We start from the raw sequence: 228,618 nt of genomic DNA on the forward strand, positions 1-228,618 counted from the left end.
GCAAGGTCGGCTCGACCAAGTGGCTGCAGCGGCAGCTCAACGACCCTTACGTCAAGAAGGCCAAGGCGGAGGGTTATCGCAGCCGCGCCGCCTACAAGCTGCTGGAGCTCGACGAGAAGTTCGCGCTGCTCAAGGGCGTGCGCGCAGTGGTGGACCTCGGCATTGCGCCGGGCGGCTGGAGTCAGGTGGTGCGCAAGAAGGCGCCAGCGGCCGCGGTGGTCGGGATCGACTTTCTCCCCACCGACCCGCTGCCCGGCGTCACCATCCTGCAGATGGACTTCACGACCGAGGGCGCCGACGAGCAACTAAAGGCCGCCCTGGGCGGCGAGGCCGACCTCGTCCTGTCGGACATGGCGGCCAACACGGTCGGGCATCCCCAGACCGACCACCTGCGCACCATGGGTCTGGTTGAACTGGGGCTGGAGTTTGCGAAGGACGTGCTGAAGCCGGGCGGCGCTTATGTGGCCAAGGTCCTGGCCGGCGGCACCGACAACCAGCTCTTGGCCGAGCTCAAGCAGCACTTCCGCACCGTAAAGCACGCCAAGCCGCCCGCTAGCCGCAAGGACTCCAGCGAATGGTACGTGGTCGCGCAGGGGTTCAAGGGACGCTCCGACTAAGATCCGCGGTTGCTTTGGCTCCGTGCCCTTGCTCTCCGGCCTGCTCTCCGCTAAGGGCGCGGCGTTCGGCGGGCGATGTTCCCGTGGGCGCTTGCACATCCTTCCCGCTCTACCCCGCACTGGGGTCCCGCGTCCGCTAAGAGGCCGGTGAGCGGTCTCGGTCCGGGCTCCCCACGCACATCGGTTCGCCCGGATGTTCCGCCCGGCACGGGGTCTGGCGGAGCCTTGGACCCAAGCTTGCCAGGTCCGCCAGATGGAAAGCCGTTCCGCCCACTGGAACGGCTGGCGGCATACCGACCGAGCCTGAACAGGATTGCATGAACTCTATGGCCACTGCGGCAACCAGCTTCCCCTCCCGCGATGATTTCGCGGCTCTCCTCAACCAGTCGCTCGGCGGCGAGAACGAGGCTTTCGAAGGCCGTGTCGTCGTCGGCACCGTTACCGGTATCGAGAACGACCTCGCGGTGATCGACGTCGGCCTCAAGAGCGAGGGGCGGGTTCCGCTGCGCGAGTTCGCCGCGCCGGGCCAGAAGGCCGAGCTCAAGGTCGGCGACCAGGTGGAAGTGTTCGTCGACCGCGTGGAGAACAGCGCCGGCGAAGCGATGCTCAGCCGCGACCGCGCCCGTCGTGAGGCTGCTTGGGACAAGCTGGAAAAGGAATTCGAGGCTGGCAACCGCGTCGACGGCGTGATCTTCGGCCGCGTGAAGGGTGGCTTCACCGTCGACCTCGGTGGCGCCGTGGCCTTCCTGCCCGGTAGCCAGGTCGACATCCGCCCGGTTCGCGACGTGCAGCCGCTGATGGACCTGCCGCAGCCCTTCCAGGTACTCAAGATGGACCGCCGCCGCGGCAACATCGTGGTGTCGCGCCGCGCTATCCTCGAGGAAACCCGCGCCGAGCAGCGTTCGGGCCTGATCCAGAGCCTCGCGGAGGGCCAGGTGATCGAGGGCGTGGTGAAGAACATCACCGACTACGGCGCCTTCGTCGACCTGGGCGGAATCGACGGCCTGCTGCACGTTACCGACATCAGCTACAAGCGGGTCAACCACCCCTCGGAGGTGCTGAACATCGGTGACACCGTGCGGGTGCAGATCATCCGCATCAACCGCGAGACCCAGCGCATCAGCCTCGGGATGAAGCAGCTCGAGAGCGATCCGTGGGAGGGCGCGTCGGCCAAGTATCCGATCGACGGCGTGTTCCGCGGCCGGGTCACCAACATCACCGAATATGGTGCCTTCGTGGAACTGGAGCCGGGCATCGAGGGCCTGGTCCACGTGTCCGAGATGAGCTGGACCAAGAAGAACGTCCACCCGGGCAAGATCGTCAGCACCTCGCAGGAGGTCGACGTCAAGGTGCTCGAGGTCGACGGTGAGAAGCGCCGCATCTCGCTGGGCCTTAAGCAGGCGCAGTCGAACCCTTGGGCCGACTTCGCCGACAAGCACCCGGTTGGTTCAACCGTGGAAGGCGAAGTCAAGAACGCCACCGAATTCGGCCTCTTCATCGGCCTCGACGGCGACGTCGACGGCATGGTCCACATGTCGGACATCGCCTGGGGCGTGTCGGGCGAGGAAGCGTTGCAGTTGCACCGCAAGGGCGAACGCGTCGAGGCGCAGGTGCTGGACGTCGACGTCGAGAAGGAGCGCATCTCGCTCGGCATGAAGCAGCTTGAGCGCGGCGGCGTTGCGGCCGGCGGCGGTACCGGTGCCAACAAGGGCGAGACGGTCACCGTTACGGTGCTCGAAGTTCGCGACGGTGGTCTCGAGGTGCAGATCGGCGATGACGGCGCGACCGGCTTCATCAAGCGCATCGACCTCGGCCGCGATCGCGACGAGCAGCGGCCGGAGCGGTTCCAGGTCGGGCAGAAGTTCGACGCCTTGGTGACCGGCTTCGACCGTTCCAAGAAGCCGACCTTCTCGATCAAGGCGCTGCAGATTGCCGAAGAGAAGCAGGCAGTGGCGCAGTACGGCTCCAGCGACAGCGGTGCCAGCCTGGGCGACATTCTGGGTGCGGCGTTGAAGGATGCTCAGTCCAAGACGAAGAAGTGACTGTCGCGGGTGCGGTGCCATGCGCCGCACCCGTGCCATCACGGGACGGCTCCCTTGCGTGGTCCTGCTTTCTCTGACAGCGTGAGCATCGGGGTAAGCGTTTCTTTTCTGACGCAAAGAAGCGAAGACGAGGGCAGGATGATCCGGTCGGAACTGGTGCAGAAGCTGTGCGGCGACTTTCCGGACCTCACTCAGCGTGAGGTCGAGGGTGTGGTTGCTGCCTTGTTCGATTCCATCACCGAGCAATTGGCGGTGGGTGGCCGGGTGGAACTGCGCGGCTTCGGTGCCTTTTCGACGCGCCGCCGTGATGCGCGGGTCGGGCGCAATCCGCGAACAGGGGCGAGCGTGGACGTGGATGCCAAGCGCGTGCCCTATTTCAAGCCGGGCAAGGAAATGCGCGAGCGGCTGAACTTGTCCGAAGTCGTGGCCGACGCCGCCGAATAGCCGGGTCAATGCGGGTGGCGATTGCGCCACCGTGCGGGCTGGTTCAACCAGGCGGCTGATCACAACGTGCGGGCGTGGCGGAACCGGTAGACGCTGGAGACTTAAAATCTTCTGCCCCTTGGGCGTGCGGGTTCGAGTCCCGCCGCCCGCACCATGTGACCTGGCTAGCAAGCGCTAGCCCGTCGTCAGGACCTCTGAGACCGGCTGCTCGACCGCCTCGCGTAGCAAGCGGTAGGAGCGGATGCGGGCTCCCGGATCATGGATCTGGGCGGTAATCATCAGTTCGTCCGCGCCGGTCCGCTCCACGAACTCGTTCAATTTCGTGCGCACCGTCGCTACGCTGCCGATGGCAGAGCAGGACAATAATTGATCCAGCAAGGCGCGAGCCGAGCCTGGCAGGCTGTCGAGATAGCCCGGGCGCGGCGCGGGGAGCTTGGAGGGACTGCCCGAACGAAGGTTCACGAACGCCTGCTGCACGGAGGTGGCGAGCAGCTGCGCTTCTTCATCGGTATCAGCCACGATGCAGTTGAACCCGAGCATGACGTACGGCTTCGCCAGCCGCTCGGACGGTTGGAAGCGGTCGCGATAGAGCTGGATTGCTTGGTCGAGCTGCTGCGGGGCAAAGTGCGAGGCGAATGCGTAGGGCAGGCCGAGCATGGCCGCGAGCTGGGCGCCGAACAGGCTGGAGCCGAGTATCCATACCGGGATGGACAGGCCCTCACCGGGGACGGCGCGGACGCGGCCAGCGGGGCCGTCGAAGTAGGCCATCAGCTCGACAACATCGCGGGGGAACTGGTTGTCGTCGGAGGCCAGGTTGCGGCGCAGCGCGTAGGCGGCCGCCTGGTCGGTGCCCGGGGCGCGACCGAGGCCGAGATCGACGCGGCCCGGGTAAAGTGATTCCAACGTCCCGAACTGTTCGGCGACCGTCAGCGGGGCGTGGTTGGGCAGCATGATGCCGCCAGCGCCGATCCGGATGGTCGAGGTCCGCGCGCCGACAAAGGCGAGGGCGACGGCGGTGGCGGCGCTGGCGATACCCGGCATGCTGTGATGCTCGGCCATCCAGTAGCGGTGGTAGCCGAGCTGCTCAGCGGCCTGGGCAAGGTCGGCTGAGGCGCGCAGGGCGATGCCGGCGTCGGCGCCTTCGGGGATCGGGGCCAGGTCGAGGACGGACAGGGGGATCATGGCGACAAGCTGGGGTGCGGGCCGGATTGTTCAACGCCGGGTCGCCCTGTGCCGCCACGGGACAGCGGGATAGCGGCCAGCCATCGGGCGTTTGCGGAAAAGGTAAACAACGGGTTAAGGATGTTCCCATGCACCGTCCGGCCGGTTCCCTCTCACCGCTCCGCTTCGGCCGCCGCCTGCCTTTCACCCGGACGGTGGCGCTAGCGCCCGTTACGCTGCCCGACGACCTTCGCCTGTTCCTCCTGACCTATGCCGCGGGCTTCCTGGCGGTGAGCTTCTTTATCGCCTGAACAGCCGGGAAGCGGGTGATCGCAGGCCGCGTGGAGCTTCCACCCGAGCCAAGCCGAGAAGATGCTGCCGACCGACACCAAGAGCAGGGTGCCCGCGACCGACACCCCGAGCTGGACCAGGCCGGTGAGCAGCACCGTCGCCCCAACCATCGCGCCCGAGTTCACGATATTGTTGGCCGCCACCGTACGTGCGGTCTCCGACTTGGGCACGGTGGTGGTGAGAAAGGCGTAGAGCGGCACCACGAACATGCCGCCGGCGATGGCGACGCCCAGGAGGGTCCAGACTACCAGCCAGGCACGGCGGTCGGCGACAAAAGCGGTGACATCGATCAGCGCCCCCGTCGGAGCGGGCCAGCTGCGGGCGAGCAGGAACAGCAGCATGACAAAGAGGCCCATGACCAGCGCCGACGCGGGGGCGTAGCGGGCCGACACCTGGCCTTTCAGCAGGCGATTGATGGCCATGGAGCCGATCGCGACACCGACCGAAAAGATCGCCAGGAACAGCGTGGCAACGCTCTGGTCGCCGGAGAAGACGTTCTTGACCAGCGGCGGGAACTGAGCGGCGAGAACGGCGCCCATGGCCCAGAAGAAGCTGATCGCCATAATCGCCAGGAACAGGCGGGGGATGTGCATGGTCGCCTTGATCAGGCGAACGGAGGCGCGGAGCACGTGCCAGTCCAGGCCGCGGGCGGGAAATTCCGGGTCCTCCGGCTCGTCCACCGGTGGCGCGGGCGGCACGAACTGACCGGCGATGCGGCCGAGCACCGCCACCACCAAGACGCCCAACGCCGCCCATTCGGCATGGTAGCTGCCGTCGGGCCGCTGCAGAACCAACAGGCCGCCCAGGATCGTGCCGCCGAGAATGGCGATGTAGGTGCCCGCCTCGACTAGGCCGGTGCCGGCCAGCACCTCGTCGTCGCGCAGGTGTTGCGGCAGGATCGCGTATTTGATCGGGCCGAAGAAGGTCGAATGGACGCCCATCGCCGCCAGCGCCACCAGCATCAGAGGCACGTTGTGGAGCAGCAGCCCGGCCGCGCCGAATGCCATGATCCCGATCTCCGCGGTCTTCACCAGCCTGATGATGCGGCTCTTGTCGATTGCGTCGGCCAGCTGTCCGGAGAGTGCCGACAGGAGGAAGAAGGGCAGGATGAAGAGCCCGCCGGCCACCGCGCTGAACGTCGCCTCCTGCTCCGCCGAGCGATAGATGCCGTAGATCACCAGCATCACCATGGCGGTGCGATAAAGGTTGTCGTTGAAGGCGTTGCAGAACTGCGTGACGAACAGCGGCAGGAAGCGGCGGCGACGCACGAGGTACAGGCTGGTCTGCATGAGCGCACGTGTTTGGCGGCGGATGCGGTCCGGCACAAGCGCGTGTCGTCACTTCGCAATTCACCCGGGCTGGGCTAGAACCTCCGCGAATGCTGTCGCTGCCCAACCTCCTGACCCTGTCGCGCATCCTGGCGGTGCCGATCCTGGTGTTCCTGCTGTGGCGGCCAAGCCCGGTCGACTACCTGGTGACCTTCGTCCTCTACTGCATTGTCGGAATTACCGATTATTTCGACGGCTACTTGGCACGAGCGCAGGGGCGGATCAGCCGGCTGGGGCAGTTCCTGGACCCGATCGCCGACAAGATCATGGTCGCGGGCGTTATCGTGATGCTGGTCAGCACGCGGCACCCCACCGAATTGCCGATCATCGCCGGCTTGCACATCCTGCCGGCGCTCACCATCCTGCTGCGCGAGATCATCGTCAGCGGCCTGCGCGAGTTCCTGGCCCCGCTGCACGTGTCCATGCCGGTCAGTCGGCTGGCCAAGTGGAAGACCACCTTCCAGCTGGTCTCGCTGGGTGCGCTGATCCTGGCGGGCGCCGTGCCCAACGCCGAGTGGGTCCACCTGGTCGGGCTTGCTAGCTTGTGGGCGGCGGCGCTGCTGACCCTGGTCACAGGATGGGACTACCTGCGGGTCGGCCTGCCGCACATGGACTGACGGGCGTGGCTGGCTGAGGTCAGCCAGCTGGGCGAAGAAGCGGTCGCGTTCGGCGCGTTCGCCGGCCAGTTGCGCGTCGACCCACTGGTCGAGCAGCCGGCTTTCCCTGGCGGTGCAGGGGCGCTGGTAGTCACGGTCGCCCACGCGGGGGCGGAAGAGATCTGCGAGATCGTCGGCCTCGGCCTCGTGCCGGTCGGCACCATCCGGGGGCGGGAAGCTGGTCGTCCAGCCGCCGCAATCGCGGCCGACCTGCGGGTGGGGTGCGGCGAGGGTGGGCGAAAATGGGGGAGTGTCCACTTCGTCCACTTCGTCGAGGAAGGGGTGCGGATCCTCGGCATTGACCCGGGCGAGCGCGGCGCAGAGGTCGTCCTCCCTGCCGGTCCGGAGCGCCTTTAAGGACAGGTCGAAGGTCTGCTGCTTGGCGCGCTCGGCCTGCCTGGCGCCGGCGGCGGTGGCGGCGTTGGCGGAGGCGGCGACCTCGGCCGCGCGGCGATCGAGGCGCTTCAGCAGCGCCAAGCCGAGGCGGGTGTCGACGAAGCGCTTTTCCGAGACCAGCTCGCCGTCGCGATAGAAGCGCTCCACCGCGCCGTTGAAGGCGTGGCCGAGCAGTGCGTCGGCCAGCCGATGGCGGGCGCCGTCGAGCAGTGCTTCTTCCCAGGCGAGATGGAACAAGGGGTTGCGGCGGCGCGCCTCGTACAGGCCGCTGCGGGCCATGCCGACGTGGGCGCAGGCCTGCTCCACCACGCCGCACTCCGCCAGCGCGGCGCAGAAGGCCGCCATGCGCTCGGCGGTCCAGCCGTCGTGGCGGGTGGTGCCGTCCTCCGCCGTGGCGAGGCGGTCGGCGAGGGTGGTATCGCGCGTGGCGGTCGCGCGGGGTCGCTGCGGTTCGTGATGTTGATTTTCCATGAACCGTGTTGGAACACAGCTGGGAGTGTGTAGGACAGGATTTTTCCGGGACTGCGCGGCGGGAGTGTGAGCGCTTAAGCTCCTGATAGGAGCCGGCGGCCTATGCGGCGGGCGGCACCCGAGGGGGGGTAGTGTGGCGAATTATCGGTCGATCCAGTTGTTCTGCGTCCTGTTCACGGCGAGCCTGCTGCTGTCGGCGGTGCTGGCGACCGAGGTCACCAGCGCCATGACCTTTTCGGTGCGGCTGACGCCGGAGGCGGCGGCGACGCTGGCGGAGCGCATCCGGCTGATCCGGGCGGTCGGGCTGGCGCTGGCATTCGGGCTGATGCTGCTGGTCGCCTTCGCCGCTTCGCGCGCATCGCGCGGGGCGCTGGCGGCGCGCTGGTTGCTGGGGGTGGCGACCAGTGCGGCATTCCTGCGCGGGTGCGGGCTGGTGCAGCCGCTGGGGGAGCATGACGGGCTGATCATCGCCGTGTCGGCGTTCCAGGTGGTGCTGGAGGGCGTCGCCATCCTGCTGCTGTACGGCGAGGATGCGGAAGAATGGTTCGTGTGGCGGCGGTGAGGCTGGGCTGGAGGGGTCTGCTTTTTGGGTCGAAAGCGGACGTTAGGGCCACGCCTCTCTAGCCGGCATTGTTAAACTTCCTGACCTCGATGGCGCTTTCATCGAAACCGTCGAGCAGGCGGGCATTGATGCCCATCTTCCCGAAGTCTTCGCCAAGAGTTTGCCAGTGTGTGCCGCAACCGCAAACTGGACAATGATGAATGCCAATCATTCGATCGCCCCAGACGTAGGCGGTCGTCTCGCCGGAAACGCGCACCTGGTCTGGTGGAAAATAAGCCACACGCCATGCAAGCCGGCGGCAGAGGGAGCAGTTACAATCGGCGACCCATTCGGGCCTGCTCGCCAGCTCGATTTGCACGTTGCCGCAGTGACAGCTTCCCTGAACATTCATGCGAACTTGTAATCGCGGGTCGGGATTGTCCGCAATGGGTCGTGCGGGCATTGCCGGCGCGCTCCTTCAATCGCTTTTGTCGCTCACCCTGGCGAAGATGATTTGTTTCTGTCGTGTGCCGGGCGGAGGTAGGGCAGGATCGACGAACGCTTGAGGAGGCTGGACCGATGGACGCGAAGACCGGTGAGATGAGTGGCTGCCCGATGGACAAGCCGGTGACCGTGCGGTCGCTGCTGGGGCGGCAGAACGCGGACTGGTGGCCCGAGCAGATCCCGGTCGATATCCTGCACCAGAACGGCAAGTCGCCCGATCCGATGGGGGCGGACTTCAACTATGCCGAGGCGTTCAATGCGCTCGACTACGATGCCCTGAAAGCGGACCTGACCGCGCTAATGACCGACAGCCAGCCGTGGTGGCCGGCGGACTACGGCCACTACGGGCCGTTCATGATCCGCATGGCGTGGCACGCGGCGGGGACTTATCGCACGGCCGACGGGCGCGGCGGGGCGAACTCGGGGCAGCAGCGGTTTGCGCCGCTCAACAGCTGGCCGGACAACGGCAACCTCGACAAGGCGCGGCGGCTGCTGTGGCCGATCAAGCGCAAGTACGGCAAGAACATCAGCTGGGCCGACCTGTTCATCCTGGCCGGCAATGTCGCCATCGAGAGCATGGGTGGGCCGGTGTTCGGCTTCGCGGGCGGCCGACGCGACGTGTTCGAGCCGGAGCGGGACATCTACTGGGGCTCCGAAGAGCAGTTCGTCGGTCACCCGGACAACAAGACCCGCATCCTGCCGGAGGAGGAGCTTGAACTGGAGCACCCGCTGGCCGCGATCCAGATGGGCCTCATCTACGTCAATCCTGAAGGACCGGGCGGGGTGCCCGACCCGATGCAGTCGGCGCGCGACATCAAGATCACGTTCGAGCGGATGGCGATGAACGTCGAGGAGACGGTGGCGCTGACGGCCGGCGGCCACACGTTCGGCAAGGCGCACGGCGCGGGCGACCCGAGCCACGTCGGTGACGCGCCGGAGGGCGCTGACATCGCCATGCAGGGGCTGGGCTGGACCAGCACGCACGAGAGCGGGATGGGCGAGCACACCATCACCAGCGGGATCGAGGGCGCGTGGGTGAACACGCCGACCCAATGGTCGGAGAACTACTTCCGGCTGCTGCTCGACTACGAATACGAGCTGGTCCGCTCGCCGGCCGGGGCCCAGCAGTGGCAACCGATCAACCAGCGCGAGGAGGACATGGCGCCGGACGCCCATGTGCCGGGCAAGAAGGTCCCCACCATGATGACCACCGCCGACATGGCGTTGAAGGTCGATCCGGAGATGCGGGCGGTCAGCGAGAAGTTCAGGAACGACCACGAGGCGTTCAAGGACGCGTTCGCGCGGGCGTGGTTCAAGCTGACCCACCGCGACATGGGGCCCAAGGTGCGGTACCTCGGGCCGGAAGTGCCGGCCGAGGACCTGATCTGGCAGGACCCGGTACCGGCCGGCCGCGACCCGAGCAGTGCCGAGGTGCAGGCCTTCGCGAAGGCGATCCTGAACTCCGGGCTGACGATTGGGCAGCTGGTCAAGACGGCCTGGGCGTCCGCCTCCACCTACCGCCAGTCGGACCATCGCGGCGGCGCAAATGGCGCGCGCATCCGGCTGGAACCGCAGCGCGGTTGGGCGGTGAACGAGCCTGAGGAGCTCAGCCAAGTACTGGCGAAGATCGACGAGCTGCGCGGCGAGATGTCGATGGCCGACGCCATCGTGCTGGCCGGCAGCGCGGCGGTGGGCAAGGCGGCGCGGGATGCGGGCTTCGACATCACCGTTCCGTTCACCGGCGGGCGCGGGGACGCGACTCAGGACTGGACGGATGCGGAGAGCTTCGCGGTGCTGGAGCCGGTCGCGGACGGGTTCCGCAACTACCTCAAGACTAAGCATAGCGTCCGGACGGAGGAGCTGCTGCTCGACCGCGCGGCGCTGCTGGGGCTGTCGGCGCCGGAAATGACGGTGCTGCTGGGCGGCCTGCGGGTGCTGGGCGCCAACCACGGCAACAAGCCGGAAGGCGTGTTCACGAACCGCGTGGGCCAGCTGACCAACGACTTCTTCGTCAACCTGCTGGACAACGACACCTTCTGGGAGGTGGTCGATACCAGCGCGGACGAGGAGTTCATCGGTTACGACCGTGGCGGCCGGACGGAGAAGTGGCGGGCGACGCGGACGGACCTGATCTTCGGGTCGAATAGCCAGCTGCGCGCCACGGCCGAGGTCTATGCCGAGCGCGGCAACGAGGAGCTGTTCGTGCGGCACTTCGTGGCCGCCTGGACCAAGGTGATGAACGCCGACCGCTTCGACCTGCTGGCCAAGGGCGAAGTGTCGGCCGATCAGGCGGGCGACGGCAGCAACCGCGGGGTGTGAGCCGGACCCGAGCCGGCCGCAGCGACGTTGAAGTCCTGGCGGCCGGAGCGGCTGCATAAGGAGGCGCGATGCACGGCGACGGCCTCGTTGACCTGGATTGCCGCCGCGCCTGGTGGGCGCCGGCGGTAATCGCTCCCGAGCGCAACTGGAGCGGGGCACCCGGCTGCCGACGCGGGGCGCGCTTTCTGCTCGATCCAGCGACCTGCCGGGTTAGCTCGCAGCAGCAGCGGCCCTTCGAGAGCCGGGGCGAGTGCCTGCAGTGGATCATGGCCCATCGGCGCCAGCTGCGCGAAGGGCTGCCCGGTGCCGAGGTGCGGCCGGTCAACCTGGCGCGGTGGCTGCTCGGGCTGGAGTGAAATCCTCTCGGTGACGGCGGAAGGCGTCGGCGAGCAGCTGGAACTCCGCGGTACGGGCCGAGCCGCGGCGCCAGACCAAGGCGATCTGGCGGCTGGCATGGTCGGCATCAAGCGGGCGGACAGTGACGCCAGTGTTGTCGAGCAGGCCGGAGTCGACCGCCATGCGCGGGACCAGAGTTACGCCCAAGCCATTGTCGACCATCTGCACCAGCGTGTGCAGCGAGGTGCCGAGCATCATCGCCGACGCACGCAGGTCCGGCCGATTGCAGGCGGAGAGGACATGGTCCTTGAGGCAATGGCCGTCTTCCAGCAGCAGCAGGCGGCCGGCGGCGATGTCGTCGGGCTGCACGGCGTCGGGCGCGGGCTCGTTGGCGGGAAAGGCGACCATCAGCTCGTCGGCGAACAACTCCGCCTCCTCCACGTCGCCGCACGCATAGGGCATGGCGAGCAGCACGCAGTCGAGCTGACCGCGATGGAGGCCGTCGCAGGCCGCCTGGCTGGTTTCTTCCCTCAGGTAGAGCCGAAGCCCGGGGAACTCGGCCCGGAGGCGGGGCAGGATGGCGGGCAGGAGGAAGGGGGCGATGGTCGGGATGACGCCCATGCGCAAGTCGCCGGTCAGCGGGGTGCGCTCGGCCTGGGCAATGTCGGCCAACTCCTCCGCCTCGCGCAGGACACGGCGAGCCTTGTCGACGATGCGCAGGCCCAGTGGAGTAAAGCGGATCACGCGGCGGGTGCGCTCCACCAGCATGTGGCCGAGCAGCGTCTCGAGCTCCCGCAGGGACGCCGACAGCGTCGATTGGGTGATGAAGCAGGCGTCGGCCGCGCGGCCGAAATGGCCATGGTCGTGGAGGGCGACCAGATATTGCAGCTGACGCAGGGTGGGGAGGTAGGCGCTCATCGGTTTCGCCAATCACTTTGATCGAACTTAGCGCCTTGTGCAATCACTCCGAAACCTTACATGCGGCAGTGCAACACGACACGTTCTCGCAAATGCGAGATCAACACACCAGGAGACCTGAATGCTTACCGTTGGTGACACTATTCCGAGCCTTGTCCTGCCCGTCCAGCAGGGGACGTCGGCCCTTCCCAACGGCGAGACCATCGACCTTGGCCAGACCAACGGCCGCTGGAAGGTGCTGTTCTACTGGCCCAAGGACTTCACCTTCGTCTGCCCGACCGAGATTGTCGGCTATGGCGAGCTGAAGGGTGAGTTCGCCGACCGCGACGCCGACCTGATCGGCGCCTCGACCGACACCGCGCACGTCCACTTCGCATGGCGCAAGTCGGACGAGCAGCTGGCGCAGGCCGACTTCCCGTGGATCGCGGACAACGGCAAGCAGCTGGCCGAGGCGCTGGGCATCCTTGATCGGGCCGAGCATGTCGCCTACCGCGCGACCTTCATCATCGATCCGGACAACGTCATCCAGCACGTCACGGTGAACGGCCTCAACGTCGGCCGCAACCCGCAGGAAACGTTGCGGGTGCTGGACGCGCTGCAGACCGACGAGCTGTGCCCGTGCAACTGGACGGAAGGCCAGCAGACGCTGAAGCCGGCCGCCTAAGCCACCTTAACGGACTTCCCGCCCGTACCCTGTTTGGGCGGGAGGCTGCGTGCCACCCGGCAGCCACGGGATACCCCCTGTCCCATGCCGGTTTCGCTGGCTGCACTCCCCGGCGCCGTCCCCCGGCGCCGGGGAGCTTGCCATTCCAATGCAGGATGATCCCCATGTCTCTCAAGCAATTCGCCGACGCGCTGCCCGACTACGCCAAGGACCTGCGGCTAAACCTCGGGTCGCTGCTGAACGACCAGCTGCTGGGCGACCAGCGCAAGTATGGCCTGCTGCTCGCCTGTGCGCACGGCACGGGGTACAAGCCGATCGTCGAAGCAGCCGAGGCCGAGGTCGCCGGCAAGCTGTCCGACGAGGCCGCCAATGCGGCGCGTTCGGCGGCGGCGGTGATGGCGATGAACAACGTTTACTACCGCTTCGTCCACCTCGCCTCCAACCCGGTCTACGGCACGCTGCGGGCGGGCCTGCGGATGAACGCAATTGGCAATCCGGGCATCGACAAGGCCGACTTTGAACTGTTCAGCCTGGCGGTGAGCGCGATGAACGGCTGCGGCATGTGCATCGACAGCCATGAGAAGGTGCTGGGCGAGCATGGGGTCAAGCCGGAGGTGATCCAGGCCGCGGCGCGGGTAGCGGCGGTGGTGAAGGCGGTCGCGACGGTCCACGCCACCCTTTAGGTTCTCAGTCGCGCAAGGCCTCGCCGGCCAGCGCCTCGACCTGGCGGACGGCGACTTCGCGGACGGTTTCGCGATTCAAGCCGCAGGCACGGGCGATTTCCTCGCCCGCCAGGCTGTCGCCGATCGCGAGCAGGGTAAGGCCGAGCGTCATGCGGTCGACGGGGCGCGGGTCGCCCGCGGCCCGCATGATGCGGATGATCCGCTCGATAGTGGTGACGATCGGCTCCAGCGCCTCGCGCTGGCGGGTCAGCGCGATCCAGCCGATCAGTTCGCCCGCGCCTTCGCGACGGAAGGCATCGAACATGGCGTCGATCACTTGCCGCTCGCTGCCTTCACCGCGGCGACGTTGCTCGATCGCGCCTTCGATCGAGGCCGAGACCGTGCGGGCGATGTCCTCGGCCAGCGCGCGCTGCAGGCCGGCGGCCGACCCGAAGTGATGCAGCAGGTTGGCGTGGGTGCGGCCGACATTCTTTGCCACCGCCTGCAGCGTCACGGCGGCGGCGCCGTCCCGGATCAACAGGGCGCGCGCGGCGGCCAGCGCCGCGGCGCGGCTTTCTTCCGGTGAAACCCTTTTCCGCCCGAGCGGTTTGATTGACATATTTGTAAGCAATGATCAGATATCCGTGGCGTGAGGCTTGGAGGACGGACATGAACGTTGCAACCCTGAAGCGGACCACGCCGACGCCAGCGGACCTGACGATCACGCCGCGCGACCTGCGCTTCGGGCGGGACGAGCAGACCGCGCGCTGGTGGCTGAACGGCGATCCGTACCAGACCGCCATCTACAATGCGCTGTCGGCGACCTTCCCCAAGGGAGAGGCCAATTTCATCGAATCGGTGCGGGCGTTCCGCGACCACGCCGACGAGCGGCTGGCCGGCGAGATCCGGGCCTTCACCACGCAGGAGGTGATCCACAGCCGCGAGCACCTGGCGTTCAACAAGCGGGCGACGGACGCCGGCTACGACCTGTCGCCGCTGGAGCAGACGGTCGACGAGAGCCTGGAGCAGCTGCACGAGAAGCCGCCGATCGCGTGGCTGATGTCGACCATGTGCCTGGAGCATTTCACCGCCATCATCGCGCACGAGCTGCTGGCCAACCCGCGGCACCTGGCCGGGGCCGACCAGGCGACCGCCGACATGTGGCGCTGGCATGCGGTCGAGGAGGTCGAGCACAAGGGCGTCGCCTATGACACCTGGCTGGCGGTGACCAAGGGCTGGCCGCGGTTCAAGCGGTGGAAGCTCAAGTCCATGATGATGCTGCTGGTCACGAAGAACTTCGTCGAGCACCGGACCGCGGGAGCGATGGAGCTGCTGCGGCAGGACGGGCTGACGGGCCGCAAGGTCAAGCTGAAGCTGCTGTGGGCGCTGTGGGGCAAGCCCGGTATCTTCCGCAAGGTTGGCGCGGCGTGGCTTAAATTCTTCCTGCCCGGTTTCCACCCGTGGAACGAGGACGACCGCGAGCTGATCAAGGGGTGGGAGCAGACCTACCCGTACCTGCAGGTGCCGCCCAAGAAGCGGGTGCGGAGCGCCACCCCGGCCTGAGCCGGGGTGACCTGATCACGCCGCCATCCGTCCTTCCGGCTCCGCCAGCCGCAGGGTCATGAGCCGGCTGGTCGCCTCGCCGCCGCGGGCACAGCTGTGGCGAGGCGCGGTGAGACCGGTCGGGGTGAATCCGAGTTTCTCCAGCACGCGGCCGCTGGCCGGATTGTCGAGGAAGTGGGCGGCCTCGAGCTGCGGCAGACCGAGGGTGCGGGCGATCTCCAGCAGCTGGCGGCCGGCTTCCGTCGCATAGCCCTGGCCCCAGTGGGCGCGGGCGATCCAGTAGCCGAGCTCGACATTGCCGGACGGGCGGCGACCGAAGCCGCAGCCGCCAACCAGCTGCGGCGCGCCATCCGTGCGACGGAACAGCAGGAAGGTCGGGAGCACCGGATCCTTGGGCGCGCCGAGAAAGGCCTGCGCCTCGGCCAGGCCATACGGCCAGGGCGCGGTGGCAAGATTGCGGACGATCTGCTCGTCGGCGATTGCCTTGGCGAGGGCGGGCGCGTCCTCGGCCCAGCCGGGTCTCAACAGCAGTCGGTCGGTCCGTGCGAACATTGGTCGTCTCCCCACTCGCGGCCCCGCTAGCGGGGTCGCATGACAGTTTCGGGAGAAGAAAAAGAACAGGGAGAAGAGGGGCCTTCCCTCTTCTCCCTTTCCTAATCCGGTATTCGGATGTCGGGTCGGGCCGGCCCCTCTGGAGGGTGGCCCGTCAGCGACCAACCCTTATTCGGCTGCTTCCGCCGCCGGCATAAATTGCGCGACGTGCACGTACTTGCGGCCAAGTCGGCCGTCGCGGAACTCGACCTTGCCGTCACAGAGCGCAAACAGGGTGTGATCCTTGCCCAGGCCGACGTTGTCGCCCGGGTACCACTTGGTGCCGCGCTGACGCACGATGATGTTGCCGCCGCGAACGGATTCGCCGCCGAACTTCTTGACGCCGAGGCGCTTGCTTTCCGAGTCGCGGCCGTTGCGCGAGGAACCGCCAGCCTTCTTATGTGCCATGACGAAAAACTCTTCTTGCGATTAGGTTAGGCCTGCTGGCCTTCGGACGAATTGTTAGCAGGTGCGGCATCCGAAGTCGAGACTTCGTGAGTTGCCTCCGTGCCGGCGTCGGCCGGAGCCACGCCCTCGGCGCTGACCGCATCCTCGGGAGCGGGCGATGGCGACTTGGCCTTGCGCGGCGCCTTGGCCTTGGGAGCGGCGCCGTCGGTGGCCGAGGCGTCGGCCTGCGCCGGAGCGGCGCTGGCAGTCGAGGACGACTGCTGCGCGGTCTGGCCGCCGACCGACACGATCCTGAGGATCGTGTGCTGCTGGCGATGGCCCTTCTTGCGGCGGTAGTTGTGGCGGCGGCGCTTCTTGAAAATCACCACCTTGTCGGCCTTGGCCTGGGCGACGATCTCGGCCGCGACGGTCAGGCCGCCGGTGTCCTTGAGGTCGGAGCCGTCGCCCGCCAGCAGCACGTCGGAGAGGGTGATGCTGTCGCCGGCGTTGCCGTCCAGCTTTTCGACGACGATCTTGTCTCCGGGGGCAACGCGATACTGCTTGCCGCCCGTGCGCACGATTGCGAACATTGGCTCTTCTCTTTTCTGGCTCGAAACTCGGCTTCCGCACGCCGCAAGGCCCGGGGGCGCACCCCCGCGCGGAAGGGCTGCCGCCTAGGGGAGGGGGGCGCGGGTGTCAACCGCGCCCCGCCCCCCGCGCGCCTTAGAAATCGACGGAAGCGCGGGCGTAGACGAAGCGGCCGTTGAACCCGAACGGCGAGAAGATGGAGTAGGGGATATACTCCTGGTTGGCCGGGAAGGAGTTGGCGGCCGTCGTCGAGCCCGGGCGCAGGCCGAATGGCGAGCGGTCCGGATAGACGTCGAACACGTTGTTGGCGCCCAGCGCGAACTCGGTCCCGCCGCCCGGCTTCCAGCGCAGCTCGGCGTCGCTGATCCACTTGCGGCCGAGGAAAATATCGTCCGGGCCGTAGGCGGTCAGGCTGGTCTGGTTAGGCGCCAGCGGCGGTTCCGAGCCGGGCGAGACCACCTTGCCGTAGCGGGTGGTGCGGGCCGTGAAGCCGATCTGGCCGAAGTCGCCATCGGCGCTTAGCACGATCTTGTCACGCGGTTGGCCGTCGGTAAAGCGGATGCCTTCCACTCGGCCGAACAGGACGATGTTGGGGATTTGCGCCAGCGCGCCGGGAGCCGCCAAGCGCTTGTCGATCTTGGTCTTGTTGCGATTGTAGGCGGCGGTCAGCGTCCACTTGCCCAAGCTGCCCGTGCGCAGGTTGTACGCCGCCACCAGGTCAATGCCACGGGTGGTCGTGTCCACCCCGTTGACGAAGAAGCGGGCGGCCGAGACCTGCGGGAAGCCGGCCGCCAGCAGCAGGCTGGTGACCTGCGCCTGCACGGTGGCGATGTTGCCGGTGCCGCCCGTTCCGAGCGTTTCGGTGAGGACGATGCGGTCCTTGATCTTGATGTTGTAGAGGTCGGCGGTGAGGGTCAGGCCGCGCAGCGGGTTCGCGGTGGCGCCCAGGCTCACGTTCACCGACTTCTCAGGCTTCAGCGGCTTGGCGCCGAGGGCGACGGCCGCCGGTGCAGTGACCGACAGGGTGGCGATGTCGACGGGCACGCCGCCGATGAAGTTGGTTGAGAAAGTGGTGAAATATTGCTGCTGCAATGACGGCGCACGGAAGCCGTTGGAGATGGCGCCGCGGACCGCATAGCCCGGCAGGAACTCCCAGCGGGCGGCGAACTTGCCGTTCACGGTGGTACCAAAGTCCGAATAGCGCTCGATCCGGCCAGCCAGCGTCGTGGTGACGTTCGCCACCGGATCGGTGTCGAGTTCCGCGTAGGCGGCCCAGCTGTGCCGCGCCTGGTTGGTCTGGGCCGAGGCGGGAATGCCTGGGAAGCCTTGCGCGCCGGCCGGAGCGGCGCGACCCGGGAAGGAGCAGATGCCAGTGGCCGGGTCGAACCGGCCGCTAAGGGTGGTGATGCAGTTGGCGGCGGTGGTGGTGATCGGCGCAATCGCCAGCGGACCGGCGGCGTAGGACTCTACCTGGCCAGGGCGAATCTTGAAGCGCTCGCGCCGGTGCTCGAAGCCAACTGCGACGGTTAATGGCTTGGCGGCGCCGATGTTGTACTCATTCGAGAAGTCGGCGTTCGCCACCCATTGGGCGTAGCGCAGGCCGCCGGCGTCAAAGTCGGTCGGGCTGGCGGTACCGTAGGAGGTATTAAGCGTGTCGCTTACTTGATAATCGAAGCTGTTGTAGCCGCGGCCAACGGAGAAGTCGGCCTTCCACCCGGCGACCGCGCCGCGGGTGCCAACGAACGCCGAATAATCATCGAGGTCGGTGCCGATCAGCGGCAGGAAGCCGATGTCCGTCAGTGGCACGAAGTTCGCGGTGTTCGGCGCCTGGTTGGGCGCGAGTACGGCGTAGTTGCGGTTGGCCGCCGCGGCCTGCTGGCGCCAGTTGGCGGCGCTGGTCGCATCACGGTGGCCGTAGGAGCCGAAGCTGTAGAGTTCCCAGTCGGGCGTGATGTCGTAGCCGGCGTTGACGAAGACCGTGTAATCCTTCGAGTCCGGGTCGCCGAAGCGGAACTGGAGCCGGTTGAAGTTCACCTCGCGCGGGTCGAACGCGGCGGTCGGGCGATTGAAGTTCGGGCGAAGGTCATAGCCCGCGCGGTTGGTCCGGTCGCGGCTACGATATTCGGCCGAGACGTTGACGAAGCCGCGGTCGCCGAGCGGCAGGCCGAGGTTGGCAGCGGCGGTCACCTGCGTGCCGTCGTTGGCCTTCCGCTCCCCGTCGGTGTTGGCCAGGAGATAGCGCGGATCGTTGGTCGGCACGGTGCCAAGCACCGGCTGACCGTCCGGGCCGAGTTGCAGGCCGGTGACGGCGGCCACGTCCGACAGGGTGGTGTGGTATTCGCCATAGGTCAGGCTGGCGCGGCCGCTGTGTGCTGAGTTCTTGAGCTGGATGTTGATCACGCCGGCGATCGCGTCCGAGCCGTACTGGGCGGCGGCGCCGTCACGCAGCACCTCCACCCGGCTGATGGCGATGCCGGGGATGAGGTTCAGGTCCACGGCCGAACTGCCGCGACCGATCGTGCCGTTGATGTTGAGCAGCGAGGCGACGTGGCGGCGCTTGCCGTTGACCAGCACCAGCGTCTGGTCGGGGCTGAGGCCGCGCAGGGTGGCCGGTCGGAGCGTGTCGGAGCCGTCGGCGATCGACGGCTGCGGGAAGTTAAAGGACGGGACCAGCTGGTTGAGGATCCGGTTGGTCTCGGTCTGGCCGGTGTGGACGATCGCGTCGGAGCCGATCACGTCCACCGGCACGGGGCTGTCGGCGACAGTCCGGTTGGAACTGCGGGTTCCGGTGACGATGATGGTCTGGTCGCCGGCCGGACGCTCGTCCTGCGCCTGGGTGGAGGCGGTGGCGTCCTGGGCGGGCGGAACATCCTGCGCGGCGGCGGCGGAGGCGAAGGAGAACAGGCTAAGCGACGCGAGTAACGAGGCGCGGACGGTAAGGGTCATCGATCTAAGCTCCTGCAGCAACGAGACGCGAGGCTGGCGGCAGGAGGGAGGAGATGCGAATTCGCGCGCACCGGCAAGCGGCCGCGGGAGCTGATGTCGATTCAGTGACGCACCTGTTGCTGCGCCGCAACAAGGTGGCGGCCGGAGCTTAGTGCCGGTGCTCCGGGCGAAGCTTGTAACGGCCCGGTTCGAAGCCGTCGAAAAGCCCATCAATCGCCGGATGGTCGATCGGTTCGTCCTCTTCGTCGGGCAGCAGGTTCTGCTGGCTGACATAGGCGACGTAGCTCGACTCCGCATTCTCGGCGAGCAGGTGGTAGAAGGGCTGGTCCTTGCGCGGGCGAATCTCCGCGGGAATCGCTTCGTACCATTCGTCCGAGTTCGCGAAGACCGGGTCCACGTCGAAGATCACGCCGCGGAAATCGAGCAAGCGGTGCCTGACCACTTCGCCGATGCCGAAGCGAGCCCTGGACACCGGCGGAGCGGCGGGATCACGGTCCATTCCATCTGAACGTTGCACGAGCGACATGGCTGCAACTTAATGCGCCGCGGATACAGCACAAGCGGTCAGAACGGAACGCGGGTGCCGGCCCAGTCGAAGCAGGAGCCGCTGTCGGCGGCGGTGAGCGCGTCAAGGACGGCCAGCAGGCGCTCGGCCGCAAAGACGGGGGTGAACAGCTTGTCAGGGGCGACGCCGCGCTGGAACGGGCGGCTCATGGCCGTGTCCACGGTGCCCGGATGAAGGGTGACGCAGACCGCTTCACGGCGCGTGCGGGCGAGCTCAATGGCGGCGGTCCGGACGAGCTGGTTGAGCGCAGCTTTGGCGGCGCGGTAGCCGTACCAGCCGCCGAGGCGATTGTCCGAGATGCTGCCGACCCGGGCGGACAGGGCGGCGAACCGGCCATCAGGCGCGAGCAGCGGAAGGAAGTGGCGCAGGCACAGGACCGGTCCAATGGCGTTGATGGCGAAGCTGCGCTGCAGGTGCTCGGCGGAAAGGTCGCGTAGGCTGCGTTCCGGGTCCTGGCGGTCGTCGTGGAGCAAGCCGGTCGCGACGATGATGCGGGCGAAGGGCGCTTGGCCGGCAAGGCGGGCGGCGGCGGCGGCGATACTGCTTTCATCGAGGAGGTCCAGGTCGCCGGCCGAGCGGGACAGGCGGACAACAGGTCCGCGCTGCGAAAGGAGGTCGGCGAGGGCGCTGCCGATCCCGCCCGAAGCGCCGATGACGATGGCTGACATGGGCGAAGTGTCGGGGTCGGCGGGCCGTGCGCCAAGCTGACCATCGGGCTAGGCAAGAACCACGGGCGCTGCTAGAGGGCCGCCCGCGACCCGCCGGGCAGCGCCCTTATCATGCGGAGAGGTGGCTGAGTGGTCGAAAGCACCGCACTCGAAATGCGGCGTGCGGGCAACCGTACCGTGGGTTCGAATCCCACCCTCTCCGCCAGCTGCCTTTCCCATCCCTGCGCTCAGGCGCGCTCGCCCTTGCGTGGGGCGAACAGGACCGGCGCATAGCGCAGCAGAAAAAGGAAAAAGGCGGCGCCCCAGAGCAGCGCGCCCGTGCGCATCAGCCCGGTGTAGTGATGGACCAGCAGCGGAGCGGCGACACGGGCGAGGGCGCCGCCAGTGACCAGCAGATAGAGCAGGCAGGTGGCGCCGTCAGCACGCAGCTCGCGCGCCGTGTGGCCGAGACTGGCGCGGGTCATCACCGCCAGGATCATGGATCCCATGGCGCCGGCGGTGAGCGCGTGGACGGCGGCCGATTGCGGCACGACGTCCGTCCGGAGAATGCTGGCGCCGAGCAGCAGCAGTCCGGCAGGGAGCCAGGCAAAGGCGACATGCAGCATGAACACCAACGGGTCGGCCACCGTCCGCACGCCCCGCCAACGCAACAGCCGAAGCAGCTGCAGCGCGCCCGCGAGCGCCAGCAGGAGGCCGGTAAGGCGGGCATTGGGTAGCGCCGTCCACAATAGCAGGGCGGCGGCGGTGGCGGTGATCGCGGCGAGGTCGAAGCGGCCGGGCTGGGTGGGCAGGCCGACGGTGACTTTGCGCTTCACCAGCCAGTTGCGGGTGAAACTGGGAATGATGCGGCCGCCGACCAGGGCGATCAGCACGGAAATCACACCGATCGCAAGGCGCACGCCGGCCAGCGGGTCGGCGACCAGCCCGGCCATCGCCGCATGATCGAGCGCGTTGGCGCCAGCCAGCAGCAGCACTGCCGCCACCACCGGCAGGTTGCGATTCTTGGCGGCGATCACCTCCTGCGCGCCGACGGCCGCAATGACCAGGGGAAAGGCGACATCAAACGCGGCGGCGGTCGCTTGGCCGAGCAGGCCCGAGAACAGGAGGGCGATTCGGCCGGCAAGCCACAAGCCGAACAGCGCGGCCAGCGGCGCGCCCGCGATCGGGAGACGACCGGTCCAGTTCGGAATGGCGGTCAGCAGGAAACCGGCAACGACCGCGCCGACGAAGCCGAACAGCATCTCGTGCCGGTGCCAGGCGAGCGGGTCGATCGCGACAAGCAGGGTAACAACGCCAGCGAGGCTGCACAGCCACCAGGCGAGCGCCAGGAGCGCCCAGGCCGCACCGCCGAAGAAGAACGGACGAAAGCCGCCGCGCAGGAAGGCGGGGGACTGGGCCATGCGCCGGCGGCGAAGCGCCAGCATTTGTTCGCCGCGGGTGATCATGGTCGTTCACTGGGGCAAGCAGGGCCGGCCTCCCATGCGCAAAACTACTTACCGGCGGCGAGCCTGGCAGCGTCATGGCGACCAGCCTACCCGATGCCATCGCCGAGACAGGCGCGAGTCCCGGAACGGCACGGTTGCGATTTGGTCCGGAGGTGGAACTATCGTAAGACACGCGGCGTTCAAGTTTGCCGGTGTTTAGGCCGGTTTAACGTCCAAAACCGGTGGCAATGGGATAGTCGATGAGTTGGTACTCTAACGTCGCGCAATTGGCTGAGCAGCTTGCCGGGCGCGACCGGCCGCCGGCGGCGCCGCACGATGGGGTCAATGGAGATCCGGTCCTGCTGCACGATGGCGCGGACGGCGCCGAGCCCGAATACCGATCGTTCAACGCGCTGGCCCCGGCGCCAGCGCTGGCCTCGCGCCTGTCCACGGCGGCAGTGGACCGGGTCTATACCGCATTCGACGTGTCGCAGCCGGTCGGCCAGCCTGACGACCTGCGCGGCCGGGACCGGGAAGTCGCCACCCTGCTGAGCGGCGTGCTGCACCGGCGCAACCATGGCATCGTGTCGGGCCCGCGCGGGTCGGGCAAGACGTCGCTGGTGCGGGTGTTCGGGCAATTCGCCGATCGCGATGGCGTGGTGGTGCTGTATTCCGCCTGCGACGACGGCACGACCTTCGGCGAACTGCTGCGCAGCTACCTGGAGCAGATCCCGCCGTCGATGGTGGACGCCGGCTCGATCGAGATGTTCGAGCAGCGCGTACTGGTTTTCGGCGCGGACAGCAGTCCGTACCAGGCGACCGGCGTGCTCGCCATGCTGAAATACTCGCAGCTGGTGGTGGTGCTGGACGAGTTCGACCGGATCACCGACCGCGACCTCCACGACAAGATCAGCTCCCTGCTGAAGCTGGTGTCGGACGCGCGGCTGCCGGTGCGGTTCGTGCTGGTGGGCGGCAATTCCGCCTTTGCTGACATCGTCCGGGCGCACCCGTCGCTGATGCGGCACGTCACGCGCGTGTCTACGGCCCCGCTGCCAAACGAGGCGGTGCTGGAAACGCTCGACCGTTGCGCCGAGCGGTGCGGGATGGTGTTTGCGGACGGGGCCAAGCGGCTGATCGAGGAGATCAGCTGCGGATCGCCCTATCACGCGCGGCTGTTCGGCATGCACGGAGCGTTGAACGCGCTGTTCAGCCAGTCGCACGAGATCAACCTGGAACATGTGGAGAGCGGGCTGGAGGACGCATTCGAGGAGTGGGCCGAGCTCAATCCGGTCGACGCCCACGCGTTTCGTGACATCATGGCCGGCAAGCACGGGCCAGTCGGGCCGCTGGTCGAGTTCGCGCGCGATACCGCGCACCATGTCGCGGCCGACGACTTCGCGGCCCAGTGGAAGACGGTTCGGCGGCAGCCGCCCGTGGAGGCACCGGAAGGCCTGGCCGGCCTCGGCCACACGGTGCAGATGGTCAACGGCCATGCCTCGTTCAGGGATGCCACGGCACCACAGTTCCTCTTGGCGCTGAACCAGATCTCACGGTTCCCGCAGCAGGTGAAGGGCGGCCAGCGTGCTTAGTTTCTACGATTGGATTGATGCGATCCGCTATCGCTGGAAGCTCGTCGTGTTCACGATGGGCGTACTGGCGCTGCTCGGCTTGCTGTATGTGGCGGTGACTCCGCGCGTCTACACGGCGACCTCAAGCCTTCTGCTGGACACGGGTGCGCCGGACCCGGTCGGCGACGAGAATGGCGGCGGTCGGCAGCAGGACAATCGCGCGGTGATCGCGACTCAGGCCGACCTGGTGCGCTCGCCCCACGTGTCGGGCAATGCGGCGGTGCTGTCGGGTATCGCCAAGGATCCGCGCTATATCGAGCAATGGCGCGAGGCGACGGGCGGCAAGGTGGCTTATGCTGACTGGCTGCGTGGCAAGATGCGCGGCGCGCTTGAGGTCGAGCCGGGACGCGACACCAACGTGCTGTTGATCAAGGCCAACGCCAGCGATCCCAAGGAGGCGGCGCGGATCGCCAACGGCTATGCCCGCGCGTCCGTGGAGTCGCAGTACCGGCTGCGGACGGAGCCGGCCAAGGCCTATGCCACCTGGCTGGAGAACCGGCTGAAGGCAGCTCAGATCAACGTGGACAAGTCGGGCAAACAGCTGTCCAGTTTCGCCAGGGCGACCGGCATCACCAACGATGGCGACCTGTCGTCCGAAGGCTCGCTGACGGCCGAGGTGTCGACCCAGCTGGCGGCGGCCGAAGCGCGCGCCGCGGCGGCGCGGCAGACGGGTGGCGAGGCGGCGCAGGCCCGCGGCGATGCCGAGAAGAGCGAAACGGTTCAGCGGCTGCGAGGCCAAGTGGCTGAGCGCAGCGGCAAGCTGGCCGAACTGCAGGCGGTGTTCGGACCCGATTACCCAGATGTGCAGCGAACCCGCGCCGAAGTCGCGACGCTGCAGTCGCAGCTGAACGCGCAGCTGGCTAACGCCAATAGTACCTTCAACTCGGCGCGCGCTGCCCAAACCGGTGCCGAGCGCGCCGCGGCCGCGGCGAGCGAGGCGCGGCTGCGCGGCCTGGCGGCTCAGCAGCGCAGCCGGATGCTCAGCATGGGTACCAACCTAGCGAAGTATCAGCAGCTGAAGAATGAGTTCCAGGCGGCGCAGACCACCTACAACGATCTCAACCAGCGGCTGACCAAGATGCGGCTGCAGAGCGCGGTGCCGCTGACGGAAGTGCAGGTGCTCGACACCGCCAGCACGCCGCTGGTGCCGAGTTCGCCCAACGTCGGGCTGACGCTCGCCCTGTCGCTGGTGCTGGGCGCGCTGCTGGGCGCTGGTGCCGCCATCTGGCTGGAGCTGCGCGATCCGCGGGTCCGCAGCCGGATCGGGCTGGAGCGCCGCCTCGGCGCTCCCGTCATCGGCACCATCGCCCTGCCGCGGTACCAGGGCGCGATCGGCGGACGCAACGACGATAATCCGCTGCTGCTTGAAGGAAGGGCGGCCTGATGCGGCTCAGCACCGACACACTGACCGGGACGGTCGACGAGCGCGGCAAGGAGCCGCACGGCCGACTGGTCCCGATCAACGACGCGGGCCGGGCGCCCACGCCGTTCGTTCCGGCCGCTGGCCGCGGCCGCGGTGCGGACGATGGGCCGCTCGGCAGCCAGCTTCGCGACTTGCTCACCTCGCTGAACCACGGTTCGGGGGTCCACCATACGCCCCGGCGGATCGTCATCGCCGGGGTGCACACGGGGGAGGAGGCCTCGTTCCTAGCGTCCAGCCTGGCGATGACCTGCGCCCGCAGCGGTTATCGCGCGCTGCTGGTCGATGCCAACATCCCACACCCGATGGTGCACCGCAACCTGGGGCTGTCAAATAAGTTCGGCCTGTCGACGCTGCTCACCTCGTCCGACCCGCCCCATGCGCTGCCGCAGGCGACGGCGGTGCCGAACCTGGCGGCGATTACCATTGGGCCGGAATGCGCCAACATCACCAGCCTGCTGACGCGCGAGCAGCTGTTCCACCGGCTGCAGCCGCTGGCGGGCAGCTTCGACTATATCCTTGTCGACTGCGCTGACCTCACGCCGGACCTGATTGGCCGGGTCAGCGCTGGGGCGGACAATGTGGTGGTGACTGTCAAGCAGCACGTGTCTTCGGTGCGGGAGATCTCGAGCGTCGTGGAGAGCTTGCGTCACGAAGGCGTGAGCGAACCCGCGATCCTGATGGTCGAATAGCCGGGAGGTCGATCTGATCCGGTTGACGAGTGGCGATCGGCTGGAGCCGGTTCACGGCGCACGCCTGCGGCCGGTCGGGGCGCAGGCCCGGGCGGCGGCCGTGCCGGTCAGCGCTCCGGCGGCGCTGGCAAGGCCGGACGGTGCAACGCTCCGCCGGATGGCGATCGCGCTGGTGCTGGCCGGTGTCTTGTACAATGCGGTACTGTCGTTCCTGAACGGGCACGCCATGTCGGTCAGCTATGCGCTGGTGGTCGTCACCGAGATCGCCGTCCTTGGCGTGGCAGCCTTAACGCTGCTGCGGACCGGCCTGCGTCCTACGGACAATCCGGCGCTTGCGCTGCTCGGCTTTTTCCTGGTCGACGCCTGCCTGGTGTCGCTGGCAAGCGGTGCACTGTTCGTCGACATGGCCCGTAACGCAAGCATCATCGCCATCTTCTCGATGATCGGCATGCGGACCGAGGAGCGGACGGTGCGGCGCATCGTCGCAATCCTCGCCGGGCTGATCTTCGCGTTCCTGCTGCTGGAATCGGTGTCGGTCCAGTCCTACGCCGACCTGCTCGCGCCCGGACTTTATTTCGAGCAAACGCGCGGGATCAGCCGGTTCGAGCTGGACGAGATCGGGCTGTTCGCGAACGCGGTGGGCTTCGCCGACCGTTTCTCTATCCTCAACATCGTCGGCCACCGCACCTCGTCGCTGTTCCTGGAGCAGGTGTCGCTGGCCAACTATGCCACTGTGCTGACGACTTTCCTGGTATGCATGTGGCAGGGCACGTCCAAGAAGGCTCGCGTGGCCTACATTTTTCTCATCGTGTTCATCCTGGTGACCAACAACAGCCGCACGGCACTCGCGATCTCGCTGGCCGCGCCGCTGGTATACTGGGCTGCCCCGAAGCTACCGCGCTTCATCAACCTCGCGCTGATGCCGACCGTGCTGGTCGCCGCCTTCATCGTCGCCGCAACCTCCCCGCCGACCAAGGAAGACAATCTGGTCGGCCGTCTGAGTCTGACGGTGAAGACTCTAAAAGAGCTGGACGTCACCGCCCTGCTGGGCGGTAGTGCCACGGAGGCGGCGAAGTTCGCGGACAGCGGCTACACCTACCTCATCTACGCGTCGTCAATCATCGGCCTGCTGGTGCTGTGGTTGTTCTTCTCGCTGGTGCTGGCGGGCGAGCGGGCGGACCAGAAGCGCGGTTCGATGATGATTTCGCTATACCTGTTCCTGAACCTGACGGTCAGCGGGACGTCCGTCTTCTCTATTAAAACGGCCGCGTTGCTGTGGCTGCTGGTCGGGTTTTTACGGCTCCGCTCGGCGCCGGAGACAGCGGAAACGACGGCCGAAGAGCCGATCGAGTTGAGGCCTGCCCCAGCAACGCCGCGGCCGCCGGCCTATCAGGGCCTGCGGTAGCTGGCGATCTGCCGGCGCAGCACGGCGGCCTGCGGCTTGTCCTTGCCGCCGCTCGGCTGAACCGAATAGCTGTAGTCGCCCCACCAGTCGCCGCCGGCCCAGTAGTTCCAGCCGATCCATACGTCTCCATTTTCGCGCAGGTAGCCGAGCAGGTCGTCGAGCGCGGCGAGGCAGGTAGCGCTCTGGTCGCCGCCGAACTCACCGAGCACCGCCTTGGCGCCCTGCTGCCGGAGCCAGCGGGTGACACCCTCCAGGCGCGCGCGGCCGACCTTGGGGCCGGAGCAGGCGTGCTGGCCGGAGGAGTCATTGTCGAGATACTGGTGGATCTCGAATGCCATGTTGCGGCCAGGATCAACGAAGCCGGCGAGGGCGGCCGCGTTGCTGTCGCGCCCGCCGGCCTGCCAGCTGTGGCCGCCGGTCCAGCGGGTGCCGGGGACCAGCACCAGGTTGCGGGCGCCGGTCCGGCGGATGGCGGCGACGGTCGCTTCCGCGATGGCGCGCCACTCGCCGGCGCCGATGTCGTGCGGCTCGTTCATGATCCCGAAGGCGATCTCGGGTCGGTTCTTGTAACGGTCGGCCAGGCGGGTCCACAGGTCGACCAACTCGCCGCCGTTCGCGCGGCTTAGCAGCTGGCCCCGGTAGCGAGCGTAGTTGTGGACATCGAGGATGACCTGCTGAAAGCCGGAGAGGGACGCCAGGCTGGCATCCAGGCGGGCCATCTCGGCCGCATCGAGCGGGGCGTTGGGGCGGGGTTGCAGCCGCTCCCATAGCACAGGAACGCGGACGCTGTTCATGCCCATGGCGCGGAAGGGCGCGGCGGTGGCCGCGCCGGGATAGACATAATCGCGGCCATGTTCGCCCGGCAGCTTCTCGGGGGCGAATTCGCCCGAGGCGAGGTTCACGCCATAATAGCGAGGCGGAATCGCCTGGGCCTGGTTGGCCGTGCCGAGCGGCAGCAGCAGCGCGGCGCCGGCCAGCAACGGGGCGATTGCCCAAGTGGTCAGTCCCGCCATCCGTCCTTGCCTCCAGCTTCGCGTCAATCGGTTCGGACCGACAATGACGCGCGGTGCTGGCGGGTTCCGCTTGAACCCTGCGTGAAGGTTAGAAGGCCTGCGGATGGACGAGCACCCGGGCAGTCCGGACGATGATCGAGATGTCGCGCAGCAGCGACCAGCCGGCGATATATTCAAGGTCGGCCTGCAGGCGCGAGGTCAGGTGCTCGCGGGTGTGGGTAGCGCCGCGGAAGCCGCGGACCTGGGCCAGGCCGGTGATCCCGGGCTTCAGCGCATGGCGGTGCCAGTAGCGCTCGTCCACATGCCAGAACAGCTGGTCGCCGGCGAGCGAGCCAAGCGCGTGGGGACGCGGACCGACCACGCTCATCGAGCCGAGCAACACGTTGATGAGCTGCGGCAGTTCATCGATGCTGGTCCGGCGAAGAAACCGGCCGACGCGAGTTACGCGGTCGTCGTCGCGGCTGGCCGAGCGATTGCCGTTCAGGTCCATCCGATCGATCCGCATGCTGCGGAACTTGTAGATGTCGAACAGCGTGTTGCCCTGGCCCACGCGCGGCTGCTTGAAGAAGACCGGTCCGCGGCTGTCGAGCTTGATCGCCAGCGCGACCAGCAGGAACACGGGGGTCAGCAGGAATACCGCCGGAACGGTAAGAGCGAGGTCGAGGCCACGCTTCAGGGCGCGCTGGCGCAGATTCAGCGGGCCAGCGGAGACCACGAGGGTGGTGCGGCCGCCCAGCTCGGCGATGCCGACCGGTGCGAGGTCGTCATAGTCCCGGGTCAGGATCTCGCCTTGGATGTCGCTGCCCTTGAGCATCTGCGCCCAGCGCACGGCGGCCCCGCGCGAGCAGGAGATCACGATCCGGTCGGCGCCGCGCAGCAGTTCGCTGAAGCGAATCAGCATGGCCGCGTCGCGCGGGTCAGGCGACAAGTTCATTTCCGCCGCATTGAGCGCAGTGACACCCGGCGGCACGGCCATGTGCGGCCCGTCGATCAGCAGGATGTCGTTGGTGAAGGTGTTCTCCTGCTGGCGGCGGATGGCGTCGCCGGCGAACTGGCGCACGACCACTAGCAGGAAGAAGCCAAAGGCAAAGGACGAGCCGGTCATCAGCCGCGAGAGCTGCTGCTCGACCTTGAGGAAGTAAGACAGCAGGAACAGCAATGCGAACGCCAGCATCAGCGAGCCGGTGGCGCGGGCAGTGCCGCGCATCGGATTGCGCAACACGTCGAGCGAATAAGCGCCCATGGCAATCGCGCCGAGCGTGTAGAGCGCCAGGATGGAAGCCGACACGCCGAGCCAGCCGTCCGGCATCACCTGGCCGAAGCGGAGCAGGGCGCCGCTCAGAACAGCGGCCGCCACGCACACCAGGTCGAGGGCGAGCAGGGCGACGTAGAGCTTGATCCGCAACGGACGCTTGGGGGCCAGCGGCGCGACGCCGGGATCCTCCAATCGGGTCCAGGGATTATGCTCTAAATTCATGCCACCACCGCTTCACGCAACGACTGGCGCAGCGGGTGCGGCACCGTCTTGAGTGGCTTACAACACCTCTGCGGCCCCTTGGTTGCCATGTTGGTAAACTTTAGCTTTACCAGTTCGCAGGCGCAACAAAAAGTGTGGCTTTCAAGCCATGGTCGCGAGCACCGCAACCCAGAACAGGAGCCCGCCGATCAGACAGAGCGCCAGGCTGTGCATGAATGCCGTCGACACCTGATCCGGAGCGACGACGAAATTCTCGTGCCTCAATAGACCCTCCCCCGAACCAGCCAGGCATCCCGTTGCCCCCGGGAAGCTCGATTGGTCCGCTTCAGGAAGGCTACGTCGAAAGCTCTGGGCCTGCAAGGTTAATGACCCGTTAAAGGGCAGGTGGAGAGCGCTGCGGAACCGGCGGCTTCATCATGGGTTGCGCAGCCTTGATCGAAATCGTTGCGATCTCCTAACGAAACGAGGCTTTGTGCGGGTACTTATCGCGGGGAACATGGGCTATGTCGGGCCAGCAGTCGTCAAGCATTTGAGAACAGCGCATCCGGACTGGGAGCTTCACGGTTTCGATAGCGGACTATTCGCGCACTGCCTGCTGGACGAGGTACCGGTGCCCGAGCGGCTGCTCGACGACCAGCATTTCGGCGATGTCCGGCAGGTGCCTGAGGGCTTCCTCGACGGCTTCGACGCCGTGGTGCAACTGGCGGCCGTGTCGAACGACCCGATGGGGCACCAGTTCGAACGCGCCACCGCGTCCATCAACCGGGAGTCCTCGGCCGATCTCGCCTCTGCGGCAGCCAGGGCGGGCGTGCGCAACTTTGTTTTTGCGTCGAGCTGCAGCGTTTACGGCATCGCGCAGGGGCCGGCCCGGACCGAGCAGGACCAGGTGGCGCCCGAAACGGCCTATGCGGTGTCAAAGGTCGGCGCGGAAGAAGACCTGAAAGCGCTCGACACCGAGATGACGATCACCGCCCTGCGCTTCGCCACGGCCTGCGGTGCCTCGCCGCGGCTGCGGCTGGACCTGGTGCTGAACGACTTCGTCGCCGCGGCGCTCCGGGACAAGAAGATCGTGGTGTTGAGCGACGGGACGCCGTGGCGGCCACTGATCGACGTTGCCGACATGGCGCGGGCGATCGATTGGGCGATTACCCGCACGGCGGACCAGGGCGGGCGGATGCTGGTGGTGAACACCGGCGCCAACGACCAGAATTATCAAGTGCGTGAGCTGGCCGAGGCAGTGGCCGCGGCCGTGCCGGGCACAGAGGTGTCGATCAACGCCGACGCGCCGGTCGACAGCCGGTCGTACAAGGTCGACTTCAGCCTCTTCGAGCGGCTGGCGCCCGAGCATGTGCCGCAGGTCAAGCTGAAGCAGTCTATCAGCCAATTAGTCGACGCGCTGCAGACCTCCGAGGTTCCGCGGCAGTGGTCCAGCCCGCAGCGGCTGATCCGGTTGAAGGTGCTGCAGGGCCACATGGACCAGGGAAGGATCGACCAGGACCTGCGGTGGACCGCATGAGCGTGCTGAACCCGGCACCCAAGGTGGCAATCCTGGCTGGCGGCTTCGGCACGCGGTTGAGCGAGGAAACTGCGATCCGGCCCAAGCCGATGGTGGAAATCGGCGGCATGCCGATCCTGTGGCACATCATGAAGCTCTATGCCCATTACGGGTGCAAGGAATTCGTGGTGATCGGCGGCTACAAGGTCGAGTACATCCGCGATTACTTCCTGAACTTTCGTGCGCGGAACAGCGACTTCACCATCGACCTGTGCTCGGGCGGGCTGCAGTTCCACTCGCCAACGCGAGAGGATTGGAAGGTGACGGTGCTGGACACCGGCAACGACACCATGACCGGCGGGCGGATCAAGCGCGCGCGGCCTTACCTGGAAGACGGAACCTTCTTCCTGACTTATGGCGACGGCGTCAGCAACGTGGCGATGGACCGGCTGCTCACGGAGCACCGGGAGAATGGCGACTGGTGCACTCTGACAGCGGTGGTGCAGCCTGGCCGCTACGGGTCGCTGCACCTGGACGATGCCGGGCGGCGGGTCGAGGGCTTTCGCGAAAAGGGGCGCACGGACGGCGGCCTGATCAATGGCGGTTTCTTCGCCTGCGAGCCGGAAATCTTCGACCTGATCGACGGTGACGACACAGTCTGGGAAGACGTGCCGATGGAGCGGCTGATCGAGCGCGGCAAGCTCGGCAGCTACCGCCACGAAGGCTATTGGCAGAGCATGGACTCGCTTCGCGACAAGCAGGTGCTCGAAGGCATCTGGGCCGACTCGCCGCCATGGAAGGTGTGGGCATGATCCTGGTCGACAACGCGCTGGAGCGGCGCCGGGCGGAAGGAAGGCCGATCCGCGTCGGCATGATCGGCGCCGGCTTCCAGGGATCGGGCATCGCCCGGCAAATCCTGAACTCGACGCCCGGCATGCAGCTGTGCGCCATCGCCAACCGGACGCTCGACAAGGCCAGCGCCTGCTTCCTGCAGGCCGGGGTGCAGGCCAAGGCGGTGCACGACCGCGACGCGTTCGCGGCCGCGATGCGGGCAGGCGAGGCGGTGGTCACCGAGGACCAGTTGCTGGTGGCGGAAAGCCCCGACCTCGACGCGCTCATCGAGGTGACCGGCAGCATCGAGCCGGCGGCGCAAGCTATCCTGGCGGCGATCCGCAGCGGCAAGCATGTCGTCCACATGAATGCCGAGGTGGACGGCACGGTCGGCCCGATCCTCAAGAAATATGCCGACGAGGCCGGCGTCATCTACAGCTTCTCCGACGGCGACCAGCCGGGCGTGCAGCAGAACCTGCTGCGCTTCGTCCGTGGCATCGGGGTCAAGCCGGTACTGGCGGGCAATATCAAGGGCCTGCACGATCCCTATCGCAACCCGCAGACCCAGCAGGCTTTCGCCGCCAAGTGGGGGCAGAACGCGGCGATGGTTGCGTCCTTCGCGGACGGGACCAAGATCTCGTTCGAACAGGCGATCGTCGCCAACGGTAACGGCTTCCGCGTGGCACGGCGCGGCATGCTTGGGCCGGATTTTTCGGGCGGTGACCCGACAGCGCCGTTGACCCCGATCGAGGAGTGCTTGCCGAAGTTCGAGGATGTTCTGAACCAGGGCGGACCGGGGCTGGTCGACTATGTGGTCGGCGCTCGGCCCGGACCGGGCGTGTTCGTTATCGGCATCACCGACGACGAGCGGCAGCGGCACTATCTCAACCTCTACAAGATGGGGCCGGGACCCTATCACGTGTTCACCACGCCTTATCACCTGTGCCATTTCGAGGTGCCGACTTCGGTGGCGCGGGCGGTGCTGTTCCACGATGCGGTGCTGGCGCCGTCGGGCGGCCCGAGCGTAGGCGTGATCGCGGTTGCCAAGGTCGACCTGGAGCCGGGGACAATGATCGAGGAATTCGGCGGCTTCCAGGCCTATGGCGTGGCCGAGAACATGGATGCGATCCGCGACGAGCGGCTGCTGCCAATTGGGCTGGCGATCGGCTGCACCGTCGTCCGGCCGGTCGCCAAGGATCAGCCGCTGACTTTCGCCGACGTATCGTTCCCGGAAGGCCGCCTGGTCGACCGGCTCTATGCCGAGCAGGAAGCGGCGTTCGGCGGCACGACCGTTGCCCTTGCCCCTGAGGAGTTCGCCGCTTGATCTTTCACCAGACGACGCTGACCGACGCCCTGCTCGTCGAGCCGGAGATCCGCGGCGACGAGCGCGGCTCGTTCGCCCGCACCATGTGCAAGTCCGAGTTCGAGCAGCACGGCATTCGCGGCGAGTTCGTCCAGCAGAACACGTCGGTGTCGGCGCACAAGGGCACGCTGCGCGGCCTGCACTTCCAGCTGGAACCGCACACCGAAGGCAAGTTCGTCCGCTGCATCCGCGGCGCCATCCTCGACGTGATCGTCGACATCCGGCAGGGCTCGCCGACCTTCATGAGGCATGAAGGATTCGAGCTCAGCGCGGAGAACCACCGGATGCTGTGGGTGCCGCCTGGTTTCGCACACTCCTTCCAGACGCTGGCCGACGACACGGAGGTGACCTACCTGGTCACGGCCGCCTACGCGCCGGATGCCGAGCGGGGCTTGCGCTACAGCGATCCGCTGGTCGGGGTGGAGTGGCCGCTGCCAGTCACCACCATCTCCGACAAGGATGCGAACTGGCCGCTGCTGGATGGCGAGCCGACGTTCTTCCGTTACGCCGGCTGAAGGTCGCCGCAGCGTTCCAGCCGCGCCGCCACCTCGTCCCCCAGCGCGAGGGAGGCGGTCAGGCCGGGAGACTCGATCCCGAACAGGTTGACCAGGCCAGCGAGGCCGTGGTCGTCCGGCGCCTGGACGATGAAGTCGGTGGCAATCGCGCCGTCAGCGGTGCGGACCTTGGGGCGGACGCCGGCATAGTCTGCGTGGAGCGCGTCAGGCTCGATGGCCGGCCAGATCTTGCGCGCGGCCTCCAGGAACTCGGCGTGGAGGTGCGGGGCGATGGTGTAGTCGACGTCGTCGATCCACTCGACGTTGGGGCCGAAGCGGGCGCGGCCCGCGAGGTCGAGGGTCAGGTGGGTGCCGAGGCCACCTTTCACCGGCACCGGATAGATGAGGTGGGTGAACGGCACGGGCCGACCGTAGGAGAAATAGCAGCCGCGCGCATAGACCGGCCCCGGGACGAGCGCAGGCGGGAGGCCGTCGATCAGTGCGGCGGTTTGGGTGGCGTGCAGGCCGGCGGCGTTGACCAGCAGGCGCGCGCCCAGGACCGGCTCGTCCTCGCCAGCGATCCATAGCTGCCAGCGGCCGTCGACCCGCTCGGCGCGGGTCAGCCGTGTGTGGCAGACGACCGCGCCGCCGAGATCGTTGAGCTCGCCTTCCAGGGCCAGCATGTAGGCGTGAGAGTCGATAATGCCGGTGCGCGGCGAGAAAAGCGCGGCGGCGACGCCAAGCTCCGGCTCGATCCGACGGGCCTGCGCGGCGTCAAGCCGATCGAGGCTACCGGCGCCGGCCGAGTCGGCGCGAGCGGCGATGACGTCGAGCTCGGCAGTTTCTGCCTCGCTCGCGGCGAAGATCAGCTTGCCAACGCGCCGATGCGGAACCGAGCGTTCGGCGCAATAAGCATAAAGCCGGTCGCGCCCGTCGACGCACAACCGCGCCTTGAGCGAGCCGGGCGGGTAGTAGATGCCGGCATGAATGACCTCGCTATTGCGGCTGCTGGTCTCGCTGCCGGTCCGCTCGGCGCGCTCCAGCACCATGACCTGCAGGCCGCGGCGGGCGAGGGCGACTGCGCAAGCCAGACCGACCACGCCGCCGCCGATGACGGCTACGTCGATATCGCTCACGGGCAGGTCAACTCCGCCAATCGGCGCATGGCTTCGAAGCGCTCGTGCAGCGCCGGGGTGTGCGGCAAACCAAGCTCGTCGAGGATTGCAGCCCAGCGATGGCTCCAGTCGTGCCGGCGGAGGCATTCGGCGACATTGCGGCGGCTTGCGGTGGCGAGCCGTTCAGGCTGGCGGTCCAGATCCGCAAGCAGTGCGCGGATATCACCATCCGGGTCCAGATGGATGAGCGCATCTTCCCAATCGAACGCCGCATCATACTCTTCGCAGCGGGGCGCCGTGCCGAGCAGGATCGCGCCGCCCGCCGCACCTTCGAAATAGCGGGTGGAGAGCGCCTGCTCGCCCTTGAAGCGGCCCTTACCGCCGCCGCCGATGTCGCCGGGATTGAAGGCGGTGAAGTAGCGGCTGCGCTTCATGAAATTGGAGATGAGCATGCGATGCTCGTCCCAGTCCACCACGCTGCCACCCCTGAGGCTGTCATAGACATAGTGGAAATCGCCGCCCTCCCGCTCCAGCTGCATCAGCTGCTCGTGGATCGATTGAGAGCGCCGACCGAAGCTGTAGACGTCGATGGAGCGTGTCGGGCAACCTGGCTGGGGGGCGGCGAGGCGGCAGTCGACCGCAGGAGCAAGTGGAACCAGCGGCGCGCGCGTGTACCGCCGCAGCTCCGGGATGCTCTGGGCGTTGAGGACGAAGACGCGGTCGAAGTCATCCAACATCTTCAGGTTGGCCTTCACCTCCTGCAAGGAGGAGGACCAGGTCTCGAGGATGTAGCAAACCGCCAGCTTCGACCGCTTGCGCCAGCCGTGCATGCGCTTCAGCGCCGACAGCTCGTGTGGGAATTGGCAGACGAAGAAGAACAGGTCGTAGTTCTGCTCGATGCGGGTCGGCTCCATGATCGACAGGCCCGCGCTGCCGGCAGCAATCCGGGCCTGCGACCACAGTCGGTAAAAGGTTTCATGCAGGAGGTAGCCGACCGACGGGCGGACGCCGTGCCCAACCAGGTAGGGCAGGCCTGGTGGAGCAAGCAGGTCCGCTTGCTCGACGCCGGCGACCACGCTGAGAAATGCGTGGGACTGGCCGTTGAACGGCTCGCGCCAGACATTGCAATTCGAGGCCAGCAGAACCGACCGGTTCACGCACTTACCTCGGCTGGTCGGATAAACGGCGGCCCTTCCATCATCGCCGCATCAGGCACAGCTGAACGCAAAAGAGAAGCCCCCCAGAGGACACGACCTGTCCGATTTAACGCGATGATAAGCCCCTGTGCACTACGCTCAGTTCACGCCATCGTTCCTCCGCTCGTCGCTAACGCGATAAAGTTCGGCGCTAACGGATCTTAATGTCGCCCAGTGTAGGAGACTATTAGGATTTGCCCACGGATAAAGCGCTTCTCGGATTCTCAAAGTTCCCGGGGGGGAGCCACAATGATCGGCATTAACATCTCTGGCGCGGAGTTTGGTGGTACTGGGGGAACCCACAACTACCAATATCATTATCCTACACTTTCTGAACTGCAATTTTACAAAGACCATGGTGTCGACTTGGTTCGACTACCGTTTGTCTGGGAACGCATGCAGGGAAGCCTGGGTGGGGCCTTGAACCCGACGGAATTGAACCTGCTGAAGGGCGTCCTTGCCAATGCCGCATCGCTGGGCATGGATGTCATCATCGACCTGCACAATTATGGCCGCTACAACGGCGTCGCGATCGGTGCCACGGGCGGCCCAACCCCCGCGCAGTTCGCGGATTTCTGGGCCAAGCTGGCAACAGAAGTGAAGGGCTATACCTCGCTGGTCGGCTACGACCTGATGAACGAGCCACACGACATGCCTTACGCCGACGCCTGGAAGAACGCGGCGCAGGCGGCGGTAAATGCGATCCGCCTGGTCGATACCGACAACAAGATCTTCGTCGAAGGCAACAATTGGGCGACGGCGGCCAGTTGGCAGCAGGACAATGCCAACCTGATCATCAACGATCCGGCGGGCAAGCTCGTCTACGAAGCGCACCAGTACTTCGATCGATATAACCAGGGTTTCTATAGCGGGACTTACGACAGCGAGGGCGCATACCCGATGGTCGGCGTGGACCGGCTGAAGCCGTTCGTCGACTGGCTGGCGGCTAATAATCTGCAGGGCATGATCGGCGAGTTCGGCGTGCCCAGCAACGATGCGCGGTGGACAGCCGTGCTGAAGAACACGCTCGATTATATGGCCGCCAATCACCTGGACGGCACAGCCTGGGGCGGCGGTACCTGGTGGGGCACCGATTATCCCATGTACATGGGTGCGCCAGGGCGGACCGATTCAACCTATTTCGACACGCTGGAGACTTACTTCAGCCCGTATGTCGAGGGCACGACGACGACGACGACGACCACTACAACTCCGGCCTCGCCGCCTCCGCCTCCTCCTCCTCCTCCTCCTCCCCCTCCGCCGCCGACCACGACGACCCCGACCACCACCTCGAGCGAGAACCTGGTAATGGGCTCGAGCGCGAGCGAGCAGTTGAACGGCACTGGTGGCGTCGACCGGATGGATGGCCGCGAGGGTGACGACACGCTGATGGGCTCAGGCGGGAGCGACACGCTGATCGGCGGTGCCGGCGTGGACACGGCCAGCTACAGCTGGGCCGGGGCGGCGGTGAACGTCGACCTGACCCGCGCCACACAACTCTATTCGGATGCGCATGGTGACACGCTCATCAGCATCGAGAACGTGACGGGCGGCGGGTACAACGACACCCTGTTCGGCGATGCCGGGGCCAACGTGCTGAGCGGCGGCGGCGGCGACGATCTGCTGGCGGGTCGCGGCGGCGCCGACCGTCTCGACGGCGGGGCAGGCATCGATACCGCTACCTATGCGGAGAGCGGGGCGGGCGTGAACATCGACCTGACCCGCGCCAGCCAGACCGGCGGAGATGCCGAGGGCGACGTGCTGGTCAGTGTGGAGAACCTGACGGGCAGCCGATACGACGACGTCCTGCGCGGGTCGGCCGCAGCCAATATCCTGCGCGGCGGGGACGGCAACGACTCGCTAGACGGCGGCGCTGGTGCGGACGCCCTGTACGGCGACGCAGGCACCGACACGGTGACCTACGCCACCTCCGCTGCGGGGGTGGACGTAGACCTCACCCGCGCCAGCCAGCTTGGCGGCGACGCTGCGGGCGACACCTTGTTCGGCATCGAGAACATCATCGGCTCCAGCTACAACGACAGGCTGGTCGGCGATGCGCTGAGCAACTGGCTGACCGGCGGAAATGGCGACGACGTGCTCAACGGCGGCGGCGGTTCCGACTGGCTCGTCGGCGGCGGCGGCAAGGACCGCTTCGTATTCGACAGCGCGGCGAACGCCAACGGCGACAAGGTCACCGATTTCAACAAGAACCAGGACAAGCTGGACGTCAGCGGCATCGACGCCAACGTCAACGCGGCAGGCGACCAGGCCTTCACCTTCCTCGCTACCCGGGCCTTCACGGGCCACGCCGGCGAGTTGCGGAGCTACCAGGCCGACGGCAACACCTATGTCGCTGGCGACACCAACGGCGACGGCGTAGCCGACTTCCTGATCACGCTGTCAGGCAGCGTGACGCTCAGTTCCAATCACTTCATTCTGTGATCGGGCGTGCTGGCGGTGCCTTCGGGTCCGCCGGCACCCGGCGCGAAGTCCGGATTGTAGGCGATCCTGGCCGAGGTGGCGGCGCGGTCCAGCAAGGTCCGCATCCGTTGCTCGGCCAGGCTTCGTTGCATGAGGGCGCTGGCGATCGCGGGCTGCTGGTCCGCCGAAACTGGCGCTGGCTGCACGGCGATGATCGTGCCGAGGATCGTGCCGCCGGGGCGGTCCAGGAGGAAGCGAGTCTCCGCCGCTGGCTTCACCTCGCCCGATCCCACCGGCGTGGCCGGGTCAGCGCTGTCCCAGCTTTCCTGTGTTCGGGTAGCGGTAAGGCCCGCACCCTTGAGCAAATCCGCCATGCGGTCGGTCGACTCGGCAGCGGTCAGTTGCGCGCGGAGCCGGGCAGGCATGGCTTTGGACACGGCGAGCTGGTCGACGGCAACTGTTACCCGTCCGCCGAACGACAGCGGATGGGTGGCGATGAAGGTCTGGAGCTGTCCGGGAGTTATCGCAGTGCCTTGGGTTGGGGCGGTCAGCAGCTGCTGCGCGAGCAGAATCTCGCGGCCGCGGCGCTCCGCCAGCAGGAATTGCGGAGTTCGATCAATCTTCTGGGCCTGCGCTTCGCCGACCAGCAGCTTGCGCTCGACCAGCTCCTTCACCAGCGCATCGCGCATCGCCCGGTCAGTGTCGATGTCGAGCCCGCGGGCGCGCGCTTCCTCGTTGAGCTCGGCGACCGTGATCTCCGCGCCGTTCACCGTGGCGACGACTTGGCCCTTAGGCTGCTCGCCCTGGCAGGCGACGAGCGCCAGCGCACCGCCGATCGCCATCAGCCGCACAAAGCGCTGGCGCCCGCTCGCCCCGCGCGTCCATAAGGCGGGCCGGCAGCTTGGCGAGCGGAGTGAATGGAGACCCCTTTCGACTGGATCACCGTGGGATTGTTCGCCGCGTTGGTGACCCACTTTCTCGCCCATTCGGCCCGGGACGACGGAGAGGACATTCACTTCGTCCATTACCTGGTGCCGTCGGCAGGCTGCGCGCTGGCGAACTGGCTCGGCAACCATGAGTGGACGGTCGCGGCAGTTGCCGTGCTGCTTGCCGGAGCCGGCTATGCCTGGCGTTTCCTGGTGCGGCCCGGCCTTCGCCCCCCAACCCACTAGGCAGCCCCGACGAGTAGCTGGCGGAGGTTTGGCCCGCTCGCGGCGAGCAGGGCGGCGGCAAAGCGGCGCAGCGCCGCCAGACCCGCGTCCTGGTCTTCGGTGATCGCCGAGAACCGCACCAGCGCGCCATCCGGAGCCCCGTGAGCAATGGTCTGGCGGAGGACGGACCAGCGCTGGGCCAGGCTGCGGGTCGGGAAATCGGCGCCAACTCGGCTCCAGTAAACGATCTGCTCCGTTCTTCCCGGCGCGGTTCCGGTCAGCGTTCGGGCGGGGATCGGGGGTGCGCCGGGAAGGCGCAGCAGGACGTCGGGATGGTCAATCATGCGGAAGCCCGCGGCCGGATAGCAAAGCTCCGGGCGGTGGAGCTGGGTGCTGCCGCTCTGCGCGCCTCCATAGGCGATCAGCAGCATGACTGGCAGATCGGTGTCGCTGACGTAGTGGCGGGCGACCACCTGGTCGTAGACCGGGTCGCCGGCACCTTCCCCTTCGGGGATGAGCAAGGTGTTGCTGGGCGAGAAGCGCCACTCCGCAAACCTCTGCGGCACGTCCTCGGCACGCAGGGTGCCGGCCGGACCGGAGGCGCCGACCGCGCGGGCCAGGGCCCCCGAAGCGAGCGCGGAGGCGAGCAGGGCGCCTCCAACCAGGAACTCGCGGCGGCTGGCGGAAGGCGCTCGGACGGAAGCAGTCGCGTCGTTCATTGCGGCTGCCGGTGCCAGCGATCAAGAATCGTGTCGACCAGCAGCATGCCGAGCATCGCCATGACAAAGGTGAACATGCCCGCCATGTCGTGCGCGAAGCTCTGCGCCACGCCGTCGCCGACGTGGTAGGTCAGAAGCACGAGGATGATTACGCGCAGCAGGTTGGCAAGGACTGCGATCGGCACGATGGACAGCAGCAGCGCGATCACGTGGGTCCGCGAGGGCGGCCGGGTCAGGTAAACGTAAATCATCCCCATCGCGAGCAGGGTCAGCAGCGAACCCAGGCCGGCGCAGGCCTGCTGCACGAGCAGCTCATATTGCGCCACCTGGATCAGCACGCCGGAGCCCGCGACAGGATAGCCGGCCGCGTGAAGCACGGCGACTGCCACCTGCGAGATCATGATCTTGAGCGGCTGGGTCAGACCGATGACTACCAGGTCGGGCGGTTTGATCAGGAAGGCGAGATAAGCGATCGGCACCCAGCGGTTTCGGATCGCCTGCGGCCCCCAGTAGAACAGGCCGAGCAGCAGCAGCGTCGCGAACACCGCCGCCGCCTCCAGGCCGAGCAGGCGAAAGGTGCGGGCATAGAGGATGAGCAGCAGCAGCGGAGCGCCTAATGCCAGCCAGCCGGTGGCGATTGAGCCCGGCCGAAACCGGGGACTGCCACCGCGGAACAGCAGCCAAAGGCCGGACACCAGGATGATCGGACCATGCGCTCCGTCGCTGGTGCTCCAATGGTAGCGAGCGAGGCTCCACAGGGTCGGCAGGACCAGGGCGACGGCGCCCGCGGCGACAACGAGCTCGGCGGCAGACCAGGAGCGCAGGTCTGAGAATACCGGTGGACGGGCCGCGCCGTCCGCGGCGAGGTCAGCCACTGGTGAGAAGGGTCGGATTGTCGCCGGTGGCATCCTTCACGATCAGCACCTCGTCGCCCACGCCGACCGTTTCGAACAGGTGGCGACCGAAGTCCAGTGGCACGCCCAGGCAGCCGTGCGTTCCGGCGCCCTCCCGCACGTCGCTGGCGTGGATGGCGACGCCGTCACCGGTCAGCTGCAGGGTGTAGGGCATGGGAGCGTCGTACAGGCTGGACCAATGGTCCTCCATCTTCGCGAGCACCTTGAAGCGGCCAAGCGGCGTTGGCTTGTGATCGACGCCATAGAGGGTAACGGCGGTGCCGATCTCGTTCATGCCGCGGAACACCGACATGGTCTGCGCCTTGAGGTTGACCAGGATCCAGGTGCGACCGGGGGCTACGCCCTGCTCGTTCCACTTGTATTCGCCGTAGGTCAGCGGTTCCGAGATATTGAGGATGCTGGCGATCGGCTGGGTGCTGCCGGTCGCCGCCTCGACCAGCGGGAGCTTGGTCGGGCGGAAGCTGATCCGGTCGGGCGAGTAGCTGACCGACGGAGTGGGCATGCTGTCGGCCGCAGCCTGGTCACGACAGCCGCCGAGGCTGACGCCCGAAAGCATGGCGCAGCCCAGCAGGCACAGCCGAGTGGGACGCATCCGTCCTCTGGTAGTGCGGAGCCGGTCTTCAGGCGCGGGGCGCAACAACCACCGCACCGCTCGGCCGGGCACCACCGGCACGCTCCAGCCGCCTGCGGCGACGCATGGCGAAACCGAGAATGCCGAAGCCGCTGATCATCATCAGCCAGGTGGCGGGCTCCGGAACGGCCGGGGCGATCTCGAGCGTCGTAACGCCGCCGCCGCCATTGCCGCCGTTGAAGACGGCCGGGATGAGTGGGATCGCTGCAAGGCCCAACAGCGGGCTGACGCCGCTAGCAGCGGCGGGTGCAACCGGGATCGCCAGCACGGGGGCGGCAGCGGCCACTGCAGGCGCGGGGATGGGGGCGGGTACGGCGGCGACCGGCGCCAGCACGGCTGGGATCGGCGCGGCGGACGCGACCTTGACCGGCGCCGGAGTGCGCTCGCTCAGCACTTCGGACCGCGGAACGGGCGGAGCGGCGAAAGCGGCCGGCTGCACGCGTGGCCCTTTGGTCGAGGTGACGGCGTTGGAGCGCATGCCGGGTGACCGGGCGCTCATCAGACTCGCGAGCTGCGGGTCGGCCGACTGGCCCTTACCGTTGGTCGGCACCGACGCTCCGACACCAACTCCGAGAGCGACCGCGCCAGCCGCGCCGATCGCCATGATCTTGGTCCGCCTGTTCAACTTCATACCGGCCTCGCACCCTGCAAAAACTACCCGGGGCATCGCCGCAAGGCGGCGCCAGGTCGATGCGCCCCTGAAACAGCATCGACCAATCGTAAACGTTGGGTTAAAGCTTTTGTTGCCAATCTTGAGATCGGTTGCAAGGCCAAAGCTCAATTCGTGTCATTTTGGCACCATAGCCGCCTTGCAGCGTTTTTACCGGACCGATGCCGCCAGCAGCGGCCGTAGGAGCAAGGATGGGCATGGCCACCAGAGCGCCGCTCCTCAACTATTACGAGGTCCTCGGCGTGCCGCGGACGGCCGGGCCGGGCGACATCGAAGCCGCCTATCGTGCCGGCGTGGTGCGCTTTCGCGACCAGCCGGGTGGCGGCGAGCAGACCCGGCGTATCAGCTTGGCCTATCGCGCGCTCAGCAACCCGGAACGGCGGCGCGAATATGACGCGTCGCTCGGCTACCCGCCACGGGAGGAGCCGGCCGCAGCCATGCCGCTGGACGAGGAGCCGCCCGTCAGCACGTCAGCTGAGGAGCCGCCTCCGGCAGTGCCCGCCGACGAGCCGCCTCCAGCAGCGCCCGCTTATGAGCGGATGGACAGGCGTGCCGAACGCGAGCCGGCCTTCCCCGTGCGCGACGACCCGGTCGCGCCTGACGACGATTATTATCCCGAGGACGAACCGGACGAGCGGCGCGGTCGAGGCGGGCTGATCGCCGTCTGGGCCGTGGCGCTGGGGTTGGTAGCGCTGCTGGCGCTCTACGCCAGCGGAATGATCGGCGGCCGGGAGCCGCAGGTGGCGACCCGCAATGGAGCTCCCGTTGCGACCGGCCCGCACGCTGGCACCGGAACCGGGCCGGCGGCCCCGGGTCAACTCGGCGCCGGCGCGCCGGTCGATGGAACGCAATTGGCGGACGCCGGCAGAAGCCCGACCGTCGACGGGGTCCAGTCGACCGTGCCCACGCCGGTCGGGCAGGCCGGGTCGGCTTCTGTTTCGGGTTACTACCCTGCCGCGCCCTCAGCCCAGAACGACGCCGCAGTCGGCGATGACGCTGCTTCGGCGGCTGGGGCTGACGAGCCGGCTGCTGCTGCCGAGGACGATGGTGATCGCGAAGAGGAGGTTGCGCCGCCGCCGCTGCCCACGCGCCAGAACCAACCCGAGCCGGTGGCGGCGCCGGTCGCACAAGCGCCCGCCCCCGCACCGGATCGCAGCGCCCAGGCGCGGCTGCTCGGTGGCGGGCTGGTCAACGCCGACAATGTTGGTGGCCGCTTCCAGGGCACGGTCGGGGTGAGGCTGGCGGTCGGGCCGAACGGCCGTGCGACTGGCTGCCAGGTGACCCGTTCGAGCGGCAACGGCGGGCTCGACGCGACCACCTGCCGGCTCCTCCAGCAGCGATTGCAGTTCAGCCCCGCGCGAGACCGGGATGGCAATCCGACAACTACCGTAGTCGAGTCGACCCACGTTTGGGGACGGCGTCCCCGCCGCTAGCCCTCAGGCGCGGCCGTAGCGGTCGTCGAAGCGGACGATGTCGTCCTCGCCGAGGTAGGAGCCGCATTGCACCTCGACCAGTTCCAACGGGACCTTGCCCGGGTTGGCCAGTCGGTGGTTGGTGCCGGCGGGAATGTAGGTCGACTGGTTCTCCTGAAGCAGCTGAACCTGGTCGCCGACCGTCACCTCAGCGGTGCCCGACACAACGATCCAGTGTTCGGAACGATGGTAGTGCATCTGCAGGGAGAGCTGCTCACCCGGGCCGACCACGATGTGCTTGATCTGGTAGCGGGCGCCGTGATCCTTGGTCTCGTAGCTGCCCCAGGGGCGCTCGACCCGCGAGGGCAGGGTGACGATCTCGCGCTCCTCGGCCTTGAGGCGATCAACCACGTCGCGGACTTCGGCGGCGCGCTCGATCGGCGCGACGAAGACGGCGTCGCGGACGGCAATCACCGCCATCCGGTCGAGTCCGACGGCGGCGATGGTGGCATTCCCTTCGGAGCGGATCAGGGAATCCCGTACGTCCACGGCGATCACGTCACCCGACACGGCATTGCCGCTGCCGTCCTTGTCGGCGAGCTGCCAGACGGCGCCCCACGACCCGACATCCGACCAGCCAAGATCGACCGGCACCACGAATGCACGGTCTGTTTTTTCCATGATGCCATAATCGAGGGAGACGTCCGGTGCGGCCTTGAACGAGTCCGGGTCGGGACGAAGGAAGAGGCCGTCCTGCTGCATGCCCCGGACCGCCGCCTCGACCGCGGCGAGCGTGTCCGGCAGGAGGGCGGCGAGTTCGTCGCGCAGGGCCGAGGCGCGGAACAGGAACATGCCGGAGTTCCAGAAATGACGGCCGTCGCGGACATATTCCTCGGCGGTGGCCTGGTCGGGCTTCTCGCGAAAGCGGCGGACGGGACGAACCGGGTCCTCGCCCGCGTCGACCTCGATATAGCCGAACTGGGTGTTGGGCTCGGTCGGCCGCTCGCCGAACGTGATTATCCCGCCGCCTTCCGCCGCCGGCAGCCCGGCACGGACCGCCGCCGCGAACGCGTCGACATCCTGGATCACATGATCGGATGGGAGCAGCAGGAGGATCTCGTCGTCGCCGCGCTCCAACGCCCACAGGGCGGCAAGCGCGGCGGCGGCAGCGGTGTTGCGACCGACCGGCTCGAGCAGGATCGCATCCGGCGCGATGCCCGTCTGCTCCAGCTGGCGCTTGAGGAAGAAGCGATGCTCCTCCCCGCCAATCACCAGCGGACTGCGGAAATCGGTTCCCGTCAGCCGGCCGGCCGTTTCCTGCAGCATGGTGCGGTTGCTGGAAGAGATTGGCAGCAACTGCTTGGGAAAGCTGGCTCGGGACAACGGCCACAGCCGGGTTCCGGACCCGCCGGACAGGATCACCGGGCGAACGCTGGTCACTTGGGCAAACTCCTTGGGCGCGCGGGCCACGTGGCCGGCGCGTGTAACGCAGGGCAGCCTGCCGTCAAACAAGCGCTGCCGGCATAAGCTCCCGTCACAAGATGAACGGAATGAACGATCCGACGGGGAAGGAGCTGACGTCGCGCAGGAAGCGACGGGTGGCGTTCTCACCTACGACGACGATGTCGTTGCCGTAGATCTGCGGGTCCGGCATCTGCCCGGCGCGGATCCGCTTCAGGCTGAACAGCGCCGCCATCTGCTGGTTGTTGACGCGCCGGAACACGACCACGTTGTCGAGGTTGGCCAGATCGCTCGACCCCTTGGCCGAGGCGATCGCCTGCTGGAGCGTCATCCGGCCGGTGACCGGGTAGACGCCGGGATCGCGCACGGCGCCGTCGACCGTGACCGTTTGGCCAACTGCCTTGGTGATGTTCACGGTGACCTGCGGATTGCGCAGGTAACGGCCGCGCAGCTTGTCGGCGATGGCCGTGCTGACCTCCGCCGGCGTGCGGCCCCCGGCGACGACCGAGCCGATCAGCGGCATGGACAGGTTACCAGCGGCGTCGACCTCGCCCTCCCGCTTCAGCTCGGGGGCGCCGAACACTTCCACCACGACCTGGTCGCGGGGGGCCATGCGATAGTTGGAGAAGTCGGTGGTGTCAGTAGTGACGGTCGGCGCGGGCAGTGCCTGCGATACCTGCACGGCGTTGCTTCCGCTGCCGAGCGAGGCTCCGCCCGCGCAGCCGGACAGCGCAAGCAGGGCGGCCAGGGGAAGGAGATGGGAGTGTCGCAGCATGAAAACCTCGCCGACGGAAAATCACGTTCAATTGGAAGCCCAAGCAACGTCCGGTAACAGACTGTGTTCCATATCCGAAATGATCTGTTCCACCTTGAGCCGGAAGGGGCGGTCGCCAAGAAATCGTTACGGTACACGCAACTCTTGCGGGCGGTGAGAGTAGAGGCGGGGGGGCATAGGAAAGGATCGGCGAATCGTCGGCATGAGCAGCCAGGACCGCCTGAACATCATTCACGTCATCCGGCAGTTCCATCCCGGCATCGGCGGAATGGAGAACTACCTGGAGCAGCTGGCGACCCGTCAAGCCGCCGAGGGGCACCACGTCCGGGTCGTGACGCTGAACCGGATCTTCGATGATCCCGCGCACCGAGTGCTGCCGGCACATGAGACGTGGCGCGGGGTCGAGATCGTGCGCGTGCCGTTCACCGGCTCGCGCCGCTATCCGGTGGCGCCGGGCGTGCTGAAGACGCTAGGCGGGGCCGACATCGTCCATGTCCATGGAGTCGACTTCTTCGTGGATTACTTGGCGGCGACGCGGGCGGTGCACCGCAAGCCCCTGGTGCTGACCACCCATGGCGGGTTCTTCCACACCAGCTTCGCCCGCGGGCTGAAGCAAGTTTACTTGGCGACCGTCACCCGAGCATCCCTGTCGCAGTTCGCGGCGGTGATCGCCTGCAGTGCGGAGGACGAGCGGCTGTTCAAAGATGTGGCCGGGCCGCGGCTAACACTGATCCCTAACCCGGTAGACATCGACAAGTTCGAAGGCCTGGCCGACTTCGCCAGTGACACGATCATCTATTTCGGCCGGCTCGCGCCCAACAAGGAAGTGCCGGCGCTGATCGATTGGTTCGCCGGACTCGCTAGGGAGGAGCCGGCAGCCCGGCTGATTGTGGCGGGCAAGCCGATGGGGGTCGACGCGGACGCATTGCGTGCCCACGCGGCCGAGCTTGGGCTTGGCGACCGCTTCGAGCTTCACGAAACGCCGTCGGACGATGAGATGAAGGCGCTGATCCGGCGAAGCGGCAGCTACGCTTGCGCATCCTCCTACGAAGGGTTCGGCCTGGCGGCGGTAGAGGCGGCGAGCGCGGGGCTCTTCCCAATCCTCAGCGACATTCCGCCGTTCGCCGACACACTCGACCGGCTTGGTTATGGCCTGCTGGTCGACTTTGGCGACGCAGGCAGCTGGTCGGCGAGCTATGCCGAATGGAGAACCGCGCACACTCGCTTCCGCAGCCATTTCAGCGCCGACATGGTGCGCGAAGCCGTGTCCTCGTTCGACTGGAGCACCGCCGTGCCGCGGTTCGAGGCGATCTACCGCGAGGTGCTGGGCGATACGAGCCGGCTGATCGGGGGCGTGCGGGTGGACGTGCTGGATCGCGACGCGGCCGTCCGGACGATCCTTGACGGGGTGGAGCGGCGGGCGGCCATGCCCATAACCTTCTGCAACGCCCATACGGTCAACCTGGCGCGGCGCGACGCCAAGTTCCGCGACCTGCTGCGCGGCTTCATGGTGCTCAACGACGGGGTGGGCCTAGACGTGGCCAGCCGGACCCTGTTCGGCGAGGCGTTCCCGGAAAACTTAAACGGGACGGACTTCACTCCGCACCTGCTGGGCGCCGCGGGGCGGCCGCTCTCGGTCTACCTGGTCGGCAGCAAGCCGGGCGTGGCGGAGGATGCCGCGCAGGTGATCGCCGCGCGCTACCCCCATGTGGCGGTGGTCGGTACCCGCGACGGCTTCTTTCGGGCAAACGAGGAGCACGCGTTGTTGGAGGACATCCGCCGGTCGGGCGCAGACCTTGTCCTCGCCGCCATGGGTCAGCCCGTGCAGGAAGCCTGGGCGAGCCGCGCCGCGGGGCAGCTGTCCCGGCCGGTGCTGTGCGTGGGCGCCTTACTCGATTTCCTGGCCGAACGGGTTCCCCGTGCGCCTGAAAGGGTTCGCCGCCTGCGGCTGGAATGGGCCTATCGTCTCGCGCAGGAGCCGCGTCGTCTCGCCAGCCGTTATCTGGTCGGGAACGCGACCTTCCTTGGAGGTGTTTTGAAGCAGAAGCTCATCGGTACGCGCATCTAGGCGTGTCAGTTTCCGTTCGGTTCCTTCATTGCCGTTGATCACTCGCGGACCGCCGAACAGACGTGGCGAGCCTTTCAGAAACCTACCGTGGAGCGTTGAAGCTAAGTGATGCCGTCGTGACCATCCCCTTGAATCAGGCTGCCGAATTTTATCGCGCGCTGGGCGAGCATCCCGCCGCGGATGCCGTGATCCTGGATTTCGACGAGACCCTCTGGCTGCGCAACTCCACGGAGGAGTTCCTGGCCAGCGTGCGGCCGCGCTGGCTGGCGGCAATGGTGCTCCAGGTGCTGGGCTTCATCAAACCGTGGCGCCTGCTGCGCTCGGGCGAGCACTATCGCGACTGGATGCGGGTGGTGGCGGTGCTGATCGTCGCTCCGTGGTCGCTGTGGCGGTGGCGGCGAGAGGCGGCCAGGCTCGGCCCCCGTTACCTCAACCGCTCGCTGCTGGAAGCGGTTCGGCGGCAGCATCGCAAGAGCGTGGGCGTGATCACCTTTGGCTTTCGTGAGATCGTCCGTCCCTTGATGGATGCGATTGACCGCGACCTGCCGCTGACTGAAAGCTGCTCGCTGCGTCACGGCGCGCGCCTGCGCATCCGCGGCAAGGCAGCGGGGCTGCGGGAGGACATCGGTGCGGAGCGACTGCGCCGGGCACTGGTGGTCACTGACAGCGCGGTCGACCGGGACCTGCTGGAAGCAAGCGACAAGGGCTTTTTGGTCCAGTGGCCGGACGCGCATTATAAGCAGGCCGGGCTGCGCCCGCTGATGCCGTTCGTCTACCTGCAGAAGGTCAAGCGTCCGGACGAGAACTACTTGCGCAATGCCATCCTCGGCCACGACCTGCCGGTGCTGCTGCTCTCCTATGCCGTGATCAGCAGCAAGCCCCTCGTCGCGGCGGGCGCGGTCCTGTTGTACGTGCTCAGCTTCTTTACCGCCTACGAGACCGGCTATTACGAGAACGATCGGCTCGGTCTGCTGCTCGAGAGCAAGCCCAAGGTATCGCCGAACTACCATTCGCTGGGACGGTATTTCAGCCCGCGGTTCGCCTGGTCCGCGGCCATCGTGTTGGCCGGGCTATCGAGCCTGCTGGCTTTTGAATCGCACAGCTGGATCCCGGACGCGATCGGCGATCAGGGCGTGATCGGCTTCCTGGCCGTGTGGGCGGTTTTCGTGCTGTTCCTGGTCGTCATGCGGCTGCTGTTCCGCTGGCAGAACGTCATCCATCCGCAGGGTCGGATCGTGCCCATGCTTGGGCTGCAGGTCGGGCGGGTGCTGGGCTATGCGGCCATCCTGCCGACCACGGTGATCGGCGCGCTGTTCTGCGTCGCGCACGGCGTGTCGCGATGGATCCCGTACCTGGTCTACCGCTTCGGCGGGTCCCGCAAGGAAGTACCGAATCACGTCAACTGTTTCATGCTGCTGGTGCTGTTCGCAGGTGCGGCCGCCATCGGTGGGGACTGGCGCGACCTCCTGACCTGGCAGTCGGGCCTGATCTTCGCCTACACCGGCGCCCGCGCGGCCAAGGAAATGCTCGGCTTCGGCTCGCGCCTGCTGCCATTGAAGGTTCGCCCGCCGGAGTCGGTGAGCGAGCCGGGCCGAACCGCGACCAGCGCGCCAGCCGACAATGTCGACGCGTGAGCCGAAGGCGCGAGCCGCGGAGCATACCGCGCTGCGGCGCGGCTGATGGCGGCTAACCCATACTATTCGGGACCGCCAAGCGACCATTTCGACGGCACCCGTTTCTTCAATCCGGACCAGCCGACCACCGATCGCGGGCTGCTGCAGGTCTTACGCTGGAAGGTGACGGAGCGGGCAGCCGATTGGCCCGAGTCCGTGTCCGTCGTCCCGGCCCGTCCCGCGGCGCGGGTGGACCGGCTGACGGTCACGATGGTCGGCCATGCGACCCTGCTGATCCAGGCGCCCGGCGTCAACCTGCTGACCGACCCGGTCTGGTCCGAGCGAGCGAGCCCTCTGACGATCGCGGGGCCGAAGCGGGTAACGGCACCGGGTGTCGCATTCGAGGACCTGCCTCCGATCGACGTGGTGCTGCTCAGCCACAACCATTATGATCACCTTGACACGGCGACGCTGCAGCGGCTGCAGGCGGTGCATGATCCATTGATCGTCATGCCGCTCGGCAATGACGCCATCGTTGGCAAGGCCGTGAACAAGGCGCGCATGGTGGTCGGCGATTGGGGCGACCGAATTGGCCTGGGCGGAGGCGGCGCGACCACCCTGACCCGCGCCAACCACTGGTCGGCGCGCGGCACCCGTGACCGGCGCATGGCCTTGTGGTGCGGGCATTGGATCAAGACGGCCGCGGGTTCCGTCTGGTTCGCGGGCGACACCGGCTATGGCAGCGGAACGATCTTTCCGGAGATCCGCGCGCGCCACGGCGCCCCGGATGTCGCGCTGGTCCCGATCGGCGCCTATGCACCGCGCTGGTTCATGGCCGCGCAGCACGCCGACCCGGGCGAGGCCGTGCGGATCATGCGGGACGTAGGCGCGGCCCGAGCGCTCGGCATCCACTGGGGCACGTTCCAACTGACGGACGAAGCCCGGGACGAGCCGGCCGAGCGGCTGCGGGCGGCGGTTGCGGAAGCGGGGATCGCCGCCGATCGCTTCGTGGCAGCCGAGCCTGGCGGCGTGTACCGCTTCTGACGGTCAGACCGCGCGGGCGTGGCGGCCGGCGCTTTCGTCCAGGTAGGCGTCGAAGGCGGCGGCGACGGCGCGGACCAGCGGCCGTCCGGCATCCGTCACCTCCAGCACCTCGCCGTGGCGGGCCACCAGACCGTCGGCGACCAGCTCGTCGAGCGCGCCAGATCGCGCGATGGAGCGCGGGTCGACTGCGAAGCTCCGGCAGACCTGGGGAAGGTCGACCCGGTAGTCGCACATGATCCGCTCGATGATCGAGCCGCGCAGGGTGTCGTCGGGGGTGATCGGGCATTGGCGGGCGGTCGGCAGGTGCCCCGCGGCGACCCGCTTTTGATAGTCGGGCACGGTCGCGGCGTTCTGGATATAGCCGCCGGGCGTGCGGCCGATCGCCGAAGCGCCGAGGCCGATCAGGGTGGAACAGGGGTCGGTCGTGTAGCCCTGGAAGTTGCGGTGCAGGCCGCCGTCCTGCGCTGCGCGGGCGAGCGGGTCAGCGGGACGGGCAAAATGGTCAAGGCCGATCGCCTGATAGCCGGCGGCGGTCAGCTCCTCGGCGATGGCGTCGGCCTGGGCGAGCCGCTCGGCCGAGCCCGGTAGGGCCTCGGTCGGGATCTTGCGCTGGTGCGCCTTGAAGCCGGGCACGTGGGCGTAGCCGAACACCGCCAGCCGGTCCGCGCCGAGGTCGACTGCCTGGCGGACCGTGTCGCGGCAGGAGGCCACCGTCTGGTGCGGCAGGCCGTAGATGAGGTCGAGGTTGATCGCCTCGACTCCGGCCGCGTGGAGGCCGTCCACCGCAGCCTTCGTCTCCGCAAAGCCCTGCACCCGGTTGATCGCCTGCTGCACGGCAGGATCGAAGCTCTGCACGCCAAGGCTGGCGCGGGTGAAGCCGCTGGCACCGAGTGCCGCAACCATGTCGGGTTCCAGCGTACGAGGGTCGATCTCGATGGCGACCTCCGCGTCTGGCCGGAACTCGAAGGCGGCGCGCAGGTCGGCCATTAGCGCCGTTATCTGCTCCGGTGCCATCAACGTGGGCGTGCCGCCGCCGAAGTGGAGATGCCCCAGCGGCATCCGCGCAGTCAGGGCCGCGGCGACCAGGGCGATCTCGGCCGCGAGGCTGTCGAGATAGCGGGCGACCGGTTCGCGCCGGCGGGTCACGCTGGTGTGGCACCCACAATACCAGCACATGGCTCGGCAGAAGGGAATGTGGACGTAGACGGACAACGGTTCGTCCCCCGGAACGGCGCTGAGCCAGGTGCGCGCGTCCGCATCGCTTGCGGCGGGCCGGAAGTGAGGCGCCGTCGGGTAGCTGGTGTAGCGGGGCAGTTGCCGCTGGCCATAACGCGCCAGGAGGTCGGGGCTGAGACTAGACATGGGCCGCTCATAGCCGCCGCCCGCAGACCGCTAATTGACCTCGGTCAATGCCGGGCGGAAAAGGCCGCGGCTGTGGGGTGCGAACAGCACCGTGTCGCAGCCCCGCTGCTCCGCCATCTCCTGCAGCGCCGCGCAGAGCCGTTCGCGGCCGGGCGCGCGGCCGCTCAGTTCGCACAGCACGAACGGATCGACCTTGAGGGCCAGTCCGTGGCGGTCGTGCGGCTCGACCCGCCAGGCGGCGATGCCGAGCAGCTGCCCGCCGGAGGTCGCCAGCGTCAGCACTCCGCTGCCCTCGCCCGCGGTGAGCCGCGCCGCCGCCGCCTGCCACTCGGGTAGCGAGAGGTGCGGCTGCGTCATTCGCAGCAGCGGCAGGGCGGCCGGCACCATGTCGAGCGTCAGGGGAAGGGTCTGCAGCTTGGTCATCGCTCTAAGCCCGACGCTACGGGCAACTGCGTATGTCGGCTTTGAGGTGGATCATTCATCAGCGATCCGTCGCATCGACACACGAAGAGGATTGCCGTCCATGGCCAGTGCCGCACCCCGCACCCTTGCCGATCTGCCGACCGGTCATCCGTGCGGTGGCTGCGACGCGCGCAGGGTGGCACTGTGCGGCGTGCTGGATTGCACGGACCTGACCACGTTGCGCTGCCTGGGCGGAACTCAGGCGCTCACGGGCGGGCACGCGCTGTTCCACGAAGGCGATCGGGCGAGCCAGGTCTACAACATCACCAATGGCGCGATTCGGCTGACCAAGCTGCTACCCGACGGCCGCCGGCAGGTTATGGGCTTCATGTTCCCCGGCGACTTTCTCGGTATCACCCTCGGTGACGAGCATGCCTTCACCGCCGAGGCGCTGGGTGACACGCTGCTGTGCCGCTTCCCACGCGCTCGCTTCGACGAGTTCGTCGAGGAGCATCCGGAGCTGGAACGCGAATTGTACCGCAAGGCGGCGCACGAGCTGGCCGCGGCTCAGGCGCAGATGCTGCTGCTTGGCCGCAAGTCGGCGGCGGAGCGACTGGCCAGCTTCTTCCTTGACCTAGCCGCGCGGCAGCAGCGGCTGACGGCCGCAACCTCGCGCTTCGTCGACCTGCCGATGTGCCGGGCCGACGTTGCCGATTATCTGGGGCTGACCAAGGAAACGGTTAGCCGGCTGCTGGCCCAGCTCAAGCAGCAGCGGCTTCTCCGACTTGAGACGTTGAACCAGGTCGAGCTGCTGGATCTGCCCGGCCTGACAACGCTGGCCGAAGGCGGCGCGGATATGCTGGCGGCCTGACGCAAAGCCGCGAGCTTCATTGAACCTTCCGCGATCCTCGCCGTTCTGCCCCTGAAACGACTAGCGGGGGACGGGATGGCCGACACTGATACCTTGAGCAGAACCATGCGCGCGGCCGTTCTGGCCGGACCAGGACAGATCCGCGTGGACGAGGTCGCGCTAAGCGAACCCGGGCCCGGCCAGGTGCGGGTCAAGCTGGAGGGCTGTGGCGTGTGCGCCTCGAACCTCGGGCCATGGAGCGGGCCGGAGTGGCTGACCTATCCGGGAGAGCCAGGCGGGATGGGCCACGAAGGCTGGGGCGTGATCGAGGCGGTCGGTGAGGGCGTCAGCGGGTTGGCGGTCGGCGACCGGGTGGCGGCGCTGAGCTACAATAGCTACGCCAGCCATGACATTGCTGACGCCGACAAGGTGGTCAGGTTGCCGGCCGAGCTGGCCGACCAGCCGTTTCCGGGCGAGCCCCTCGGCTGCGCGTTCAACATCTTTCATCGCGCCGACATTCGAGCCGGACAGACGGTCGCGATCGTCGGCATCGGCTTCCTGGGCGCGCTGCTGACCAGGCTGGCGACGGACGCGGGCGCGCGGGTGATTGCCATTTCCCGCCGCGACTATTCACTGGACGTCGCCAAGCAATTCGGCGCGGCCGAGGTCATCCCGATGACCGATCACCAGGCGATCATCGACCGTGTCAAGGAGCTGACCGGTGGCAAGTTCTGCGAGCGGGTAATCGAGGCGGTCGGCAAGCAGTGGCCGCTGGACCTGGCGGGCGAGCTCACCGCCGAGCGCGGCAAGCTGATCGTCGCGGGGTACCACCAAGACGGGCCGCGGACGGTCAACATGTGGCTATGGAACTGGCGCGGGATCGACGTGATCAACGCCCACGAGCGCGATCCTGCCGCTTATGTCGCGGGCATCCGCGAGGCGGTGGAAGCGGTCGCGGCGGGGCGGATCGATCCGTCGCCGCTCTACACGCATCGCTACCGGCTGGACGAGCTGGCGCAGGCGCTGGACGACACGCGCGACCGGCCGATGGGCTTCCTCAAGGCGATCGTGGTCCCATGAGCGAGCGGCCTCGCGTCGGCTTCCTGGGGGTGGGCTGGATCGGCCGGCACCGGATGGAAGCGATGGTGAACACGGGTGCGATCGAGGTCGCGGCGGTGGCGGATCCGGACGGCGACAGCCGGGCGGCGGCGCTGGAGCTTGCGCCCAATGCGGCCACGGTGGACTCGATCGAGGAGCTGTTGACCCAGGACCTGGACGGGCTGGTTATCGCCAGCCCCAGCGCGCTCCATGCCGAGCAGTCGATCCGGGCGCTGGAGGCAGGCGTGTCGGTGTTCTGCCAGAAGCCGCTTGGCCGGACAGCCGCCGAGGTAGGGCAAGTGGTGGAGGCGGCGTGCAAGGCCGACCGGCTGCTCGGCGTCGACCTCAGCTATCGCCAGACCGCGGGCATGCAGGCGATCCGGGAACTGGTGTGGCGCGGCGAGCTGGGCCGTGTGTTCGCGGCCGACCTGACGTTCCACAATGCCTACGGGCCCGACAAGAGCTGGTTCTACGATCCGGCGCAGTCCGGCGGCGGCTGCGTCATGGACCTTGGCGTGCATCTCGTCGACCTTGGGCTTTGGGCGCTCGGCTGGCCGGCGGTGAAGGACGTGCAGGCGCAGCTCATGCACGGTGGCGCGCCCCTGACCGACCCGAGCTGCAACTGCGAGGATTATGCGGTTGCGACGATCACCACCGAGGACGGCGCAGTGCTGCGCATCGCCTGCTCGTGGCGGCTGCGGGCCGACCGGGAAGCGGTGATCGCGGCCGACTTCTACGGCACGGACGGCGCGGCGGCGCTGCGCAATGTCGATGGCAGCTTCTACGCCATGGACTCGCTGCGCATGCACGGGACCTGGGCGGAGCCGCTCACCGACCGCGAGGACGACTGGGGTGGACGCGCCGCGGCCGACTGGGCCCGGCGGCTGGGCGCGGGCGAGCGGTTCGACCCCGAAAGCGCTCGGCTAGTGGACGTGGCCCGGGTGTTGGATCGCATCTACGGCCGCTAGCCGACGCTCCATCCGCTCGGCGGCAAGGAGGTTGCGACGCTGTTCGTCCGGCCAGTGGTCCAGGGTTGATGCGCTGAGCCGGTGCGCGCCGACCCGGAAGGCGGCGTGGGCGACCAAGGTGAAGGCAAGCAGGGCCGGGTTGCAGTCCAACGCGGCGGCGAGCCGATCGGCGTCGCTGGCGGAAAGATCCAGCTCAAGGATCGCTCCGGCAACATCCCAGGCGATATCCTGGCAGCCGATCAGGTCGTGCGCCTGGTGGTGGTCGACCGCGTCCGCCTTGCGCAGCTGGCCCGACGGAAGCCGCAGCCACTCATGCGCGGCCATGCGACCGTCGGTGCAGACCGGGTGCGGCGCGAGGCCAGTCAGGTCGGGCGACCAGTCGGCCAGCGCCGGCAAGTTGCGGTGGACCATGGTGACCAGGGTGGCGAGGCTGGCGCCGGGCTGCGGCGCGGCCAGCCCCCGGCGCCAGCGAAGATAGGCGATCAACTCGCCAACGCTTGGGCGGGTCGGACTGGCGTCCTCCCAACGGCTTACCAGCCACCCGCCGGTCAGTCCGGCGACCTCGCTGCCGAAGCCGGCGTCCTCCAGGCGGAGCGCCAGGTCCAGGCGGCGGTCGCCGATCCGGCCCAGTCCCGCGAACTTAACCAGCCACGCGCCGTCGTCGGCGTGCACCAGGAACTTGCGCCGCTCCCACATTGGATCGATCGCGGGCCAGTCGGCTTGGGCGGCAGACCAGAGTGGACGCCACCTGCCTGCGGAGAGGTCGGCGGTGCCGCGGATTGGACCGGTGAACCGGGCAACGTCGCTCCAACGCGGCTCGTCCAGCTGCACGACGGGGCGCTGCGCCGTGGTCCAACGGCGGCGGTGGCGCTTGCTTGCTTGTGTGCCGAGCGGGTTCGAGTGGCCTGGCAGAAAGGCGATTCGATCCGGCGCGACGCCGCGGTCCTCCAGCCACTCGGCCACCGCGCCGAAGCTGCTGCCCGACATGCCGGGACCTTCGTCAACGACGACGAAGTGCGGATCACCGTCAAGCAGCGCGGCGGCGAACTCGTCCGCCAAGCGCAGCTCGCGGGCGAAAGGATCGCCGGTCGGGCGGACGGTGAAGGGCGGGGGCGCGTTCAGCGCCGCCGCGGCCATGCACGCCAGTCCGGTGCCGATGCTGCGCAACCCGATGATCCTCGGTGGGGCAGTCAGGTGAAGCTGGCGGGCGGCGAGCGCATAAGCCTCGGGGCGCAGGGCATAGAAGGCATAGCCTTCGGGCAGTTTCACCGCGACCCGGTCAGGCAGGTCGTCCGATTGCTGCACGGGCGGCAGGGGCCGGGCAGGCTGACCTTCCCATGATCCGAGCAGGGCGCCCGCCAGGCGGGTCAGCTGTTGGAGCAGCAACAGCTCGGCTGGCCGCACCCGATCCTCGCCGGACGCCTCGAAGTCGGCGTCCGCGACGCCCTGCGTCACGCCGGCGAGATCAACAAAGGTGCGGGTCAGCCGATCGTGGGCAAGCTCGCCGGTGGCAAGGTCGGCCGCAATCTCGGCGAGCCGGGCGCGGGGATCGACCAGTTCCGCATGGTCCCCGTAGACCAGCACGCGCTTACTCGGCGGCGGCGAGCGCCGTCTGCTTGTCGGAGCCGGGAAAGCCGAACGCCGGCGCCTCGCGCAACTCTTGCGCGAAATAACGGGTAGTCGCTTCCAAGCCCTGCTGCAGCGAGACCTGCGGGTCCCAGCCGAGCAGCGACCGAGCCAGCTCAATATCGGGGCGGCGCCGTCGCGGATCGTCCTGCGGCAAGGGACGGGTGACGATCGGGCTGGCGGTTCCCGTCAGGGCGACAACACGCTCGATGAGGTCGCAGACCGTCAGCTCGAGCGGGTTGCCGAGGTTCACGGGCCCCGGCTGCGGACCATCGTAGGCGAGCAGCTTGAGAATGCCGTCAACCAGGTCGTCGACATAGCAGAAGCTGCGGGTCTGGCTGCCGTCGCCATAGACGGTGATCGGCTCGTTCGACAGCGCCTGGCAGATGACATTGCTGACCACGCGCCCGTCGTCCGGGTCCATGCGGGGACCGTAAGTGTTGAAGATGCGCACGACGCGGACATCGGCCCGGCCAAGACGATCGAAGTCGAACGCCAGCGTTTCGGCAGCCCGCTTGCCCTCGTCGTAACAGGCGCGCGGACCGGTGCAGCTCACCCAGCCGCGATAATCCTCACGTTGCGGGTGCACCTCCGGGTCGCCGTAGACCTCGCTAGTTGAGGTCAGCAGCAGCCGGGCGCCGTGCTGCTCCGCCACGCGCAGCAGGTTGCGGGTGCCGAGCACGTTGGTCAGCATCGTGTGCTCGGGGTCAGCTTGGTAGGCGGGCGGCGAGGCGGCGCAGGCGGCGTTGACGATGTGGCTGAACGGCTTGGCAGTCAGCTTCTTCGGCAACTCCCACGTGACGTCATGCTCGACGAAGGTCATTCGCCGGTTGGCGGTGAGATGCGCGAGGTTCCTGGCGCGGCCGGTCTGGAGATTGTCGACCACGACCACGTCGGCACCCAGCGCAAGCAACCGGTCGACCAGGTGCGAGCCGATGAAGCCCGCGCCGCCGGCGACCAGCACGCGGGTAAAGGGAGCAGCCGTTCGTCCGTCCGAGTTCATGCGACTTCCTCTACGCGCTTCTCGCCGCCAACCCGCGCCTCGGCGAGGTGCCGCTCCAGTTCCTCGGCCCGGTGCCGCGCGGTATGCGCGACCAGCACTCGTGCGCGCGCCGCTTGCCCGATCCCGGCAGCTTGGTCCACTCCGATCCCGTCCAGCGCCGCGATCACATCGGCCGTGGAACGCGCGAACAGGATCTCGCTGCCGGGCCGCAGCAGCGTGTCCAACCCATCCCAAACGTCCGAAATCACCGGTGTGGCGCAAGCGGCCGCTTCGAACAGCCGTACGGAGGGGGACCAGCCAGCGGCGATCATGTCGGCGCGGGTAACATTGAGGGCGAAGCGGCTGGCCGCGTAGAAGGCCGGGTGGTCGGCCGGCGGCACATGCTCAATGCGCTCGACGTTGGCCGGCCATTCGACGGACTTCGGATACTGCGGGCCGGCGACGCAGAAGCGGCGGTTGGGTAAGGCGCGGGCGACGGCGTTCAGAAAGCGCTCGACGGTGGGCTGGCGGTCGTCGCTGTAGGTGCCGAGATACGAAAGGTCCCAGCGCTGCTCGACTTCTAGCGGCCGGTACTTGTCGGCATCTACCGAGCAGTAGAGCGGCCGGGCCGCGGGCGAGCCGTAGAACTCTTCAATGAAGTTGAGCGTCGGGCCGCCGGTAAAGCTCAGGTAGACGTCGAAGCCTGGGATGACCTCGGGCGAGAGATACTCGAAGTCGCCGCGCTTCAGCTTGGAAAGAGTAACGGGGGTGTCGATGTCGTAGAAGGCGGTGGTGCCGTCGGCGGTGGCTTGGACGAACTTCGCTACGTCCACCCCCTGCGGCACGTAGGAGCCGACCATCACCGCGTCCGCTCCCGCGATCTCGGCCGTCCAACGATGGAGGTCGTCGAGGTCGCTATAGAACTCCAGCCGGCAATAGTTCGGATCGGCTAGGTCGCGCTGGTTGCGATACCAGGGGACGTCGCGTTCCAAGAACAGAATGTCGTGGCCGCGCTCCGCGTAAGCCTGGAGTAGCGCGCGGAACGTCGTGGCGTGCCCGTTACCCCAGGACGAAGACAGAGAGAGGCCGAGGACGACGAGCTTCATGCGGCCACCAGCTCTCGCTTGGCGGCGAGTTCGTCGCGCAGGATGCGGTCGGCCTCGACGCCGCGCCGCTCGTAGGTGTGCTCGGCCAGCACGCGGGCCAGGGCAGCCTGGCCGATGCTGCGGGCGCGCTCGGGGGTGAGCGCCTCGAGCAGGTCGGCGACGTCCTGCCCGTCGCGCGCAACCAGCACTTCGGAGTCGGGCTTGAGGAACAGCTCGATCCCCTCCCAGGCGTCGGTGATCAGGCAGGCGGCGGCGCCGGCGGCCTCGAACACGCGCGTGGCGGGGGAAAAGCCGATGTTGGCCATGCTGTCGCGGGCGACGTTGAGGACTGCCTGCGGCGTGCAGTTGAAGGCATTGTGGTCGGCGGTGCCGACATGGCCGATCGCCGACACGTTGCCGGGCATACCCTTGCCCTGCCAGCCGTTGCCGCCGAGCAGGAAGCGCTTGTCGGGCAAGCGCGCGGCGGCCCGGAGGAAGAACTCCTCCACCCGCGCCTCGCGGTCGGGCAAGCGGTTGGCGAGGAAGGCGAGGTCGCTGGCGAAGCGCGGCTCGGGCGCGACCGGGTGGTGGGTGGCGGGGTCGAGCGCGTTGTAGATGGGCACGCAGCGGCGGGCGCCGAAAGCCTCGTACTGGCGGATCACGGGCGGTCCGCCGCCGTAGGTCAAAACGAGGTCGAACTCGGGCAGGCGCCGGCGCAGCGGGTGGTCGGGCGCGCCCGCCAGCTCCTCCAGCGTGGCGGCAGCGTCCACGTCCCAATAGACCTTGAGCGCGTGAGGAGCGGAGCGGTCGATGACGCCTTCCAGCAGCTCGTCGTCATACACGCCGACGCCGCTGGCCTTTACGACGATATCGGCGGCGGCGGCCTCGGCGAGCACGCGTGCGCAGGCCTCGGGGCTGGCGTCATAGACCTGCACCTTGGCATACGCGGGTGGGTCGATGTCGCGGTGCTGCTGCCGCTCGAACGCGTCGGGTTCGTAGAAGGTGATGTCATGGCCGTGCCGAGCCAGCTGGCTCAGGACGCCGCGATAGTAAGTGGCGGCGCCGTTCCAATAGCTGCTGAGCAGGGAGGAGCCATAGAAGGCGAGTTTCATGCGTAGGCTCTTTCGGGGGCGAGTTGCGCGACAATGCCGAGCAATTGGTCGGCGCGGTGGGCGCAGCTGTGGCGGGCGCGGATGGTGGCAAGGCCATGGTCGGCGAGGCTGCGGCGGAGGGCCGGCTCGGCGGCGAGCGCCCGCAGGTGGCGGGTCATGGCCGCGCCGTCCTGGGCAACCAGAAAGTCTTCGCCGGGCGTGAAGAGCTGCTCGCTGTCGTCCCACGGCGCGCTGACGAGCGGGATGCCGCAAGCCAGCGCCTCGAACACGCGGATGGTCGGAATGCCGGGCAGGAGCGTGGTGTAGAAGCGGCGTGGCACGTGAACGGTGGCCAGGTGGCGGGCGAACACCTCGGGCGCCTTGGCGTTGGGCAGCCAGCCGCGGAAATCGACGCCGTAGCGGGCGAGGGTGGCCAGCGCTTCCGCGGGGTAGCGGACGCCATAGATGTCGAGCGGCAGGCCAGCGTCCTGTGCGGGGCGGAAGAGATACTCCTCCAGCTCGGCCGAGCGCTCGCCATCACCCCAATTGCCGATCCACACCAGGCCGTTGCGCTCCCCTTCCGCGGCCGGCGGGTGGAAGTGGCGGGTGTCGGCCGCCTCGTGAAAGGTCCACACCCGGTCCTGCCAGCCCCAGCGGCGGTAAACCTCGCTCAGCGTCTCGCCGAATGCGAGAACGCCGTCGTAGCCGCTGAGGTCGAATGCGCGGATTGCTTCGGGGTCGCTGACCGCCCGATGGTGGGTGTCGTGGAACAGCAGGGTAAAGGGCGCACCACGCTTGCGATGTTGGCCGATGGCGGCGACCAGCGCGGGCTCGTTCCATTCGTGGACGATGACGAGGTCGGCTCCGTCGGTGAGCTCGGCCGGATCGACGTCGGCGTCGTAGACGGTGGCGGTGAGGTCCGGATAGGCTTCGCGCCAGGCAGCCAGACCCGGGGAGCCGTGGTCGCCGAGCAGGTTGCCAAGGCTCCAAGCGCCACGCGGCTCAAGCGCCTGGACCTCGTGCCCGCGCACCTGGAGTTCGCGCAGCAGTCCGCGCAGGAAGTGGGCGTTGCCGTGGTTCCAGCAGCTCTGCAGCGAATGGGTGAGGTAGACGATCTTCACGCCGCGACCTTCCGCTCCCGTCCGAGCAGGTCGCGATAGTGGCCGAGCATGGCATGGCCGGTCGCTTCGGGAGTAAAGCGCGCGGCGCGGCGACGGGCGGACTCGCCCAAGCGGCGGCGCTCGACCGGATCGGCGGCCAGGCGGTCTACCGCAGCCGCAATCTCGTGCGGCGAGTCCGCGAACAGGGCGGCGTCGGTCCATAGCTCGTGGAAAGTCGGAATGGAGGACAGGACCAGCGGGCAGCCGGCCTGCGCGGCCTCGAGCACCGACAAGCCAAAGGGTTCGTACCGTGACGGAGAAACAAAGATCGGGCGTTCGGCCAGCAGTTCGGCGAGCCGGTCTTCGGGAATCAGGCCAAGTGATGCAGCGGCGGACAGCTGCACCATTGCGCCATTGGGACCGACGAGCGGGCCGGCCGCGCGAAACGGCGTGGCGGACAGCGCTGCGGCCGCGTCGAAGGCGGTGACGTTCTTGCCTTCGTCCCATAGGCGGCCGGCGGTGAGGCAAAAGCAAGCCCCATCGCTCGGCGCGGCGGCGACGGCGGCGGTGCGGCCGTTCGGAACGGCGAGCGGCGCCTGGGCGAGACCATAGGCCTGACGCACGGCGGCCGCGAAGGCGCGGGTTGGCGCGACCAGCAGGTCGGAGTGGCGCAGGCCTTCGCGGGCCAGCGCGGTGCGCCACGCGAAGTCGTCCGGCAGCGATTCCTCGCGCATTGCGGCCCACCAGGTGGCGACACAGCTGTGAACCACGGTGACCACCGGAGCCGGGAAGTCTGCTGCGGCGAGGGCGGGCGCGTGGAGCTGGACCAGGTCGGCGTCAGCGCGCGCGGCCAGTTCGGCGAGCGCGGTGCCGGTCGTGCGAAGCGTAGCCTCGTCAGCCGCGGTCCAGTCGAGCGGCAGGCCGGTCTCAACCAGTTGCAGACCGGGGATGGCGGCGGCGCGGGACAGCTGCCCGGCGTTCGGCGAAGGGCCGAGCACCGCCAGGAACGTCATCGTGTCGGCCTGCTCGGCAAGGGCGGCGGCGAGTTCCAGCGAGTAGGTCCACACGCCCCCGACGGCGTCGGTGGTGAGCATTAGGCGGAGACGGCTCAAGCGGGCACCCGCAGGCGCTGGGGCGCGCCGCTGAGGTCCAGGCCGCGCTCCTCTGCCAGCCAGGCGGCGAGGTCGGCCACGCCGCTCCGCCAGTCGCGCGCCCGCGGCAGGCCCAGCGTGTTGCGGATCAGACGGGTGTCCGCGACGAAGTAGCGCTGGTCGCCGGCGCGCCAGTCGTCGAAGCGCAGGTCTGGCTCGCGACCGGTTATGGCACCGATGTGGGCCAGCAGCTCACGCAAGGACACGGCGTTGGCCGGGCCGCCGCCAAGGTTGAAGGCGCGACCCTTGATCGTCTCGATGCGCCCGAACGCGGCCATGTAGGCGTCCACCGCGTCGCGCACGTCCAGAATGTCGCGGACCTGGCAGCCATCGCCATAAAGGGTAATCGGCGCGCCTTCGAGCGCGCGAATGAGGAAGTGAGCGACCCAGCCCTGGTCCTCCGTCCCCATCTGCCGCTGGCCGTAGATGCAGCTCATGCGAAGGACGGCCGTCGGCAGGTCGAAGCTGCGGGCATAGTCCAGGATATACTGGTCGGCCGCTCCCTTGGAGCAGCCGTAGGGCGTGTGGAAGTCGAGCGGGCGAGTCTCGCCAATGCCGAACTCGCGTACGGCGCGGTCGGCCGGCTCGTAGCGATCGCCCTCCAGCCGGAACTCGACGTCGGCCAGGTCACCATAAACCTTGTTGGTCGAGGCAAAGATCACTGGCACGCGGCGATCGGACAGCCGCACCGCGTCTAGCAGGTGCAGCGTGCCGCGGACGTTGATGTCGAAGTCCTCGCGCGGGTCGACCATCGAGGTAGTGACCGCGACCTGCGCGGCCATGTGGAACACGGCGCTGGCCTGCCGGGCAGCGGCGGCCAGGCTGTCTTCGTCGCGGACATCGCCGCGGGTGAAGCTGATCTTGCCGCCATGACGCCGCTTGAGCCATTCGAGGTTCCGCTCCACGCCCGGGCGGGAGAGCGCGTCGAACAGGTGGACGTGGTGGCCCTCCGACGCGAGCCGGTCGGCGATGTTGCTGCCGATGAACCCCGCACCGCCGGTGACCAGCACCGGTTGGCGGCCGATGACCGCCGGCCCGGTCACGCGACCAGCCCCCGGGCTTCCAGTTCCTGCTTGGCCTGGTCGACGCGGTCGACGGCTTCCTGCTCGGCGACCCATTCGGCGAGCTCGGCCAGGCCTTCCTCGAAGTCGCGGGTAGCGCGGAAACCCAGTCGATCGGCGGCAAGGCTGGTATCGCAGAAGCAGTGGCGGATGTCGCCAACTCGGGTCTTGCTGACGATATCCGGATCAATGTCGTTCTTGCCCATCGCACGAGCGAGGCTCTGTGCCACCTGGGTAACCGAGCGGTCCTGGCCGGAGCCGATGTTGAACACGCCGCCGGCCGCCTGCGGCAGCTCCAGCGCGTCGGCGAAGGCGCGTGCGACGTCGCCGACATAGACGAAGTCGCGGCGCTGCTCGCCGTCCTCGAAGATCACCGGTCGTTGACCGTTGAGCAGGCGCGAGGAGAAGATCGCCAGCACGCCCGTGTATGGATTGGAGAGCGCCTGGCCGGGGCCGTAGACGTTGAACAGCCGCAGGCACACGCCTTCCATGCCGTACGCGCCAGCCATGATCATGGTGGTGCGTTCCTGCACGTACTTACCGAGCGCATAGATGCTGGCGAGGTTGGGGTGCTTCCACTCGGGCGTGGCCACGGGGGTCAGCGGGCGGCCCTGCCTGTCGAGCGGATCCCAGCTCTGGCTGTCGGAGGTGCGTGGAAGTCGCTCGGCGTCCTGGACGAAGTTGCCGTCCGCATCGCGGTACAGCCCTTCGCCATAGATGCTCATGGAGGACGCGGTGACGATCCGGCGCACCGGATTGTCGATCAGCTTCTCGGTCAGCACCGCGGTGCCGACGTCGTTGACGCTGGTGTAGCGCTCCACTGCATACATGGACTGGCCAACGCCGACCTCGGCTGCGAGGTGGATAACGCTGTCGACGCCCTTCAGCGCCTTGGTGACCGCATCGCCATTGCGGACGTCGGCCCGGATCAGCTCAACCTCGACCGGCAGGTCAGCGGGTCGGTCTGTATCGCCGTGCACCTGCTCGATCAGGCTGTCGAGGACGCGCACCTGGTGGCCGCGCTTGAGCAGTTCCTTGCACACGAAGCGGCCAATGAAGCCGGCGCCCCCGGTCACCAGGACTGTTTCGCTCACCCGTTTCCCCTCTGTTTGCAGCCGTTTCGGCGCTCGGTCGTTAAGGCGGCATAATGATCCTTCTTCATCTTTGTTCCGGTTTGTTGATGCTTGCCCGCATCGGTGGCGGGCGGGCGCGCGCGGTCGTGGCGTGGTTTCCACGCCAAGGATCCGGAAGTTAAAAGAGGCTAGATGAGCAGGCCGCTGGTGGGAGCGGCCGCTCCTACCAAGCCGAGCGATGCAGGGGCTTGGCTCACTCCGATGAAGTCGGCGATCGTCACTTCCGTGTTGACTACAGTTTGGATGTGCGGCGTCGCGCTGTTCGCGAAATAAGCGCTGAACGTATAGGTACCGTCGCCGTTCGCGGTGACCACGATCTGCCCGTGGCCCTGCGCCTTAAGGTCATCGCGGTAGCTGGAGCCGGCGAACCACCAGTCGGTCTGGCCATCGCGGCCGAACTGGTTGGAATCGCTGCCCGAGATGTCGATCTTGTCACCCTCGGCGCGGCTGAAATCCGTGATCTGGTCGTTGCCGTCGATCGCAGACGTGTAGCTGAACACGTCGGCGCCGAGACCACCGGTCAGCATGTCCGAACCGAAGCTGCCGTGCAGCACGTCATTGCCGGCGCCGCCGATCAGAATGTCGTCGCCATACCAGCCGTTGAGGTGATCGTCGCCGTCGCCACCGTCAAGCAGGTCGGCGGTGTCGTCGCTCTCTCCGGTGAGCCAATCGCCGCCAAACAGCGTGTCATCGCCAGCACCGCCATACAGCTGGTCGCTGCCGGCGCCTCCGTCCATGAAGTCGTTGCCCGCGCCGCCGTGCAGCGCATCGCTGCCCGCGTCGCCGCTGATTGTGTCGTTGCCGGCGAGACCTGCGTAAAGGTCGCTGCCCCCGAGCAGGTGGACGGTGTCGTCGCCAGCCGTACCAATCAGGACATCCGCGCCTTCGGTCGGACCCGCCGACGGCGCGACCACGCCAAGGAAGGCTTCCGGAGCAAAGGCGACCTTCCCCTGGAAGTGGAGCTGGAACACCGGGACACTCGAACCGGCATAATAGGAAAGGGTGGTGGTGCCGGTGCTAAACGTGAGCACCGCCTGCAGCGCGGGAAAGTCCGGGTTGTAGCTGCCTAGGAGAGTGGCGGTCCCGAGGGCGGTAAGGTCGATCTTGTCCCCCGATTTCGCGTTGAACCCCCGTATGAGGTCGACGGCCGATCCGCGGGACTGGGCGAAGCTGGTGTAGGTGAAGGTGTCGGCGCCAGACCCGCTCGACAGGAGGTCGCCACCCGCTCCCTTGACCACATATTCGCCGACCCTGGTAGCCAGCGGACGGAGCAGCGTGTCGGCCTGGATGATTTTCGCTTCTGTAAGCTTCACTCGCGACATCGCACTTACTCCGCAGGCCCCTGCCGGCAGAGATTGAGCCCTACCGCAGCGCATAACTCTGGCCAGCCAGCGGCGGTTGCCCAGAATCGTGGTTAACCCGTTCACCGGCGAAACGGTGAGTCGAAGCACGAAACTGCGCCCATGCCGAGAGCGAGTCCACAACGGAGAGCAAACTTTTTGGTTAACGCTGGCTAGTTTCAGAGATCTTGCCAGAGGCATCGGCCGGCTAGAAGGAACAAAGCTTCGACGCCGCTGTTGAGCATCCGAAACAACAGGAGGGCAGCCGCTGTCCGCTTCTCTTTATCTGGTCCGCCACGGCAGTCACGCCGACCTGGGTACCCGCCTCACCGGGCGCGGTGACGAAGCCGGCCTGACGGATGCGGGCCGCGCCGAGGTGGGCCGCGCCGCCGCGCTGCTGGCCGACGAGCCGGTCACCGCCGTCTACGCCAGCCCGCGCCAGCGGACCATTGACACCGCCCGCCTGATCGCTGCGCGGCACGGCCTGCCCGTCCGGCTCGCCTCCGAGCTGGACGAAATCGACTTCGGCGAATGGACTGGCGCCGACTTCGCCGAGCTGGATGGCCGGCCGGCGTGGGACCAGTGGAACGCCAACCGCGCTGATGCGCGCTGTCCCGGCGGGGAGAGCATGGGAGAGGCACAGGCCCGCGCTGTCGGCTTTGCGATCGAAGCGGCCGCCCGGCATGAGGGCGCAGTGGTGTTGGTGACGCACTGCGACATCATCCGGGCGCTGCTGTGCTGGCAGGAGCGCCGCTCGCTCGATGACATATTGTCGTTTGAGGCCGGTCCGGCTTCCGTGACCGCGCTGGACATCGTTGCGCGGGAGCTCGAACCGGCATGATGCTGACCACCGCGGCCAGGCCGCTCGACCGCGCCGAGCTCGAGCGGCGGGTTAAGGAGCTCGGGCCATGGTTCCACGACCTCGACCTTCACGGCGTCCGCACGGCGCCTGACCACTTCCTGTTCGACTACCCGGGCGGCAAGTTCCGCAGGTTCGAGCACATCCTGCCGGCCGACCTTACCGGCAAAAGCGTGCTCGACATCGGCTGCAACGCCGGCTTCTACAGCTTTGAAATGAAGCGGCGGGGCGCCAGCCGGGTGCTCGGCATCGACCATGACCAGCGCTACCTCGACCAGGCACGCTTCGCCGCCGAGGTGCTGGGCTTCGACGACGTGGAATTCCGGCTTGGCGAGGTGTGGGACGTCGCCGCGCTGGGCGAGCGGTTCGACCTCGTCATCTTCATGGGCGTGCTCTACCACCTGCGCCACCCCTTGCTGGCGCTGGATCTCATCCGCGAGCACGCCGCCAGCGACCTGTTGCTCTACCAGTCGCTGACCGCCGGGACCAAGGCGGTGGTCGAGCCGGAAGCGGATTACGACTTCTTCGAGGGCGTCCAGGCGCTGGAACAGGACGGCTGGCCGCTGATGTATTTCGTCGAGAAACGGCTTGCCGGTGACCCGACCAACTGGTGGGTGCCCAACAGCGCGTGTAATGGCGCGATGATCCGCTCGGCGGGCTTTGACATCGTCGAGCAGCCGACTGACGACGTGTTCCTGGCGCGTGTCAGTGTGGAGCGGCCGCGCCATGGAGGCGCCGTTTACCCAAGCAAAGGAAGTGCGACTTGATCGAAGCCGCGATGATCTGGAACGAGCCCAACAACAAGTCGCATTGGGATCCTGAGGTCGATCCCGACTGGTCGAAGTTTGGTGAAATGGCGGTGCTCGCGGGGCAGGCGATCGCGAAGGCCAATCCGGCAGTGAAGCGAGTGCTGGGCGGAATTTCGCCGATCGACGCGTCGTTCATCCAGCGGCTGGCCGGCTATGGCGTGCTCGACGCGATCGACGTGGTCGCGGTGCACGGCTTCCCGCTCGACTGGAACCTGTGGAACATCAACGAGTGGCCCACCCGGATCGACGAGATACAGGCGGTCGCGCCCAACCACGAGCTGTGGGTAACAGAGGTAGGCGTCGGCTCGTTCGGGGCCGAGGAAGTGCAGGAGTTCGGGGTTAAGCGGACGGCCGAGTTGCTGCTCGGCAAGGTCCCACGGGTGTTTTGGTATTCGCTCTACGACCTGCCGCAGGCGTGGGGCGCGACCACCCGCCACAAGGAAGCGGAAGGCTCGTCCTATTACCGCCATTTCTACATGGGCCTGCTGAGGGAAGACGGGACGCCCAAGCTGGGCCTGAAGGCGTTCGAGCCCTACGCCGACCGCATGGGCCTCATGCAATGGTTCCACTACCAGGATCATCGGCTGGACGATGCCGTTGCATGGCTGAAGCGCCTGGGCGTCACCAAGCTGCGCACGGGCCTCAGCTGGGCTGACAGTTTCCGCCCCAACGCGCTCGACTGGTTCGACCGGCAGATGGAGGCGCTGGCGCCGTTCGACACGACCGTCACCTTCTGCTTCACCCCTGAGCATCGTGGGATTGCGTCGCATCACACGAGCGCGCCGCAAGACCCGGCTGAGTTTGCCGATTTTTGCGCCAGCATGATCGAGCGCTATGCTCCGGCCAGCGCGAGCCAGCCCGTCGCCGTGGCTGCCGAGTAAGGACACGCACATGGACCCGACCATCAACATCGCCATAGCCGGGGTCGGCAATTGCGCCTCCAGCCTGGTGCAGGGCATCGCCTACTACCAGAATGGCGGCGCCAACGAGCAGATCGGCCTGATGCACTGGGACCTGGGCGGCTATCGGCCCAAGGACCTGAAGGTGGTCGCGGCATGGGACGTGGACGCCCGCAAGGTGGGCCGCGACGTCAACGAGGCGATCTTCGCCAAGCCGAACAACACCGCTGTCTTTTGCGACCATGTGAAACCGACCGGCGCGACCGTGCTGATGGGCAAGCGGCTGGACGGCGTTGCGGACCACATGGCCGACTATCCCGCCGAGCGGAGCTTCATGCTGGCAGACGGGCAAGAACCGGACCAGGCCGAGGTCGTACGCGTGCTCAAGGAAAGCGGCGCGCACGTGCTGATGAACTACCTGCCAGTCGGCAGCCAGGCCGCGACGGAATTCTACGCCGAATGCGCGCTGAAGGCGGGCGTCGCGTTCGTGAACTGCATTCCCGTGTTCATCGCATCGGACGAGACCTGGGCACGGCGCTTCGAGGAAGCTGGCGTGCCGATCATCGGCGATGACATCAAGGCACAGGTCGGCGCGACCATTGTCCACCGCGTGCTCACGGACCTGTTCCACAAGCGCGGCGTGCGGCTGGACCGGACCTACCAGCTCAACACCGGGGGCAACACGGACTTCCTCAACATGCTCGAGCGCTCGCGCCTCAAGCACAAGAAGGAGTCCAAGACCGAAGCGGTGCAGGCCGTGGCCGAGCGCCGGCTGGACGACGAGAACATCCACGTCGGCCCGTCCGACTATGTCGCGTGGCAGAACGACAATAAGGTTTGCTTCCTGCGGATGGAAGGGCGGTTGTTCGGCGGCGTGCCGATGAACCTGGAGCTGCGGCTCAGCGTCGAGGATTCGCCCAACAGCGCGGGCGTGGCGATCGACATGATTCGCTGCGCCAAGCTGGCGCTCGACCGCGGCATCGGCGGCGCGATCAATCCGCCGGCCGCCTTCTTCTGCAAGCATCCGCCGGTGCAGATGACCGACGATGAGGCACTTACCGCCACCGAGGCGTTCATCCGCGGTGAGCAGGAGTACCGCCGACTTCAGTAGGCCGACCCCGACCGTCCATCCCTCGGATGGACTGGCCGGCGCGCTGACCCGCAACATTGAGGCGCTGGCCGAACGCCGGCGCCATGAGGACGAGCGTGCCTCCACCCAGGACCGGCTGGCGCAACTGATCACGCGGTTCGCCGGGTCGATGGCGTTCGTCTACGTCCATGCGGCGGTGATCGTCGGCTGGATATTGGTGAACACGGGACTGACGCCCTTCCGTCCATTCGACCCGACCTTTGTCATCCTGGCAACGGTGGCGTCGGTGGAGGCCATCTTTATCTCCACCTTCATCCTGATCAGCCAGAATCGCGCCCAGGCGGCAGCGGACCGCCGCGCCGACCTCGACCTGCAGATCAGCTTGTTGTCCGAGCATGAGGTGACCCACCTGATCAAGCTGGTGACGCAGATCGCCGACAAGCTGGGGATCGCGGAGGCGGGTAACCCCGAGCTCCGGGAATTGCAGCGGACCGTGGCGCCCGAAGCAGTGCTGGAGCGGATGGAGGAGGTGGAGGAAGACCGTTGAGTCACTGGACCCCGGTCGGCGGCGGGGTAGAAGCGCTCGATGCCTGACCTCCCTGCCTTTTTTGCCGAGCTGTCCCGCGCCGCCCGCGATGTGACCCTCGGGGCCGCTGTGCCGACCGCGGACAACAAGGCAGGCGAGGGCTCGTTCGACCCGGTCACCGAACTGGACCGCGCCGCCGAGCGGGCATTGCGCGCCCTTATCGAGGCGCGCTTTCCCGAGGACGGGATCGAAGGCGAGGAATATGGCCTAATCCGTGCGGATGCTCGGCGGCGCTGGCTGATCGACCCGATCGACGGCACTCGCGCGCTGATCTGCGGCCTGCCGAGCTGGACCACGCTGGTGGCGCTGTTCGAGGATGGCGAGCCGATCGTGGGAATGATCGACGCGCCCGTACTGGACGAGTTTGCGGTTGGACTGCCGGGCACTGCGATGCTGAACGGTCGCACGTTGCGGACCAGTGGCTGCGCGACGCTGGCCGAGGCGCGGTTGTCCACCACCGATCCCTTTATCCTCGGTGGAGGCGTCGACGCATTCGAGCGGATTCGGCACTGCGTTCGAGTGACTCGCTACGGCCTCGACGCGCTGGCCTACGCCCGGCTAGCGGCGGGGAGTCTCGACCTGGTGGTCGAGAACGGCCTGCAGCGCTACGACTGGGGTGCGCTGCTGCCGGTGGTGCGCGGCGCTGGCGGGATGGTCGGCAATTGGCGGGGCGGCCGCGACCTGTCGGGGGGCGACCTGGTGGCGGCGGCGACACCCGCGCTGTTCGACCAGGCAGTCTCCTTGCTCAACAGCTAGTTGCGGCGCAGCCTTCACCCTGTAAGGTGGGTGGGTGCCAGGTCTCCAGCTACGCGGCGTCGCCAAATCCTTCCGCAACACCGAGGTTCTCAGCAACGTCGACCTTGACGTCGCGCCGCGCGAGTTCATCGCCTTTCTGGGCCCGTCGGGATCGGGCAAGTCGACCCTGCTGCGGATTATCGCCGGGCTTGAGACGGCCGACGCGGGCGAGGTGATCCTGGACGATCGCCGCATCGACGGCCTGCCGCCCGGCCAGCGCGGCGTGGCCATGGTGTTCCAGCATTATGCGCTCTACCCGCACATGAGCGTGCGCCAGAACATGGCGTTCGGGCTCCGCAACGCGCGCGTGCCGCAGGACCAGATCGACCGGCTGGTCGAGGACGCTGCGCGGGTGCTGGAGATCGATCCGTTGCTGGAGCGCAAACCGGCGCAGCTGTCGGGCGGCCAGCGCCAGCGGGTCGCAATCGGCCGCGCCATCGTGAAGAGCCCGAAGCTGTTCCTGCTCGACGAGCCGCTGTCCAACCTAGACGCCGCGCTAAGGCTGCGTACCCGAGTCGAGCTCGCCCAGTTGCGGGAGCGGGTCGAGAGCGCCTTTATCATGGTCACGCACGATCAGGCCGAAGCGATGACCCTGGCCGATCGAATCGTCGTGTTCAACGATCGTCGCATTCAGCAGATCGCGGCGCCGATGGAGATCTATGCGCGGCCGGCCAACCGCTTCGTAGCGCAGTTCGTCGGCTCTCCCGCGATGAGCATTCTTCCTGCTACCTTGGCGGACGGCGGTACGCTGGCCAGCGTGAAGTTGGGTGACGGTAGCCGGATCGACACCTCCGTCGGGCGCGACAGCCTGCCGGCGGGCGCTCAGGTTGAGCTTGGGCTTCGACCCGAGCACGTCCGCGTCGTCCTGTCCGGTGAGGCGAACACGGAGGCCACGGTCGACTTGGTTGAGCGGCTCGGCGAGCGCAGCCTGGTCTATGCACGGCTGAGGGACGGACAGCAGGTCACTGCCGAAGCGGAGGGCACGACCACGGCCAAGGTCGGCGACACGGTCGGGCTGCGCATCGACGGTGCGGCCGCGCACCTGTTCGGCCCCGACGGCACTGGTTACCACCGGGCCGCCGCGTGAGCGCTGGCGTCCAGCGGCGATGGCAGGGGCTGCTGTTCGTCGCACCGTTCCTGCTGCTTTATTGCACCATTCTCATCTATCCCCTGCTGAAGGGCGCGTGGCTCAGCCTTTACCGCGTCGACCTGTTCGGCGGCGGCACGTTCGTCGGCCTGGGCAACTACGGCCGCCTGTTCGCCGATCCGGTGTTCTGGCAGAGCATGGCCAATACGCTGCTGCTCGCCCTGATGATCGTGCCGCTGCTGACCGCCATCGCGCTCGCGCTGGCTCTGGCGCTCAATCGGGCGACCCGCGGCGCAGCGATCCTGCGCGGCGTGTTCTTCTCCTCTGCCGTGCTATCGGTGACCATCGTGACGCTGATCTGGCGGTTCGTCCTGGCGCCTGACGCCGGGCTGCTTGGCGAGCTATGGACCGCCGCTGGGTGGGCGCCGCTGCCGTTCCTGTCGGATCAGAGCCTGGTGCTGCCGGCGCTGGCGGTTACGACCATCTGGTGGTCGGTCGGCTTTCCCATGCTGCTGTTCCTCGCCGGGCTGCAGCAGATACCCCATGACATGTACGAAGCGGCAGCGCTGGACGGAGCCGGGCGCTGGACGACGTTCACCAAGGTGACCCTCCCGGCCCTGAAACGCACCACGATCCTGGTCTTCATGCTGCAGACCGCGGCCCAGCTGCAGCTGTTCGGTCAGTCGCAATTGCTCACCGCCGGGGGCCCGAGTGGGGCGTCGCGCACTGCCGTCCTGTTCCTGTTCGAAAGCGCGTTCGGCCGGTGGGAGCTGGGCTACGCGAGCGCCGCCGCCGAAGTGCTGTTCGTGCTGATCGTCGCCGTGACGCTGACCCAATATGCGCTGACCGGACGTCCGGGAGCCGACAATGCGCGCTGACCGGCTGTCGCCCGTGGCCTGGGCGCTTGTGCTGCTCGGCGCCGCGATCATGCTGGCGCCGCTAGTGTGGACGGTGCTGCTCAGCCTCAAGGCCAATGCGGAGCTGGTCGGCAACAGCGGCGCGGCACTGCATGGGCCCTACACGCTGCAGAATTACGCCGCCATCTTCGGCACCAGCCAGACCATGCGCTGGCTCTTGAACAGCGCGATTGTCTCGCTCGGCACAACGGCGGGCGTGCTCGTGCTGTGCAGCCTCGCCGGCTACGGCTTCGCGCGGCTCGACTTTCCGTTCCGCCGCACCCTGTTCGTGCTGGTCCTGCTCGGCCTCGCCATTCCCAGCCAGGCGGTGATTCTGCCGCAGCATCAGCTGTTCGCGACGCTGCACCTGCACAACAGCTATCCGGGCCTGATCCTGCCGGGGCTCACCACCAGTTTCGGCGTATTCTTCATGACGCAATATATGAAGGCCATTCCCACTGAGTTGGACGAGGCGGCGATGCTGGACGGCGCCTCGCGCTTTCGCGTGTTCTGGAAGGTGATCCTGCCGCTGACCGTGCCGGCGCAGTCGGCGCTGGCGGTGTTCACCTTCCTGGGCTCGTGGAACGATTATTGGTGGCCGCTCATCTCCGCCACGCGCAGCGACATGTACACGCTAACCGTCGGATTAGCGGCGGCGCAGATGAACTATGCGCAGACCAGCGGCCTGGGCTTCCTGATGGCGCAGGCGGTATTCGCGTCGGTGCCAATCTTCATCGTCTATCTCATCTTCCAGCGGCAGATCATTCAGGCGATGGCCGGGGCGGCGCTCAAGTGAGGCGGTTGTTGCTGCTGTTTGCCGTGCTGGCGCTTAGCAGTTGCACGCGCGCAGACGACAAGACGCACGTCTACCTGCAGCGCTTCTTCGGCGAGTGCGGCGCCGAATATGGTGGGAAGACCGACGTCGCCAAGGCCGAGGGTGAGTGCGGCATCATCACGACCGTGACCAACGCGTTCAACGCCACGGACGGCAAGGCCGTCGTGGATACGAACGTCATCGCCTGGCCCGGCTATCCGCAGCTCACCGCTCAGATGGCGGCGCGTGATCCTCCCGATGTCGTGTCCATGCACGAGAACGTCATTTCCGATTATGCGTCCAAGGAGCTGCTGGAGCCGGTCGAGCCGTACCTCAAGGCCGCCGGCCTCGACGCAGCGAGCTTCACCAAAGCCAGCCAGGAAGGCGTCACCATCGGCGGGCGGATGTACGGCCTGCCGTGGGACACCCATGGCGGATTGTGGCACATCAACACCAAGCTGTTCGCCCAGGCCGGGCTGATGCGCGGCGGCAAGCCGGTGCTGCCTAGCTCTCCGCAAGAGCTGCTGACGCAGGCGCGACAATTCCGGAAACGAACCGGCAAGCCGTACCTGATCCAGAGCCTGGTCGGCGACCCGGCGGGCGCCGCGCGCAACCTTTACACCTATGTCATGGCGCAGGGCCAGCCGGTGTTCCCCGATGCCCGGCACCTCAAGGTCAACACGCCCGAAGGCCGGCGGGTGGCCGAGTTCTTCCGCCAACTCACCGCCGAGGGGCTGGGCACCAGCAACATGGACACGCCTGCGGCAATCGCCGCCTTCATGAGCGGGGAGGGGGGCATTTACCCGACCGGCACCTGGATGATCGGGCAGTTCCAGCAGGAGAGCGCCACGCCGGGCCGGCCGCTGTACGGCAGCTATGCGGTGATGAACTATCCGCGGCTGTGGGGGCAGCACGTCATCTATGTCGGCGGGCACGCCTGGGTCGTGCCGAAGCGGGAGCGGACGCCGGCACAGAAGGCCGCGATCGCCCGGCTGTTCCGGTTCATGGCGCAGCATAACTACGACTGGGCGCGCACCGGGCATCTACCGGCCGTCACCGCCGTGCTCGACAGCCCCCAGTTCCGGGCCTTGCCGCACCGGGCCGACATCGCGCCGCTGGCCGACATCGGCCGGCCGCTGCCGGGCTATGTGCGGCGGCAGTCGGCGGTGGAGGGGATCGTGGGCGAGGAGATGGCGGGCGCGATTACCGGGCAGAAGTCCGTTCCGGACGCACTCGCTACCGCCGAGCGGCGGGTCAACGAATTTCTGGCCGAGCTCGACTGAGACAATGCTGTGACACGCTGGCCACACCTGGCGTGAAATAGTTGTGACAGTGGAACAGTCCTGTCGGAAGAGCCATTTGCCACGCTGTAGCGTCGGCGCACAGTTCCGGATCGCGCCCGGGCCACCAGCAGGGGGACTCGCATCATGACCATCAAGACCTTCGCCCTGTGCTCCGCTTCGGCGGCGGCACTGTTGATTGCCGCGTCTCCTGCCGCCGCGCAGGTCCAGCCGACCGACCCGACGCAAACACCCGACAAGGTCGGCGCCGGTACCAGCGGCGACGTGCCGGCTGTGCAGGAAGGCCAGACCACGCCGGCTCCGACAGACGACCAGGGCGGCCCGGGCCAGCAGACGGCCGCTGCCGACGAGGGGACCACCGTGGTGGTTACCGGCATCCGCCGCTCGCTGAACTCGGCGCGCAACATCCGGCGCAACAGCGAGCAGATCATCGACTCGGTGGTGGCCGAGGACATCGGCAAACTGCCCGACCTCAACACGGCGCAGACCGCGTCGCGCATTCCGGGCGTGCAGGTCTACCGGCAGGGCGGCGAGGCGCAGAACGTGCTGGTGCGCGGCCTGCCGAACTTCACCACCACATACAACGGGCGGGAGATCTTCACCGCCGAGACCCGCGTCGTCGCATTGCAGGATTTCCCGTCGTCGAACATCGCGGCGCTGGAGGTATTCAAGACCTCGTCGGCCGAGCTGGTGGAGCCGGGCCTTGCCGGCCTGATCAACGTCCGCTCGCGCCGGCCGTTCGATTTCAGCGATGGCCAGATTGCCGGTTCGGTGTGGGCCCTGCGCACGCGCCAGGGCAAGGATTGGGCGCCGAACTTCAACTTCCTCGTCACCAAGCGCTTTGATGTCGGCTCCGGCGAGTTGGGCGTGCTGGCGAACGTGTCGCGCACCGAGATGACCTACCTCGACGCGGAGATCTCCAACACCGACTTCCTGCAGACCTTCGACGCGGTGGGCGGCCGCTTGAACTCCAACGGCGGGACCGGCACCGCCGCGCGCTTCCCCGACGTCCAGCGACTGTTCTACCGGTCGGGCAACCGCGTGCGTCCGTCGGGCAACGTCGCCATCCAATACAAGCCGACGCCCGACGTCGAATTCTATGCCGAGGGCCTATATCAGGGCTTCCGCAACAAGATCGACGATCGCGGGCTTAATGCGGAGTTCTACCGTAACACCGCCGCATCGAACCTCCTTTTCCGCGACGGCACCAACCTGGTGCGCAGCGGCACCTTCACATTGGTGGGTACCGCCGGCGTCATCCCCGTTCCACCCAACGCACCCAATCCGCTCGACCAGGAGGGCCTGTTCTCGTTCCAGGGCGGCACGTACAACAAGACCGACACCTATCAGATTGCCGGCGGCACGCGGATCACGCGGGGACCGTGGAAGTTCAACGTCGACATCGCGCGGACCAAGTCGACCTTCAAGGGGTCGACGGAATCGCTGGATCGACGGTGGATCAACCCTGCGACGGTCACTCTCGATACCGATCGGCCGGCCTTTACCGTTAGCGGCATCGACCTGACCGATCCCGCCCAGCAGCGCTTCGCCGGTTTATTCGAACAGAACCAGAAGTCGACGGGCGACGACTGGCAAGTCCGTGGTGACGTTCAGTACGACTTTGACGGCTCGTTCCTGAAAAACGTGCAGGCTGGCGTCCGTTACGCCACTCGCGATGCGGAGCGCCGCTTTAGCGACCGGTTCGCGGGGCCGATTGCCGGGTTCACCAACGCGTCGACCCTTCCGCTGGACTTCGAGGTGTTCAACGGAGTGAACGTAGGCGGTACGTCCGAATGGGCGGCGCCGACCTACGACAGCATCCGCGACAATCTCGCCATCCTGCGGCTGCTGGTTGGCTTCAGCACGTCCCCGGTGCCGGCCGCCTTGATCTACACCGCGTCGGAGAAGAATCTCGCGGGCTACGGTCAGCTCAACCTGGGTAGTGACGATATCGACGGCACCGTCGGCTTCCGAGTCAGCCGGGTGAAGACCCGCGTCAACGGGCCAATCCCCACGGGCGTGCCGGAGATCGACGAGGGCAGCAAGCGCACCGTCTTCCTGCCGAACGCCAGCATTCGTGCCCGGGTGACCCCCGAGGTCCAGCTACGTGCCGCCGTGTCGAAGACCCGCACCCTGGCCTCGTTCGAGCAGCTAAATCCCGGTGGGACATTGAACCGGCCGAGCGGGAACCTGACTGTAGGCGTGCCCGACAATCCGTACACGGTGAACGGCGGCAATCCGCTGCTCAAGCCGTTCACGTCCTGGAACGGTGACGCGGCAGTTGAGTATTATTTCGCCCCGAGCAGCTTTGTCTCGCTGACCGGATTCCACCGGCGCATCAAGGGCTTTATCCAGCAGAGCCAGGTCGACGTGACGGATCCCACCCTTGGTGTGGTCCGGATCATCGGGCCGGTGAACACCGGCAAGGGCCGGATCACGGGCTTCGAGCTGCAGGGCCAGGCCTTCGCTGACTTCAGCTGGCTTCCCGAGTGGGCGCGCGGCTTCGGCGCGCAGGCCAACCTGACCTACATCAAGGCCAAAACGCAGCAGCCGACCGTGCCGGGGCCTAACGCGCCGCTGAGCTACCAGCCGATCACCGACCAGCTGAACGGCGTATCCAAGTGGAACTACAACCTGGTTGGCATCTACGAGCGCAATGGCCTGGCGGCGCGCCTGACCTACAACGGCCGGTCGAGCTTCCGGGCGCTGTACCCGCTGCGCGGTGACGATCCTACCTACACCGAGATCGCGCATCCGGCCGGGCGCCTGGACCTGTCGCTCAACTATGACATCAACGATGCTTTCACGCTGTTCGGCGACTGGACCAACATCACGCGCAAGAAGTTCAGGCAGGACTTCACCTCGGCTCGCAACGGTCAGCCGGAGGCGGAGTTCGTCCGCTACAAGCGCTACGACGAGAGCACAATCTCGGCGGGCGTCCGCTTCCGCTTCGGCCGTTAAGCGGGGCTAGAACAGACGAGGGCGGTCCGTGCGCGCGGGCCGCCCTTGTTTGTGTCAGCGGATCGGCGTCGGCCTGAGGCTCGGCGCGATGATCGGGCGGCCGTTCTCCCACCCGAACGGCGCGATGTAGAGGACCCGCTTGTCGCCCGACTTGCGGCAGCTGTTGTTGCTGGCCCAGCCGTGAAAGCTGATGAACGTGCCGCCGCCGGCCTGGAACACCGACTGGTGCCCAGGTCCGCTGAGGCAGCCGGCGCCACGTGGTGCGCTAAAGCTGTATAGGACGGGCGTGGGCGAAGCGTCGCGGCAGGGGCCGAGCGGACCGTTGCAGCGGGCAAAGCTCATCGCATAGGGGCTGAGGCGCTGGTCAGGGTTCCAGCCGAAGTAGCCGCCAGAGTAGAGCAGGCTGTAACCATCCGGGGTCAGCAGCATGGTCGGCGCTTCGATGACTTTCTGCTTCCACGCGTCCCGGTCGGATATGCCGAGGTCGCGTGAGCTCCCGGCCAGTCTGAGGCCGTCATCGCTGAGCTGCACGCCCCATAGGTGGCTCGGCTTGCCGATGCGATTGCCGTCCGATTTCCAGTATAGGTACAGCTTCCCATCGCGGTCGCGAAAGGCGTTCGCGTCGATCGATCCGCCGAGGTCGAACTGGCAGACCAGCGGCTCGGCGCGGCTGTCGGTGAAGGGGCCCTTCGGGTCACTCGCCACCGCTACGCCGACGCACTGCTTGTCGCGCGCGCGGTGATTGGCGGTGTAGTAGAGGACATACCTGCCCCCGGCCTTGATCACTTCCGGCGCCCAGGTGAAGCCTGGCTTCACCCACGCCGCGAGCTTCGGCATGCCGTCGCGCTTCGAGCCGTCCGCATTGCGGACATAGTCCCAGCGGGTGAGGTCACGGCTGAGTGCCATGGGCAAGTTCTCGCCGGCGTTGGTGGAATAGGCGAGATACTCGCCGCCGACCGGCATAACGAAGGCGTCCGGAAAGTTCTGGTCGAATACTGGCACGAACATCGGTGCGGCCGCGGGCGCGGGCGTAGCTAGAACAAGGCCCGCGAGGAGGGCGGCAAGGCGCATGGTCAGGCGATCTCCACCCGGTCGGGCGTGAAGCGCAGCCTGGCCGTCAGCAGCGCCCGAAAGGCATTGTAGCCGCACCGGCTCGGGAAAAACGCGTGGAAGAACAACTGCGGCTCACCGTCTCCGCCGGGCGCGACCGAAGCGTGGCCCGGCGCCCACCAGTCGCTGGCGGATTTCAACAGCGGTTCGCCCTGCTTCACGAACGGTCCCAGCGGGCTGTCCGCTACCGCCACGCCGATGCCGTAGGCGGGCGTCGAGAAGTCGTTGCCGGCATAGAACATCCAGTAGCGGCCTGCCTGGTGGGTGACGAACGGACCTTCGATCAGATGGCCTTCCCAGTCCTGATCGTTGGCCAGGACGATCCGCTCCTCACCGACGAGGCTGCGACCGTCCTCGGCCAGGCGGCGGACGTGGATGGGGGTGGTCAGCGCCTCGACGATCTCGCCGGCATAGCCGGAGGCGACCAGCGCCGGGCGGACCCGCGGCCAATTGTCGAGTGCCGCCTCGATCAGCGGCTGCATCCAGAAGAAGCGCTCCATCGGCCGCCGCGTGTTCGCCCATGGCTGGATGGCGGCGGCGAAGGCGCCGGTGCGGCGATCAGTCTCGCTGGCGAACAGCTCGTCCACCAATTCGGGATGCTGGCGCAGCAGGCCAGCCAGCGGTCGGGGCCACAAGCCGTTGGTGTCGTTCTTCCAGTAGAGGTACGCGGTGCCGTCGACGTCCTTGAAGATGTGGCTGTCGATTACCCCGCCGCTGGCGGCGGTCCCGGGGTAGAGTACCTTGCCGCCGGTGATGAGCGGTCGGCCGTTGTCAGTCCAGGGACCAAAGGGCGTCGGGGAGCGCGCCAATCCAATCGCCAGCGCGTTGGACTTCTCGCGGGCGGTGTAAGCGACCCAGTATTCGTCGCCGATCTGTTGGATCTCCGGTGCCCAGAAGTCGGCCACATCCTTGCCGGTGGCCACCCAGCCGGGGGTCTGGCCTTCTTCAAAGATGAACCCCCGGTGTTCCCAGCTTTGCAGGTCGGGAGAGAACACCAGCGGAAAGGCGTCAGGGCCGTCGTTGCTCGTGGCGGTCAACAGCCACCCGCCATCGATTTTAAGCACTGCAGGATCGCCGTAGCCGGCAACCGTGCGCCCACTAAGGTTGTCGGTGATCAGCGGAGTCCATGCCTCGCCCGCGGGAACGGCATCGAGTGGTTCTTCAAACGCGGCCGGCAGGCGCGTACCGAAGTCTTCGGACAGATGTCGGAAAAACTCCGCATAATCCGTCTGGGTGCCACCCGCGATGCGGTAGCTCCGCTGGGTTTCGCCTTCACGCACGACCAGGTCGGTTGCAGCGCCGTCAGCGCTGAGTTCGACGGCGAAGGGGAGGGTTTCGTCACTGCTCATCGACGCGCGCCTCTAGTCCCATGGGCATGAACCCGCAGCAACCGATTGCGTCCATGGGCGCGATCCCGCACGACCATGCGATGAGATCTGTTGCCGTCCTCGCCGTCATTATGCTGGCATCCTGCGTTTCCGCTCCGCAGGTGCCGCGGAACTATGCCAATCCGGTGCTCAACGCGGACTTTCCCGACCCGTCGGTGATCCGTGCCGGACGTCGCTACTATGCTTTTGGAACTCAGGGTGGCGATCCGGTGCGCAACATCCAAGTGGCGGTCTCCGACGACCTCGTCCACTGGCAGGCAATCGGCGATGCGCTGCCGGTAAAGCCAAGCTGGGCAAGCCGCACGCAGGACTTCTGGGCGCCTGACGTCATGGCGGCGGAAGGGCGCTACTATCTTTATTATTCGGCCAAGCCGGATGCGGCACTCACCGACGCGAGCCGCGGCCTGTGCCTGGCGGTGGCGACGGCGGAGCGGCCGGAAGGCCCCTTCCGGGACAGCGGGCGTCCGCTCCAGTGCGGGGAAGGGTTCGTCAATATCGATCCCCATGCCTTCGATGATCCGGCGACTGGCCGCCGGCTGCTCTACTGGGGCTCCGGCTTCGGGCCGATCAAGGTACGGGAGCTTGGGGCCGACCGCATGAGCTTTGCTGCCCGCAGCGCGGAGCAGCCACTCGTCGGCACGATCAAGACCGACGATGAGCGTGAGTATCGGCGGCTGGTCGAAGGGGCATGGATTACCCGGCACAGTGGCTACTATTACCTGTTCTTCTCTGGCGACAATTGCTGTGGGGAAAAGGCGCACTACGCCGTGATGGTCGCGCGCTCGCGGTTCGCGACTGGGCCGTTCGAGGTGCGCACACGGCCGCTCTACTTGGTCGTGGAGGGCAACGATGCCTGGGTCGCGCCGGGACACAACAGCGTGGTGACCGATGCGGCCGGGCAGGACTGGCTGGTCTACCACGGCGTGGACCGCCGCCAGCCGCGCGCCCGGCCGACGGACGACGTAAACACCCGCCGGGTCATGCTGATGGACCGGCTGGTCTGGCGGGGCGGCTGGCCGGAGGTGACCGGCAAGGGGCCGAGCAGCGGGCCCCGACCGGCGCCAGTCACCCGCTGACCGCGTCCACCGTCTCCCGGCGCCCGACCAGCAGGGCATCGGCCACCAGCCGCAACGGCCGGACATCGACATGGCTTTGGCGGCAGTCGATCAGGTCGGCGAAGCGGCGGTAGAGCTTGGGATATTCGCCCGGCCCGCGAGCTGGCTGCTCGGCGCCATCGACCAGCAGCTTGCCGCCGCCGTCGCGTAGCTCGACAGTGCGGCCGTCTGCCAGGCGAATGGCGATCGTCCATTCTTCGCCGTCCGTCTTGCGCCAGTCGAGGCTGCAGTGGAGGGGCCCGTCCGCGACCGGGCTGTCCAGCGTCAGCTCCACCGCAATCGGCGTATGGGCGTTGTCGGGAAAGCTGAGAGTGGATTCGCGAACGAACAGCGCGCCGGGGAACATCGCCGTCAGGATCGAGAAGGCGTTAATGCCGGGGTCGAACACGCCGAAGCCTCCCGGCTCCCACACCCATTGCTGGCCGGGGTGCCACTTGTGGACATCCTCGTGCCAAGTGACCCGCATCTCCGCGATCCGCTGTCCTTCGAGCAGGGCGGCAGCAGCAGTCACGCCCGGGTTGGCCTGCGCGTGCCAGCTGGTGAACAATGTCACGCCCTTGGCTTCAGCTAGCCGGCCGAGCTCCTCGATCTCGCTGAGCGTGACCGTGGGCGGCTTTTCCAGCAGCAGGTGCAGGCCCGCCTCGATGCACTCGCGGGCGATGGCATAGCGCGGACCCGGCGGCGTGGTGATCGCCGCGCAGTCCAGCTTCAGGTCGGCGGCGAGCAGGTCGGTATGGCTGGTGAAGTTGGGTGCGGGGCCATTGCCCTGCCGACTAACGCTGCCGGCCAATTCAAAGCGGTCGTTGGCCTCGATCGCAGGCACGTGCTGGTCGGCGGCGATTTTGCCGAAACCGATGATGGCGGTGCGCAGCGGCCTCACCCGGCCAGTCCCGCGACATAGGCGCGCGCCTTGCGCTCGGTCTCTTCCGGTGACTGGCCCGGCTTGTAGATGCCGCCGCCGAGGCCGAAGCCGGCGGCTCCGGCGTCGAGCCACGGGCGCATGTTGTCGGGCAGGATGCCGCCTACTGCGAGCACGGGTACGTGCTTGGGCAGCACCGCCTTCTGCGCCTTGAGCACGGCGGGCGAGGCGCCCTCGGCCGGGAACAGCTTCAGAGTGTGCGCGCCGGCGTTGAGTGCGGTGAACGCTTCCGAAGGCGTGAAATAGCCAGGGCTGGAGACCATGCCCGCGGCGACGGTCGCGCGGATCACGGCGACGTCGGTGCTGGGCGAAACGACGATCCGCCCGCCGGCTTCAGCCACCTTGGCGACCTGTCCCTCCTGAAGCACCGTGCCTGCGCCGACCAGCGCCCGGCCTTCCAGACGCCGGGCAAGGCGGCGAATGCTGCTAATCGGGTCAGGGCTGTTCAGGGGCACTTCGACGATGCGGACGCCACCGGCGACCAGCGCCTCGCCGACCGCCTCCACCTCGTCAGGCGTGACGCCGCGGATGATTGCCACCAGCGGGCATTCCGCCAGGTAGCGGTTGAAGTCATCAAGGGCGGTCATGCGATCTCCTTCACCAGGGCCTGAATGCCCGCCAAGAACGCCCGTTCCCCGTCGACCTCGCGCGCGCTGCGGCCGGCCTCGTCGAGCGCGGCGACATACAGCCGGGTCAGCTCGGGCCGGCCCATGATTACGACTTCGGCGGCGGGGTCGGCATCGCCGAGGCCGGTGCGGACGTCCGCGCCGATCAGCAGGCCGCTGGCGAAGCTCGCCGCCTCGTGCGCCTCGCGCCGGCCAAGCAGCACGCTGGCCCGGATGGAGAACAGCTCGGTGGTCAGCGCGCGACCCTCCATGCCCTTTCGTACGCCGGCGCGGAACGCCTCGCCGACCGTCACCGACGTATGCAGCCACTGCGACAGGATACTGTGTTTGGACAGCAGGCTGAACAGCTCCCCGGTCATGACGGTGCGAAAGCTGGTCACCCTGCCGCCTTCCAGCCGTGCCCACTTGTTATGGGTGCCGGGGTGACAGACCAGGCTGTCGGGCGCAGTCAGGCCGGCGGCAACCGCGCCGAACAGCTGCACCTCTTCGCCGCGCATGACGTCGGCGCGGCTGTCGTCCAGGTAGCTCAAGCCCGGCACGATAGCCGCCCGCTCGCGCTCAATCCGGGACAGGTGGGCCGAGAGTTCGGGCAGGCCGGCGGGACAGGCGACATAGGGCGCCTCGACCCAGCCGCGATTGGACCCGATCATGCCGGCCATCAGCAGCGGCAGGTCACCGAGCCGCTCGCGAACGTTGGCGATGGCCGCCGGGAACCCTCCCGCAGGCACGGAGGTGATGCCCTGATCGTCTTTCAATTCCGCCTGCAGCACGCCTTCGGCATCCAGCCGGTAGGCGCGCCGATTGGTGGTTCCCCAATCAACCGCGATGATGCCTTCAGTCCACATGGTGCCGCTCATTGCATGAAAAGCGACGAACGGGGCCACAAGCTCCCCTGTTTTTTGCGTAGCGGTTCGCTATCCCACCCGCTGATGACCGCTGAATCACCCGCCCGGCTGGTTGCCGACGTTCACGCCGTGCTCGGCGAAGGACCGGTGTGGGTCACCGCTACGCAATGCCTGTGGTGGCTCGACATCAAGGGGCGCAAGCTGTTCCGCCTGCGCTCGGGCGATCGGCTGGACGAATGGCCGACGCCCTTCCGCATCGGCAGCTTGGCCCCGCGCGAAGGCGGCGGATTCATAGCCGGCACCGAGCACGGCTTTGCCCATGTGGATCCGGAAGCAGGCCGGTTCGAACTCCTCTTCGATCCCGAGGAAGACCGCCCCACCAACCGCTTCAACGATGGCAAGGTCGACCGGGCGGGGCGGTTTCATGTGGGCACCATGGACGATGCCGAGGAGCAGGCTTCCGGAGCTTTCTACAAGCTCGACAAGGCGCTGCTGTGCCAACGCTACGAGGACGGATTCAAGGTCACCAACGGCCCGGCATTCAGCCCCGATGGCCGGTTCATGTACGCCAACGACAGCGCGCGGCAGGTCACCTACGCCTACACGGTGACGCCGGACGGCACACCGGCCGGTCGACGCGAGTTCGCCCGCTGGGGCGAGGACGACGGCTACCCGGACGGTATGACCGTCGACGCTGAGGGCTGCCTTTGGATCGCCTTCTGGGACGGCTGGTGCGTGCGTCGCGTGTCCCCGGACGGCGAGCGGCTGGGCGAGTGGCGGGTGCCCGTCGCGCGGCCGACCAGCGTTGCGTTCGGCGGCCTGATGCTCGACCAGCTGTACGTCACCAGCGCCAGCATCGGCCTCGATGCGGAGGCGTTAGCAATGCAACCGAATGCGGGCGGGCTCTTTATGCTTGAGCCCGGCGTGTGTGGGATCGCCGAACGGCCATTCGCCGGCTGAACCCGAAGCAAACTTCCAGGAGCAAGAGCAATCGCCAACTTCATGTTCGCGACGGGAATCGAGAACAGCATTCCCACCATCCAGAACGGCAAGGTCCGGGTGGATCAGATGGAAGCCAGCGACTTCTATCGCCGCTGGCGCGAGGACTTCGACTGCGTCGAGGACATCGGGATCGAGTATCTCCGCTACGGTCCGCCGCTGCATAAATGCTTCCTCGGGCCCGGTCGCTACGACTGGGAGTTCGCCGACCTCACCTTGAACGAGCTTCGGCGGCGGCGGATCACCCCGATCGTCGACCTATGCCATTTCGGCGTGCCGGATTGGATGGGCAACTTCCAGAACCCCGACTTCTCCGAGCTGTTCGCCGGCTACGCAGCCGCCTTCGCCGAGCGGTTCCCGTGGGTGCAGCTCTACACGCCGGTGAACGAGATGTTCATCTGCGCCGTCTTCTCCGGCAAATACGGCTGGTGGAACGAGCAGTTGCGGACCGACCTGGGTTTTGTCACCGCGCTCAAGCACATCGTTAAGGGCAATGTCCTGGCGATGATCGAGATCCTGAAGCGGCGGCCGGATGCCATCTTCATCCAGTCCGAATCATCCGAGTATTTCCATGCAGACTCCCCGGCAGCCATCGGGCCGGCCGAACTGCTGAACGCGCGCCGCTTCCTCAGCCTCGACCTCAACTACGGGCGCCGGGTCGACAGCGAAATGTACGAGTACCTCATGGACAATGGGATGACTCGTGAGGAGTACCACTTCTTCCTGCACAATCGGTTGAAGCAGCACTGTATCCTCGGCAACGATTATTACCGCACCAACGAACACCGGGTCCATGCCGACGGCCGGACCGAAAGCTCGGGCGAGGTGTTCGGCTATTCGGAGATCACGCGGCAATATCATAACCGCTACCGGCTGCCGATCATGCACACGGAGACCAACCTGCGGGAGGGTCCGACCGGGCAGGAGGCCGTTCAATGGCTGTGGAAGGAGTGGGCCAACGTGCTGCGCCTGCGCAACGTCGGCATCCCGACCGTCGGATTCACTTGGTACAGCCTCACCGACCAGGTCGACTGGGACACGGCGCTTCGTGAGAAAAACGGCAACGTGAACCCGCTCGGCCTGTATGACCTCGACCGCAACATCCGCAACGTCGGCAAGGCCTACAAGCAGCTAATCAAGGATTGGCGCGACGTGCTGCCGGCTTCGTCCGTGTGCCTGGCCGTGCCGGTCAAGCCGCTCGATCAGGATTGCTGGCCGCCCAACGAGGAAGCGGCAAGTGCGGGCCTTCGCCTCACCCAACAGTCCATGCAGAACCCGGAGGCCGCGTGATGGCACTGGCCGAACTGGTGATCGATCGGATCGAAACCTTCCTGGTTCCGCCGCGCTGGGTATTCGTCCGGGTGGAAACTGCGGACGGCGCGGTCGGCTGGGGCGAGGCCAGTCTTGAAGGGCATGGCGAAGCCGTGGTCGGTGCATTCGACGCCATCCGCGACCGCTTCATCGGCCATGATGCAAGACGAATCGAGGACATCTGGCAGATCGCCTATCGCGGCGGCTTCTACCGCGGCGGGCCGGTGCTGATGAGCGCGCTGAGCGGCCTCGACCAGGCGTTGTGGGACCTCAAGGGCAAGGCTGCCGGCCTGCCGGCATGGGAGATGATGGGCGGTCGGGTGCGTGATCGGATCCGCGCCTACGCCTGGATCGGGGGCGACCGACCACACGAGATCGCCGACGCCGCCAAGGCGCGCCGCGATCAAGGCTTCACCGCGGTGAAGATGAATGCCACGGCCGAGCTGGACTGGATCGGCACGCCCAGGTTGTTCGACGAGGTAATCCAGCGCGTTCAGGCTGCGCAGGCTGCTGGAGTGGATGTCGGACTCGACTTCCACGGTCGCGTTCACCGGCCAATGGCCAAGCAGCTGGCCAAGGTGCTGGAACCGCTCGGCCTGCTGTTCATCGAGGAGCCACTGCTGAGCGAGAATCCTGAAGGGCTGGCTCAGATCTCCGAGCTGGTCTCGACCCCAATCGCGCTTGGCGAGCGGCTTTATTCCCGCTGGGACTTCAAACCGTTCTTCGAACGCGGTGCGGTGGATATCATCCAGCCGGACCTCAGCCATGCCGGCGGCCTGTCGGAATGCCGCCGGATCGCGGCAATGGCCGAAGCCTATGACGTGGCGGTGGCGCCGCATTGTCCCTTGGGACCTCTCGCGCTCGCGGCCTGTTTGCAGCTGGCGGCCAACGCACCCAACGTCGCCATTCAGGAGATGAGCCTGGGCATCCACTACAACGTGGGTCACGACCTCTTGAACTTCATCACCGACCCCGAGGTGCTGACCCCTCAGGACGGCTATCTCGCTATCCCGCAGAAGGCGGGTCTGGGCGTCACGATCGATGAAGCAGCGGTGCGGCAGGTGGCAGGCGAGGGGCACCGGTGGCGCAACCCGATCTGGCGCCAGCACGACGGCAGTTTCGCCGAATGGTAGGCGGCGCGGCGACCCGGCCATCACCGGGTCGCCCGCTTCTTGCCCTTAGGCGGCCTTGCGCTTCGGCTCGCGCTGGTATTCCACGTCGTCAAGCTGGTGCGCCAGCGCAGCCAGCTCCTCCCCGACGCGGCGCTCGACATTGTATTTCGCGTCGAGTTCGGCTTCCTTAGCCGTCAACTCGCGCCAGTAGCTGATCGACAGGCGGCGGCCGAACACGTCGTCGCCGCGCATCTTGAGCTCCGGCTCCGCCGTCTCTGGCAGGTTGTCGCGGATCGCGACAAGCGTTGTGATCAGCCGCTCCAGCGACGTGTAGTCGCTGATTTCGATGAAGTCCTTCACCCGGGTACGCATGGTGATTCTTCCTCCTCCCCAGTCCCTTGGGGATATTTGCGCCTCTGCGAATCCCGGCGCAATCAAGAATTGGCACTTAGGACGGGCGGAGTTACGGCCTTCTGAACACGTCCGATAGAAGGGGTTCAGACCGGTGCACATCAATGAGCCATTGCAGCTGGCGGCCGGTGCTCTGGAGCTGGAGCTAAGTCCCTCTATTGGCGGTGGAATCCGTAACTTCCATTGGACCGACGGAGAGCGCCGCCATCCGATATTGCGGCAAAGCCACAGTGCCGCGAATAGCGTCCTGGAACTCGCCAGCTTTCCGCTGGTGCCATTCGTGAACCGCATTCGCGGCGGGCGCTTCAGCTTTCGCGGGCGAGAGGTTCGGCTCCGCCCGAACATGGCCGGGGATCCCAGCCCGCTGCACGGCCAGGGGTGGCTCGGGCACTGGACCGTCGAGGCTTGCGGCAACCAGGACGCGGAGCTGCGCTTCGTCCATAAATCCGGCGAATGGCCGTGGGCCTACGAAGCGCTGCAGATGTTCGCGCTCGACGAGGGCGGGCTGTCGCTGGCCCTGATCTGCCGCAACACGTCCGATGAGCCGATGCCGTGCGGGTTGGGGCAGCACCCCTACTTTCCGTGCACCTCGGCTACCCGGCTGGACACGAAGGTCGCGACAGCGTGGGAGATCGACGAGCAGGTGCTGCCCGTGCGGCAGGTGCCCGCGCAGGGCCGCTTCGACCTCCGCGACCGGCCTGTATGCGGGCAGAAGCTCGACCACGGCTTCGGCGGCTGGGGCGGCAGCGCGCGCCTGACCGATCCGTCATGGCGACTTGAAGTGACGATGGGCTCGCCGACGGCGCGCTTCTTCCAACTCTACTCGCCGGAAGACGGCGGAATTTTCGTCGCCGAGCCGGTGACCCACGCCAATGCCGCGCTGAACGAACCGGAGGAACGGTGGGGCGAGCTGGGCCTGCGGGTGCTCGAGCCGGGCGAGGAGATGCGTCTCGACATGCGGCTGAAGGTCACGCTGCGCTGACACTCCGCGTCGGGCCAACCGCGTAGAGCATGGGTGGGCTGGCTAGGGAGCGTCAGGCTGGCTTTCAGCGTTGATGCGGCTGTGCAACGACCTTCGTCCCTCCGCCCGCGTGATCGGGCCGGCGCAATCGCGGCAGTCCTGCTGGTGCATGTCGCCATCCTGGCGGTGCTGCTGGCCAGTGGACGCGTGCCCCTTGGCGGGCAGGTGCAAGCGTCGGCGATCGAGACGTTCGACGTAGCCGAAACGCCGCCCCCGCCTCCGCAGCCTCCGCCGCCGGAGCGGCCGCGCGAGCAGGTGGGCCAGGCAAGCCCGCCGAACCTCAAGAGCCAGGCGACGCCGGTGGTCGCGCCGGACCCGGTGGTGTCGCTGCCGCCAACGACTCCGGTGATCGCCGCGGAGGTTCCAGCGCAGGGCGCCGCTCCGACCCAGGGAGCCGCGCCCATACCTGGGCCAGGCACAGGCGCGGGCGGACTCGGGAACGGAACGGGCGCCGGGGGATCGGGCAGTGGACCCGGCAGCGGCTCCGGCGGCATCGCCACCGGTCCGCGCCAGATTGCCGGCTCCATCAGCCGACGCGACTACCCCCGCGAATTGGAGGGGAGCGACGTCCCGCAGGAGGTCGTGCGCTTGCAATACACCATCGGCGCCGACGGTCGGGTGCACGATTGCCGCATCCTTCAGTCAAGCGGGGCGCCGCTGCTCGACCAGCGCACCTGCGAACTGTACGAGCAGCGCTACCGCTACGAACCGGCGCGCGACGCCGCCGGGCAGCCAGTCCCGATCACCGTACGTGCGGTGCGAAGCTGGTTTCGACGCGGGAGGCTGTTCTAGAAGGTGCCCTTGATCGACAGGCTGAAAATCGGCCCGATCAGCTGGTTGTTCTTCTGGACAAAGGAAATCGGCGCCACCGTCCGCCGGCCGTCATAGACGGTGCGATCCTGGCGATGCCGCGCGTTGAGCAGGTTCGATACCTCGGCCCTGACGGTCAGCCCATACAGGTTCTTGTGCTCCACGAACGCGCTCAGCCACCACGGGCCTTCCCAGCTATGATAAACCTCCGTGAGGTAATAGTTGCGCGCATAGTCGTCGCTGCTGAGGCCGGCGCCCCAAGCAAATGGGGTCCCGGGCACGTCGTGACGGAGCGTTGCATCGACGAAATAGAAGCGATTGCCGCTGATCGGACGACGCTCGCCCGTCAGCGGGTCCTTGACCCGGCTGCGGTCGAAGCCGGCATTGAAGTCGAGCTTGGCACCCTTCCAGCCGAGCGGATCGAAGTTGATGGTCGACGTGCTCTCCATGCCGACCCGGGTGGCGCTCGGCAGGTTGCCGATGCCCTCGCCATCGTCGCCGATCGGGATGATGTCGATGATGTCCGAAATCTTGTAGTAATAGGCCTTGAGCCTGGTCTTGCCCCAGCGGCCTAGCTCGCGGCCGACCTCCACTTCCGTTTCCCAGCTCTGCGGCGGGACCAGGTCCGGGTTGCCGGCATTCTGCCGGTCGGACGTCAGCTTGGGCTGCGCCAGGAAATCGTAGAAGCTGATCTGGCCGACGCGGCGACGTAGCTTGAAGCTGGCGTCCCATCCGTCCGCGGGGCGCCAACCAAGGTTGAGGCTGCCTTTAGGCCGGAAGAACTTGCGGGCGGGCAGGTCGCCGTCGACCCGCTCCAGCCGACTGATCTCGCCGCCGCCGGCCAGCTGCAGGCTCAGCCGCGGTGTCAGCGCGCGGCTGAAGGTCAGGATGCTCTCGTAGCGGACCTCTTGCACTTCACCCGAACCTTCGGGGAAGTCGCGCTCCTGGAATTCGCCGGTGGGCGATAGCTCGAACAGGCTGCCGCGCTGGTCGAGAGAGTTGAAGGCCCGCTCGAGCGACAGCTGCCAGTCGTTCTTGCCGCTCTTCCAGCCGTATTCGGCCCGCGCGATGGTCTCGCCGATCAGGCTGTCACGGCGGAAACGCACGCCTTGAGAAGGAGCGCCGCTGTCGAAGCTGTTGACCTGCGTGGTGGTGACCGGCTCATGATCGTGGTGGCGGACGCCGATCAGCTTGAGGCGCCCGGGTCCAAGCGCGAATTCGTAGTCGGCGTTGACGTCATAATAATAGCCCGCGAGCTTGCCTTGCGTGACCCGGGCGCGGTTGTCGCCGTCCACCCGGATGCGCTGGTCCCGCTGGTCGAACGGGTTCCAGTAGGGCGTGTAGCCGAGCAGCAGGTTGCCGACGGAAGAGCCGGGCCCGTCAAGCTTCAGCTTGGTCTCGAACGTCAGCAGATTGCTCTCGCCGTGATAGCGTTCATTCCGGCGTTCGATTAGCGAACCGGCGCGATCGTAGATCAGGACCGGACCGCCAAACCCTCCGCGCCCAGTGTCGTTCTTGGCCGACAGCGTATACTCGACCGGACCGGTGCTGCCTGTGTAGCTTATCGAGCCAGCGTAGAGGTCGGGCTTGGTATAATGCGCCCGGAAGCTCGGATTAAATTCGAACTGGCCCGACGACTTCGCCGCGCGGGCGACGATCACGTTGGCGACCTGCCCAGTCAGGCCGGCGATGCCGAGGGTGGCCGCGTCGAGTACCTCGATGCGCTGGACGTTGGCGACGGCCGTGCGCTGCAGTTCCTGGAGCGCCCCGCCAGACTTGTTGGCGATGCGCTGGCCATTGATCAGCACGTTCTCCGACGCCTGGCCCAGGCCGCGCTCGTTATCCGCGCTGCGGATCGTGAAGCCGGGAAGCTGCACCAGCATATCGTAAGCGGTCTTGGGCGCGAAACGGGCGAAGTCGGCCGGCGTGTAGACCGACTTGGGCGGTGCCACTGGCGGTTGTGCCAAGGCCGGAGCGCCGAGCAGCGCGGCCGTTGCGAGGAGACCGGCAAGCAGGGAACGCAACATGGAGGTCTCCTGGTGAGGTGAGGGGCAGCGTGGCTGGAAGCGGGCCTGCGTCAAGGCATCAGCCCCGCGACCTTCAAGCGGATGAGCTCGTCCGCTGACAGGCGCGACGACTGCGGCGGGCGCAGCGAGCGGACGAACTCGGGCGTGACGTTCAGCGCCTTGGCCTGGATCAGGGTCGCCACCGGCAGCGCCGGATACCCCGCTTCCCGGAAGCCGCGAATGAACTCGGGCGTGATGTCCAGCGCCTTCAATTGGATGAGCTCAGACGCCGGAATGCGCCCGTAGCCCTGGCGGCCGAGCGCCGCGACGTATGATGGGCTGATGTCCAGCGCCTTGAAGGCGAGCAGGTCGCCGACGTTGGCCGGCTTGTAACCTCCGCGGGCGAGCTCGCCGATATAGGCGGGGGTGACGCCGAGGGCCGCCAGGCCGGTCAGGTCGTCGGCGCTGACCCGGGTGTAGCCCGCGTCCGCCACCGCATTGACCAGCGCGGACGTGGCGCCGACAAGGGTGAGGCCGAGCGCCTCCTCTTCGTCGGGAGCCTCGATACCGCGGCTGGCAAGCAGGGCGGCGAAGCGCGGGTCGGCCTTGAAGTCGCATTGGCCGCCGGCATGTCCAGCGCGCTGCGCGGCACCGCGGCAATCGACGCGGCCGGCGTCGCGGACCAGCGCGAACCCGATCGCTCCCGAACCGGCGCGCAGCGCGTCAGTGTTCAGGCCGGCAAGTTCGTTCGGGCGATAGCTGCTGCTGCTGTGCATGCCCGAGCGCCGGCCGTCGCGCAGGGTTAGCTGCACCCGGTCCACCCGGTCGGTCCCCGACAGGGTGAAGCCGAGCTCGCCGACGTTCGCGGCCATGGTCGAGGAGGCCACACCGATGCCGGCGAGGCAGATGGCGGCGAGGAGTGCGAAGAACTTATACATCGGACTACTCCTTCTTCAATCTGGTTGGGGCAAGGCTTCCCCGATCGCCCAGGAAGGGCGTTGGTGCGGTCTGGTCGGTGATCAGATAACTAGTTGTCGTCGGGCTCTTCGGGGGGCTCAGGCGGCTCCGGTGGCTCGTCCTTGTCGTGCCGGTTTGCCACTACCCCTCGTCGCAAGCCGCGAAGGTCGTTGGCGCTGATCCCGTGTGCTCGCAGTTCCACCAGCTTGTCGGGCGTGAGGCCGCCGATCCCAGCCTGGCGCAGGCTGCGGATGTAATCGGCCGTGACGTTGAGCGCGCGCATGCTGGTGAGGTCGTCGATCGACAGACCGCGGTATCCGGCCGAGGCAAGATCGGCGACATAGGCCGGCGACACGCCGACTGCCCGCGCGCCTACCAGGTCGTCGATGTCCGATGGACGGTAGCCGGCCCGGGTCATCTCGCGCAGCCAGTCCGGAGTCACTCCTACCGCCTTAAGCTCGATCAGATCGTCGTCGTCGATCCGGGCGTAAGGAGCAGCGGCCCGGAGGGCGGCGGCATAGTCGCCGGTCACGCCCATCGCCTTGAACGCGATGGCGCGTTCCACGGGCTCCATGTCACGGTGCGCGCGCTTAACGTTCGGGCCGACCGGTCCCACTGGGCCAACCGGACCCACCAGACCGCGTGGGCCCACGGTCGGGGGCACGGGCGTAAGCGGGGTCGGCGGAGTCCAACCCGGGTGCGGGTGGGCTGCGGCCAGCTTGACCTGTTCCGCTACCTTGGCTCCGTCAACCAGCCCGGCTTCCGCCAGGGCGGAGGTCACGCTGGCGCGGGCGATCTCGCCGCTGTCTGCGGTGGCTTGAGTCACCGCCCTGGCCACCACGGCGGGGAGCGAGCGCTCAAGGTTTGGAGCATTGAAGCTGACCGGGGCGCGGCTCTCGACCGTGGCGGCGGCGGGGGTGAAGCTCACCGCCGCCAGCGGCGCCGCCGTGGCGACCACGCCAAGAGCTAGGCCGGCGCCGAAGCCGCGCGCTACCGGGCCACGCGGCAGGCTGTTGTCCAGCACGCGGCGGACGCGGCGGGTCAGGCTGCCTTTGCCGGGCGCGACGCCGTGCGCGCCGAGCAGCAGGCCCTTGCTGTCGTGGCGGGCGACCCCCACCAGCAATTCGGCATAGTCGGCGTTCGGGACGTCGGCGGCGAGCACCGCGTCATCGGCCGTTTCCTCGCGCAGCTGGTGCGCCTCGCGGGCGAGCATCCAGACCAGCGGGTTGAACCAGTGCATGGCGGTTACGGCGCGTGCCAGCAGCAGCTTGGCCCAGTCGAGGCCGCGGACATGGGCCAGCTCATGGGCGATCACCGCCTCGGCATCGCCGCGCGCGTCCAGCGCTTCCTCGTTGAGCAGGATTACCGGCCGCAGCAGGCCCCAGCTGATGGGCGAGCGGAGGTCGGGGCTGGTGAGCAGGGCGGTGCCATGCTTGAAATCCATGCGCCGCTGGGCGTGGGCGAGCGCGGTCAGCCACGACGGCTCGACCAGGACACTGGCGCGGGCGCGAAGGGCGAACAGGCGAAGCAACGCCAGCGCGGTGATGGCCAGCAGCACCGTCGCGGGCAGGCCGTAGAGCAATGGCCACCATTGCACTCCGCCGGACGGCTCGGCCACCGACGGCAGGCTTGCTTCGGCAACGACCGGCGCGACGGCGGTGCTGGTCACCTTCGGCTCCACCAGGTAGCTCGGCGCCGGGGCGGCGCTGCTCACGAACCCCGGTGCTTCCACCACCAGCTGCGGTAGGAACATGGAGCCGAGCGGCACGATCAGCAGCGCCAGCAGGCCGAAGTGCGCAAGCATGCTGCGCTCGGCCGCCGACCGGTTCGCAAGCAGGCGCAGCAAGCCGAGGGTCACGCCGGAAACCAGCAGCGATTTCAGGACGAAGGGCAGGATCAGGTCCATCTCAGCGCTCCCCTTGCTCGCGGCGGGCCCGGGCGATCATCTGCTCAAGCTCGTCCAGCTCGTTCGTGTCGAGCTTGTCGGACATGCCGAGCAGAGCGCTGGCGGCGCTGGTCGCCGAGCCGTTGAAGAACACGCGGACGACGTCGGACAACGCCGACTTGCGCGCGGTCTGGTCGGAGACGGTCGGGCTATAGAGAAAGCCACGCTCGCTATCCGCGCGGCGGACCACCCCCTTGTCCTCGAGCCGCTTGAGCATGGTCCGCACGGCCGAGCCACTGAGCGGCTGCGGCAGGGCGTCGGTCACTTCCGACGCCGTCATCTCGCCCTGCGCATAGAGCAGGTCGACGATCTGGCGTTCCTTCGGCGGCAATCGGTTGAGCACGACTCGCGTCCTTCTAGCTACATTTGTAGCGTGTGCTACATTTGTAGCGCCGGTGCAAGTACGGTTTCTCGCCGTTTGTCGAACGACCAACGGATGATCAGGGGAGCTTGCGGATGGTTTCCTCGACGTGGGCTACGCGCACGCCGAGCTTGGCGACCTCCAGATGGTTGAGCACGGTGCGGCCGTCCGGCTGAAGCGCAAGCTGCTGGTGAACGTCGAGACCGCCCTTCATCCGATACCGTATCTGGGCCCGCGGGCCGGCGACCGTCAGGGCCACGGGACCGACCGCTTCCGTCAGGCTGCCGGAGTAGCGGCCGGGTGCCACCGGCCGGATCGTCCACACGCGCGTGCGCGGCGCCTTGCCTTCCTGACTGATGCGCTGGGTCAGGACGAGGCCGCCGCCGCCGGTTGGGCGCCCGCTGCTTTCGACCCGCATGGCGCGAGCGCCGGCGAAGATCTGGTGGAGCTCACCACGTCCTTCCGTGCGGCCGGTGAAGAAGGCGATTGGGTCAAGCCGGGCACTGGTGTCCGCCGGCAGGTGGACGGACGTGCAAGCGTTCAGCGGGAGGGCGGCGGCAAGGAGGGCGAAGTGACGCATGGGCTCACAACGCTTATAGACCGGGTGGTTCAGCCAGAACGTCCGGCGACCAGTTGATCGACGACGCCCGGATCGGCCAACGTGGAGGTGTCACCAAGGCTCGAGAGCTCGCCTTCTGCGATCTTGCGCAGGATGCGACGCATGATCTTGCCGCTGCGGGTCTTGGGCAGGGCAGGGGCGAACTGGATGTGTTCGGGGATCGCGAGAGCGCCGATGTGCTTGCGAACCTCGGCGTTCAGTTCGGCCTTCAACCCGTCGTCGCCCTCGGTGCCGGCGTTGAGGGTGACGAATGCGTGGATCGCCTGGCCCTTGATGTCGTGGGGCACGGGTACGACGGCAGCTTCGGCCACCGACTTATGTTCGACCAGTGCGCTTTCGACCTCCGCCGTACCGATGCGGTGTCCGGACACATTGATGACGTCGTCCACCCGGCCGGTAATCCAATGATAGCCATCCTCGTCGCGGCGACAGCCGTCCGCCGTGAAGTACATGCCCGGGTAGGCGCTGAAGTAGGTCTGGAAGAAGCGGTCGTCGTCGCCCCAGATGGTGCGCGCCTGCGCCGGCCAGGAGGCAGCAAGGCAGAGATTGCCGCTGGCCGCGCCGTGCAGCTCCTGGTGCTCGCTGTCGACCAACACGGTGCGGACGCCGGGCAGGGGCAAGGTGGCCGAGCCGGGCTTGAGGTCGGTGGCGCCGGGGAAGGGTGAGATCAGGATTCCACCCGTCTCCGTCTGCCACCAAGTGTCAACAATCGGACAGCGGCCGTCGCCCACGACATGGTAATACCATTCCCACGCTTCCGGATTGATCGGCTCGCCGACCGTGCCGAGCAGGCGGATGGACTGGCGCGAGTGGGCCTTCACCGGCGCCTCGCCCTCGCGCATCAGGGCGCGGATCGCGGTCGGCGCGGTGTAGAAGATGGTGACGCCGAGCCGGTCGCAAGTTTCCCACAAGCGGCCGAAGTCGGGATAGTTGGGGACGCCGTCGAACATGACGCTGGTCGCGCCGTTCAGCAGCGGGCCGTAGACGACATAGCTGTGGCCGGTGATCCAACCGATGTCGGCCGTGCACCAGAAGACGTCGCTGTCCTCGGCGCCGAAGATCCAGTCGAAGGTGGTGGCGGCCCAGACCGAATAGCCGCCAACGGTATGCACCAGCCCCTTGGGCTTGCCGGTTGAGCCCGAGGTATAAAGGATGAACAGCGGGTCCTCCGCGTCCATCGCTTCCGGCTCGGCTTCGATCTCAAGGCTGTCGCGGACGGCCGAGTAGCTGATGTCGCGCCCGTCGTGCATCGGCACGTCGGCGCCGGTGCGGGTGACGACGATCACCGTCTCGATGCCGCTGCTCATGGCCAGCGCGGCGTCGACGTTGGCCTTCAACGGAATGACCTTGCCACCGCGCACGCCCTGGTCGGCGGTGATGACCGCGCGGGCGCCGCAATCGTCGATCCGGCCGGCCAGGCTTTCGGGCGAGAACCCACCGAACACGACCGAATGGACGGCGCCGATCCGGGCGCAGGCGAGCATCGCCGCCGCCGCTTCCGGGATCATCGGCATGTAGATCATTACCCGGTCGCCGCGCCCGATGCCTTGGCGACGGAGCAGGTTGGCGAAGCGACAGGTCTCTTGCGTAAGCTCCCGGTAGGTCCAGGCGCGGCCGGCGCCGGGCTGGTCGGGCTCGAAAATCAATGCGGGACGGTCGCCGCGTGTCGCCAGATGCCGGTCGAGGCAGTTGACCGAAAGGTTGAGTTGCCCGTCCTCGTACCAGCGGATGTGGAAGTCGGCCTGCCCAAAGCTCCATTCGCCGGTTCGCGTGGGGAACCGAGACCAGTCAAGCCTCCGCGCCTGCTCCAGCCAGAAGCCATCCGGATCCTCGTCGGCGAAGCGGCGCAGCTTGGCCAGCTCGTCCGGCCCGATCCGGGCGCTGAAGTGCTCCGGGACCGGGTGGACGGCGTGGCTCATTCGGCGGGCTGCTCCAGCGTGCTCATGTCGATCACGAAGCGATAACGAACGTCGTTCCTGAGCAGGCGCTCATAGGCGTCGTTCACCTCGTCCATGCGGATCGTCTCCACCTCCGGATAGATGTCCTTGGCGGCGCAGAAGTCCAGCATTTCCTGCGTCTCCGGAATGCCGCCGATGGCCGAGCCGCCGACCGCGCGGTTCCACATGATGAGGTTGCCGCCGGTGAACGGCGGCATCTCCATCAGCGCGCCGACGATCACCATCCGCCCCGAGCGCCCGAGCAGCTGCAGGTAGGGGTCGATCGGATGGCTTACCGGAATGGTGTTGAGGATGAAGTCGAAGCGGGTCCGCGCCGCCTTCATCTGCGCCTTGTCGGTCGAGATGATGACGTCGTGCGCGCCCAGCTCACGCGCGTCCTCGCCCTTGCTCGGCGTGGTGGTGATCATGGTCACGTGCGCGCCCATCGCTGCGGCGAGCTTCACGCCCATGTGGCCGAGCCCGCCCAGGCCGACCACCGCAACCTTCGTGCCGGTACCGACATCGTATTGGCGCAGCGGCGAGTAGGTGGTGATGCCGGCGCACAGCAGCGGCGCGACGCGGGTCACGTCCATGCCGTCCGGCACCTTTAGGACGAAGTGGTCGCGCACGACGATATGGTCGGTGTAGCCGCCCTTGGTGATGGTGCCGTCATGGTAATCGGCACTGTTGTAGGTCTGGACGCTGCCCTTGCGGCAGAACACTTCCCAGCCCTCCAGGCACTGGTCGCATTCCATGCAGCTGTCGACCATGCAGCCGACCGCGACCGTGTCGCCGACCTGGTGACGGGTGACCTCGTCGCCGACCGCGGTGACAGTGCCGACGATCTCGTGGCCAGGGACCACCGGGTATTTGCTGCCCCGCCAGTCGTTGCGGCAGGTGTGGAGGTCGCTGTGGCAGATGCCGGCGTGCGTGATCCGGATGGCGACGTCATTCGGACGGAGGTCGCGGCGTTCGAAACGGATCGGTTTAAGCGGCTGGTCGGGGGCGTCGGTGCCCCAGCCGATGGCTTGGGTGGGCAAGGGAAATGAGCTCCTTATCGTACCCGGGCCAGAACGCGCTCCGCCTGCGTCAGATGCGGCCGGTCGACCATCTTGCCGTCGATGCTGAGCACGCCCGCGTCCGGCTGTGCAGCGAACGCGTCGACCACCGCACGGGCGTGGGCGATCTCGTCATTGGACGGCGTGAACGCTTCGTTGATGTGCGCCACCTGCGCCGGGTGGATCGCCAGCTTGCCGGTGAACCCTTCGCGTGCGGCGGCGAGCGCTTCGAGGATCAGGCCGGACTCGTCGCGGAAGTCGGTGAACACGCCGTCGACCGGTTGCACCCCGGCGGCGCGGGCACCGGCAAGACAGAGCGAGCGCGCCATCTTGTAGGTGAAGCTGAGCTTGCCGTTCTCGTCATGCTTGCTGCTGGCGCCAAGATCGGCCGACAGGTCCTCCGCGCCCCAGCTCATGGCCACGAGGCTGGGCGAGCCGCGATAGCTCAGCAGGCCGAACAGGCTGGCGGCGGTCTCGGTCACGATGGCGTGCACCGGGATGTTGCCGGTGCGATGGGCGAGTTCGACCACGTCGCTGCCGCTCTCGGCCTTGGGTAGGACAACACCGTGGATGGCGGCGTTGGCGAATACCTCCAGGTCCTCTTTGTGCCATTCGCTGGCGAACGGGTTGACCCGGACCCACAGCTGGGACGTATCGGAGGCAGTGAGCCCCTTCACGATCTCGCGCGCAGCGACCTTGCCGGCCGGCGCGACGCTGTCCTCCAGGTCGAAGATGATGGCGTCGGCACCGCACTCCAGCGCGCGGGCGATCTTCTTCTCGCTGTCGGCCGGGACGAACAGCCAGCTGCGCGGTTCGGCGGTCATGCTGGCCTCCGCTGCAACAGGGCGGTGCGCTTCATGGTGCAGACGGTCTCGCCGCGCTGGTTGATCGCTCGGTGCTCCCAGGTGACCAGCCCGGCGGTCGGCCGCGATTTGCTTTCCCGCAAGCCCACCGCCTCGCTCTCGAATCGCAGCGTGTCGCCGATGAACACCGGCTTGGGGAACTTCACCTCGTCGAAGCCCAGGTTGGCGACCAGCACCCCCATGGTGGTGTCGGCAACCGACACGCCGACTGTCAGCGAGAAGGTAAAGCAGCTGTTGACCAGGATCTGGCCGAACTCGCTGGCTTTCGCCACCTCGCCATCGAGGTGCATCGGCTGCGGGTTGTGGGTGAGGGTGGAGATGAGGAGGTTGTCGGTCTCCGTCACCGTGCGGGTGAGGTCATGCGCGACGGTGTCGCCGACCTGCCATTCGTCGTAATATCGTCCGGCCATGCGCGAGGGCTTAGAGGAGCCCCGGCGCAAATGCCACGGGTCAGCGGATGCCGCCGCTCCGCTGCAGCCGGCCACGCAGGTCGGCCATCGGCACGCGCTCGACGGCCGCTTCAGGAAGCGAGGAGCGCAGTACCACGGCGAGCTGGCCCAACGTCTGCCCGACCATGTCCACCGTGTGGAGCGATGGTCGATGGCGGGTTGCGCTGACCGTGTCGCGGTTGATCGAGGCCGCGGCAAGGTCGAGCTGCCGCCAGGCAAAGTCGAGCTCATCGGAGATGCGCTGCCACAGCACATTCTCGGTCGGCGCAAAGGCTGGATCCTCGAGCGGCAGCTCGATCCGCCGGATGGAGCGGCGCGGCGCGGGCGCGACCGCCGCGACGGCGTGCCGGCGGAACTGTTCGGGCGAACGGAAACGGACAACCTTGCTCATCAAAACCCCACGGTGAGTGACCGCGCCCCCCGGCGCCTGCACCCGTTGTAGGAAGATTTTGCCTAGCTGCGCGAGCCGAGGCTCATCCGTTTGGGAGCAACAGTCCGGCAATTGCCTCCGTTATGGCGGAACCGTCGAGCCGGTAGGTGGCATAGAGGTCGGCGAGGCTGCCGGTCTGCCCGAAACGATCGACGCCGAGCGGAGCGACTCGCTGGCCGCAGACGCCGCCAAGCCACGACAGCGAGGCCGGCGCGGCGTCGCACAGGGTGACCAGGCCGGCACCAGCGGACAAGCGGCCCAGCAGCGCCTCGGCGTGGCTGGACTCGTGACGACCCTGCCAGCGGGCGGCCTGGGCCGCCGACCAGCCGCGATGCAGCAGATCGGGCGAGGTTATGCTGAGCAGCCCCAATCCGGGCAGGTCGGCGCTCAGTTCCTCGTGCGCGGCCAGCGCTTCGGGCATGACCGCGCCCATGGCGACGATCGCCGCCTCGGCGTTGGGGCCAGGCTCGCGCAGCCAATAGCCGCCGGCCAGCGCGTCGGCTTGCCAGCGGCCATCCGCGCGCTCCGGCTGGCGCAGACTGCGGGTGGACAGGCGCAGGTAGGTGGACTCGCCAGATGGATCGTCGATGAGGCGGAAGGCCTCGCCCATGAACAGAGCGAGCTCGTCGGCGAAGGCGGGCTCGTAGTGGCGCAGGCCCGGCTGGCCGAGCGCGATCAGCGGCGGGTTGACCGATTGATGCGCGCCGCCTTCAGGTCCGAGCGTGATGCCGCTTGGTGTGGCGACCAGCAGGAAGCGCGCATCCTGGTAGCAGGCGTAGTTCAGCGCATCGAGGCCGCGGGCGATGAAGGGGTCGTAGAGCGTGCCGATGGGAACCAGCCGCTCGCCGAACAGGTCGCCGGCGAGACCCGCGGCGGCGAGCATCAGGAACAGGTTATTTTCGGCGATGCCCAGCTCGATGTGCTGCCCGCTGCCGGCCATGCCCCACTTCTGGGCGGACGGGATCTTGGCCTTGGCAAAGGCGTCGGCGACTTCCTGCCGGCGGAACAGCCCGCGCTGGTTCACGAACGCGCCGAGGTTGGTCGAGACCGTCACGTCGGGCGAGGTGGTGAGGATGCGGTCGGCGAGCGGATGGCCGGACTTGGCGAGGTCGAGCAGGATGCGGCCGAACGCGGCCTGGGTGCTCTGCTCCTCCCCGGGCGGGGCAGGGATGGGCGGGACGGTGAGCTGGCCGAAGCTGCGTGGGCGCTTGGTGCGCGCGATCGGGGTCCCGGCGAGCAGCGCTTCCACCCCAGCTCGGGCGTTGCCGCCGAGCGGGCCGAGCGGCTCCCACTCCTGTCCGGGCGCCACGCCCATCTGCTCGGCAAAGGCAGTCATCTGCGTCGGGTTCATCAGCCCGGCGTGATTGTCCTTGTGGCCGGCGAAGGGCAGGCCGAAGCCCTTCACGGTCCAGGCGATGAACAGGGTAGGCACATCGTCGGCGCTGCATTCGTCGAACGCCTGCGTCAGGGTCTCCAGGCAGTGCCCGCCAAGGTCGCTCATCAGCCCGGCAAGCTGCGCGTCGTCCTGGTCGCCCAGGAACGAGTCCGCTTCTGCGCCGAGGTCAGCCGACATCCGCGCCCGCCAGGCCGCGCCGCCCTGGTAGGTGAGCACGCTGTGCTCGGCGTTGGGCAGCGCCTCCAGCCACTCGCGCACCGCCGGATGGGCGTCGAGCGCCGCCGCCAACCGCTTGCCGTAGCGCAGCTCGACCACCCGCCAGCCGCAGGCGCGGAAGATCTCGTCGAACCGCTCGAACATGCGGTCGGCGCTGGTCGCGTCGAGGCTCTGGCGGTTGTAGTCGACGATCCACCACAGGTTGCGGACATCGTGCTTGGCGCCTTCGATTAACGCCTCGTAGATGTTTCCTTCATCCAGCTCGGCATCGCCGACCAGCGCAACGAAGCGACCCCGGTCGGCCTCGGACATCTTGCCCTTGGCGGTGAGCCAGTCCTGCACCAAGCTGGCGAAGGCGGTGATCGCGACGCCGAGGCCGACCGAGCCGGTGGAGAAGTCGACCGGGATGCGGTCCTTGGTCCGACTCGGGTAGCTCTGCGCCCCGCCCATGCCTCGGAAGTTCTCCAGCGCCTCGCGGGTCTGGGTCCCGAGCAGGTAGTGGATGGCGTGCAGCACCGGTCCGGCGTGCGGCTTTACCGCCACCCGGTCGTTTGGCCCGAGCGCGTGGAAGTAGAGAGCGGCCATGATCGCCGTCATAGAGGCGCAGCTCGCCTGGTGGCCGCCGACCTTCAGCCCGTCGGCGTTTTCGCGCACGTGGTTGGCGTGGTGGATCGTCCATGCGCTGAGCCAGCGCAGCCGCTCCTCCACGGCCTTGAGGGCGGCGAGATCGGGGGCGGTGGCGGGCTTCAGCATGGCGGGCGAGTAGCGCCAGCGGAACGCTGCGTCACCCCACCCGTGGAACCGAGTCGAACCGGCAGTGTTGCGAGACTCGTCCGAACCAAAGGGAGAAGAGATATGCGTGCACTTGCCGTCCTGCTCGCCGCGAGCTGTGCGCTTGCCGCTTGCAGCACCAACAGCGCAACCGAAGACACCGCGCCCGCCGGCGCCATGGCAGCCGACCCCAACAACCCGCTGATGGCCCCCGGCTACGTTGCCATGTCGGCCAGCAGCGACCAGTTCGAGATCCAGTCGAGCCAGCTGGCTCTGCAGGCATCGCAGAACCAGGCCGTGCGCAATTTTGCCAACCTGATGATTGCGCATCACCAGGCCACCACGCAGAACTTGACGGCTGCGGCCGCCAGCGCCGGCCTGCCGCCGCCCCCGCCGACCCTGATGCCACAGCACCAGCAGATGCTTGACCAGCTGCGCGCGGCGGGCACTGGCATGGCGTTCGACCAGGCCTACAAGCAGGCGCAGATCATGAGCCACCAGCAGGCGCTGGAGCTGCAGACCAACTATGCCAACGGCGGCGACGTCCCGGCGCTGAAGCAGGTGGCGGCCTCCACCGCGCCCATCGTCCAGCAGCACCTGGGCGCGGCGCAGGCGCTTAATACGGACATGGGCGGCATGGGCGCGATGCAGCCCGGCATGGACCAGAGCGGCCAGGCGCCCGCGACGGCTCCCGTCCGCAGCGGCGAACGCGGCTAGGGTTCGTTCGCGCCGTCCAGCCGCGCGTCAAAGCGTTGCTGGGCGGCGCGGATGCAAGCGATGTGGGCCATCGCCCACCGGCCGAGCGTCTCCACCGGCTGCTTGAGTGACTCGCCGAGATCGGTGAGCGCGTAGGTGACGCGCGGCGGCACGCTCGGCTCGACCGTGCGGCTGACGAGGCCGTCACGCTCCAGACCGCGCAGGGTCAGGGTCAGCATGCGCTGGCTGATGCCGTCGATGTGGCGCTTTAGCTCGTTAAACCGGCGCGGCCCGTCGGCCAGGATCATCACGATCAGCATCGACCACTTATCGCCGACCCGGTTGAGTACGGGCGAGACGTTGCGGCAGCCGGTCGACTCAAGGCTCGGCGGCTGAACGCTTTCCCCTGCTACGTCAGTTACATGCATGTTACCCGCTCACTTTCATGTGCCTTCTTGCGGCGCAATTCGGGGTGGTTACCTGTGCACCCTAGGTAACGATTGGTTACTAGGTTTGCAAAGGGAAGCACTCCAATGACCCGCATTCTTCGGATCGACAGCAGCATCACGGGCGAGAATAGCGTCAGCCGGGTGCTGACCGGTCGGATTGTCGAGCAACTGGCCGCCAACGGCCCGGCGGACGTCATCAGTCGCGATCTCGTCGCCGAGCCGCTCGACCACCTGACCTTGGGGGCCTTCGCGGACACCACCGTCCTTGAGGAGTTCCTCGGCGCGGACACGGTAGTGATCGGGGCGCCCATGTATAATTTCACGCTGCCGAGCCAATTGAAGGCGTGGCTGGACCGGATCGTCGTCAACGGCCGCACCTTCCGGTACGGAGCGGACGGCACGCCCGAGGGACTCGTCGGCGACAAGCGGGTGATCGTGGCGCTGAGCCGCGGCGGCTTTTACCGGGGCGACTCACCGGCGGCCGGGCTGGAGCATCTGGAAACCTACCTGACGGGCGTGTTTGGCTTCATCGGCATCAAGCCGGAGTTCGTCGCCGCCGACGGCATCAACATGGGGCCCGAGATCAAGGCCAGGGGCGTCGAGACTGCGCTCGGTGAGGTCGAGCGGCTCGCGGCTTGACGTTGGCAAATGGCGACAAGGGGACGGCAACGCCAACCCATTCGGGTCAACCTTGTCGCTCTTGGCGAACCGCTGCCGTGTCGGGCAACAGGCCGTCCAGCAACGCCGCAACGAAGGCCCGCTTGCGCGGGGGGCAGCCGGCGTGCAGCTTGCGCGCCGGTGCGGGGAAGTGGAGGCTTTCTGTCATGGCAGGAAGGTAAGCGCCTGAACCGGAAGCAGGAGAGGGCGCCGCGCTTACACCGAAGCGTTGGCCGCGTGAGGGAGACCAGTCATGAGCAAGCTTTCGGCCGACGAACGCAATCACCTCGACAAGGGCAAGTTCGCCTTCCCGAAGGAGCGCAAGGAGCCACTGGAGAACGCCAGCCACGTTCGCAACGCGATTGCTCGCTTCAACCAGGTGAAGGGTGTCAGCGACGCCGAGCGAGATGCCGCATGGAAGCTGATAAAGGCGGCGAAGAAGTTCGACGTGGAGGTCAGCGAGGCCAACTGGCGCGAGATCGGGAAGTAGGGTCGGCTTCTGAACCCTACTGCGCGGCGAGCCAGGCATCGCTGCAGATCAGGATCAGCTCTCGCCGCGCGGCGGGGACGAGCAGGTGCGCCTCGACCGCGGCGCGATCCTCCTTCGGCAACTTCCGGATGATTTCCGCCACGCTGCGGCACTGCCCAGACCGGGCAAGCTCGAAGGCATGTTCGACTTCCACGGACCTCGTCATGTCCGCCGCCTAGCGCGGTTCGCGGCCGGACGCGAATGTCGGCTTCCTATCCATTGCAGACGTAAGCTTTTGATGGCGGGCTGCATCAATGAGTTGGTCTTGATCTGCAACAATCAGTCAAGTTTAAGGCGGACGAACCCCATAGCGGCGATAGGCTTCTGGTTTCCGTAAAGAGGCGCGAGGTCGTCCGGAAGGTAGTTCAGCGAGACCAGACCCCCCGCACCAAACGAGAAGTGCTCGGCAAGACGAAAATCACGCACAGCTCCAACCGAGACCTTGCCCACTCGGAAGGCTTGACCATGCTCCTCGTCCTCGAGGAGCTCCCGGTTCTCGGTAATCTCGCCACGTCCAAAGATCGTCCAGTCTCGATGTTTGAGCGATGCCTCCGCCATGTAAGCGTCGTCCCTTCGCGCCTCGCCGTGGTGGTCAATGGTCTTACGGCCCCACGCAAACGTAGCGGCTAATTTCCATCCAGGCGCTATGCCACGGGCATAGAGCACGCTTGCCGACCAGCGCTTCTGGTCTACGCCCGGCTCCAGCTGCTCGGGGTTTTCGAGGTGGCCCCAGCTACCCTGCAGCGATAACTGGTTGGTCGGGTTGAACGAAACTCGCACCGCTGTTGAGTCCAAAGCGGCGGTCTCGATGTCCCAACGATGCTCGTCGGGCTCACGCCCGTTAAAGCGACTGACTTCAACTTTGGCGTTTCCGAGGGTCAACCCCCCTGTCAGCACGCCAAAGCTGATGTGGGTCGAGTCGAGCCAGTGATGGCTGATGGGAGCTTCCGGCGAGTCCATGATGGCCTCGCGGTGCATGAAGGCCGGAGGGCCAAAGGCAGGCTCCCCGGGTAGACCGGCGTAAAGGAACACACTGCTGTTTCCGCCAATATTCTGCGATATCGACCCGGACAGTTCCATGAAGAAGTCGTGCGGGTGCTGCCGGTCGATGAGCCTGTCCGTGCCATTGGCGGTCTCTCCGCTGGCGAGCAGCAATGGGTAGCCCCGCTTGCCCATCAGTGGGTCAGGGCTGAGCATCGCCTTCAACTGTAGCGTGCCGTTACCGACGGGCCTGCGAGCCATGCCCATCAGCATGCCCCCGGCAAATACCCTGTTTGCACCGCGCCTGCCCGACTGGTGATCGTAGACGAGGTTCACGACCCCATGAGCCATGAGCGTCCAGTCGCCCGCTCCGTTCATTATGCCAGAATGCTTCGACGCATCGGGCTGCCAAGCCGTGCCTGAAGCATCCCTTTGCATGGGGTAAGAATTAAGTGCTCCAGTCATGGACTGATGCTCGGCGTGATCGCCTGCCGACATCACCGCATGATCCACTTGGGAGTGGTTCATGGTCGAATGGTCCATTGTTGACGCATCCATCGCAGCGGCAGCCGGCCCTGAAGCAGTCGCGCCAGGGTTCATCCGCGAACCGTTCATTTGACCATGTTGCGTATGGGACTGGTCGGCCCTTGCTGGTGCAGCAGCTTCCGGCGGCGTACCCGTGGGCAATGCGCCATTGTCCATTTGAGAATGGTCCATTGGAACAGCGCGCTTGACCTTTGGTTGAGCGACGCTGTCCTTCCTGGTTGTAATCTTCTTGGCAGAGCCCTTCTTGGTCGCCGCCTCCTTTGTCGATTGCTTCTGAAGCGTGGCCTTTCTTGCAACGGACTTGGAAGGCATCGGCATGCTCATGCCCGGAGGATGCGCGTGCTGCGCTTGCGCTAACGCATCGTCGGCAACCAGTGCCGCAGTGGCGGCGGTAAGCATCACACTTAGTTTCACGGTTGTCTCCCGGATCGCAGCAGGTGCCACTCGGCAATCTTCTCGACGCTTACTTGGGACTGATCCTCAACCTCGTAATCAGACCTCTTCAGCAGGTCCTTCGCCCTCAGGCCGTACGGGCAGGTATGATGAGGCATCACCATCCGGTAAGCATCGCCTTTTCGCAGCGATAGGATGGTTGCAATGTCCGACATCTCACCTCTCCTTGTGGACTAGTGGGCGCTGATGTAGCTTCTGTACTGTGGTACAGAGTCAAGAGGTTCATTCGCTTACGATTGGTAAGCTCGCTGCTGCTGCCGGCGTGGGTGTTGAGACCATCCGTTTCTATCAGCGCAGAAGTCTGTTGGAGCAGCCGGCGCGCAAGTCTGGTTTTCGTCGCTACGGCTCGGACGACCTTCGCCGCTTGCGCTTCATCCGACAGGCACAAACGGCGGGCTTCACGCTGGAGCAAATCAAAGAACTCTTGGACCTGGACGAGAGCGAGGACCGGGCCAGAGCACGCGAGCTGGCTGCTACTCGCGTTCAGGCCTTGGATGCAAAGATCGCCGAGCTGCAGGCAGCCCGCGATGTCCTGAAGCGGCTCGCCAATGAGTGCGGGAGCAACACGACCGGCCCGTGCCCGATACTGACCTCGTTCAAGCTGTGAAGGTGCACTGCGTTATATCCGCTTTCCACCCGCGGATATTCCGATTGCTACCTAGAGCAGATACTCGCCGGATTTCGTCGGACCGAACCTAAGCCAGCAGCCGGAGCGGGTTCTCGATAAGGGGGCGCAGCGCGGCCAGGAAGGTGGCGGCGTCCCAGCCGTCGACGACGCGGTGGTCGCAGCTGAGGGACAGGTTCATCCGCTTCCGGATTTCCAGCTCGCCGTTCACCGGCACGACCTTTTCCTCGACCTTGTTGACCGCGACGGTGGCAACCTGGGGCGGGGAGATTACGGGGGTGGAAGTAATGCCGCCCATCGGCCCCAAGGACGAAATGGTGAAGGTAGGGCCGGTCAGCTCCTCGCGGGTGGCCTTGCCGCTCTTGGCCGCGTCGGACAGGCGGGCGACCTCGGCCGCGAGCTGCCAGATCGACAGGCGCTCGGCGTTGCGGATGACGGGGACCATCAGGCCGGCGGGGGTCTGCGCGGCCATGCCCATGTGGACGGACCCGTGACGGGTGATGACGTTGCCTTCGTCATCGTAGGTCGCATTGATCATCGGGAAGTCCGGGAAGGTCCGGGCGAACGCGGTGATCAGGAAGGGAAGCAGTGTCAGCTTCGGGTTGGAGCCGCGGTCGCGGTTCATCATCGCGCGGGTGTCCTCCAGCGCGGTCACGTCAAATTCCTCGACCAGGGTGAAGTGCGGGATGCGCCGCTTGGCCGCCTGCATGTTCTCCGCGATCTTGCGGCGCAGGCCGACGACCTTGATCTGCTCGTCAGCGCGCAGCGGACCAGCGCCCCGCGCCGAGACGCTGCCGCCATTGTAGAGCAGGTAGGCATCGAGGTCGGCGTGGCGGATGCGGCCGTCCGCGCTCTTCACCTGGGCGAGGTCGATGCCGAGGTCGCGGGCGCGTTGGCGGACGGCGGGGGTGGTCAACACCTTCTCCCCTCCCGCTTGCGGGAGGGGTTGGGGGTGGGCTTCCGACGTTTGCGCGGGTGGCGACGCTTGAGCCTCGCGCTGTGCGCTCGCGCCCACCCCTCGGTCCCCTCCCGCGAGCGGGAGGGGAGGAGTTTCGTTGGCAACCTCCAGGGTCGGGTTGGCGTCTTCCTGCGCTTGCGTCGGGACCGCCGCACCGTCTGCTAGGGGCACCTCCTCGGTCGCCGGCGCAGCAGCCGCCTCGGCGGCACCCGCGCTCTCCGTCTCGATGGTCACCAGCACGGAGCCGATCGGCACCTGGTCGCCGACTTCGCCGGCCAGGCTTTGAACGATGCCAGCTACGGGCGACTCCATCTCCACGGTCGCCTTGTCCGTCATCATGTCGGCGAGCTGCTGGTCCTCCTCGACCCGGTCGCCAACCTTAACGTGCCAGGCGACGATCTCGGCCTCGGCAATACCTTCGCCGATGTCGGGGAGCTTGAATTGGTAAGTACCCATCAGTCAGCCATGACCTTTTCTAGTGCCATCTTCAGCCGCTTGGGGCCGGGAAAATATGCCCACTCGTAGGCGTGCGGATAGGGCGTGTCCCAACCGGCGACGCGCTCGACCGGGGCCTCGAGGTGGTAGAAGCAGCGTTCCTGGACCAGCGCGGCGAGTTCGGCACCGAAGCCGCTGGTGCGGGTCGCTTCTTGGACCACGAGGACGCGGCCGGTCTTCTTCACCGACGCCTCGATCGTCTTGATGTCGAGCGGGACCAGCGTGCGCAGGTCGATGACCTCGGCATCGACCCCATTGTCCTCGGCCGCGGCGACGGCGACGTGGACCATGGTGCCGTAGGTGATCACGGTCAGCTCGGCGCCCTCTCGGGCGATCCGGGCCTGGCCCAGCGGAACGGTATAATAATCGTCCGGCACCTGCGCCTCCGGGCGCTTGGCCCACGGGGTGACCGGCCGGTCGTGGTGACCGTCGAACGGGCCGTTGTAGATGCGCTTGGGCTCGAAGAAGACCACTGGGTCGGGGTCCTCGATGGCGGCGATCAGCAGGCCCTTGGCGTCGTAGGGCGTCGAGGGAATCACGACCTTCAGGCCCGCGACATGGGTGAACAGCGCTTCCGGGCTCTGGCTATGGGTCTGGCCGCCGAAGATGCCGCCGCCGTAGGGCGAGCGGATGACCATCGGCATCGTCCACTCCCCGGCAGTGCGGTAGCGCATGCGGGCGACTTCACTGACGATCTGGTCGTAGCCGGGGTAGATATAGTCGGCGAACTGGATCTCGATCAGGGGCTTCAGACCGTAGGCAGCCATGCCGACGGCGGTGCCGACGATGCCGCCTTCGCTGATCGGGGCGTCGAAGCAGCGTTGCTTGCCGAATTGCTCCTGCAAGCCGGCGGTGGCGCGGAACACGCCGCCGAAATAGCCGACGTCCTCGCCGAACACGACCACGTCGGGGTCGCGGGCCATCATCACCTTGTGGGCCGAGTTGATGGCCTCGATCATGTTCATGGTCGCCACGATCAGAGCCCCGCTTCCTTGAGGCACTGATCACGCTGTTCCGCGATGTGCCAGGGGACCTCGGCGTAGACGTCCTCGAACATGCTCTGGATGTTCTCTCGGCCCTGTTCGGGCAGGATGCCGAGCTTCTCCGCTTCCTTCTGCGCCGCCCGGACGGCCAAGTCGGCTTCCTTCACCAGCGCGTCGTGGCGCTCGTCGTCCCATTCGCCAAGCGCGGTGAGGTGCTGGCGGAGGCGGGCGATCGGGTCGCCGAGCGGCCATTGCTGCGCCTCGCCGGCGGGGCGGTAGCCGGTCGGGTCGTCCGACGTGCTGTGGCCTTCGGCGCGGTAAGTGAAGAACTCGATCAGGGTCGGCCCGGCGTTGGCGCGGGCACGCTCGGCGGCCCACTGCACGGCGGCGTAGACGGCGAGCGCGTCATTGCCGTCGACGCGCAGGCCGGCGACGCCATAGCCGACCGCGCGGGCGGCGAAGGTCGACTTTTCGGCGCCGGCGATGCCGGAGAAGCTGGAGATCGCCCACTGGTTGTTGACCACGGCCAGGATCACGGGCGCGGTGTAGACGGCGGCGAAGGTCATGGCCGAATGGAAGTCGCCCTCCGCCGTCGCGCCGTCGCCGATCCAGCCCATAGCGATGCGGCTGTCGCCCTTGATCGCGCTAGCCATCGCCCAGCCGACCGCCTGCGGATATTGGGTGCCGAGATTGCCCGAAATCGAGAAAAAGCCGTGCGGCTTGTCCGAATACATGATCGGCAGCTGCCGGCCCTGCAGCTTGTCGCCCCGGTTCGAGTAGATCTGGCACATCATGTCGGTCAGCGGATAGCCGCGCGACACCAGCAGACCCTGTTGCCGATAGGTCGGGAAGTGCATGTCGTCGCGGTGGGTGGCGGCGGCCGCGGCGACCGCGATCGCCTCCTCGCCGGTGCACTTCATGTAAAAGCTGGTCTTCCCCTGCCGCTGGGCGCGGTACATGCGGTCGTCGAACACCCGCACGGTGACCATGTCCTTGAGCATCTTGCGCAGCGTGTCGGGGTCGAGCTTGGGGTCCCACGGACCGACAGCGCGGCCGTCCTCGTCCAGCACCCGGACCAGCGCGTCGGTCAGCGGAAAGGTCTCGCGGGCGGGCGCCGCGGTGTCCGGACGCGGTGCGGCGCCGGCGGGCGGCACGGGGATCGACGAGAAGTCGGGCGTGTCGCCGGGCCGGAACGCCGGCTCGGGCACGTGCAGGGACAGCGCCGGGGCGTTGCGGCGGGTCTGGGGATCGGCTTCGCTCATTGCGTCCGGCGCTTAGTCGAGGGTTGCGGGGGCGGCAACCGGACTCGACATGGACCGGGGCTGGGCTAGGCTGGCGGCCATGCTCCGCACACTCCTGGCGCTCGCCGCGCTTCTCGCTCTTCCTGTCTCCGCCACCGCCCAGCCGATCAGCCCCGCCGAGCAGGCGCGGATCGATGCGGCGGTCACCCAGTCGCTCAGCACCTACCAGGTGCCATCGGCATCCATCGCAATCGTCCGGGACGGGCGAGTCGTGCTGGCCAAGGCCTATGGCAAGGCGTCCGAGCGGCTGCCGGTCGCACGGCCGGAGCTGCCGTACCAGATCGCCAGCAATTCGAAGCAGTTCACGGCCGCCGCGCTGCTGCTGCTCGAGGACGAGGGCAAGCTGAACCTCGACGATCCGGTGTCCAAGTACCTGCCCGGTGTCTCGGGTAGAGAGCAGATCCGCGTGCGGCAGCTGCTGAGCCACACGTCCGGGCTGCAGGACTATTGGCCGCAGGACTACAGCTTCGCGGCCATGGCTCGGCCGGTCAGCCCGTCGGCGATCGTGGATCGATGGGGCCGCAAGCCGCTGGACTTCGCGCCCGGCACCCAGTGGCAATATTCCAACACCGGCTATGTCGTCGCCGGCCTCATCGCCGAAAAGGTCTCGGGCGAGCCGCTGTTGAGCTACCTGCAGCGCCGGATCTTCCGTCCGCTCGGCATGCGCAGCGTGCTGGATCAGGACAAGGCGATCGGCGCTCGCTTTCCGCAGGGCTATGGCCGCGCCGCGCTGGGCCCGGTGCGGCCGGTGGTGCCAGCGGCGAGCGGCTGGCTGTATGCGGCGGGCGAGCTGTCGATGACGGCCGAGGATCTGGCCAAGTGGGACATCGCCCGGATCAACCGCGCGCTGCTGCCGGCGGACGACTGGGCGGAGCAGGAGCGCACGGTCAAGCTGACGGACGGCAAGGACAGCGGCTACGGCCTCGGCGTGTTCGTCGGCGAGCGGGGTGGCCGGAGAATGGTGAGCCACACCGGCGAGGCGGTCGGCTTCTTGTCGATCAACAATGTCTATCCTGATGACAAAGCGGCGATCGTGGTGCTGACCAACAGCTGGTCGGGCGCGGCCTTCACCGACATCGCCCGCAAGGTGGCGGAGGTGGTGCTGCCGGCCAAGTCGTCGGCCGATGCCGGCGAAGCGGCGGCCGTTACCGCGCGGGCTCGGGCGTTGTACGACCAGTTGCGGAGGGGCGAGCTCGACCGTGGTCAGTTGACGGACAATTTGGCCTACTATTTCACGCCGCAGGTCCGGCAGGACTTCCAACAGAGCCTGGCGGCCCTGGGCGAACCGACCGGCTTCACCGCGGAAGGGCAGCCGGCGCTGCGCGGTGGCTTCGTGACGCGGCGCTTCAAGGTCACCTACCCGGGCCGCAGCCTGAGCATCTCAGCGTTCACCGAAACGGGCGCGAACCCGCGCTTCGAGCAGTTCCTGGTCAATCCGGAGTGAGCCGGTTGACGCTCGCTCGGGCGGAAGGGTAGGGCGCGCCCATGTCCGACACCCCTCCCGACCGCCTGAGCCTCGACCCGCGCAGCCCGCATTTCAACGCCGAGCTGCTGCAGCGCGGGGTTGGCATTCGCTTCAACGGCGTCGAGAAGACGAACGTCGAGGAATATTCGGTATCGGAAGGGTGGATCAAGGTCGCCGCCGGCAAGAGCCGCGACCGGTTCGGCCAGCCGATGCTGCTGACCCTCAAGGGTCAGGTCGAGCCCTATTACCAGAATGCCGCCGCCACCGGTGAGGGCGACGACGGCGCTGATGGGACTACCGACCAGCAATCCTGAGCGTGCTTACACCCCGTGAGTGCGCGTGCCGCGCGAGCCAGGGGTAGCGGAGGAAGGGTAGCGCGGCGTGGTCTTACGCGCGCGATTCCAGTCGTAGAGCTTCTTGGCGCCGTAGCCGACGGCCAGGAAGGTGCCGAGCGGACCCAGGCCGCGGGCCGCGACGCGCGCGCCGGCGGCGCCGAGGATCGCGCCCTTCAGGCCGTCATTGCGGCCGGCCATGCGGTTGCCAATGAAAGCGCCGGCGAGTTTGCCAAGCATCTTGAGTCTCCTTGCGTGCAGTTCGCCAGATAAGCGCGCCGGAGCCGCCGCGGGTTCCGCCACCGGGTTGGCGTAACCTCCCAACCCTGGCTGGCGCAAAATCCCAACTGCGCCGCCACGCTGAACTTCATGTTCAAGAAAATGGCTAAAATCAGGGTTTGGCACGCCGCTCGCATAGTCATGGTCATGCCTCGCCGGACGGTTCCGGCAGACAGACAGGGAGTACAAACAATGACCAGCAAGACCAGCCTCATCGCCGCCGTCGCCGCCATCCTGGTGAGCTCGATCACGGTTGGTTCGGCGATCGCCCCGGCGCAGGCCGTCAACCTGCCGGTGCGGGTTCTCGCCAATGCTTGAGGCGGGTGCGACCGCGCTGGCGGCCCGCCGCGGGCGGCTCGAGTGGCTCGGGCCGGTTCCGGCCCCTGACGCCCCGAGCGCCCTGCCGGCCGGACCGATCGGCCGGGCCCTCGACCTCCTCGACATCGTGGCGGCAGGCGCCCTCCAGGCCTTGTTCGCCGCCGCGAAACGCTAGTTCACAGGAACCATACATCATGGATCGCCGCATCCCCTTCGCCCTCGACTCCCACGACAAGAAGCTGCTCGGCGTGTGCGCCGGACTGGGCCGGAGCTTCGGGGTGGATCCGCTGTTCGTCCGCTTGGCGTTCGTCGCCGTGCCGTTGCTGACCTTCGTTACCGTCTGGCAGGCGGTGCTCGCCTACCTGATCTGCGGTGCAATCGGCGCCGCGGCGAAGGGCCGGCGGAGCCGGATCGACCGGCGCAGCGAGTATGAGCGGATGGGCGATCCGGCCCGGCGTTCATCGACCCACGACGTGCTGACCAAGCTGGACAGCACCGACCGCCGTTTGATGGCGATCGACCACCATCTCAACAGTTCGTCTAGCGATGCGCTGGCCCGCGAGATCGAGGCGCTGCGCCGCGAGGACGAGAAGACGCAAGAGGAGGCCAAGTGATGGGCTACGATATCGTGCTGACCATCGGCGCCCTGTCCCTCACCGGTATTGGCATCGCTGCCGCTGCCACCCTCAAGGGCTGGCAGGGCTGGCTGGAGCTCAAGAAGCTGGAGCTGGCCAGCGGGGGGCCGAGGGCCGACGCGCCAACCGGCACCGGTGGCGGCCGGATCGAGATGGCGGATCTGAAGGAACGGGTTCGCAAGCTGGAGCAGATCGCGAGCGGTATTGATTACTGATGTCCCGTGAGCCCGGCCATTGCGGCCGGGCTCACGTGGTTAGAATTCCACCCGCGCAGTGAATCGGAAGTCGCGACCGGCGAGCGGGGCATAGTCCTTGAGTAAGCTGCTGTGCCGGCGCGCCTCCACGTCGAACAGATTATTGGCCGACAGCCCCAGCGTGAGCCCCGGGCGCTGCTCGAGCGGACGCCAGTTCAGCTCGGCATTGACCAGGGTAAAGCCGTTCGTGTCCGTCTCCACCGGCGCGCTGCGGCGCTGGGCGAAGTCGTGCTCGACTTCCAGCCGCCCGTCCACCTTGCCGCGCTTGGCGGTCAGCGCACCCTGGATGCGCAAGGGTGGGATCTGCGGCGCCGGACCGAAGTTGCGAATGGTGGCGCGGACATAGTCAGCGAAGCCTTCCACCCCCAGCTCGGCGCCGGCCAAGGTGCCGAGCGCCGCGCCGCCTTCGAGTTCGAACCCGCTGTATGTCGCCTTGCCCTGGCGGAATTCATACACTGGCAGGTCGTCGAGCAGCTCGCCCGTCGGTGTCTGGTAGATGAAGTTGGAGAAGCGGCTGGCATAGGCGGTCAGGCCGAAGCGGGTGCTGCCTTGCGTGTAGCGGACGCTAGCCTCGCCGCCGATGCTCTTCTCCACGCCCAGCGTCGGATCGCCGCGCTCGAACGAGGCGGTGCCGCCGTGCGGCCCGTTGGCGAACAACTCGTCGATCGAGGGCGCGCGCGCAACACGGGCGACGTCCATGCCGATGCGCCAGTTGGGCCCGAGCCGGTAGCTGCCGCCGGCGGAGGCGGAGATGGTCGAGAAGTTGCGGCGGACGTCGGGATTACCGATCACCGCGTCCGCGTCCGCGGTCAGACGGGACTTCTCGTAACGGATGCCGCCTTCCAGGCGAATGGGCCCGGTTTCGTAATGCTGGACGGTGAATAGGCCGGCTTGGCGCTGCCGGCTGTCGGGCAAGTACTTCTCCTCGCCCCGGATGCGTTCGCGCTTGTCGAGATATTGAATGCCGCTGGCACCGCCAAAGCCGCCGCGGTCGGCCTGCTCTAGGTCCAGGCGGCCCTCGCCACCCTTGGCATAGAAGGTGCTGCCGACGCTGCCGTCCTCCTCCAGCTCGTCGTGGCGATAATCGCTCAAGCCGCCGCGGAAGCGCAGCTGGCGGAACGCCCCGCCCAGCGGCACTTCGGCCCGCGCGTCGTAGCGGGTCTGGTGGACGTCGATGCGCGGCGACTCGGCCTCGATCGTTGGATCGAGCGAGTAGCGGATCGGCACGCCGTATAGCGAGGTGCGGCGAGTCGCGGAGACGCCGATGTTGAGGCCGCCGTCGACATAGGCGAGGCCGCCGGCGACCTCCGCACTGCGTCCGGCGCTGTTGGGCAGGTTGCCCTTAAGGTCGGCGAGCGCGCGGATCTCGGAGTCGGGGCTGGCGAGCGCCTGCTCCCGCAAGGGACGCGCGAGGATGTACCCGCCGGTGCGCAGCTCGTCATTCTTGGCCCAGCTCGCATCGGCATGGGCCACGAACCCGCGGCCGAGCGCGGCATTGACCACGCCGCTTGCCAGCCGGTCGTTCGCGGCGGTGCCGTAGCCCAGATTGATGACGCCGCCGACGCCGTTGTCGGGGATGCTGCGCGGGATGCGGTTGTCAATCACGTTGACCACGCCGCCGATGGCCGTGCTGCCGAACAGCAAGGCGGCGGGGCCGTGCACGACCTCGATCGACTGCGCGGTCAGGGGATTGATCGCGACCGCGTGGTCGGGGCTGGAAGTCGACACGTCGAGGCTGCCGATGCCGTCGGCGAGGATGCGAATGCGGTCGCCGGTGAAGCCGCGCAGCACGGGCCGTGACGCGTTCGGGCCGTTGCTGGTGGCGCTGACCCCCGGCTGGCTGGCGAGCGTCTCGCCGATGGTCGGGCGGACGGTCGCGGCCAGTTCGCTGCCGCCAAGCACCTGCACGTTGCCGAGCACGTCGTCGTCGCGGCGGCGGCGGCCGGTGACGACCACGTCCTGCGCCTGGGCCGACGGCGCGGTGGTCGCCTGAGTGGAACCGCCGGCAGCATCCGCGACGATGGTCGCGGCCGGCTCGGATGGGGTGGGCTGCGCCGCGAGGGCGGCGACGAGCAGGGCAGTGGACATGAAACGCGTCTCGCAAGCTGGAAAGTCGGGGGGGCTCCTAACAGACGATGTTACATCATCGCAAGCGAGCCGATCGTCGTTGGTCGAACGCCGGGGGTCGCTCCGTCGAGCGCCAGCGTCTAGGGCGCCCATATGACCCAGGCCTTGCGCGCACATGAACGATCCTTCGTCACCCACCTCGAATGCTCGCTGACCGGCGAGCGCTACGAGGCAGGGGAGGTCCATAACCTCAGCCGTGCCGGGCGGCCGCTGCTGGTGCGCTACGACTGTGCAGGTGCCGGGCAGGTGATGACGCGTGAGGTGCTCAGCCAGCGGCCGGCGAATATGTGGAAGTGGCGCGAGCTGCTGCCGCTGCCGCCCGGCGCCGAGCCGGTCAGTCTGGGCGAGATCGAGACTCCGCTGCTGCCGCTCACCCGTCTGTCGCGGCGCGAAGGTGTCGCCCCGCTGCTGGTCAAGGATGAGGGCCGGCTGCCGACCGGATCGTTCAAGGCGCGCGGCCTGGCGATGGCGATCAGCATGGCGAAGCACTTCGGAACCGAGGCGGTGGCGCTGCCGACCAACGGCAATGCCGGCGCCGCGCTGGCGGCTTATGCGGCGGCTGCGGGGATGAAGGCGACGGCGATCTGCCCGGCCGAGACTCCGCTGATCAACGTCACCGAGACCGCCGCTTACGGTGCGGATGTTTTCGTCGCGGACGGGCAGATCGACGAATGCGGGCGGCTGGTCGCCGAAGGCGCGGCGGCCAACCGCTGGTTCGATGTTTCAACCCTCAAGGAGCCGTACCGGGCCGAGGGCAAGAAGGTCATGGGCCTGGAGCTGGCCGAGCAGCTCGGCTGGGAACTGCCGGATGCGATCTTCTACCCAACTGGCGGCGGGACGGGCCTGATCGGCATGTGGAAGGCGTTTGCGGAGCTGGAGGCCGCAGGCCTTATCGGCTCCAAGCGCCCGCGCATGTTCGCAATCCAGGCGGAGGGCTGCGCGCCGATGGTGCGGGCATGGGAACAGGGCGGCGAGTTCGCCGAGCGCTGGGAAGGCGCCGCCACCATGGCGACCGGCATCCGCGTGCCCAAGGCGGTCGGCGACTTCCTGATCCTGCGGGCGGTGCGGGAAAGCGGCGGCGCGGCGCTGGCCGTGTCGGAGGAGGCGATTGCCGCCGGGGTGCGGGACGCGGCGCATGCGGACGGTACGCTGCTGTGCCCGGAGGGTGGCGCGGTGCTGGCGGGCTGGCGACGGGCGCGCGAGCTAAAGCTGGTCGGCGATCAGGAGCGCGTCGTGCTGTTCAATTGCGCGGCCGGGAACAAGTATCCGCTGCCCGACACGGCGCAGCGGATCCGGCTCGCGGAGACGAGCGGAACGACGCTCTAGGGTTGGGACGAGGTCCCAACAGATCGGACCGTCCGCCGATGGGGGCCGGCGGCTGAACGCGCGCTCACGGCCCAAGTCACGGAAAAGCAAGGATTGCCCATGTATGGCACGCGCCATGCATAGGGGATGACGACCTGCCAACGGATGTCATCCGCCAAGGAGTTTGAATACCATGAAGTCGCAGCCCAACCTGTTCTTCCGCCCGGACACGATCTTCGGCGCTTGCAAGGGTGCCGCTGATGACCTCGGCATCAATCCGTTGTTGCTGCGCATTCCGCTGGCATCCCTCATTCTGATCAGCCCGGAACTGGCGCTCGGCATCTACGCTGCGCTGTGCGTGGTGGTGCTGGCCGGCCGGCTGCTGTTCCCAGTGCGCAAGGCCGAGATCGCGGTTGCGGCTCCGGTCGCGGTCGAGCCGGTCGAGGCGGCGAACGAAGAGCAGGAGCTGGCGGCGGCGGCGTAACCCCGCTGTCGAACCAGCGTCGGCCGCGGAGTTGCTGGTGGCGGTCCGGCGGAACAATCCGGCCGGACCCTCCCCCGGATGGTCCTAAGCCGCTTCGCGGCTTGCCGGACTGTTGGTGCCGGCTGAGGGATTTGAACCCCCGACCTTCGGTTTACAAAACCGCTGCACTACCACTGTGCTAAGCCGGCCCACGAACGCCTTTGCGTCAGGTGATGCCGAAGGTCCAGCCCTCGGTGCGCGCGAGTTCGGGCGTGAGGCCGACCGGGGCGAATGCTCCGGCAACCTGCGCGTGGGCGCGCATGCCGGCGGCGGTGACCAGGGCGTCTGTCTGGTGGTCGTTGGGCTCGAACCGCAGCCGCGCGGGCGGGCTGCCGAGACCCGACAGCGCTTGATTCAGGTCGGCCCGGCTTCGCAGCTTGGTGCCGCTCATGCCGGCATTGCGCAGGTAGATGCGCGTGTAGATCTCGACCACGACGCTTCTGCTTAGCCCAAACTCATCCATGGGCCTGTCCTGAGCGAAGTCGAAGGGCCACACCGCCACACGGCCATTCAGATGGTGAAGCAGGCGCATGCCCGAGAAGCTCGCCTTGGCGACCTGCGCCGCCCCAATCGCGTCATAGGCGCTGGCCGTCTTGCGGCCGCCTTGCTCGTTCAACCGAGCATCGCACTGGCGGAAGCGGACGAAGTCCGCCTTCGCCCCGTCCGCGATGCCGAAGTAGAAGTGGCGGCGGTGGACCTGTTCTAGGAAGCTGGCGGCACCGAGGTCCTCGTCGGGCGCGCACGCATCGACATACGCCCAGAAGTCGCGAGCGTTGTCCGGCACGCCGGCCTCCCCCGGCAGGTAGGCGCCACGTTCGGCGAAAGGTGGCGCGAAGCTGAAGTCGAATCCGAACAGGGTGGGTTCGCGTGCCGCTTCCGTCAGCAGCCAGTCGAGGACTTCGATCCGACTCCACACGTGGCCGGGACGGACCAGGCGCGGAGCGGCGTCACCCCGCGCCTCGGCCACCGCAATGCCCTTGTGTCGCCGCCCCTTCGCCCCCGACCAGTCGATCGCGACGAAGCGGGTGAAGTCACCTGGCGCGGGCACGTGGGCGGGCGGCGGCGAGTTCCAGGGCACGCCCAATCCACTCGCCGATGCCGTCATCGGGACCGTAGCGGACCAGCACCGCCGGCCAGCCGGCGTAGTGCGGCGTTTGCCAAACACGGTCGGGCAGGACGTCGAGCAGCATCGCTTTGTGGTCGAGGTCGAGGTGCAGGCAGAAGCTGTCGGGCTCCCGGCTCGGGGTGACGACCGGCCGCCCGCTGCTGGCCGACTTGATCGCCGGCCCGCCATAGTAGGTGCCCGCCACCGTCCCCGGCAGGGACGCGGCGAAGGCTGCCACCTCGTCCCAATCGCCCAGGGCGGCCATCACACCAACGGCGGCTGGCGGCCGTCGTCCCGGCGCTCGGTGGTGCCTTCAAGGCGCGGCGGCGCGCGGCGGGGCTTGGGCGCCTTGTCGGCCGCCTGGTCCGCATAACGCTCCAGGAACCGCGCGGCGGCGTCGCGCCCGCCAAGCCCGAAGGCCAGCGCTGTCGCGACCGCGGCGCTGCCCAGGATCAGGCCGAAGGCAAGGATCACGATCTGGTCGGCGAGGCCCATGAAGGTCAGGCCGATGGCGGTGAACAGGGCGATGATCGCGTAACGGACGATGGTCTGGGCATAGCCGCCCTCGCCGGTGCCCGACCCGACCAGCCCGGCAATGATCCGGGCCAGGAAGATGCCGGCGACGATGATCAGCGTGCCGAAGATCACCTTGGAGCCGAGCTCGGTCACCTGGATCAGGAAGATGGCCACCGTGTCGCCCCCCAGCTGCCGCGCCGCCTCGATCGCCGCCGCGAGCATGATGGCGACGAAGGCGATGTTGGCGACGATCCGGCTCGGCGTGGAGGTGGCGGGCAGGATGCCGGTCGAGCGGACCGCATCGTCGAAGCCGGTCGGCGGCAGGATGCTCTCGATGATGGTCTTGAGGAACCGCGCCGCGACCAGCGCGATGCCGAGCCAGAGGGCGGCCGTGAGAATGCGCGGAATGGCGGCCGCAATCTCGTTCAGCATGTTGGTCGCCGGACCGCTGATCGATTCAATGCCGAGCACCTGTAGCGCGGCAATCGACGCGGGGATGATGACGAAGGCGAACAGGAGAATGCCGGCGGCCTTGGCCACTGTTGCCCGGGGTGCACCCGGCGTTGCTCCAGGGGGCGCGGAGCGCGGGTCGGCTGCTACGGTGCTAGGATGATCGCCAAGACCGGCCCGCGCCAGCCAGCGGTCCGCGTTCAGGGCGCTCAGAGTTGTTTCGGCGAGGCGTTGCACGATGCGCGCGATGATCAGGCCGACGAAGAAGATCAGCCCGGCGCCGAGCAGACGCGGCAGGAAGTGGAAGATATCGCTCGTCAGCTGGTTGATCGGCTGCAGGATCTCGCCGACGCCGAGGTACTGGAGCGCCGCCATGATGCCGACCAGCCAGATGATCAGCTTGGCGATGGTGCCGAGCTGATGGCCGACGGTTTCATGCTGGTCGCCCGGCGTGTGCTTCTGCAAGGCGGGGGTGCGGGCGACGGCGCGGCTCAGTGCCCAGTGGACGGCACGCGCGACCAGCCAAGTGACCGCCAGGATGAGGATGGCGATGAGGATCCGTGGTCCCCACAGGACCAGCTGGTCCCGGAAATAATCCCCGGTCGGTGTCTGGTACACGGCATCCCTCCCTGTTTGCAGCGCGTCAGTCGGGCCGTTGTGCCCGGCGTTCGTCCCACCATGCAAGCCGCTCCGCGAGCTTGCGCTCGAACCCGCGATCGGTGGGGCGGTAGTAGGTCTCCGGAGTCATCTCCTCGGGCCAGTAGTCCTGGCCGGAAAAGGCCTCCTCGGCGTCATGGTCGTATTCGTACCCGTCGCCATAGCCCAGGTCGCGCATCATCCTGGTGGGGGCCCCGAGGATGTGCTTGGGCGGGGACAGGGAGCCGTTGTCCTTGGCGCTCTTCCACGCCTTCTTCTGCGCCATGTAGACGGCGTTAGATTTGGGGGCGGTGGCGAGATAAAGGCAGGCCTGGACGATGGCCAGCTCGCCCTCCGGTGAGCCGAGGAAGTCGTAGGTGTCCTTGGCCGCCATGCACTGGGCCAGCGCCTGCGGATCGGCCAGGCCGATGTCCTCGACCGCGGCGCGGGTCAGCCGGCGGAGGAGGTAGAGCGGTTCCTCGCCGGCCGTGAGCATGCGGGCGAGATAATAGAGCGCGGCCTGCGGGTCGGAGCCGCGGATGGATTTGTGCAGGGCGGAGATGAGGCCGTAGTGGCCCTCCCGGTCCTTGTCGTACACCGGCATGCGGCGTTGCAGCAGGTCACGGAGCGCCGCGGTGTCGAGCGGCTCCGCGGGTGCCGTGTCGAACAGCATCTCGGCCTGGTTGAGCAGGAAGCGGCCATCGCCGTCGGCACTCGCAAGCAGCGCGGCGCGGGCGTCCTCCGTCAATGGTAACGGCCGACCGACGTCCGCTTCGGCCCGGTCCAGGAGAGAGCCCAGCGCCGCCTCGTCCAGACGATGGAGCACCAGCACCTGGCAGCGGCTGAGCAGCGCCGCATTCAGCTCGAAACTGGGGTTCTCGGTCGTCGCGCCGACCAGCACCACCGTGCCATCTTCGACGAACGGCAGGAAGCCGTCCTGCTGAGCGCGGTTGAAGCGGTGGATCTCGTCCACGAACAGGAGGGTACGGCGGCCGGCGCGGGCATGGTCCCGGCTTTCCGCGAACACCTTCTTCAGGTCGGCGACGCCGCTGAACACGGCCGACAGTGCCACAAAGCGCAGGCCCACCGCGTCGGCGAGCAGGCGGGCGATGCTGGTTTTGCCGGTGCCGGGCGGTCCCCACAGGACCAGGCTGGACAGCTTGCCCGCCGCCACCATGCGTCCGATCGCCCCGTCCGGGCCGGTCAGGTGATCCTGGCCAATGACCTCGGCGAGGGTGCGCGGGCGTAGTCGGTCAGCCAGCGGCGCGGCGCGTTCCGGCGCGCGCTCGGCGGGCAGGGCATCGTCGAACAGGTCCGCCATTGGGCGCTCTTAGAAAGGCGCGGCCATTCTTTCCAGCAGGCTCTTGCCCACGCTGTGTCTAAGATATATCTAGACCGCTCTGAAGGAGATTAGATATGGGTTGGCATGGTGCACGGTGTGGTAGCGAAGGTCGCGGGCCGCGAGGCATGTTCATGATGATGGGCAGGCGTGGCGGGGGCTGGAGCTTCGGTCCGGGCGGCTTTCAGTTCGAGTTCGAGCCCGGTGGACGCGGGCCCGGCGGACCACGTGGCCGGCGCGGGCGGATGTTCGGTTCGGGCGAACTAAGGCTCGTCCTGTTGCGGCTGATCGCGAACGAGCCGCGGCACGGCTACGATCTTATCCGGGCAATCGAGGAGCTGACCCATGGCGACTACGCGCCGAGCCCGGGCGTCGTCTATCCGACGCTTACGCTGCTCGGCGATATGGGCCTGATCGAGGAGCAGGCGGGCGACGGCGCGCGCAAGAAGTTCGCGATCACGGAAGAAGGGCGCAAGCACCTTCACGACAATGCCGAGGAGGTCGGCCGGCTGATGGACCGGCTGGAGGAGACTGGCTCGTCGCGGCGAGAGTCGAGCCGACCGGAGATCGGTCGCGCGGTGGGCAATCTTATGCACGCTTTGAAGAACCGCGTAGCGCGGGAAGGCTGGAACGATGACCTGCTGGCCGAGGTGACTGATATCCTGGACGACGCGGCCCGGCGGATCGAGCGGCTGCGCTAGGCCTTCATGCGCCGCAGCCGCTCGCGGCGCTCGATCGCGCGGCGGTAGGTATCGACCACCGTAGCGTTGATCCGGTCCCAGTCTTGCGTTTCCGCGTAGGCCCGGCCCGCCCGCCCATGGCCCGCCCGCAAGGCCGGGTCGGCGGCGTAGGCGGCGATGGCGTCGGCAAAGGCGGCGATGTCGCCCGGTTCGACCAGCATGCCGGTCTCGCCGTCGCGGACCAGGTTCGTGGCGCCGGTCGCCTCGGCCGCGACGACCGGCAGCGCGCAGGCCATTGCCTCCAGCGTGACGTTGCCGAACGCCTCGGTGACCGACGGGTTGAGCAGCACGTCGCCGCTGGCCAGGGCTCGGGCGAGAAGTTCGCCCGTCAGCTGGCCGGTGAAGTGCGCCTGCGGCAGGCGCTCCTGGAACCAGGGCCGCGCCGGGCCTTCGCCGATCACCAGCGCCTTGTGCGGCAGGCCGCGGCGGCTCAGTTCGTCAATGGTGTCGGCGAACACGTCGAGCGCCTTTTCCATCACCACCCGGCCGAGGAACACGACAACGAGTTCGTCGTCCGCGATCCCGAGCGAGCGGCGCCACCCCACGTCCCGCCGGCCGGGGTGGAACTGCTCCCGGTCGACGCCGCGGGCCCACATGGCGATATTCCGGTTCATGCGCTGCGCGCGGAGCACGGCCGCGGTCGACTGCGCCGGGACGAGTAGCGCGTCGCAGCGGCGGTACAGCCGGCGCAGGATGGCGCGAACGGTCGGCTCGAGCGGCTCCAGGTGGTAATAGGAGAGGTAGGTCTCGAACCGCGTGTGCACGGACGCGATCGCGGGGATGTCGCGGCGGCGGGCCCAGCTGACGGCGCGGTGGGCCGAGATGTCCGGGCTGGCGATGTGGACGATGTTGGGGGCGAAGCCGGCGAGATCACGGCGCACGCGCAGCGGCAGGCCGAGCGGCAGCCGGTATTCGTCACGTCCCGGCAGCGCAAAAGACGGCAGGGAGACGAGATCTCCCGTCGGCGGAAAGGCCGGCTTCTCCACGGTGGGGGAGTAGGCGCGCACGTGCGCACCCTGCCGAAGCAGGTAGCCCACCAGGCGGTTGAGGGCCTGGTTCGCGCCGTCACGGACGTAGTTGTAATTGCCCGACACGAGCGCAATCCGAAGGTCGGACGCGTCCATCGGTCGAGGCCCTTAGCGGGCCGGGGTTCGCTTTTCTACTCGGGTGCTGCGGCCGACGAGCAACACGAGGCCGATCACGGCGGCTAGGCGGATGACCCGAGGCATGGCAGCAACATGGGGTGTCACCGCGCGTCCCCAAGTCCTCTTTTCCGCCGGTCGTCGACCAGGATACGCGGCTGCTGATCTGCGGCAGCCTGCCGGGCGAGGCGTCGCTGCGGGCGACGCGCTACTACGCGCACCCGCAAAACCAGTTCTGGCGCTTGCTGGAGGTGGTTCTGGAGGAGCCGCTGGCGGGGCTGGCGTATGAGGAGCGGCTGGCCGTGCTGCGGCGGCGGGGCATCGGCCTTTGGGACACAGTTGCCACGGCGCACCGGACGGGCAGCCTGGACCAGGCCCTGCGCGAGGTGACCCGCAACTCGTTGCAGGCACTCGCAGCCACCCTGCCAATATTGCGCGGCATCGGCTTCAATGGCGCGACCGCCGCTAAGCTCGGGAGGTACGAGCTTGCCGGAACGGAGCTGACCCTCATCGACCTGCCCTCGTCCAGTCCGGCCTACACCTTGCCACTCAATGAGAAAGCGGAGCGGTGGACGGCACTGCGGCCGCTGCTCGGTTGACAGTCCGGCTGGGGAACAGCACGGCTCGGGCATGGCCGACGAACCTGCATCCGAGACCGAAACCGAAACCGAGGGCGAGCCCGCTTCCGACCTGTCGATGGTCGACGAAGCATTGGTCGCGGGCACCATCGCCAACACCAACGGTCTGCTGGTGATCCTGGCCAAGCTGGTGGCGCGCGGCATCTTCGACGCGAGTGACCTTAAGGCATTCAGCGAAAGCTACTCCAAGCCGCTCGACCACGAAGGCATGCGCGAGAATGAGCTGGTCAGCCAGATGCAGGACCAGATGGAGAGCACGCTGGCCGAGCTGATGCGGTTCCTGAGCGAGAAGCACTGACACCGCAGGCCCAAGCGCCTATATCGCGGCCATGTACTTCCCCATGGGCCTCCTGCTGTTCGTCGGTACCGTGATCGTCATGGAGGCGGTGGCTTACGCGCTGCACCGCTGGGTGATGCATTCACGGCTCGGTTGGACGCTGCACGAAAGCCATCATCGCGAGCGCAAGGGCTGGTTCGAGCGCAACGACTGGTATGGCGTGGTCTTCGCCATTCCCTCGGTGCTGCTGATCTACGGCGGGATGCACGGGCAGCTGGGCGACTGGGCAAGCTGGGTCGGGGCGGGGGTCGCCTTCTACGGGCTGATCTACTTCGGCTTCCATGACGTGATCGTGCACGGCCGTATTGCCCACCGGATCGTGCCGCGCTCGACCTATTTCAAGCGGATAGTGCAGGCGCACAAGCTGCACCATGCGGTGCAGGGCCGCGACGGCGCAGTGAGCTTCGGCTTCATCTATGCGCCGCCAGTGGAGCGATTGAAGCGGCAGCTGACGGCTAGCCGCAAGGCCGAGGTCAGGGAGCCGAAGGGTCGTGTCGAGGGCGCGTCCACAAGCCGTCTCGAGGAGCGGGCCTGACCGGCCACAGCGACTCTGAGAAGGCATCCATCACCAGCGCCGCTTTCTCGCCCTTGCCCGTGCTGATCCGGCTATCCCACGCGCGCGGTCCGAGCGAGGCCGCCTTGGTCGCTACCTCGCCGTAAATGCCGCTGGCGGACAGGACCGCCCAGCGGCTGCGGAAGGGCAGGCGGGCGGCGCCCACGCGGGCGGAGCGCCGGTAGGCGTCGGCCATGTCGCTCAGCCGGCGGGTGATGCGGGCCAGGGCCGAGCGGTGCTTCGGGTCGGCGAGGTCCGCGCCGGTCAGGCCTTCGGCTTCGAGCCATTCCGTGGGTAGGTAGACCCGCCCGACCCGCGCATCCTCGACGATGTCGCGGGCGATGTTGGCGAGTTGAAAGGCGATGCCGAGGTCGGCGGCCCGGTCGAGCGTATCCGTCTCGCCCGATTTCACGCCCATGACATGGGCCATCATCACGCCGACCGCGCCGGCTACCTGGTAACAGTAAGAAAGAAGGTCGTCGGTGGTTTGTGGTCGCCAACCGGCCGCGTCGCGCTCGAACCCGGCGAGGTGGTCGTTCGCAACCGCCGGCGGGATGGCGCATTCGGCGGCGACAGTGCGAAGTGCCTCGAACGGCACGATGCCGGTCGGTTCACCGGCCAATGCCTGGGCAGTCCTGTGGCGCAGGAATTCGATCCGGGCGGCGGGGTCGTTCACCGCCACTGCGTCATGGCCGAGGGTCTGGCCGTCCGTCACGTCGTCGCAGGCCCGGCACCAGCTGTACAGCAGCCAGCTGCGCTCGCGCGTCGGCTGGTCGAACAGCTGACTGGCGAAGCGGAAGCTCTTGGAGCCGACCGAGATGCTGGCCAGCGCGGCCTGGACCAGCCGCGAGCGGTCGTCGCTCGCGCTCACGCCAGCATGAGCCCCGCCGTCGCCTCCGCGCTTCCAACCACACCCGGAATGCCGGCGCCCGGGTGGGTGCCGGCGCCGACGAAGAACAGGTTGCGGATTTTGTCGTCGCGGTTGTGAGTGCGGAACCAGGCACTCTGCCACAGCACCGGTTCCAGGCTGAATGCGGAGCCGAGGTGCGCCGAGAGGTCGCGGCCGAAGTCGTTGGGCGAATAATGGAACATGGTGCGAATGCGGCTGCGGATGTCGGGGATCAGCCGCTCGGCCAGTACATCGAGGATCACGTCGGCATAGCGCGCCTCGTCGCCGTCCCAGTCGACGTCCGCCTTGCCGAGGTGCGGCACGGGTGCGAGCGCGTAGAAGGTCGAGCAGCCGGGCGGAGCCATCGCCGGATCGGTGACGGTCGGGTGGTGGAGGTAGAGCGACGGGTCGGTGGCCAGCTTGCCCCGGTTGTAAATGTCACCAAGCAGCCCGTGGTAGCGCGGGCCGAACATGATCGTGTGGTGCGGAATGTCGGGGAAGGTGCCCTCCAGCCCGAAATGGAGCACGAACAGGGACGGCGAGAAGCGCTTGCGCTTCATCGCGCGCTCCTGGGCGGCGCCGCGCTTGCTGCCTTCGATCAGCCCGTAGCTGTGAACCACGTCGCCGTTGCTGGCGACGGCGTCCGCTTCACCGCGCCAGCCGGAGCGGGTGCGGACGGCTTTCGCCTGCTCGTCGGTGACCTCGATCGCGACGACAGGATCGTCCAGGCGAAGCTCGCCGCCCAAGCGCTCGAACAGGCGGACCATGCCGGCGATCAGCTTGTTCGTTCCTCCTCGAGCGAACCACACGCCGCCGTCGCGCTCCAGCTTGTGGATCAGGGCATAGATCGACGAGCAGGTCATCGGATTGCCCCCGACCAGCAGCGTGTGGAAGCTGAGCGCCTGCCGTAGATGCTCCTCCTCGACGAAGCTCGACACCATTGAATAGACGCTGCGCCACGCCTGGTACTTGGCCAGCGCGGGGGCGGCCTTGAGCATGTCGATGGGGCTTTCGAACGCCTTGGTGCCGAGCTTGAGATAGCCCTCCTCGAACACCCCGGCCGAATACTTCAGGAAGCGCTGGTAACCGTCCCAGTCCCGCAGGTTCAGCCGCTCGATGCTGGCTTTGAGCTGCTCGTCGTCGTTGGTGTAGTCGAACACCGTCCCGTCCGGCCACGACAGCCGGTAAAAGGGCGTGACGGGCACCAGGTCGACGTCCTGGCTGATGTCCCGACCGGACAGCTGCCACAAGCGCTGGAGGCAGTCCGGATCGGTGATGACGGTCGGCCCGGCGTCGAACACATGGCCGTCGCGCTCCCACACGTAGGCGCGACCACCGGGCTTGTCGCGAGCCTCGATGATCGTGGTCTGGACGCCGGCCGACTGGAGGCGGATGGCGAGCGCCAGTCCGCCGAACCCCGCCCCGATCACGATTGCTGACTTCACTCGCTGTCCTTCAACGCCCGCATGGCCCGCCAGATGGAGACTGGGGGGCGGCCCGCCAAGATGCGGACCCGGTCGAAGGCCGTGCTCTTCCCTGCGTAGAAGCGGGCGATCAAGGGGGCTGGAAGCCGGTAGAAGCGCTGCAACACACGGTAGCGGTGCGGCGGATCCGCGGCGCGGAACAGCATGCGGGCGAGAAAGCGATCGTAGGCGGAGCGGCGCCAATGGCGACGCGCGCGCTCGCGGGTGGCCTGGGCAAGGCGGTCGAGCGGCAATTCGTCCGCTAGCCAGCTGGCGAAGCGGACGGCGTCGGGCAGCGAATAGCTGGTCAGCGGATGGAAGAAGCCGCCCCGCGCGCCGGCGCGGGCGACGGGGTCGCTGGCTGGCCAGAACCGCTCGAAATCGCCGCCGGTGAGGACGGGCAGCTGCCCAGTCTCCTCGCGGGTCCGCTCGGCCACCTGCCACCCGCGCTCCGCCGCATAGTCGCCGATCCTGTCGCGCAGCAGGTCGCGGTCGAGTTCCGCCCCGTCCGTATAGTAGGTGTCCTCGACAAACAGCTCGGTCGGGCTGAACGGCAGCAGGTAGACGAAGCGATAGCCGTCCGCCTGGTCCACCGTCGCGTCCATCACGACCGGCTCCGTCAGGCCATGGCCCTGCGGAATGCGGAGCAACTGGCCGAGGAACTTCTGCCAGCCGAGCCGGAGGCCCTCCGCCTTGCCGCCGCGCGCGTCGAGCACGGCTCGCGCGTTAAGCGTGCGTCCGTCCTCCAGCACGACCTCGCGCGGGCCGACGTCCGTCGCTGCCGCCCGGATGATGCGCTCGGCCGGCAAGGCCCGGCGGACTGCGCCGTCCAGGCGCTCGCTGGCGATGGTCCGGTACGCTTGCGCGAGCTTGCGGCCGTGCGTCGGGAAGCGAACCTCGTAGCTGTCCCAGCGATGCGAGATCAGCGGCTCGACCAGCGGCAGGTCGCTGCGGGCCACGTCGCTGTCGAAGAAGGACCACAGGTGGTTGCCGCCGAGCCGCTCTCCCGGTTCGATGATCGTGACACTGAGCTCCGGCCGACGCTGCGCCAGGGCCAACGCGCACAGTCCGCCCGACAGGCCGCCGCCCAGGATGATCAGGTCGGTGTCGGGCGCGGCCATCTGCCTGCCTCTCGCACGCAGGGGGGTAGGGGAAAAGCCGTAAATGGACCGGGTGGGGAGGGGCTGGTAGCAGTTGCGCCATGATCCGTCCGCTCTTCCCCGCGCTGCTGGCGCTCGCCGCCCCGCTCTCCGCCGCCACGCCGCTGGCCGACGTCACCGTGCAGCTGACCGGGTTGCGAAACGCCAACGGGCTGGTGCGCGTCTGCCTGACCAATAACCAAGCTCGTTTCCTTCAATGCGAGAAGGTGCCGGGAGCGGTGGGACGGTCGCTGCCTGCGGGCCAAGCGGCGCGCATCCACCTCGGGGCGGTGCCGCCGGGAACCTATGCGCTCCTGGTGATCCACGACGAGAACCGCGACGGCCGCCTCAACATGACCCTGGGCATCCCGCGCGAGGGGTTCGGCTTTTCCAACAATCCGGCCATGCGGCCGAGGGCGCCGCGCTGGGACGAGATCCGCTTCGCCGTTCCCGCCGGACCGGTGACGCAGACTATTCGCGTCCGCTACGTGCTCTAAGGCCGCATGCTTCCGCTCGACCTCGCGCTGAGCCTGCTGGCGGCGCTCGCGGCCGGGCTGATGCTGGGGGTCGAGCGCGGCTGGCAGCTGCGCGGCGAGCCGGACGGCAGCCGCGTCGCCGGAGTGCGTACCTTCGCGCTGATCGGCGCGGCGGGCGGGCTCGCGGCGCTGCTAGGACGGCTGCTGCATCCGCTGGTCGCCGTGGCCATCGCCGGAACCGCCGCCGGGCTGCTGCTCTTGGGCTACGCGCGCGCCGGCGAGCGAAGCGTCACCAATATGCTGGCGGCGGCCGTGGCGCTAGCGCTCGGGCTGGTCGCGGGTGCGGACCAGCCTATGCTCGCGGTGGCGTTCGCGGCCGTGGTCACGCTGCTGCTCGCCGCCCGCCAGCAGCTCCATGGCTTGCTGGAGCGGCTCGGCCCAGAGGACGTGCAGGCGTTCGCGCGCTATGCGGTGATCGTCGCGGCGGTGCTGCCGTTCCTCCCCAACCGCAGCTTCGGCCCGTACGGCGCTTGGAACCCGTTCCAGTTGTGGCTGGTGGTGGTGCTGGTCACCGGCTTCTCCTTCGCCGGCTACATCGCCAATCGGCTGGTCGGAGCAAGCAAGGGCACACTGGCGACTGCGCTGATCGGTGGCGCCTACAGCTCCACCGCGGTGACGGCGACGCTGGCGCGCCGGATCGGCGCGGGCGAGCCGGGCCCGTACGCCGCCGGCATCGCGCTGGCGACCGCCGTTATGTACCTGCGGGTCGCACTGCTGATGGCGCTGCTGAGCCCGTCCACGCTGCCCGCCTTCGCCCTGCTCCTCGGGCCCGCCGCAATCGCCGGCTGGGCGGCTGCGCTGTGCGTGTGGCTGCGCGAGCGGCGATTGGCCGAGGCGGCAAGCGCCCCGCCGCCCGGCAACCCGGTGGAGCTTCTTCCCGCCTTGGGCTTCGTGGTGATCGTCGCCGCCGGCGCCCTGCTGACCCGCTGGGCGCAGGCGCGCTTCGGCAGCAGCGGCACGGCGGTGACCCTGTTCATCACCGGCAGCTTCGATGTCGATGCGTCGATCGTGACCCTTGGGCAGCTTTCGGTCACGGCCATCGCACGCGATCTGGCGGCCCTGGCGGTGGCGGGCACCATCCTCGCCAACATGGGCCTGAAGATCGGCGTCGTGGTGGCCTACGCGGGCCGAAAAGGAAGAACGGCGGCGCTGGCCCTGTCCGCCAGCACCGCCGTCCTGCTCGTTACCGCCGGCCTGGCGGCGTTACGCCTCTAGAACTTAACGCCGAACGCGACGCCGTAGCGGCGCGGCTCCAGCGTGAACACGTTGGTGAACAGGCCCGAGCTGGCGTCCTGCACGAACTGGCCGGTGATGGCATCGTTGGCCGTCGCGTTCTGCACGAACGCGCGGGCAAACCAGCGGTCCTGCGGCCCGTTCAGCTGCACCTGCGCGTTCAGCACCGCGAAGCTGTCGACCTTGTCGATGGGCCGGTTGAAGCTGCGCGCATAGAAGCTGCCCGTCCAATTCCAGTCGGCTCGCGGGACCAGGCTCAAGCCGTTGCCGAAGCGGAAGGTGTATTGCGCACCGGCCGACAGCTTCCAATTAGGCGCCTGCGGCAGCTCGTTGCCCGACAGGTCCTGCTCGATGCCAGTGCTGATCGTGAACGGCAGCGAGCCGGTGGGCGTACCGAAGGCGGTGCGCAGGGCGGCGTTAGGGGCTGAGATGGCCGACTGCAGCGCTTCCACCAGCGAGAAGGCGCCGGTGGTGTTGGTGCCGGGGATCGGCACCGGCCCGTTCAGGCCCAGCACCGCGCCATTGACCGCGCCCACGAAGGCGTTGACCGCGGCGGGCGGCAGGGTCGGGCTGGTCACCACGAAGTTGGCGCCGCCGGCCAGGTCCTTGATGATCACCGCGCTGGCCAGGCCACCCGACGGATCGCGCGGGTCGACCAGGCTCAGGTCCTTGATCTTGGACTTGAGGTAGCTCGCCGACAGGTTGATCAACAAGTCGCGCGCGGGCCGTAGCACCAGCTCCGCCTCGCCGCCGTAGATCGACGCGTCCGTGTTGTCGTTGACGGACGTGCGGGCCACGATTCGGCTCAGCTGCAGGCCCTTGTAGTCGTACAGGAAGCCCGACAGGTTGAACCGCACCGCGCCCCCGGCGAACGTGTTCTTGCTGCCGACCTCGAACGCGTTGATGGTTTCCGGCTCGAAGGTCGGCGACACGTTGAAGGACGGGTCGATAGGCGGATTAAGACCGCCCGATTTGTAGCCTCTCGACGCCGATGCGTAGAGCAGGTTGTTGGGCGTCAGCTGGTAATCCACCACCGCGCGTCCGGTGAGGCGACCGAACTTGACGTTGGCGATCGCCTGCGGCTGCGCTCCGGCGACGGAGGCGTCGGCATCGTAGGGCCCGACGCCTAGCGCCGGAATGCCGGTGGTGAGGAACGGCGAGGTCGTCGCGTCCACCAGGCCGATCGGCGCCGCCCAGCTGAGGATCGGCGCGCGCGCGACCTGCGTCTTGTCGTCATGGTTGTAGCGCAGGCCGAGGGTAAACTTCAGCCGGTCACTAGCCTGGAAATAGGCTTCTCCGAACAGGCCGTAGCTCTTCAGCCGGAAATCGCTGACCTCCGAATTATAGAAGGGCGGCGCCTGGAAGAGCGGCGGGACCGCTGCTCCGCCGAGCACCCCGGCGGTGGTGATCAGGCTGCCCAACACGCCCGACGCATAGTCGAGGCCGTAAGAGGCTACATAGTAGTTGGAGTCGGTGAACCGGTTGTTGAGGTAGATGCCGCCGATCAGGAAGTTGAACGGCCCGTCGAAGTTGGAGTCGAGGTGGCCTTCGATGCTGTACTGCCGCGAATGGCTGTTGGAGCGGTCGTAGTCGCCGCCGCGCGGGCTGCAGCTGTTGACCTGGCCACCATAGATGCCGCTGTAGAGCGTGTTAGTTTCCGACACGCAGAACGGCCCGCCCAGCCCGTTCGGAACCAGCGCCTGATAGGCAGGACCGAAGGTGGTCGGGAACAGGGCAGCGGCGATCGCCAGGTTGGTGAGGCCCGGATTGCCCACCAGGCTGTTGGCCGCGACCAGGTTATAGTCGGTGCGGCTGTCGACCAGCTGCTTCTGGTAGCCGCCGGTCACCGTCACGCTGAACTGGGACCCGAGGTCCTGTTCCAGCCGGCCCATGAGGAAGCTCTCGCTGGCCTTGTAGGTCGGCTTGAAATCGATGTTGACGGTCCGCAGGTCGTTCGGGTTGACCACGCCGTTGTAGAAGGCGTCGACCGGGCTGTTGAGGTTGACGAGGCCCAGGTTCAGCCCCGCGACCAGTGCTTGGAATGCGGGCGGTGCGGTCAGGAAACGGGCGCGGATGAACTGCTGTGACGACAGGGTCGCGGCCAGGGTGGAACGGCCGTTGACCGTCTCATATTCCAAGCTGTCGGGCAGGCAGCCGAGCACGCCGGTCGGATCGTTGTTGCACAGCTGCTTCTGGATGCGGCTGCGGTCGTCCTTTTCGCGGAAGCGGTAACCGACGATGTCCAGCGTGGTGCTGGAGCTCGGCCGCCAGCGGACCGACCCACGCAATGCGTAGAGGTCGCGTCCGTCGATCCGGCTATTGTCGAAGATGTTCTTGGTATAGCCATCGCGGCTGAGGAAGTAGCCGGCCACGCGCACGCCCAGAGTGTCGGTGATCGGCACGTTCAGCATGCCGGTCGCTTTCAGCGACTTGTAATTGCCGTATTCCAGCGTGCCGTTCATGGCCACGCGGGACAGGTCCGGACGGGCGGTGATGAAGTTGACTACGCCCGACGTCGCGTTGCGGCCGAACAGGGTGCCCTGCGGTCCCCGCAGCACCTCCACCCGCTCCAGGTCGAAATACTCCGTTTCGAACAGGCGCGTGCTGGTCAGCGGCATGTCGTTAACGTGGATGCCGGTCGCCTGGTCGCAGGAGAAGCCGACGCACAGGTCGCCAATGCCGCGGATGGTGAAGCTGGACGAGGTGAAGTTGGTCTTGGTGAACGTAACGTTGGGCAGGCTGAGCTGAAGGTCGGTGGCATTGCTGATCTGCTGCCGCTCCAATGCCTGGCCGGTGAAGGCGGAGACGGAGATCGGCACCTGCTGCAGCGCTTCGGAGCGGCGCTGGGCAGTGACGATGATGTCTCCGCCGGCCGTTTCTCCGGTGGCGGATTGCTGCGGCTGGGCGCTCTGGGTTGTGCCGCTCTGCGCGTCGCCGCTCTTGTCCTGGTCGGCTCCGGCGCCGGTTTCGATGTTGCCGGTCGGCGGCGCTCCGCCCGGTTCGGGCACCGTCTGCGCGGCGGCCGGACAAGCGAATGCGATCGCCGCGGCGGAAGCCCCGGCGAGATACAATGAGCCACGAACCATGCTTTGCTCCCTCATCGCCCCCGTGGGGCAACACCGACCGCCGGTCGCACGGGCGACCGACCACAACGCCAACGAGCCGGGTGTCCCTCCTCCAAGGGTGCCCCCCTCCAAGCGGCCAGGCCCTTGCGGACCTCGCCATCTGGTCCCACACATGAGGGCACGGGCCCCGGCCCACTGTCAAGCGCGCTGGTGAGGACTGGATGCTGAAGACACGGGAGCAAGACAACGAGGGAGTGCCGCAGCATGTCGACGTGCTGATCGTCGGCGCTGGCCTCTCCGGCATCGGCGCCGCCTGGCACCTCAGCCGCTACTCGCCCGACCGCAGCTTCGTCATTCTCGAAGGCCGGGAGGCGATCGGCGGAACCTGGGACCTGTTCCGCTACCCGGGCCTGCGCTCCGACAGCGACATGTACACGCTGGGCTACAGCTTCGAGCCGTGGACCGACTGCAAGGCCATCGCCGATGGGCCGTCGATCCTCCGCTACGTCAACGAAGTCGCCGACAAGTACGACATCCGCCGCCACATCCGCTTCAAGCACCATGTGGTCAGCGCCGACTTCGACAGCAGCACCGGCCGCTGGACGGTGGAGGCCAGGCGCACCGACACGGACGAGTCGGTGACGCTCACCGCGAACTGGGTCCACATGTGCAGCGGCTATTACAACTATGCCGAAGCCTACCTGCCGGACTTCCCCGGACAGGAGCAGTTCGCCGGTCGCTTCTTTCACGCGCAATTCTGGCCCGACGACCTCGACTTCCAAGGCAAGAAGGCCGTCGTGATCGGCAGCGGCGCGACGGCCGTCACCATCGTGCCTGAAATGGCCAAGGGCGGCGCCGCACACGTCACCATGCTGCAGCGCTCGCCGACCTATATGGTCAGCCGCCCGGCGGTCGACAAAGTCGCGAACGGATTGCGCAAGATGCTCGGCGACAAGGCCAGCTACAGCGTGGTGCGCTGGCGCAACGTGCTGCTGCAGCAAGCCTTCTTTCAGCTTGCGCGGCGCCGGCCCGACACCATGAAGCGCATGCTCCGCAAGGGCCTGCTCAAGGAACTGCCGCCCGACTACGAGATCGACCGGCATTTCAACCCGGCCTACAATCCGTGGGACCAGCGGCTGTGCCTGGTGCCTGACGCCGACCTGTTCGCCGGCATCCGCGACGGCACGGTCGAGGTCGTCACCGACACGATCGAGACGTTCACGGAAACCGGCGTGAAGCTCACGTCCGGGCGCGAGCTTGAGGCGGACATCGTGGTCGCCGCAACCGGCCTCAAGCTCCAGCTGCTCAGCGACGTCGCCTTTTCGATCGACGGCGTGCGGCAGCAGCTCAACAAGAAGATGACCTACAAGGGCATGATGTTCGGCGACGTGCCCAACCTCAGCTACAGCTTCGGTTACACCAACGCGTCCTGGACGCTGAAGGCGGACCTCATCGCCACCTACCTGACGCGCCTCCTCAACCACCTGCGCGACCGAGATGTGCAGATCGCCTGTCCCAAGCAGCAGCCCGACGTCGCCGAGATCCCGTTCCTCGACTTCACCTCCGGCTACGTTCAGCGCGCGCTGTCGATCCTGCCCAAGCAGGGCGACCGGGCGCCGTGGAAACTACACCAGAATTACGCGCTGGACCGGCTGTCGCTGAAGCTCGGCAAGGTGGAGGACGGCGTGATGCAGTTCGCTCGCGCCGACGCCCGGGCGGTGCCGCCGCGCTCGCTGACGAAGGAGGTCGCATGAAGCTCGACGGGCGGGTCGCCGTCATCACCGGGGCAGGCAGCGGCATTGGCCGTGGCATTGCGCTGGCGTGCAGCCGGCGCGGCTGCGGCGTCGCCATCGCCGACGTCAGCGAGGACGGCCTGCGTGAGACGGCCGGCATGATCCGCGGGGTCAAGGTCACCACCCACAAGCTCGACGTCACAGACCGCGCCGCCACCGCCGCCCTGCCGCAGTCCGTGCTGGCTGAGCATGGCCGCGTCGACCTCTTGGTCAACAACGCGGGCGTCGCGATCGGCGGCACGTTCGAGCAGGTCGACGAGGCCGACTTCGATTGGCTGATGGAGGTGAACTTCCATGCCGTCGTGCGCTTGACCCGCGCTTTCCTGCCGCTGCTGAGGACCCGCGATCAGGCCCGCATCGTCAACGTGTCCAGCCTTTTCGGCCTGATCGCACCGCCCGGTCAGACCGCTTACTCCGCCGCCAAGTTCGCGGTCCGCGGCTTCTCTGAATCGCTCCGGCGAGAATTGGAGGAGGCCGCCTCGGCGGTCGGCGTCACGGTGGTTCACCCCGGTGGCATCAACACCAACATCGCCCGCAACGCCCGCCCGCCACGCCACGTCTCCAACGAGGAAGCGGCGCAGATGGCGGAGGAGCGCGACCGCTTTCAGAAGTTCCTGCGCATGTCGCCGATCAAGGCGGGCGAGATCATCGTCTCGGCTGTGGAAGGCGAGAAGCCCCGCGTGCTGGTCGGCAACGACGCCAAGATCGGCAGCCTCATCGAGCGGCTGGCCCCGATCGGCTATTGGAACATCCTGAAGCGGAGCATGTCATGAGGAACTGGGCGATCGGCGGCACGGCGGTCCTTGGAGGGATGCTCGGGGCCGGCCTATACAGTGCGCGCGTGGCGAAGCGCGCCGAGCGGCAGGTACCAATGACTGGGCGGATCGTCGAGGCCGGCGAGTTCCGGCTGCACGTGACGGAGCAGGGCGAGGGCAAGCCGTTGCTCCTGATCCACGGCCTTGGTGCGACGCTGGGCAGCTTTGCGCAGAATATGGTCGATGAACTGGCGAAGGACCACCGGGTGATCCGGGTCGATCGGCCGGGCTCCGGCTACTCGCCGCGCTTGCCGAGCCGGTCGCAGCACCTGACCGACCAGGCAGAGGCGATCGGCGCGCTGATCGACGCCATGGGGCTGGAGAAGCCGACCCTGGTCGGCCACTCGCTGGGCGGTGCGCTCAGCCTGCATGTGGCGGAGCGTTATCCCGACAAGGTCGGCGGGCTGGCGCTGATCGCCCCGGCGACCCAGCCGGTCCACAACGTGCCGGAGGTGTTCCGCGGCCTGATGGTGCCGCTCCGGCTCGCCCGCCTGGTGTCGATGACCATCGCAGTGCCGCTCGGCATGGCGACGCGGGACGCCGTTCTGAAGCAGGTGTTCGCGCCCGAGCCGGTGCCGGCCGATTACCTGACGGCTGGGGGCGGTGCGCTGGCGCTGCGCCCGGGCAATGTGGAGGCGGCCTGCGGAGACCTGCAACTGGCCCGCTCCGATGCGGAGGAAATGGTGGCGCGCTACCCGCAGCTGAAGCTGCCGGTCGCCATCCTGTTCGCGCGCGAGGACAATTTGCTCGACTATCGCGAGCATGGCGAGAAGACGGCGCGGGAGATACCGGGCGCCCGACTGACGCTGACTGACGGCGGCCACATGCTGCCGTTCACCCAGCCGGTCGAAACGGCCAAGTGGGTGCGCAGCGCAATCGCTTGAAGGAGGTGTCGATGGCGACGGACGAGCTCGAAGCGGACTATGTGATCGTCGGCGCGGGCTCGGCCGGGTGCGTCCTGGCCGCGCGGCTGAGCGAGGACGCGGGGACCCGCGTGGTCCTGCTGGAGGCGGGCGGCGACGACCGGCCGGGCAAGGAGCGGGGGCAGTGGCTGTCCAACATCTGGATCCACGTACCGCTCGGCTATTCGCAGGCGCTGAAGGACCCAAAGGTCAACTGGCTGTACACGACGGAAGCCGACCCGGGCAGCAACGGGCGCCAGCATGTCTGGCCGCGCGGCAAGGTGCTCGGCGGCTCATCCTCGATCAACGCCATGCTCTACGTGCGCGGGCAGCGCGCCGATTACGACGGCTGGCGCCAACTCGGCTGCGACGGATGGAGCTGGGAGGACGTTTTCCCCTACTTCCGCAGGGCGCAGCATCAGGAGCGCGGCGAGTGCGAGATCCATGCGGTGGGCGGACCGCTGCACGTCTCCGACCCAGCGGACGGGCACGAGGTGAGTGAGGCGGCAATCGCCGCCTGCGAGAAGCTTGGCCTGCCGCACCGCGACATCAATGGCCCCGAGCAGGAAGGGGTCGGCTGGTTCCAGGTAAACATCAAGGACGGAAAGCGCTGGTCGGCCGCTGTCGCCTACCTCCATCCGGCGATGGACCGGCCCAACCTGCGGGTTGAAACGCGCGCCCTGGCCCGGCGCGTGCTGTTCGAAGGGCGCCGCGCGGTCGGCGTGGAGTTCGAGCAGCGAGGCACCCGGCGGGTGGTGCGCGCGCGGCGTGAGGTGATCCTCAGCGGTGGCGCGATCAATTCGCCGCAGCTGCTGGAGCTGAGCGGGATCGGGCAGGGCGAGCGCCTGCGCCAGCTCGGGATTGAGCTGGTGCAGGACCTCCCCGGCGTCGGCGAGAACCTGCAGGACCATTATGTGGTTGGAGAGACCTACCGGCTGAAGAAAGGCATCGTGTCGGTCAACGAGCTGGCCCGCGGACCCCGGCTGCTGCGCGAGGTGTGGCGCTACATGCGGGAGAAGCGCGGCCTGCTGACCTTGTCGGCGGCGCATATCGCCGTCTTCTGCAAGTCACGGCCGGACCTTGCCGGGCCCGATATCCAGTTTCACATCCTCCCCGCCACCATGGACGCCGAAAAGCTGTCCAACGAGCAGAAGATGGAGCTGGAAAAGGAACCCGGCCTGACGATCGCGCCGTGCCAGTTGCGGCCGGAGTCACGCGGGTCGGTGCACCTGAAGTCGACCGATCCAGCGGCCCATCCGGCGATCGCGCCCAATTACCTCAGCAACCCCCTCGACGAGGAAGTTGTCATAGCGGCGCTCAAATGGGGTCGCCGGATCGCCGGGACCGATCCGCTGGCCGGCTACATCGATCATGAGACCAATCCCGGCGTTGATGTCCAGACCGACGAGCAGCTGCTGGACTATGCGCGGGAGATGGGCACGACCATCTACCACCCGGTCGGCACGTGCGCGATGGGCCGGCATGATCGGGCGGTGGTCGATCCGGAGCTGAAGGTGGTCGCCGTCGAGGGCCTGCGCGTGGTGGATGCCTCGATCATGCCCCGCCTTATCAGCGGCAACACCAATGCGCCGACCATCATGATCGCGGAGAAAGCCGCCGACCTGATCAAGGCCGCCGCGAAGGAGCGGGTGGCGGCCTAGCCGCGCTTCAGCATCGCCTTGGCAACCCGCCGGGCGAAGTTGCCCCAAGGCGGACCCAGCTTCTCGAACGCATTCCAGGCGCCAACCTTGTGCACGGCGCGCGCGTGGCTGAATCGCTTGAAACCTTCCTTGCCGTGGTAAGCGCCGATCCCGCTTGCCCCGACCCCGCCGAACGGCAGGCTTTCCTGGGCGATGTGCAGCAGGGTGCCATTAAGCGTCACCCCGCCCGAGATCGTTCGGTCGAGCACATGGCGTTCCCGCCACTGGTCCTTGGTGAAGCAGTAGAGCGCCAGCGGCCGGTCGCGCCCGTTCACGAAGGCGATCGCCTCGTCCAGCGAATCGTAGGGCACGATCGGCAGGATGGGGCCGAAGATCTCCTCGCTGGCAAGGATGGTCTCTTCCGGCGCATTGAGCACGACGGTCGGCGGCACCTTGCCCGCGCTCGCCGCTTCGGCTTCGCCATGGGTCATGACGGTCGCGCCGCCGCTGCGCGCCGCCTCGATGGCGCCGAGCAGGCGGTCGCGGTGACGCTGGCTGATGACGCCGGAATAATCCGGATTGCCGGCGACGGTCGGATAAGACTGCCGCACCTCCGCCAGCAGCGCGTCGGCCAGCGCTTCCGCCTTGTGCCTGGGCACCAGGACATAGTCCGGGGCGATGCAGGTCTGGCCGGCGTTGAGGAACTTGCCGAAGGCGATGCTGCGCGCCGCCTTGGGCAAGGGGTAGTCGTCGCACAAGATGACTGGCGACTTGCCACCCAACTCGAGGGTGACGGGCACCAGATTCTCGGCGGCGGCCTTGTAGACCTGCCGGCCGACGGCGGTCGAACCGGTGAACAGCAGGTGGTCGAACGGCAGCGACGAGAACGCTCGGCCGATCTCCACGCCGCCGGTAACCACCGCAACCTCCTCCTCGTCGAACTGCCCGGCGACCGTCTCCTTGAGCAGTTCGGCAAAGGCTGGCGTCAGCTCCGATGGCTTGATCAGCGCCCGGTTGCCCGCGGCAATGGCGTCGACCAGCGGCGAGAGGGCGAGCTGCAGCGGATAGTTCCACGGGCTGATGATGCCGATCACGCCCAGCGGTTCGTGCCGCACCCACGCCTTGCCCGGCTGAAAGTTGATGCTCACGTGCCGCTTCTCCGGCCGCATCCATTTCACCAGGTTCTTTCGCGCATGGCGAATGGCGCCTAGCGTCGGAACCAGTTCCATGAGCTCGGTTTCGATACGGGCGCGGACGCCAAAATCTTCCGAAATCGCAGCGGCGAAGCGGTCCACGTTGCTGCGGACGAGGGCAGCGAGCCGGTCGATGCGATCGAGGCGCAGTTTTAGGCCGGCCGGCGGATGGCGACGGGAGGCGAGGTGCTGCAAGTCGAACTGCCGGCGCAATGCGGCGTTATCGGTAGCGGGCTGGCGAGGGTCGGCATCGGCCATGTCGGGCGCTCCGCGATGTTTATCCGAGCGACGTGATACGCCGCCATTGTTCTTCAGGGAAGGACCCGGTCGCACCGGCACGTCTGCCGGGGCTATCCCAAACAGAAAGAGGCTGCGGAACCGGAGTTCCGCAGCCTCTAATCTTTGCTTAGCCGTGCGTTGGCGGGGCTCACAGCGGAGCCCCGCTTCAGCTTAGCCGCGCTCCGGAGCCGGCGGCGGCGGCGGCGGCGGCGGCGGCGGCACCGGGCAGGTGTCGGTCGCCAGGATCACCGAGCCGTCCGGGCAGGTCTGCGTCGCCGGGGGCGGCGGCGGCGGCGGCGGCGGCGGCGGCGGCGGCGGCGCGACTACTTCCGCGCTCGGGCCGAAGAGGACGCCAACGCCAATCAGGCCGACCAGACGCGACGAGTTGGTGCGGTAGTTGGAATAGCGACCTTCAGCCTTGAGGTAGAGGTTGCGGCCGAACATCTGCTCGATGCCGCCACCCAGGGTGTAACCCTTGGTGCGGTAGTGGTTGTAATAGTCACCGAACGTGCCAGGCTGGCCGACGACCGGATCGCGGTCGAAGCGCTTGCGCTGCTCGTTCACGACCAGGCCGGCCTTGCCGTACACCAGGGTCGACGGGCTCACCAAGACACCGGCGCGGATTGCACCGCCCCACTCCTCGAACGACTTGCGGTAGGCGACGCCCGGGCCGTCACGAGTGATGTTCTCGTTGCCGCCGCGCGGCTTCCAGAAGGTGCCTTCCACGCCGAGCACGAAGTCGGTGCCGATCAGCGCGTCGACGCCGGCCGAACCACCAAAGCCGAGCTTGTTGTGGTGATTGCCCTCGGAGAAGAACCGATCGACGCCGACGTCAACGTCGGCACGAACGCCGCGCAGCGAGATGCCCTGGGCGTTCGCAGTCTGCGAAGCTCCCAGAGCCAGCGCTGCGAGCGCGGTAAAACCTACTAATTTCATACGCTTGCCCCTTTTATGGTGAGCTCTGATTAGCGACAAGAACTCATAAGAAGAAGTTAATGTTCGTTTCAGGTCCGCACCAAGTAGCAACACTTGTCTGACCTGAAAAGCTCAAACTGTTTATATCAGTGCTGTCCTTTACTACTCGATGGCCGTTCCGGGCCTCCGAGACCATTGGATCAGCAAGCTCAGATACGCGAGAAGCCTGCTGTAGTTCCAGCCACGCGCTGTTTCGGCGGCTGATTGTTGCGGTGATGCAACAGCATCAGCGGCTGCAACACGCTTTGAACGCTGCTAGCGGGACGGGCATGTCACTGGTTTCACCTGAACAGGTCGGCGCGCTTCTGAGAAACGTGGCGGCCGCCATCGTCCTGCCGCGCTATCGCTCACTCGGTTCGGGCGAGGTCGTCGAGAAATCCGCTGGTGAACTGGTGACCGTGGCGGACCGCGAAGCGGAACTCGCCATCGGCCAAGGCTTGCACGAATTGCTGCCGGCCGCACGCCTGATTGGTGAAGAGGCCTGCGCTGAACGTCCTGACCTGATCGAGCATCTGGCCGACGAGCTCGTCTGGCTGGTCGATCCAATCGACGGCACGGCGAATTTCGCGGCCGGCCGACCGCCTTTTGCCATGATGATAGCCCTCTTGGAGCATGGCGTCGTCCGGCAGTCGTGGATTCTTGATCCATTGCATGACGTGCTGTTCCATGCCGACCGCGGCGGAGGCGCGTTCCGCGATGGCGTCAAGGTAACTGGTGGCACCGATCGGAGTGTGGAGCGCGACCTTTGTGGCATCCTGTCCGAAGCCTTCCTGCCCGCCGAACAGCGTCACTTGGGCGAGACGCTCCGAGCGCGGTTTGGCAGGGTCCTGCCGACGCAGCGCTGCGCGGGGCATGAATACCCGCTGGTGGCGCTCGGCGAGCGCGACTTCGCGATTTATTGGCGTACCCTGCCGTGGGATCATGCGGCGGGTGCCCTGTTGCTGTCAGAGGCGGGTGGGCGCGCGCTGCACTTTGACGGATCGCCTTACGGGCCGGCTGTCCAGCGGTCCGGCTTGCTGCTGGCCCGAAATCCCGAGGTCGCCGACCTCCTGCTGAGGGCCGTCACCGCCGATGACGAGATGGGCTTGGGGGGCAGTCGGGCAGGGTAGATGAGCTATAGTCGAGCGAGAACCACCGAGGATCTGCGATATGTGGGCCGCTCTTCCGGTAGCTAGAAAACGCATTAACTCGAAGTGCGTTCATAGAAGGCTAACGTTGCGGCCCCCAAGCCACACTTGTGCCATTCTTTCGTGGTCCGGGGCCTTGACCATGCAGATCGCAACTCGTGGCGGTCGATATGGTGCAAGCAGGTTACACGAAAGCGCGGCGTCGCGCAGTTGAGCACGAAAGGTATCGCTACTTCGCCTGGTCCGGAGTAGGTGGGGCCGGCTCGGTAACGTCTTTCGCCCGCAAGGGCGCCCGTGAGGTGGGAAGAATGACATTCCAGTTTCCGTCGCAGGTGATCTCCTCCAACCAGTCGCTCATCGAGCGCGGCGCTGAGGTCATCCGGGTCGAGGCGGAGGCCCTCGGTCTACTTGCCGAGTCCCTTGACGGCTCCTTCGTGGACGCCTGCCGAGCGATTCTGCGCGCGCGTGGCCGGGTTGTGATTACCGGAATGGGCAAGTCTGGCCACATCGGCCGCAAGTGGGCCGCGACGCTGGCCGCGACGGGAACGCCCGCTTTCTACGTGCACCCGGGGGAAGCCGCGCACGGCGACCTTGGGATGCTGGTGCCCGGGGACGTACTGGTGGTGCTGTCCAATTCGGGCAACACGTCCGAACTGCGCGCCATTCTGAGCTATGCCAAGGCGATCGACCTAACCATCATCGGGGTGGCGTCCAAGCCTGACTCGCTAGTCATGAAGAGCGCCGACATCGGCTTGGCGCTGCCGATGACCAGGGAAGCATGCCCGGCCAACGTTGCGCCGACCACATCGACGACCCTGCAGCTGGCGCTTGGGGATGCGCTTGCGCTGACCTTGATGGACATGCGCGGGTGCTCAGTGAAGGATCTCAAGACCCTGCACCCGGGCGGGTCGCTCGGCGTTCGGCTCGCGTCGCTGCGGGACATCATGCACACCGGCTTGAGGCTGCCGCTGGTCGGACATGATACGCCGATGTGCGACGTGATTGTGACGATGACCTCGTCCGGCTTCGGGATCGCGGGCGTGACCGACAGCGCCGGCCGGCTGTCTGGCGTTATCACCGACGGGGACATTCGCCGGCATTTCGACGAGCTGGTCACTGCCACCGCCGGCGATGTGATGACCGCCGGCCCTAAGACGTTGTTCGACGACATGCTGGCGGAAGAAGCGCTGCAGTTCCTCAACGACAACAAGATCACCTGCGGGTTCGTGATCGAGCGCGACGCGCCCGTGAACACCAACGTGCCCATCGGGGTCATCCACCTGCACGATCTCCTGCGCGCCGGGCTATCCTGACCTAGCCACCAGCTTGACCGACTTCGCAATCATCATCCCGGCGCGGTTCGCGTCGACCCGCTACCCAGGCAAGCCGCTGGTCGCGCTGCGCGGAGCGACGGGCGTTGCCAAGACGCTCATCCGCCGAAGCTGGGAATGTGCGACGGCGGTGCCGGGCAGCGTAGGCGTGTGGGTGGCGACCGATGACGCCCGAATCGCGGACGAGGTGACCGGCTTCGGCGGCCAGGTCGTGATGACCTCGCCGGACTGCGCCAACGGCACGGAGCGCTGCGCCGACGCCATCGACAAGTTAGGCGAGATCGCGCCGGTTGTCGTCAACCTGCAAGGTGATGCGCCCTTGTCGCCGAGCGACCTTGTTCCCCGGCTGGTGGCCAGGCTGGAGGAAGATCGTGAGGCGGTGATGGCCACTCCGGCGGTGCGCTGCTCGGCGAGCCTGTACGCGCACCTCGCAGCGGACGCTGCCAACGGCCGCGTCGGCGGGACCACCGTGGTGTTCAACCGCGCGCAGCACGCTTTGTACTTCTCCAAGCGGCTGATCCCCTACTTGCCGGGGCAGACGGATGCCGAGGCTGGGGACGTGCACCTGCACCTGGGGATGTATGCCTATCGCCTTCCCGCCCTGCGCGAGTACCGCGAGGCAGAAACGAGCCGCCTGGAAGTGCTCGAGGGGCTGGAGCAATTGCGGTTTCTCGATCTTGGGCTCCGAGTGTCCGCGCTGGCGATTGAAGCGCTCGATTGGGATGCAATCGAATTGAATAATCCCAGCGATGTTGCGGCCATGGAGCGGATCCTCGCGTCGCGCGGCATCGAATAGGGCTGCATTCGGTGGAGGAGGGGGCCGCCAGCGGCGGTGTTGGTAACTGGACTGCCCAGGCATTCCTTTTGTTGCGAATGCATCTTCGTGCATTCGGGTCAGACCCGGTACGATATCTGTCGGGCGTCTTTTGGCGGCTGCGAGGGTACCGGCTTCGGTCGCGCAACTACCTGTCCCCCCTGCTCGGCCGTTCCCCAGCGGCTTACATGTTGTGGACGTTGCGTCGCGAACGAAGAAGCGGTCATTACCAGCTCTTCTCTCCGGCTGTAGGTGGTGCGGTCGTCTTGGTGCCGATGGTGGAGGAGGGAGCGGATTCAGGCGGTCTTGCTCGTACACTGCACTCGATCGAAAAGGCGGCGCCAGGCAACGAGCCGATCATGCTTGCGCGAGACAACGAAGGTCGGCCGCTGGTTGCGAACCCGGATCGGCTTGCCAAGCTCGGCCAGCACGACAGCATCTGGGTGTGCCCGATGGCACCTGGAGATGAGTTGGCCGCCGATGCGCTGGTCCAGTATGCGCAGGCGATCGCTCAGTCGCGCGACATCGACGTTTTTTATGCCGATGACGACTTGCTGGACACGTCTGGCCGCCGGCACCAGCCACACCTGAAACCTGATTGGAACCCGGAGCTATTCCGACATCATGATTACCTGACCGGCGCTTGCGTGCTGCGGATTTCTCCCGAGGCATTAAACAGCTTGCCGGCGGGGAATTGGGCTGAAGCGCTCGTTCGAGCGAAGATCGGCGGCACGGTGACGCCACTGCATGTGCCCTCTATACTGCATCATCGCCGACACCGCCCGGCGCCGCGGGTGCCGGCAGGCGCTGCGGAATTCGAGCTTCACCGAGCACCCGCAGTGAGCCTGATCGTGCCGACGCGTAACCATGCCGAGCTGCTACGTACCTGCCTCGAAGGTGTCGAGCGAACCCGATACGCGGAGCGGCAGACCATTGTGGTGGACAATGGCAGCGACGACGACGAGACAATTGCTGTTCTCAAGACATTCGAGAAAGCGGGCGGACTCGTACTTCGCAGGCCAGGTCCTTTCAACTTCAGTTCCTTGAACAACGCGGCCGTTCGCGAGGCTCGCGGGGACTTCCTCTGCTTTCTCAACAACGACATAGAGGTTCTTTCGCCTGACTGGCTGGCGATCATGGTTGCGCAAGCTCAACGGGCCGATGTCGGTGCAGTCGGAGCACGGCTGCTCTATCCCGACCATACTATCCAACATGCCGGAGTGGTGATCGGAATGGGCGGAGGTGCCGGCCATGCGCACCGGTTTCAGCGCGCTACAGACCCTGGCTACTTCGATCGTGCGAGCCTGCCGCAGCAGGTCAGCGCGGTGACGGCGGCTTGCCTCGTAGTGGCGCGCGACAAGTTCATCGCAGTCGGCGGTTTCGACGAGCGGATGTTCCCGGTGGCGTTCAACGACGTCGACCTATGCCTGCGTCTCAACGAGCGCGGCTGGCAGTCCTTTTACGAGCCTCGGGCAACACTGATCCATCATGAGTCCAAGTCCCGCGGCAAGGACAGTGCGAAAGGCAACAGGGACCGCTTCGCTCGCGAACTCGCTGCCTTGAAACAGCGCTGGCTAACCGAAGAGCGTGCCGATCCATTTCACCACCCGTATCTAAGCCGCTTCTCTGAGCAATTCGTACTGGACGTCTAAACTCATGGCGTCGCTCTACCTACCCACCGTGACCCTGGCCGCCGTCACGTCCGTCAACGTTGAGGCAACGATTGCGGCGCTCAAGGTCTGCCTCGACGCAGCAAGCTTCGGCGACGCGATACTGCTGACCGATGCCGAAGTGGAACCGCCGTCACCCGTGCGCCACGTGCGGACAGACCCGATCCTCACCTCCTCCGCCTATTCTGAGTTCATGTTAACACAGCTCGTTGACCATGTTCGGACTGAGCACGTGCTAGTGGTCCAATGGGACGGGTTCATTGCCAGCCCAGGCGCCTGGGATGAGCGATTCCTTGATTACGATTACATCGGCGCCCCTTGGCCGCAATTCAGCGATGGTTACGATGTGGGCAATGGCGGCTTCTCGCTTCGCAGCCGACGGTTGCTGGAGGCATGCCGAGACTCCGAGTTCAGGGTCGTTCATCCGGAGGATGTTGCAATTTGCCGGACCAATCGGGCGTTCCTTGAAGAGAAGCACCGGATCCGCTTTGCCGACGCGCAGATCGCGGGTCGCTTCTCAAAAGAGCGCAATCCGTCGCTCAAGCCAACTTTCGGCGTCCACGGCATATTCAACTTGGTCGAGGCGCTCGGACCCGAACGCTTCTGGGAGCTCTACTCCTCACTTGACGAGCGCCGGGGCGTAGTTCGGGACCGTTCGCTTCTGTTCCGCCAACTGCGCTCAGCCAGAGGTGGAGTGAGAAGATCGCTGCAGTTATGGCTGGGCCTGCTCGGTGACAGGGTACGGATGGTCGTGCGGGAAGGGACTTAATTGTAACTTCATCCGTGGTGGGGACGGCGCCGACCAGCTCGTCGGGCTGTCCGGGTCGCGCTGGCATGAAACTCGTAAGGGAGCTCCGACGCGCCCCGCCTGGTTCGTCAATTTGGAGTGGAAACCGCGTGCCACATTCACTATCCGCCGCCTTGAGCCGATCATTGTTGCTTGTCGTTGGGCGGAGAACGCTAAGTGTCTCGAAGTGATATGAATTCTCTGGAAGTCGACGACGCCCATTCTTCAAAAAAGTTCAAGGTCTGCATCGTTACCAGAACGAAAGATCGAGGGCTGATGCTCGCGCGCGCCGCGCAGAGTGTGAGATCGCAGACTTTTGAAGATTATTGCTGGGTTGTCGTCAACGATGGGGGCGACGAAGATGAAGCGCGCGCGATTTGGGAAGGTAGCGGAATAGCGCGCGAGCGCAGGCGTTTTCTGTCAAATGCGAAGTCAAAAGGCATGGAGGTTGCTTCCAACCAGGGAATTCGTGCGGTTGAATCAGATTTCATCGTGATCCATGACGACGATGACAGTTGGGATCGAGACTTTCTTAAGCAAACTGTTGGATTCTTGGAAGCGGAGGAAGGCCGCTTTTATGGCGGAGTAGTTACTCATTCAGTCTATGTATCCGAACTGGTGCGTGAGAAAGAAATCGTCACGCTCGCGGAGAAGCCGTATCAAAACCAGCTTGTCAGCCTGGATCTGGATACCGTTATTGATCGGAACCTCTATCCCCCGATCTCATTCCTTTTCAAGCGTTCGGTATACGAGCAGATCGGCGGCTTCGATGATAGCCTGCCAGTGCTCGGCGATTGGCTGTTCAACATGGAGTTTCTGCTGCGCGCTAACGTTGGCGTGATCAAGGAGCCGCTCGCTTACTACCACCACCGCGACAGTTCCGAGTTAACGGCGCCGGAGTATCGTAACACCGTGGTGGACTCGCTTGCCCTTCATCAGAAATACACAGCGATCGTCCGCAACGACTTTCTTCGCCGCAACATCGGGCAGTCGGCCATTGCATTCCGCATGGCGGTTAGCGGAGCGAGCCCCGCCCCAAGCGATCAGCCGTCGCATGACCGGCACGCTGCGCAGGCGCTTCCTTCGGTTCAGCTGTTATCACGTGGTGAGGGTGACCTGAGCTGGGCGATCAGCGCGATCAACGCAAAGCTGGCCGAGCGTCGGGTGGGGACGCTCTACAAGTTCCGTAAGGTCAGCCCCTTACCGCCAAATGCGTCGTGGAGCACGGTGGTGCCGCTGCTGCAGCGCCTCGCGATAAAGGTTCCCGCGCCAAACGACTTCGATGAGCATGCCTACCTCGCGGCTAACCCCGATGTGGCAGAAGAAGTGCGACAGGGCAGGCAGAAGTCTGGCTTCAATCACTATCTGATCCATGGACGTCATGAGGGGCGCGCACGGACGAGCGGGGAATATACTCCGCCACCGCAATCCTCTGCCATCCTTTCGCGGCAAAATGAGCCGATCAGCCAGGTTCGTCCGGTATTCGACAGTTCGCTCATGACGCGGAGCAGCCATCACGAAGCCGGCTTCGAGACAGTGCTGCACGTGGCGCACCATGAATGGCACGGCATCCGTCAGGCTACGGCCTACTGCCCGGGGCATAAGCTGCTCATATCTGCGCACGAGGGCCTCGACAGCGACGACAAGAAGATGCTTGCGGAAGAGATTACGAGGCTCGGAATCAATCGCATCTGCATTCAGGGTTATTCGAGCAACGCCGACGCACTGGTGCTTTTCTTGCGATCTGCGCTCGGACCGAACGTCAAGTTTTTCATGGTCAGTCACGTCAACACGGCGCAATTCGACCACCAGTTTGAAATGCAGGTCATTGCCAAGCTGCTCAACCGTCGGCGCTTCGGGGTGCTCGACGGTATCGGTTCGGTGAAGCCAAATTTTGGCAACGCGATTGAAGGCTTCTGGCCAGGAACCATCATCAACTACGCGCCCAACATTCCGATGCCACAAGGTCGGCGGTCCGAACGCGTGGAAGTTTATGCGCCATTGGACGTGGGTTGGCGCAAGAACCTTTTCACCAATGTCATGGCTGCTTCGATGGCTTCGAATGTAGATGTGGTGAAGACGGCGAATTTCCCCAATGGTTTGGAAGACATCTACGATCTCGCGAAACTGCGGCTTGTTGGGTATCTTCGTGGACGGGATCTGCTGGACGAAATGGCGCGCAGCTCGTTGACGCTGGTCGCTACGCTGGCCGAATGCCAGCCAATGACTCAGCTCGAAAGCTTCGCGGTAGGCACGCCGTCGCTCACTGGTCCGCTTGAAGTCACTGAGTTCGCCAACGATCCCCTGATCAAGCTTTGTACAACGACTCACCTTGATAATCCGGCCTTGCTTGCGCGAGATATCGAACGGATTGTCGATGTGGTGCGCAACGACCCCGATGAAATGAACCAGATGATTGCGAGCCACCTTAGCGCGCGCAACAAGGTCGCTTCTCAATCCTATGCGGACTTTCTGGGGCTCTAATTGGCGATGTCCGCGAAAAGACCTTCCATTTGCTTCGTCACTAATGAACTCTACCCGTTAGGACCGGGTGGCATCGGGCGGATGTTGTACAATTTTGCCCGCCATAATGAGAGCTTGGGCTTTCCGGCGGACATCCATTTTCTTGTTCCGCAGCTGCTACTTGCGTCTCGGCCGGACGCCCGGGAAGTCCTTGACGAAGCGCTTGAAGGGCTAGCAACCGTGCACGTGTGCCCGGCGCTTAGATCCGTGCCTAGCCAGCTGGCGCAGCTGCTCGCAAAAGCCGAAGATTATCCTTGGACAAGTGAGTGGCTCTACAGCGACTCGTATCGCTACTATCTAGGCCTCAAGCTGGCTCAGGAGAGACTGGGCGCTGCATTTGATGTCATCGAGTTTCCTGACTTCGGTGGATGGGGCGTTGCCAGCCTGGAAGCGAAGCGTGCCGGATTGGACTTCGCAGATACTCTGATAAGTGCCCGCGTGCACTCGACGCAGGGCATTCTCTACGGAGTCGAACGCTACGCATATGACCCGGGGCACTGGGCCGGCATCATGTTCGACGCTGAGCGGCACCTCTTCGCCAATGCCGACCTGATCGTCGGACATGATCCAGCGATCATAGACTACACCGCCCGTAGCTATGCTCTCGAGGAGCGATGGCACGGGCGAACCGTTCTCGAGTTCCCACCGATCTACATCCGAACCGCGCCCGGCACCTATGTCATTGCGGACAAGGTCGATAAGCCGGGTTCTGACGATTCGATTGACTTCCTGTTCGGTTCGCGGCTGCAACCCGTCAAGCGCCCAGATCTCTTCATCCGTGCCGCCATCCTCTATCTCGAGAACCATCCTGCGTACGCCGGCACGTTCCGGCTAGTTTGCGGCGGCTGGGATCGGGCGTTTGTCGAAATGCTGAAATCCTTGGTGCCCGGCGGTCTTTCCGAGCGGATCAGGTTCATCGAGAAAGCCAACCCTGACGAGCGGCAGTACTACATCGAACGGTCGATCGTGGTGGTGCCATCTGACTATGAAAGTCTGTGCCTGTTCGCGTTCGAGGCGGCACTCGCGGGCCGCAAGGTCATTCTAAACGGCACCTGCCCGGCCTTTGGTAACGGTTACCGCTGGCGGGATGGTGGAAACTGCCTCCTATTCGACGGGACAGTCGAATCGCTCGCGGCCACGATGCACAACGCCCTGACCTGGCGGCCGGCCACGGAGATCGAGGTGGCGCCGAGCATGCCTTACTGGCTGAGCGAAAAGATGGGAGAGCCTGAGCCAGCCCATCCGACATCCGCCGACATTCGGATCTTCTGCTACGGTGCGCAGTCGACAACCGAGGTCCACCGCCAACTCGATATGGCAATTGCGCTGGAAGAAGCCCTCAAGGGCGCTGGTCGGCGTTGCGAGATCACGTTCCAATTGCCCAGGGGTAGCTTCGAGCCTGATGGTTCGGAGGCCAAGGCCATCCATCAGCGTGGCTGGGCCGTTGTTTTCAGTTCCGGCAATCGTGAATGTCCTGCCATGTTTGGCCGCCGTCTTGCCGCTCTCGGTGACGGCGCTGTCCTGCTCTTCCCCTTTGGGTACGAACCGTCTGCGGCATTCGTCAGCAATGCCTTTGACGTTCAGGCATCTGACCCCGCCCTGGCGTTGGTCGGTGGCCATGTCGAACTCGTCGACAGCGCGACTGGCAGAAGCGATTATCTTCGGGTCTATTCAGGGGAAGCCCCATCGACTGCTCTGCTATCAAGTCGGATCGCGCCGACGTTGAGCGTGGTGAATCTCAATGCCGTGAAACGGATCGGCTTCGACCCACTCGCTGGTGGCCTCTGGTTTGAGGTATTCGCCCGACTGTGCGCCTTGAATGGCGAGCGCATTGCCGTTCTTCCAATGGTTGCTGGTACGCTCGATCCTTTCTCGCAGCGTAAGCTCGAAACAACGAAGCGCATTTCTGCCGGACTGCTCGATCAACTCGGTCGTGCGGCAGGCTGGCAAGCACGCCTTCTCAGCGTTGATCCGGTCCAAGTGCCCAGTGAAGCCGATGGTACGCCGCTCCCGTTGCAACCACATCAGCTACGCCAGGTGCTTCGTGTCCATCCTGCTCGCAAGGAGCGCGCCTGGGAACCGGTCGGCTGGCAGGAAAATGCTCATGGTGCGCTTGTTCATCCGCTCGATGGCGAGGTCACGATTGCTGAGATCCCTGGGGTGTACCGTCGGATCAGTGGTCTCACTGCCCACGTCCGGAACATGCGTAATGACAATGACGGTGCCTTGGTGGCTGTCGCACTCGCGCGCTCGCAGGTATCGACCGATCGCATCCTCCAGGTCGTACAAAGCGGTGCTCACGCAGAAGATGTGGCGTTAAGCGCGTGGCGTAGGATCGAGCCCGGCACTGCCTTGAAGATCGCCTGCCCTTGTTACGGCGTGAGCAAGGGCAACGACAAGATCCTGCTCTTTAGCCGAGTGCCCGATGGCAAGAGCGAGGAGAACGCAGAAATTGTGTTTACGGGAGTGGACCTGCACTTCAACGATCAGACGATTGGATGATCGTGATCAAGCCAGCCAATCATTTCGTGCGCCGAGCGACCTGAGTGCCGTGGACGGAAGCAGCTGATGTGGGGCGGCGGGTGCCTCGTATATCGGGTGGACCCACTGCATACGGCATGCGGGTCAGCGGTCCGCCCCCTTTTGCCCGTTCGTCGACGTCACTGGCCAGAGCTATGCATGCAGCATGCAACGACTAGTTGCTCGAGCTAACACGCCTCAAACAAGCTCCTAGCGAGTCCATTCTCACCCTGCTAGGCAAGCCAAGCTAAGACGATCTGGTGGAATGAAATGGATTATTACGAACTCGCCGCGAAGAACCTTAGAGCCATCGATTTGGTGAGGTTTGGTAACCGTCCTGATAACATTACGGATTGCAATTTAGAGATTGGCTACCGCGGCTTCGTCAACTGCGTGGCTGCTGAAGGTAGCGATCCTTTTGTGATGTTTACCAACGCGGACGACTTCGTTGCCGGGTCGTATTTCTACAATGGGCCAGCAAGCTTCGAGACGGGAACTTTACGGCTTTGGGATCATCTGGTCAGAAAGTCCACTTGGATCTATGACGTCGGCGCCTATACTGGCGCATTCGCCTTGGCGGCTGCAGCAGCGAACCCGTCATGCTATGTTATGGCATTCGAGCCATCCTTCATCACCTACAGCCGTTTACTTGTGAATATCAGTGCCAACCGCTTCGATGATCGGATAGCGCCATTGCGGTACGGCCTTGGAGACGCGGTTAACGAGTTGGAGTTACGGCATCCGTCCGGTGTCTATGTCATGGCAAGTGGCGAAAGCTTCGTTGACTCGCATATTGCTGACCCATGGTTCGTCGAGAAGGTCCCGGTTACCACTCTGGAGGAGCTGGTCGGCAACCAAAGCCGCTATCGCAAGCAGATCGTCGTCAGCACGGAATTCAGCGGGGTAGACCTGCTAAAGATCGATGTCGAAGGCTTTGAGGCCAATGTTCTCAAGGGCATGCAGGGCATCATCCGCGAGCATCGCCCCACGGCGATCGTCGAGATACTGGAACCTTCTGGCGTGGCTTCCATCCTGGAGCTGTTCGGCAGCGGCTATCAGGTTCGCCACATCAACGAAGAAACCGGATCTCTGTCAGATGTGCCGGTCGGCACCAACAAGTTGTTCATTCACGAGGATCATGCTGCGTTGTTGGACGGGTACTCTTCCCTCTAGCTTGGGCCGGCGTCTCTGCCAGCGGTACGACACAGCTCTACTTGCGGTGAGACCTCGTGCCGGGACTCGCAGATGCGGGAGCGCTGACGGCCGCTACTGGAGTGGAGTTCCGGAGAGTTAGTAGTTGAGAGCGGCTGTGGTATCATCGCGCTCGTCTTGCGGGAGCAGCAAAGGCTAGCGTGGGGCCAAGCGCCTGTTTAAACGTCTTTTCTGGCAAAGTTGGTTTGCTTCAGCTAAGCGACAGCCAATCGCATCCACAGGCCAGCCTGCACTGCATGGCGCCAAGAGGTCCCTCGAATGAACGCCAACAATTTCGATCACGAAACCGTGACGGAGGCCCTGCGACGGTCGCAGCGTCGGTCTTGGTGGTACCGACAGCGCTGGATGGCTTTGTTTGTGGGGCTGCCCACCGTGCTAGCCGCTATCTATTACGGGCTGATCGCGAGCCCCGTTTACGTCAGTCACTCGAGTTTCGTGATCAAGTCGCCCAACCAGCGTCCGACGCCGACGCTGTCCCTAGCCAATATCGTGCAGACCTCGGGGCTTGGCATGGGAAGCGAGCAGACCAAGGAGATCCTTCAGTATCTCCGTTCGCGCAATGCTCTTCGCGATCTACAGACGCGGACGAACGTGCGCGCTGCTTATTCCGCTCGTGGAGCAGACTTCCTTTCCCGCTTCCCGAGGCCATTCCGCGGAACGACCTTCGAAGACCTGTTCCGCTACTATAATGCGATGGTCGCTGCGGAGATCGACAACGAAAGCAACATGGCGGTGCTGGAAGTAAAGGCATTCACGCCGGAAGATGCATACGCCATCAACGGCCGCCTGCTCGGCTTAAGCGAGGCTCTGGTAAATCGATTGAACCAGCGGGCCGAAAATCGAGCCATCACCGAAGCCGAGCGGCGCGTGTTGCAAGCCGAGGAGCGTGTACGCAACGCTCGTGTCGCGCTCAGCGCCTACCGAAACCAGACGAGTATCATCGATCCTGAGCGGCAAGCTCAAGGCGTGTTGGAAGTTTCGAACCGGCTCATCACGGAACAGGCAGCATTGCAGGCTCAGCTTGATCTGATGGTCCAAGTGGCTCCGCAAAACCCGGCGATCCCGGCTCTTCGGGAGCGAATCGCGGCAATTGGAACCGCCATCGAGAAGCAGAATAGCCGCGCGGTCGGGACGCCGCGGGCAATCGCGTCCAGGCTGGCGACGTTCGAGAAGCTCAAGGTTGAGCAAGAGTTTGCCACGCAGATGCTGACCGCTGCGAATACGTCTCTGGAGCAGGCGCGCACAGAGTCACAGAAGCAGCAGTTTTACCTTGAGCGAGTTGTAGAGCCTAATCGCCCCGACGATCCTGCTCTTCCGAACGGCATCAAGCAGGTTCTCACCATCCTGGGTGCGTCCTTGTGCCTCTACTTCATCGGCTGGATGCTGGTCGTCGGTATTCTCGAGCATTCGCCCGAGGATTGACCGTGAGCCGTTTGACAGCGGGCTGGCGCATCCAGCGGAGGGTGGTCAGCGCTCTCATGCTCCGCGAGCTGGTGACGCGGTTCGGTCGTGAGAACATCGGGTTCCTATGGATCATGGCGGAGCCGCTGCTGTTCGCAATGTTGGTTGGCCTGCTCTGGCGGTTCATGAAGGGGCCAGAGGAGCATGGCGTCAGCGTTATTGCGTTTGTAGCAACCGGGTACATCCCGCTGACTCTATTCCGGCAGTCGCTGCAGCGATCGGTCAAGGTCTTCAGCGTGAACGGAAGCCTCCTCTACCATCGCCAAATTCAGGTGCTGGATTTCATTCTCGTTCGGTTTCTAGTCGAAATGGTAGGCGCGATGATGGCCTACTTCTTCATCGCCGTACTGCTGATCACGGTGGGCGAATTTCCGGTACCGGCTAACCTCGGCATATTTCTTGTCGGCTGGTTTTACTATGCATGGTTCACCCTGGCTCTGGTCCTCTGTTTGGCTCCATTGTCTGAGAAGTCGGAGATTCTGGAAAAGTTGGTGCCCCTTACTACCTACATCGCCATTCCATTCTCGGGCACCTTCAACATGATGTCGTGGCTGACGCCGCCTGCACAAGCTGTGCTGTGGTACTCGCCGTTTGTGCATGCCATGGAAATGATGCGTGACGGCATTTTCGGAAATCGTGTAGATGCCGAGTGGGGGCTGACTGTGCCGACCGCGGCCTGTCTTTCGTTGACGCTACTCGGGCTCATCCTGTGCCAGCGCATCCGGCGGCACCTGGTGATCGAATGATTATCTGCGACGAGATTACCAAGTGCTATCCGATGGGGGCGGGCCGTAAGCACGTGCTCCGCGGCCTGAACTTGGCCATCGGGAAGGGTCAGCGCATCGGATTCCTGGGCCGGAACGGCGCTGGGAAAACTACCATGATCAAGCTGATCGGAGGCGTCGAGCTTCCTACATCGGGGAAGATCACGCGTCAGATGACTGTGTCATGGCCACTTGGCTTTGGCGGCGGCTTCCAAGGGAGCCTCACCGGCTACGATAACGCCCGCTTCATCGCCCGCATCTACGGACACGATTATCGCGAGCTGAAGGACTTCGTAGAAGATTTCAGCGAGCTCGGGGCACAGCTTAAGATGCCCGTTAAGACCTACTCCTCGGGTATGCGTGCGCGTCTTGCCTTCGCGTTATCGTTAGCGATCGAATTCGATTGCTATCTTATCGATGAAGTTATCATGGTCGGAGACCACAACTTCTACGAGAAATGCCACTACGAGTTGTTCGAGAAGCGTCGTGATCGATCGCTTATCTTCGCTTCACATAGCGCCGATCTCGTAAGAGAGTTCTGCAACGGAGCGGCCATCATCCATGAGGGCAAGGCGACGATGTACGAAGATGTTGGGCAAGCGCTCGAAAGGTACAATCAACTTTAACGCTCAGCCCTGCCGATACGCCCGCCCCTCGCGATGGCCGTGCCGGCGATAGTGGCTAGCGGCGTCCATGCCCGATGCCGCCACGTCCGGATTAAGCTGGTAGTAAGCGGCTGGATCAAAGTCTTCCGGGAGTGCGCCAAGATCTTGATCGCGGCCATGATCTGATCGCTTTGATCGCTGCCAAGGCCAACGCCGTCGGCGGTCTTGGTCGAGCAAAGCTTGCCGGCGCGCTTCCGCGAAGTCCTCATTGAGAAAGCGGTTCCGCTGCAACTCGCCAGTGGCAACGTTTGTGATCTCCCGAAGATCGAGGAAGCCGGTTGGCTCGTCCGAATGACCGGGCGTGTAGTAGACGCAGTCGTCGAAATAATAGTGGGTCACCTGCGACCAGCGCGTGCGGGTTCCATCGTGCTGCCGGCTTCCGCCATGCAGGAGGTTGGCGGCCCAGATCAGCGCCTGGCCCTTGCGCGCGCAGAACACCTCCTGCTCCGTGCCGGCCGCAGTCAGCATCGCCGTCCAGGCGTTCTCGAAGGGAGTTTGGGCCGACTGAGCGCGACTGCCCTGCGCCCGTCGGCCGATCATGAGATTGCTGAGCACCGGCCATTTGTGTGACCCCGGCGCATAGGTGAGAGGGCCAGCATCCGGGTGCACGTCCTCCATCGCCAGCCACACGCCGCACATGAACCGCTCGGGAATGCTGGAGAAGTGGTTGGAGTCGCTGTGCAGCGCCTGCTCCGTGCCAACGGGAAAATTAAGGGTCTGGAACGGGATTGCCGCGCGCCCGTAGAGGCGGCCGAGGAGCCGGAGCAGCTCGGGGTTGGCCGCGATCGCGCGGACGTCCTCGTCCTCGCGCCAGGCATCCTGAACCCGGCGGTTCGCGCCGTTGTTCTTGATCGACTGCCGATCGTCCAAATCGATCCCGAAGCGCGGGGCGAACTTGCGCAAGACTCGTTCGATCCGCTGGTCGATCTCGGGGTCTGGGAAGTCGATCACTGCGAACCCGCGCTCATGAAGATCAGTCGCGATCCGCCGCTCCTCGTCCGTCCAGTCCGGACTCTGCACCAGGAGGTTGAAGATCGGCGATTCGACCAGCGGAATGCCGGGCAGGGGGTTCGAGACGGGCACTGACGGCTTATCCAACATTCACGGAGAAGGTCTCGCTATATCGGTCAAGATCGGGGTTGTGTAGCGGATCCATGTAGGTTCGCGTTCCCCAGCGTTCTTGGAACACGCGGAGCTCCCGCAGGTAACGGGCGGAATGTTCCGGCGCCAGGTCATTGCCGCGCGACTTCGACTCGTAATGATACAGAATGGCATGGGGCGTGTAGACGTTTCGCCACCCCCTCTGCTGCAGCTTCAGGCAGAGGTCGACATCGTTATAGGCGATGGCGAGCTGAGCTTCGTCGAGGCCGCCAACGGCTTCGAACTTCTCTCGCGCGACCACCAGGCAGGCGGCGGTTACGGCACTGACATACTGCGCAACATGGGGTTGCCGAAAGTACCCAGGGCGGTTGGCGGCTAGAAAACGATGAGCATGGCCGGCTGCTTCGCCCATCCCGACGATTACCCCGGCATGCTGGATGGAGCCGTCCGCGTACAGGAGCTTGGCTCCTACCGCCCCGACCTCCGGCCGAACAGCGTAGCGCATTAGCTCGGTAAGCCACTCGGGAGTGACGACCTCCGTATCGTTATTGAGAAGGCAGATGAACGAGCCGTGGGCTTGCTGGACGGCAAGGTTGTTCAAAGCTGAATAATTGTAAGGGGCGTCCGATCGGATCACCCTGACATTCGCGCGCCGGCCCAGCTCCGCCATGTAGGTCAGGGTCGCCTGATCCTTGCTGCCGTTGTCCACTATCAGGATCTCGAAAGGTGCGTAGTCGGTGCGTGCGAGCACGCTTTCGACGCAAGCTGTCAACAACTCGACCTTGTCACGAGTCGGGATGATGATGCTGACGAGAGGGTGAGGGGGTTGCAGCTGCCAGCGAACCCGGACGGTGTTGTGCGGTCCGGTGCCGACCTCCGCTTGCGAGCCAAGCTGATCGCCGATCATCGCGGCGCGCGCGGCCGACGAGAGCTCCGCACGGTGCGCGACCTTCACCAGAAGAGCCGGGACGTGGATAACCGTGCTGCTCGGCACTTCTGTCGCAAAGAACAGGATGTCACTGGCGGCGAGGGGCTCCCCGGACGGGGGCAGTCTGGCCAGGGTCGATTGAACCAGCGACGTCTTGATGGCCATTGCTGATGACAGGTAGTCGAGCGCCAGGAACATCTCGCGATTCCACTGCGGCTTCAACCAGAGCCGGGGCAGGCTTGCGTCGGCGTGCAACTGCTCCTCGTCGCCGAACAGAATGTCGGCCGCAGGATTCTCAATAATGGCCTGTGCAACCCGGAACAGGGCCGGCGGCAGCAGCTGATCCCCGGCGCGCAGGAAGAAGACGTGGTCGCCCGTGGCAGTCGTAACCGTACGGGCCAGGTTCTCGGCCGTGCACTCCAACTGCTCGCATGCCTTGTAGGCCTGGCTAACTACCGACTCTCGGGAGCCGTCGAGCGAAGCGGGTGAGCAATGGTCGACTGAATGGATGACGATCGTGATCCGCGGCTGACGGTGCCAACCGGCCACCTGCGCCAGTTCGGCTGGCGGTACGCTGGCCCTGCCTTCACGCCAGAGCTCGCGGGCGAGCGGCAGCGGCCTTACAGCATCCCGCAGACGGTGCCGAGCCCGCACCCGCCTTCCGGTCACTTGCCAATAGGCAGCTTCGAGTGCCTTGGTGGGACGCAGCGGCAACAGACGCAGGAAAACTTTCCAAAACGGATCCAAGGTGTGCGGCTTCTCTCGAGCTAGTCGCAGCTAAGTGACTGCTGTGGCTGGCTTCGTGCCCTAGCAGGCGAGTTGTTGTAACAACAGCGGTCCCGAGTTGCGCGCCGTAGCGAGTGGGTGATAGAGCGGCCAGCAATAATCCGGCCGTAAGCTAGGTCTTTGTTAAATATGTGGATATCGAAACAGCGAACTTCGGCTCGCTCTCTGAAGCTGGGCATCGCGGTGCTCGGCGGCCTCATGCCGGCAGGCTGCGCTGGCCTGCCGAGCAGCGGCCCGACGGGCGCAGTGATCCGGAAGGGCGCCAGCGCCGAGCAGGCGCCGTTTGCCTACACGCTCGTGGAGGTTGTCGACGCAAGCGCGCTTCCGGCGGCGGCGCCGTCTGTGGTGACAACCCTTCCGGTGGCCCTGCGCCGCCCGACCGACCTGTTGGGTCCGGGGGACGTCATCAACGTCACGGTCTACGAGGCTGGAGTGACGCTGTTTGGCGGGTCGGCGCTAGCGGGGGCCGCCGGTGCGGGCTCCACGATCGGATTGGACCCACGGTCGAGCGCCGAGCGGCTGCCGACCATGCGGATCGACGACAGCGGCTATATCCGTGTGCCGTTCGTCGGGCGGGTGCGGGCGGCGGGGCGGACAGTCGCCGAGCTGCAATCGGCCATCCAGGAGGGGCTGCGGGGCAAGTCGCAGAGCCCGCAGGTCCTGGTCGCGATCCAGGAGTCGCTCAGCAACAGCGTTATCCTGGCGGGCGAGGTTGCACGCCCCGGGCGCCTGGTGCTGGCGACCAACCGTGAGTCGCTGGTCGACGCGATCGCGCTCGGGGGCGGCTACAAGGGTCAGGCCAAGGATGCCGTCGCGCGTGTGGAACGCGACGGCGGCTCGTTCGAAGTGCGCCTGAGCGAGTTGCTCGACCTGCCGGAAGAAGACGTCCGCGTCGCGCCCGGAGACCGCATCACCGTGGTCAGCCGGCCGCAGAGCTTCTCGGTGCTCGGCGCTGCGAACCGTGCCGAGGAAATCAGCTTTCCCCGCTCGAACCTCAGCCTGGCTCAGGCCGTGGCATTGTCGGGTGGGTCAAACCCCAACCAGGGTGATCCAAGCGCCATTTACGTCTTCCGGTTCGTCCCGGGCCCGGACGGGCGCGAGCAGCCGACGGTGTACAATCTGAACATGATGCGGCCCGGCGCTTACCTGCTGTCGCAACGTTTCATGATGCGGGACCGCGACCTGCTGTTCGTCGGCAACGCCCGGGCCAACCAGGTCACGAAATTCGTGCAGCTGGTCAGCCAGCTGTTCGTGCCGGTCGCTACGGTGGGATCAACCGTCAGCGTCGTCCGCTAGCCGGGACCGTCACTGCTTAGCGCCGTCGGCGTGATAGCCTGGCGCTTTGTGCCTGTGCTTGGATTGGAGATTGAAGGATGCAGCTTTGCGGAACGCAGGTCGGCCAGGGTGAGCGGCTGTTCCTGATCGCAGGTCCGTGTGTCGTCGAGAGTGAGGCGCTCTGCCTGCAGGTCGCGGAAGAGCTTCGCCGGCTGGCCGATCGCCTGGAGCTGACCATTGTGTTCAAGGCCAGCTATGACAAGGCCAACCGTACTTCCGGCCAATCCTTCCGCGGACCAGGTGCTGACGAGGGGCTGCGAGTGCTGGAGAAGGTGCGCAGCGAAACTGGCCTGCCGGTCCTTACGGACGTCCATTCGCCCGAGCAGGTCCGGGCAGCCGCGCAGGTTGTGGACGTGCTGCAGACGCCTGCCTTCCTGGCGCGTCAGACGGACCTCATCGAAGCGGCGGCGGTGTCCGGCAAGCCGGTCAACTTCAAGAAGGCGCAGTTCATGGCGCCGGCCGATACCAAGCCGATGATCGAGAAGGCTCGCGCGGCGGCGCGCCGGGCAGGAGTGCCTGACGCCTTCATGCTGTGCGAACGGGGGACCAGCTTCGGCTACAACAACTTGGTGGTTGACATGCGGAGCCTGGTGCTGATGCGCGACGCGGGCTGCCCGGTCGTATTCGATGCCACCCACAGCGTTCAGCTGCCCGGCGGCATGGGCGACAAGTCGGGCGGGCAGCGCGAGTTCGTGCATCCGCTTGCGCGGGCCGCCGTGGCGGTCGGGGTCGATGGCTTGTTCATGGAATGCCATCCCAATCCCGAGCAGGCGTTGTCGGACGGGCCCAATGCGGTGCCGCTGGCCGAGCTTGGCGGGATCGTCGAGGACCTGTTGTCCATCCCTTCGCGCCGTACGTCGTAGTCCGTCGTGGCCGGTTCGCCGGAGCGGCGTTATCTGCTGGATGTATCGCGCCTGGTCTGGCGTGTCTGGCGCGGCGGCCTGCCGACCGGCATTGATCGCGTCTGCCTGGCCTATCTCGAACAATTCGAGGACCGCTCGCTTGCCGTGGTACAGCGCTCCGGCGTCCAGCTGGTGCTCTCCGCAAGCCACTCCGCCTGGCTGTTCCGAATTCTACGGGAAGCGGGGCCTGCCGCTCGCCGCCGGCTGATCATGTTGGCGGCGTCGGCAGGCCCTCGCGCGCTCCGCAGCAAGCCAACGGCTGGCAGCATCTACCTTAACGTCGGGCACACGGGGCTGAACGAGCCCTCCCTTCCTGCGTGGGTGCGCCGACACAGGCTCCGAGCAGTGTACCTCATCCACGATCTGATCCCGCTTACGCATCCCCAGTTCTGCCGGGCGGGCGAGGCCGCCAAGCATGAGCAGCGGATGGACACTGTGCTCAGCAGCGCCGCGGGGGTCATCGGCAACTCGCAAGCAACGCTTGACGAACTGGCCATGTTCGCCCGCGCCCGCGGCGTCGCGATGCCGGCATCGTTGCCTGCGCTGATCAGCGGAATACCGGCTGCGACCAAGGTTCTGCCGCGAATGCAGGATCGGCCGTACTTCGTTACCGTCGGCACCATCGAAGGCCGCAAGAACCACAAGCTCCTGCTTGAAGTGTGGCGCAGCCTCGTCAGCCAGCTTGGGGCAAACGCACCCATGCTGGTGATCATTGGCACCCGCGGTTGGCAGGCCGAGGAGACCTTTGAACAACTGGACAGATTGGGCGATCTGGCGGGTCACGTTTGGGAACTTGGTCGGTGCGGGGACGAGCAGCTTGCTGCCTGGATCGCCGGCGCGCGGGCGGTCCTGATGCCGTCATTTGCGGAGGGCTTCGGCTTGCCTGTGATCGAGGCGCTTCAACTCGGCACCCCGGTGATTGCGACCGATCTCCCTGTCTACCGTGAAATTGCGGGCGAGATCCCGTGCTACCTTAAGGCGGACGACTGCGAGGGCTGGAAGCAGGCGGTTGTTGGCTATTGCACGGATGATCCTGACCGCGTTCGGCAAGTCAGTGCGGCCCAAACCTATGTCGCGCCTTCCTGGCCGATGCATTTCGATCTGGTAGAACGGTGGCTCGACAAGCTCTAGCCACGGCAGCAGCCCAGCTTATAGCTTTGCTCCGGCGGTGCAGCTCATTAAGCGGGCTGGCGTCGAGCGCGACTGGCCAAACTACATAGGACGGGCATGGAATTTCGGACCTTCGACGTGGACGGTCCCGTCGAGATCATCCCAAGGAAGATCCAGGACGAGCGGGGATACTTCTCCGAAATCTTCCGTGCATCCGATTTCATGAAGCGGGTTGGTGACGTCGACTTCGTCCAGGAAAATCAATCGCTGAGCGCACGGGCCGGCACCATCCGCGGCATCCACTTCCAGATTGCACCCTTTGTGCAAGCAAAGCTGGTTCGGTGTACCGCCGGCAAGATGCTCGACGTTGCCGTGGATCTTAGGCGCGGTTCTCCCACTTTCGGGCGCTGGGTCGGAACAACGCTGACCGCCGATGAGAACAATCTTCTCTGGATTCCGGCGGGATTCGGGCATGCCTTCTGCACGCTTGAGCCCAATTCGGTGATCACTTATCGCGTGTCCAACTACTATAGCGCAGAGCATGACAAAGGGGTAGCCTGGAACGATCCTCAGATCGGTATCCGTTGGCCCGAACTGGCTGACCCGGGAACTCTCTCCGCCAAAGATGTGGCTCAGCCGAAACTGGCTGACCTCCCACCTTATTTCACCGTGGAAAAGAACAAATGCGGGTCCTTGTAACCGGGGGTGCAGGCTTCATCGGCTCTGCCCTGGTCAGGCACTTGGTGCTTGAGAAGGGCTATGACGTCCTCAACGTTGATGTGCTGACCTACGCGGGCAATCTCGCTTCACTTCGCTCTGTGGAGGACAAGCCAAACTATCGCTTCCTGCGCGCCGACATCAGCGACGCGGGAGCGATGGCTCGGGCCTTCTCCGATTTTGCTCCTACGCGCGTGATGCATCTCGCCGCGGAAAGCCATGTCGACCGGTCGATCACGGGGGCCGCCGACTTCGTGCAGACGAACGTGCTCGGTACCTTCACCTTGCTGGAGACGGCGCGGGCCCACTGGTTGGCGCTGGACGAAGATGCCAGAGACGCCTTTCGCTTCCTGCATGTGTCGACCGATGAGGTCTATGGATCCTTGGGCGCGGAGGGGCTGTTCCGGGAGGAAACGCCCTATGATCCAAGTTCGCCATATTCGGCATCGAAGGCAGCCTCGGATCATCTGGCGAAGGCTTGGCACCGCACCTATGGCTTGCCGGTGGTAGTTTCCAACTGCTCGAACAATTACGGGCCCTACCATTTTCCCGAGAAGCTCATCCCACTGACGATCTTGAATGCCCTCGCAGGCCAGAAGCTGCCGGTGTATGGCAAGGGCGAGAATGTCCGGGACTGGCTATTCGTCGATGATCATGTGCGCGCGCTGGACCTGATTGCGGAGCGTGGCCGCCTGGGCGAGACCTACAATGTCGGTGGACGCAACGAGCGTCGCAACATCGAGGTAGTGGAGCGGATTTGCGCTGTGCTGGATCAGCTGGTGCCAGCCGAGCGCCCGCGGCGCGAACTCATCGAGTTCGTCAGCGATCGTCCTGGTCATGACGCACGTTACGCCATCGATGCCACGCGGCTGGAAACCGAGCTCGGTTGGCGCGCCCGGGAAGACTTTGACAGCGGCATCGAGAAGACGGTCGCCTGGTACCTTGAAAACGAGTGGTGGTGGGGGCCCTTGCGCCAGAGCTACGCGGGCGAGCGGCTCGGGCTCGTTTCGCCACAGGCGGCCTGACGTCCATCATGCGCGTGGTGGTTACGGGAGCCAAGGGCCAGGTTGCTGCGTCGCTTGCTGAACTTGCCCCGGAAGTCGGCCACGAGTTGGTCGCCATTGGACGGCCTGAACTGGAGCTTGGCGGCGAGCGCTTGGCGATCGCACTGGCACTGGAGCGGGCGCGCCCCGACGTGATCGTGTCCGCGGCCGCCTACACCGCGGTTGACCGGGCGGAGGCGGAACCGGACCTGGCCTTCGCGGTGAATGCGCGTGGTGCGGGGAGCGTCGCCGCTGCTGCCGCGGCCCTCGGCGTGCCCCTCGTCCACCTCTCGACGGACTATGTGTTCGACGGCCGCAAGCTGGAGCCCTACGTCGAGGAGGACCCGGTCGGTCCAACCGGCGTCTACGGGCGATCCAAACTGGAAGGCGAGGAGCTTGTCCGTGCCGCGCACCACGACGTCGCAATTCTCCGCACCGCGTGGGTGTACAGTCCGTTCGGCGCCAATTTCGTGAGAACCATGCTGAAGGTGGCTGAGAGCCGGGACCAGGTGTCAGTGGTGGCCGACCAGTACGGCAACCCGACCAGTGCGCTGGACATCGCCCGCGCCGTCCTGGCCATCGCCGAGCAACTGACAAGGTCGAAGTCGCCGCAGCTGCGAGGGATCTTCCATATGACGGGAAGCGGCGAAGCGAGCTGGGCCGAACTGGCCGACCATGTCTTCGCAGCTTCCGCAGCGCTTGGAGGACCATCGGCCCGCGTCCATCGCATCCCCACCGCCGATTATCCCACTCCCGCTCGACGCCCCAGCAACTCTCGCCTGAACTGCCAACGCTTGAGCACGGCCTATGGGGTGACCTTGCCTGACTGGCATCAGTCAGTATCGGAAGTCGTAAGACGGCTTGTGCAGTCGAATTGATCAAGAAGGTACTGGAGCAATGAAGGGAATCATTCTCGCGGGCGGAACCGGTTCGCGACTTTTCCCGATGACTCTCGCCGTCTCCAAGCAGTTGATGCCGGTTTATGACAAGCCGATGATCTACTACCCGCTGACCACGCTGATGCTGGCCGAGATCCGCGAGGTGCTGATCATCACCACGCCGCAGGACGCGGCCTCGTTCCAGCATCTGCTCGGAGACGGGTCGCAGTGGGGCATGGAGTTGAGCTATGCCGTGCAGCCCGAGCCCAGGGGTCTGGCGCAGGCGTTCACGATCGGCGCAGATTTCGTCGGCGGGAACCCGTCCTGCCTTATCCTGGGCGACAACATCTTCTACGGCCACGGCCTCTGGGACCTGCTGACCTCGGCTCGCGCCGGTCCGAAGGGGGCAACGGTGTTCGCCTATCAAGTGGCTGATCCGGAACGCTATGGCGTAGTCGAATTCGACAGCAGCATGCGTGCGCTCAGCATTGAGGAGAAGCCGGTCGTCCCGAAGTCGAAATGGGCCGTCACCGGCCTCTACTTCTACGACGAGCAGGTCGTCGACATCGCCGCAGACATCAAGCCGTCCGCACGGGGTGAGCTGGAGATTACGGAGGTTAATCGCGCGTACCTCGAGCGGCAGCAGCTGAGCGTCGAGACCCTGGGGCGCGGCTTTGCCTGGCTCGATACCGGTACCCCCGACAGCCTGATGGAAGCGAGCGAGTTCGTCTCCACCCTGGAACGCCGGCAGGGCATGAAGATCGCTTGCCCCGAGGAGATTGCCTGGCGGCAGGGCTTCATCGACGATGCTGGTCTGCAACGGGCTGCGGAGCGCCTCGGCAAGAGCGATTACGGAACCTACCTGCGTCGCTTGCCGGAACTGAGCTGAGGCGTGGCTGTCGCCATTTCAGGCCTTTGAGAATGAGCCGGTGGTTCTCCATGCCTACCGCGACCGCCGCCTCATGCTTCCTGAGGATGCCGCCCTTCCCGGGAGCGACGGTCAGCCCCTTGTTCCGGCCCGGGATCGCAGGGAGCGCGTCCGACGAAGAGCTTGACGAACTCGCCATGCAGTTCAGGATCGACAGGGTGGGGGGCACCTATTGGGCGGCTCAGCCTCGGTTGCCCGCTAGCCCTTATACGTTGGTGAGACTGCAAGTCAGCGACGCCTTGACGTCGCTCGCCGAACGCGTCGGCGGTCAGCTTCTCTGCTGGGCGGACCGGGCCGAAGGCATCGCCTCCAGGACGGCGCGATGCGCTTGGGTCACCGGAGATTGCGATCCGTGGCACCTGCTCTCAGCAGCGGACGCTGTCTTCTGCAGCCCTGCTGACGAGCTGGTGCTGGTGGCCGGTATCCTTGGAGTGCCCGTCGGCATGCAGGGCGATGACGGCAGCTTGGCTGCTCCGCGACTGCTTAGAGCCGCGGAGGTGCGCGAGCTCCTGCGCGAGCGCCTGCTCGACGACCGTCAATTCATCGATCCGTTCTCCGGAGCGCCCGTCGGCGCGCCGGCCATCGCCGCCCTGTGCGCTTCGTGGCGCCGCCTGATCGACAGCAACCGTGACTTGGCGGGCGCATTCGGGTTTGCCCCGTGGAAGCGTAAGACCACCGAGGCCCTGCTGTGGGGCGGCTCGGCAGCGGTGGCGTTCGACCCGCCGGCGGAACGCCTTCCGCCAGGGTCCACGGCGGCTATCTGGGTGGCCCGAACGGCTCCCGAGACGATCGGGGCGCTGGATCGACGAGGCGTCAGCCTGGTCGACGTGGAGGATGGCTTCATCCGCTCGGCGGGCCTCGGGGCGAACTGCGTTCCTCCGCTCTCCATTGTGGTGGATCGCTTGGGCGCTCATTTCGATGCGCGGACTGAAAGCGAACTGGAGCGGCTGCTGCAGGAATCCGAGTTCGCCCCTCCATTGCTCGAGCGGGCGGAAGCCGTCCGCCGCGAGATCGTCGCTAGAGGCCTCAGCAAGTATGATGTCGGCCAAATAGCGATGGAGCGCCGGGGTGCGCGGCGCCACATCCTTGTTCCGGGGCAAGTCGAGGACGATCGCGCAGTCCTCTCCACTCCAGGCGAACCGCTCGCGAACCTGGCGATGTTGCGTCAGGTACGAGATGCGGCGCCCAATTCCTATCTGATCTACAAGCCGCATCCGGACGTCGAGGCGGGCCACCGCAAGGGTGCCATCCCTGATGATGTCGCTCGAACCTTGGCTGACGAGATCGTGCGGGACCAGAGTATCACGTCGCTCATCGCCATGGTCGACGAAGTCCACGTCAACAGCTCGCTGGCCGGGTTCGAGGCTTTGCTGCGCGACAAGGCCGTTACTACGTACGGCGTGCCCTTCTATGCCGGCTGGGGACTGACTACCGATCGCGGAGTGGTGCCGGAACGACGCACTGCCAAGCGGACATTGCCCGAACTCGTGGCTGCCGCCTTGTTACTCTATCCTCGCTACGTCGATCCGGTTACTGGTCTACCGTGCTCAGCGGAAGTGGTCATATGGAGGCTGTCCGAGCCCGGGCAGATGAGCGGTCGGAGCCCGCTGATTTCGTTGCGGCGCCTGCAAGGCCGTTTCAAGAAGGCCGCGACGTCCCTGCTGTCCAGGCGGCGGTGAGCGAACGCCGGGCGTACCTACTTCTTCAAGGACCGCCAGGTCCCCTGTTCAAGCGGCTTGGGCAGGCACTCGAAAAGCGTGGCCATGCCGTTCACCGCATCAATCTTAGCGGCGGTGACCGTCTGGATTGGCCAAACGGGGCGATCGACTACCGCGGCAGGTTCTCCGGCTGGGCGGTATTCGTAGACCGGGTCCTTCGCGACAAGGGCATCACAGACATCCTGCTCTACGGGGATTGCCGCCCTTACCATCTCACCGCCCATCGCATCGCGGCACTCAGGAACGTTCGGACCCATGTGCTGGAAGAAGGGTATATTCGACCGCACTGGATGACGCTGGAGCCAGACGGAGTGAATGCGCGCTCATCGCTGAGCCGCAGCAAGGGCTGGTTCCGGCGCGAAGCGGAGCGGCTCGAGCCGGAGCCTGACTTCAACCCGATCACATCGGATTTTCGCCGCCGCGCCCGGGATTCCTATTGGTATTACCATCACATTATCACCGGCCGGTGGCGGTACCCGCACTACCGTTCTCATCGGCCGGGCTCCATCGTGATGGAGGGCCTGGGTTGGCTCTGGAAGTTCGCCAATCAGAAGCGAGCGGCCGCACAGGCGGAGGAGGTGCTGGCGGAGATCAAGGGCGAGCCGTTCTTCGTCTTTCCACTGCAGCTGTCGGGCGACTACCAAATCCGTGCGCACAGTCCGTTCCGCGACATGCAAAGCGCGGCGTCCTACGTGATCGAGAGCTTCGCCAGGAACGCTCCTGCTGATCGCCACCTGCTCCTGAAGTGCCATCCGCTTGATTGCAGCTTTTTCAACTGGACGCAGTTCGTTGAGACCTTGGCCGAGCGCTGTGACGTGGCCGGCCGCCTGCACCTTATCGACGGGGGCGATCTGGAGGCGATCACTCGGGACGCCGAGGGGCTGGTCTGCGTGAACAGCACATCCGCGACCCTGGCGTTGGCTCAGGAACGGCCGGTCTGCACCATCGGCGAGGCAATCTACGACATCGGCGGACTTACGCACCAAGGCCATGTCGACAGCTTCTGGAAGTCGCCGCAGCCTCCCGAGCCGGGGCTTTATGATGCGTTTCGGCGCGTTCTAGTCGATCGCTGCCTGGTGCGTGGTGGTCTGGCCAGCGAGTCCGCAGTCGATATCCTGGTTCACTCCTTGATCGATCGTCTCAACGCCTGACAGTTAGGTGCGGGACCGAGTGTAGCCCTGCGTGCAAGCTTCGAGACTTACTTAATTTCGATCGCTGATCCGACGTTAGCCGGTCATCCTCTTGACCTATCCTTAACCATACGGGGTCGACATGATCACCGCAAAATCGGTCTGGTTTGCCTGACCTGCGTTGATGAGGTTTCCAAATGGTCGACATTCCCGCGAGCACAAGCACAACTGCGAGAATCAACGTCGGAGGGACATTGTCCGACGTCCTTGAAAGTCCTGCAGATCACGACTGGTTTCGAATTCAACTGACCGCCGGCGACGCGGTCGTTATCACGCTGAATGGCGCGGGCGGCGCCCCGCTCGCCGACCCATATCTACGTCTCGTTGATTCGTCGGGAACGGCGATCAAGGCGAACGACGACGGTGGCACGGGACTGAACTCGCGTCTCGTATTCACGCCTACTATCACCGGCACATACTTCATAGACGTTGGATCATACGCCAACCAGACAAGTGGTACGTACGAGCTCTCGGTGAGCCGCTACGTCCCTCCACCGTTATGGACGCTCGATCAGATCGCGAGCGAGCTGGTTACTGGTTACTGGGGCGGAAATGGACATCACTTCGGCCTGACTGCTGAAGCAAGTCTGACCGTGAACCTCACGGCACTGAACCCGAACGGGCAAGCTCTGGCCAGAGCAGCGCTGGGCATGTGGTCAGACGTAAGCGGCCTGCAATTCGTGGAGGTAGTGACAGCCGGTCAGATCATCTTCAGCGAGAACGGAGATGGTGCTTTCACCACTTCAGAACCCGCTGATGGCATCATAACAACATCGCGGGTGAACGTTTCGACTCAGTGGCTGATCGAAAATGGAACGGGCCTCAATAGCTACTCATTCCAAACATACCTGCACGAGATCGGTCATGCACTAGGACTGGGACATGCCGGCGACTATAACATAGAAGCAACTTATCCAGACGATGCCCTTTATCCAAATGACAGCTGGGCAAACAGCGTTATGTCATATTTTGGACAGGCCGAGAACGACTACTTCAACGACCTCGGCTTTACGCAGAACTATGTCGGATCGCCAATGGGCGCCGATATCTTGGCAATTGCCAGCATCTACGGCTTATCAACCAACGTTAGAACGGGTAACACAACTTACGGCTTCAACAGCAACGCAGGACGTGAAATATTCTATTCAGATCGTTACCCCCAGGCGGCGTACACGATCTTCGACAATGATGGCACGGATACGCTCGACTTCTCAGGTTTCTCCAGCGCTCAGGTCATCAATCTGAACGCCGAAAGCTTCTCGAGTGTAGGTGCCAATGTCGGCAATGTTTCGATCGCGCGGGGGACGGTGATCGAAAACGCTATAGGCGGAGGTGGCGACGATACGCTGATCGGCAACTCGGTCGCCAATCTGCTGAATGGCGGTCCAGGAGCAGACACCATGTCCGGCGGCGCCGGCGACGACATCTTCATCGTGGACAATGCGTCCGATGTAGTTATCGAGTTGCCGGCCGGAGGCCGTGACGAGGTCCGTGCTAGTGTCAGCTACGCCCTACCGTCACTGGCGGATGTCGAGTTGCTTCGTGCGCTCGAACCGTCGTCAACGACTAGCCTGATCCTGACCGGGAATGGCCTTGGCCAAACGCTGATCGGCAACTCAGGCGACAACATCCTCAAAGGGCTCGATGGCGATGACATCCTCATCGGCGGCGCTGGTAAGGACTGGCTTGAAGGTGGCTCTGGCAACGACACGTTCATGGACACGAAAACGGGCCTGAACGGTGATCGTGTTGCAGACTTCAAATTCGGTGATCGGATTGTCTTTACGGATGCTACAATCGCGAACTTCACGTTCAGCATCACGGGATCTACGCTGGCCTACTCTGGCGGTAGTCTCTCATTTGGCTATGAACACAGCAGCAAGTTCGTTGCGAGTGCGGCCGCAAATGGCGGCGTCGAGTTGGTGATATTCAACCAGTTCGCCAGCCCGGGCAGCGTTCTGTTGAGCAACTTCGCCGTTGGTGCGGGTGGCTGGGCTAGTCAGGATCTATACCCTCGGCACATTGCGGACGTGAACGGCGACGGCTCCAATGACATCGTGGGGTTTGGTCAGGCGGGCGTCTGGGCGTCCTTCGGCTCGGCCAGCGGCAGCTTCACCGCTGCTGTCCTAGTCGGGTCTACCTTCGGACAAACGACGGGTTGGGCAAGCGATAACCAATTTCATCGCGAACTAGCCGACGTCAATGGCGATGGCCGCAGCGACATAGTCGGCTTTGGCCTCGCAGGCACATACGTCTCGCTTGCTAAGGCGGACGGCTCCTTCGCCAACCCCATGCTGGGGCTTACGGACTTCGGTACTACCCAGGGGTGGGCGACGCAGGAGGGCTTCGCGCGGATGGTGGGGGACGTGAACGGCGATGGAAAGGCCGATGTCATCGGCTTTGGCCGCGCTGGCACCTTGGTCTCAATAGGCAATGGCGATGGCACCTTCCAAAATCCGACGCTCGCTCTTGCCAACTTCGGCGTCGAGCAGGGCTGGACCAGTAATAATGCTCTGCACCGGACGGTCGCTGACGTGAATGGTGACGGCGCCGATGACATCATCGGTTTCGGCTATGCTGGCACCTTCGTTGCGCTCTCCAACGGCAACGGCACCTTTCTCCCGCCTCAGTTGGCAGTGAACAATTTCGGCAGGGACCAGGGCTGGGCAAGCCAGAACGGCTTTGCTCGCGATGTAGCCGACGTAAATAGGGACGGTCATGCAGACATCGTGGGGTTTGGTGTTGCCGGTACCTATGTTGCCTACGGACAAGGCAATGCGTCCTTCTCAGCACCCACCTTCGATGTTGAAGGGTTCGTTGCAAGTCAGGGCTGGACCAGTGACGCCACCTATCATCGAGAAGTTGCTGACATCAATAATGATGGCATGAATGACATCGTGGGTTTCGGTTTCGCCGGTGTGTACGTAGGGTACAGCCAGGGTGCTTGGCTCGTCTGACCTGTTGGAGATTGCCCGTTCGGCAGGGTCAGCGATCCAAGGTTCTGACAGGAAGGTGGAACCCTTATATTTGCAGATCGACGATGGGCACCTACTCCGGCCACTGCTGGGGTAGCGGCCTTCCGCGTCTGACCTGCGTCGATCAACCAGAGCGAAGTAATCTGTCCTTCCAATCGGCGCGCGCGTCGTGCGTACATTCTGTAGGCTGGTGTTCGAGAGGACTCGCGAGCGGTTCGCCGCTCCAGTATGCGGTGGTAAGTCGGCCGTTTGCTCTCCATCCGCTCAAGCGCGACACGGACGTCTCAGCAATCGCGGTCTGACGACTAGCCCCGCAGTGATGCGCTCGCAGCCACCTTTTTTCCGCGGTTAGGACCGGGCGCCGCTTGCGTGTGGGTTGAACCCAACGCAAGCGGCGCTCGCCGTTAGAGGTATTGCACGGTGTTGATCGAGCCCGCGCCGACCAGGCTGAGGGACGACACATCGTGATAGCCGACGTCGGCGACCATGGTCGTGGAGGTCGCGGGCGCAGTTGCTGTGGTTGCCGTCACGAAGTCGGCTTTGGTGACCGTCTTGGTGCCGAGCAGCGCCACTGCGAAATCCGCCACGCCGTCACCATTGGAGTCACCATATACAACCGTGGTGAAGGTCTTGGTGTCGAGCTTAGTGCTGCCATCGAGGTCGATGCCCAGAGCCTTCTCGGCGGAGTTGATGTTGCCGAAGGTCTCCCAGCTGAGAACCTTGGCGGTGCCGAAGTCCAGGCTGTCGTTGCCGATCTGCTCGAAGTCGAACACGACGTCCACCGCGAGGCCGCCCTTGGCGCCCGACGTCGGGGTGCCGGCACCGAAGACGAAGGTGTCGTTGCCCCCGTCGCCGTACAGCTTGTCGAACCCGTTGCCGCCGATGATGACGTCGTTGCCGGCGCCACCATGAAGCGTGTTCGACAGGCCGTTGCCTTCGATGCGGTTGGCGAGCTCGTTGCCGTTGCCCGTCAGCGCGCCGCCGGTGAGGACCAGGTCCTCGATGTTGGTGCCGAGGCTGTAGTTCACCGAGCTCACCACCGTGTCGCGTCCGGCGTTCAGACCTTCCGTCACCACGTCGCCGGCATCGTCGACGATGTAGCGATCGTTGCCGAGCCCGCCAGCCATGGTGTCGGCACCCACGCCGCCGTCAAGAATGTTGGCTCCGGCGTTGCCGATCAGGCTGTTGGCGAGGCCGTTACCCGTCCCGTTGAGGTTGGCCGCGCCGGTCAGTTCCAGGTTCTCGACCTCGGCACTCAAGGTGTAGCTGACGGAGCTCACGACGGTGTCGAGGCCGCCGTTGGCAGCCTCGGTCACCAGATCGCCAGCATTGTCGACGAAGTAGCGGTCGTTGCCGCCGCCACCAGCCATCGTGTCCGCACCCGCGCCGCCGTCGAGGACGTTGGCGCCCGAATTCCCGATCAAGCTATTGGCGAGATCGTTACCCGTGCCGCTGAGGTCCGCCGTTCCGGTCAATTGGAGGTTCTCGACTGCCGCGGTTAGCGTGTAGCTGATCGAGCTCTGGACCATGTCGATGCCCTCGCCGGCAAGCTCGGTCACCACGTCGCCGGCATTGTCGACCACATAGCGGTCGTCGCCGGCGCCGCCGATCAGAGTGTCGGCACCAGCACCGCCGTCGAGGACGTTCGCATTGCCGTTGCCGGTAATCCGGTTGGCAAGCTCGTTGCCTGTGCCGTTTAGGGCGGCTCCGGTCAGTTCGAGGTCTTCGACGTTCGTGCCTAGCGCGTAGCTGATGGAGCTGGTCACCGTGTCGCGGCCAGCGTCCGCAAGCTCGGTAACCTGGTCGCCGGCGTCGTCGACCACATAGCGATCGTCGCCCGTCCCACCCACCAAGGTGTCGGCCCCGGCACCGCCGTCCAGCAGGTCGTCACCGGCGCCGCCATCAATCACGTTGGCGCCCGCGTCACCCTTGAGCGTGTCGTTGAAGGCCGAGCCGGTCAGGTTCTCAAGCTGACTGAGCGTATCGGAGCCCGCGCCCGTGGCCTGCGGCCCAGTCAGGCTCAGATCCACGGTCACGCCGTTCGCGGCATCGCTGTAGCTGGCGGTGTCGATACCCTCGCCGCCGATCAGCGTGTCGTCGCCGGTGCCGCCACGAAGCAAGTCGTTGCCGCTGCCGCCGTCGAGCGTGTCGTTGCCCGCCAGGCCTACCAGCACGTCGTTGCCGGCGCCGCCGTTCAGCACGTCGTTGGCGGTGGCGCCCGTGATGGTCTCATCGCCGTCGAAGCCGGTCAGGTTGAGGCTGCCGATGAAGCCATCGAAGTTGAAGGCCGTGAAGCCACCGGTGTAGCCGTTGCTGATCGTAAAGACGGTCACGAAGCCGTTGACCCCGGCCGACCCGTCACGATCGACCTGCACCAGCAGGTCCGTGCCCGATTGGACCAGGCGCAAGTGGCCGCTGGCGAACGCGTTGCTGTTCTGCGCGTAGCCGGTCAGGCCGAGGTTCAGGAAGGTCGTCATCTCGAACCGGTCGCCCGAGTTGCCGACCTGGAAGTCCGTGACAACGTTGGTGCGAGCAGTCGTGGCAACGTCGGTCGAGGCCGCCGCCGTGGCGCCCACGCCGAGTTGGATGATGTCGGCTCCCTCACCAAGGGTGATGCGGTAGTTGTTGACGGTGGATGCCCCGCGCATGCTGATGCTGATGAGGTCATTCCCCGAGCCCGCGTCGATCGTGGCACTGGCAACACCGGTCAGGATGACCCGGTCGTTACCGGCGCCGCCGCTGACGGTGACCGTATCGAGGTTGCGGTCGTTGGAGGTGGCACCCGGCGCCAGATAAGTGGCGGTGGACAGGCCGCCGACGTAGGTGGCCAGGGCGGTCGACAACGTGCCGCCGCGCAGCTCGATGAGGTCGTCACCGTCGCCGCCGTCCATGGTGACGTTGGTGGCGACGTTGGTCGTGCCGCGGGTGACCAGGATGCTGTCGTTACCGCCGTAGCCGAACAGGCTGTCTGACTGGCCGGCGGGCCCTGACACGGCATTGTCGATCAGCAGGTTGAAGTCGTCGTTGCCGCGCAGGGTGTCACCGAAGTTCGAACCGGTAAGATACTCGATGCCGATCAGCGTGTCGGTGCCTTCGCCGCCAGTATTCTGCGCATTTCCCTCGCCCTGGATGCGGAGGTCTACCGTGACGCCCGCCGTCGAGTTGACGTAGGTCGCCGTGTCGAGGCCCTCGCCGCCGATCAGCGTGTCGTTGCCGAGGCCGCCCGATAGGGTGTCATTGCCGTACCAGCCGTCGAGCACGTCGTCGCCGGCATTGCCGACCAACGTGTCGAGCGTGCCGCCGCCATGGACCACGTCATTGCCCGAACCGCCGCGGAAGATGACCCGTTCGATGCTGATGAAGGAGCCGTAGTCCGCGCCGTCCTGGGTGATGGCGCTGTTGCCCGCGACGTTGCGCAGGTCGAAGGCGATGCCGCCAGTCTGGTCGGTGTAATAGGCGTAGGCGATGTCGGTCCCGTCGCCGCCATCGAACACGTCCATGCCGCCGTCATTGGTGTATACGGTGGATAGGCCCGCGGCGGTGCCGTTGGCGATGCCGCCGACCAGGATGTCGTCGCCTTCGCCGCCGCGCAGGACGTCGTTGCCCAGACCGCCGACCAGGCTGTCGCTGCCCGCGCCACCCTCGAGCACATCATCGCCGTCGGCGATGCCGGCCGCGGTGCTGAGCGTGTTGACGTAATCGCCGAAGATCACGTCATTGCCGCCGCCGCCAACGAGCGTGTCGCCGAGGCCGCCGCCGACCAGGAAGTCGACGGCCGCGCCGCCGACTAGTCGGTTGACCGTGCCATTGCCGCCGGTAAGCGTGTTGGCGAAGGTAGCAGAGCCGACCACATTCTCGACGTTGGTGATGGTGTCAGAGCCGCCGTAGCTGCCGGTGTTCTGAGCGGCGACGGTGTTAAGGTTGACGGTCACTGTCGAGGTGGCAGCGGAATAGTCCACCGTGTCGGAGCCGCCCGCGCCATTGTAGACGTCGTTGCCGCCACCGTCGAAGAGGACGTTGTCGTTGCCGTCGCCCGTGACGGTGTCCGCGCCTGAGCCCGTCCGGACATTCTCGAAGCCGCTGATGGTGTCGTTACCCTGGCCCGTGTTCTGCGCCGTTGTAGTCGCAAGATTCACGGTGACTCCCGTGGTTCCGCGAAACACTAGTGTGTCCACGCCGCCGCCGCCGATGAGCGTGTCATCACCGAGGCCGCCATCGATATCGTTGGCGCCATCGTCACCGGTCAGGGTGTCATTGCCGGCACCACCTTGCAGGTTCTCGATGCTGTGGAGGGTCGCGATCGCTTCGCCACCTACGCTCGCAGTCCCGTCCGCAACGCCGTTGAGCGTTGCGGTGACCGCGGCCGTGAAGCCCGCGAACGACGCCGTATCGCGGCCGGCACCGCCATCGAGCAGGTCCACCGCGCCAGGGCCGTTGGCCCCCGGGTTGAGCATGTCGTCGCCCGCGCCGCCCGAGATGGTGTTGGCGTCGGCGTCGCCCGTCAGCGTGTCGTTGAACGCCGAGCCGAGCAGGTTCTCGAACCCGCTGAGCGTATCCAGACCGGCGTTGACCGTGTTCTGGGCGGCCCCCTGGCCGGCCAGGCTGACCGTCACGCCTGCTGCAGCGCCGGCATAGGACGCGGTATCGTTGCCAGCTCCACCGACCAGGGTGTCGTTGCCGAGTCCGCCTTCGATGACGTTGTCGTTGCTGTCGCCGGTCAGCGTGTCGTTCAGCGCCGAGCCGATCAGATTTTCGATGCCGGTCAGCGTGTCCGACCCGGCCGCAACCGTATTCTGAGCGGCGCCCTGCACGTTAAGGTCGACCGTGACGCCCGTGGCAGAACCACCGGTAAAGGCGTTCACGAAAGAAGCGGTATCATTGCCGGCGCCGCCGGTCAGGATGTCGTTGGAGATCGTACCCTGCAAGAGGTCGTCGCCGTCGCCGCCGTTCGCCACCAGGCTGCTGGTGTTGTTGGCGGTGACCGTGGTGGTGACGTCCGCCGCGCCCTGCAAGGAGATGTTGAGCTGGTAGGTCTGACCCGCCGTCAGCGCTTGCGCGGTGGCGGCTCCGGTCCATTGGCCGACCCGGATGTAATAGGTCCCTGGGGCGGCGAAGGTGTAGACGAGGTAGGCGTCGTCATGGCCAGGCGGGGAGGCATCGCCGGCACCCGTGTCGTTCGACGCGAGCACCGTGCCGGCGCTGTTGACCAGTTCGATGAAGCTGTCGAGCAGCGTGCCGTTTCCGTCGATGTCGAAGATCGCCTGCGCACCGGCCTGGGTTACATCGACGCGGTAGTATTCGAGCACACCACCGGTCGCGGTTGCGTTGATCGTCGCATGCGGCAGGCTCGTCGAGTTGGTGATGTTCGGATTGGCATCGACATCGTACGCGCCCGCAGTGCTTACCGCCGTGGCAATCGAGCCATTGTTGGTCGACTGCGCCTTGGTGATGTCTTCCTTTGAGGGTGCCGAGTAGGTCGTGGTCGTGGTGAAGCCACCACCGATCAACCGATCGTTGCCGCCGCCACCGGACAGGGTGTCCGCGCCGCCCGAACCGCCGGTCAACGTGTTGTCCTCGCTGTTCCCGGTCAGCGTGTCGGCGCCGGCGGTGCCGCCGATGTTCTCGATGCTGCGCAGCGTGTCGGTCTCACCATCGTGGTTGACGATCACGTCGGCGCCCGAGTCGTTCAGCGTGACGCTGACGCCGCTCGGATTGGTGAAGATAACCGTGTCGCTGCCGCCGCGGCCATCAAGGACGTTGTTGGCGGTGTTGCCGATGAACACGTCATTGCCTGCACCGCCGGTGGCGTTCTCGATGAGGGAGCGCGAGTCGTTGTTGTAAAGCAGCGACATGGCGATGTTGCCGGGCGCCAGCGACGTCAGGTTCTGGTAGGCCAAGCTGTTGGCGAGCTGCGCCTGATCTACCGTCGAGAACTCGCCCGGTCGCAGGTCGACGCTGACGCCGTTGGCGTAGTTGCTGGCATCGATCGTGTCGTTGCCGCCGCCATCCCAAATCGTGAGAAAGATCTTGTTGCCGGCCGGCGTGCCCTGGCTCACCCCGTTGATGAACATCTCGCCGGTGGTCTGGCTGAAGGTGTACACACTATCGGTGTTGTTGGTGTTGTAGTTCGCACCATACATGTACTGCAGCGCCGCGAGGTCGTACTGCATGTAGGTCTGCGGCTGGTTGATCTTCTCGCCGGCGAAGTTGCTGTTGGTGAACGGTGCCGGCGTGTAGGTCATCAGCGACCAGGCTTGCCCGTCTCGATCCGGAGTGAGCGACTGGGTGCCGGCGCGCGGGCTGGTCCCGAAGTATGAGGACAGGTCGCTGTTTGTGTAATCCTGGTGCCCGTGCTTCAGCCCCATCGTGTGGCCGATCTCGTGCATCATGGTGGCGAAGCCCCACGTGCCCTGCACGGCGAGGTCGTAATAAGGCTGGTTGGTGCGGCCGAACCAGATATCGCCCGCCACCCCACGGGTGTCCGACGGGAAACCGCCGTAGGCCGAGGGAGCATCCTGATCCGCGGTCTGTGAGATGCGGATGTTGGCGTGCACCGTGTCGGTTTCGGTGATCTGGGTGAAAATCAGGCCCGTTACGGCAGACAGCTGCGCAAAGGCGGCCTTGGCGGCGTTCTGCTGCTGCGTGCCGAGATCAAGGTGGAGGAGGCTGACGCCGTTCGCATCATAGCCCGTGCCGTTGTAATTCGAACCCGACGTGGGGAAGCTGTAAGTGAGGTTCAGCGTGCCCCACTTGGAGCCGATCAGGGTCGCATCGATGTTGCGATTCCCCGTGAAATAGTGACTGCCGTCCGAATTCGTGCCGAGCGTCAGCACGTTGCCGATGCCGCCGCTTTCCGGGTTGGCGTCGTTGATCCCGCCTTTCGCCGGAGACCCTTCGATCGCAGAATCATGAGCACCCTGGCAGAATGGGCAGCTGCAGCCTTCCACCACCGCGACATGAACGATTTCGCTCAGCGGGTCCCAGGTGAGGGACGCGTCATTGTTGGCAGGCGCGTGAAAGTCGCTGACGGAATCGGTCATGTATCGAAGCCCCTACTGGTACGCAGATGGCATGGTTGTGACGAGCGATTCAGGTCTATGCAATTAGTTTTACGTATGCTTAACTTTTTTATGCACCGTGTGTCGTGACTTGCGAAAAGCCTCGGCTTAACAAGGCGATGCTTGAGCCCGGAGGAGCGCATGGTTCGCCTTTTGCTACCCGCCGCGGCGGCGCTTGCCGCCTGCACCGCGGCGCCTCAGAATGATGCCATGACGAGCCCTACGTCGCCCTCGCAAGCGCCTGCATCGAGCGCGCAGGAGAAGTCGCAGCGGGCGGGCGCGGCGGTGGCGCCCAGCCAGGAGCCGGTCTCGGCCGCAGCCAATCCGTTGCCTGCTCGACAGGTCGATGCAGCGGCTGCGGCGGAGGGTCGTCGAGCGCTGTCGACGGCGTTCGTGCGCGTTGGACCGGACGGACTGCTGACGGTTGAAAAGCGCGGTGGACAGGTGCTGACTCTCAGGGCCGTGGTGATGGGCCCGGACAGCTATTGCGGCATTCCTGCGGGGACCGCGAAGGGCAAGTATTGCGGCAGCTATGCGGAAGTCGCCGCGGCGCGGCCCGGCGGAGCTCCGCCCCCAGCACAGCCCGACCTTGCCGCACCCAACCCGGCACCGACCGGCGAGCGGAGATAGCTTCTCCCCGACACCGGCGGAGCGCTTGGGGCCGGCGCTCCAACCTTCAAAGCATGGCACCGTGCCCGGACGAGAGCGCGATCAGCCGCAGAGGTGAAGTTCGGCGGCTTGTCGCAGAAGGGCTGCGGTGAACGGCTTCGCCAGCTTTGGGGCGCTGGCCAGATGAGGGTCGGACAGGGCAAGGTCGACGTAGCCGGTGACCACCAGGTGTCGAATGCCGAGCTCCTGCAAATATCTTGCGACCGGGCCGGACAGTTCCCCGTCAAGGTTGCCGTCCAGGGTCACGGCATCGGGTGCAAGCTCTGCCACCATCGACAGCGCGTCGCGCACGGTGGACGCGATTCCGAGCACCGTTGCTCCCGCGTCGGCGAGGGCCTCCTCGATGTTCATGGCGACCAGCGCCTCATCCTCGACGATCAGAATCCGTCGCCCGGTCAGGCAGGAATGGTCGATGTCACGCACTGGCGGCCCCTTTTTCTCGCCGGCGAGCGGCTCGCTGCACGCCGGCGGTGCGAATTGTTGCACAGGCGCTGCCATCAACCTAGAGGCCCAGCGATGCAGCCCACGACCATCGCCGCGGCGGACGAGCCTGACCGCGGCGTCCGCGGCGCATTGAAATCGGCGACCCGCGCGGCGCACGACCGGGTGGACCAGGCGTTCGGAGCGTTCGACCTAGCCGATGCCGCAGATTATCGTGACTTCCTGGCCGCGCACCACGCCGTGATCCCGGGCGTGGAGCGTTCCCTCACGATGTCGCGGGTGGGGCGTGTTCTGCCCGACTGGAACGACCGGCGACGTGGGGAAGCATTGGCGGCCGATCTCGACGATCTCGGTCTGCCGCGCGCCGCACCGGACGGTCCCATCGTGGTCGTGGAACCCGCGCGGGCGCTCGGCTGGCTGTACGTCCTGGAGGGCTCCCGGCTTGGTGCGTCGGTCCTCGCCGGCCGGCTGCTCGCCAACCCCGACGAGCAGTGCCGGCGGGCGAGCCGTTACCTGCGGCACGGCCGCGGTGGAGGCCTCTGGCCCAGCTTCCTGTCGGTGCTCGAGGCATCGAAGCTTTCGCACGTCGAGTTCGATGCGGCCCTCGCGGGCGCCCTTGAGCTCTTTGCCCTGTTCGAGGCTGCAGCCGTTGCGGCGCTTCGCAACTCGGCAGCCCACCCTGATCAGTAGCAGGCAGCTACAATCCGTTGGTCGTCGCCATCAATGGGCGGACACTCGACCTGTGGCTCGACTACTGGGAAGCGCAGTTGGAACGATGCGAGGCGGGGCAAGACGGGCTGGGCCGGGCGATCGGCGCTTACTTCGAGTTCGCCCTGGTTCATCGGCACGTGTAAGCAGCGATCTACGAATTCCGACTGCCCGACGACACCCACCCGGGCGACGGCTATCGCGACAAGGTGCGTGCGATCATGGCGGTGGTGCAGCGGGAAGTGGCGGCGGTCGTGCCGGCCGCGCGGCGCGAGGAAAGCGCGGCGTTGACGCGTTCCCTGCTGGCGACCGTGCGTGGCCGGTGCTCCTTCACGATCAAAGGGACGTTCCGGATCCTAGGCGAAGACGATTCGCTGGCCGCTGCGCGCGCCCGGGTAGCGGCCGCCAAGGCGCGTTACGATGATCCGGCCTGACATGAGCGCGGATCGGTGCGAGGGAGTGGTCGCTTGACCGGACATATTGTGCATCCTCATCTACCCGCCGCTCCGCCGCGCGCGCTGCCCTGGTACCGCCACCTCTACGCGCAGGTGATCGCCGCCATACTCGCCGGGGCGCTGCTCGGATACCTGGCGCCGCAAACCGCCGAGGCGATGAAGCCGCTCGGCGATGCGTTCATCAAGTTGGTGAAGATGGTCATCGCGCCGGTCATCTTCTTGACGATCGTTACCGGCATCGCCGGGATGCGCGACCTGGCGCGGGTCGGCCGTGTGGCGGGCAAGGCCTTCGCCTACTTCCTGTTTTTTTCCACCCTGGCGCTGCTGATCGGCCTGGCGGTCGCCAACCTCGTCCAGCCGGGCGCCGGGCTGAACATCGATCCCGCAACGCTGGATGCCGGCAAGGTCAACGACTATGCCACGAAAGCGCATGCCAGCACGGTGACCGACTTCCTGCTTGGCATGATTCCAGACACGGCCGTTTCGGCGCTGACCTCTGGCAACATCCTGCAGACACTGCTGGTGGCGGTGCTGTTCGGCATCTCGCTCGCCCTGATCGGAAGCCGGGGCGACCGGATCCTGGGAGCGCTGGAGGACCTGTCAACGATCGTTTTCAAGCTGGTCGCCATTGTCATGAAGGCAGCCCCGATCGGCGCGTTTGGAGCCATGGCGTTCACCATCGGCGCCTACGGCATCGGCACGCTGGCCAACCTCGCCAGCCTTGTGGCGACCTTCTACCTGACCTCGCTGGTGTTCGTGCTGGGCGTGCTTGGGATCGTGGCCAGGCTGGCCGGCTTCTCCATCTTCCGGCTGATCGGTTACCTCAAGGACGAGCTGCTGCTGGTGCTCGGTACGTCATCGTCCGAAAGCGCCTTACCATCGCTGATCGAAAAGCTGGAGCGCGCCGGCTGCCCCAAGTCGATCGTCGGGCTGGTCGTGCCGACTGGCTATTCGTTCAACCTGGACGGCACCAACATCTACATGACGCTGGCGGCGCTCTTCATCGCCCAGGCGACCGGTGTGCAGCTTTCGTTCGGCGAGCAGCTCCTGCTGCTGTCGGTCGCGATGCTGTCGTCCAAGGGCGCGGCGGGAGTGACTGGCGCCGGGTTCATCACGCTTGCCGCCACCTTGTCGATCGTGCCGTCGGTGCCCGTCGCCGGCATGGCCCTGATCCTGGGGGTGGATCGGTTCATGTCGGAATGCCGTTCGCTGACCAATTTCATCGGCAATGCGGTCGCGACGGTCGTGGTGGCGCGGTGGGAAGGCGCGTTCGACCAGGCCAGGTTCGACGCCGCGGTCGCCGGCGAACTGCCGAGTGTCGACGAACTGCCGGACGGAGCGGTGCAGGCCGACTGATCCGGAAGAGTTTCGCCGAGGCGGTCGGGCCTTGAGCAGAATGCGGCAGCTGCACACCCGGCGCGGCTGGTGCAGCAGGGTCAGCCGCCGCGGGAGCCGGACGACTTCACTTCAGATGCCGGCGTACCATTCGTAGTCGCCGCTATCCTCCCAATAGCCGCCGCGACCGCCGTGGATGCCGGCGAGGCTCTCCACGGCCTCGATCCGCTCCACGAACTTGGCATGCTTGTAGCCCAGTTGCCGTTCCACCCGCAGGCGCAGCGGGGCTCCGTGCGGGACTTCTAGCGCCCGGTTGTTCATGCCCCAGGCGAGGATCGTCTGCGGGTGGAAGGCGTCCACCAGGTCGATGCTCTCGTAATAAGGACGGCCGCCCAGCCGGTCCATGCAGTGGAACACGACAAACCGCGCCCGGCTGCTGAGCCCAGCGCCCTTCAGCAGCAGGCCGAGCGGCACGCCATGCCATTTGCCGATCGCACTCCAGCCCTCGACGCAGTCGTGCCGCGTGACCTGGGTCCGCACGGGCAGCGCCCTGATCTGCTCCAGCGACAGCGACAACGGCTTCGTCACCAGTCCATCCACTCGCAGCCGGTAGTTGGTGAAGCGCTCCGCCAGGTGCCGGGCGTAATCCGGCGTGTCCGGCAGGCGGGTGCCGTTCGACCGGAAGATCGGCGACATGTCGGCCTCGCTGTATTCACGCGCGAGGGCGGTCCGGTCGGTGACTAGCCGCTGCGCGCGCATCGTCAGGCCCTCAGCGGAGCGAAGCACCTGCCGGAACGCGGGGTTGCCGTTCAGCCGATCGCACCCGCTCAGCAGCAGGGCGCTGCCCGAAGCCAGGATAAGTTGCCGCCGATCGATCACCGCGCTCGCTCCCGCGGCAGGCGGAAGCGCCCAGTGATCATGGACCGGATCTCGTTGACTGGCCCGGACAACAGCACGGCGGTGAGATGGACGACGATAAAGCCGGCGATCAGCGCAGCGCAGATGAAGTGCACCGACCGGGCGGACTGCCGCCCCATGAACAGGTCGAGCAGCCACGGCCAGGCCGCATCCATGGCGGGTGACATGGCCAGGCCGGACAGGATCAGCAACGGCAGCAGCACCAGGATGACGGCGAAGTAGCTCAGCTTCTGCAGTGTATTGTAGCGCACGGCGTCCGCGCCCGTCGGAAAGCGAAGGCGCGCATGATCCTTGAGGTCCTGCCACAGGTGCCGGGGCCGAAGTTCCTCTCCGCGGGGCACGATGTCGCGGCGCAGGTGGCCGTTCAGCAGCGACCAGAGCAGGTAGGCGACCAGGCTGGCGCCGAGCACCCAGGCGAAGGCGAGGTGCCAGCGCCTGGCGCCGGCCAGGTCATAGGAAGACGGGATGGTCGCCCAGCCGGGAAATTGAGGGAGCTCCAGCCAAGCCGGGTCGAAATTGGCGCCGTACTGGCCCCAATAGAGCCGCGGGTGCGCGTTGAAGATCATCATGCCGCTCATCAGCATCACGAACACCGCGAGCGCGCTGAGCCAGTGCCACAGCCGCGTCGACAACCGGTGCCGCTGGACGACGACTCGCTTGTCCGCGGGCGCGATGGGATGAGGGTCGTTCATCTGTCCGGGCCACAGCCGCTGTAACAGGTCCGGTCAGGCCCCGACAGGGCAAAGGCGGGGGCCGCTGCCGGCAAGTCGGCCCAACGGTCGTAAAATCTTCGAAGTGTTAACCACCTCTGTTTGTTGATCAGCCGCAAATACCAGCGATTATCCGTGGCTCGACCGGCCGAACGACACGCGGGCCCGGCGAGCCGGGGGAGCCATGACAGTCATTATTTCGGGGTCGGATTCGACGCAGCGTACCTTGGCTGGCACCGAACTGCTGTGGGTCAGCTCGGCCACGGCCAAGTACCGCGCCAACGGACCGGTGGTCACCTGGAGCTTCGCGACGCCCAGCAGCAGCGGCGTGCGGGTCGACAATTACGGACTGATCGAATCGCTGAACGGCCGGGTGTTCGACACTGGCGTGACGGCCGCCACGGCCGCAACCAGCTTCGACCTGCGCAACCAGGCAGGTGCCTCGATCATCGCGGCGACCGACGTCATGCGTGTCCAGGCATCGATCGCGGGCGGCAAGATCACGATCAGCAATAGTGGCCTCATCCAGGCCAACGCGGGCCGCGGATTCGACATCCAGGAATATCAGGGCCTCGCCAGTTTCTCGTTCACCAACAACACCGGTTCCTCGCTGCAAAGCACGGACGATGGGTTCCATTTCGGCAGCGCGATTGCCGGCTCCGCATTCACCGGAACGATCGCAATAACCAATAGCGGAACGATCAAGGCGGTCGGGGCGGCCAGCGGCCAGGCCATCGATCTGTCTGAGGTGATCGCGTCCGTCGACAACCGGGTGACGGTCACAAACAATGCCGGCGCGACGATCGAAGCTGCCGACTCGGACGCGATCCGTGGCGGGCGCGGCACGAAGATCGTCAACTCGGGTACCATCCGCAGCCGCAACTTCGATGCATCCTCTACCGGCAACGACGCGATCGATTTCGGGGACAACGCCCGGGGCGCCGTCAACAACCTGGCGGGCGGGCAGATCATCGGTGCGCGCCACGGCATCACTGGCACGCAGGCCGTGACGATTAGCAACAGCGGGGCGATCACCGGCCAGGCGGGCAGCGGAATCCGGCTCGACACGGCGGCCACGGTGACGAGTTCGATCACCAGCAATTCCGGCGCGTCGATCACCGGCAACGCTGCCGCGGGAACCGATGGGGACGCGATCCACGTCGGCGGGCTGATCTCCCTTGATAATGGTGGCACCATCAGCGCCATTGGGGGCGGCACCACCGGGCTGACCGAGGCGATCTCGGCTGGCGGCGGGCAGATCTACAACTACAGTTCGGGCCTGATCGTCAGCAGCCAGCGCGCGATCACGATCGACGACGGCTTCGGGGGCAGCGCTTTCGCCGCGGTTCGAGTCATCAATTACGGGACGATCACGGGTCAAAATGGGGAAGCCATCTCGATCACCGGATCGTTCGGCGACACCATCTACAACTACAAAGCGATCAACGGCAGTATCTCGACCGACGGCGGCAATGACCAGATCGTCAACTATGGCGTGATCAACGGTGCCATCTCCCTTGGTGCTGGCGACGACAGCCTGAGCCTGCTGGTGGGCACCGTCGGAACCGTGGACGGCGGCGCGGGTACCGACTCCATCACCGTTGTCAGCAGCGGCACGATCAACGGCGCCCTGACGGGCGTCGAAACGATCGTGCTGGGCTCCACCGTCTACGGAACGCTGGCGACCCTTGACGTCAACGCCAGCCTCGGGGGCGCCGAGATCAGGTTCATCGAGAACGCCCAGACGCTGAAACTCGGCGCGGGCGCGTTCACGCTCGGCGGCCTGAGCGCCAGGCTGACTGGCTTCTCGGCCGAGGATCGGATTGATCTTGCGGGGTTCGTCGCGACCAGCGCGACGTTAGGGGCCGGGAATGTCCTGACGGTCACCGGCGCGAACGGGTCGCTGACCATCCAGCTTGACCCAGCCCAGGACTTCAGCGGCAGCCGCTTCGCCATTACGAGCGACGGCGCCGGTGGCTCGCTGCTCGCCCTGGTCGCGAACGCCGCTCCCGTGGCAAGCGCGTCGGCCAACGCCGGCAACGAGGACGCGGTGATCAGCGGCAGCGTCGCCGCAACGGACCCGAACGGCGACGTGCTGAGCTACGCCCTGGTTAGCGGGCCGCAGCATGGAACGCTTACTTTCAACCCGGACGGCACCTATTCCTATGCGCCGGACGCCGACTTCAACGGCACCGACGCGTTCAGCTTCAAGGCTGGCGATGGGGCGCTGGACAGCGCGCCGGCCACGGTCAGTCTCACGGTCAATCCGCTGAACGATGCGCCGGTCCTGTCCGGAACGCCAGCCACCCTGCCGACCATTGTCGAGGATCAGGCGTTCACCGTCACCGCGGCGGACCTGCTGGCGGGCTTCAGCGACGTCGACGGTGACGGGCTGTCTGTCGCCAACCTGTCGGCAAGCAGCGGCACGGTGACCGACAATGGGGACGGCACCTGGACGGTCAGGCAGGCCGCCGACGTCAACGGTATCGTTGCGCTCGGCTACAGCGTGGTCGACGGTCACGGCGGCAGCGTCGATGCGTCCCTCCGGTACGTCATCACCGCGGTGAACGACGCGCCCGTTCTCAGCGGAGTCCAGGCGGCATTGGCCTCCGGCACTGAGGATGCCCCGTACGCGGTGACCGCAGCGCAGCTGCTCGAGGGCTTCAATGACGTTGATGGCGACACCCTCTCGGTCGCCAACCTGATGGGCAATTCCGGCACCATCACCCGAAACGGCGACGGCAGCTGGACCATCACCCAGGCGCCCGACGCAAATGGCCCGGTGACGCTTGGCTACGATGTCGTGGACGGCAACGGCGGCGCTGTCACTGCAACGCGCACCTTCATGGTCCAGCCGGTCAACGACAACCCTATCCAGGCGGGACAGCCCGCGGCACTCCCGAACGGCTCGGAAGACGTCGCCTACACCGTTTCCGCCGCGCAGCTCCTGTCAGGCTTCACGGACGTGGATGGTGACCCGTTGTCGGTCGCGGATCTCACCACTGGTCGCGGCACCGTCCAAGACAATGGTGACGGCAGCTGGACCATTATGATGCCTGCCAACGGCAACGGGACGGTGACGCTCGATTACCGCGTCGTGGATGGTCGTGGCGGGTCAGTGGCGGCCTCACTCACTTACGAGATCGAGGCAGTGAACGATGGCCCCGCACTGACGGGCGCGCAGGCGGTGCTGGACCACGGCACCGAGGACGTCGCCTACACGGTAACTGCCGCCCAGCTATTGGCCGGTTTCACGGACGCCGACGGCGACGCGCTGGCGGTCGCCGGCCTGACCGCCAGCCGCGGGTCGGTGGTGAACAACGGCAATGGCACGTGGACGGTCACCCAGGCCCGCGACGCTAACGGTCCGGTGACGCTCAGCTACAACGTCGTGGACGGGCATGGCGGAAGCCTTGCCGCGTCGGTCGGCTACACGGTCGATGCGGTGAACGACGCGCCGATTGCGCCTGCCACGCCGACGGTCCTCGCCAATGGGACCGAGGACGTCGCCTACACGGTGAGCGCCGCCCAGCTGCTGGCCGGGTTCACCGACGTCGACGGCGATGCCCTTGCGGTCGCCGGCCTGACCGCCAGCCGCGGGTCGGTGGTGAACAACGGCAATGGCACTTGGACGGTCACCCAAGCCCGCGACGCTAACGGTCCGGTGACGCTCAGCTACAACGTCGTGGACGGGCATGGCGGAAGCCTTGCCGCGTCGCTCGGCTACACTGTCGATGCGGTGAATGACGCGCCGACCGGCGGGGTCACGATTGCTGGCACCCCCGCCACAGGGCAGCAACTTCGCGCCTCGTCAACCATCGCCGACGCGGACGGGCTTGGACCCGTGTTTTATCAATGGCTGCTCGACGGCAGGCCAATCATCGGCGCCACGGGCCAGAGCTACGTAATCGCGGCAAACGACCTCAATCACCTGATCAGCGTGACGGCCAGCTACACGGACGGTGGCGGCGTCCTTGAACGCGTCACCAGCTCGGTGACGCCGGCGATCGTGCTTGGCGCCGGCACCTTCACCGGCACGGCCGGCGCCGACACGCTGACGGGCAGCAACTTCGACGATGCGTTGAAGGGCCTTGCCGGCAACGACGTCCTGCGGGGACTCGACGGCAACGACGTGCTGAACGGCGGCGCCGGCAACGACACGCTGGACGGCGGGTTGGGCAACGACACCGGAAGCTATGTCGATGCGACCGCCGGCGTGAAGGTCAGCCTGGCGGTGTCCGGCGCGCAGAACACCGGCGGGTCCGGCTTCGACACCCTGATCGGTATCGAGAACCTGCTTGGCTCAGCTTACGGGGACACGCTCACCGGTGACGCGGGTGCCAATCGGCTGACCGGCGGCGGCGGGGCCGACACGCTGACGGGCGGCGGGGGCGCCGATACATTCGTATTCGACCTGCTCACGACGATCGCCGACAAGGATACGATCAAGGACTTCGTGTCGGGCGTCGACCATCTGGAGCTGAGCCTCAGCGCCTTTGCCGGCCTTGCCGGCTACGGTGGCGGACAGATGGGCGCTGGCGAGCTCACATTCGGCAAGGTGGCTACGTCGACCAACCAGCACCTTCTCTACGACGCGTCCACCGGTGCCCTGATCTACGATGCCGATGGCTCGGGAGCGGGCGCGGCCGTCACGATCGCGGTCCTGAGCGGTCAGCCGACGCTCGCGGCCAGCGACATCTACCTGATCTGAGGTCGCCTGGGGGCAGCCGTTTGGGTGGGGCCGGGCGGCCGGTTCCACCTCGACTTCACGGAAACCGAGCCGGCCTGCAAGGATCCGGAGCTGGGCGGCTTGGCGCAATAGTAGCGCGGCCGTCTGATCCGATCGTTGCCGCTTAAATGTGACCAAGCACCTGGGAAGCCAGATGCCCAATGAGCGCGCGGCCGCGGTGTAGCTCCCGACGAGCTCCACAAGCGCGAAGGCGATCAAGCCCGTCAGGCGTTCGAGGCCGACCTGATTGACAGCGCTCGCAGCGCCGTTGACGAGAACCCGCTTGCCGCGAAGGGATCCGCTGGTGCTGGGGCGGCTGTGGCGGGTTCGCCTGTCATGGCCGAGACCGATCAGGGATGCCGGCGGGTTTGCGGTCTAGTTCTGACACCGGACCAGTCACATAGTGGAATGGGAACAGGCTTGCCGCGGTCACACGAACTGCCGCCCACACCGCTGCGGCCTCCCCGCACCCGATCCGTGGTGCAGGCGCGAAGCCCGCCGCTGAGTAGTTCCAGTAGGCCCACCGGGGCGAGCCATCGGTTCCACTTCTACTGCTTGTGGCTGTGCACCTCCGCTGAGGCCCGGCCGGGAAGCGGTTCGTTGCTCAGCTCCCACCAGTAGGGCTGGCGCTGCCGGTTGCCGGTCACCCGCTCGTTGAGCGTCGCGGCGTCGTACAGGCGACCGCCAAGCATGACTTGCGCCACGCGCTCAGTGTTGCGGATGTTGTCGAGCGGATTGGCGTCGAGCACGACCAGGTCCGCCAGCTTGCCAACCTCGAGCGAGCCCAGGTCGCGGTTGAGGCCCAGCGTGCGGGACGGGTTCACTGTCGCGGCCTGCAGCGCCTGAAGCGGAGTCCAGCCACCCTTTACGAAGCTCCACATCTCCCAATGCGCGCCGATGCCGTCCTGCTGGCCGTGCGCACCGATGCTCACCTGGATGCCGCGATCAGCGAGCTTGCGGGCCTCACGAGCCGACCAGGTGTCTGAGTAATCTTCTTCCGGGGCGATCTCACGCCGAGCGTTGGCCGCCGCCAGAGTTCCGGGCGGGATGTGCGCCTTGAGCAGTGGCTGCTCGTACACGTTGGTGTGCGAACGCCAGTAAGGATCGCCCGCCGGACCGCCGTAGGTGACCACTAGCGTCGGCGTGTAGTTGGTCTTGGTTTGAGACCACATCTGGAGCACGTCATTGTAGAAGGTGCTGCCCGGGACGTTGTGCTCGATCGTGGCGTTGCCGTCCTGGATCAGGCTCATGTCCATGTTGAACAGCGAGCCGCCCTCCGGAACTACCAGCATACCTTCCGCCTGAGCGGCGGCGACGACCATCTGCCGCTGCTCGCGCCGGGGCTGATTGTAATTCTTGACGCTCCATGCCCCTTGCGCCTTCAGGCGGCGCACGTGGGCTAGCGCATCGTCGAACTTGCCGACGTCAGCGAACGCACCCGCCGCCTTGGCGCCGTAGATGATCTCGCCCGTGGAGAAGATGCGGGGGGCAAGGATCAGGCCGGCTCGCTGCATTTCGGACGCGGCGAAGACTTCCGAAGCACGGTTCGACGGGTCGTGAATGGTGGTCGTGCCCAGCGCCAGGTTTGCCATGGTCGACCAGTTCTGTTGCGGCACGAAGCCGTTCTCGCCCTGCGGGCCGTGCGCGTGAGCGTCGATGAACCCAGGAACGATCGTCTTTCCACCGACGTCCACGGTCGGGGTTCCGGCCGGCACGGGCACCTCGGCGCGCGTGCCAACGGCAGCGATCCGGTCTCCGCGAATCAGAATGACGCCATCCTCGATGATGCCACCGTCATCTCCGCGCATGGTGATGATGCGGGCGCCGGTCAGCGCGACCGCTCCGGCAGGCTTGCTGGCGCGGACAGTCTGGGACAAGCTCAGTGCGCTCGCGGGCGCCTTGTAGCTCCCGGCATATTGGTTGCGGGTATCGGCCGTATAAAGGGAGGGACCGATGCTCCAATGCACGCGCGCGCCGCCCTGCGAGAAGTGGATGAAGTCACCGCCACCCGTGCTGAGGCGCACCGCCGGAAGCGCGCCCTTGTCGGTCGCTGCCGTGACGTCCTGCGCGCCCGGAAGGAGCGGCATCAGGAAGGCTTCGTAATTCTCGCGAAAGGCGACGGAGTGACCGTCAGGCGAGACTTCGAAGTCGCTGGTGAGGTCGCCGGACGCATGGACCCGGCGGCGCTCACCGGTCAGGTCCATGCTGACCAGCTGAAGCTTGTCGTCGGCTTGCACCGTCGCGAACAGCCGGTCGTTGGCGGAGCCGAACTGCGGGTTACTGGCATCACGCCGGACGAGTTGAGGCGCGCCCCCGTTCGTGGCCACGATGTAGACGCCGGAGTCACGTCCCCACTTGTCCGAAGTTACGCCGCCGCCCGACCGCGCCTCGAAGGCAATGGTGCGGCCGTCCGGTGAAAAGCGGGGCAAGGAATAGTGACCGGGCTCACTGGTGACCGCACGCGCGCTTCCGCCCCGAGCCGGCGTGGCCATGATGCGTCCCAAACCAGCATCGGTCCAGCTGACGAAGGCGATGGAGCGGCCGTCACGAGACCAGCTCGGCCAAGCTTCAAACGAGGCTTGCTGGCCGCGCGTCAGCCGGCGGGCCTCCCCGCCAGGCGCGGGCTTAACCCATAGCTTGCCGAGGCTTTCAAATACGACCGACCGACCGTCAGGCGACACCTGCGCCCAGCGCACCATCTTCGTCTGGAAGCTGTCGGGGGCGACATCCACTGTCGGGTGCAGTGACTCGGCCACAACCCGGTCATCGGCCACCCGGAAAGGGATGTCGCGCGGCGCCCCGCCGCTCACCGGCACTCGGCGGAGCTTGCCGCCCGCCCACAGCACGACCTCACGACTGTCGGCTGTCCAATCCATGTTCGGGTAGACGCCGGTGACCGCCCAGGTCTCCTGCATGTCCTGGTCCGGCAGGTCGTAGACCTTGCGCTCGTTGCCGCTGGCAAGGTCGCGTACATAAAGCTTCGACTTGGCACGTTCCCGGCGGACAAACGCGAGATACTTGCCGTCTGGCGAAGGTGTCGGGCGAACGGCGCCGCCGTTGCCGGCGGTCACACGATGGGTTTCACCCGTATCCAGCTCATAGCGTTCGATCGCAAACAGCTCGCCATTGGAATCCTGCGCGTACTGGAAGACGCCCCCGGGCGTGATGTTGCGCGTGAAATAAACGCTCTGGCCGTCGGCGGCGAAGATCGGCTCGCCCAATTCTTTCTGGTGCTTCTCGTTCACTCGCTTGACCAGCTGCACGCCGGTTCCGCCATCGACATGGTACAGCCACACTTCCCCGGTGCCGAGCGAGCGGGTGGTCGTGAAATGCTTCTTAGCCACGATGTAGCGGCCGTCCGGGCTCCAGCTGGGCTGGTTCAGGAGCCGGAAGTCCTCCTTTGTCAGCTGCCGCTTGTTGGAGCCGTCGGCGTTCATGATCCAGATGTTGTCCCCGCCGCCACGGTCCGACACAAACGCGATCCGAGTGCCATCTGGGGACCAGCGCGGCTGCTGCTCGTAGGAGAGCCCTTCGGCGATACGGGTCGGGGTGCCGCCGTTGATCGGCATGATGTAGACGTCGCCGAGCATGTCGAACGCAACGCGCGATCCATCGGGCGAGACGTCGACGTTCATCCACGTGCCCTCGTCCGTGTCGATGCGGACCTTGCGGAGGGTCAGCCCCCGCGGATACTCGACGTTCCACTTGGGTGCGGCGGGGCTGGCGCTTGCAGGGCTTTGCGGCGTCTGGGGCGCGAGGTGCTCACTTGCCGCTTGGCTTGGGGAGGTTCGAGTCTCGCTCTGCTCCTGCGCATGGGCGAGCGACGTCGAGGCAAGCAGGAGACAACTGAGGATTGAGCCGCGGATCATCTGAAGACCTTGAGAAGGAGCGAAGCTAGCCCACGCTGGCGCGACGTAACGAAGTTGGCAAGACTGGCTTGGCTGTGCCGATCCGATCTTCACCCTTTGCCGAACCTCGGAACGCACGCTTTCAAGAATCCGGCCGCTTACCGGGATCATCTTCGGTTGGGCCACCTGTCTGTTTGAAAGCAGATGGTCTGCTTTCGGCCAGCTCTTGCCTCCATCTAGTTGCGCTCGCGCACGGCGCTAAAGATGATCCCCGGCCAGTCCTGCTGAAAGCGTCCGAACTCCCAAGCGTTGCGAGCTAGCAGGACGGGCACCTCGTCTTGATCGTCAGCCATGTTGGAGCGAAGCGTTTCCGTCAGTCTCTTGAGCAGCGCCGGATCATCTGAACGAACCCAGCGCGCCACTTCGTAGGGTGACGGTTCGAAATCGAGGCTGACTCCATACTCCTGCTCAAGCCGGGTCTGCAGGACATCGAGCTGCAGCTCGCCAATAACCCCGACGATCCATTGCGAGCCAATCAGGGGCTTGAACAGGCGGATCACGCCTTCCTCGGCGAGATCAGACAATCCCCGGCGCATTTGCTTCACCTTCATTGGATCGCCCAACCGCACTCGCCGCAAGATCTCTGGTGCGAAGTCGGGCAGCCCGGTGAAGGTCACGTCGCCTCGTTCCGTTAGCGTATCGCCCACGCGGAGAATGCCGTGGTTCGGTATGCCGACGATGTCGCCGGCGACCGCTCCGTGCGCAAGCTCACGGTCCCGTGCGAAGAATGTGATTGGGTTGTGCAGAGCCATGGGTTTGCCCTGCCGGGTGTTCAGCACCTTCATGCCACGCTGGAGCTTTCCGGAGCAGATCCTAACGAAGGCGACCCGGTCCCTGTGGTTGGGATCCATGTTCGCCTGCACCTTAAACACAAAGCCGGTGAGCCGCGGCTCGTCGGGTGTCACTGGCGCGGGCCTGGCCGGTTGTGCCTGCGGCGGCGGTCCATCATCGGCGAGTATGTCGAGGAGTTGCTCGACTCCGAAAGCCTTCAGCGCGCTGCCGAAGATCACGGGTGTGAGGTCGCCTTGCTGGAAGGCAGCGAGATCGAAGGCAGGATAGGATGCTACGGCCAGGCCGCCGTCTTCGCGCAGACTCTCGACCGCCGGTGCCGGGATGACCTCGGCAATGGCTGGATCATCGATACCGCTGGTATCGAACCATCGCCCTGGCACGACACCATCGCTACGGTCGGCGACCAGCAGCTGAGCCCGCCGCAGATCATAGAGGCCGTGGAATAGACCACCGATGCCGGTTGGCCAATTCTGCGGACTGACATCAAGTTGAAGGACTTCGGCGATCTCGTCGAGGAGCGTGAATGGACTCAGTCCTTCCCGATCCACTTTGTTGATGAAGGTGATGATGGGAACGTTGCGCAGTCGGCATACCTCGAACAGCTTGCGGGTCTGCGGCTCGATGCCTTTTGCGGCGTCGATCACCATGATCGCGCAATCAACTGCTGTCAGGGTTCGGTAGGTATCTTCGGAGAAGTCCTGGTGCCCAGGTGTGTCCAGGAGATTGAAGAGGATGTTCGACCGCTGAAACGTCATGACAGAGCTGGTCACTGAGATGCCGCGCTGCTGCTCGATCTTCATCCAGTCGGACCGAGCTCGGCGGCGATCACCACGCGCCTTCACCTCTCCAGCTTCGTGGACTGCTCCGGCGGCTTGCAGCAGGCTCTCGGTAAGCGTGGTCTTGCCGGCGTCGGGATGCGAGATGATGGCGAATGTTCGCCGCTCCAGCTCGCTGAACGACGTTGAATTTGAAGTTGGATGGTCGGTGCTCGCGCGAACGGCCTCGCCGACCGGGGGATTTTCGAGACTCAACATGGACTCCTGACCGACGGGAACTTGCGCCGGGTGATTCTTCGGCTCCCGCTTAGAGCAAGGCCGCACTTACGCGAAGCGCTCGATCGGGTTAGCGCCCGAGGCCTGACTGCTGGCAATGTCTGAGTTTTAGCGGATTACGCCACAAGCGGACGATCCTCTGTCGGCCAAAGCCGTCGTAGGGGCGACCGGCTTATGTCCGGGTATCCGCCCCTTGCTGATCTCCGAGGGAAGACAGCCTAGTTACGGACCGGTGGTGAACATTCGAAAGTCGAAGCGCCTGGCTTACTGGTTAAGACATGCTCCCGACGCTGCCGGTCTGCAGCTCGACGCGGCCGGATGGGCGCCGACTGGCGTAATCCTGGAAGCGCTCGCCGCCCAGCGGTTGCCGACTACCTATGCCGAACTCGAAGCGCTCGTTAACGAGAACGATAAGCAGCGGTTCGAATTGTCGGAGGATGGCAACCGCATCCGTGCTCGGCAGGGCCACTCGATCACGGTCGAGGGAGACTGGCCTGTTGCCTCGCCACCCAAGTTACTCTTCCACGGAACGACCGAGAAGTTCCTGCCCGCGATCCTAGAGGACGGCTTGCTGCCCGGCGCAAGGCACCACGTCCACTTGTCCCCAACAGTCCAGACCGCGCGAGCCGTGGGCGCCCGTAAGGGCCGTGCTGTCATCCTCGAAATCGCAGCCCGCAGGATGACGGCTGAGGGTTTCGAGTTCCGCATGTCCAGCAATGGCGTGTGGCTGGCCGACCATGTTCCTGCGGCCTACCTTGTGTTGCTCCCCTGAAGAAGGCCGACGTCCGCTTTCAAACCACTCCGGACATTAGCTCGCCGACTGCTGTGTATTCTGCCGACCTTTCCGGCCTCCTGATGGAGCAGCGCATTGACAGGGGCTTTGCCGCGCTTGGCCAGTTGATTACGCACTCCGTTAACGCCCGGGTTCTTCGGAAAAAGCGTTTCTTGTCGTGCCGGCTGCTGAAGCCATTCCCGCCGACATCTCGGCCGCCATAAAAGATCTGAACTTCATAGTCGCAAGGTTTGCCGCAAAGGCTGTCGGCAGCAAAACTCAGGTCATGGTATCAAGCTAAGTGTCGCTCCACGATGACAACATGATCGATCAGGTAAGTGCCTGCGGGAACATGATCCTGGCTGAAAGCGGATACGCTCACGCGGCCCAAGCAACTTATGGCCAAAATCTGCTAAAAGCCTGACGTTCGGATCTCAAGAGAGGAGTGGGCAACAACGTCATCCAACCAGATATTTGGGGCGATCGATCGCGAAACCGTTCATGTCCGCACCGGACCGCTGGTGCATCTTCGCTGAGACCAAGCGTTAGGCTGAGCGTGCCAGCGAAGTGCCTGAAAAGATTGGTGACCCCTACGGGACTCGAACCCGTGTTTTCGCCGTGAGAGGGCGACGTCCTAGACCGCTAGACGAAGGGGCCAGCGCGGCGGCGAGGCGGGGCATATGGCGGGGCTTGGCGGCTTCGTCAATCATGCGCGCAGCCGGACGGCGTCGCGGTGCCGTGCAGGCAGCCAGAGAGCGATCGACTGCACGATGCGCCCGGCCGCATGGCCATCGCCGTACGGCAGGGACGGGGTCGCCATGGACGCATAATGGTCGGGGTCGTCGAGCAGCCGCTTGACCTCCGTCACGATGAGCTGCGTCTCGCGCCCGAGGAGCTTCATGTTTCCGGAAGCGATGCCTTCCGGACGTTCGGTCTTAGACCTGAGAACCAGCAGCGGAACACCAAGCGCGGGCGCCTCCTCCTGCACGCCGCCCGAGTCACTCAGGATGACGCTGGCCTGCAGCATGGCCTGGATCATGCCGGGGTAGTCGAGCGGTGGGAGCAGCCGGACACGGGTATTTCCGGCCAGCAGGTCGCGCATGACGCTGGCCTGCTGCGGGTTGGGGTGTAGCACCACGTCGATGCCCAGCCATGGCGAACGGGCGAGTTCGAGAAGCGCCAGCGCGATCGGCAGGAAGGCAGTGCCCCAGTTCTCGCGTCGGTGGCAGGTAACCAGCAGGCGCGGCAGCCCGCCCGCGCGAGGTCGCCGCAGCGGCAGGTCGCCGACTTGTCGGCGCAGGGCATCGATGCCGGTATTTCCGGTGATGTGAATGGTTCCGGGTACCCCTTCCGCGCGCAGGTTGGCGGCGCTGGTCTCGGTCGGCGCGAACAGCAGCTCGGCGCCCGCATCGATGGTGACCCGATTGTCCTCCTCGGGCCAGGGCAGGGCGGGATCGAAGGTCCGCAGGCCCGCTTCGACATGCGCGACGGGCACGCCGGTGCGAAAGCCGGCGAGGGCACCGCCAAGGGCGCTTGCCGTGTCGCCCTGGACGATCACCAGGGCCGGGCGCACCGCGTTGAGTTCCCGACCAATCGCTGCCGCGAGCGCATCGGCATAGGCGTGCGGATCGGCGCCCGCCTTGCGGTGCAGCTGCCGGGTCGGCAGGTCGCCGAGCCCGAGTGCGGTAAGGTCAAGCCGCGGATGCTGGCCGGTCAGCAGCAGCTGCGGGTGGAGGCCGGCCTGTTCCAGCGCCAGCGTCACTGGCGCAAGCTTGATGGCTTCCGGCCGAGTGCCGACAACGATGGTTAAGGGCGCAACGAACACCGGGCATGCTCCCCCCGAGAGCGATCCGGCACCAGCCAGCGTGGAGCCAAAGGTTGCGCGTGGCAACTGGTGATTACCGGTGGAACGGCTATACCTGCCGCGGGGCAGTTCGGACGGGGGTAAGCGATGCATTCGGGCAACGGTGGGCGGTCATGCTGATCGCGCACATCACGGATCTCCACATCGGCTTCGACCGCGGCAATCCGCATGAACTCAACGTGCGCCGATTGAACATGGTGGTCGACCAGATCCGCGAACTGCGGCCCCGGCCGGACCTGCTGATCGTGTCGGGCGACTTGGTCGAGCATTCCGACGACCCGCACGCCTACGATCACGCCCATGCCCTCGTCGGGCGGTTCGAAGGGCCGACGCTGTTCGCAGTCGGCAATCACGATGGGCGGGCGGCGTTCTCGGCGGAGCTGCCGCAGGTGCCGCGCGATCCGAACGGGTTTGTTCAATATGAGGTAGAGCATGGTGGCGTGCGGTTCATCGTGCTCGATACACTGGACGAGGGGCGGCACGGCGGTGCCTTCTGCGAGGCCCGCGCGGGCTGGCTGGCGGAGCGGCTGGCGGAGCGGACTGACCAGCCGACCCTGCTGATGCTGCACCACCCCCCGCTGGATACCGGCATTCCGTGGATGAGTGCGCTGCCAGGCGAGGCGTGGGTGGAGCGGCTGCGGGCGGTCGTGGAGCCAGCGCGGCAGGTCAGGGCCATGCTGTGCGGCCATGTTCACCGGCCGATCGCCGCCACCTTCGCCGGCAAGCCGCTGGTTGTCGCGCCGTCAACGGCGCCGCAGATCGCGCTGGATCTAGAAGACGTCGACCCGACCTACCCCGACGGGCGGGCGCTGATCATCGCCGATCCGCCAGCCTATGCCCTGCACAATTGGGATGGCGAGCGGCTGCTGACCCACTTCGAGGTGGCCGGTCCGCGCCACGTGCTGGCGACCTATAACAGCAACCTGCAGCCGATGATGCGCGCGTTTCTGAAGGAACGCGGGACCGGCTAGCCCTTAGCGGAAGTTGTCGGCGTAGGCCTGAAGCTTGAGCTTCACCGGCGGGGCGGGGACGATGTGGTAGTCGAGCCCGTGCTTTTCCGCATAGGCGATCGCCGCTTCCTTGGTGTGAAAGGCCAAGCGGACCTGGGTGCGGGTGTCGGCGGCGCCGACCCAGCCGGTCAGCGGGTCGTGCGCCTGCGGCCGCGCGCTTTCGAATTCCAGCGTCCACTTGCCGGCCTTGGCCCGGCCGGACTGAGTGGTCTTGCGTTCGGTCTCGAGAATGCGCGCGGTAGCCATGGGGCGGGAGGTGGCGGATGGCGCTGGGGAAATCAAGCGCTCGCCCGCTTGGTGCGCAGCGTTGGTGGGGCGGCGGCTGGGTCGTCGGGCCAGGGGTGGCGGGGATAGCGGCCGCGCATCTCCTTGGCGACGTCGCGCCAGCTGCCGGCCCAGAAGCTGGGCAGGTCGCGGCTGGTCTGGATCGGGCGGCCAGCCGGCGAGGTGATGGCGAGGGTCAGCGGCACTCGGCCGCCGGCGAGCATAGGATGCTGGGCAAGGCCGAACAGCGCCTGGGCGCGGACCTCGACCATCGGGCCGCCGGGCGCAAGGTAATCGATGGCATGGCGGCTGCCGGCGGGGGAGCCAAAGTCGGGCGGGGCCAAGCGGTCGACGGTGCGAGCGGCTTCGTACCCCAGCAGGTTGTCGAGTGCCTGGCGGAGCGCGCCCAGGTCGATGTCGCGCAGGCGGCGCTTGCCCGCGACCAACGGCGGCAGCCACTCGTCGAGGCGGTCGAGCAGGGCCTGGTCGTCGAGCGATGGAATGGCCGGATCGTGCTCGCGGGCGAAGGCGGCGCGGGCGCGGAGCTGGCGGGCGCCGTCCGTCCAAGGCAGCAGGTCGAGCCCGTAGGTGCGGACCCCCTCGACCAATGCGGCCTCGATCGCGGCTGGGTCGGGCTTGGGGTCGGGACCGGTCGACAGGCGGATACTGCCGAGCCGGCGCGAACGGGTCGGGGTGACTGCCCCGGTGGCAGGGTCGAAGGCGCCGTCGTGGCCGGTAACGATGCGGTCGGCGAAAAACGTTAGTGTGTCCACTTCGTCCACTTCAACCGCGGCGAGGATCCGGGCGCCCGCCGCCGCGCCGGCGACTTCGGCCACGGCCAGCCATTCGGCGCGGGCGAGCGAGGAGGCGGGGTCGAGCCGGAAGCCGCGACCGCCGACAGACTGCCAGCGCTGGCCGGAAGGATCGCGGCGGCGGGCGACGCGATCGGGGAAGGCGAGGGCAACGGCTAGCGCGAGGTTAGAACCGGTTGGTTCAAGCGCCCCGCGACTGCGGCCTTCGGCCTCCGCTCGGGACGAGCGGACCTGTTGGGTCCACCTCTTGGCAAGACCGCGTGCCGCCTCAGCACGCGGCGAGCGATCGCTGCGCCAGCGTCGCCAGCGCAGTTCGAGGTCGGCGTCGGTGCCGCCGAGGCCGCGTTCGGTGAGGAGGACGGCGGCTTCGGCGGCGACCTGCGGGAAGCCGCGTGCGGCGGCTTCGAGAAGCATGTGGGCGAGGCGGGGTTCGAGCGGTAGCCGGGCGACCGCGCGGCCATGGGCGGTGACCCGGCCCTCGGCGTCGATTGCGCCGATGGCGGTCAGGCGGCGACGCGCCTCGTCCAGCGCGGCGGCCGGCGGGTGGTCGAGGAAGGGCAGCCGGCTGGGGTCGTTCTCGCCCCATAGCAGGCAGGTCAGGAGGAGGCTCGACAGGTCGGCTTCGAGGATCTCGGGCGGGTCGTGAGCCGGGAGGGCCGCGGTCGCCGCTTCCTCCCACAGGCGGAGGGCGACGCCGGGCCGCTGGCGGGCAGCGCGGCCGGCGCGCTGGGTGGCGGCGGCGCGGCTGGCCCGCTCGGTGACCAGGCGGGTGAGGCCGGCGCCGCGGTCATAGCGCGGGCGGCGGGCGAGGCCGCTGTCGACCACGATCGCGACATCCTCCAGCGTGACACTGGTCTCGGCGATGCTGGTGGCGAGGACCAGCTTGCGGGTGCCGGATGCGGGCGCAGCGAGCGCGGCGCGCTGATCGCGTGGGTCGACGCCGCCGTGGAGGCGATGGAGGACGACGTCCGGCGGCAGGGACCCGAGCGCGTCGGCGGTGCGCTCGATCTCCGCCACGCCGGGGAGGAAGGCGAGCAGCGAGCCGGGGTGCTCGGCGAGTGCGCGGCGACAGGCGGCGGCGACCTGCGGTTCGATCCGGCCGGCGGGATCGCGGCCGAGGTGACGGAGGGTGAGCGGGAAGCTCTTGCCCTCGCTCTCGATGCGCGGCGGGTCACCGAGCAGCCGGGCGAAGCGCTCGCCATCGAGGGTCGCGGACATGGCGAGGATGCGCAGATCATCGCGCAGGGCGGCGGCGGCGTCGAGGGTCAGAGCGAGCGCCAGGTCGTTGTCGAGGCTGCGCTCATGCACCTCGTCGAACAGCACGGCGGAGATCCCGGCGAGTTCCGGGTCGGCCTGAATGCGAGCAAGGAACACGCCATGCGTCATGACGACCACACGGGTCGCCTGGCCCGTGCGGCTGTCCAGACGGGTCTGATAGCCGATCGTGCCGCCGGGCTGCTCGCTCAGCTGGCGCGACATAAACTCGGCGGCGGCGCGAGCAGCGAGGCGGCGCGGGACCAGCAGCAGGACCTGGCCGTCGCACCAGGGCTGGCCAAGCAGGGCGGGGGCGACGCTGGTGGTCTTCCCAGCGCCTGGGGGCGCGATCAGCAGGGCGCGGGTGTTGTCGCGCAGGGCGACGAGCAGGTCGGGCAGGACGGCGTGGATCGGCAGCGCGGGCCCGGTCATCGGGCGGGTCGCGCTGTGCGGAAGGCGACAAAGGAGACACCTAAACGCCTACAGTCCGCGGACCCGGTTAAGTCAGGAATGGTCATCATTGAGACATTAGCCGGACGAACTGGCGCGGGCACCCGGCGGCTATGTCAGATCGGGGCCGTGTAGGACAAATTTATGTCGGCCTGACCTCACCGAAGAGGGCCCGACAGCAACGGGCAGGCGTTGGGCAGCGATGAGTGAGCGTGGCGTATTCCGGGAAGCCCTTATTTTCCTTGTGTTTCTGATCGTGTTGGCAGTGGTCCTGGCGATGTTCGAATAGCCGGCCCGTACGCCAGGCGAGCGCATCAGCCCGTGCCAGATTGGCGCGAAGCCGGCCGTTCCTGAGTGTGGCGGACAAGCCCGAGCAACCTAACCGAGTGGAAAAACCCCTCTGTTGACGCCCGGTGAACGCCAACTCTTATGCGAACGCGTTTGCGCACTGCTATGCGCCACGGCCTTGCTGTCTGCCTGCCAGTCCGAAGGCGGTGTCGCCACGTCGGTGGTGCAGGGTGGCGACGAGACCATGGGCACACACGACGGCTGAACCTGGCTGAAGGCTCCGGCGTCCGATTGCGGGCGCCGAGCTGCCGGTCAGTTACGGCTGGGGCAGCCGCTGGCGCCGATAATGGAGCCGGTGTCGTTGTCGGCGTGGCAGGTGGTTTTCTTGGTCTTGGCGGTCTTGGGCTGGGCCTTTTGGGCAGGAGCCGCGGTGGCGGCGGTCTGCTCGGTGGCGGCGGTCTGGGCGCAGGCGGACAGGAGAGCGGCCGAGGCCACCAGGGCTGCAAACGCTGCGCTACGAACCATGCTTCACTCCCGAACCTTGCCGTTGAATGGCGCGTTTCCAAGCAGAAGAGTCGGGATTTCGCAACCGGCGGTGAGCGCGCGGCCGCCGCCTATTCGACGAACGGCGGAAGCGCGGTTCACCTTGGCCGAGGCTTATTCGTCCTCGTCGCCGCCGTCCTCGTCCTTCAGCGAGGCCATGTCGATCACGTAGCGAAAGCGGACGTCGCCCTTTTCGACCTTTTTCATCGCCTGGTTGATCTGCTGAATGGGGATGATCTCGATTTCCGGCGCGATGCCGTGCTCGGCGCAGAAGTCGATCACCTCCTGCGTCTCCCTGATGGAGCCGATCAGCGAGCCGGATACGGAGCGGCGGTGGAAGGCAACGGCCTGGTTGTCGACCGGCGCCATCGGCTCCAACGCACCGACGATGACCAGCGACTTGTCGCGCTTCAGCAGGGCAACGAAGGCGTTGATGTCGTGCTTCTCGGGCACGGTCGACAGGATGAAATCGAACGTACCGGGGGTGGTGGCGAGCTCCTCGGCCTTGCTCGTGACCTCCTTCTCGATGGTGACGTGGGTCGCCCCGAGCGCTTCGGCATCGGCCTTCTTTTCGGGCGAGGTGGTGAAGACGGTGACCTCGGCGCCAAGCGCCTTCGCCAGCTTCACGGCCATGTGGCCGAGGCCGCCCAAGCCGACCACGCCGACCTTGTCGCCCTTCTTCACGCCCCAATGGCGCATGGGCGAGAAGGTGGTGACACCGGCGCACAGGATGGGCGCGGCCTCCTCCGGTTTGAGCTTGTCGGGGATGCGGATGGCGAAGTCCTCGCGGACGTTCAGCAGGTTCGCATAGCCGCCATAGGTGTTGTCGCGGCCGTAGATGTTCTCACCGGTGGGCGCCTTCTTGGCCGGGATCATCGGGCCGTTGTAGGTCGCGAGCCAGCTGTTCGGGCCTTCGCAGTAATTCTCGTCGCCTTCGCGGCAGGGTGCGCAGGACTGGCAGCTGTCGATCATGCAGCCGACCCCAACCAGGTCGCCGACCTTGAACTTGCCCCCGTCAGCCGCCTTGGTGACGCGGCCGACGACCTCGTGGCCGGGCATGCAGGGGTAGACCGTGTTGCTCCACTCGTTCTTCACCTGGTGAATGTCGGAGTGGCAGACGCCGCAATAGAGCACCTCGAGCTGGAGCTCGTGGGGCTTGGGCTCGTCGCGCTGGAAGCGGAGCGGCTTCAGGCGGCTGAAACTGTGCTTGGCGGCGTAACCGATTGCGTCGACCATGAGTGGGGCTCGCTTGTGCTTGGGGGATGAAATCCCAAGCAAGCAGGGCGCCGATCGTTCCTACGTCGGTTAGCCTAGCTTGGCGGCCTCGTTCACTTCGCGCTGTTGCTGGGCGCGGCGCATGCGGAGCGCCATGGCGTCCCACGCATCGGCGGCCGTGGCATTGCGCTGGCGAACGTTCTCGAGGGTGGCGGAGTCGGCATCGCGGCGGCATTCGGCGGCGCGCTCGGTGTAGAATTGGAGGGTCGACATTCGCGGGGGACTCCTTGGCGCCAGCAGGAAAACGCCCGCCCGACGGATGTCGGACGGGCGGAAAAGCGTCAGGCGGACTGCAAGTTCACTGCGCTGTTGCGGCCGTCGCGGCCGGACTGGAGCTCGTATTGGACGCGCTGCTCCTTATCGAGCGAGCGCATACCCGCCGCCTCCACCGCCGTGATGTGGACAAAGGCGTCGCCGCTGTTGTCATCCGGCTGGATGAAGCCATAGCCCTTATCGGCGTTGAAGAATTTGACGGTTCCGGTGATCATGTATTCGTTCCTTCTCGTAAGCGCACCGAAGTGCCGGCACGCCTGCTACAAGCGGCGAAGAGAGAGGAAAGAAGGAGCCGCAAAGCACCAAAAGACCGTCAACTTGCGACTGATAGCCAACCCCATATGGGGGTTCGTTACGTGTTTGTAAGGGGCACCCCTAATAAGCGCGCGCGACGGCGAAGGCGACGGCTTCGGACAGGGCGGCCTTCGCCTTGCCGCTGGGAAAAGGGGCGAGCGCATCGAGCGCGCGGCGGGCGTAAAGGCGGGCGCGCTCCAGCGTGTCGCCGATCGCGTCGGTCGAGCGGAGCAGGGCAATGGCATGGGCGAGGTCGTCGTCCGCAACCCGGTCGCCGCTGACCGCTTCCTTCCAGAACCGCCGGTCGGCCTCGCCACCGCGGGCGTAGGCGAGAATTATCGGCAAGGTCATCTTGCCCTCCCGGAAGTCGTCCCCAAGGCTCTTGCCGGACGTGCCTTCGTCGCTGGTGTAGTCGATGGCGTCGTCGACCAGCTGGAAGGCGATGCCGAGGTTGCGGCCGAAGGCCTCCAGCGCCAGCTCCGCGTCCTCGCCGGCTTCGGCGACAACCGGCGCGATGCGGCAGGCGGCGGCGAACAGGGCCGCGGTCTTTGCCTCGATGATGTGGAGGTAGGTGTCCTCGCCGGTCGCGATCTGGCGCTGGGCGGTAAGCTGCGCCACTTCGCCTTCCGCGATGACGGCGCTGGCGTGGCTGAGGATCTTCAGCACCTTCAAGGAACCGTCCTCGACCATCAGCTCGAACGAGCGGGAGAAGAGGAAGTCGCCGACCAGGACGCTGGCGGGGTTGCCCCAAATGATGTTGGCCGTGCGCTTGCCGCGGCGCATGCCGCTCATGTCGACCACGTCGTCATGGAGCAGGGTGGCGGTGTGGATGAATTCCACCGCGGCGGCGAGCTTGTGGTGGCGGGTGCCGGGGTAGTCACACAATGCGGCGGACGCGCAGGTCAGCATGGGCCGCATCCGCTTGCCCCCGCCGGCGATCAGGTGGCCGGCGAGCTCGGGAATGAGCGGGACCTCCGACTGCATGCGGGCGAGGATCACCTGGTTCACCGCATTCATGTCGGCGGCGGTGAGGGCGATCAGCGGCTCGAGGGTGGGCGCGCGGTCAGGGTGCAGCTGGTGGACGGAAGCGGTCACGGGTGCGCGGGTAGAAGGGGATTGGGGCGAGGGCAAGGCGGGCGGATCAGCCCAGCGGAAGGCTGAGGCGAGCGAGCAGGCCGCCGAGGTCTTCGCTCTCCTCCAGGCTGACGGTGCCGCCGTAGATTTCCGCGACATCGCGGACGATGGCGAGGCCGAGGCCGGTGCCGGGCTTGCCGGTGGTATCGAGCCGCTTACCCCGGGTGAACAGCTCGCTGCGCTGCGCCTCGGGGATGCCGGGGCCGTCGTCCTCGACCAGGATGTCGACGGTGGACTCGCGTCGTTCCACGGTGACGAACACGCGGCCGTGGCCGTATTTCGCGGCGTTCTCGACCAGGTTGCCGAGCATCTCGTCGAGGTCCTGGCGCTCAACCCGGGCGCTGGCGGTCTTGTCGCCGGCAATATCGACCGTGACTTCCTCGTACATCCGGTCGACCGCGCGCTGCACCGCCTGCAGGCTTTCCCAAACGCGGGCGCGGGCCTGAGCGGAGGCGCGCCGGCCGATGGCGCGGGCGCGGGCGAGATGGTGGTCGACCTGCCGCCGCATGGTGGTCGCCTCGCGGCAGACGGTATCCGACAGGTCGGGGTCCCTGGCGGTGGCGGCGTTGGTGATGACGGTGAGCGGGGTCTTCAGCGCATGGGCGAGGTTGCCGGCGTGGCGGCGGGCTTCCTCGGCCTGTTCCTCCGAATGGGCGAGCAGCTGGTTGATCTCTTCGGTAAGGGGCCGGATCTCGTCCGGGAAGGCTTGGGGGACGCGGGTCCGGTTGCCGGAACGGATCGCCGCCACGGCCTGGCGCACGCGGCGCAGCGGCCACAGGCCGTAAACCGTCTGCAGCGCGGCGAGCACCACCAGGCCCAGGCCGAGCACGGCGAAGCTCCAGATCAGGGTGTTGCGCAGCTCGCGGATCTGGGCGTCGAGGCCCTCGCGGCTCTGTGCCACCTGGAACCGCCAGCGGATGGCGGAGCCGGGCAGGATCACGTCGCGCTCGACGATGCGTAGCGGCTCGCCCTCGAATTCCTGGCTGTCATAGAAATGCGGGCGGACGTGGAAGTAGTTGTCGTCGATCCGCAGCCGCCGGTCCCACAGCGAGCGGGACGGATAGCAGAGCGGCGATTCCGCCTGCTGCCGGCAATGGTTTGCGGGGACGTCCGTGATCTGGAAGTAGAGGCCGGAATAAGTCTCGATGAAGCGCTGGTCGGCGGGCGGCCGGTTGAACCGCACCTCGCCCTCGGGCCCGATCTCGGACGCGGCGATCATCGCGTTGACGACATATTCGAGCTGGGAATCGAAGTTGCGCACCAGGCTGCCGGTCAGCACGCGGTCGAGCGCGAAGCCGCCGGCGAACAGCAGGATGGAAATCCAGATCGTGGCGACCACGATCATGCGCTGGGTCAGCGAGCCCGTGCCGCGCGTTCGGCGCGGGCGGGCTGCGGAACCTGCAGAGCCCGCGGCGGCGATGCCGGGGCCGGTCACTTTCACGCCGCCGGTTCCTCCAGGCTGTAGCCGAGGCCGCGGATGGTGGTGATCACGTCGGGACCAAGCTTCTTGCGGATGCGGGTGACGAACACCTCAATCGTATTGGAGTCGCGGTCGAAGTCCTGGTCATAGATATGCTCGATCAGCTCGGTGCGGCTGACCACCTTGCCCTTGTGGTGGAGCAGGTAGGAGAGAAGCTTGTACTCCTGCGCGGTGAGCTTCACCGGCTCGCCATCCTTGGTGACCTTGCCCGAGCGGGTGTCGAGGCGGATATCGCCGGCAATCAGTTCGGACGAGGCGTTGCCGCTGCTGCGACGAATGAGCGCGCGGAGGCGGGCGATCAGCTCCTCCGTCTGGAACGGCTTGGCGAGATAGTCGTCGGCGCCGGCGTCGAGCCCAGCTACCTTGTCCGACCAGCTGTCGCGCGCGGTCAGCACCAGCACGGGCATCTTGCGCCCCTCCTTGCGCCAGCGGTCGAGCACGGTCAGGCCGTCAACCTCGGGCAGGCCGAGGTCGAGCACGACCGCGTCGTAGCTTTCCGTGGTGCCGAGGTAGTGGCCGTCCTCGCCATCGGTCGCGAGGTCCACGGCATAGCCGGCGCCTTCCAGCGTGGAACGGAGCTGGCGGCCCAGGTTGGGTTCGTCCTCGACGATCAGCACGCGCATTTTGGTTTCGTCCTCTCGGGTCGTTCGCTTGCCCCGGTTAACCCGCGCCAAGCTGAACGGTTGCTTAGACGCAACGAACCGGAGTGGGGAGAGGGCGCTTGTCGGCGGCCGCGCGGCGCGTACAAGGGGCGGCATGTGGCGCCTGTTCCTCGCCCTGTCGCTCCTGCCGCTGACCGCGTGCAGCACCATTGCGCCTAAGGGGGTGATCACCCGGTCGACCCGCGACTGGCGGCAGGTGGCAACCGCGGCCGACCGGCAGCGGCTGCGCAACTGGCGAACGGTGTGGATCAACGCGCTGCGGCAGGCGGAGGCCGGTGGCCATGGTGCCGAGGTGCGCAGGGAAGGCGTGCTGCTGCAACCCGATGCGGCGCTGGGCGGGGCGGGCGTGGCGAACGGTGCTTACCGCTGCCGGCTGATCAAGCTGGGTTCGCGGGCCCAAGGGCTGCTGCCATTCGTCGCCTATCAGCCGTTCGCCTGCCGCGTGAAGCAAGAGCGCGACCTGCAAGGCTTCGCCAAGCTGAGCGGGTCGCAACGGCAGGTCGGGCTGATCTTCCCGGGCGACCAGCTGCGGCAGGTATTCCTGGGGACGCTGGTGCTGGGCGACGAGGCTCGAGCGATGCAGTACGGCGTCGACGATGCGCGCGACTTGGCTGGCTATGTCGAGCGGATCGGGCCGCAGCGCTGGCGGCTGGTGCTGCCCTCGCCGAGATACGAAAGCCTGGTCGACGTGCTGGAGCTGGTGCCCGCTTGAGCCACTGGACGGTTGCTGCCGGCAGGTTACAACCTTCGCATGAAAACGCTTCTCCTTACCGCCGCCGCGCTCGCGGCGCCGGCCTCCCCCGCCACGCTGCGCGAGAGCATCGCGGCGGACATGCCGCAGCTGATGACGCTGTACCGCGACCTCCATGCCAACCCCGAGCTGTCGATGCAGGAAGTGCGCTCGCCGGCGAAGCTGGCGGGGGAGCTGCGCAAGCTCGGGTTCAGGGTGACGGAGAAGGTCGGCAAGACCGGGGTGGTAGCGGTTCTCGCGAACGGGCCCGGCAAGACGGTGCTGATCCGCGCCGACATGGACGCACTGCCGGTGGTCGAGCAGACCGGACTGCCGTTCGCGTCCAAGGTGCGGGCGGTGGCGAACTCGGGCGTGGAGACGGGCGTGATGCACGCCTGCGGCCACGACACGCACATGACGGCGTTTCTTGGCACTGCGCGACGACTGGCGGCGAGCAAGGGGCAGTGGTCGGGCACGCTGGTGATGATCCTGCAGCCGGGCGAGGAGACCAGCGAAGGCGCCAAGGCGATGCTGGCCGACGGGCTGTTCACCCGCTTTCCAAAGCCCGACGTGGCGCTGGCCTTTCATGACAGCGCCACGCTGCCCGCGGGGGCGATCGGCGTGTCGCCGGGGTATGTCATGGCGAACGTCGACAGCGTCGACGTGCTGGTGAAGGGCGTCGGCAGCCATGGCGCAGCGCCGCAGAACGGGCGTGACCCGATCGTGCTGGCCAGCCGGATCGTCACCAGCCTGCAGACCTTGGTCAGCCGCGAGCGCAACCCGCTTGATCCGTCGGTGGTGACGGTGGGCAGCTTCCACGCGGGCGCGACCCACAACATCATCCCGGACGAGGCGAAGCTGCAGATCACGGTGCGCAGCTATACGCCCGAGGTGCGCAAGGCGCTGCTGGACGGCATTGCCCGGGTGGCGCGGGGAGAGGCGATCGCGGCGGGCATGCCGGAGGACAGGATGCCAGTGGTGACGGTGGAGGACCGCTCCACTCCGTCGACCATGAACACGGAGGCGATCACCGCACGGACCGCGCAGCTGTTCACGGCCCAGTTCGGGGCCGAGCGGGTGAAGACGGTGCCGCCGTCCATGGTCGGGGAAGATTTCGGCCGCTATCGCCTGACCGATCCCAGGATGGAGAGCCTGATCTTCTGGGTGGGCGGCGTGCCGCAGGCCAAGTGGGACGCGGCTGGTGGCGATCCGGCCAAGCTGCCCAGCCTCCACTCGCCGTTCTGGGCGCCCGATGCGGAGAAGGTGATCGGCACCGGCGTGGAGGCGATGACGGTCGCGGCGCTGGACGTGCTGAAGCGGAGCTGATCGCCTGCCGTTCACCCTTCCTTTGTAAATGTCCCCGACACTCTCCGACCATGTCGGTGGAGCTTACAACGTGACGGCGCTTCTCGCTTTCTGGAGCCATGCGCTCGCCGCGTGCCTGTTCGGTGCGCTGCTGATCTGGCAGTTGCGCGAGGGCGTGGGGGCGACGGTGCAGCGGCTGCTGCTCGGCGGGCTCCTGCTGACGCTGCTATGGGCTTGGCTCACCGCCATCGCGCCTTTGTCCGTGATCGCCGCGCATGCGGAGAGCGCGCGCAACCTGCTGTGGGTCGGCCTGCTGTATAGCCTATCAGCGGGCAGCCGCGGCGACGACCGGCAATTGCAGGGCGTGGGCTCGGTCTACGCCGCCGTCTCCGCCGTGCTGGCGCTGCAGTTCGTCACCGACCAGCTTGCAGCAGGGGCGAGCGGTGCCACCGCGACAGCGCTGGCGACCACCGCCATGTTGTTGCGCGGAACGGCGGCGGCGGGGGCGTTGGTGCTGGTGCACAATCTTTACGGGCAGGCGGCGCCGGCGAGCCGGTCGTCGATCCGGCTGGTCATGCTCGCACTCGCCTGGCTGTGGCTGTACGACCTGAACCTCTACACGCTGGCTTACTGGCAGGGTGGTGTGGCCGGTACGCTGTACGAAGGCCGCGGCGCCGCCGTGGCGCTGGCGGCGCCGCTGTTCGCCCTGGGCGGGCAGCAGATCGACGGCTGGCGCCTGAAGCTGTCGCGCGCCGCGACCTTCCAGTCGCTGGGGCTGGTGGCGCTCTGTTCCTACTTCGGCCTGATGGCCGTGCTCGCGACGGCGTTGCGCGGAACGGACTGGAGCTGGCTCAAGTCCGCCGCGCTGCTGCTGTTGGCCGGGATGACGGTGGCGGCGGTGGTGCTGCTGCCGTCCGCGCGGCTGCGCGGCTGGTTCAAGGTGACCGCCGCCAAGCACCTGTTCGAGCACCGCTATGATTATCGTGCCGAGTGGCTGCGGGTGGCGGACACATTGGGCCGCAGCGGTCCCGATGCGCCGCCGCTTACGGAGCGGGTGATCCGGGCACTAGCCGACATGGTCGACGCGCCAGCCGGATTGCTGCTCGCCCGCGACCACGGCGGCATCGGCTGGCAGGGCAGTTGGCGCTGGTCCGGGCGGCTACCGGAAGCAGGTGACGGCCCGGTGCTGGAGGCGCTGTGGTCGGCACTGGGCGAGACCGGCCGAGTGGTCGAACTCGACCCGACGGGCGCGGCGCGCGGTTCGGCGCGGGACCGGGCGGTGCCGCTGCCGCCGGAGTGGCTTGGGGACGAGCGCCTTTGGACGGGCGTGCCGCTGTTGCACGGGGAGCGGCTGGTTGGCCTGGTGCTGCTGGCGACGCCGGAGGTGCGCCGGCCACTCGATTGGGAGGATTTCGACGTGCTGCGGACGGCCGCGCGCCAGGCGGCTTCCACCTTGGCGGAGGCGCATGGGCAGCAGGCGCTGACCACCGCGCGGGCGTTCGAGGACTTTAACCGGCGGTTCGCCTTCATCCTGCACGACGTGAAGAACCTGGTCAGCCAACTGAGCCTGCTGACCCGCAACGCCGAGCGGCACGCTGACAATCCCGAGTTCCGGGCCGACATGATCGCCACGCTGAAGAGCTCGGCCGGCAAGATGAACGACCTACTCGCCCGGCTCGCCCCCGCGCCGTCGGCGGCAGCCCGCGAGGGTGCCGTGACCTTCGCGCTCCGCCCTGTGCTGGCAGCGGCGGTTGCGGGCAAGCGCGCGGCCCACGAAGTGCGCCTGCTGGGACCGACGGCGCTGCGCGTGCGCGGCGATCCGGGCGGCCTGGAGCAAGCGATCGCCCACCTGCTGCAGAATGCGGTCGACGCCAGCCCGGCGCACGAGCCGGTCACCGTGCATGTCGCCGAAGCCGGCGAGCGCGTGCGGATCGAGGTAATCGACCGCGGTGCCGGCATGGACCCGGAGTTCGTGCGCCAGCGCCTGTTCCAGCCGTTCGCCTCGACCAAGCCGGGCGGCTTCGGCATCGGCGCCTACGAGGCGCGCTCGCTGATCGAGGGCATGGGCGGGAGCCTGGCCGTGGACAGCCGCGTCGGCGGCGGCACCCGCTTCACCATCGATCTTACCGCCGCTCCTCACCGTGAAAGCGTACCCGCATGACTGACACCGCCGACCTTCCCGTGCTGCTCGTCGTGGAGGATGACGAGGGGCTGCAGCGGCAGCTTAAATGGGCTTATGACGGCTATCGCGTGGTCGCCGCTCACAACCGGGCGCAGGCGATCGAAGCGCTGCGGCTGCATGAGCCGGCGGTGGTGACGCTGGACCTGGGCCTGCCGCCGGATCCGGACGGCACCAGCGAGGGCTTCGCTTGCCTGGCCGAGATCCTCAGTCTGAAGGCGGACGCCAAGGTGATCGTCGCCTCGGGCCATGGCGCGCGGGAGAGTGCACTTCGGGCCATCGCGCTCGGCGCCTATGACTTCTATCGCAAGCCGGTAGACATCGACGAACTCGGCCTGATCGTCGCGCGGGCATTTCAGCTGCATGAGCTGGAAGCGGAGAACCGGCGCCTGGCTGAGGAGACAGGGGGCGGAACGGTGCTCGGCTCCATTGTCTCCGCGGCGCCAGAGATGCTGAGCGTCGCGCGCACGGTGGAGCGAGTCGCGCCGGCCGACGTGTCCGTTATGCTGCTGGGCGCGAGCGGTACAGGCAAGGAACTGCTCGCCCGCGCGGTGCACGAGAAGAGCCGGCGGGCAAACGGCAGCTTCGTCGCCATCAACTGCGCCGCGATCCCGGAGAACCTGTTGGAGGCCGAGCTGTTCGGCTACGAGCGCGGAGCCTTTACCGGGGCGGTCAAGACCACGCCAGGCAAGATCGAGCTGGCGCAGGGCGGGACCCTGTTCCTGGACGAGATTGGCGATGTGCCGCTGCCCTTGCAGGTCAAGCTGCTGCGCTTCCTCCAGGAGCGGGTGGTCGAGCGGATTGGCGGGCGCGCGCCGATCGCGGTGGACACGCGGATCGTCTGCGCGACGCACCAGGACGTTGACGCGATGGTGGCCGACGGGCGGTTCCGCGAGGATCTGTACTATCGGCTGGCCGAGATCGTGGTGCGGATCCCGAGCCTCAAGGAACGCTCAGGCGACGCGGTGCTGCTGGCGCGGCACTTCGTCGGTCGGTTTGCGCGCGAGCTCAACCCGGCAGTCACTTCGCTCGGCGACGACGCGGTGGCGGCTATCGAGGCGCACGGCTGGCCGGGCAACGTCCGGGAGCTCGAGAACCGGATCAAGCGGGCGGTGATCATGGCCGAGGGCAAGGCGCTAACGGCGGCCGATCTCGACCTGCGCTTACCGGGCGGGGCTGAGCCGGCGGCGATCAACCTGCGGGCGGCGCGCGAAGCGGCTGACCGACGAGCGATCCGCCAGGCGCTGGCGCGGACGGAGAACAACATTTCCGGCGCAGCCAAGCTGCTGGGGATCAGTCGGCCGACACTGTACGATCTGCTGAAGCAATATCAGCTGACCGCCTGAGCCCATCAGGCGACGAGGCGGATCGGCACGCGCTGGCCATCCAGGGTAGCCAGCACCGGCACGGGACGGACCTGCACGGCCTGCTCGAAGCCGCTGACGCGCAGGTACCAGGCGACGGCCTGCCAGATGCCGTACATGGCCGCCCAGGCGACCAGGCCGTCTGACAGGTAGTGCCAGCCCAGGTGCACGGACCCGATCAGGATCAGGCCGGCGAAGGTCCAGCCAAGCGCGGCCATCTTCCAGCCCAGGCGGCTGGCGGCCAGCGCGTAGAGGAAGGCGATGGCGTTGTGCATCGACGGCATGGCCGAGATGCCGAGCCCGAAGCCGAACTCGCGCTGCTGATAGGCATGCCAAAGCTCGTTCTGGAAATGTACGGCGCTGAGATTGTAGCCGGCCGCGTCGATGGCGTGGAGCCTGCTCATCAGCTCGACGTAATTGCCTGCGCTGCGGGTCCCGATGAGCGTCGCGAAGCAAGGCCCGGCGGAGCTGAAGAGAAAGGCGCCGACCACGCCGATCAGCACGAAGGCGCCGGCGAAGCTGAGGAAGAATTGCGCCCGCAGCAGCCGGGGGGCGGCGAAGGCCACGCACGGAACGACCAGGAACAACAGCGGCACCCAGGCAAGGTAAAGCCGGTCGAGGAAGACCGTCGCGAGCGGCGAGCCGAACACCGCATGCGTGAGCTGCCAGGGAGTCCAGCCGAAGCAGAGGGTCTGGCCCAGTTTGGCCCAAATGTCGTCCCAGCTGAATGGATTGTAGAGGGGGATCATCTGCTTGAGCGTGCCGAAGCCGCCCATCAGCAGTGGAAGCAGCAGCAGTGGGCCGAAGCTGGCCGCCGCATCGGCATGCGTGTTCAGCCGCTCGTTACAATAGGTGCGAAAGGCATGAAGCGGCCGTTGCTCGCCGCGGGCCAGCAGGATCACGCTGGCGATCGCTCCGCCTAAGGCTAGCAGCACTGGGGCCAGCAGCCATATCCGGCTGACGTACAGCAGGTAGATGTCGGCCGCCGGCACATGCGCGCCACGGCCGAGCGCAAAGGCGGCGCCGGTGACCACCGTGGTCAGTGCGAGCAGAATGGAGAGCCAGCCAAGCTCTGGCCAATGGCGTCCGCCGATCATCATTCCCGCGATTTCCCCGAAGGCCTTGCCGAGACCGCGGACAATGACCGAACAGGGTTAACAAACCGCTTGCGGCCGCTTGGCGCTTGCAGAGCCGTGGCGGTCGGCTAGGCTCCCGTGCTTGCTTGCCAGGAGTTGTCATGGACCGTCGCGCCTTTCTTTCGACCGCCGGGGCGGTCACCGCCACCGCCGCCATCGCCCGCCCGGCGGGCGCGGTCGCACCCGCCACGACCGGCGGCGATGCCCGGCTCAACGAGACCTTCGACGCAATCTTCCAGGAGCAGGTGCGAGAGTCGCCCGAACTGGCAACCTCGCTCGGGCTCGACAAAGGGGAACTGGCAGGGCTCAAGGCCAAGTTTGACACCCGCCCTGCACTGCAGGCGAGGCAAGAGGAAGTCGCCCGCGCCCGGCGCAACATCGCCAGGCTGCGCACGATCGCACCGGGTGGGCTGTCGGACAGCGGGCGGCTGAACCGCGAGATCGTGCTCTACCAGCAGGAAATTGGAATTGTCCCGGCGGCTCGCTTCGGCATCGATTCCGCGGTGAGGCCCTATCCGATCTTCCAGCAGGGCGGCGCCTATTTCTCGACGCCAGACTTCCTCAACACCGCACACACGATCGAGACGGCGGGGGATGCCGAGGCGTACCTGTCGCGGCTGGAGCAGTTCGCGACCCTGCTCGACAACGACACGGCGGAGCAGCAGCGGCAGGCGGCGCGCGGTTTTCTGGCGCCGGCCTGGTCGCTGGACCTGACGCTGGGGCAGATGCGCAAGCTGCGCGGGCAACCGGCCGAGACCAGCACCATGACCCAGTCGCTGGTGACGCGGGCGGCGGCGAAGAGCTTGGCCGGTGACTGGCAGCGGCGTGCGGCGGCGATCGTCGGGCAGAAGGTCTACCCGGCGCTCGACCGGCAGATCAGCGCGATCGAGCGGCTGAAGCCGACCAGCCGCCCGGGCGACGGTGCATGGCGGCTGCCGAACGGCGAGGCGATCTACGCGGTGGCGCTGGAGCAGATGACGACCACCCGCTTCACGCCGGACGAGGTGCACCGGCTGGGCTTGGCGCAGGTGGCGGAGATCAGCGCCGAGCTGGACAAGATCCTCAAGGGGGCGGGCTACACCAAAGGTAGTGTGGGCGAGCGGCTGGCGGCGCTGAACGTGGAGGCGAGCCAGCTGTATCCCAACACGGACGAGGGCCGCACCGCGCTGCTCGCCAGCCTCAACGCCGGCGTCAAGGCGATGTACGGGCGCCTGCCGCAGGCGTTCGCCACCGTGCCGACCCAGCCGCTGGAGATCCGGCGGGTGCCGCCGGAGATCCAGGACGGCGCGTCCAACGGTTATTACAACCGCGCCTCGCTAGATGGCTCGCGGCCCGCCATCTATTTCATCAATCTCAAGGACACCGGCGACTGGCCGAAGTACAGCCTGCCCGCGCTGACCTACCACGAGGGCGTACCGGGGCATCACTTGCAGATCAGCCTGGCGCAGGAGTCCAAAGACATCCCGACGCTGCGCAAGATCGGCTTTTTCTCCGCCTATTCCGAGGGCTGGGCGCTTTATGCGGAGCAGTTGGCCGATGAGCTTGGCGCGTATTCAGGGCTGGAGCGGGCGGGGTACCTGCAATCCTTCCTGTTCCGGGCGGCGAGGCTGGTGGTCGACACCGGCATTCACACCAAGCGGTGGAGCCGGGAGCGGGCGACCGACTATATGGTGGCGACCACCGGCTTCGCCCGGCCGCGCAGCCAGCGCGAAGTGGAGCGCTACTGCACCCAGCTGGGCCAGGCCTGCACCTACAAGATCGGGCACATGGCATGGAACCGGGCGCGGGCAGATGCGCAGAAGAGCCTGGGGAGCCGGTTCGACCTCAAGGCGTTCCATGAGGTACTGAAGGAGGGAGCCATGCCGCTGACCATCCTGGAACGGCGGGTGAAAGAGCGGACCGCGACCATGCGCGCGTGAGTTACCTTCGAGTTGCTCCCCAGCCGCGACGAGCGGCGCGGAGTCACTCCCGCTTATCGTTCGGCCGTTTGGACTAGGGGACGAACCAAGCCACAACTCAAGGACTTGGGCGTTTTACCTCCCGTGACTGCCCCGCTGAGGGCAGCGCGCCCTTTCGCCCTGTGTGGGGCGAACGCATGGAGATTCATGATGATCAAGTCCGCCCTTTTCGGCCTGATGCTGACCACCAGCGCTGCGGCCTTCGCCCAGTCGACTACGACCACGACCACGACCGGGCAGGGTCAACCGACCACCCAAACCCAGCCGTCATCCCCGGGCGCGGCGCAGCCCGCCACGCCGGCCGACCCGGCCACGGCCGCCGATCCGAGCATTGGCACGGCCGCCACGCCGGCGAGCCCGGCTACGCCGTCGTCCAACTCGACGGGCGGAACGACCACGGACACCAGCGGCTCGGCGGGCACGACCGGCGGCACGACGTCGGGCAGCACCGCCACGGCTGAGTCGGTCGTGCAGGCTGACTGGGCCAAGTATGACACCAACAAGAACGACGGGCTGAGCAAGACCGAGTTCAACAAGTGGGTCGGTGACCTGCAGTCGGCGGCCGGGCAGAAAGCCCCGACCAAGAGCTATCTGAGCTCGGCATTCCGCAAGGCCGACACCGACAAGAGCGGCAGCGTGTCGCAGACCGAGCTGCAGGCGTTCCTTGGCTCGTAAGTGAGCGAAAGCGGGCGGCGCTTCGGCGTCGCCCGCACCATTTCGTCAGCGAGTGGAGCCGGCGTCCTCGTGGTCGTCGGCTTCGTCGTGTCCGGCCGCGAGGCCGATCCCGAGGCCGGCACCGCCGCCGGCCGCGCCGGCCATCCCGCCGCCGCCGCCGCGCCCTCCGCGGGAGCCCTCTTCACCGCCACCACCACCACCGTTGCCGCGCCCGCCCTTGCCGCCGCCGATTGAAACCGGGCGGAGCGGGCCCTGCCTTGGGATCGCCAGGCCGGTGGTGATCGCGTCGAGGTCGAGCGCCTGACGGATGAAGTTGCGCAGGCTGACGACCAGCTCGGCGGTATGAACTGGTCGGCCGGCCACCATTTCCTCGGCCGCCGCGGCGGCCAGGCGAACCTGCTCGTCGGTGCCGAGCAGGATGATGTCGGAGAAGGCCGCTTCGACCTGGTCGCGCATGCGGCGAAGGCGTTCGTTGTCGAGCGTGGCCTGCACCGCCGGATCGTCGGCGGCAAGCCGGCGGAGGTCGCGCAGGTGGCGCGGATCGACGGACAGTTCCCCGGTGAACGAGCCGCCCAGCGTCTTGTAGGCGGCAATGAGGGTCTTAAGCCGCTCGTTGATCTGGCGATTCTCCCGCTCGCGGCGCTGCTGGATGGTGGCCATCACCAGCAGCCGGATGCCGACGCCGATCAGGGTGATCAGCGCCAACCCGGCGAGGGTCGACAGGATCGACGACCAGCTGCTGAAATCCAGGCCGCGCACGGTCAGCCTGCGGCCAGCGCTTCGGACAGTTCCGCGACCTCAAGCCAGCGCAGTTCGGCGGCTTCCTTGTCGGCACGCAGCCTGGCCACCTGATCCATGAGGGAAGCGAAGCGCTTCGGATCGCGGGTATAAAGGTCGGGATCGGCGAGGGCCGCTTCGGCGGCGGCGATTTGCGCTTCTATCTTTTCGATCTCGGCCGGCAGGCGGTCGAGGTCGCGTTGGTCCTTGTAGGACAATTTCTTCGCAGCCGCCGGCGGCGCCGCGTTGGCGACCGGGGTGGTCGCCCTAGGCTTGGGCTGCGGCCGGGCGGCTTCGCCTCGCCGCCTGGCCCAGTCCTCATAGCCGCCAGCGACGATGTCGACCTTGCCCGAGCCGTCGAGTCCAAGCGTGACCGTGACCGTTCGGTCCAGGAAGTCGCGGTCGTGGCTGACGATCAGGACGGTGCCTTCATAGTCGGCGATGACCTCCTGCAGCAGGTCGAGGGTTTCGAGGTCGAGGTCGTTGGTCGGCTCGTCGAGCACCAGCAGGTTGGAAGCCCGGGCGAACTCGCGGGCGAGCAGCAGGCGCGAGCGCTCGCCGCCGGACAGGCTGCCGACCGGGGCTTCCGTCATCTCTGGATTGAACAGGAATTCCTTGAGGTAGCCTTTGATGTGCTTCTTGGTACCGCGAACGTCGATCCAGTCGCCGCCTTCAGCCAGCACGTCGCGCACTCGCTTGTCGGGCGACATAAGCTTGCGCTGCTGGTCGATGACGATGCCGGACAGCGTTCTTGCGAGGGTCACCTTGCCCCCGTCCGGCGCCAGTTCCCCGGTCAGCAGCTTGAGCAGAGTCGTCTTGCCAGCCCCGTTCGCACCGACCAGGCCGATCCGATCGCCGCGCTGGATGCGCAGGGTGAAGTCGCGGATAATGGTGCGGTCGCCGAAGGCCTTGGTAACATTCTCCGCGTCGATCACGGTCTTGGTCTTGCTGTCGTCGCGGGCAAGGCCGAGCTTGGCCGAGCCGGTAGGCCCGAGCATGGACGCGCGCTGGGCGCGCATCTCCTGCAGCTTGGCGAGGCGGCCCTGGTTGCGGCGGCGGCGGGCAGTGACGCCGCGCTGCAACCAGTGGAGCTCGATTGCCAGCTTGGCGTCCAGCTTTTCGGCCGCGCGCTCCTCGTCGGCGTAGACCTTCTCGGTCCAGGCATCGAAGCCGCCGAAGCCGATCTCGGCACGGCGGATCTGGCCCCGGTCGAGCCACAGGCAGCTTTTGGTCAGCCGGGTGAGGAAGGTGCGATCGTGGCTGATCACCACGAACGCGCCGGAAAAACGGCCGAGCCAATCCTCCAGCCAGTCAATCGCGGCGAGATCGAGGTGGTTGGTCGGCTCGTCCAGCAACAGCACGTCGGGGTCCTGCGCAAGCGCACGGACGATCGCCGCTCGCCGCCGCTCGCCACCGCTCGCGGTGGCCGTGGTGCGGAGGAGGTCGATGCCCAGCTGGTCGGCGATGGCGGCAGCTTCGTGCGCCGGCGGCGCGTCGGCGCCATGCAGCACCCAGTCCTCCAGCGTGGCATGGGCGCCCATCGGCGGATCCTGCTCCAGCAGCACGACTTTGGTGCCGGGCACGATGGTGCGGCGGCCAGCGTCGGTGTCGACGGTCCCGGCCAGGCACTTCAGCAGCGTGGTCTTGCCCGCACCGTTGCGGCCGATCAGCGCAAGCCGGTCACGCGGGCCGAGGTAGATGTCGAGGTTGCGGAACAGCCAGCCCTCGCCTTGAATAAGGCCGAGGTCTTCGAAGGAGAGGATGGGCGGGGCAGCCATGGCGGCGCTGTCTAGCGGCGAGAAGGGCCCTCGTCACCAACGCCGGTGGACAGGCCCCCTCGCTTCCGTTCACAAGCTATTCAATGGCTTGTGCTACACCGTGCCTCAAGAGATTCGCATGAGCCTGTTCCGTTCCCTTCTTGCCGCGGCTGTTGCCGCCGGCCTGTTCGCCAGCCCGGCGCTGGCCGACCGGCCGCGCGACCAGGACCGGGCCTTCCAGGCGTTTCGCCAGGGCCGGTCCATGCCGTTGCCGATGATCGAGCGGCGGGTCATGCCGCACATGGGCGGCGCCGACTATCTAGGACCTGAATTCAACGGTCAGACCTACCGCTTGAAGTTCATGCGCGACGGGCGTGTGATCTGGGTCGATGTGGATGCCGCCACCGGCCGGATTCTCGGTCGCAGCGGAGATTGAGCCGCCGCTCCGTTGCGGAGTGGCCATCTGCTTTTGCAGAGCTTTCGAGGCGGCGAACCACCCTGCCCACACGACCAGGCCGGCGAGCATGTCGACGACATAGTGGCCGCCGCCCGGGAAGATCGACAGCAGCATGACCGCGAGCCACGCCCCGGCGGCGATCCGCGCCCACCGATAATTCCGCCACGCGGCCATCACGAGAAAGCCGACGATCGAGTGGAACGAGGGAAAGGAGATCACTCCGTCGATGACCTGCAGCCGCAGGACCGGGTGGTTGCCAAGGTAGAATTCGTCGAAGTGAGGCCAGAAGTTCCGCATGGCTTGGGGCGGCAGCTGTGCCAGTAGATCGGCCGAGGCCCATGTGCCGAGCCCCTTGGCCGGGACAAATGCTGCAATCAGGCAAGTCGTCAGGAGCGTGCCCATGAAGCAGAAGGTGCCGCGCCACGCCTCGATTCGGTCGCCGCGCAGCGACAGGATGACCAGACTGATGAAGAAGATCTGCAGCGTGTAGTTGTACGCTGGTGGCATCAGCCAAGTGAGAATTGCGCCGGCGCGGAGTTCGGCGGCGATGATGGCCAGCCCGTCGACGCCCAGTGCATGATCGAGTGACTGCAGCATGCCGTCCGCGATCGGGTAGCCAAGCCGCAACTCCAGCATGGCGATGGCGCCGCAGGTCATCCCGGCGAGCGAGGCCAGTGCGAACGTGCCGGACGCGTCGGCGAGCCGCTGATTTGACAGCTTCAGCCACCAGATGCGGGAGACCAGCAGCAGGGTCGCCAGCAGCAAGTCGATCACCAGCGTGCCGTGAGGATCGATCGGGACCCTGAAGCGCAGCGCCAGGGCGATGGCAGCCATCGTGCTCGCCAGGAGCAGCCAGACCGTGAGCTGGCGCAAGCGGTCGACGAAAGCGTCGGAGGTCGCGACGGGGATGCTCGCCGGAGTACTGCCGGAGGCTTCGGGAGCCGCATACGATGGACGGCGTACTGCCAGCAGCGCTTCCCTGAACAAGACACCCTCCGGCCACGCGCTGGCGCACGCCACTGCCTGGCGCTGCGGGCCGAGCCCCCGGTTGAAGGTGTAGAGGCTGTTCGGGATGTCCGGCAAGTGGGTGCTGCGGGTCGGTCCGGCCGGCGCACTGCCGCCCGCCGGACCTACCCCGCTAATCAGGCGATGTTGAGCGTGCCGTTGAGCCTGATCGGGCGCCCGAGATTGTAGTAGTTGGGCGAGGTCTTCATCACCGCCTGGTGGATTTCGGCGAATTGCTCGGGCGTGCCGTCGCCAGCGATGGTCACCTCGTAGTCGACGCTCTCGTAGCCGGGCGCGACCTGATCGGACAGGCCGAGGAAGCCGCGCAGGTCGAGCGTGCCGCTCGTGCGGATCTCCAGTCGCTCGAGCTTGATGCCCTTGGTGGCCGCGCCGGCGACATAGCCGACCGTAATGCAGGCATTGAACGCCGCCATCAGCAACTCCTGCGGATTCGGCGCCTGGTCGGTGCCGCAAATCTGTGTCGGCTCGTCGGCCTCGATCAGATAATCGCGCGGAATACGCTGCCCGCCGAAGCGGATGTCCTCGACGGTCGCTTCGCTACGCGTGCCGCCGGTCCAGCGGGTGGTCACGGCGAATGCCAATGCGCCGTTATCCGGGTCCTGCTGAATACGGTCGACGATCTCGCCGAGCATGCCGAGGTCGATGCCGTTGACCTGGGTGGTGGTGGTGTCGAGCATGATGCTGGTCCTTTCGGGTGGAAGTGTCGGTTACGCGAACATCGGGGCTGCTTCGGCAACCCGCCGAGCAGCGGCGGGGGAGTGCGCCTGGAGCGTCGAGACAAAGCGGTCGTGCACCATTCCCGAGCCGAGATAGGTCCAGCGGGCAGCCTGGCGCTGCTGGGCGGCCACGGCCTCGCGGTCGGGCACCGCACGGCCAGTCACGGCTTCGAGCGCATCGAGGTTGAACTGGGCCTGCGTGGCGAGCCCCGCGTCCAGGAACCCGCCGATGGCGAAGAACTGGTCCATCACCCGGCCCCAGACCTCGTCCGAGCGCCCTTCGGCCAGCGCATCCACGATCAGCGTGTCGAGCTTGGCGTGCTGCGCTTCCTCGATCCAATGGTTGCGCATCAGGCTCTTGAACAGCGGGTCAAGATCCCCGTCGTCGCGGATGGAGCCGAGGTAATGGCCCTGCGTCATCCACTCGATCATCAGGATGACCAGGGCGACGCTGAGCGGGTCATGGCGCAACACCTCGGCGCCGATCGCCTCCGACGGACCGATCATCTGCGGCTGCACCGGGAAGCCGCGGACGAACGCTTGGTGAAAGCGCTTGAACAGGTGGATGTGCTTGGCTTCCTCTGACGCGAAGTTGAGCAGGGCGCGGACCCGCCAGTCGTCCTCCCGCAGGTGCGGACGGGCATGGTCCAGCACAAATGGGACGATGAATTCCTCCACCACGCCGAAGATGCAGAGATATTGGTGGCCGCTGATCTGGTTGAGGAGCTTCTGCTCCGCCGGGCTGAGCTGGGTCAGCGCGGCGGTGCGGGCGAGGCTCTCCGGCATGAAGCGGAGCGAGAAGTCGAGCTCCTGGTCAGGCGCAAGCACCTCGTCCAGTTCCCAGTTCCCGCGCAGCGACGAGGCGAGCGCCTGTTGAAAGGTGAAGTCGTGGTACATGGCGGTCCTCCGGCCCTCCCGGCCGTCAAAGCAGGAAGGGTGAAACGGCGAGGGCGGCGGTGGTCAGGCCGCTGATGAAGGCGCAGGCGAGGACCAGCAGGGCCCGGCCGCGCAGTTCGTAGGTCAGTTCGTCCATGTCTTGTCCCCTTGGTGGCCAGGTACGGGATCGGCGATCTCGCGAACCCCATGTCCGCAAGTTGTTCGCTGCTGTTCGTCCGTGGCTGGGGATGATTTACGCCGGCCGATGCGCTACTGATATGACCGGGCAACCGGATGAATTGACCGAAACGCCGGAACCCACGAGGAAACCGTCATGGATGTCCTCAGCGACATTCTGTCCTCACTGCACTTGACCGGCGGGGTGATCCTCGAAGGGGAGGCGCACGGCGACTGGTGCGTTTACTCCCAGCTGAAACCGGAAGACATCGCCGCATTGTTTCCGAACGGCGGTCCGGTCATCGCCTATCACTACGTCAAGCAGGGCCGCTTGTTCGCGCAGGTAGAAGGGCAGCCGCCGGTGAAGGCGGACGCGGGCTCCATCCTGCTGTTCCCGCGCAACGTCCGGCACCGGCTGTTCACCAGTGATGCGCCGAAGCCAATCGACTCGCACGACTTCATCCGGGGCGCGACCGAACGTGGGCTGGCCCGCTTCACGATCGACGGGAGTGGCGACGCGGTGGAGTTCTATTGCGGCTTCCTTGGCGTAGAGGCGGGCGAGCACCCGCTGCTGGAATGCCTGCCGGCCATGCTGAAGGTGGAGGACATCAGCGAGGTGCGGGAGCGCTGGCTGGAGCAGAACCTGGCTTTTCTGACGACCGGGCAGCCGAGCGACGAGGTCGTGACCCGTATTGCCGAGCTGCTGTTCGCGGAAGCCGTGCGGGCCTATGTCGACGACCTGCCAGAGGGAGACAACGGCTGGCTCGACGGGCTGCGTGACCCGGCGGTCGCCCGCGCGCTGTCGATCATCCATGCCCGCTTCGCCGACGACCTCGACATCGAGTTGCTGGCGCGGGAGGCGGGCGTGTCGCGAACCGTGCTTGGCGAGCGCTTCTCGGCGCTGCTGGGCGAATCGCCCATGCGTTACTGCGCCAAGTGGCGGATGCGGCAGGCGGCAAACCTGCTGCGCGAGGGCAAGGAAAATACCGCCAACATCGCCTATCGCGTCGGCTTCAACTCGGAAGCGGCGTTCAACCGGGCGTTCAAGCGCGAGTTCGGCCTCCCGCCCGCGGCTTGGAAACGGCTGGGGCAGCGTGAAGCGGATGCGCACGCCGGGCCGCAGCCCGCTCCGATCCGCTTCGCCCACTCGGCCGACGGCACGCGGATCGCGTGGACTGTGTCGGGCCAGGGCGACCCGCTGCTGATGCCGGGCGTCTGGTTCCACCAGATCGCGGAGGACGGCAACAGTCCGTTGTGGGGCCACTGGCTGACGCTGGCGACGCACGGGCACCGGGCTTATCGGGCGGACACCCGCGGCTGCGGCCAGTCGGAGTTGCACCCGGCCCGCTGGACCTTCGACGCCGTAGTCCAAGATCTGGAGTGCCTGGCGTCTCAGGCGGGAGACGGGCCGGTCGACCTTCTGACTTTCTCCAACAGTGCGGCCATCGCACTCGCTTATGCGGCGCGGCATCCGGAGCGGGTTAAGCGAATGGTGCTGGTAGCAGGCTACGCGCAGGGCGTGCTGGCGCGCGGCGATCCGAGTGAGATCGGTGTCCGCACGGCGGCGGTGGAGATGGGCCGGCAGATGCTGGACCGCGATCCGCAGGCGTTTGGCCGGATGATCGGCGCCCTGGTCGTCCCGCAGGCCAGCGACGAGCTGCAAGAGTGGTGCTCGGCCCGCTTCTGCCACCCGGTGTTCCTCAATCCGGACGCGCAGCGCTGCTACGGCGAGATCGACGTGCTGGACGTGCTGCCTACCATCCGTGCACCGGTGCTGCTGGTGCACAGCCGTGGGGACCGGGTCAGCCCGTTGAGCGGGGCGGAGTTGATGGCCCGGTCGTTGCCCGACGCCCGGCTAGTACCGCTGGACAGCGACAACCACATCCTGACCAGGACCGAGCCAGCCTGGGAGGTGGCGCGGGCCGCGGTCGCCGACTTCCTGCGCTGAGCGCGGCCGCCCGGAGCGTGTCCGGACGACCGCTATCGCTCAGATAAAGGTGTCGGACGAGAGCGCCTGCGCGGCGCCGACCAGCTGTATGCCGTTCACGGTAGCGAACACGCCGTTCAGGACAACAGTGAAATCGGCCTTGCCGTCGCCGTTGGTGTCGCCAGCGATGGTGGTGTCCACCCCGTTGTTCGTAATCGACAGGAACTTGGGGTTGAACGCGCTGAAGTCGAGCCGGTCGGCCGAGCTGTAGTCCGTAATGACATCGCCGTTTGCGTCGGCCGCCGAATTGAACACGAACACGTCGGCGCCGCCGCGACCGCTCAGCGTGTCACGACCCCCCAGGCCGTTGAGGATGTTTGCACCATCATCGCCGCGAAGGAGGTCGCCGTAGCCGCTGCCGTTGATGTTCTCGATGCCGACCAGCACGTCGCCATGGGCATCGCCGTAGAGCTGGCTGCTGCGCATCAGGTCGACGTCCACCCGCGATCCCGACCAGTGATAGCTGACCGTGTCGCTTCCGACGCCACCGTTGATGTAATCGGCGCTGCCGACCCCGACGATGAAGTCGTCGCCCGCGCCCGCATCCACATTGTCGACCTTGGACCAGTCGGCATTGATATAGTCGTTCCCCGCCGTGCCGGTGATGGTCGGCGTGGTCGGGAAGCCGGACGGAACGGTCGGGGTCGTAGGCGGAGTGGCCGTGTCGTCGCTGACTATGGTGCCCACGCCCTGGGCGTCCGCGATCGTCAGGTTGACGCCGTTCGACAGGTTCAGGGTGAAGGCCTCATTGCTCTCGACAAGCGTGTCGTTGATCAGCGCCACGTTCACCGTCGCCGTCGACTGGCCGGCGGCAAAGGACACGGTGCCAGAGGCGGCGGTATAGTCGGAGCCAGCAGTGGCAGTGCCGTTTGCCGTCGCGTAGCTGACCGACGAGACGGACGACAGGTCGCCCGAGCGGGTCAGAGTGAAGCTCAGCAGGCCGTTCGCCTCGTTTGCGGTGACGTCGTTGACCACGACGGACGGTGCCGTCGGCGTGGGTGCGACGTCGTCGCTGGCGATGGTGGCGACGCCCTGCGCGTCCGTGATGGTGACGTTGGTGCCTCCGCTGAGGTTGACGAAGAATGTCTCCGGGTTCTCGACCAGCGTGTCGTTGATGATGCCGACGGTCACGGTCCGGGTCGCCTCGCCTGCCGCGAAGCTCACCGTGCCGCTGAGCGCGGTATAGTCGGACCCCGCGGTCGCCGTGCCGTTGGCCGTGGCGAAGTTCACCGTTGAGACGTCGGTCAGGGAGCCGGTGCGGGTAATGGTGAAGGTGACCGAGCCGTTGCGCTCGTCCGCCGCGACATCGTTGATCGTTACCGACGGCGCGGTCGTGCTTGGCGCTCCCACGGTCACACCGTTCACATTGGTGAAGACCCCGTTCAACGTGACGGTGAAGTCGCCCACACCGTCATTGTCGGTATCGCCGGTGAGAGTGGTGTTCACGCCATTGTTGGTGATCGACAGGAACTTGGGGGCGAAGGCGCTGAAGTCGAGCCGGTCCTCGGCCGTATAGTCCGTGATCACGTCGCCGTTGGCGTCGCTCGCCGAGTTGAACAGGAAGGTGTCCGCCCCGCCGCGGCCGGTCAGCACGTCCTTGCCGCCCAGCCCATTCAGCACGTTGGCGCCATCGTCGCCGCGTAGGGTGTCGTTCTGGCCGCTGCCATTGACGTTTTCGATGTTGACGAGGACGTCGCCGTTGGCGTCGCCGTTCTGCTGGTAGGTGCGCAGCAGGTCCACATCGACCCGCGCGCCCGACCAGTGGTAGCTGACCGTGTCGATGCCTGCGCCACCGTCGATATAGTCCGCGCTGCCGACCCCGGTGATGAAGTCGTCGCCCGCTCCAGCCGCGACATAATCGACCTTTGACCAGTCGGCGTTGAGGTTGTCGTTGCCGCTGGTGCCGACGATCGTCGGCACCGTCGGGAAGCCGGCCGGCGGCATGGGCGTGGTAGGAGGCGTCGGCGCCACGTCCTCGCTGACGATCGTGCCCACGCCTTGCGCGTCGGCGATGGTTAGGTTGGTCCCGCCCGTCAGGTTGAGGAACAGCGTCTCGGGGTTCTCGACGGCCGTGTCGTTGATCAGCGAGACGGTGACGGTGGCGGTGGCCTGCCCGGTGGCGAATGAGACGACGCCCGAGGTGCCGGTATAGTCCGACCCGGCGGTCGCGGTCCCGTTGGCAGTGGCATAGTTCACCGACGATGCCGCGCTGAGGTCGCCCGAGCGGGTCAGCGTGAACAGCATCGCCCCGTCCGCCTCGTTGGCGGTGACGTCGCTGACCGCGACAGAAGGCGCGACCGGGGCAGGGGCCACGTCGTCGCTGATGATCGTACCGACGCCCTGCGCGTCGGCGATAGTGACGTTGGTCCCGCCGCTCAGATTGACGAAGAAGGTTTCCGGGTTCTCCACCAGCTTATCGTCCGTCAGCGCCACCGTGATCGTCCGGGTCGCCTCGCCCGCCGCAAAGCTGACCGTGCCGCTCAGGGCCTGGTAGTCGGACCCCGCCGTGGCCGTGCCATTTGCGGTGGTGAAGTTGACCGTCGACGGGTTAGTCAGCGTGCCCGAGCGAGTCACCGTGAAGGTGATGGAGCCGGCCTGCTCGCCCGCCGTTACGTCGTTGATCGCCACTGTCGGCGCGACCGCGGGCGGGTTCGTCGCCGGGGCCAGCACACCGTTCACGCTGGTGAAGACGCCGTTCAGCGTCACGGTAAAGTCGCCCACGCCGTCATTGTTGACGTCGCCGACGATCCTGGTGTTCAGTCCATCGTTGGTCAGCGACAGGAACTTCGGCGCAAACGCGCTGAAGTCGAGCCGGTCTTCCGCCGAATAGTCGGTGATCACGTCGCCGTTGGCATCGCTGGCGGAGCTGAACAGGAATACGTCGGCGCCCCCGCGCCCAGTCAGCGTGTCCGCGCCGCCCAGCCCGTTGAGCACGTTCGCGCCATTGTCGCCGCGCAGAGTGTCACCTTGACCACTGCCGTTAACGTTTTCGATGTTGGCCAGCACATCGCCGTTGGCGTCACCGCCGCCCTGGAAGGTGCGCATGAGGTCCACATCGACGCGCGATCCCGACCAGTGGTAGCTGATCGTGTCGATCCCGGCGCCACCGTCGATGAAGTCGGCATTGCCGGCGCCGACGATGAAGTCGTTGCCGCCCTTGGCGTCGATGTTGTCGACCTTGGTCCAGTCCGCGTTGATATAGTCGTCGCCAGCGCTGCCGACGATGGTCGGGGTGGTCGGATACCCGTCGGGGATGTTCGGGGTTGGCGACAGGTCCTCGCTGACGATGTTGCCCACGCCCTGCGCATCGACGATCGTTGCATTCACCCCGCCGGACAGGTTGAGGGTCAGCAGTTCCCCTTTTTCATAAAGGGTGTCGTTGATGATCTGCACGGTGATGGTA

The 228,618-nt window shown here is 66.4% G+C and carries 200 protein-coding genes, 4 tRNA genes and 1 pseudogene (2 of these 205 running past the window's edge); 106 read left to right on the plus strand and 99 right to left on the minus strand.

All coding sequences use genetic code 11. The features are described 5' to 3' along the window. From OMW55_RS01700 to OMW55_RS01715, 4 genes are all read left to right on the plus strand, one after another. Positions 1–617: the 3' portion of an RlmE family RNA methyltransferase gene (locus OMW55_RS01700; protein ID WP_264880324.1), read on the plus strand. The gene continues 31 nt to the left of window position 1, outside the view; 617 of the gene's 648 nt are visible here — the last part of the coding sequence; the start codon falls outside the window, past its left edge; its stop codon occupies positions 615–617. Between the two features lie 326 nt (positions 618–943). Next, positions 944–2,659, plus strand: a complete 1,716-nt coding sequence (rpsA, locus tag OMW55_RS01705) for a 30S ribosomal protein S1 (protein WP_264881972.1) — start codon at positions 944–946, stop codon at positions 2,657–2,659. A gap of 138 nt (positions 2,660–2,797) precedes the next feature. Next, positions 2,798–3,103, plus strand: a complete 306-nt coding sequence (locus tag OMW55_RS01710; RefSeq protein WP_264880325.1) for an integration host factor subunit beta — start codon at positions 2,798–2,800, stop codon at positions 3,101–3,103. 68 nt (positions 3,104–3,171) lie between these two features. Continuing rightward, a tRNA-Leu gene (locus tag OMW55_RS01715) sits at positions 3,172–3,257 on the plus strand. 20 nt (positions 3,258–3,277) lie between these two features. Here OMW55_RS01715 and OMW55_RS01720 read toward each other — a convergent pair. Both OMW55_RS01720 and OMW55_RS01725 read right to left on the minus strand, forming a co-directional pair. Further along, positions 3,278–4,285: an LLM class flavin-dependent oxidoreductase gene (locus OMW55_RS01720; RefSeq protein WP_264880326.1), complete on the minus strand. Its 1,008-nt coding sequence runs from the start codon at positions 4,283–4,285 to the stop codon at positions 3,278–3,280. A gap of 200 nt (positions 4,286–4,485) precedes the next feature. Then, positions 4,486–5,904, minus strand: coding sequence for an MFS transporter (locus tag OMW55_RS01725; RefSeq protein WP_264880327.1), 1,419 nt, complete (start codon positions 5,902–5,904; stop codon positions 4,486–4,488). Between the two features lie 89 nt (positions 5,905–5,993). Between OMW55_RS01725 and pgsA the strand changes: the two genes are divergently transcribed. The 3 genes from pgsA to OMW55_RS01740 all read left to right on the plus strand — a co-directional run bounded on the left by pgsA (position 5,994) and on the right by OMW55_RS01740 (position 8,028). Then, positions 5,994–6,560 carry a CDP-diacylglycerol--glycerol-3-phosphate 3-phosphatidyltransferase gene (gene pgsA, locus OMW55_RS01730; protein ID WP_264880329.1) on the plus strand — a complete coding sequence of 189 codons (567 nt, stop codon included), beginning with the start codon at positions 5,994–5,996 and terminating at the stop codon, positions 6,558–6,560. Positions 6,561–6,629: 69 nt separating this feature from the next. Beyond that, positions 6,630–6,956 carry a hypothetical protein gene (locus tag OMW55_RS01735; protein ID WP_264880330.1) on the plus strand — a complete coding sequence of 109 codons (327 nt, stop codon included), beginning with the start codon at positions 6,630–6,632 and terminating at the stop codon, positions 6,954–6,956. Between the two features lie 643 nt (positions 6,957–7,599). Next, a complete protein-coding gene (locus tag OMW55_RS01740) occupies positions 7,600–8,028 on the plus strand; it encodes a hypothetical protein (protein WP_264880331.1) in 429 nt (142 codons plus the stop codon). Between the two features lie 58 nt (positions 8,029–8,086). Here the strand turns inward: OMW55_RS01740 and OMW55_RS01745 are convergent, their stop codons facing one another. Continuing rightward, complete coding sequence (locus OMW55_RS01745) at positions 8,087–8,470, minus strand: GFA family protein (RefSeq protein ID WP_264880332.1); 384 nt, start codon at positions 8,468–8,470, stop codon at positions 8,087–8,089. A 116-nt stretch (positions 8,471–8,586) separates the two neighbouring features. On the opposite strand from OMW55_RS01745, the gene katG reads away from it, so the two are divergent. Beyond that, entirely contained in the window at positions 8,587–10,830 is a 2,244-nt protein-coding gene (gene katG / locus OMW55_RS01750) for a catalase/peroxidase HPI (protein ID WP_264880334.1), read from the plus strand. 68 nt (positions 10,831–10,898) lie between these two features. Continuing rightward, the gene (locus OMW55_RS01755) at positions 10,899–11,186 is read left to right on the plus strand and encodes a hypothetical protein (protein ID WP_264880336.1); all 288 of its coding nucleotides are present in this window, start codon (positions 10,899–10,901) and stop codon (positions 11,184–11,186) included. On the opposite strand, the gene OMW55_RS01760 is transcribed toward OMW55_RS01755, so the two are convergent. Continuing rightward, positions 11,152–12,084 (minus strand): hydrogen peroxide-inducible genes activator, encoded by a 933-nt coding sequence (locus OMW55_RS01760; protein ID WP_264880338.1) that lies wholly within the window; start codon positions 12,082–12,084, stop codon positions 11,152–11,154. The two genes, OMW55_RS01755 and OMW55_RS01760, sit on opposite strands and share 35 nt — an antisense overlap. Positions 12,085–12,205: 121 nt before the next feature. Here OMW55_RS01760 and OMW55_RS01765 point away from each other — a divergent pair, with 121 nt between their 5' ends. Then, complete coding sequence (locus OMW55_RS01765) at positions 12,206–12,748, plus strand: peroxiredoxin (RefSeq protein WP_264880340.1); 543 nt, start codon at positions 12,206–12,208, stop codon at positions 12,746–12,748. A gap of 164 nt (positions 12,749–12,912) precedes the next feature. Next, a complete protein-coding gene (locus OMW55_RS01770) occupies positions 12,913–13,431 on the plus strand; it encodes a carboxymuconolactone decarboxylase family protein (protein WP_264880342.1) in 519 nt (172 codons plus the stop codon). A 4-nt stretch (positions 13,432–13,435) separates the two neighbouring features. Here the strand turns inward: OMW55_RS01770 and OMW55_RS01775 are convergent, their stop codons facing one another. After that, positions 13,436–14,029: a TetR family transcriptional regulator gene (locus OMW55_RS01775; protein WP_264880343.1), complete on the minus strand. Its 594-nt coding sequence runs from the start codon at positions 14,027–14,029 to the stop codon at positions 13,436–13,438. A gap of 50 nt (positions 14,030–14,079) precedes the next feature. Between OMW55_RS01775 and OMW55_RS01780 the strand changes: the two genes are divergently transcribed. Next, entirely contained in the window at positions 14,080–14,973 is an 894-nt protein-coding gene (locus tag OMW55_RS01780; protein ID WP_264880345.1) for a metal-dependent hydrolase, read from the plus strand. A 15-nt stretch (positions 14,974–14,988) separates the two neighbouring features. Here OMW55_RS01780 and OMW55_RS01785 read toward each other — a convergent pair whose 3' ends face one another. The 6 genes and pseudogenes from OMW55_RS01785 to OMW55_RS01810 all read right to left on the minus strand — a co-directional run bounded on the left by OMW55_RS01785 (position 14,989) and on the right by OMW55_RS01810 (position 20,718). Then, positions 14,989–15,525, minus strand: a complete 537-nt coding sequence (locus OMW55_RS01785) for a GNAT family N-acetyltransferase (RefSeq protein ID WP_264880346.1) — start codon at positions 15,523–15,525, stop codon at positions 14,989–14,991. Between the two features lie 168 nt (positions 15,526–15,693). Beyond that, complete coding sequence (rpmA, locus tag OMW55_RS01790) at positions 15,694–15,972, minus strand: 50S ribosomal protein L27 (RefSeq protein WP_264880348.1); 279 nt, start codon at positions 15,970–15,972, stop codon at positions 15,694–15,696. Positions 15,973–16,187: 215 nt separating this feature from the next. After that, positions 16,188–16,541, minus strand: a pseudogene (gene rplU / locus OMW55_RS01795) (50S ribosomal protein L21); the annotation flags it as partial. A gap of 133 nt (positions 16,542–16,674) precedes the next feature. Continuing rightward, positions 16,675–19,485: a TonB-dependent receptor plug domain-containing protein gene (locus tag OMW55_RS01800; RefSeq protein WP_264880352.1), complete on the minus strand. Its 2,811-nt coding sequence runs from the start codon at positions 19,483–19,485 to the stop codon at positions 16,675–16,677. Between the two features lie 148 nt (positions 19,486–19,633). After that, positions 19,634–19,984 carry a heat shock protein HspQ gene (hspQ, locus tag OMW55_RS01805; protein ID WP_264880353.1) on the minus strand — a complete coding sequence of 117 codons (351 nt, stop codon included), beginning with the start codon at positions 19,982–19,984 and terminating at the stop codon, positions 19,634–19,636. A gap of 65 nt (positions 19,985–20,049) precedes the next feature. Then, complete coding sequence (locus OMW55_RS01810; RefSeq protein ID WP_264880355.1) at positions 20,050–20,718, minus strand: SDR family NAD(P)-dependent oxidoreductase; 669 nt, start codon at positions 20,716–20,718, stop codon at positions 20,050–20,052. A 115-nt stretch (positions 20,719–20,833) separates the two neighbouring features. On the opposite strand from OMW55_RS01810, the gene OMW55_RS01815 reads away from it, so the two are divergent. Beyond that, positions 20,834–20,923, plus strand: a tRNA-Ser gene (locus OMW55_RS01815). 22 nt (positions 20,924–20,945) lie between these two features. On the opposite strand, the gene OMW55_RS01820 is transcribed toward OMW55_RS01815, so the two are convergent. Further along, complete coding sequence (locus tag OMW55_RS01820) at positions 20,946–22,163, minus strand: NnrS family protein (protein WP_264880356.1); 1,218 nt, start codon at positions 22,161–22,163, stop codon at positions 20,946–20,948. 239 nt (positions 22,164–22,402) lie between these two features. On the opposite strand from OMW55_RS01820, the gene OMW55_RS01825 reads away from it, so the two are divergent. From OMW55_RS01825 to OMW55_RS01840, 4 genes are read left to right on the plus strand one after another with little or no spacing between them, the layout of a single operon-like run. Beyond that, a complete protein-coding gene (locus tag OMW55_RS01825) occupies positions 22,403–23,731 on the plus strand; it encodes an ATP-binding protein (RefSeq protein WP_264880358.1) in 1,329 nt (442 codons plus the stop codon). Beyond that, entirely contained in the window at positions 23,724–25,154 is a 1,431-nt protein-coding gene (locus OMW55_RS01830) for a GNVR domain-containing protein (protein ID WP_264880359.1), read from the plus strand. The genes OMW55_RS01825 and OMW55_RS01830 overlap by 8 nt, the downstream gene beginning before the upstream one ends. After that, positions 25,154–25,882, plus strand: coding sequence for a CpsD/CapB family tyrosine-protein kinase (locus OMW55_RS01835; protein WP_264880361.1), 729 nt, complete (start codon positions 25,154–25,156; stop codon positions 25,880–25,882). The genes OMW55_RS01830 and OMW55_RS01835 overlap by 1 nt, the downstream gene beginning before the upstream one ends. Before the next feature lie 22 nt (positions 25,883–25,904). Then, positions 25,905–27,287: a hypothetical protein gene (locus tag OMW55_RS01840; protein ID WP_264880363.1), complete on the plus strand. Its 1,383-nt coding sequence runs from the start codon at positions 25,905–25,907 to the stop codon at positions 27,285–27,287. Here the strand turns inward: OMW55_RS01840 and OMW55_RS01845 are convergent. From OMW55_RS01845 to OMW55_RS01855, 3 genes are all read right to left on the minus strand, one after another. Further along, positions 27,272–28,300, minus strand: a complete 1,029-nt coding sequence (locus OMW55_RS01845) for a glycoside hydrolase family 5 protein (protein ID WP_264880365.1) — start codon at positions 28,298–28,300, stop codon at positions 27,272–27,274. The genes OMW55_RS01840 and OMW55_RS01845 overlap by 16 nt on opposite strands. Positions 28,301–28,388: 88 nt before the next feature. Further along, positions 28,389–29,777 carry a sugar transferase gene (locus tag OMW55_RS01850; protein WP_264880367.1) on the minus strand — a complete coding sequence of 463 codons (1,389 nt, stop codon included), beginning with the start codon at positions 29,775–29,777 and terminating at the stop codon, positions 28,389–28,391. Between the two features lie 141 nt (positions 29,778–29,918). Beyond that, positions 29,919–30,041 carry a hypothetical protein gene (locus OMW55_RS01855; protein WP_264880369.1) on the minus strand — a complete coding sequence of 41 codons (123 nt, stop codon included), beginning with the start codon at positions 30,039–30,041 and terminating at the stop codon, positions 29,919–29,921. A 208-nt stretch (positions 30,042–30,249) separates the two neighbouring features. Here OMW55_RS01855 and OMW55_RS01860 point away from each other — a divergent pair, with 208 nt between their 5' ends. The 4 genes from OMW55_RS01860 to rfbC (OMW55_RS01875) are packed head-to-tail and all read left to right on the plus strand — an operon-like array spanning position 30,250 to position 33,981. Beyond that, positions 30,250–31,293 carry an NAD-dependent epimerase/dehydratase family protein gene (locus tag OMW55_RS01860; RefSeq protein WP_264880371.1) on the plus strand — a complete coding sequence of 348 codons (1,044 nt, stop codon included), beginning with the start codon at positions 30,250–30,252 and terminating at the stop codon, positions 31,291–31,293. Then, positions 31,290–32,084, plus strand: coding sequence for a glucose-1-phosphate cytidylyltransferase (gene rfbF / locus OMW55_RS01865; protein WP_264881973.1), 795 nt, complete (start codon positions 31,290–31,292; stop codon positions 32,082–32,084). Before OMW55_RS01860 ends, rfbF begins: the two co-directional genes overlap by 4 nt. Further along, complete coding sequence (locus OMW55_RS01870) at positions 32,081–33,427, plus strand: NAD(P)H-dependent oxidoreductase (RefSeq protein ID WP_264880373.1); 1,347 nt, start codon at positions 32,081–32,083, stop codon at positions 33,425–33,427. The genes rfbF and OMW55_RS01870 overlap by 4 nt, the downstream gene beginning before the upstream one ends. Next, positions 33,424–33,981 carry a dTDP-4-dehydrorhamnose 3,5-epimerase gene (gene rfbC / locus OMW55_RS01875; RefSeq protein ID WP_264880375.1) on the plus strand — a complete coding sequence of 186 codons (558 nt, stop codon included), beginning with the start codon at positions 33,424–33,426 and terminating at the stop codon, positions 33,979–33,981. Before OMW55_RS01870 ends, rfbC (OMW55_RS01875) begins: the two co-directional genes overlap by 4 nt. Here rfbC (OMW55_RS01875) and OMW55_RS01880 read toward each other — a convergent pair. Then, on the minus strand, positions 33,969–35,096 hold the full coding sequence (locus OMW55_RS01880) for an NAD(P)/FAD-dependent oxidoreductase (protein ID WP_264880377.1): 1,128 nt from the start codon (positions 35,094–35,096) through the stop codon (positions 33,969–33,971). The genes rfbC (OMW55_RS01875) and OMW55_RS01880 overlap by 13 nt on opposite strands. After that, a complete protein-coding gene (locus tag OMW55_RS01885) occupies positions 35,093–36,232 on the minus strand; it encodes a glycosyltransferase (RefSeq protein WP_264880379.1) in 1,140 nt (379 codons plus the stop codon). The genes OMW55_RS01880 and OMW55_RS01885 overlap by 4 nt, the downstream gene beginning before the upstream one ends. Before the next feature lie 288 nt (positions 36,233–36,520). Between OMW55_RS01885 and OMW55_RS01890 the strand changes: the two genes are divergently transcribed. Continuing rightward, the gene (locus OMW55_RS01890) at positions 36,521–38,713 is read left to right on the plus strand and encodes a cellulase family glycosylhydrolase (protein ID WP_264880381.1); all 2,193 of its coding nucleotides are present in this window, start codon (positions 36,521–36,523) and stop codon (positions 38,711–38,713) included. Here the strand turns inward: OMW55_RS01890 and OMW55_RS01895 are convergent. Beyond that, entirely contained in the window at positions 38,698–39,534 is an 837-nt protein-coding gene (locus OMW55_RS01895) for a hypothetical protein (protein WP_264880382.1), read from the minus strand. The genes OMW55_RS01890 and OMW55_RS01895 overlap by 16 nt on opposite strands. 75 nt (positions 39,535–39,609) lie before the next feature. On the opposite strand from OMW55_RS01895, the gene OMW55_RS01900 reads away from it, so the two are divergent. Next, positions 39,610–39,864, plus strand: coding sequence for an XrtV sorting system accessory protein (locus tag OMW55_RS01900; protein ID WP_264880384.1), 255 nt, complete (start codon positions 39,610–39,612; stop codon positions 39,862–39,864). Here the strand turns inward: OMW55_RS01900 and OMW55_RS01905 are convergent. From OMW55_RS01905 to OMW55_RS01920, 4 genes are read right to left on the minus strand one after another with little or no spacing between them, the layout of a single operon-like run. Continuing rightward, the gene (locus tag OMW55_RS01905) at positions 39,861–40,562 is read right to left on the minus strand and encodes an exosortase C-terminal domain/associated protein EpsI (protein ID WP_264880385.1); all 702 of its coding nucleotides are present in this window, start codon (positions 40,560–40,562) and stop codon (positions 39,861–39,863) included. The genes OMW55_RS01900 and OMW55_RS01905 overlap by 4 nt on opposite strands. Continuing rightward, positions 40,559–41,437 (minus strand): exosortase, encoded by an 879-nt coding sequence (gene xrt / locus OMW55_RS01910; protein WP_264880386.1) that lies wholly within the window; start codon positions 41,435–41,437, stop codon positions 40,559–40,561. The genes OMW55_RS01905 and xrt overlap by 4 nt, the downstream gene beginning before the upstream one ends. Then, positions 41,430–42,068, minus strand: a complete 639-nt coding sequence (locus tag OMW55_RS01915) for a L,D-transpeptidase family protein (protein WP_264880387.1) — start codon at positions 42,066–42,068, stop codon at positions 41,430–41,432. Before OMW55_RS01915 ends, xrt begins: the two co-directional genes overlap by 8 nt. Positions 42,069–42,096: 28 nt before the next feature. Next, positions 42,097–42,738, minus strand: coding sequence for a PEPxxWA-CTERM sorting domain-containing protein (locus tag OMW55_RS01920; RefSeq protein WP_264880388.1), 642 nt, complete (start codon positions 42,736–42,738; stop codon positions 42,097–42,099). A gap of 236 nt (positions 42,739–42,974) precedes the next feature. On the opposite strand from OMW55_RS01920, the gene OMW55_RS01925 reads away from it, so the two are divergent. Beyond that, complete coding sequence (locus OMW55_RS01925) at positions 42,975–44,210, plus strand: TonB family protein (RefSeq protein ID WP_264880389.1); 1,236 nt, start codon at positions 42,975–42,977, stop codon at positions 44,208–44,210. 3 nt (positions 44,211–44,213) lie between these two features. Here OMW55_RS01925 and OMW55_RS01930 read toward each other — a convergent pair whose 3' ends face one another. Next, on the minus strand, positions 44,214–45,629 hold the full coding sequence (locus OMW55_RS01930; protein WP_264880391.1) for a mannose-1-phosphate guanylyltransferase/mannose-6-phosphate isomerase: 1,416 nt from the start codon (positions 45,627–45,629) through the stop codon (positions 44,214–44,216). A gap of 94 nt (positions 45,630–45,723) precedes the next feature. Continuing rightward, complete coding sequence (locus OMW55_RS01935) at positions 45,724–46,425, minus strand: polysaccharide biosynthesis/export family protein (protein WP_264880392.1); 702 nt, start codon at positions 46,423–46,425, stop codon at positions 45,724–45,726. A gap of 202 nt (positions 46,426–46,627) precedes the next feature. Here OMW55_RS01935 and OMW55_RS01940 point away from each other — a divergent pair, with 202 nt between their 5' ends. From OMW55_RS01940 to OMW55_RS01950, 3 genes are all read left to right on the plus strand, one after another. After that, positions 46,628–48,493, plus strand: coding sequence for a WecB/TagA/CpsF family glycosyltransferase (locus OMW55_RS01940; RefSeq protein WP_264880394.1), 1,866 nt, complete (start codon positions 46,628–46,630; stop codon positions 48,491–48,493). 116 nt (positions 48,494–48,609) lie between these two features. Beyond that, the gene (locus OMW55_RS01945; protein ID WP_264880395.1) at positions 48,610–50,127 is read left to right on the plus strand and encodes a haloacid dehalogenase-like hydrolase; all 1,518 of its coding nucleotides are present in this window, start codon (positions 48,610–48,612) and stop codon (positions 50,125–50,127) included. Between the two features lie 45 nt (positions 50,128–50,172). Next, positions 50,173–51,150, plus strand: coding sequence for an MBL fold metallo-hydrolase (locus OMW55_RS01950; RefSeq protein WP_264880396.1), 978 nt, complete (start codon positions 50,173–50,175; stop codon positions 51,148–51,150). 3 nt (positions 51,151–51,153) lie between these two features. On the opposite strand, the gene hemN is transcribed toward OMW55_RS01950, so the two are convergent. Further along, complete coding sequence (gene hemN / locus OMW55_RS01955) at positions 51,154–52,512, minus strand: oxygen-independent coproporphyrinogen III oxidase (RefSeq protein ID WP_264880397.1); 1,359 nt, start codon at positions 52,510–52,512, stop codon at positions 51,154–51,156. A gap of 30 nt (positions 52,513–52,542) precedes the next feature. Next, positions 52,543–52,935, minus strand: coding sequence for a hypothetical protein (locus tag OMW55_RS01960; protein WP_264880399.1), 393 nt, complete (start codon positions 52,933–52,935; stop codon positions 52,543–52,545). 100 nt (positions 52,936–53,035) lie between these two features. Here OMW55_RS01960 and OMW55_RS01965 point away from each other — a divergent pair, with 100 nt between their 5' ends. From OMW55_RS01965 to OMW55_RS01975, 3 genes are all read left to right on the plus strand, one after another. Next, entirely contained in the window at positions 53,036–53,785 is a 750-nt protein-coding gene (locus OMW55_RS01965; protein WP_264880401.1) for a cyclic nucleotide-binding domain-containing protein, read from the plus strand. Between the two features lie 105 nt (positions 53,786–53,890). Then, positions 53,891–54,844 (plus strand): MDR/zinc-dependent alcohol dehydrogenase-like family protein, encoded by a 954-nt coding sequence (locus OMW55_RS01970; protein WP_264880403.1) that lies wholly within the window; start codon positions 53,891–53,893, stop codon positions 54,842–54,844. Then, positions 54,841–55,830 carry a Gfo/Idh/MocA family protein gene (locus OMW55_RS01975; protein WP_264880405.1) on the plus strand — a complete coding sequence of 330 codons (990 nt, stop codon included), beginning with the start codon at positions 54,841–54,843 and terminating at the stop codon, positions 55,828–55,830. The genes OMW55_RS01970 and OMW55_RS01975 overlap by 4 nt, the downstream gene beginning before the upstream one ends. Here the strand turns inward: OMW55_RS01975 and OMW55_RS01980 are convergent. From OMW55_RS01980 to OMW55_RS02020, 9 genes are all read right to left on the minus strand, one after another. Further along, positions 55,786–57,414: a hypothetical protein gene (locus OMW55_RS01980; RefSeq protein ID WP_264880407.1), complete on the minus strand. Its 1,629-nt coding sequence runs from the start codon at positions 57,412–57,414 to the stop codon at positions 55,786–55,788. The two genes, OMW55_RS01975 and OMW55_RS01980, sit on opposite strands and share 45 nt — an antisense overlap. A 4-nt stretch (positions 57,415–57,418) precedes the next feature. Then, positions 57,419–58,459: a UDP-glucuronic acid decarboxylase family protein gene (locus tag OMW55_RS01985; RefSeq protein ID WP_264880409.1), complete on the minus strand. Its 1,041-nt coding sequence runs from the start codon at positions 58,457–58,459 to the stop codon at positions 57,419–57,421. Next, complete coding sequence (locus OMW55_RS01990) at positions 58,456–59,544, minus strand: CgeB family protein (RefSeq protein WP_264880411.1); 1,089 nt, start codon at positions 59,542–59,544, stop codon at positions 58,456–58,458. The genes OMW55_RS01985 and OMW55_RS01990 overlap by 4 nt, the downstream gene beginning before the upstream one ends. Continuing rightward, positions 59,541–60,635, minus strand: a complete 1,095-nt coding sequence (locus OMW55_RS01995) for a CgeB family protein (protein WP_264880413.1) — start codon at positions 60,633–60,635, stop codon at positions 59,541–59,543. Before OMW55_RS01995 ends, OMW55_RS01990 begins: the two co-directional genes overlap by 4 nt. Beyond that, positions 60,632–61,735: a CgeB family protein gene (locus tag OMW55_RS02000; RefSeq protein ID WP_264880415.1), complete on the minus strand. Its 1,104-nt coding sequence runs from the start codon at positions 61,733–61,735 to the stop codon at positions 60,632–60,634. The genes OMW55_RS01995 and OMW55_RS02000 overlap by 4 nt, the downstream gene beginning before the upstream one ends. Further along, complete coding sequence (locus tag OMW55_RS02005) at positions 61,732–62,808, minus strand: glycosyltransferase family 4 protein (protein WP_264880416.1); 1,077 nt, start codon at positions 62,806–62,808, stop codon at positions 61,732–61,734. The genes OMW55_RS02000 and OMW55_RS02005 overlap by 4 nt, the downstream gene beginning before the upstream one ends. A gap of 14 nt (positions 62,809–62,822) precedes the next feature. After that, complete coding sequence (locus tag OMW55_RS02010) at positions 62,823–63,908, minus strand: SDR family NAD(P)-dependent oxidoreductase (protein WP_264880418.1); 1,086 nt, start codon at positions 63,906–63,908, stop codon at positions 62,823–62,825. Beyond that, positions 63,905–65,020 (minus strand): SDR family NAD(P)-dependent oxidoreductase, encoded by a 1,116-nt coding sequence (locus OMW55_RS02015; RefSeq protein ID WP_264880419.1) that lies wholly within the window; start codon positions 65,018–65,020, stop codon positions 63,905–63,907. Before OMW55_RS02015 ends, OMW55_RS02010 begins: the two co-directional genes overlap by 4 nt. Before the next feature lie 167 nt (positions 65,021–65,187). Beyond that, positions 65,188–66,372, minus strand: a complete 1,185-nt coding sequence (locus OMW55_RS02020; protein ID WP_264880421.1) for a calcium-binding protein — start codon at positions 66,370–66,372, stop codon at positions 65,188–65,190. A gap of 313 nt (positions 66,373–66,685) precedes the next feature. Between OMW55_RS02020 and OMW55_RS02025 the strand changes: the two genes are divergently transcribed. From OMW55_RS02025 to OMW55_RS02075, 11 genes are all read left to right on the plus strand, one after another. Continuing rightward, positions 66,686–67,240 carry a histidine phosphatase family protein gene (locus OMW55_RS02025; protein ID WP_264881974.1) on the plus strand — a complete coding sequence of 185 codons (555 nt, stop codon included), beginning with the start codon at positions 66,686–66,688 and terminating at the stop codon, positions 67,238–67,240. Further along, positions 67,237–68,025, plus strand: a complete 789-nt coding sequence (locus OMW55_RS02030; protein WP_264880422.1) for a TIGR04290 family methyltransferase — start codon at positions 67,237–67,239, stop codon at positions 68,023–68,025. Before OMW55_RS02025 ends, OMW55_RS02030 begins: the two co-directional genes overlap by 4 nt. After that, the gene (locus OMW55_RS02035; RefSeq protein ID WP_264880424.1) at positions 68,022–68,948 is read left to right on the plus strand and encodes a beta-xylosidase; all 927 of its coding nucleotides are present in this window, start codon (positions 68,022–68,024) and stop codon (positions 68,946–68,948) included. The genes OMW55_RS02030 and OMW55_RS02035 overlap by 4 nt, the downstream gene beginning before the upstream one ends. A 10-nt stretch (positions 68,949–68,958) precedes the next feature. Then, positions 68,959–70,077: an inositol-3-phosphate synthase gene (locus OMW55_RS02040; RefSeq protein ID WP_264880425.1), complete on the plus strand. Its 1,119-nt coding sequence runs from the start codon at positions 68,959–68,961 to the stop codon at positions 70,075–70,077. After that, positions 70,049–70,603 (plus strand): DUF1003 domain-containing protein, encoded by a 555-nt coding sequence (locus OMW55_RS02045; RefSeq protein WP_264880426.1) that lies wholly within the window; start codon positions 70,049–70,051, stop codon positions 70,601–70,603. The genes OMW55_RS02040 and OMW55_RS02045 overlap by 29 nt, the downstream gene beginning before the upstream one ends. 39 nt (positions 70,604–70,642) lie before the next feature. After that, positions 70,643–71,398, plus strand: a complete 756-nt coding sequence (locus OMW55_RS02050; protein ID WP_264880428.1) for an inositol monophosphatase family protein — start codon at positions 70,643–70,645, stop codon at positions 71,396–71,398. A gap of 34 nt (positions 71,399–71,432) precedes the next feature. Continuing rightward, positions 71,433–72,524: an ABC transporter ATP-binding protein gene (locus tag OMW55_RS02055; RefSeq protein WP_264880430.1), complete on the plus strand. Its 1,092-nt coding sequence runs from the start codon at positions 71,433–71,435 to the stop codon at positions 72,522–72,524. Next, positions 72,521–73,402: a carbohydrate ABC transporter permease gene (locus OMW55_RS02060; protein ID WP_264880432.1), complete on the plus strand. Its 882-nt coding sequence runs from the start codon at positions 72,521–72,523 to the stop codon at positions 73,400–73,402. The genes OMW55_RS02055 and OMW55_RS02060 overlap by 4 nt, the downstream gene beginning before the upstream one ends. Then, complete coding sequence (locus OMW55_RS02065; RefSeq protein ID WP_264880434.1) at positions 73,392–74,216, plus strand: carbohydrate ABC transporter permease; 825 nt, start codon at positions 73,392–73,394, stop codon at positions 74,214–74,216. The genes OMW55_RS02060 and OMW55_RS02065 overlap by 11 nt, the downstream gene beginning before the upstream one ends. After that, positions 74,213–75,517: an ABC transporter substrate-binding protein gene (locus OMW55_RS02070; protein WP_264880436.1), complete on the plus strand. Its 1,305-nt coding sequence runs from the start codon at positions 74,213–74,215 to the stop codon at positions 75,515–75,517. Before OMW55_RS02065 ends, OMW55_RS02070 begins: the two co-directional genes overlap by 4 nt. 144 nt (positions 75,518–75,661) lie before the next feature. Beyond that, positions 75,662–78,496, plus strand: coding sequence for a TonB-dependent receptor (locus OMW55_RS02075; protein WP_264880437.1), 2,835 nt, complete (start codon positions 75,662–75,664; stop codon positions 78,494–78,496). Positions 78,497–78,550: 54 nt separating this feature from the next. On the opposite strand, the gene OMW55_RS02080 is transcribed toward OMW55_RS02075, so the two are convergent. Together OMW55_RS02080 and OMW55_RS02085 are read right to left on the minus strand one after the other, a co-directional pair. Beyond that, entirely contained in the window at positions 78,551–79,567 is a 1,017-nt protein-coding gene (locus OMW55_RS02080) for a glycoside hydrolase family 43 protein (RefSeq protein ID WP_264880439.1), read from the minus strand. A gap of 2 nt (positions 79,568–79,569) precedes the next feature. Continuing rightward, positions 79,570–80,955, minus strand: coding sequence for a glycoside hydrolase family 43 protein (locus OMW55_RS02085; protein WP_264880441.1), 1,386 nt, complete (start codon positions 80,953–80,955; stop codon positions 79,570–79,572). 26 nt (positions 80,956–80,981) lie between these two features. Between OMW55_RS02085 and OMW55_RS02090 the strand changes: the two genes are divergently transcribed. Continuing rightward, positions 80,982–82,070, plus strand: a complete 1,089-nt coding sequence (locus OMW55_RS02090; protein ID WP_264880442.1) for a glycoside hydrolase family 43 protein — start codon at positions 80,982–80,984, stop codon at positions 82,068–82,070. Here OMW55_RS02090 and OMW55_RS02095 read toward each other — a convergent pair. From OMW55_RS02095 to OMW55_RS02105, 3 genes are read right to left on the minus strand one after another with little or no spacing between them, the layout of a single operon-like run. Continuing rightward, the gene (locus tag OMW55_RS02095) at positions 82,060–82,989 is read right to left on the minus strand and encodes a Gfo/Idh/MocA family protein (RefSeq protein WP_264880444.1); all 930 of its coding nucleotides are present in this window, start codon (positions 82,987–82,989) and stop codon (positions 82,060–82,062) included. The genes OMW55_RS02090 and OMW55_RS02095 overlap by 11 nt on opposite strands. Further along, a complete protein-coding gene (locus tag OMW55_RS02100; RefSeq protein WP_264880446.1) occupies positions 82,986–83,615 on the minus strand; it encodes a 2-dehydro-3-deoxy-6-phosphogalactonate aldolase in 630 nt (209 codons plus the stop codon). Before OMW55_RS02100 ends, OMW55_RS02095 begins: the two co-directional genes overlap by 4 nt. Then, on the minus strand, positions 83,612–84,499 hold the full coding sequence (locus tag OMW55_RS02105; RefSeq protein WP_264880447.1) for a 2-dehydro-3-deoxygalactonokinase: 888 nt from the start codon (positions 84,497–84,499) through the stop codon (positions 83,612–83,614). The genes OMW55_RS02100 and OMW55_RS02105 overlap by 4 nt, the downstream gene beginning before the upstream one ends. 84 nt (positions 84,500–84,583) lie before the next feature. On the opposite strand from OMW55_RS02105, the gene OMW55_RS02110 reads away from it, so the two are divergent. From OMW55_RS02110 to dgoD, 3 genes are read left to right on the plus strand one after another with little or no spacing between them, the layout of a single operon-like run. Further along, positions 84,584–85,459, plus strand: a complete 876-nt coding sequence (locus OMW55_RS02110; RefSeq protein ID WP_264880449.1) for an SMP-30/gluconolactonase/LRE family protein — start codon at positions 84,584–84,586, stop codon at positions 85,457–85,459. A gap of 42 nt (positions 85,460–85,501) precedes the next feature. Next, positions 85,502–86,788 (plus strand): family 1 glycosylhydrolase, encoded by a 1,287-nt coding sequence (locus OMW55_RS02115; protein ID WP_264880451.1) that lies wholly within the window; start codon positions 85,502–85,504, stop codon positions 86,786–86,788. Beyond that, entirely contained in the window at positions 86,788–87,942 is a 1,155-nt protein-coding gene (dgoD, locus tag OMW55_RS02120; protein ID WP_264880454.1) for a galactonate dehydratase, read from the plus strand. Before OMW55_RS02115 ends, dgoD begins: the two co-directional genes overlap by 1 nt. Positions 87,943–87,987: 45 nt before the next feature. Here dgoD and OMW55_RS02125 read toward each other — a convergent pair whose 3' ends face one another. Then, positions 87,988–88,293 (minus strand): hypothetical protein, encoded by a 306-nt coding sequence (locus OMW55_RS02125; protein WP_264880455.1) that lies wholly within the window; start codon positions 88,291–88,293, stop codon positions 87,988–87,990. 133 nt (positions 88,294–88,426) lie between these two features. On the opposite strand from OMW55_RS02125, the gene OMW55_RS02130 reads away from it, so the two are divergent. Continuing rightward, positions 88,427–89,314: an aldose 1-epimerase gene (locus OMW55_RS02130; protein ID WP_264880457.1), complete on the plus strand. Its 888-nt coding sequence runs from the start codon at positions 88,427–88,429 to the stop codon at positions 89,312–89,314. A gap of 81 nt (positions 89,315–89,395) precedes the next feature. Then, positions 89,396–90,145, plus strand: a complete 750-nt coding sequence (locus OMW55_RS02135) for an energy transducer TonB (RefSeq protein WP_264880458.1) — start codon at positions 89,396–89,398, stop codon at positions 90,143–90,145. Here OMW55_RS02135 and OMW55_RS02140 read toward each other — a convergent pair. The 11 genes from OMW55_RS02140 to OMW55_RS02190 all read right to left on the minus strand — a co-directional run bounded on the left by OMW55_RS02140 (position 90,142) and on the right by OMW55_RS02190 (position 103,153). Beyond that, a complete protein-coding gene (locus OMW55_RS02140) occupies positions 90,142–92,190 on the minus strand; it encodes a TonB-dependent receptor plug domain-containing protein (protein WP_264880459.1) in 2,049 nt (682 codons plus the stop codon). The two genes, OMW55_RS02135 and OMW55_RS02140, sit on opposite strands and share 4 nt — an antisense overlap. 50 nt (positions 92,191–92,240) lie before the next feature. Then, the gene (locus OMW55_RS02145) at positions 92,241–93,107 is read right to left on the minus strand and encodes a hypothetical protein (RefSeq protein ID WP_264880461.1); all 867 of its coding nucleotides are present in this window, start codon (positions 93,105–93,107) and stop codon (positions 92,241–92,243) included. Between the two features lie 89 nt (positions 93,108–93,196). Continuing rightward, the gene (locus OMW55_RS02150; protein WP_264880463.1) at positions 93,197–95,032 is read right to left on the minus strand and encodes a M56 family metallopeptidase; all 1,836 of its coding nucleotides are present in this window, start codon (positions 95,030–95,032) and stop codon (positions 93,197–93,199) included. Position 95,033: 1 nt separating this feature from the next. Beyond that, a complete protein-coding gene (locus OMW55_RS02155) occupies positions 95,034–95,414 on the minus strand; it encodes a BlaI/MecI/CopY family transcriptional regulator (protein ID WP_264880464.1) in 381 nt (126 codons plus the stop codon). Positions 95,415–95,511: 97 nt separating this feature from the next. After that, the gene (locus OMW55_RS02160) at positions 95,512–96,012 is read right to left on the minus strand and encodes a DUF3833 domain-containing protein (protein WP_264880466.1); all 501 of its coding nucleotides are present in this window, start codon (positions 96,010–96,012) and stop codon (positions 95,512–95,514) included. A 29-nt stretch (positions 96,013–96,041) separates the two neighbouring features. Continuing rightward, a complete protein-coding gene (gene acs, locus OMW55_RS02165) occupies positions 96,042–97,970 on the minus strand; it encodes an acetate--CoA ligase (RefSeq protein ID WP_264880468.1) in 1,929 nt (642 codons plus the stop codon). Then, on the minus strand, positions 97,967–99,028 hold the full coding sequence (locus tag OMW55_RS02170) for an NAD(P)-dependent alcohol dehydrogenase (protein WP_264880470.1): 1,062 nt from the start codon (positions 99,026–99,028) through the stop codon (positions 97,967–97,969). Before OMW55_RS02170 ends, acs begins: the two co-directional genes overlap by 4 nt. A gap of 14 nt (positions 99,029–99,042) precedes the next feature. Continuing rightward, on the minus strand, positions 99,043–99,870 hold the full coding sequence (locus OMW55_RS02175; protein ID WP_264880472.1) for an HpcH/HpaI aldolase/citrate lyase family protein: 828 nt from the start codon (positions 99,868–99,870) through the stop codon (positions 99,043–99,045). Further along, a complete protein-coding gene (locus OMW55_RS02180) occupies positions 99,867–100,319 on the minus strand; it encodes a MaoC family dehydratase (protein WP_264880474.1) in 453 nt (150 codons plus the stop codon). Before OMW55_RS02180 ends, OMW55_RS02175 begins: the two co-directional genes overlap by 4 nt. Before the next feature lie 40 nt (positions 100,320–100,359). Then, a complete protein-coding gene (locus tag OMW55_RS02185) occupies positions 100,360–100,749 on the minus strand; it encodes a hypothetical protein (protein ID WP_264880476.1) in 390 nt (129 codons plus the stop codon). Positions 100,750–100,831: 82 nt separating this feature from the next. Then, the gene (locus OMW55_RS02190) at positions 100,832–103,153 is read right to left on the minus strand and encodes a transketolase family protein (protein ID WP_264880478.1); all 2,322 of its coding nucleotides are present in this window, start codon (positions 103,151–103,153) and stop codon (positions 100,832–100,834) included. 102 nt (positions 103,154–103,255) lie between these two features. On the opposite strand from OMW55_RS02190, the gene OMW55_RS02195 reads away from it, so the two are divergent. Continuing rightward, positions 103,256–103,888 carry a DUF4142 domain-containing protein gene (locus tag OMW55_RS02195; RefSeq protein ID WP_264880479.1) on the plus strand — a complete coding sequence of 211 codons (633 nt, stop codon included), beginning with the start codon at positions 103,256–103,258 and terminating at the stop codon, positions 103,886–103,888. Here the strand turns inward: OMW55_RS02195 and OMW55_RS02200 are convergent. Then, positions 103,885–104,295 (minus strand): winged helix-turn-helix transcriptional regulator, encoded by a 411-nt coding sequence (locus OMW55_RS02200; protein WP_264880480.1) that lies wholly within the window; start codon positions 104,293–104,295, stop codon positions 103,885–103,887. The genes OMW55_RS02195 and OMW55_RS02200 overlap by 4 nt on opposite strands. 105 nt (positions 104,296–104,400) lie before the next feature. On the opposite strand from OMW55_RS02200, the gene OMW55_RS02205 reads away from it, so the two are divergent. Next, positions 104,401–104,955 (plus strand): FMN-dependent NADH-azoreductase, encoded by a 555-nt coding sequence (locus OMW55_RS02205; RefSeq protein ID WP_264880482.1) that lies wholly within the window; start codon positions 104,401–104,403, stop codon positions 104,953–104,955. A 271-nt stretch (positions 104,956–105,226) separates the two neighbouring features. Further along, on the plus strand, positions 105,227–105,463 hold the full coding sequence (locus OMW55_RS02210; RefSeq protein ID WP_264880483.1) for a DUF6582 domain-containing protein: 237 nt from the start codon (positions 105,227–105,229) through the stop codon (positions 105,461–105,463). A gap of 16 nt (positions 105,464–105,479) precedes the next feature. Here OMW55_RS02210 and OMW55_RS02215 read toward each other — a convergent pair whose 3' ends face one another. The 3 genes from OMW55_RS02215 to OMW55_RS02225 form a co-directional block, all read right to left on the minus strand. Continuing rightward, positions 105,480–105,668, minus strand: coding sequence for a hypothetical protein (locus tag OMW55_RS02215; RefSeq protein ID WP_264880484.1), 189 nt, complete (start codon positions 105,666–105,668; stop codon positions 105,480–105,482). A gap of 113 nt (positions 105,669–105,781) precedes the next feature. After that, entirely contained in the window at positions 105,782–107,428 is a 1,647-nt protein-coding gene (locus tag OMW55_RS02220; RefSeq protein ID WP_264880486.1) for a hypothetical protein, read from the minus strand. Between the two features lie 11 nt (positions 107,429–107,439). Then, positions 107,440–107,637 carry a hypothetical protein gene (locus OMW55_RS02225; protein ID WP_264880487.1) on the minus strand — a complete coding sequence of 66 codons (198 nt, stop codon included), beginning with the start codon at positions 107,635–107,637 and terminating at the stop codon, positions 107,440–107,442. A 47-nt stretch (positions 107,638–107,684) separates the two neighbouring features. Between OMW55_RS02225 and OMW55_RS02230 the strand changes: the two genes are divergently transcribed. Further along, positions 107,685–108,089: a MerR family transcriptional regulator gene (locus OMW55_RS02230; protein ID WP_264880489.1), complete on the plus strand. Its 405-nt coding sequence runs from the start codon at positions 107,685–107,687 to the stop codon at positions 108,087–108,089. An 88-nt stretch (positions 108,090–108,177) separates the two neighbouring features. Here the strand turns inward: OMW55_RS02230 and OMW55_RS02235 are convergent, their stop codons facing one another. Genes OMW55_RS02235 through OMW55_RS02245 form a run of 3 tightly spaced genes read right to left on the minus strand, consistent with a single transcriptional unit; the run spans position 108,178 to position 111,805 of the window. Then, positions 108,178–109,521 carry a dihydrolipoamide acetyltransferase family protein gene (locus tag OMW55_RS02235; protein WP_264880490.1) on the minus strand — a complete coding sequence of 448 codons (1,344 nt, stop codon included), beginning with the start codon at positions 109,519–109,521 and terminating at the stop codon, positions 108,178–108,180. Then, positions 109,521–110,525 (minus strand): alpha-ketoacid dehydrogenase subunit beta, encoded by a 1,005-nt coding sequence (locus OMW55_RS02240; protein ID WP_264881976.1) that lies wholly within the window; start codon positions 110,523–110,525, stop codon positions 109,521–109,523. Before OMW55_RS02240 ends, OMW55_RS02235 begins: the two co-directional genes overlap by 1 nt. A gap of 11 nt (positions 110,526–110,536) precedes the next feature. After that, a complete protein-coding gene (locus OMW55_RS02245) occupies positions 110,537–111,805 on the minus strand; it encodes a 3-methyl-2-oxobutanoate dehydrogenase (2-methylpropanoyl-transferring) subunit alpha (RefSeq protein WP_264880491.1) in 1,269 nt (422 codons plus the stop codon). Between the two features lie 79 nt (positions 111,806–111,884). Between OMW55_RS02245 and OMW55_RS02250 the strand changes: the two genes are divergently transcribed. After that, complete coding sequence (locus tag OMW55_RS02250) at positions 111,885–113,288, plus strand: serine hydrolase domain-containing protein (RefSeq protein WP_264880493.1); 1,404 nt, start codon at positions 111,885–111,887, stop codon at positions 113,286–113,288. Between the two features lie 41 nt (positions 113,289–113,329). Further along, on the plus strand, positions 113,330–113,623 hold the full coding sequence (locus OMW55_RS02255) for a DUF3297 family protein (protein ID WP_264880494.1): 294 nt from the start codon (positions 113,330–113,332) through the stop codon (positions 113,621–113,623). Positions 113,624–113,629: 6 nt separating this feature from the next. Here OMW55_RS02255 and OMW55_RS02260 read toward each other — a convergent pair whose 3' ends face one another. Continuing rightward, a complete protein-coding gene (locus tag OMW55_RS02260; protein WP_264880495.1) occupies positions 113,630–113,881 on the minus strand; it encodes a hypothetical protein in 252 nt (83 codons plus the stop codon). A 231-nt stretch (positions 113,882–114,112) separates the two neighbouring features. Here OMW55_RS02260 and OMW55_RS02265 point away from each other — a divergent pair, with 231 nt between their 5' ends. The 4 genes from OMW55_RS02265 to OMW55_RS02280 are packed head-to-tail and all read left to right on the plus strand — an operon-like array spanning position 114,113 to position 115,088. Beyond that, complete coding sequence (locus OMW55_RS02265; RefSeq protein ID WP_264880497.1) at positions 114,113–114,238, plus strand: hypothetical protein; 126 nt, start codon at positions 114,113–114,115, stop codon at positions 114,236–114,238. Then, the gene (locus OMW55_RS02270) at positions 114,231–114,413 is read left to right on the plus strand and encodes a hypothetical protein (RefSeq protein ID WP_264880498.1); all 183 of its coding nucleotides are present in this window, start codon (positions 114,231–114,233) and stop codon (positions 114,411–114,413) included. The genes OMW55_RS02265 and OMW55_RS02270 overlap by 8 nt, the downstream gene beginning before the upstream one ends. A gap of 19 nt (positions 114,414–114,432) precedes the next feature. Further along, a complete protein-coding gene (locus tag OMW55_RS02275; RefSeq protein ID WP_264880499.1) occupies positions 114,433–114,852 on the plus strand; it encodes a PspC domain-containing protein in 420 nt (139 codons plus the stop codon). Next, positions 114,852–115,088, plus strand: a complete 237-nt coding sequence (locus OMW55_RS02280) for a hypothetical protein (RefSeq protein ID WP_264880501.1) — start codon at positions 114,852–114,854, stop codon at positions 115,086–115,088. The genes OMW55_RS02275 and OMW55_RS02280 overlap by 1 nt, the downstream gene beginning before the upstream one ends. 39 nt (positions 115,089–115,127) lie before the next feature. Here OMW55_RS02280 and OMW55_RS02285 read toward each other — a convergent pair whose 3' ends face one another. After that, the gene (locus OMW55_RS02285) at positions 115,128–117,215 is read right to left on the minus strand and encodes a TonB-dependent receptor (protein WP_264880503.1); all 2,088 of its coding nucleotides are present in this window, start codon (positions 117,213–117,215) and stop codon (positions 115,128–115,130) included. A gap of 132 nt (positions 117,216–117,347) precedes the next feature. Between OMW55_RS02285 and OMW55_RS02290 the strand changes: the two genes are divergently transcribed. Next, complete coding sequence (locus OMW55_RS02290; protein ID WP_264880504.1) at positions 117,348–118,580, plus strand: threonine synthase; 1,233 nt, start codon at positions 117,348–117,350, stop codon at positions 118,578–118,580. 172 nt (positions 118,581–118,752) lie between these two features. After that, positions 118,753–119,043, plus strand: a complete 291-nt coding sequence (locus tag OMW55_RS02295) for a PspC domain-containing protein (RefSeq protein WP_264880506.1) — start codon at positions 118,753–118,755, stop codon at positions 119,041–119,043. A 113-nt stretch (positions 119,044–119,156) separates the two neighbouring features. On the opposite strand, the gene OMW55_RS02300 is transcribed toward OMW55_RS02295, so the two are convergent. The 5 genes from OMW55_RS02300 to OMW55_RS02320 all read right to left on the minus strand — a co-directional run bounded on the left by OMW55_RS02300 (position 119,157) and on the right by OMW55_RS02320 (position 123,110). Further along, positions 119,157–119,231, minus strand: a tRNA-Thr gene (locus OMW55_RS02300). A 17-nt stretch (positions 119,232–119,248) separates the two neighbouring features. Continuing rightward, positions 119,249–120,160 carry a hypothetical protein gene (locus OMW55_RS02305; protein WP_264880507.1) on the minus strand — a complete coding sequence of 304 codons (912 nt, stop codon included), beginning with the start codon at positions 120,158–120,160 and terminating at the stop codon, positions 119,249–119,251. Then, on the minus strand, positions 120,114–120,452 hold the full coding sequence (locus tag OMW55_RS02310) for a hypothetical protein (protein WP_264880508.1): 339 nt from the start codon (positions 120,450–120,452) through the stop codon (positions 120,114–120,116). Before OMW55_RS02310 ends, OMW55_RS02305 begins: the two co-directional genes overlap by 47 nt. Next, entirely contained in the window at positions 120,452–121,771 is a 1,320-nt protein-coding gene (locus OMW55_RS02315) for a mechanosensitive ion channel (RefSeq protein WP_264880509.1), read from the minus strand. The genes OMW55_RS02310 and OMW55_RS02315 overlap by 1 nt, the downstream gene beginning before the upstream one ends. Before the next feature lie 25 nt (positions 121,772–121,796). Beyond that, complete coding sequence (locus tag OMW55_RS02320; protein ID WP_264880511.1) at positions 121,797–123,110, minus strand: replication-associated recombination protein A; 1,314 nt, start codon at positions 123,108–123,110, stop codon at positions 121,797–121,799. A gap of 152 nt (positions 123,111–123,262) precedes the next feature. Between OMW55_RS02320 and OMW55_RS02325 the strand changes: the two genes are divergently transcribed. Further along, positions 123,263–123,829 (plus strand): PadR family transcriptional regulator, encoded by a 567-nt coding sequence (locus tag OMW55_RS02325; protein WP_264880513.1) that lies wholly within the window; start codon positions 123,263–123,265, stop codon positions 123,827–123,829. Here the strand turns inward: OMW55_RS02325 and OMW55_RS02330 are convergent. Continuing rightward, positions 123,826–124,992, minus strand: a complete 1,167-nt coding sequence (locus tag OMW55_RS02330) for a glycosyltransferase family 4 protein (RefSeq protein ID WP_264880515.1) — start codon at positions 124,990–124,992, stop codon at positions 123,826–123,828. The genes OMW55_RS02325 and OMW55_RS02330 overlap by 4 nt on opposite strands. Positions 124,993–125,111: 119 nt before the next feature. Between OMW55_RS02330 and OMW55_RS02335 the strand changes: the two genes are divergently transcribed. Genes OMW55_RS02335 through OMW55_RS02345 form a run of 3 tightly spaced genes read left to right on the plus strand, consistent with a single transcriptional unit; the run spans position 125,112 to position 126,520 of the window. Continuing rightward, positions 125,112–125,609 carry a DNA-deoxyinosine glycosylase gene (locus OMW55_RS02335; RefSeq protein ID WP_264880517.1) on the plus strand — a complete coding sequence of 166 codons (498 nt, stop codon included), beginning with the start codon at positions 125,112–125,114 and terminating at the stop codon, positions 125,607–125,609. A gap of 31 nt (positions 125,610–125,640) precedes the next feature. After that, positions 125,641–125,946 carry a hypothetical protein gene (locus OMW55_RS02340; protein WP_264880518.1) on the plus strand — a complete coding sequence of 102 codons (306 nt, stop codon included), beginning with the start codon at positions 125,641–125,643 and terminating at the stop codon, positions 125,944–125,946. A 31-nt stretch (positions 125,947–125,977) separates the two neighbouring features. Continuing rightward, positions 125,978–126,520 (plus strand): sterol desaturase family protein, encoded by a 543-nt coding sequence (locus OMW55_RS02345; protein WP_264880519.1) that lies wholly within the window; start codon positions 125,978–125,980, stop codon positions 126,518–126,520. Here the strand turns inward: OMW55_RS02345 and OMW55_RS02350 are convergent. The 3 genes from OMW55_RS02350 to crtY are packed head-to-tail and all read right to left on the minus strand — an operon-like array spanning position 126,459 to position 130,011. Continuing rightward, positions 126,459–127,409: a phytoene/squalene synthase family protein gene (locus tag OMW55_RS02350; RefSeq protein ID WP_264880520.1), complete on the minus strand. Its 951-nt coding sequence runs from the start codon at positions 127,407–127,409 to the stop codon at positions 126,459–126,461. The two genes, OMW55_RS02345 and OMW55_RS02350, sit on opposite strands and share 62 nt — an antisense overlap. Then, positions 127,406–128,872: a phytoene desaturase gene (locus OMW55_RS02355; protein WP_264880521.1), complete on the minus strand. Its 1,467-nt coding sequence runs from the start codon at positions 128,870–128,872 to the stop codon at positions 127,406–127,408. The genes OMW55_RS02350 and OMW55_RS02355 overlap by 4 nt, the downstream gene beginning before the upstream one ends. Then, positions 128,869–130,011 (minus strand): lycopene beta-cyclase CrtY, encoded by a 1,143-nt coding sequence (gene crtY, locus OMW55_RS02360; RefSeq protein ID WP_264880522.1) that lies wholly within the window; start codon positions 130,009–130,011, stop codon positions 128,869–128,871. The genes OMW55_RS02355 and crtY overlap by 4 nt, the downstream gene beginning before the upstream one ends. 80 nt (positions 130,012–130,091) lie before the next feature. Here crtY and OMW55_RS02365 point away from each other — a divergent pair, with 80 nt between their 5' ends. After that, complete coding sequence (locus OMW55_RS02365; RefSeq protein ID WP_264880524.1) at positions 130,092–130,526, plus strand: DUF2141 domain-containing protein; 435 nt, start codon at positions 130,092–130,094, stop codon at positions 130,524–130,526. 6 nt (positions 130,527–130,532) lie between these two features. Continuing rightward, positions 130,533–131,780 (plus strand): MgtC/SapB family protein, encoded by a 1,248-nt coding sequence (locus OMW55_RS02370; RefSeq protein ID WP_264880526.1) that lies wholly within the window; start codon positions 130,533–130,535, stop codon positions 131,778–131,780. Here the strand turns inward: OMW55_RS02370 and OMW55_RS02375 are convergent. Further along, positions 131,777–134,884, minus strand: a complete 3,108-nt coding sequence (locus tag OMW55_RS02375) for a TonB-dependent receptor (protein WP_264880527.1) — start codon at positions 134,882–134,884, stop codon at positions 131,777–131,779. The genes OMW55_RS02370 and OMW55_RS02375 overlap by 4 nt on opposite strands. Before the next feature lie 200 nt (positions 134,885–135,084). Between OMW55_RS02375 and OMW55_RS02380 the strand changes: the two genes are divergently transcribed. The 4 genes from OMW55_RS02380 to OMW55_RS02395 all read left to right on the plus strand — a co-directional run bounded on the left by OMW55_RS02380 (position 135,085) and on the right by OMW55_RS02395 (position 140,034). Then, positions 135,085–136,617, plus strand: a complete 1,533-nt coding sequence (locus OMW55_RS02380) for a flavin-containing monooxygenase (RefSeq protein ID WP_319950647.1) — start codon at positions 135,085–135,087, stop codon at positions 136,615–136,617. Further along, positions 136,614–137,429 (plus strand): SDR family NAD(P)-dependent oxidoreductase, encoded by an 816-nt coding sequence (locus tag OMW55_RS02385; protein WP_264880529.1) that lies wholly within the window; start codon positions 136,614–136,616, stop codon positions 137,427–137,429. The genes OMW55_RS02380 and OMW55_RS02385 overlap by 4 nt, the downstream gene beginning before the upstream one ends. Positions 137,430–137,497: 68 nt before the next feature. Then, positions 137,498–138,355: an alpha/beta fold hydrolase gene (locus OMW55_RS02390; protein WP_264880531.1), complete on the plus strand. Its 858-nt coding sequence runs from the start codon at positions 137,498–137,500 to the stop codon at positions 138,353–138,355. 11 nt (positions 138,356–138,366) lie between these two features. Next, complete coding sequence (locus tag OMW55_RS02395) at positions 138,367–140,034, plus strand: GMC family oxidoreductase (protein ID WP_264880533.1); 1,668 nt, start codon at positions 138,367–138,369, stop codon at positions 140,032–140,034. Here OMW55_RS02395 and OMW55_RS02400 read toward each other — a convergent pair. Both OMW55_RS02400 and OMW55_RS02405 read right to left on the minus strand, forming a co-directional pair. After that, the gene (locus OMW55_RS02400) at positions 140,031–141,464 is read right to left on the minus strand and encodes a coniferyl aldehyde dehydrogenase (protein ID WP_264880535.1); all 1,434 of its coding nucleotides are present in this window, start codon (positions 141,462–141,464) and stop codon (positions 140,031–140,033) included. The genes OMW55_RS02395 and OMW55_RS02400 overlap by 4 nt on opposite strands. A gap of 192 nt (positions 141,465–141,656) precedes the next feature. Further along, on the minus strand, positions 141,657–142,421 hold the full coding sequence (locus tag OMW55_RS02405; protein ID WP_264880537.1) for an outer membrane protein: 765 nt from the start codon (positions 142,419–142,421) through the stop codon (positions 141,657–141,659). A gap of 308 nt (positions 142,422–142,729) precedes the next feature. Here OMW55_RS02405 and OMW55_RS02410 point away from each other — a divergent pair, with 308 nt between their 5' ends. The 11 genes from OMW55_RS02410 to OMW55_RS02460 all read left to right on the plus strand — a co-directional run bounded on the left by OMW55_RS02410 (position 142,730) and on the right by OMW55_RS02460 (position 157,295). Next, the gene (locus OMW55_RS02410; protein WP_264880539.1) at positions 142,730–143,569 is read left to right on the plus strand and encodes an inositol monophosphatase family protein; all 840 of its coding nucleotides are present in this window, start codon (positions 142,730–142,732) and stop codon (positions 143,567–143,569) included. A gap of 326 nt (positions 143,570–143,895) precedes the next feature. Then, the gene (locus OMW55_RS02415; RefSeq protein ID WP_264880541.1) at positions 143,896–144,900 is read left to right on the plus strand and encodes a KpsF/GutQ family sugar-phosphate isomerase; all 1,005 of its coding nucleotides are present in this window, start codon (positions 143,896–143,898) and stop codon (positions 144,898–144,900) included. 13 nt (positions 144,901–144,913) lie between these two features. Further along, on the plus strand, positions 144,914–145,714 hold the full coding sequence (locus OMW55_RS02420) for a 3-deoxy-manno-octulosonate cytidylyltransferase (protein WP_264880542.1): 801 nt from the start codon (positions 144,914–144,916) through the stop codon (positions 145,712–145,714). A gap of 206 nt (positions 145,715–145,920) precedes the next feature. Continuing rightward, positions 145,921–147,384, plus strand: a complete 1,464-nt coding sequence (locus tag OMW55_RS02425; protein WP_264880544.1) for a glycosyltransferase family 2 protein — start codon at positions 145,921–145,923, stop codon at positions 147,382–147,384. A gap of 4 nt (positions 147,385–147,388) precedes the next feature. Continuing rightward, positions 147,389–148,171 carry a DUF5672 family protein gene (locus tag OMW55_RS02430; RefSeq protein WP_264880546.1) on the plus strand — a complete coding sequence of 261 codons (783 nt, stop codon included), beginning with the start codon at positions 147,389–147,391 and terminating at the stop codon, positions 148,169–148,171. 210 nt (positions 148,172–148,381) lie between these two features. Continuing rightward, entirely contained in the window at positions 148,382–150,673 is a 2,292-nt protein-coding gene (locus tag OMW55_RS02435) for a glycosyltransferase (RefSeq protein ID WP_264880548.1), read from the plus strand. A gap of 6 nt (positions 150,674–150,679) precedes the next feature. Next, the gene (locus tag OMW55_RS02440) at positions 150,680–153,214 is read left to right on the plus strand and encodes a glycosyltransferase family 4 protein (protein ID WP_407822115.1); all 2,535 of its coding nucleotides are present in this window, start codon (positions 150,680–150,682) and stop codon (positions 153,212–153,214) included. 288 nt (positions 153,215–153,502) lie between these two features. Continuing rightward, the gene (locus tag OMW55_RS02445) at positions 153,503–154,405 is read left to right on the plus strand and encodes an FkbM family methyltransferase (RefSeq protein ID WP_264880551.1); all 903 of its coding nucleotides are present in this window, start codon (positions 153,503–153,505) and stop codon (positions 154,403–154,405) included. A 297-nt stretch (positions 154,406–154,702) separates the two neighbouring features. Further along, on the plus strand, positions 154,703–155,866 hold the full coding sequence (locus OMW55_RS02450; protein WP_264880552.1) for a capsule biosynthesis protein: 1,164 nt from the start codon (positions 154,703–154,705) through the stop codon (positions 155,864–155,866). Positions 155,867–155,868: 2 nt separating this feature from the next. Continuing rightward, on the plus strand, positions 155,869–156,651 hold the full coding sequence (locus tag OMW55_RS02455) for an ABC transporter permease (RefSeq protein ID WP_264880554.1): 783 nt from the start codon (positions 155,869–155,871) through the stop codon (positions 156,649–156,651). 32 nt (positions 156,652–156,683) lie between these two features. Next, positions 156,684–157,295 carry an ABC transporter ATP-binding protein gene (locus OMW55_RS02460; protein ID WP_407822116.1) on the plus strand — a complete coding sequence of 204 codons (612 nt, stop codon included), beginning with the start codon at positions 156,684–156,686 and terminating at the stop codon, positions 157,293–157,295. Positions 157,296–157,298: 3 nt separating this feature from the next. Here OMW55_RS02460 and OMW55_RS02465 read toward each other — a convergent pair whose 3' ends face one another. Together OMW55_RS02465 and OMW55_RS02470 are read right to left on the minus strand one after the other, a co-directional pair. After that, positions 157,299–158,417: a phytanoyl-CoA dioxygenase family protein gene (locus OMW55_RS02465; RefSeq protein WP_264880556.1), complete on the minus strand. Its 1,119-nt coding sequence runs from the start codon at positions 158,415–158,417 to the stop codon at positions 157,299–157,301. Between the two features lie 7 nt (positions 158,418–158,424). Beyond that, a complete protein-coding gene (locus tag OMW55_RS02470; protein ID WP_264880557.1) occupies positions 158,425–160,110 on the minus strand; it encodes a glycosyltransferase family 2 protein in 1,686 nt (561 codons plus the stop codon). A gap of 222 nt (positions 160,111–160,332) precedes the next feature. On the opposite strand from OMW55_RS02470, the gene OMW55_RS02475 reads away from it, so the two are divergent. From OMW55_RS02475 to OMW55_RS13825, 10 genes are all read left to right on the plus strand, one after another. After that, a complete protein-coding gene (locus OMW55_RS02475) occupies positions 160,333–161,445 on the plus strand; it encodes a polysaccharide biosynthesis/export family protein (protein ID WP_264880559.1) in 1,113 nt (370 codons plus the stop codon). Between the two features lie 77 nt (positions 161,446–161,522). Continuing rightward, on the plus strand, positions 161,523–162,347 hold the full coding sequence (gene kdsA / locus OMW55_RS02480) for a 3-deoxy-8-phosphooctulonate synthase (protein WP_264880561.1): 825 nt from the start codon (positions 161,523–161,525) through the stop codon (positions 162,345–162,347). A 6-nt stretch (positions 162,348–162,353) separates the two neighbouring features. Beyond that, a complete protein-coding gene (locus tag OMW55_RS02485; protein ID WP_264880563.1) occupies positions 162,354–163,517 on the plus strand; it encodes a glycosyltransferase family 4 protein in 1,164 nt (387 codons plus the stop codon). A gap of 96 nt (positions 163,518–163,613) precedes the next feature. Next, entirely contained in the window at positions 163,614–164,195 is a 582-nt protein-coding gene (rfbC, locus tag OMW55_RS02490; RefSeq protein WP_264880564.1) for a dTDP-4-dehydrorhamnose 3,5-epimerase, read from the plus strand. Next, the gene (gene rfbB, locus OMW55_RS02495) at positions 164,180–165,238 is read left to right on the plus strand and encodes a dTDP-glucose 4,6-dehydratase (RefSeq protein WP_264880566.1); all 1,059 of its coding nucleotides are present in this window, start codon (positions 164,180–164,182) and stop codon (positions 165,236–165,238) included. Before rfbC (OMW55_RS02490) ends, rfbB begins: the two co-directional genes overlap by 16 nt. Positions 165,239–165,246: 8 nt before the next feature. Then, on the plus strand, positions 165,247–166,134 hold the full coding sequence (gene rfbD, locus OMW55_RS02500; protein WP_264880568.1) for a dTDP-4-dehydrorhamnose reductase: 888 nt from the start codon (positions 165,247–165,249) through the stop codon (positions 166,132–166,134). 19 nt (positions 166,135–166,153) lie between these two features. Further along, positions 166,154–167,023: a glucose-1-phosphate thymidylyltransferase RfbA gene (gene rfbA / locus OMW55_RS02505; RefSeq protein WP_264880570.1), complete on the plus strand. Its 870-nt coding sequence runs from the start codon at positions 166,154–166,156 to the stop codon at positions 167,021–167,023. Between the two features lie 452 nt (positions 167,024–167,475). Further along, positions 167,476–168,741 (plus strand): capsular polysaccharide export protein, LipB/KpsS family, encoded by a 1,266-nt coding sequence (locus tag OMW55_RS02510; RefSeq protein ID WP_264880572.1) that lies wholly within the window; start codon positions 167,476–167,478, stop codon positions 168,739–168,741. Then, a complete protein-coding gene (locus OMW55_RS02515; protein WP_264880574.1) occupies positions 168,627–169,931 on the plus strand; it encodes a capsule biosynthesis protein in 1,305 nt (434 codons plus the stop codon). The genes OMW55_RS02510 and OMW55_RS02515 overlap by 115 nt, the downstream gene beginning before the upstream one ends. Before the next feature lie 176 nt (positions 169,932–170,107). Next, positions 170,108–172,927 (plus strand): M10 family metallopeptidase C-terminal domain-containing protein, encoded by a 2,820-nt coding sequence (locus tag OMW55_RS13825; RefSeq protein WP_319950648.1) that lies wholly within the window; start codon positions 170,108–170,110, stop codon positions 172,925–172,927. A gap of 422 nt (positions 172,928–173,349) precedes the next feature. Here the strand turns inward: OMW55_RS13825 and OMW55_RS13830 are convergent, their stop codons facing one another. Further along, a complete protein-coding gene (locus OMW55_RS13830; RefSeq protein ID WP_319950649.1) occupies positions 173,350–179,985 on the minus strand; it encodes a M10 family metallopeptidase C-terminal domain-containing protein in 6,636 nt (2,211 codons plus the stop codon). Positions 179,986–180,144: 159 nt separating this feature from the next. Between OMW55_RS13830 and OMW55_RS02550 the strand changes: the two genes are divergently transcribed. Continuing rightward, positions 180,145–180,633, plus strand: a complete 489-nt coding sequence (locus tag OMW55_RS02550) for a hypothetical protein (RefSeq protein ID WP_264880575.1) — start codon at positions 180,145–180,147, stop codon at positions 180,631–180,633. Between the two features lie 81 nt (positions 180,634–180,714). On the opposite strand, the gene OMW55_RS02555 is transcribed toward OMW55_RS02550, so the two are convergent. Beyond that, complete coding sequence (locus OMW55_RS02555; RefSeq protein ID WP_264880577.1) at positions 180,715–181,095, minus strand: response regulator; 381 nt, start codon at positions 181,093–181,095, stop codon at positions 180,715–180,717. 93 nt (positions 181,096–181,188) lie between these two features. Between OMW55_RS02555 and OMW55_RS02560 the strand changes: the two genes are divergently transcribed. The 4 genes from OMW55_RS02560 to OMW55_RS02575 all read left to right on the plus strand — a co-directional run bounded on the left by OMW55_RS02560 (position 181,189) and on the right by OMW55_RS02575 (position 183,632). Beyond that, entirely contained in the window at positions 181,189–181,803 is a 615-nt protein-coding gene (locus OMW55_RS02560; protein WP_264880579.1) for a biliverdin-producing heme oxygenase, read from the plus strand. 17 nt (positions 181,804–181,820) lie between these two features. Beyond that, entirely contained in the window at positions 181,821–181,967 is a 147-nt protein-coding gene (locus OMW55_RS02565; protein ID WP_264880581.1) for a hypothetical protein, read from the plus strand. A 75-nt stretch (positions 181,968–182,042) separates the two neighbouring features. Then, complete coding sequence (locus OMW55_RS02570; protein ID WP_264880582.1) at positions 182,043–182,255, plus strand: hypothetical protein; 213 nt, start codon at positions 182,043–182,045, stop codon at positions 182,253–182,255. A gap of 33 nt (positions 182,256–182,288) precedes the next feature. Then, positions 182,289–183,632, plus strand: a complete 1,344-nt coding sequence (locus OMW55_RS02575; protein WP_407822077.1) for a dicarboxylate/amino acid:cation symporter — start codon at positions 182,289–182,291, stop codon at positions 183,630–183,632. Positions 183,633–183,743: 111 nt separating this feature from the next. On the opposite strand, the gene OMW55_RS02580 is transcribed toward OMW55_RS02575, so the two are convergent. Both OMW55_RS02580 and OMW55_RS02585 read right to left on the minus strand, forming a co-directional pair. Next, positions 183,744–184,490: a molybdopterin-dependent oxidoreductase gene (locus OMW55_RS02580; RefSeq protein ID WP_264880584.1), complete on the minus strand. Its 747-nt coding sequence runs from the start codon at positions 184,488–184,490 to the stop codon at positions 183,744–183,746. Further along, positions 184,487–185,221, minus strand: coding sequence for a cytochrome b/b6 domain-containing protein (locus tag OMW55_RS02585; protein WP_264880586.1), 735 nt, complete (start codon positions 185,219–185,221; stop codon positions 184,487–184,489). Before OMW55_RS02585 ends, OMW55_RS02580 begins: the two co-directional genes overlap by 4 nt. Before the next feature lie 202 nt (positions 185,222–185,423). On the opposite strand from OMW55_RS02585, the gene OMW55_RS02590 reads away from it, so the two are divergent. Further along, positions 185,424–189,950, plus strand: a complete 4,527-nt coding sequence (locus tag OMW55_RS02590) for a beta strand repeat-containing protein (protein ID WP_264880588.1) — start codon at positions 185,424–185,426, stop codon at positions 189,948–189,950. Positions 189,951–190,516: 566 nt separating this feature from the next. Here OMW55_RS02590 and OMW55_RS02595 read toward each other — a convergent pair. Both OMW55_RS02595 and OMW55_RS02600 read right to left on the minus strand, forming a co-directional pair. Beyond that, complete coding sequence (locus OMW55_RS02595; RefSeq protein ID WP_264880590.1) at positions 190,517–193,837, minus strand: amidohydrolase family protein; 3,321 nt, start codon at positions 193,835–193,837, stop codon at positions 190,517–190,519. 215 nt (positions 193,838–194,052) lie between these two features. Next, positions 194,053–195,702 (minus strand): peptide chain release factor 3, encoded by a 1,650-nt coding sequence (locus OMW55_RS02600; RefSeq protein WP_264880592.1) that lies wholly within the window; start codon positions 195,700–195,702, stop codon positions 194,053–194,055. 253 nt (positions 195,703–195,955) lie between these two features. On the opposite strand from OMW55_RS02600, the gene OMW55_RS02605 reads away from it, so the two are divergent. Next, entirely contained in the window at positions 195,956–196,492 is a 537-nt protein-coding gene (locus OMW55_RS02605; RefSeq protein ID WP_264880594.1) for an RNA 2'-phosphotransferase, read from the plus strand. A 581-nt stretch (positions 196,493–197,073) separates the two neighbouring features. Here the strand turns inward: OMW55_RS02605 and OMW55_RS02610 are convergent. Both OMW55_RS02610 and wecB read right to left on the minus strand, forming a co-directional pair. Further along, positions 197,074–197,149, minus strand: a tRNA-Glu gene (locus OMW55_RS02610). 49 nt (positions 197,150–197,198) lie between these two features. Further along, a complete protein-coding gene (gene wecB, locus OMW55_RS02615) occupies positions 197,199–198,317 on the minus strand; it encodes a non-hydrolyzing UDP-N-acetylglucosamine 2-epimerase (protein ID WP_264880596.1) in 1,119 nt (372 codons plus the stop codon). A gap of 59 nt (positions 198,318–198,376) precedes the next feature. On the opposite strand from wecB, the gene OMW55_RS02620 reads away from it, so the two are divergent. Further along, positions 198,377–199,327, plus strand: a complete 951-nt coding sequence (locus OMW55_RS02620) for a phosphodiesterase (RefSeq protein WP_264880598.1) — start codon at positions 198,377–198,379, stop codon at positions 199,325–199,327. 3 nt (positions 199,328–199,330) lie between these two features. Here OMW55_RS02620 and OMW55_RS02625 read toward each other — a convergent pair whose 3' ends face one another. The 9 genes from OMW55_RS02625 to OMW55_RS02665 all read right to left on the minus strand — a co-directional run bounded on the left by OMW55_RS02625 (position 199,331) and on the right by OMW55_RS02665 (position 208,056). Next, complete coding sequence (locus tag OMW55_RS02625) at positions 199,331–199,612, minus strand: ETC complex I subunit (RefSeq protein WP_264880599.1); 282 nt, start codon at positions 199,610–199,612, stop codon at positions 199,331–199,333. 32 nt (positions 199,613–199,644) lie between these two features. Further along, positions 199,645–202,128 (minus strand): ATP-dependent helicase HrpB, encoded by a 2,484-nt coding sequence (gene hrpB / locus OMW55_RS02630; RefSeq protein WP_264880600.1) that lies wholly within the window; start codon positions 202,126–202,128, stop codon positions 199,645–199,647. Between the two features lie 618 nt (positions 202,129–202,746). Further along, positions 202,747–202,959 (minus strand): hypothetical protein, encoded by a 213-nt coding sequence (locus OMW55_RS02635; protein WP_264880602.1) that lies wholly within the window; start codon positions 202,957–202,959, stop codon positions 202,747–202,749. A gap of 132 nt (positions 202,960–203,091) precedes the next feature. After that, the gene (locus OMW55_RS02640; protein WP_264880604.1) at positions 203,092–204,213 is read right to left on the minus strand and encodes an NAD(P)-dependent alcohol dehydrogenase; all 1,122 of its coding nucleotides are present in this window, start codon (positions 204,211–204,213) and stop codon (positions 203,092–203,094) included. A gap of 69 nt (positions 204,214–204,282) precedes the next feature. Further along, entirely contained in the window at positions 204,283–204,465 is a 183-nt protein-coding gene (locus tag OMW55_RS02645) for a hypothetical protein (protein ID WP_264880606.1), read from the minus strand. A gap of 68 nt (positions 204,466–204,533) precedes the next feature. Then, positions 204,534–204,740 carry a cold-shock protein gene (locus OMW55_RS02650; protein WP_264880608.1) on the minus strand — a complete coding sequence of 69 codons (207 nt, stop codon included), beginning with the start codon at positions 204,738–204,740 and terminating at the stop codon, positions 204,534–204,536. Between the two features lie 160 nt (positions 204,741–204,900). Continuing rightward, positions 204,901–205,914, minus strand: a complete 1,014-nt coding sequence (locus OMW55_RS02655) for a polyprenyl synthetase family protein (RefSeq protein ID WP_264880610.1) — start codon at positions 205,912–205,914, stop codon at positions 204,901–204,903. A gap of 46 nt (positions 205,915–205,960) precedes the next feature. After that, positions 205,961–207,298: a sensor histidine kinase gene (locus OMW55_RS02660; RefSeq protein WP_264881982.1), complete on the minus strand. Its 1,338-nt coding sequence runs from the start codon at positions 207,296–207,298 to the stop codon at positions 205,961–205,963. Between the two features lie 92 nt (positions 207,299–207,390). After that, positions 207,391–208,056 carry a response regulator transcription factor gene (locus OMW55_RS02665; RefSeq protein ID WP_264880612.1) on the minus strand — a complete coding sequence of 222 codons (666 nt, stop codon included), beginning with the start codon at positions 208,054–208,056 and terminating at the stop codon, positions 207,391–207,393. A 133-nt stretch (positions 208,057–208,189) separates the two neighbouring features. Here OMW55_RS02665 and OMW55_RS02670 point away from each other — a divergent pair, with 133 nt between their 5' ends. The 4 genes from OMW55_RS02670 (at position 208,190) to prsR (ending at position 213,655) form a co-directional block, all read left to right on the plus strand. Then, positions 208,190–208,807: a DUF4893 domain-containing protein gene (locus tag OMW55_RS02670; RefSeq protein WP_264880613.1), complete on the plus strand. Its 618-nt coding sequence runs from the start codon at positions 208,190–208,192 to the stop codon at positions 208,805–208,807. Between the two features lie 39 nt (positions 208,808–208,846). After that, positions 208,847–210,151 (plus strand): amidohydrolase, encoded by a 1,305-nt coding sequence (locus OMW55_RS02675; RefSeq protein ID WP_264880614.1) that lies wholly within the window; start codon positions 208,847–208,849, stop codon positions 210,149–210,151. A gap of 70 nt (positions 210,152–210,221) precedes the next feature. Continuing rightward, the gene (gene prsK / locus OMW55_RS02680; protein WP_264880615.1) at positions 210,222–212,291 is read left to right on the plus strand and encodes an XrtA/PEP-CTERM system histidine kinase PrsK; all 2,070 of its coding nucleotides are present in this window, start codon (positions 210,222–210,224) and stop codon (positions 212,289–212,291) included. Next, positions 212,288–213,655, plus strand: a complete 1,368-nt coding sequence (prsR, locus tag OMW55_RS02685) for a PEP-CTERM-box response regulator transcription factor (protein WP_264880616.1) — start codon at positions 212,288–212,290, stop codon at positions 213,653–213,655. Before prsK ends, prsR begins: the two co-directional genes overlap by 4 nt. 5 nt (positions 213,656–213,660) lie before the next feature. Here the strand turns inward: prsR and OMW55_RS02690 are convergent, their stop codons facing one another. Beyond that, on the minus strand, positions 213,661–214,773 hold the full coding sequence (locus OMW55_RS02690; RefSeq protein ID WP_264880618.1) for a phosphatase PAP2 family protein: 1,113 nt from the start codon (positions 214,771–214,773) through the stop codon (positions 213,661–213,663). 137 nt (positions 214,774–214,910) lie between these two features. On the opposite strand from OMW55_RS02690, the gene OMW55_RS02695 reads away from it, so the two are divergent. Both OMW55_RS02695 and OMW55_RS02700 read left to right on the plus strand, forming a co-directional pair. Next, positions 214,911–216,728 carry a DUF885 domain-containing protein gene (locus OMW55_RS02695; protein WP_264880620.1) on the plus strand — a complete coding sequence of 606 codons (1,818 nt, stop codon included), beginning with the start codon at positions 214,911–214,913 and terminating at the stop codon, positions 216,726–216,728. Positions 216,729–216,914: 186 nt separating this feature from the next. Beyond that, on the plus strand, positions 216,915–217,442 hold the full coding sequence (locus OMW55_RS02700) for an EF-hand domain-containing protein (RefSeq protein ID WP_264880621.1): 528 nt from the start codon (positions 216,915–216,917) through the stop codon (positions 217,440–217,442). A 45-nt stretch (positions 217,443–217,487) separates the two neighbouring features. Here the strand turns inward: OMW55_RS02700 and OMW55_RS02705 are convergent, their stop codons facing one another. Then, positions 217,488–218,201 carry a hypothetical protein gene (locus tag OMW55_RS02705; RefSeq protein ID WP_264880623.1) on the minus strand — a complete coding sequence of 238 codons (714 nt, stop codon included), beginning with the start codon at positions 218,199–218,201 and terminating at the stop codon, positions 217,488–217,490. A 2-nt stretch (positions 218,202–218,203) separates the two neighbouring features. After that, positions 218,204–219,997, minus strand: coding sequence for an ABC-F family ATP-binding cassette domain-containing protein (locus OMW55_RS02710; RefSeq protein WP_264880625.1), 1,794 nt, complete (start codon positions 219,995–219,997; stop codon positions 218,204–218,206). A 118-nt stretch (positions 219,998–220,115) separates the two neighbouring features. Here OMW55_RS02710 and OMW55_RS02715 point away from each other — a divergent pair, with 118 nt between their 5' ends. Next, positions 220,116–220,412, plus strand: coding sequence for a PepSY domain-containing protein (locus tag OMW55_RS02715; RefSeq protein WP_264880626.1), 297 nt, complete (start codon positions 220,116–220,118; stop codon positions 220,410–220,412). Here the strand turns inward: OMW55_RS02715 and OMW55_RS02720 are convergent. Genes OMW55_RS02720 through OMW55_RS02730 form a run of 3 tightly spaced genes read right to left on the minus strand, consistent with a single transcriptional unit; the run spans position 220,296 to position 223,072 of the window. Next, complete coding sequence (locus OMW55_RS02720; RefSeq protein WP_264880627.1) at positions 220,296–221,516, minus strand: phosphatase PAP2 family protein; 1,221 nt, start codon at positions 221,514–221,516, stop codon at positions 220,296–220,298. The genes OMW55_RS02715 and OMW55_RS02720 overlap by 117 nt on opposite strands. A 59-nt stretch (positions 221,517–221,575) precedes the next feature. Then, positions 221,576–222,136, minus strand: coding sequence for an OsmC family protein (locus tag OMW55_RS02725; RefSeq protein WP_264880629.1), 561 nt, complete (start codon positions 222,134–222,136; stop codon positions 221,576–221,578). Positions 222,137–222,166: 30 nt separating this feature from the next. Further along, positions 222,167–223,072 (minus strand): diiron oxygenase, encoded by a 906-nt coding sequence (locus tag OMW55_RS02730; RefSeq protein ID WP_264880631.1) that lies wholly within the window; start codon positions 223,070–223,072, stop codon positions 222,167–222,169. Positions 223,073–223,385: 313 nt separating this feature from the next. On the opposite strand from OMW55_RS02730, the gene OMW55_RS02735 reads away from it, so the two are divergent. After that, entirely contained in the window at positions 223,386–225,176 is a 1,791-nt protein-coding gene (locus OMW55_RS02735) for an alpha/beta fold hydrolase (protein ID WP_264880633.1), read from the plus strand. Between the two features lie 39 nt (positions 225,177–225,215). Here the strand turns inward: OMW55_RS02735 and OMW55_RS02740 are convergent, their stop codons facing one another. Then, positions 225,216–228,618, minus strand: partial view of a Calx-beta domain-containing protein gene (locus OMW55_RS02740; RefSeq protein WP_264880635.1) — the 3' portion only. The gene runs 1,160 nt beyond the window's last position; the window shows 3,403 of its 4,563 coding nt (coding positions 1,161–4,563); the start codon falls outside the window, past its right edge; its stop codon occupies positions 225,216–225,218.

This window comes from Sphingomonas arvum (genome assembly GCF_026013565.1).
Classification (GTDB): Bacteria; Pseudomonadota; Alphaproteobacteria; order Sphingomonadales; family Sphingomonadaceae; genus Sphingomicrobium; species Sphingomicrobium arvum.

What these genes read in the sequence shown, in the direction of transcription:
- OMW55_RS02245 (WP_264880491.1), bottom strand. Translation starts at nt 111,805, where the DNA reads ATGAGCGAAGCCGATCCCCAGACCCGCCGCAACGCCCCGGCGCTGTCC.
- OMW55_RS01970 (WP_264880403.1), top strand. Translation starts at nt 53,891, where the DNA reads ATGCGCGCGGCCGTTCTGGCCGGACCAGGACAGATCCGCGTGGACGAG.
- OMW55_RS01950 (WP_264880396.1), top strand. Translation starts at nt 50,173, where the DNA reads ATGGCGGCTAACCCATACTATTCGGGACCGCCAAGCGACCATTTCGAC.
- OMW55_RS01915 (WP_264880387.1), bottom strand. Translation starts at nt 42,068, where the DNA reads ATGCGTCCCACTCGGCTGTGCCTGCTGGGCTGCGCCATGCTTTCGGGC.
- OMW55_RS01850 (WP_264880367.1), bottom strand. Translation starts at nt 29,777, where the DNA reads ATGAATTTAGAGCATAATCCCTGGACCCGATTGGAGGATCCCGGCGTC.
- rfbD (WP_264880568.1), top strand. Translation starts at nt 165,247, where the DNA reads ATGCGCGTGGTGGTTACGGGAGCCAAGGGCCAGGTTGCTGCGTCGCTT.
- OMW55_RS02215 (WP_264880484.1), bottom strand. Translation starts at nt 105,668, where the DNA reads ATGACGAGGTCCGTGGAAGTCGAACATGCCTTCGAGCTTGCCCGGTCT.
- OMW55_RS02105 (WP_264880447.1), bottom strand. Translation starts at nt 84,499, where the DNA reads ATGTGGACTGAAGGCATCATCGCGGTTGATTGGGGAACCACCAATCGG.
- OMW55_RS01900 (WP_264880384.1), top strand. Translation starts at nt 39,610, where the DNA reads ATGGAGACCCCTTTCGACTGGATCACCGTGGGATTGTTCGCCGCGTTG.
- OMW55_RS02100 (WP_264880446.1), bottom strand. Translation starts at nt 83,615, where the DNA reads ATGACCGCCCTTGATGACTTCAACCGCTACCTGGCGGAATGCCCGCTG.
- OMW55_RS02175 (WP_264880472.1), bottom strand. Translation starts at nt 99,870, where the DNA reads ATGACCGCCGAACCGCGCAGCTGGCTGTTCGTCCCGGCCGACAGCGAG.
- OMW55_RS01905 (WP_264880385.1), bottom strand. Translation starts at nt 40,562, where the DNA reads ATGAACGACGCGACTGCTTCCGTCCGAGCGCCTTCCGCCAGCCGCCGC.
- OMW55_RS01920 (WP_264880388.1), bottom strand. Translation starts at nt 42,738, where the DNA reads ATGAAGTTGAACAGGCGGACCAAGATCATGGCGATCGGCGCGGCTGGC.
- OMW55_RS02145 (WP_264880461.1), bottom strand. Translation starts at nt 93,107, where the DNA reads ATGTATAAGTTCTTCGCACTCCTCGCCGCCATCTGCCTCGCCGGCATC.
- dgoD (WP_264880454.1), top strand. Translation starts at nt 86,788, where the DNA reads ATGGCACTGGCCGAACTGGTGATCGATCGGATCGAAACCTTCCTGGTT.
- OMW55_RS02700 (WP_264880621.1), top strand. Translation starts at nt 216,915, where the DNA reads ATGATGATCAAGTCCGCCCTTTTCGGCCTGATGCTGACCACCAGCGCT.
- OMW55_RS02725 (WP_264880629.1), bottom strand. Translation starts at nt 222,136, where the DNA reads ATGCTCGACACCACCACCACCCAGGTCAACGGCATCGACCTCGGCATG.
- OMW55_RS02320 (WP_264880511.1), bottom strand. Translation starts at nt 123,110, where the DNA reads ATGGCGGACCTGTTCGACGATGCCCTGCCCGCCGAGCGCGCGCCGGAA.
- OMW55_RS02240 (WP_264881976.1), bottom strand. Translation starts at nt 110,525, where the DNA reads ATGAACATGATCGAGGCCATCAACTCGGCCCACAAGGTGATGATGGCC.
- OMW55_RS02665 (WP_264880612.1), bottom strand. Translation starts at nt 208,056, where the DNA reads ATGCGCGTGCTGATCGTCGAGGACGAACCCAACCTGGGCCGCCAGCTC.
- OMW55_RS02415 (WP_264880541.1), top strand. Translation starts at nt 143,896, where the DNA reads ATGACATTCCAGTTTCCGTCGCAGGTGATCTCCTCCAACCAGTCGCTC.
- OMW55_RS01995 (WP_264880413.1), bottom strand. Translation starts at nt 60,635, where the DNA reads ATGAAACTCGCCTTCTATGGCTCCTCCCTGCTCAGCAGCTATTGGAAC.
- OMW55_RS02710 (WP_264880625.1), bottom strand. Translation starts at nt 219,997, where the DNA reads ATGGCTGCCCCGCCCATCCTCTCCTTCGAAGACCTCGGCCTTATTCAA.
- OMW55_RS02280 (WP_264880501.1), top strand. Translation starts at nt 114,852, where the DNA reads ATGGGCTACGATATCGTGCTGACCATCGGCGCCCTGTCCCTCACCGGT.
- OMW55_RS01940 (WP_264880394.1), top strand. Translation starts at nt 46,628, where the DNA reads ATGAGCAGCCAGGACCGCCTGAACATCATTCACGTCATCCGGCAGTTC.
- OMW55_RS02430 (WP_264880546.1), top strand. Translation starts at nt 147,389, where the DNA reads ATGGCGTCGCTCTACCTACCCACCGTGACCCTGGCCGCCGTCACGTCC.
- OMW55_RS02660 (WP_264881982.1), bottom strand. Translation starts at nt 207,298, where the DNA reads ATGATCGTGGTCGCCACGATCTGGATTTCCATCCTGCTGTTCGCCGGC.
- OMW55_RS01745 (WP_264880332.1), bottom strand. Translation starts at nt 8,470, where the DNA reads ATGCCCGCACGACCCATTGCGGACAATCCCGACCCGCGATTACAAGTT.
- rpsA (WP_264881972.1), top strand. Translation starts at nt 944, where the DNA reads ATGGCCACTGCGGCAACCAGCTTCCCCTCCCGCGATGATTTCGCGGCT.
- OMW55_RS02250 (WP_264880493.1), top strand. Translation starts at nt 111,885, where the DNA reads ATGCTCCGCACACTCCTGGCGCTCGCCGCGCTTCTCGCTCTTCCTGTC.
- OMW55_RS02255 (WP_264880494.1), top strand. Translation starts at nt 113,330, where the DNA reads ATGTCCGACACCCCTCCCGACCGCCTGAGCCTCGACCCGCGCAGCCCG.
- OMW55_RS02080 (WP_264880439.1), bottom strand. Translation starts at nt 79,567, where the DNA reads ATGCGCCTTGCCGCCCTCCTCGCGGGCCTTGTTCTAGCTACGCCCGCG.
- OMW55_RS02375 (WP_264880527.1), bottom strand. Translation starts at nt 134,884, where the DNA reads ATGGTTCGTGGCTCATTGTATCTCGCCGGGGCTTCCGCCGCGGCGATC.
- OMW55_RS02040 (WP_264880425.1), top strand. Translation starts at nt 68,959, where the DNA reads ATGGACCCGACCATCAACATCGCCATAGCCGGGGTCGGCAATTGCGCC.
- OMW55_RS02140 (WP_264880459.1), bottom strand. Translation starts at nt 92,190, where the DNA reads ATGTTGCGTTCCCTGCTTGCCGGTCTCCTCGCAACGGCCGCGCTGCTC.
- OMW55_RS13825 (WP_319950648.1), top strand. Translation starts at nt 170,108, where the DNA reads ATGGTCGACATTCCCGCGAGCACAAGCACAACTGCGAGAATCAACGTC.
- OMW55_RS02180 (WP_264880474.1), bottom strand. Translation starts at nt 100,319, where the DNA reads ATGGCCGGACGATATTACGACGAATGGCAGGTCGGCGACACCGTCGCG.
- OMW55_RS01845 (WP_264880365.1), bottom strand. Translation starts at nt 28,300, where the DNA reads ATGGCGGGACTGACCACTTGGGCAATCGCCCCGTTGCTGGCCGGCGCC.
- OMW55_RS02570 (WP_264880582.1), top strand. Translation starts at nt 182,043, where the DNA reads ATGGCGGTGGTGCAGCGGGAAGTGGCGGCGGTCGTGCCGGCCGCGCGG.
- OMW55_RS02435 (WP_264880548.1), top strand. Translation starts at nt 148,382, where the DNA reads ATGAATTCTCTGGAAGTCGACGACGCCCATTCTTCAAAAAAGTTCAAG.
- OMW55_RS02550 (WP_264880575.1), top strand. Translation starts at nt 180,145, where the DNA reads ATGGTTCGCCTTTTGCTACCCGCCGCGGCGGCGCTTGCCGCCTGCACC.
- OMW55_RS02285 (WP_264880503.1), bottom strand. Translation starts at nt 117,215, where the DNA reads ATGTCCACTGCCCTGCTCGTCGCCGCCCTCGCGGCGCAGCCCACCCCA.
- OMW55_RS02110 (WP_264880449.1), top strand. Translation starts at nt 84,584, where the DNA reads ATGACCGCTGAATCACCCGCCCGGCTGGTTGCCGACGTTCACGCCGTG.
- OMW55_RS02225 (WP_264880487.1), bottom strand. Translation starts at nt 107,637, where the DNA reads ATGTCGGACATTGCAACCATCCTATCGCTGCGAAAAGGCGATGCTTAC.
- OMW55_RS01965 (WP_264880401.1), top strand. Translation starts at nt 53,036, where the DNA reads ATGGCCAGTGCCGCACCCCGCACCCTTGCCGATCTGCCGACCGGTCAT.
- OMW55_RS02645 (WP_264880606.1), bottom strand. Translation starts at nt 204,465, where the DNA reads ATGTCGACCCTCCAATTCTACACCGAGCGCGCCGCCGAATGCCGCCGC.
- OMW55_RS02030 (WP_264880422.1), top strand. Translation starts at nt 67,237, where the DNA reads ATGATGCTGACCACCGCGGCCAGGCCGCTCGACCGCGCCGAGCTCGAG.
- OMW55_RS02400 (WP_264880535.1), bottom strand. Translation starts at nt 141,464, where the DNA reads ATGGCCGATGCCGACCCTCGCCAGCCCGCTACCGATAACGCCGCATTG.
- hspQ (WP_264880353.1), bottom strand. Translation starts at nt 19,984, where the DNA reads ATGGACCGTGATCCCGCCGCTCCGCCGGTGTCCAGGGCTCGCTTCGGC.
- OMW55_RS01825 (WP_264880358.1), top strand. Translation starts at nt 22,403, where the DNA reads ATGAGTTGGTACTCTAACGTCGCGCAATTGGCTGAGCAGCTTGCCGGG.
- OMW55_RS02410 (WP_264880539.1), top strand. Translation starts at nt 142,730, where the DNA reads ATGTCACTGGTTTCACCTGAACAGGTCGGCGCGCTTCTGAGAAACGTG.
- OMW55_RS02295 (WP_264880506.1), top strand. Translation starts at nt 118,753, where the DNA reads ATGAAGTCGCAGCCCAACCTGTTCTTCCGCCCGGACACGATCTTCGGC.
- OMW55_RS02640 (WP_264880604.1), bottom strand. Translation starts at nt 204,213, where the DNA reads ATGGTCGACGCAATCGGTTACGCCGCCAAGCACAGTTTCAGCCGCCTG.
- OMW55_RS01780 (WP_264880345.1), top strand. Translation starts at nt 14,080, where the DNA reads ATGAACGTTGCAACCCTGAAGCGGACCACGCCGACGCCAGCGGACCTG.
- OMW55_RS02260 (WP_264880495.1), bottom strand. Translation starts at nt 113,881, where the DNA reads ATGCTTGGCAAACTCGCCGGCGCTTTCATTGGCAACCGCATGGCCGGC.
- OMW55_RS02210 (WP_264880483.1), top strand. Translation starts at nt 105,227, where the DNA reads ATGAGCAAGCTTTCGGCCGACGAACGCAATCACCTCGACAAGGGCAAG.
- OMW55_RS01765 (WP_264880340.1), top strand. Translation starts at nt 12,206, where the DNA reads ATGCTTACCGTTGGTGACACTATTCCGAGCCTTGTCCTGCCCGTCCAG.
- OMW55_RS01760 (WP_264880338.1), bottom strand. Translation starts at nt 12,084, where the DNA reads ATGAGCGCCTACCTCCCCACCCTGCGTCAGCTGCAATATCTGGTCGCC.
- OMW55_RS02235 (WP_264880490.1), bottom strand. Translation starts at nt 109,521, where the DNA reads ATGGGTACTTACCAATTCAAGCTCCCCGACATCGGCGAAGGTATTGCC.
- OMW55_RS02695 (WP_264880620.1), top strand. Translation starts at nt 214,911, where the DNA reads ATGGACCGTCGCGCCTTTCTTTCGACCGCCGGGGCGGTCACCGCCACC.
- OMW55_RS01785 (WP_264880346.1), bottom strand. Translation starts at nt 15,525, where the DNA reads ATGTTCGCACGGACCGACCGACTGCTGTTGAGACCCGGCTGGGCCGAG.
- OMW55_RS01985 (WP_264880409.1), bottom strand. Translation starts at nt 58,459, where the DNA reads ATGAACTCGGACGGACGAACGGCTGCTCCCTTTACCCGCGTGCTGGTC.
- OMW55_RS02190 (WP_264880478.1), bottom strand. Translation starts at nt 103,153, where the DNA reads ATGCTGAAGCCCGCCACCGCCCCCGATCTCGCCGCCCTCAAGGCCGTG.
- OMW55_RS02290 (WP_264880504.1), top strand. Translation starts at nt 117,348, where the DNA reads ATGACCCAGGCCTTGCGCGCACATGAACGATCCTTCGTCACCCACCTC.
- OMW55_RS02425 (WP_264880544.1), top strand. Translation starts at nt 145,921, where the DNA reads ATGTTGTGGACGTTGCGTCGCGAACGAAGAAGCGGTCATTACCAGCTC.
- OMW55_RS02365 (WP_264880524.1), top strand. Translation starts at nt 130,092, where the DNA reads ATGATCCGTCCGCTCTTCCCCGCGCTGCTGGCGCTCGCCGCCCCGCTC.
- OMW55_RS01835 (WP_264880361.1), top strand. Translation starts at nt 25,154, where the DNA reads ATGCGGCTCAGCACCGACACACTGACCGGGACGGTCGACGAGCGCGGC.
- OMW55_RS02675 (WP_264880614.1), top strand. Translation starts at nt 208,847, where the DNA reads ATGAAAACGCTTCTCCTTACCGCCGCCGCGCTCGCGGCGCCGGCCTCC.
- OMW55_RS02590 (WP_264880588.1), top strand. Translation starts at nt 185,424, where the DNA reads ATGACAGTCATTATTTCGGGGTCGGATTCGACGCAGCGTACCTTGGCT.
- OMW55_RS02735 (WP_264880633.1), top strand. Translation starts at nt 223,386, where the DNA reads ATGGATGTCCTCAGCGACATTCTGTCCTCACTGCACTTGACCGGCGGG.
- hrpB (WP_264880600.1), bottom strand. Translation starts at nt 202,128, where the DNA reads ATGACCGGGCCCGCGCTGCCGATCCACGCCGTCCTGCCCGACCTGCTC.
- OMW55_RS02715 (WP_264880626.1), top strand. Translation starts at nt 220,116, where the DNA reads ATGAGCCTGTTCCGTTCCCTTCTTGCCGCGGCTGTTGCCGCCGGCCTG.
- OMW55_RS01870 (WP_264880373.1), top strand. Translation starts at nt 32,081, where the DNA reads ATGATCCTGGTCGACAACGCGCTGGAGCGGCGCCGGGCGGAAGGAAGG.
- OMW55_RS02585 (WP_264880586.1), bottom strand. Translation starts at nt 185,221, where the DNA reads ATGAACGACCCTCATCCCATCGCGCCCGCGGACAAGCGAGTCGTCGTC.
- OMW55_RS02380 (WP_319950647.1), top strand. Translation starts at nt 135,085, where the DNA reads ATGCTGAAGACACGGGAGCAAGACAACGAGGGAGTGCCGCAGCATGTC.
- OMW55_RS01895 (WP_264880382.1), bottom strand. Translation starts at nt 39,534, where the DNA reads ATGGCGATCGGCGGTGCGCTGGCGCTCGTCGCCTGCCAGGGCGAGCAG.
- OMW55_RS02450 (WP_264880552.1), top strand. Translation starts at nt 154,703, where the DNA reads ATGAACGCCAACAATTTCGATCACGAAACCGTGACGGAGGCCCTGCGA.
- OMW55_RS02195 (WP_264880479.1), top strand. Translation starts at nt 103,256, where the DNA reads ATGCGTGCACTTGCCGTCCTGCTCGCCGCGAGCTGTGCGCTTGCCGCT.
- OMW55_RS02650 (WP_264880608.1), bottom strand. Translation starts at nt 204,740, where the DNA reads ATGATCACCGGAACCGTCAAATTCTTCAACGCCGATAAGGGCTATGGC.
- OMW55_RS02440 (WP_407822115.1), top strand. Translation starts at nt 150,680, where the DNA reads ATGTCCGCGAAAAGACCTTCCATTTGCTTCGTCACTAATGAACTCTAC.
- hemN (WP_264880397.1), bottom strand. Translation starts at nt 52,512, where the DNA reads ATGTCTAGTCTCAGCCCCGACCTCCTGGCGCGTTATGGCCAGCGGCAA.
- OMW55_RS02395 (WP_264880533.1), top strand. Translation starts at nt 138,367, where the DNA reads ATGGCGACGGACGAGCTCGAAGCGGACTATGTGATCGTCGGCGCGGGC.
- acs (WP_264880468.1), bottom strand. Translation starts at nt 97,970, where the DNA reads ATGAGCCACGCCGTCCACCCGGTCCCGGAGCACTTCAGCGCCCGGATC.
- OMW55_RS13830 (WP_319950649.1), bottom strand. Translation starts at nt 179,985, where the DNA reads ATGACCGATTCCGTCAGCGACTTTCACGCGCCTGCCAACAATGACGCG.
- OMW55_RS02005 (WP_264880416.1), bottom strand. Translation starts at nt 62,808, where the DNA reads ATGCTCACCACCGACGCCGTCGGGGGCGTGTGGACCTACTCGCTGGAA.
- OMW55_RS02200 (WP_264880480.1), bottom strand. Translation starts at nt 104,295, where the DNA reads ATGCATGTAACTGACGTAGCAGGGGAAAGCGTTCAGCCGCCGAGCCTT.
- OMW55_RS02460 (WP_407822116.1), top strand. Translation starts at nt 156,684, where the DNA reads ATGGGGGCGGGCCGTAAGCACGTGCTCCGCGGCCTGAACTTGGCCATC.
- OMW55_RS02220 (WP_264880486.1), bottom strand. Translation starts at nt 107,428, where the DNA reads ATGCTTACCGCCGCCACTGCGGCACTGGTTGCCGACGATGCGTTAGCG.
- OMW55_RS02405 (WP_264880537.1), bottom strand. Translation starts at nt 142,421, where the DNA reads ATGAAATTAGTAGGTTTTACCGCGCTCGCAGCGCTGGCTCTGGGAGCT.
- OMW55_RS01810 (WP_264880355.1), bottom strand. Translation starts at nt 20,718, where the DNA reads ATGTCAGCCATCGTCATCGGCGCTTCGGGCGGGATCGGCAGCGCCCTC.
- OMW55_RS02310 (WP_264880508.1), bottom strand. Translation starts at nt 120,452, where the DNA reads ATGGCCGCCCTGGGCGATTGGGACGAGGTGGCAGCCTTCGCCGCGTCC.
- OMW55_RS02185 (WP_264880476.1), bottom strand. Translation starts at nt 100,749, where the DNA reads ATGAGCAAGGTTGTCCGTTTCCGTTCGCCCGAACAGTTCCGCCGGCAC.
- OMW55_RS01820 (WP_264880356.1), bottom strand. Translation starts at nt 22,163, where the DNA reads ATGATCACCCGCGGCGAACAAATGCTGGCGCTTCGCCGCCGGCGCATG.
- OMW55_RS02115 (WP_264880451.1), top strand. Translation starts at nt 85,502, where the DNA reads ATGTTCGCGACGGGAATCGAGAACAGCATTCCCACCATCCAGAACGGC.
- OMW55_RS02065 (WP_264880434.1), top strand. Translation starts at nt 73,392, where the DNA reads ATGCGCGCTGACCGGCTGTCGCCCGTGGCCTGGGCGCTTGTGCTGCTC.
- OMW55_RS02150 (WP_264880463.1), bottom strand. Translation starts at nt 95,032, where the DNA reads ATGGACCTGATCCTGCCCTTCGTCCTGAAATCGCTGCTGGTTTCCGGC.
- OMW55_RS01725 (WP_264880327.1), bottom strand. Translation starts at nt 5,904, where the DNA reads ATGCAGACCAGCCTGTACCTCGTGCGTCGCCGCCGCTTCCTGCCGCTG.
- katG (WP_264880334.1), top strand. Translation starts at nt 8,587, where the DNA reads ATGGACGCGAAGACCGGTGAGATGAGTGGCTGCCCGATGGACAAGCCG.
- OMW55_RS02515 (WP_264880574.1), top strand. Translation starts at nt 168,627, where the DNA reads ATGGAGGCTGTCCGAGCCCGGGCAGATGAGCGGTCGGAGCCCGCTGAT.
- OMW55_RS02340 (WP_264880518.1), top strand. Translation starts at nt 125,641, where the DNA reads ATGGCCGACGAACCTGCATCCGAGACCGAAACCGAAACCGAGGGCGAG.
- OMW55_RS02635 (WP_264880602.1), bottom strand. Translation starts at nt 202,959, where the DNA reads ATGGTTCGTAGCGCAGCGTTTGCAGCCCTGGTGGCCTCGGCCGCTCTC.
- OMW55_RS01770 (WP_264880342.1), top strand. Translation starts at nt 12,913, where the DNA reads ATGTCTCTCAAGCAATTCGCCGACGCGCTGCCCGACTACGCCAAGGAC.
- OMW55_RS02205 (WP_264880482.1), top strand. Translation starts at nt 104,401, where the DNA reads ATGACCCGCATTCTTCGGATCGACAGCAGCATCACGGGCGAGAATAGC.
- rfbC (WP_264880564.1), top strand. Translation starts at nt 163,614, where the DNA reads ATGGAATTTCGGACCTTCGACGTGGACGGTCCCGTCGAGATCATCCCA.
- rfbF (WP_264881973.1), top strand. Translation starts at nt 31,290, where the DNA reads ATGAGCGTGCTGAACCCGGCACCCAAGGTGGCAATCCTGGCTGGCGGC.
- crtY (WP_264880522.1), bottom strand. Translation starts at nt 130,011, where the DNA reads ATGGCCGCGCCCGACACCGACCTGATCATCCTGGGCGGCGGCCTGTCG.
- rfbA (WP_264880570.1), top strand. Translation starts at nt 166,154, where the DNA reads ATGAAGGGAATCATTCTCGCGGGCGGAACCGGTTCGCGACTTTTCCCG.
- OMW55_RS02050 (WP_264880428.1), top strand. Translation starts at nt 70,643, where the DNA reads ATGCCTGACCTCCCTGCCTTTTTTGCCGAGCTGTCCCGCGCCGCCCGC.
- OMW55_RS02445 (WP_264880551.1), top strand. Translation starts at nt 153,503, where the DNA reads ATGGATTATTACGAACTCGCCGCGAAGAACCTTAGAGCCATCGATTTG.
- OMW55_RS02330 (WP_264880515.1), bottom strand. Translation starts at nt 124,992, where the DNA reads ATGGACGCGTCCGACCTTCGGATTGCGCTCGTGTCGGGCAATTACAAC.
- pgsA (WP_264880329.1), top strand. Translation starts at nt 5,994, where the DNA reads ATGCTGTCGCTGCCCAACCTCCTGACCCTGTCGCGCATCCTGGCGGTG.
- OMW55_RS01800 (WP_264880352.1), bottom strand. Translation starts at nt 19,485, where the DNA reads ATGACCCTTACCGTCCGCGCCTCGTTACTCGCGTCGCTTAGCCTGTTC.
- OMW55_RS02160 (WP_264880466.1), bottom strand. Translation starts at nt 96,012, where the DNA reads ATGCGTCACTTCGCCCTCCTTGCCGCCGCCCTCCCGCTGAACGCTTGC.
- OMW55_RS01935 (WP_264880392.1), bottom strand. Translation starts at nt 46,425, where the DNA reads ATGCTGCGACACTCCCATCTCCTTCCCCTGGCCGCCCTGCTTGCGCTG.
- OMW55_RS01775 (WP_264880343.1), bottom strand. Translation starts at nt 14,029, where the DNA reads ATGTCAATCAAACCGCTCGGGCGGAAAAGGGTTTCACCGGAAGAAAGC.
- OMW55_RS02125 (WP_264880455.1), bottom strand. Translation starts at nt 88,293, where the DNA reads ATGCGTACCCGGGTGAAGGACTTCATCGAAATCAGCGACTACACGTCG.
- OMW55_RS02595 (WP_264880590.1), bottom strand. Translation starts at nt 193,837, where the DNA reads ATGATCCGCGGCTCAATCCTCAGTTGTCTCCTGCTTGCCTCGACGTCG.
- OMW55_RS01925 (WP_264880389.1), top strand. Translation starts at nt 42,975, where the DNA reads ATGGCCACCAGAGCGCCGCTCCTCAACTATTACGAGGTCCTCGGCGTG.
- kdsA (WP_264880561.1), top strand. Translation starts at nt 161,523, where the DNA reads ATGCAGCTTTGCGGAACGCAGGTCGGCCAGGGTGAGCGGCTGTTCCTG.
- OMW55_RS02690 (WP_264880618.1), bottom strand. Translation starts at nt 214,773, where the DNA reads ATGATGATCGGCGGACGCCATTGGCCAGAGCTTGGCTGGCTCTCCATT.
- OMW55_RS02270 (WP_264880498.1), top strand. Translation starts at nt 114,231, where the DNA reads ATGCTTGAGGCGGGTGCGACCGCGCTGGCGGCCCGCCGCGGGCGGCTC.
- prsR (WP_264880616.1), top strand. Translation starts at nt 212,288, where the DNA reads ATGACTGACACCGCCGACCTTCCCGTGCTGCTCGTCGTGGAGGATGAC.
- OMW55_RS01755 (WP_264880336.1), top strand. Translation starts at nt 10,899, where the DNA reads ATGCACGGCGACGGCCTCGTTGACCTGGATTGCCGCCGCGCCTGGTGG.
- OMW55_RS01720 (WP_264880326.1), bottom strand. Translation starts at nt 4,285, where the DNA reads ATGATCCCCCTGTCCGTCCTCGACCTGGCCCCGATCCCCGAAGGCGCC.
- OMW55_RS02345 (WP_264880519.1), top strand. Translation starts at nt 125,978, where the DNA reads ATGTACTTCCCCATGGGCCTCCTGCTGTTCGTCGGTACCGTGATCGTC.
- OMW55_RS02730 (WP_264880631.1), bottom strand. Translation starts at nt 223,072, where the DNA reads ATGTACCACGACTTCACCTTTCAACAGGCGCTCGCCTCGTCGCTGCGC.
- rpmA (WP_264880348.1), bottom strand. Translation starts at nt 15,972, where the DNA reads ATGGCACATAAGAAGGCTGGCGGTTCCTCGCGCAACGGCCGCGACTCG.
- OMW55_RS02090 (WP_264880442.1), top strand. Translation starts at nt 80,982, where the DNA reads ATGAACCCGCAGCAACCGATTGCGTCCATGGGCGCGATCCCGCACGAC.
- OMW55_RS02600 (WP_264880592.1), bottom strand. Translation starts at nt 195,702, where the DNA reads ATGTTGAGTCTCGAAAATCCCCCGGTCGGCGAGGCCGTTCGCGCGAGC.
- OMW55_RS02625 (WP_264880599.1), bottom strand. Translation starts at nt 199,612, where the DNA reads ATGGCTACCGCGCGCATTCTCGAGACCGAACGCAAGACCACTCAGTCC.
- OMW55_RS01990 (WP_264880411.1), bottom strand. Translation starts at nt 59,544, where the DNA reads ATGAAGCTCGTCGTCCTCGGCCTCTCTCTGTCTTCGTCCTGGGGTAAC.
- OMW55_RS01890 (WP_264880381.1), top strand. Translation starts at nt 36,521, where the DNA reads ATGATCGGCATTAACATCTCTGGCGCGGAGTTTGGTGGTACTGGGGGA.
- rfbB (WP_264880566.1), top strand. Translation starts at nt 164,180, where the DNA reads ATGCGGGTCCTTGTAACCGGGGGTGCAGGCTTCATCGGCTCTGCCCTG.
- OMW55_RS02560 (WP_264880579.1), top strand. Translation starts at nt 181,189, where the DNA reads ATGCAGCCCACGACCATCGCCGCGGCGGACGAGCCTGACCGCGGCGTC.
- OMW55_RS02325 (WP_264880513.1), top strand. Translation starts at nt 123,263, where the DNA reads ATGATGATGGGCAGGCGTGGCGGGGGCTGGAGCTTCGGTCCGGGCGGC.
- OMW55_RS01710 (WP_264880325.1), top strand. Translation starts at nt 2,798, where the DNA reads ATGATCCGGTCGGAACTGGTGCAGAAGCTGTGCGGCGACTTTCCGGAC.
- OMW55_RS02075 (WP_264880437.1), top strand. Translation starts at nt 75,662, where the DNA reads ATGACCATCAAGACCTTCGCCCTGTGCTCCGCTTCGGCGGCGGCACTG.
- OMW55_RS02085 (WP_264880441.1), bottom strand. Translation starts at nt 80,955, where the DNA reads ATGAGCAGTGACGAAACCCTCCCCTTCGCCGTCGAACTCAGCGCTGAC.
- OMW55_RS02275 (WP_264880499.1), top strand. Translation starts at nt 114,433, where the DNA reads ATGGATCGCCGCATCCCCTTCGCCCTCGACTCCCACGACAAGAAGCTG.
- OMW55_RS01975 (WP_264880405.1), top strand. Translation starts at nt 54,841, where the DNA reads ATGAGCGAGCGGCCTCGCGTCGGCTTCCTGGGGGTGGGCTGGATCGGC.
- OMW55_RS02670 (WP_264880613.1), top strand. Translation starts at nt 208,190, where the DNA reads ATGTGGCGCCTGTTCCTCGCCCTGTCGCTCCTGCCGCTGACCGCGTGC.
- OMW55_RS02265 (WP_264880497.1), top strand. Translation starts at nt 114,113, where the DNA reads ATGACCAGCAAGACCAGCCTCATCGCCGCCGTCGCCGCCATCCTGGTG.
- OMW55_RS02385 (WP_264880529.1), top strand. Translation starts at nt 136,614, where the DNA reads ATGAAGCTCGACGGGCGGGTCGCCGTCATCACCGGGGCAGGCAGCGGC.
- OMW55_RS01960 (WP_264880399.1), bottom strand. Translation starts at nt 52,935, where the DNA reads ATGACCAAGCTGCAGACCCTTCCCCTGACGCTCGACATGGTGCCGGCC.
- OMW55_RS02370 (WP_264880526.1), top strand. Translation starts at nt 130,533, where the DNA reads ATGCTTCCGCTCGACCTCGCGCTGAGCCTGCTGGCGGCGCTCGCGGCC.